This is a genomic window from Microbacterium sp. LWO12-1.2, from assembly GCF_040675875.1.
Classification (GTDB): Bacteria; Actinomycetota; Actinomycetes; order Actinomycetales; family Microbacteriaceae; genus Microbacterium.
The window spans coordinates 1-223784 of the sequence record NZ_JBEGII010000001.1; the positions used below are offsets into that span (position 1 = coordinate 1).

Sequence of the window (223784 nt, forward strand, 5' to 3'; positions counted from 1 at the left end):
AACACGCGTCAACTATACACACAACAAAACCACACCACCCTAATAATAATATCTACTCTCACCACTCAGTTCCGAGGACCAGGCGCGGCCCCGCCTCGACTGCACGAACTGGCGGGTACCAGCTGAATGCCGTGAGACGAGCCTGTATGTGTTTCGTGTGGAGCACTGGCATTGCGAACCGGCCTGTTCGACCCTTCTCTTCATGCCCCTCGAACAAGCTCCCGAAGATCGTCTGACCCGCACGCAAGGGCGCAAGGCTCGACCTGTTCGGTGGGGCTATCTGCATCAGGCAGTGGCTCGGCACGGCATAGTGACGTCGCGATTGGTCGTCTACCCGCCGGATGCCTCGGATCGCGATCGACTGTGGGCTCATCGGTTCCATGTTTTCGCCCCGATCGCTCTGGGTGGGGGCACCGCGTGCTGGCTGCTCCTGATCGCGCTGGGAGTGTCTCCGGAGACCTCCGCGGTCCTCCTCGCCGTTCTCATCGCACCCATCGGAATCTCCTTGTGGTGGAGAGCGCGACCGCTGCACGCTCGCACCATCTCTCTGCGGTCGAGCAGGTCGGGGATGTGGGCGCATCCCGATGACGAGCGGCGTGAGGAGATGCTCTCGAGGCTTTCGTCCGTCATGGAAGGCGCGTGTGATGATATGCGGCGCGGACTCATCACCGTCGAGACCTTCGAAAGCATCTGGGCGCGTGTGTACGGGGACGCGCTCCTCGCCGACGCCCGGGACAGGCGTTAGAGGAGCTCCTCGGCCGCGGTCGCGGAGATATCGCGCTCGACGAGCTGTCGCGCGGAGACGACGTAGGAGCCCTCGATAGGAGTGTGCCGGATACGTTCGTTCAGATGCTCGATGAGAGTTCCGGCGTTCCCGTCATCCGCGATCACGACCCCGGTCACGCAGATGTCCCTGCTCCGTCGCATCTCGAGCTCGATGTGAGCGAGGTGCGCCATCCGGTCGAGAACACGGGTCGCGACGCGTTCGGCGTCGCGCTCAACTCGCAGCACGATGATCATGTGACGCACGCCCGGGAGGCGGGCGACGGCGTGAGCGAAATCGTGCCGTTCGGCGCGGAGCCGCTGTCGGAGCTCTCGGGTGCGGAGGTGACGTCCATCGATGCCGATCACGGCAGCTCTGATCATGCTCGAGGCCGGTTCCGGTGCGCTGGCCGGGCGCTCGGCGCCGGCACCGAGAAGGTGATCGAGGGGATCGCCGCGGAGCACTGCTCTCGGCAGCTGAGGCGAGAGCACCGCGCTCAGGGTGCCGGATCCCGAGTCGCTGCTCACTTCATGCACCTGCCGTGCCACTCGTCATCGGTAGATTCCGGATGACGAATGTGAGGTCGGGTCTGGCTCGCTGCGATGGTTCCCCTGCAGACGAGTGCGAGGAGGTCGCCTGGCGAGGTCTCACGGGGAAGCGTGACCTGCAGCGGGGGCGACTGGTCGTCGCACGAGTGAATCAGCATCGGCGTGCGGGCCAGCGCTCGGGGACTGTTCAGAAGTCGAGCCTCGAGGCACTGGGTACGGATGGTGCGCAGGTCGCAGTTCACGGTGATCTCGTCGGGCCTGAGACGCCGACCTTGTACACGTTCCAGAACCGTCGCGAGCACCACCGTCCGTCGTCCGGCGCGGTCGTCGGATTCTCCCACGTGCGAGATGAGGACACAGGGCGTGCCTCGAGTGTGCGCGTGCGCTGTCAGCGATCTCTCCTCGATGAGGATGTCGTGTGTGCTGACGGTCGTCCCGTTCGGCCAGGTCGAACGCTGACCGTGCTGTGATCCCGTCCGCGCGAGGCGGGCGGCTGACACGATGCCGTGCAGCATGCTCATGAGGCATCCGTCCGTGCGACCACCAGCGTGGCGGATACGCGAGGTTCGCCGCCGGCTGCGCCCGGTCGGGGCCGCACGTCATGCAATGCCACCGCGCCGGTGCAGGGGACGGCGAGCAGATCGCCCTCCCTCAGGTCGCCCGGCAGGAGCACGACCGGGTGGGGCCACGACGCGCCTCCGACGTCCCCGGGGATGAGCTCGATGCGGGTGCTCTTGCTCGTGGAGGCGCGACCGATGAGCCGGCACTCACCCCACTGTGCCGAGACACCGTCGAACGTGCAGTCGGTCAGGGCGATTCGCTTGTCCTCCTGCGTGTCGACGCGGAGTGTGACTCGAAACACGAGCACGGTGACGTCGGTTCCGCCACCGAGCGCGCGTGCGTGCGGCATCCCTGGGCGAGGGAGGTCCCCGGTGAGTACGGCGGGCGTGCCGTTCAGGTCGACGAGTCTCGTCAACGACACTCCCGCAACGATGACGTCGGAGACGGTCGCGTGTGTGTGCAACGGCCAGTAGCCGATCTCGAGAGGGTCAGGGATGCTCAGTCGCAGTGTGGGAAGGATTTCCGTCAGGGTCATGTCTCTGTCCTACGGCTCATTCCGACCGTGGGGAACGCGTCCCTACGGAACTCATGCGCCTCAGGTCGGATCGTCCACAGCACTCGCGGATCCGTGCATCGACCGGCGGCGACGGCCTGATCCTCGGTTCTGTTAGGGCGCCATGAGAGTCGTCCAACTCGGCGTATGGGTTCCGTAAGAACGGCTTTGGCGGGTCGCAGCGGGGTGTTTGATCGGTGATTGCGCCCGTACTGGGCAGTCCGGTGAGCGTGCGCGCTGCCGTGGTCCTTCGAATGGAGCTTGTTGTGCTTGACATCGTCGACGTACTGGGCGTGATCGTCCTGTTCGTGGTTATCGGATTCCTGGGGAAGGCGGTGGAGAAGCTGTGATCGTCTTCGAGCTCCTTGCAGCCGTCCTCGGCGTCTCGGCAATCGTCTATCTCGTGTTCGCACTCGTGAAGCCGGAGCGATTCTGATGACGTGGTTGTACGCTCTTCTCGCTTTTGCCACGGTCGCGATCGTCATCGGCGTTCTCTACCGGCCGGTCGGCGACTACATGGCGTGGGTGTACACCTCACGCAAGGACTGGAAGATCGAACGCGGGATCTACAAGATCATCGGCGTCGACTCGAAGGCCGAGCAGACGTGGCAGGCCTACCTTCGCGGTGTGCTCGCGTTCTCCGCGGTCGGAGTGCTCTTCGTCTACGTCCTGCAGCGCACCCAGCAGTGGCTGCCCTATTCGCTGGGACTGGGCGCGCCGTCTGAGCCGCTGTCGTTCAACACGGCCGTGTCCTTCGTCACCAACACGAACTGGCAGTCCTACTCGCCGGAGGTGACGCTGGGCTACACCGTGCAGTTCGCCGGCCTCGCGGTGCAGAACTTCGTCTCCGCAGCTGTGGGCATCGCCGTGGCGATCGCGCTCGTGCGCGGCTTCGCCTACCGTCGCTCGGGCACGATCGGCAACTTCTGGGTCGACCTGACCCGTGGCGCGTTCCGTCTGCTGCTTCCGATCGCGGTGATCGGAGCGATCGTGCTGATGGTCGGTGGCGTGATCCAGAACTTCAACGGATTCACGACCGTTTCGGCCCTCACCGGAGGCGAGCAGACCATCCCGGGTGGCCCGACCGCATCGCAGGAGGCGATCAAACTTCTGGGAACCAACGGTGGCGGGTTCTTCAACGCCAACTCGTCGCACCCCTTCGAGAACCCGACCGCATGGACGAACATCTTCGAGATTCTTCTGATGCTCGTCATTCCGTTCTCCCTCCCGCGCACGTTCGGGAAGATCGTGTCCGACAACCGACAGGGCTACGCGATCTTGGGCGTCATGGCGACGCTCTACACGATGTCCTTCGTCATCCTCACCACGCTCGAGTCCATCGGAGGCGGAACGGCACCGGAGCTTGCGGGAGGCGCGATGGAGGGTAAGGAGCAGCGCTTCGGGATCATCGGATCCACGTTGTTCGCCACCACCAGCACCGGCACCTCCACGGGCGCCGTGAACTCGATGCACGACTCCTACACGGCGCTCGGCGGCATGATGCCGATGCTGAACATGATGCTCGGTGAAGTCTCGCCCGGTGGCGTCGGTTCGGGGCTCTACGCGATTCTCATCCTCGCGGTGATCGCGGTCTTCATCTCCGGTCTGCTGATCGGTCGTACGCCCGAATACCTCGGGAAGAAGATCGGCCCGAAGGAGATCAAGCTCGCCGCCCTGTACATCCTGGTGATGCCGACTCTGGTTCTGGGCGGAACCGCTCTGAGCTTCGCGATTCCCGGCGTGCGGGAAGAGATCGAGAGCACCTCGATCTGGAACCCGGGTATCCATGGGATGTCGGAAGTCCTCTACGCCTTCACCTCAGCCGCGAACAACAACGGCTCGGCTTTCGCCGGTCTCACGGCGAACACACCCTGGCTGAACACGGCACTGGGAGTGACGATGCTGCTGGGCCGATTCGTTCCCATCGTCTTCGTGCTCGCTCTCGCCGGATCTCTCGCCGCCCAGGACAAGGTCCCGACCACCTCGGGAACCCTGCCCACGCATCGCCCGATGTTCGTGGGGCTGCTCACCGCCGTCACCGTCCTGGTGACCGCACTCACCTTCTTCCCCGTTCTTGCGCTGGGTCCCCTGGCAGAAGGGCTGATGTAACCCATCATGTCGACAATCACCGAAACCCGCCCCGCTGCGGCGGCCACACCCGCCCAGCGCGGAGGATTCACCTGGGAGCAGGTCCGAGCCGCGCTTCCCGGCGCCCTTCGCAAACTCGACCCCCGGGAACAGTGGCGCAACCCCGTCATGCTCCTGGTGTGGGTCGGAGCGGTCCTCACGACCGTTCTCGCCATCGCCGAGCCTTTCATCGGGGGGCCCGCCGACTCGGGAGGAACGACCGTCCCGTGGTCGTTCACCGGTGCCATCGCCGTGTGGCTGTGGCTCACAGTACTGTTCGCGAACCTCGCGGAGTCCATCGCCGAAGGCCGGGGCAAGGCCCAGGCGGAGACGTTGCGCAAGACCCGCACCAGCACGATGGCCCACCGGGTCGCCGACTACGACGCCGTCGGTGATGCCTCGGCCGAGCGCACGTCTTCGCGCGACGTGTCATCGGCGGACCTGTCGCTGGGCGACGTCGTGGTCGTGTCTGCGGGCGAACTGATTCCCGGTGATGGTGACATCGTCTGGGGGATCGCCTCAGTGGACGAATCCGCGATCACCGGCGAATCCGCTCCGGTGGTGCGCGAGTCCGGCGGAGACCGCTCCGCGGTGACCGGCGGCACGCGGGTGCTGTCCGACCGCATCGTCGTGCGCATCACGTCCAAGCCGGGCGAGACGTTCGTCGACCGGATGATCGCACTGGTCGAAGGAGCATCTCGTCAGAAGACGCCGAATGAGATCGCGCTGAACATCCTGCTCGCTTCACTGTCGATCGTCTTCGTCGTCGTCGCACTGACCTTGAACCCGATCGCGTCGTACGCGGCGGCACCGGTGAGCGTCACCGTCCTGATCGCCCTTCTGGTCTGCCTCATCCCCACGACCATCGGCGCTCTGCTCAGCGCGATCGGCATCGCCGGTATGGACCGGCTCGTGCAGCGCAATGTGCTGGCGATGTCGGGCCGCGCGGTCGAGGCAGCGGGAGACGTCACGACTCTGCTGCTGGACAAGACAGGAACCATCACCTACGGCAACCGGCGCGCGAGTGCGTTCATCCCTCTCAGCGATGTACCGCGAGACGAACTGATCCTGACGGCGGCGCTGTCTTCGTTGGCGGATCCCACACCCGAGGGAGCTTCGATCGTCGAACTCGCCAGAGACAAGGGCGCGGTCGTCGGACCGAGCGCAGAAGGCGAGATCGTCCCGTTCACCGCGCAGACACGCATGTCGGGACTCGATACCCCCGACGGCGTGAGCATCCGAAAGGGCGCGACCTCGGCCGTGGTCGCATGGCTGGAAGCAGAGGGCAATCGCCTGCCCAGCAGCGCGCTCGCCGAGATCGAGGACGCCGTGGAGGTGATCGCGCAGTCCGGCGGTACCCCGCTGGTCGTGGCGACGAAGACCCGCGCCGGTGAAGGGCGCCTGCTGGGCGTCGTGCACCTGAAGGACGTCGTCAAGGAGGGGCTGCCGGCGAAGTTCGCCGAGATGCGCTCCATGGGAATCCGCACGGTCATGATCACGGGTGACAACCCGCTCACCGCCGCGGCGATCGCCAAGGAGGCGGGAGTCGACGACTTCCTCGCCGAAGCGACCCCCGAGGACAAGCTGGCCTACATCCGCAAGGAACAGGAGGGCGGAAACCTCGTCGCGATGACCGGTGACGGTACGAACGACGCCCCCGCGCTCGCGCAGGCGGATGTCGGCGTGGCGATGAACTCCGGCACCTCGGCAGCGAAGGAGGCCGGCAACATGGTCGACCTCGACTCCGACCCGTCGAAGCTCATCGACATCGTCAGGATCGGAAAGCAGCTGCTCATCACCCGCGGCGCGTTGACCACGTTCTCCATCGCCAACGACATCGCGAAGTACTTCGCCATCATCCCCGCGATGTTCATGGGGGTGTTCCCGCAGCTCGGCGCGCTGAACATCATGGGGTTGCATTCCCCGGCATCCGCCGTGCTGTCGGCGATCATCTTCAACGCGATCGTGATCGTCTTCCTCATCCCTCTCGCCCTGCGGGGTGTGAAGTATCGGCCGGGCAATGCCTCCCACATCCTCGGACGCAATCTCGCCGTCTACGGGCTCGGTGGTGTGATCACTCCGTTCCTCGGCATCTGGGTGATCGACCTCGTCGTTCGTCTCATCCCCGGCTTCTGATCGCCGCGAAAGAAGGAAAACAATGAACACGTCAACCCGCCAAGCGGGACGAACGATCTGGGTCGCCACCCGGGCGATGGTCCTCTTCACCATCGTCCTCGGGGTCATCTACACGCTCGCGATCACCCTCATCGGTCAGCTGGCACTCCCGGCTCAGGCCAACGGGTCCGTCGTGACCGACGCGCAGGGAACACCGGTCGGGTCGTCCCTGATCGGCCAGTCCTTCGCCGATGCGGACGGCAACCCGATCCCGGAGTACTTCCAGCCTCGGCCCTCCGCGGCAGGCGACGGCTACGACGGCGGTGCCTCCTCCGGGTCGAACCATGGGCCGGAGAACGCGGATCTCATCGCCGCGATCGCTGAGCGCAAGGCGCAGGTCGCCACGTTCAATGATGTCGCCGAGGACGAGGTGCCGGTCGACGCGGTCACCGCGTCGTCGTCAGGCCTCGACCCGCACATCAGCCCGGAGTATGCGGCGATCCAGATCGCCCGCGTCGCCGACGCGCGCGGCCTGTCGGTCGAGGCGGTGCGCGAGGTCGTGGATGCGCACACCAACGGTCCGGACATCGGATACCTCGGTGACCCCACAGTGAACGTCCTCGAGCTCAACCTCGCGCTCGACGAAATGAGGAAGTGACGATGTCGAAACGGGGGCGGCTCAGCGTCCTGCTCGGCGCCGCCCCCGGCGTCGGCAAGACCTTCACCATGCTCGAAGAGGGCCGACGCTTGCGGGCAGAGGGCAAGGACGTCGTGATCGGCATCGTCGAGACTCACGGACGGGCGGCGACGGCAGCGATGACAGACGGGATCCCCTCGGTACCTCGTGCCAGGTTCGCCCACCGCGGTGTCGATCTCGAGGAGATGGACCTCGCCGCGGTCCTGGCGCGTCGTCCCCAGATCGCCCTCGTCGACGAACTGGCTCACACCAACGCCACCGGGGCCGAGAACGAGAAACGCTGGCAGGATGTCGCGGTTCTCCTCGACGCCGGTATCAGCGTCATCTCGACCCTGAACATCCAGCACATCGAATCCCTCAACGACGTCGTCGAACAGATCACGCGGGTGCCTCAACGTGAGACCGTGCCGGACAGCTTCTTGCGCAGCGCGGATCAGATCGAGGTCGTCGACCTCGCACCGCAAGCACTGCGCGATCGTCTCAGCGGCGGCTTCGTGTACCCCGCCGAACGAATCGATGCCGCGTTGTCCAATTACTTCCGGTTGGGCAACCTCACGGCGCTCCGTGAACTCGCCCTGATCTGGCTGGCGGATGAGGTCGACCAGGCGCTCAAGGGATACCGGCAGGAGCAGGGGATCGACTCGACCTGGGAGGCGCGCGAACGCGTCGTCGTCGCCCTCACGGGAGGTATCGAGGGGGAGACGTTGCTGCGGCGTGGCGCGCGCATCGCCGCCCGCTCGGCCGGCGGCGAACTGCTGGCTGTGCATGTGACGAGTCAGGACGGTCTTCGATCAAGCAATCCGGTCGCCCTCGCGGAACAGCGCACGCTCGTCGAGAAGCTCAACGGGACGTATCACCAGGTCATCGGTGATGACATCCCGACGTCGCTCGTGGAGTTCGCCCGGTCCGTGAACGCCACCCAACTCGTGCTCGGCGCCAGCCGTCGCGGACGCATCGCCGCGGCGTTCACCGGACCGGGCATCGGTGCGACGGTGGTGCGGGAGTCCGGCGACATCGACGTGCACATGGTCAACCATGGGGCGGCCGGCAGAAGGTTCGCGCTTCCCCCGTTGACGGGGGCTCTCACACGAAAGCGCCGGATACTCGGTTTCGTCGTCGCTCTTCTCGGCGGCCCGATGCTGTCGGCCCTGCTCTCGGTGTTCCGGAGCCCGGAGTCCATCACCACGGACGTGCTGAGCTTTCAGCTCCTCGTGGTCGTCGTCGCCCTCGTCGGCGGGATCTGGCCGGCGCTGTTCGCCGCGGTGCTCTCCGGACTGACTCTCGACTACCTCTTCATCGAACCGCTCTACACGATCCACATCCACGAACCGCATCACCTGCTCGCCCTGTGCCTGTACGTGGTCATCGCCAGCCTCGTGAGCTTCATCGTGGACCGTGCGGCTCGCTACACGCGCGCCGCGCGGCGATCAGCAGCAGAGTCCGAACTCATCCAGACCATCGCGGGAAGCGTGCTCCGCGGAGACAACGCGATCCAAGCGCTCATCGACCGCACCCGTGAGGCGTTCCACCTCCCCGGAGTCCGTCTCCTCAGGGGCGATGATGTGCTGGCGCGCGCGGGGGAGCCGGTGGCGGACAACCGGCACACCGAGGTGCGCATCGGCGACGATACCGTCCTCGAACTGCATGGAGCCGACATCGCCGCATCCGAGCGACGCCTGCTCGCGGTCGTCACCGCACAGCTCGCCGCCGCCCTCGAGCACCAGCAGCTGGAGAACACGGCCAAGCAGATCGAGCCGATCGCGGCATCCGATCGTGTTCGCGGGGCGCTTCTCTCCGCTCTCAGCCATGATCTCCGCCGCCCGCTCGCGGCCGCGTCCGCGGCCGTGGGAGGCCTGCGGGCGGCCGGTCCCGAACTCGCCAACGCCGACAAGCAGGAGCTCCTCGAGACGGCAGACGAAAGCCTCGTCGCTCTCGCCACGCTCGTCACCGACCTCCTCGACGTGAGTCGCCTGCAGACAGGAGTGCTCTCGATCGCCGATATGCCCACAGACCCTGCGGAAGTCATCGCGCCCGCCCTCGATGAACTCCATCTCGGCCCCACCGAGGTCACACTCGCCCTGAACCATGGAGACACGCTCGCCCACGCCGACCCCGTGCTCCTGCAGCGTGCTCTCGTGAATCTGCTGGCCAATGCCCACCGGTACAACCCGGAAGGGCCGCCCGTGCACATCAGCACCAGTACCTTCGGGGGCCAGCTCGAGATCAGGATCATCGATCACGGCCCCGGCGTCCCCGCAGAGAAGAAGGACGACATCTTCCTGCCCTTCCAACGGCTGGGCGACACCGACAACTCCACCGGGCTCGGGCTCGGGCTCGCGTTGTCCCGCGGGTTCGTGGAAGCCATGCACGGCACGCTTGTTCCCGAAGACTCACCGGGTGGGGGACTCACGATGGTCATATCCCTGCCCGCCGAGACATCATCCGCATCGCACTCCGGGGAGGTCGCACCGTGAAGATCCTGATCGCCGACGATGATCCGCAGATCGTTCGAGCTCTGCGGATCACCCTCACGGCGAAGGGCTACGACGTCGTCACCGCGGCGGACGGCGCTCGGGCGATCGCTGCCGCCATCGATCATCAGCCGGACCTCTTCCTCTTGGACCTCGGCATGCCGCAGCTCAACGGCATCGAAGTCATCGAAGGCATCCGCGGGTGGTCTCAGGCGCCGATCCTGGTCGTCTCAGGGCGCGCGGGTGCTGCCGACAAAGTCGAAGCGCTCGATGCGGGCGCCGACGACTACATCACGAAGCCCTTCGCGGTCCAGGAGCTGCTGGCGCGCATCCGCGCTCTGACGCGGAGGGTCCCCCAGGACATCTCGGCGCCGATCGTGCACCTCGGCGAAGTGACCATCGACCTCTCCGCTCACAGCGTCGTTCGCGTCAGTGCGGACGCGACCTCGCACATCCGGCTCACTCCCACCGAGTGGCAGATGATCGAACTCCTGATCCGCAATCCCGGCAAGCTGGTCACGCGAAAGACGCTCCTCACGAGCATCTGGGGCACCGAACACGCAGAGGACACGGGATATCTCCGCCTCTACGTGTCGCAACTCCGCAAGAAGCTCGAAGCCGATCCCTCGCATCCGGTGCATATCATCACCGAGCCGGGGATGGGCTACCGCCTCGACGGGATGCTCACCTGAACTCTCCGCGACTCAGTTCGCTGCCGGAGAGATCACCAACCGTGTGCCCCAGGGGTCGGCGAGATGCAGGCTGCGGCCGTCATCGGCGCGTTCGATGCCGTGACCGCGGACGCGTTCCGCCATCGCCTCGACATCGTCGCGGGTCGGCACCTGGATGCGCACATCTCCGAGTCCGAGAGACGCGGCACGCGGTCCAGCCCCCGCGCTCTGCCAGGTGTTCATGCCGATGTGGTGGTGGTAGCCGCCAGCGGAGACGAACAGCGCGGACCCCAGATCGGCGGTGACATCGAGGCCGAGCACGTCGACGTAGAACCGCTTCGCGGTCGGGATGTCGCCGACCTGCAGGTGCACGTGTCCGATCGCCGCGGTGTCTCCCGTGCGGCCCGCATCCTCGTCGAGCCACCGGTGCAGGAACGCGTTCGGGTCGAGCGGGAGCGAGTCCATCACCACGCCGCCACCGGGAAGCAGCTGCCACTGATCGCGAGGGCGGTCGTGATATAGCTCGAGGCCGTTGCCCTCCGGGTCTGTGAAGTAGAAGGCCTCGCTGGCGAGGTGGTCGGCGGAACCCGTGAAGGTCTGCGGCACCCGCTGGGCCATCTGGAAGAGGGACGATGCGAGCTGCTGCGGATCCTGGAACAGGATGGCCGTGTGGTAGAGCCCGGCACCACGTGGGTTCGCGGTCGGGAGGTCGCGCTCCTGCCGCAGAGTCATGATCCTCTGCGTGCCGCGCCCGAGCACGGCGGTGGCGCCGGACTGCTCGAGCACATCGAGCGTGACGGCATCGCGATAGTAGGAGGTCATGGCGTCGAGGTCGCGGACGAGCAGTTCGACGGTGTCCATCTGCGTGCCGTCGGGCGCGGCCCCTGCGGTCGCAGCCGGTGCCGCCCGCCAGGCCCCGGCCGAGGGCGAAGACGTCACGCCCATGATGCGAATCCGAGCCAGGCGCCGGCTATGGCGAGCAGCCCCGCGACGATCCAATTTGCGATCAACATCGTGATCCCCTTCTGAAGTACTGCCATCCGGATGCGGATTGGTTGTTGCTTCAACTAACGTACGCTGGTCGCATGGCATTCCAGGTTCCGAGAATGGATGAGCGCGAGTCGCGCGCCTGGCTCGGTCTGGTGGCCGTGGCGCAACTGCTCCCCGCCGCGCTGGATTCGCAGCTGCAACGCGAAGCGCACCTGACGCACTTCGAGTTCATGGTGCTGACGGCGCTCCGGTTCGCGCCGCAGAGCACGCTGCGCATGACCGCGCTCGCCGACGCCACCAACGCGACGCTCACGAGGCTCTCCCACGTCTGCACCCGCCTGGAGAAGCGCAGGATCGTGGCGCGGACTCCGGCGCTCGACGACCGGAGGGCGACCGACATCCGGCTCACCACTGAAGGACGGCGCGTGCTGGTCCGGGCGATGCCGGGGCACATCCAGACCGCCCGGCGCCTCGTGATCGATGCGCTCACCCCCGCACAGCTGGAGGCTCTGGCCGAGATCGCCGAGACGATCACCGACCGACTGTCGGGCGGCGAGCCATTCCCGCGCATCCACGACTGACGCGTCGATGAACTGAATCCGTCGGCATGCAACGTCTCCTCCTCTGCCGGCCATGTTCTTGATGAGCCACGATGGACGAGGAGCGTCATGAACGATCAAGAACTCGATGAGCGGTTGCGCCGCGCTGATCCGGCCGGCCCCGTGCCGGAGGCATTCGACGCGACGATAGGCCAACTGGTCGCCCTCCCGCTCGCCCGCAGCCCGCGTCGACGCTGGCGTCCCGTCGTCGCGGTCGGCGGCACCCTGGTGCTGGTCGGAGCGCTTGCTGCGGCGACGGATATCGACAGCTTCCTGCTCTCCGTGCCTCCGTTCGCGGGCCTCGAGCACGGCGCCGACTTCCGTCCGGCGTCCGGTCTGCCTTTCGTTCCGACGGAAGGGCAGGATCGCGGCGAGCAGTGCGCGCTGTACGTCGATCTGGGAGGACTCACCGACGATCAGCGTGCCACCGTGGGCGACTACTGGTCATCGGCGGATCCGGCTGCGTTCGCTGCATCCGTTCATGAACGCATGCAGAACCCTCGACAGCAGGACATCGGCTACCCGGAGGCGATCGAATCATGGGCGGTGGTCGAGCAGAGCCTCGCCGTCCTCGATCACGTGGTTCCCGGTATCGAGTGGGGGGCCGCCACTCCCGGTGCGTCCTTCGAGCCGGGTGATCCGCATCTGGCGTCGGTCACCCAGCTGTGCCGCGACGACCTCGACAGTCTCGAGCCCGGCGAATGACATCGAAGCTGCGCATGCCGGTGCCGAACATCACCGCCGACGCCGAACGAATCGAGTCCGTCGTCCGGCGCGAAGCTCCGGCGCTGCTGGCCTACTTCGAGCGCCGGAGCAGCCCCCACGACGCCGCCGACCTGTTGGGCGAGACGCTTCTCATCGCGTGGAGGCGGGTGTCAGCGGTGCCCGCAGACGACCAAGAAGCCCGCATGTGGCTCTTCGGCGTCGCCCGCCGCGTGCTCATGACGAGCCGCCGCAGCGGCGTGCGACGTCAGGCGCTGACCGATCGCCTGCGCGAAGAGGCGCTCGCGCGACCGCCGGTGACGGGACAGCAGGACGACGATCTGCGCGAGGCACTCGCGTCGCTCGACCCCCTCGACGCGGAGATCATCCGTCTGCTCCATTGGGATGGATTCGCGCTCGCCGAGATCGCACAGCACCTCGGTAAACCTGCGGGCACGATCCGCAGTCGCTACAGCCGGGCGCGGGCGGCGTTGCGCGCAGCGCTCGAAGCGGGATGAGCCTGCCCCAGAGTGCGGGGTTTCCGCTCCGCGCGGCTGAACACCGCGGGCGAACCGCCCTCAGCCGACGAGCTGCGCCCGCCGTGCGCGAGCGTTGCGGCGGGCCAGGATCATCCCACCGATCACCGCAGCGAGGAACGACCCGAGGAGCACGCCGATCTTCACATGCTCGTCGGCGACCGAACTCGATCCGTACGCGAGCTCACCGACGAGGAGAGAGACGGTGAATCCGATTCCGGCGACGAAGCTCATGCCGACCAGATCGGGCCAGCGCAGCGTCTCGTCCAGGCGCAGTGCGGGGAGCCGACTCAGGAGGAACGTCGTCGCGAGGATCCCGATCGGCTTTCCGGCGACCAACCCGACGATGATGCCGATCGTGATCGGGTCAGCCAGTGCGGAGCGGAGGCCGTCGACACCGCCGATCGTCACCCCCGCTGCGAAGAAGGCGAAGATCGGCACGGCGAAGAGCGTCGCGACGACGCCCCACCGATCCGCGAAGTGCGGGGCCATTCCGTCGTACAGCGGCTCACCGGACTCGTCGCTTCCGGCTCGTACGCGCGCTCGTTCGGTGGGTGCGACGGGCACGACGAAACCGAGCAGCACACCGGCGACTGTCGCATGGACGCCCGCCGCGTGGATGCACACCCACACGGCGATCGCCAGCGGCAGCAGGATCCACCAGGCGCGCACACCCTTCTGGACGAGCAGCGCGAATCCGGCCAGCGGCAGCAACGCGAGGGCGAGCCAGGGGAAGCTGATCGTCTCGGTGTAGAACGTCGCGATGATGGTGATCGCGATCAGATCGTCGATGATCGCCAGCGTCAGCAGGAACACGCGGAGGGCGGGAGGGAGGAACTTCCCGACCACGGCGATCACGGCCACTGCGAACGCGATGTCTGTCGCTGTGGGGATCGCCCACCCGCGCAGCGCGTCCGCTCCGCTGTTCGCGTTGATGATCACGAAGATCAGCGCGGGCACGGCGACACCTCCGACAGCCGCGGCGATCGGCAGAGCGGCCTGACGCGGATCGCGGAGACGCCCCGTCACGAACTCCTCCTTCAGCTCGAGGCCCACGACGAAGAAGAAGATCGCCAACAGCCCGTCTGCCGCCCAGGCGCCGATGCTGAGCTCGAGGTGCAGTTCGGGGATGCCGAAGGTGAAGTCGCGTATCGACTCGTACCAGGGGGCTGCCGGACTGTTCGCGAGGATGAGGGCGGCCACTGTCGCCACGAGGAGGAGGGAACCTCCGAGCACATCGCTGCGGGCGTTGGAGCGGATGCCCCGCCACAGCTCATGCGGAGCGAGGGAGAAACGAGAAGGGGAAGTGGACACGACGAGACCTCACGCGGGAGAAGGGGTGGATGGCGCAGAAGACCACCGCCCCTTGCGAGGCGTGGTCTAGGTGCGTGGCGGAGGGCAGCCGGCGATCTCGCCGTGCGAAAGCGTGCCCCACACGCTGGTCCACCCGTTCGTGCCGGGGTGCAGCACGACGCGCATCCATTCCCTCATCGGGGTCGCCGAGCGCAGCTCATGCGGAGCACGCGTCGAGCCGGCGATCGAGAGAAGGGGCACTCTGCAAGCCTATCGGGAGCGCTGACGGTGCACCTGGAGAGGGAGTGCACGCGGCCCTCGCACCGCGCGGAGGGCGTCTGCTGCGGCGTCCATCGCGTCGACGTCGAGAGCGAAGTAGGCCCACTTGCCGCGTTGTTCGCGTGTGACGAGTCCGGCATCCGCGAGGAGTTTCATGTGGTGAGAGACGGTGCCCTGCGAGAGGCCGACGGGCTCGGTCAGGTCGCAGATGCACGCCTCCCCACCTGTGCCGGCAGCGATGAGGGACAGCAGTCTGACGCGTGTGGGGTCGCCCAGTGCTTTGAACACGCGGGCGACACGGTCAGCATCCTCGACGGTCATCGAGGATGTGATGGGCGGCACGCAGCAGGCGGTCGCTTCGATCGTCGTCATCACACTCACGAGTCGAGTCTGACACGTATTGACAATCTTCGATAGGTCGGTCAGAGTCTTCATATTGAAGAATCTCGATGTGAGGAGATGTGATGTCCGAGCTTCCTGTCGTCGTCATCGGAGCGGGACCCCAGGGTCTTGCCGCAGCAGCGCATCTCGTCGAGCGCGACGAGAACGTCATCGTCGTCGAACAGGGGCACGGTCCTGCAGCGGCGGTGTCCGAGTGGGGGCATGTGCGTCTGTTCTCGGCCTGGCCGGAGCTCACGGACACAGCCGCCCGTCGCCTGCTCGAGCCGACAGGGTGGAGCGCGCCCGTGTCGGGCTATCCGACCGGGGCGGAGTGGGTGCGCGACTACCTGGCGCCGCTCGCCGGCGTCATGGGAGAGCGGATCCGCTACGGCACGACCGTCACCGGAGTGGCGCGCCAGGGGCGGGACAAAGTCGTCGACGCAGGGCGCAGGAGTCAACCGTTCGTCGTCCACACGGTCGATGGCGACGGCGGCGAATCCCGCATTCTCGCCCGTGCCGTCATCGACGCGAGTGGCACCTGGGGGCTGCCGAATCCTGCGGGGGCGGACGGCTTCCCTGCCCTCGGCGAGGCCGCGGCAGTGGACCTGATCTCCTACCGCATCCCTGCCGACATCTCGGAACTCGCCGGTTCGCATGTCGTCGTCGTGGGAGCAGGGCACTCGGCGACTCACGCCGTACTGCGCCTGAGCGAGGTGGCACGTCGGTCACCGGGAACGCGCGTGACCTGGCTGCTGCGCCGGGGGAGTGCGGCGAACCTCTTCGGCGGCGGCGCCGGAGACGAGCTTCCCGAGCGTGCCGCACTCGGCTCCCGTGCACGCAAGGTGATCGACGACGGTGTCGTGGATCTGGTGACAGGGTTCCGGGTCGCCGAGTTCCGGCAGCGCGATGACAGGCTGACAGTCGTCGCCGAAGACGGACGCGAGGTAGCGGCTGTCGGGCGCGTCTTCGCCCTCACCGGCTTCCGCCCTGACACCGGGATGTTGCGAGAGCTGCGGATCGACCTCGATCCCACGCTCGAGGCCGTCGCGGGTATCGCATCCGAGATCGACCCGAACATCCACTCCTGCGGATCGGTGTCGGCCACCGGAGCGAGAGAGCTTGCTCAGCCGGAACAAGGCTTCTTCATCATCGGCGTGAAGTCGTACGGACGAGCGCCGACCTTCCTGGCGCTCACCGGGTACGAGCAGGCCCGCAGCGTCGCCGCGCATCTCGCGGGCGACGCTGCGGCGGCCTCGCGCAACGAGCTCGCACTCCCGGCTACCGGAGTGTGCGGCGGATCCGGAGACTTCGACGACGACGCGGGTGGGTGCTGTGCCGCCCCAGCGGTCCTTCAGATCGGTGCGCGGCCCATCGCCGTCGGCTGATCGCCGCCTCCACGAGGAGATCAGCCGATCACGTCGCGGCGGCGCAAGCCCCAGGCGCTTCCCGCAATCAGCAGCAGGCTCAGAGCCCAGAGCGAGACGGCGCCGGTCGGATCGAGGCCTTCCACGAGCGGAGGCTGATGGAAGGCCCAGGAGTACGGCGAGATCGTCCGCAGCCACGCGGCTGACTCCACCTGGTTCGCGATCGCGTTGAATGCGTATCCGGCGACGGCGATGCCGGCGCCTGCGGCGACGCCCCAAGAACGGCGACCGGAGAGAGCGCCGACGAAGAGGGCGCTACTCCCCGCGAGCGCGGTGAGGCCGACGAACACGACCGTCGCATCGACGATCCTGATCGGCTCGATCCCGAGCTGGGCGGGTCCATTGAGCATGGCGACGACGGCACCAGCGAAGAGGCCGAGCCACAGCAGCCTGACGAGGATTGCGGCAGCGGATTCGAGCGCATACCCGATGCGGCCCACGCCGTGAGCGAGGTCGATCTCGAGGCGGCCCGATTCCTCCGCTCCGGCGATGGCGGCAGCGCCCCACGACGTGGCAGCGATCGTCAGCAGGAGGAATCCGATGAGTCCGTAGAAGGTGCCCTGCGTGTATCCGGCTCCGGTGCCGATCTGGTCGTAGCCGAGCGCCGAGACCAGCTCCGACGGCAGGCTGTCGATGATCTGCTGCATCTGCCCGTTCCCGCCGATGCTGGGGAAGAGAGGGAGGTACATGAACAGCACCGCGGCGACGCCGATGGTCCAGCCGAGCATCCCACGCCAGGTTTCACGGAGCGCACGTCGGAAGACGGGGAGTGACTTACGCATCGCGACCGTCCTCCCCTCGGGCCGAGGGCTCGCCGTAGAGGCGCAGCACGGACTCCTCCAGATCGGGCTCCTCGACGGCGAGGTCGATGACGCGGTGCTGGGCGAGAACCTTGACCAACGGGTCGATGTCGCCCTCGACGGTCGCGCTCACCCTCACGGCATCTGCGCTACTGCGCACATCCAGCTCCGAGACCTGCGGCAGCGCGCGGAGTTGCTCGCTGATCGTGCTCTCGTCCGCCATGGCGAGCATGGCGAGCCCGGCGCGCACTCGCCGGATCGCTCCGAGCCGGAGCGACGCCACATCACCTTCCGCCACGACCTTTCCCTGGCTGAGGACGGCGACGGCGTCTGCCGTCTGTTGGATCTCACTGAGCACGTGGGAGCTCAACAGCACGGTCTGGCCGCGCTCTCTGGCGTCCGTGACCAGGCGGAGGAACTCTCGTTGGACGAGGGGGTCGAGCCCGCTGGTCGGCTCGTCGAGAACGAGCAGCGGCGGCTCGTGCATGAAGGCCTGCACGATGCCGAGCTTCTGCTTGTTGCCCTTCGAGAGTGTGCGCACCGGGCGATTCAGGTCGAGACCGAGTCGGTCGGCGAGGCTGCTGATCATGCCGGAGTTCACGGGGCCTGACACCTCGGCGTAGAAGTCGAGCAGGCGTCGCCCGGTCATGCGGCCGTCGAGCCGCAGCTCACCGGGGATGAACCCGATGCGTCGCCGCAGGGCGGGACCGCCCCGGCGGGGGTCCTCGCCGAGCACACGGATGTCGCCAGCGGTGGGGCGGATGATGTCGAGGATCATGCGCAGCGTGGTGGTCTTCCCGGCCCCGTTGGGGCCGATCAGCCCGAAGACGGTGCCGGGCTCGATGCGCAGATCGAGGGAATCGACCGCCATGCGTCGGCCGTATTGTTTGCGAAGACGGGTCAGTTCGATGGCAGGGGTCATGTCCCTGCTCCTTTCGGAAGGGGAGAAGAATCAGGTTCGGAGGTCGCGTCAGCGCGGCGGATCCGGGTCTTGATTCGGATCGTTCTCTCCTTTGTCCGAACGAGGGCCGCTGCGTCTGGACAGCGCCTCCTTCGCGGCGACGAGCAGGCGGTCGTCGGCGTAGAGACCGTGCGTGTACAACTCGAGCACGGGGATGGTCGAGCGTTCCAGCAACGAGGTCGTCAGCCCGCTCTCACCGAAAGCGCGAGCGAGGTGTCGTCGCAGAATGATCGGTCCGAGACCGTAGAGGGTCATGTAGACGGCGGTCGTCTCGAGATCCGACTGCTCGCGCATCATGCCTGCGGCGATCTGCTCACGCAGCATCTCCCGGGTGCTCGCGAGGAATGCATCGAAGAGCCTGTCGGAGGCTGCGGAGTCGTCTGCGAGCATCCCCGCGAGATAGTCGAGTGCGACGCTGCGATTTTCCGGCGCGTCCAAGGCCTCGCGCATCAACCGGGAAGCGTCGGCACCCATCATCCCGTCGCGCTCCGAGAGGAACGTGCTCACGACGTGTGCGTCGCAGGCCTCCCTCAGCCCTTCTTTGCTGCCGAAGTGGTGCAGGATGAGCGCCGGGCTGACCGCGGCGTCCCGGGAGATCTGTCGCAGGCTGGTGCCCGCGAACCCCTGCTGCCCGAACAGCGCGACCGCCGCGTCGCGGATGCGCGCCCTCGTCGTGAGATCTTCGGATGCTGAACGCATATTCAGGATGCTAAACGGTCGTTCAGTCTGCCGCAAGGGGAAACGGCCCACCCGGCCGCGTGCGGTCGGAGATGGTGAACGCCCGCATCCATCCGCTCGCGCTGCGCGAAGATGACGAGCGGGTGAACACTGGTCCGGAGAGTTGCGCCGCACATCGATGAACGTCAATATAGACACATGTCGATTCAAGAGGTTGAGCTGGTCATCATCGGGTCCGGCCCAGCGGGATACACCGCTGCGGTGTACGCCGCGCGTGCGGGGCTCGCCCCCGTGGTCCTGGCCGGTTCCGTGACCGCCGGCGGCGCGCTGATGACCACGACCGAGGTCGAGAACTTCCCCGGTTTCGTCGACGGCGTGCAGGGGCCAGAGCTGATGGAGTCGATGCGTGCGCAGGCCGAGCGCTTCGGTGCCCGCATCCTCCTCGACGACGCGATCGCGCTCGACCTCGACGGCCCGACCAAGACCGTGGAGACGGGCTCAGGTGAGATGTTCCTCGCTCGCGCCGTGATCCTGACGATGGGCTCCGCGTACCGCACGCTCGGCATCGACGACGAGGAGCGTCTCACCGGCCGTGGTGTCTCCTGGTGCGCCACCTGCGACGGCTTCTTCTTCCGCGAGCAGGAGATCGTCGTGGTCGGCGGCGGCGATTCCGCCATGGAGGAGGCGCTGTTCCTCACCCGCTTCGCGTCGAAGGTCACCGTCGTCCACCGTCGCGGGGAGTTCCGCGCGTCGAAGATCATGGCGCAGCGCGTACTCGACCATCCGAAGATCGACGTCGCGTGGAACAGTGAGGTCGCCGGCCTCATCGGTGCGGAGAAGGTCGAAGCGGTCACGCTGCGCGATACCGTCACCGGCGTCGAGCGGGAATTGGCGGCAACGGGAGTCTTCGTCGCAATCGGCCACGACCCGCGCTCCGAGATCGTCGTCGGACTCGTCGACACGGATGCCGATGGCTACGTCCTCGTCGAGCACCCCTCCACCCGCACGAACGTCGCGGGGGTCTTCGCGGCCGGCGATCTCGTCGACCACACCTACCGTCAGGCGATCACGGCCGCAGGTACGGGGTGTGCTGCCGCGCAGGACGCCCAGCACTATCTGGCTGCGCTCGACGAGGCGAAGCCTCTGGTCGCAGAGCAGCAGGACGTGGTCCTCGCATGAACACCGCAACCGTGCCCACCACCGCACCGGCCACTCGCCGACTGTCGACCCTTGACCGGTGGCTCCCGCTGTGGATCGGTCTCGCCATGGTCGGCGGCATCGTCGTCGGCCGCTTCATCCCCGGCGTCTCCGACCTCCTGGCCGGCCTCGAGATCGGTGGCATCTCGATCCCGATCGCCCTCGGCCTGCTGGTGATGATGTACCCCGTGCTGGCGAAGGTCCGCTATGACAAAGTCGCCGCCGTCGCCGGGGACAAGAGACTCCTCATCTCCTCCCTGGCGCTCAACTGGCTCATCGGCCCTGCACTGATGTTCGCCCTCGCCTGGGCATTCCTGCCCGATCTGCCCGAGTACCGCACCGGGCTCATCATCGTCGGTCTCGCCCGCTGCATCGCGATGGTCGTCATCTGGAACGACCTGGCCTGCGGCGATCGCGAAGCCGCAGCGGTGCTCGTGGCCATCAACTCGGTGTTCCAGGTCATCGCCTTCTCGCTGCTCGGCTGGTTCTACCTCACGGTGCTTCCCGGCTGGCTCGGACTCGACTCGCAAGGGTTGGACATCTCGATAGGGCAGATCGCCCTGAACGTCCTGATCTTCCTCGGCGTCCCTCTCGTCGCCGGTTTCGCATCCCGTTTCATCGGGGAGCGCACCAAAGGACGAGAGTGGTACGAGGGCAGCTTCCTGCCGAAGATCGGCCCCTGGGCGCTCTACGGGCTGCTGTTCACCATCGTGCTGCTCTTCGCACTGCAGGGCGAGCAGGTCACGAGCCGCCCGTGGGATGTCGCCCGGATCGCACTCCCGCTGCTGGCGTACTTCGCGATCATGTGGTTCATCGGCCTCTTCACCGGCAAGGCCCTCGGCCTCGGCTACGCCCGATCGACGACGCTGGCGTTCACCGCTGCCGGCAACAACTTCGAACTCGCCATCGCGGTGGCCATCGGGACCTTCGGCGCAACGTCCGGTCAGGCTCTCGCCGGAGTCGTCGGGCCCCTGATCGAGGTGCCGGTCCTGGTCGGCCTCGTCTATGTCTCGCTCTGGGCCGCGCGCCGCTGGTTCCACACCGACCCGTACACCGCTGAGAGGATGCCGTCATGAATGTCACCCTGACGACCGCAGATGACGCCTGCAGTCCCGTCGCCACCCATGCCATCGGGCTGGAGGCCGCCTCCTCGGTCGCGGCCACGCTGAAGGCCCTGTCGGATCCGCTGCGGCTGCGGATGCTGTCGGCCATCGCATCCGACCCGCGCGGCGAGTCCTGCGTCTGCGATCTCGCCGAACTCGCGGATGTCTCTCAGCCGACCGTCTCACACCATCTCAAGGTGCTGAAGGATGTCGATGTCCTCATCTCCGAGCGGCGGGGAACCTGGGTCTGGTACCGGATCAGCCCCAGTCGGCGGAGCGCCGTCACCGCCTTGCTGGATTCGTTCGCGCCCGCCAGCGTCGCGCCCTGGAGCGACGACGGTGAACAGCGCCGGCCCGACTTCGATGCACGGGTGACCCGTCTCGCGGAAGAGCTTGCGGCGGAGGTGCCCGAGCTCGATGCCGACGTCGTGCTCACGACCGTCCGCGAGTCCTATACAGCGCTCGCGCGGACCGCCCGCGTCACCTCGGCGCTCGTTCCCCTCACCGAGCGCTTCGCCCGTCAGCGCCTCAGCGACCTCACCCGTGACCGGGCCACTGCGGTGCCCCAGGTGCTGTTCGTCTGCGTCGCCAACGCCGGCCGCTCGCAACTCGCCGCGGCGCTCGTCAACAAGCTCGCCGGTGGCAAGGTCGTGGCACGCTCGGCGGGATCGAGCCCGGCGGACGTCATCCACCCGCATGTGCGCTCGCTGCTGGCCGAGATCGAAGGCGATACCGCGGCCGAGCGATTCCCGAAGCCGCTCACCGACGACGCCGTCCGCGCGGCCGACGTCGTCATCACGATGGGGTGCGGCGATGTCTGCCCCATCATCCCCGGGGTTCGCTACGACGACTGGGCTGTCGGCGACCCGGCCCTCGCCTCGCGCGAGGGCGTCGAAGCCATCCGCGACGACATCGCCGGCCGCGTGCGCGCACTCGTCGACGACCTTCTTCCCTGATCACATCCCTCGCACCTGGAGCAATCATGACCGACACGACCACCAAGCCCTCCGTCCTCTTCGTCTGCGTGCACAACGCCGGCCGCTCGCAGATGGCCGCCGGGTTCCTGCGCGACATCGCCGGCGACCGCATCGAGGTGCGCTCCGCAGGCTCGATGCCCGCCGACCAGATCAACCCGATCGCCGTCGAAGCCATGTCCGAGCTCGGCATCGACATCACCGCCGAGCGGCCCAAGGTGCTCACCACGGAGGCCGTTCAGGCCTCGGACGTGGTGATCACGATGGGATGCGGCGACGCCTGCCCCTTCTTCCCCGGCAAGCGCTACGAGGACTGGAAGCTCGACGACCCGGCCGGCCAGGGTATCGATTCGGTGCGCCCGATCCGGGACGACATCCGTGCGCGGATCGAACAGTTGGTGAGCGAACTGATCTGAGCGTTCAGTCCGGGCTGCCGGACCTCGCGCTCCGGGCGTCGTGCCAGGTGCGGTAGCCTCCGTCGAGGTTGCGCACCGTGAAGCCGCGCTGCGCGAGCAGACGTGTGGCGGCGTGTCCCCGCAATCCGACCTGGCAGTGGACGATGAGCGGGCCGTCGGGAAGTTCGTCGAGACGCTCTCTGAGCTCGTCGAGCGGCACGTTGATCGCTCCGGGGATGGCCCCGGCTGCGAACTCCGCGGGGGTTCGTACGTCGACGAGCGTGGCTCCCGCAGCCAGAGCATCGTCGAGTTCGTACCACTGCGTCGTCGGGGTCGTGCCGTTGCGCGTGTTCTCCGCGACGTATCCGAGCATGTTTACCGCATCCTTGGCTGAGCCGAACTGCGGGGCATAGGCGAGTTCGAGCTGGGACAGCTCGGAGGCCGGTAGTCCCGCGTGCATCGCCGTCGCGATCACGTCGATCCGCTTGTCGACTCCGTCGCGACCGACGATCTGCGCGCCGAGGATGCGATCCGTGAGAGGGTCCGCGAGGAGCTTCATCGACATCGTCTCCGCGCCGGGGAAGTAGCCGGCGTGCGATCCGGGGTGCACGTGCACCGTGTAGAAGTCCTGGCCGGTGGTCGTCAGCTGCTTTTCGCTCCAGCCGACCTTCGCGGCGACGGTTCCGAAGACGCTGACGATGCCTGTGCCGAGTGCCGGTCGCGACGACGGAGTGCGACCGGCGATGATGTCGGCGACCATTCGACCGTGGCGGTTCGCCAAGCCGGCCATCGTGATCAGCGCGGTGCCGCCACCCACGAGCTCGGTCTTCTCGACGCCGTCGCCCACGGCGAAGACGTCCGGGTCGCTGGTGCGGCAGGTCTCGTCGACGCGGATGCCGCCTGTCTTGCCGATCGAGATCCCCGCCATGGCCGCGAGTCGCGTCTCCGGGGTGACACCGGACGCATCGACGATGAATTCGACGGGGATCGACGCGCCATCGCTCAGCGCGACGGCGCTGTCCGTCGTCCCGGTGATCGTCACGCCGAGCCGCACATCCACGCCGTGTGAGCGCACGGCGGCGAGGATCGGGGCGCTCATCTCGATGTCCAACGGCGAGAGCAACTGCTCGCCGCGCTGCACCAGTGTCACGGCGGCGCCCCGGCTGACGAGGTTCTCGGCAGCCTCGAGCCCGGTATAGCCAGCGCCGATGACCACGACGGGGATGCCGGGCCGAGTGAGGGACGACTGGAGCGCGTCGGCGTCGGCGACGGTGCGCAGCGAGAGGACGGGGATGCTCGATTCCGTTTCGGCTCGTCGGGGGGAGGCGCCGAGCGCGAGCACGAGCGCGTCGTACGTCTCGACGGTGCGCCGACCGCTGTCGAGATCGATCACGTCGACCGTCTTCCGAGCCGTGTCGATATGCGAAGCCTCATGCCGCACGCGCACGTCGAGGCGGAAGCGTCTGTGCAGGGAGTCCGGTGTCTGCAGCAGCAGCGATGCGCGCTCCGGGATCATGCCCCCGACGTAGTAGGGCAGGCCGCAGTTGGCATACGAGACCTCGGGCCCGCGTTCGATCACGATGATCTCGGCGGATTCGTCGAGTCTGCGCAGCCTGGTCGCCGCAGACATTCCGCCGGCCACCCCTCCGATGATCAGGACCCTGCGGGGCGCGGTCATCGCTGGAAGAGCCTAGAGAGGAAACCGCCCTGGCTCTGCTGCTTCGGGTGCCCGGGGCACCACTGTGACGACGGGACCGAGCGGCGCACGGACTCGATGTGCTGACCGCACCCCGCCCATGTGGTCTTCCCGCAGGTTCGACAGCTGACGGCTCGGCACATTTCGATCTCCATTCGTATACCCCGGTGGGTATTTGGAATTATACCCTAGGGGGTATCGTGGAAGTTCAGTCCGCACACAGGGAGAGACGATGGTCATCGAGAACGCAGACGCGCAACGAAAGATCCTCAACCGGCTCAAGCGCGCTCAGGGGCAGCTGGCGGCGGTCATCGCCGCAGTGGAGGCGGAGAGCGACTGCCGGACCGTCGTCACCCAGCTCTCTGCAGTGAGCTCTGCCCTGGACAGGGCGGGTTTCCAGATCATCGCGACCGCGATGAAGGAGTGCCTCGCCGACTCCGACGACGGTGCGCAGAACGCGGAGGGCGTGTCGCTGGCAGAACTCGAGAAGCTCTTCCTGTCATTGTCCTGACCGCGGTGCCAGTGAGACTGCCGGTCGACGTCACGCGGGCCGGACGGTATCTGCCGACGACCTGAGCGGGGAGGGAAGATCAGCGTCCATCCCGCCTGCGGGTCCACGGAGCGCGCGCAGGGCATACAGAATGGTCGCGAGATCGACGAGCTCCTGCACGAGCGCGCCGACGACGGCCGGGATCACCCCGGTCATCGCGACGATCATGAGGCACACGCTCAGCCCGATGCCGATCCAGATCGCCGTCAGCGCCACACGTACCGTATGACGCCCGATCGCGATGGCATCGACGACCTTGGCGAGTGAGTCGACGAGGATCACGACATCTGCGGCGTCTCCGGCCGCGGTCGCCCCTTTCGCCCCCATCGCGATGCCGACGTCGGCGGCCGCCAGCACCGGCGCGTCATTCACGCCGTCGCCGACCATCATCATCGGGCGTGGCTGCAGGTCCGCGGCGAGGTGAACCTTCTCGGCCGGGAGGAGTTCGGCACGGACATCCTCGATCCCGAGCTGGGTTCCGATGGACTCGGCGGTGGAACGGATGTCGCCGGTCAGCATCATGATGCGCTCGATGCCGTGGCCTCTCAACCAGGCGACGACGCCGGCCGCTTCGGGTCGCGGATCGTCGGCGAGGACGAGGACCCCGGCGAATCGACCGTCGACGCAGACATAGGCTGCCGCTTCGCCGACGTCGAGGTGCGCCCGCACGGTATCCGCTGCGACAGCGGCGATGTACGCCGGCTTGCCGACGATGACGGAGCGCCCGCCGATCATGGCGCTCACGCCGTTCGTCGCGATCTCGCTCGCTTCTGACGCCACCCGGAGCGTGAGGGCGCGGTCGTGGGCGGCTCGACGGATGCCGGCGGCGAGGACGTGCGAGGAGTATTGCTCCGCGGATGCGGCGAGCTGCAGGATCTCGTCTGCATCGAAGCCGGGCGTGGGGCGGATATCGACCAGCTCCGGCCGTCCCTGCGTGAGCGTTCCCGTCTTGTCGAAGGCCGCTGATCGCACCCGTGCGAGTTGTTCGATGACGGCGCCTCCCTTCATGATCACGCCGGCCTTCGCGGCCCGCGAGAGTCCGCCGAGGAAGGCCACCGGCGCAGCGATCAGGAGCGGACAGGGCGTCGCGAGCACGAGCACTTCGGCGAAGCGGGTCGAGTCGCCCGACAGTGCCCACGCCGTGCCTGCGAGCACCAGAGAGGCCGCCGTGAACGGAATCGCGAAGCGATCGGCGAGACGCACGACCGGGGCGTGCGATTCCTCCGCGGCATGAACGAGGGCGACGATCTGCTGGTACTGGCTGTCTGCGCTCGTGCGTACGGCTCGGATGCGTACGGCTCGATTGCCGTTGATCGCCCCGGAGAGAACCTCACCGCCGGCTTCGCGGGTGACCGGCATGCTCTCACCGGTCAACGAGGACTCATCGAACGAGCCGGTCGCGGTGAGCAGACTGCCGTCGACCGGCACGACCTCACTGGGGCGCACGAGGATGACGTCGCCGATGACGACCTCGTCGACGCCGACGTCGCGGACCTCGTCGGAGTCAGTGCTGTGCGGGTGCAGCAGCACATGGGCGGTTCGGGGCGAACGGTCGAGCAGAGCGGACAGATCCCTCTTCGCCCGGCGGCCGGCGAAGTCCTCGAGCGCTTCGCCACCCGACAACATGAGCACGATGATCAGCGAGGCGATGTACTCCCCGACGGCCAGCGTCGCCACCATCGCCACCAGCGCGAGGATGTCGAGCCCGACATGTCCGCGCAACACGTCGCGGACCATTCCGACCAGAGTCCAGGCGATGAATGCCCCGACGTAGAACGTGGCCACCCACCGGCCTGCTGTCTCCTGGCTATTGAGGTGCAGAAGACCGACGACCGTGGAGACGAGGATCGTGATGGTGATCGCGGGGTAGCGACTCAGAGCAGACAGCACACGGCCCCGCTCACGCATCGTCGTCGTGAGCGCCTGCCTCTGCTTCCGCGGCGCTCCCCGTGTGCACGATGAGTACAGGACAGTGAGCGTGTGCCGCGCACGCGGCGCTCACCGATCCCAACAGCAGGCCGAGAAAGCCGCCGCGTCCGCGACTGCCCAGAACGAGCATCGAGCGATGCGCGCTCAGTTCGATCAGGGAGCGGGCCGGCGAGCCGGGGAGCACGGTACGTGAGAGTCCGTGCGGAACGCGGTCGCCGAAAGCCTCATCGACGCAGGAGTCGAGGATCTCCCGCGCCTCCTTCTCCGGAGACCACTCGAACACGAGGTATGGATCGAGAGGAGGCGAACCCCAGGCGGTGACCACTTCCAGCGGTTGGCGGAGAGCTTCGGCCATTCTGGCCGCGTACAGCAGCGCCTCGATGGATGAGGGGGAGCCGTCGACTCCCACGACGATTCGTTCTGCATCTGTGTGTTCCATACGCCCACTCTTCCGCCGGCACACCGAGGAAGAGCAGGACGAAGGTCACATCATGAACGGGGAGCCAGATCGAAGACCCTGCCATCGACGGCAGTCGGAATGATCCGCACCCAGCGATCCTTCTCCTCAGGGGCCCAGGGGCGCACTCCCAGCCGCTCCGCGGCGATCACCTCCGCGTCGCGGTCGAACTCCACGGCCTCGCCCTTGACGACGACGCTGAACGCCTCACGGTCGTCATGACCGTCGACCTCGAAGGCGATCGAGTGATGGATGGTCAGTTCGACCAGCTTGGTCCCCGCCGCTGTCCGGAAGACGATGGATCGCCCGTCCGTCTTGTGGTTGACGGGGAAGATGTCGATCTCGCCCGCGGCGGCCGATGCGATCCGCCCGTAGGGAGCGAGAGCAAGCCTCTCCCAGCACTCGTCCTCTGTCAGCCTCCGTGTCGGCGAACGCTCGATCTCGGTCATGATCGGATCCTGGCTGTTCTGCGCCCGAGATGACAGGGTCGAAGGTCCTGCCGTGATGACGCAGCAGCGCCTAGCGCGAGTGCGGGGACGCGTCCCTGTTGTTCTCGACGTGGAGTATCGCCGCCTGTGTGCGCCGTTCGAGACCGAGCTTGTTCAGCAGTGAGGACACGTAGTTCTTCACGGTCTTCTCGGCCAGGCTCAGCGTCTCGCCGATCTGCCTGTTGGTCATCCCGTCTGCGATGAGTGCGAGGATCTGCTTCTCCCGCTCGTTCAGAGAGCCGAATCGCGGATCGTCGACGGGCGCGTCATCCATCCGCTGCGACACCTGTCGCACCAGAGCGTTGCTCAGGAGCGTGCGCCCTTCCGAGAGGCTGCGGATCGCCGCGATGAGCTCCAGCGTCCGCACGTTCTTCAGCAGGTATCCCGCTGCGCCGCCGAGGACGGCCGCGACCAGCGCGTCGTCGTCGTCATAGGCGGTGAGGATCAGGCATTGTGTGCGCGGGTGCTCCGTCCGGATCTGTCGGCACAGGTCGATTCCGCTGCCGTCGGGGAGATGCACGTCCAGCACCACGACGTCAGGCGCCACGACGGGAATCCCTGCCATGGCCTCCTGGCACGTGGAGGCCTCGCCGACGACGGCGAAACCGTCCTGACCCGCCAGGATCCCGGCGATGCCGCGGCGCACGACCTCGTGGTCGTCGACGAGAAAGATGCGTACCACCACGTCACCCGGTCTTCTGCTGGAGGGGTCAGGAGACGCTCTCTGTGCGACGCGCTCGAGGAACACAGTACGCCGGTCGCCGCCCTCGCTCGATGCGCTGAGCAGAGAACTCAGTCCGTGCGCCGGACCAGAAGCACCGGCGCGTTGATGTTCACCAGCACGTCATGAGCAACGGCGCCGAGATGGTGTTCGGTCCCGGCGCCGATCACGAGGAGCGCGGCCGTCCGTGACGCGTCGAGCAGCGCCTCTGCAGGGCGACGCGTGCTGAGGTGGCTCCGCACGCTCAGCCCCGGCCTGTGGGCTCTGGCGATCGCGAGGGCGCGATCGAGTACTGGCCCCGCGGTCTCGACGGGCCCAGGGACGAAGCCTGCGAACGAGGAATGGACCAGTTGGAGTGTGTCGGCTCTGCTCGCCGCTTCCGCGCCCGCCGCGTCCACCACGGCTGCCAGCGCGGCATCGCTCGTGACGCCTGCGACGACTCCGCGTCGAAAACGCAGATCTATCTCCGGAACGACGGCGATGCTGCAGGGCACGGCAGCTGCGATCTGAATCCCCCTCGCACCGTACACACGACTGTGGATGAACCCACGCTTTCCCGTGCCGATGACCAGAACATCATCGTGGTGCAGGAACTGTGCCAGCGCCTGTGAGATCGGAGCGGGTGCGAGCACGGCGACCTGAGCCCCGGGCGATCGTGCGGGTGCGTGCGACGACGGGCCGTCGGCGACCGAGACCTGCACCACCGGGACGCCGGCCATCGCCGCGTGCGATTCGGCCCACGTGAGCGCGGTGGCAGCGGAGTCCGCGCCGCCGACGGCGACGACATAGCGTCCTGGCATGGCAAGCTCCTCGGTATCGATGTCTCCATCCTGCGCTCGCCGGGGATCGGGACCAGGGTCCAAGGTCCCAGCGCTCAGGTTCCGGAGTAGTCTCGACACGCCGACGTCCGAGAGGGGGAGCGATGGAAGAAGAGGGTCTCCGTTTCCCCGATCAGCGGCGCTCAGAACTCGAGCGCACGATCGGGGAGCTTCTCGAGCATGCGCAGCAGGTGCTGACGGCCCAGGGCCGCCTGCGGCATCTGCTGCGCGCCACGCAGGCCGTGGTCGAGGGCCTCGATCTGGCAGAAGTGCTTCGCCACATCACCGAGGCGGCGGTGGCATTGGTAGACGCCCGCTACGGTGCGCTGGGCGTCATCGATCGCGAGGGACGGCTGGAACAGTTCATTCACGTCGGCATTCCCGAGGATGATTCCAACGCCATCGGACATCTGCCCGAGGGTCACGGCATCCTCGGTGCCGTCATCCGGAGTAAGCACGCGATACGACTCGACGACCTCGGTTCCGATCCGCGTTCGGTCGGATTCCCTGCGCATCATCCACCGATGAGCACCTTCCTGGGGGTTCCGATCCGCGTGCGCGGTGAGATCTACGGGAACCTCTATCTCACGAACCGCGCCGGCGGAGTGTTCACCGACGAAGACGAGGAACTCGTCATCGCCTTGGCATCGACGGCGGCGATCGCCATCGACAACGCCCGCAGTTACGAAGAGTCTCGACGCAGCGAGCGGCTCAGCAGCTCGCTGGTCGAGATCAATGCCGCCTTGCTCGCCCCCGATTCCGGAGACGTCTTCGGAGTGGTCGCCGAGCGCGTTGCGGCGCTGATCCGCGCAGACACCGTCTTCATCGTGGTGCCGGGAGCGGTCGGCAGCCATCATCGGGTGCAGACGGCGCGCGGTGCGGGCGCAGAACTGATCGAGGGCGCAGACGTTCCCGGTGGAGATTCGCTCGTCCCGCGTGTGATGGCGAGCGGCGCTTCCGGCGCGACGGTCGGCCTGCTCGATCTCCCGTCTTTCGGTGGGCAGTCCGCCGACGCCCCCATCATCGCCGTCCCGCTCGTCGTCGCCGGAATGCCGGACGGCGCGCTGTGTGCGATCCGGAGTTCGACGGATCAGAGGTTCTCCGAGAAGGACCTGGAGACACTCGCCGAGTTCGCCGCGCAGACCGGTGTCGCGCTCGCGCTGGCACAGGCTCGCGCCGACCGTCAGCGGCTCGATGTGGTCGAAGACCGCGCCCGCATCGCGAGGGATCTTCACGACAACGTCATCCAGCGGCTGTTCGGCACCGGACTCGGCCTACAGGCGCTGGCGGCGTCCCTCCCCGCGCACGAGGCAGCGATCACCGCGCATGTGGATGAGATCGATGGGGCCATCGGAGACTTCCGTACGGCGATCTTCTCTCTGCAGAGCACTGACAGTGGTTCGATCCGCCACCGGCTGCTCGATGTCGTGACGGAACTCGCTCCGAGCCTGGCCGCCATGCCGCGACTGTCGTTCGCTGGTCCTGTCGACCATCTCGTCACGGGTGGCCTCGCTGATGACGTGGTCGCGGTGGTGAGGGAATCGCTCAGCAACGTCTCTCGCCATGCGGGCGCGCAGACAGCAGAGGTCGCTCTTTCCGCAGACGAGTCGGACGTCACCGTCGTCGTGGACGACGACGGGAGAGGGATGCCGGCCGAGCCAGGGAGAGCGAGCGGCACCGTGAATCTCATCGCGCGCGCCCGCGAGTATGGGGGCGACTGCACGTTCGACGCGCGCGAAACGGGAGGCACACGTGTGCGGTGGTGCGTCCCGCTCAGGTCGAAGGCGGAGACACGGCAATGACGCGGGTGTTCCTGGTCGATGACCACGAGATCGTGCGACGTGGAATCGCGCAGATCGTGGACGCCGAACCCGATCTCGAGGTCGTCGGGGAGGCAGATTCCGTGCGCGGGACGCTCGGAAGGGTCGCGGCCACCCTCCCCGACGTCGTCGTGCTCGACGTCCGTCTCCCCGATGGCAGCGGCGTGGAGCTCTGCCGGCACATCAGATCCGACCATCCCGGGATCCGTTGCATCATGTTGACCGCCTTCGATGATGACACCGCGAGTGTCGCCGCTGTGGTCGCCGGCGCATCAGGATACGTCCTCAAGACGATCCGCAGTCGCTCGCTGATCGACGGCATCCGGAGGGTGTCACGGGGAGAGGATCTGCTTTCCCCGGCGATGACGGATCGGGTCCGTGAGAGCTTGGCCGCGCGTGCGGCACCGGTCTCCGACCACGCACCCGAGCTGACGCTGCGCGAGAGTCAGGCTCTGACGCTGATCGCGGAGGGACTGACGAATCGGCAGATCGGCGAGCGCCTGGGACTCGCGGAGAAGACGGTGAAGAACTATGTGTCCGGCTTGTTGGCGAAGCTCGGCATGGAACGCCGCACCCAGGTCGCCGTCTACGGTGCCACCGCGCGGACCAAGGCGCAGGGATCGTGACGTGACGGCGAGCCGCCTCAGTGTGACCTAGGTCCTGTTGCATCGGACCGCCTCGGCCGACGATGGGACCATGAGCACCGTTCAGCAACCCCGCCCGACAGCCGTGATCGTCTATGAGTCGATGTTCGGCAGCACCAGGAGGATCGCCGAGGCCGTCGCCTCGGGAATGAAGGATCGTATCGATGTGACGATCGTCTCCGCAGCGGATGCCCCGCCACGCGTGTCGTGCGATGTGCTGGTCATCGGCGCGCCCACTCATGCCCATTCCCTGAGCCGGCCGTCTTCGCGCGCCGAAGCCGGAGTCTGGGCCCGCGATCACGGGAAGCGGTTGACGCTCGAACCCGGAGCCGGGGCGACCGGGGTGAGGGAATGGTTGGAGGGCGCTCCGGAAGCGCGTCTCGGGTATGCGGCGTTCGACACGCGCGTCGACATGCCGAAGATCTTCACGGGTGCCGCCTCGTCCGCGATCGCGAAGCGTCTGACGAAGGCCGGGCTGAACCGACTCAGCCCCCCGGAGAGCTACCTCGTGGACAAGGACAGCCACCTTCTCGACGGAGAACTGGAACGAGCACGCGCGTGGGGCGATGCGCTCGCCGCCGAGGTGCTGTCACGGCGATCGCCCGTGACGGGAGAGGTGCAGTGATGGGTGACGGGGTGAGGAACGTGGCTGAGAGCATGCTGGTGGGAGTGACCGACGCCGTCGCCTCGCGTCGTGCGATCGAGTGGGCGTGCCGGCGGGCCGAGGAACGCGGCAGCAGGATCGAGCTCATCTCGATCGTCGGCGGCGCGGTGGGCGCGGTCGGTGAGGGCGCCGTCGTGGCGGAGGCGCTCGCCCTGACCGAGGCGATGCTGGAGCGGGAAGCCGAGCGTGCGCGGGCGCGGGGACTGCATGTCGAGGTCCGCCTCGCACGGGGGAATCCCGTCGACGAACTCGTGGACGCCTCGATGGTGTTCGATCTCCTCGTGATCGGGAGCGACTATCGCGGTCCGCAGAGTGGCCCGCGACGGGGTCCGCATGGCGTTCGGATCGTCGCCGCGGCCCACTGTCCGGTCGCGGTGATCCCCGACATCGATCTCGACGGTCGGCAGGGTGTGCTCGTGGGCGTCGATGGGTCACCGTTCTCGGCGAAGGCGATCGAGTTCGCCGCTGCGGAGGCCGCGGGCATCGGTGATCCGCTCACGCTGGTGCATGCCTGGACCACGGTGCCCCTGCCGCTGGCGATGCATGCCTACCCCGCAGGCTATCTGGCGGGCATGCAGAAGCTCGGCGAGGAGATGGTCGCCGAGGCTCGATCCGGCATCGTCGAGCGCCACCCCGATCTGGAGGTGCGCGGAATCGTGGAACGAGGACACCCCGGCGTCGTTCTCGGGAGGCTCTCCGCCGAGGCGCGGACCACTGTGGTCGGGTCGCATGGGCGTGGACCCCTTGCCCGACTCCTGCTGGGGTCCACCAGCCACGAGGTGCTGTCGTGGCCGGTGAGTGCGACGATCGTCGTGCGTTAGCCATCAGCTGCCGGCGTTCGCTCCGCGTGGCCAGGCAGGGTCCGGCGGCATCGCCTCTCACCTGGAGGGACTTTCGGCCCTCGTATGCAGGTGCACGGGGAGGCAGAGTCAGTTCAGTGGTGAGGCGGTCCGCGTGCCCCTCCACGGTGAACTTCCCCTCGCGCGGTCATCGAAGGAGTCTGTTGTGAAAGCTGCTGTCGTCACCTCGTTCACGTCACCGCTGGAAGTCACCCAGCGGGAAGTACCGGCGCCAGGACCGGGGGAGGTCCTCGTCCGGCTCGAGACCTGTGGGCTCTGCCACACCGACATCCATGCCGCCCGCGGCGACTGGCCAGTCAAGCCGCTCCCGCCGTTCGTGCCGGGACATGAGGGCGTCGGGATCATCGAGGAGCTGGGCGACGGAGTCACCACGCGCGCACTCGGCGAGCGGGTGGCGATCCCGTGGCTCGGATACGCCTGCGGCGAGTGCCGCTACTGCATCGACGGGCGGGAGACCCTCTGCGAGCAGCAACGTAACAGCGGATACTCGGTCGATGGTGCGTTCGCCGAGTATGCCGTCGCGGCAGCGCGCTTCGTCGTTCCGGTGCCCCAGGGGGTCTCCTCACTCGATGCTGCCCCGCTCACCTGCGCAGGCGTCACCACCTACAAAGCGTTGAAGGTCGCCCAGATCGTGCCGACAGAGCGCGTCGCCGTGTTCGGGATCGGCGGACTCGGACACCTCGCGGTGCAGTACGGACGGATCATGGGCGGGTCGGTCATCGCCGTGGATGTGGAGGACGCGAAGCTCGACCTTGCGCGGGAACTCGGTGCTGAGCATGGTGTGAACGCGGCGAAGGTCGATCCCGTCGCCGCGATCCGCGATCTCGGCGGGGCAGACGTGGCGCTCGTGCTCGCCGCATCCCCCCGCGTGTTCGAGCAGGCGTTCGCGTCGCTCAACCGCGGAGGTCGACTGATCTGCGTGGCCCTGCCCGCGGACGAGAAGATGACGGTGTCGATCTTCGAGACGGTGCTCAAGGGCATCTCGATCATCGGGTCGATCGTCGGCACCCGGCAGGATCTCGCCGAGGTGTTCGCGCTTCACGCGGCAGGGCGCACCAGGATCATCGCCGAGTCCCGGCAGTTGGAGCAGGTCAACGACGCCATCGTCGAAGTCCTCTCCGGCAAAGTGCTGGCCCGCCTCGTCTTCGAATACTGAGAGGCATCACGGATGTCTTCCCCGTGTGTCGGGAAGACATCTGTACGGGGAGCGAACCGCTATCCGTGGGCCAGTACCTGCAGCCCGATCACGGCCAACCCGAGTGCGGCCTCGGCGCCGAGCGCGATGAGTCGCTGGAACCAGGTCAGCGGGATGCGCCGCACCGCGACCCACCCGATCACGATCAGGGAGGCGAGCAGGGCGATCGCGCTCGCGCGCAGGGCCGCCTCGGTGCTCCACACATCGAGCGCGGCGACGCCGAGGAAGATGAAAGGCAGCACCACAGTGCTCAGCGCCCCGAAACTCGTCCCGACGGCATGGCGCAGCTCGGCGCGGGTGAACAGGCGCCCGTGCACCACCAGATGCGAGACGAGATCAGCGGTGAACACCGCGAGCAGGGTGCCGAGCACTGTGACGATCAGGGTCGCGGCGGACTCTCCGGCAGTCGGGTGACCGTGACTGGAGAGGGTGATCACGACCGCGAGTGCGGCGAAGGTGAGGTAGATCCGCTCCTTCAGGTGCGCAGCGCGCGCGGCTCGTTCGGCGTCGTCGATCTCGTGAGCCATGTCGGTCTCCGCTCTGTGGGGGCGGATCCAGCGTAGGCGGCCGGCGAGCCCGTTCCCGGCCAACCGTCAGAGAGCACCCGCGATCACCCCTTAGACTGGGGGGACCAAGGGGAGTACTCCGACACGGTGGGTTCGTCATTACGGATGCAATCGCATCCCGGTTCACCGGTTCCTGATCTCAGGAATGGAGAAGACTTTGGCGCTGCTTTCTGCTACGCCGACTCTGGAGCTTCTCTTGGAAATCACCCCCCTCATCTGGGTCATCACGATCGCCGTCACGATCGCGTTCTTCGTCTATGAGTTCTTCGCGCACGTGCGCACGCCTCACGAGCCGACCGTCGCCGAGTCCGCGCGGTGGTCGATCTTCTACATCAGCCTCGCGCTGCTGTTCGGTGTCGGCATCGGCGTCTTCTCGGGCTGGACGTTCGGCGGGGAGTACTTCGCCGGGTATCTGACCGAGAAGGCACTGTCGATCGATAACCTCTTCGTGTTCCTGATCGTGATGACCGGGTTCGCGGTACCGAAGATCTATCAGCAGAAGGTGCTGATGATCGGCATCGTGATCGCGCTGATCCTCCGCGGAATCTTCATCGCGGTCGGCGCGACGCTGATCGAGAACTTCTCCTGGATCTTCTACCTGTTCGGTGCGCTGCTCCTCGTTCTCGCCTACCGTCAGGCCTTCAGCAGCCACGAGAGCGACCCCGCCAACGGACGCTTCATGACCTTCGTCCGCCGCCACCTTCCCGTGAGTGACGAGTACAACAAGGATCGCCTGACGGTGGTCAAGAACGGCAAGCGCTTCGTCACCCCGATGCTCCTCACGATCATCGCGATCGGCTTCATCGACCTCGTGTTCGCGGTCGACTCGATCCCCGCGATCTACGGTCTGACCGACGAGGCGTACATCGTGTTCACCGCGAACGCCTTCGCGCTCATGGGTCTGCGTCAGCTGTACTTCCTGATCGGCGGTCTCCTGGAGCGCCTCGTGTACCTCGCGCAGGGCCTCGCCGTCATCCTCGCCTTCATCGGCGTCAAGCTCGTGTTCCACGCCCTGCACGTCAACGAGCTGCCGTTCATCAACGGCGGAGAGCCGGTGCTCTGGGCGCCCGAGATCCCCATCTGGTTCTCGCTGCTCTTCATCGGTGCGACCATCGCCGTCGCCACCGTCGCCAGCCTCATGAAGACGCGTCGTACTCCCACTTCCGTCTCCTCGCACACCGACACCATCGACACGCCCACCAACAAGGAGCACTCTTGAGCGCGCAGCGCTGTTCTGACTCTTCGGACTCTGACAGTACGAGCGTCCGGTTCGTCCCGGACGCTCACCCCACGACAGACAGGGCTGCCCGCTGATGGGCGACCTGCTCTGGAACATCGCCCTCGTCTTCGCGTTCGTGCTCATCGGTGGTGTCTTCGCCGCCACTGAGATGGCGCTCGTCACGCTGCGCGAGAGCCAGATCACCGCGATCGGCCAGCGCGGACGCCGCGGTGCGAAAGTCGCGGCCCTCGCTCGCAACCCCAACACCTTCCTCTCGGCGGTGCAGATCGGTGTGACCGTGGCCGGCTTCGCGTCGGCCGCGTATGGGGCGACCTCGATCGCGCCGTCCGTGGCTCCGGTCTTCGAATCGTGGGGAATGGCCGCTCCGCTGTCGCTCACCGTCGCGACCCTGGTGCTCACGCTGATCATCGCGTACCTGTCGCTCGTGCTCGGCGAGCTCGTGCCGAAGCGTCTGGCGATCCAGCGCAACGCGCAGTTCGCGTATGCCGTCGCACCTGCGCTGAACGGCTTCGCCACCGTCATGCGTCCGGTGATCTGGCTCCTGTCGGTCTCGACCAACGCGCTCGTGCGCGTACTGGGTGGTGATCCGCATAAGACCGCCGATGAGATGACCGACGAAGAGGTGCGTGAGATCGTCGCCAGTCATCAGGGTCTTCCGGATGACGAGCGACGGATCCTCGATGACGTGCTGTCTCTGCGCGGGCGGCAGATCAGCGAGGTCATGCGACCTCGTCCGGAGGTCGTCGCACTCGACGAGACGTTCACGGTCGCTGAGGCGATCGCGCAGGCACGGGAGCTGCCGTTCTCGCGGTACCCCGTCTCGGACAAGTCCATCGACGACATCACCGGCTTCGTCCACGTGCGCGACCTGTTCGAGGCTGTCGCTGAAGATCCGACGAAGCCGCTCGCCACGCTGGTGCGCCCCATCCTCTACATCCCGTCGACGGCGCGGGTGCTGCCGACGCTCACGCGCCTGCGGGCAGAGGGCCAGCACATCGCCGTCGTCGTCGACGAGTACGGCGGAACCGACGGGTTGGTCACGCTCGAGGATCTGGTGGAGGAGGTCGTCGGCGAGATCTTCGATGAGTACGACACGGCTGAGCTGGAAGCTCCGGGCGGAGCACTCGACGGGCGCCTCAACCTGCAGGACTTCGAAGAGGCGACGGGCATCGAGTTGCCGCGAGGCTCCTCCGACACGATCGCCGGATTCGTGACGGAGCAGCTCGGTCGCCTTGCCGTGGTCGGCGACACCGTGGAAGTGGAGGGCGCCACCATCCAGGTGGCCGAGCTCGATCGGCGCCGCATCGCTCGCGTGCGGGTGACCGCACATCCTGACGGGGACCGACCAGCGGGCGGATGATGCTCAGGTGGGGAAGGGCACTCCGGTGATCTTCTCCGCCGCGCTCCACAGGGAGGAGCCGTTCGCGGGCGAGTGCACCTCGTCCGACACGGTCACGCGCGCGGGCGTGCCGCGGAACTCGAGCGCGCCGCTCGGCCCCCAGTAGTCGCCGCTCACGACATCGGGGCCGGTGGCCGCGTGCACGATCGGCAGCGCCCCACCGTCCTTGCCCTGCACGACTCCGCGTGTCATCGACGCGAGGGCGCGCAGGATGCCCGGGGTCTCGACGGCTCCGGGGCGCGGCGGCGTGAGCGGATCGACCGCGTAGCCCGGGTGCGCGCAGACCGCCATGCGAGGGGAATCGGCCCAACGGCGATCGAGTTCGAACGCGAAGGCCATGAGCGCCGCCTTCGAGCGTCCGTACTGCCGGAGGGAAGACCCCCGCCACGGATCGGAGAGTGTGGCGGGGGCGATCGGTGCGAAGCGGTGGGCGAGCGAACCGACCGCGACCACGCGGGCATCCTCTGCCAGCGCGTGCGTGAGCTGCGCGATGAGCGCGAAGTGCCCGAGGAAGTTCGTGCCGACCATCAGGTCGAGCCCATCGCTCGTGCGGGCGTCGCGCTGAGCGGCTTTGACCCCGGCGTTGCAGACGACGGCATCGAGCCGTTCGTCGATACCGGATGCCGCCTCTGCGACGCTCGTGAGGGAGCCGAGGTCGAGGGGGAGGATGCCCAGATCGGCTTGCGGCGCCTGCGACCTGACCGCATCCACCGCCAGCCGTGCGCGCTCGGGTGATCGGCATCCCAGGATGACACGGGCACCACGCACCGCGAGCTGCTCGACGCACCAGTAGCCGATCCCCGCGTTCGCCCCGGTGACGAGGATCGTGCGGCCGTGCAGTTCGGCGGAAGCATCCATCCCCTCAACCTACGCGAGAAGGGTGTCGCCGATGAAGCCGCCCTCGCGGCAGCCCGGCGGAACGGCGAAGACGGCGGAGCCGATCGGGGTGGTCCACTCGTTGAGCAGGTCGAGCTCGTCGAGCCGTCGCTGCATCGGGGTGAACTGCCGGTCGACGTCGGCCTGGAACGACACGAAGAGCAGTCCGGACTCGGAGACGCTGCTTCCGGCTGGGCGCTCGTCGTAGTTGTAGGCGCGTCGGAAGATCTTCTCTCCGTCGTCGCCCCGCGCGCGACGGATGTGCGCGAACTGCGGGATGACCGGAAAGCCGATCGCGGTCGTGGCCTCGAAGTCGGGTTCGTCGAACTCCTTCTTCCCGGTCAGAGGAGCGCCGTTCGCGAGGTTCCGTCCGACCGATGCCTCCCGTCCGCTGCGGTCCAGCCGATCCCACTTGTCGAGGTCCATCCTGATGCGGCGGATCACGGCGCTCGTGCCACCGGTCAGCCACCCGTCATCCGACCACACCACGGCGTCGAAGTCCTTCGTCCCCGGCTGCGGGTTCGTGGTGCCGTCGACCTGGCCGAACAGGTTGCGCATGGTGGTGCCGGGCCGTTCCGTGCCGTACGCACGGCGGAAACCGTTCTGACTCCACCGCAGGCTCGCGAAGCTGCGGGTGTCCTTGAGCAGCATGCGCGCCGCGTGCGCCACAGTCAGCGGATCGTCTCCGGCGATCTGCAGCAGCAGGTCGCCGTCGCTGAACTCGGGCTGGAGCCGGTCGACCGTGAAGGCCGGGAGCGGCGCGAGCCACGTCGGAGCCGTGCCGGCGGCGCGCGCCACGAGCCCGGGGCCAAAGCCGAAGGTCACGGTCAGTCGCGCCGGGGCCATGGCGAGTTCGGGCTCCGAATCCGCGAGCGCGGGGACGCCCTGGGTGAGTCGGGCGGCGTCGTCTGTGAGGATGCGCAGCAGCCGGGTGAGACCCTCGCGGTCGGTCGTGTCCAGGAGATCCAGCCCCAGGAACAGGCCGTGGGCCTGCGCGGGGGTGTCGATCCCGGCCTGATGGATGCCGTAGAACGGGACGGTCTCCTCGCCGTTCATGGGTGTCGCCGGCGCGGGCGCCGGGGTGTCCTGTCGGTTGAGCGCGTAGTCGACACCGATCGCCGCGGCCGCGCCGACACCGGCGACAGCTCCTCCGAGGAGGAACTGCCGCCGGGTCGACCCGGTGCGATCGGAGCGCGCGCCCTCAGCGGGCGCCGGCATCAGTGATCCATGCCCTCGTGCTCGTCGCCGTCCTCGTAGTTCTCGTTCGCGCCCGAGTAGTCCTTCACCGGGGCCGTGAACTCGTACGTCGAGTCGTCGGAGAATGTCAGGGTGACGGTGACCTCGGCGCCGGCCTGCAGCGGGGCCGCCAGGTCCATGAGCATGATGTGGCTCGCGCCCGGCTCCAGCACCAGGGTGCCGCCGGCCGGGATCACGAATCCACCCTCGATCTCGCGCATGACCATCTCGCCGGCCTCGTTCTCCACGGTCTCGTGCAGCTCGACCATGCTCGACGCGGCGGTCTCGGCGGAGACGACGGTGACGTCATCCGCACCGGTGTTGGTGAGGGTGCCGAACGCCGCCGACATCCCCTCTTCGGCGGACTTCACCCACGCGTCCTCGATCGTGACCGAATCTCCGGCCGGAGCGGACTCCGACTCCGCCGGCGCGCTGGTGCCGGCACACCCGGTCAGTGCGAGCAGCGAGACCGCGACCAGCGCGGCGAAGCGAGACAGCGGGTTCAGGGAGGTGTTGTTCATGGGATTACCTTTCACAGTTCTCGTTCTGCGGTGCCGTCGTTCTCGGGCGCCGCAGCTGCCGTCCGTGGACGGCGAAGGAATCGATAGAGGGCGAACGCGGCGACGGCGATGGCCGCCCCGCCTCCGCCGATGAGCAGCGCGCGAGGCACGCCGCCCGGTTCCTGAGTGGTCTGATCCTCGAGGTCCTCTGCCTGCGCAGCGGTCTGCCCGCCGGCGCCCTGCAGCGCCATCGGTTCCGCATCGCCGATCGTGAACGGGACGATGCCCGAGATCGGATGCCCGTCTTCCGAGACGACCTGCCAGCGCACCTGGTAGCCCGCCTCCGGCATGCCCGGATCGACGCCGACGGTCACGGTGTTGCCCGCGACCTCGACATCGTCGCCGGCCCAGTCGCGACCATTCTCGTCGAGCACGAGGACTACGGCGCCCGTGGCCGAGTCGCCGAGCGTCAGCAGCTCTCCCGAGAACGTCAGGACGATGTTCTCGGGAGCGGTGGCGAGCCGCTCGTCGACTTGCGGGGTGCTGTGGACCAGGGCGTCGTGGGCGGATGCCGGCAGAGCCGTCGCGAGAACCGCGACCGCCGCCACCGTCACCCCCACCACCCATCGGCGGACAGGAGACATGATGAAGGACCTCTCGACAGGCGTCGTCGAGCGACGCCGCACGTGCGTTCGGAGCGCTCGCGCGGAGGAGTCTCCGGGCGGGCGCGGATCACCACCCGGTCAGGACAGCCGGGGGGTGTGGATCAGACCGAGAGGCGCGAGGGCGGGGCGCGCCCGCGAAGGGTCGCGAGAAGCGGGGCGCTGTGCAGCGCATCGATCCGCGCGCCGACGAACGTGCGCGTCGCGCGGTGGGGAAGCGGTGCGGCGAGGACGGCATCGATGCGCCGCTGCACCCAGCGGACGCTCTGCTGGGCCAGATCGCGCAGACCGAGCAGCAGGCGCTCGCCGCGGTGCAGGGCGACGATCGTGACCAGTGCGGCGAAGGCGTGGCCGACCCACATCGTGGCGTCGAGTGCGACGACTGTGTCGGCGCTCCCGGTGATCGCGGGAAGGACGACGGGGGATCCGTGCACGTGCGGCGCGACCGTGCCGGAGGAGGAGACCGTCCCCAGCACGAACAGCACGTGGAAGAGGAATTGGCTGATCGCGACCGAGAGCGTGAGCCGCAGTGCGGAGAGCCGGCGGCCGGCGAGCAGCACGCACACCATGAACGACAGCACCCAGGGAACAGCGACTCCCAGAAGGCCAGGCATCGCGCCACCGGCGGAGACGTGGCCGGCGAGCGCGGCGAAGATCGCCACGGACGACGCCGCGAACCCGCGCAGGACCGCGGGCCTCCTGGACTGATGCACGATCCCCATTCTGTCAGGCGGATGCTGCTCGATAGACTCCACGCATGCGGATCCGCCCGATCGATCTCGTCGATGTCCTGGTGTATCTGGTGGTCCTCGGCGCGTTCAGCCAACTCTTCCCTGCGGTGATCTCGGAGACCTTCCTCCTGGCTCTGCTCACCGCGATCCTGCTCAAGATCGTGCTCGAGATCGTCGTGTGGGTGAAGTCGAAGGCGCTCGCCCGCATCCGTTCCGATGGGGCTGTCGCCTCGCGGGCGATCGGCGTGATCGTTCTCGTCCTGGTGCTTCCCGGGAGCAAGTTCCTGGTGCTGGAACTCGTCGACCTCGTCTTCGGCGATGCCGTGCAGCTCGGAGGCTTCTTCCTCGTCACGCTGCTGATCGTCGTGCTCATGCTGTCGCGCGGTGGCGTGCGGCGGCTGCTCGCCCGGTCGGAGCCTCGACCGGGCGCGTCCAAGATCACCTAGCAGCCGGAGGGATCTCGTTCGTCAGTGCTCGTCGTGCTCATCCTCGAGCAGCATGCCCACTGAGGTGGCACACGCATCGCCCTTCCAGGCCTCCAGGCCCTCGTGCACGGCGAAGGTCGCGATCACGAGGCCGGCCACGGCATCCGCCCACCACCACCCGAACAGCGTGTTGACGACGAGCCCGATGAGTACGGCGGCCGACAGATAGGTGCAGATCAGCGTCTGCTTCGAGTCGGCGACTGCGGTCGCGGAACCGATCTCCCGGCCGGCCCGCCGCTCCGCGAGCGACAGGAAGGGCATCACGACCACGCTGACCGCCGTCAACACGATGCCTACGGTGCTGTGCTCAGGACGTTGCGCAGTGAACAGTGACAGCACCGAGGTCGCGGTGACGTAGATCGCGAGGGCGAAGAACGCCACGGCGATGACCCGCAGGGTCGGCTTCTCCCAGCGCGCAGGATCGCGACGCGTGAACTGCCACGCGACGGCCGCGGCCGAGAGCACCTCGATCGTCGAGTCGAGCCCGAACCCGATCAGGGCGGCGGATGATGCGACCGAGCCAGCGGTGATCGCGATGACGGCTTCGATCAGGTTGTACCCGATCGTGATCGCCACGATCAGACGGATGCGGCGGTGCAGAGTCTCGCGTCGGGCCGAGGAGACAGCGGTCGACATCAGCAGGTGCATCCGTCGCCGGAGCAGCAGTCGGGTTCGACGATCAGCACCACGCGCATCAGCTCGTTCAGCGCGGGAGCGAGATGCTCGTCGGCCAGTCGGTACCGGCTGCGGCGGCCGTCGGGCACACTCTCGACGAGACCGCACCCGCGCAGGCACGCCAGGTGGTTCGACATCACCTGACGCGAGACGCCGAGGGACTCGGCGAGGTCGGCCGGGTACGACCCGGTCTCGCGCAGTGCCAGCAGGATGCCGGCCCGCGTGGGGTCGGACAGGGCGTGTCCGAGCCGGGCGACGGCGGCGGTGTGCGTCAGGGAAGCAGGTGCGGTGGTCACCCTCCGACGGTACAGATAATGCTGAATTCACTCAAGTCTGAACTAAATGCCATGACAGTTGTCACCGCGATCGGTGACGGGCCGACACTTCTGCCCTGATGCCGTTGGTGGTGGGCTGAGAGGACACTCCCGGACCTGTCTTCATCGGTCCCCGACCTGAACGGAACCCATGCGGAAGTTCGCGAAGTCCCTGCTCATCACCGTCGGCGTCATCGTCGCCGTCCCCGTGCTCGCGGTGGCGACCACCGCGATCGGGAACGCGATCGCCACACAGGTGGAATCGTCCCAGATCACCGACTACGGGCAGGGAGTGGAGGTCGACGGCAAGACCATGAACGTCGTGGTCTCAGGTGACGGCGCGGAGACGATCGTGCTGCTGCCCGGCCTCGGCACCGCGTCGCCAGGGCGCGACTTCCAGCCTTTGACGGACGAGCTGTCGCACGACTATCGCGTGGTCGTGGTCGAGCCGTTCGGCACCGGACTCAGCGACGCCACAGACAGCCCCCGCACCGCCGAGAACATCACAGGGGAGATCCATGAGGCGCTCCAGCAGCTCGGTGTCACGAAGTTCACCCTGATGGCGCACTCGATCGGCGGCATCTACGCACTCACGTACAGTGCGGCGTACCCCGACGAGCTCACGGCCTTCATCGGCATCGACAACAGCGTCCCGGATCAGCCGGGGGCGGGCGAGCCGATCCCGACGGACGCCATGGTGGTGTTGCGCAACCTCGGGATCACCCGACTGCTGACCGCGATCGCGGGGGACCCCTACGAGGGACTGCCCTACGACGACGAGTCCCGGCGGCAGATGGCGCTCCTGAGTGCGAAGAACGCGGGTGCCCCCACCATGATCGACGAGGTCGAGAACACTCCCGGCAACTTCGCGTCGGTGAGCGGGGCGGTGTTCCCGGCCGATCTCCCGGTGCTGACCTTCGTCAGCGCGAACGATACCGCGGAGTGGATCGAGATCCACGAGCAGCAGGCGGCGAGCGTGGAGCACGGCGAGATCGTGGTCCTCGATGGGCCGCACTACCTCCACCACGAACTGTCGGCGGAGATCGCCGAGCGGACCGCGGCGTTCCTCGTAGCGCTGTCTCGCTGACGTCGTACGAGCGGTTGCCGACCTCATCTTCGTGGGGTCGGCAACCGCTTTCGTGTACCCCTCACCCCCGGGAGCGCCGCCGTCCCGCCGTGCCGGGTCCGTCATCCGCCCGGACGGATTGCGGAACTCCTGACGATTCGCGGATCTTTTCTCACGGATCAGTCCGCGGATCGTCATCCTCTCCGTGATCCGTCGGTGGGGACGCCGCCCGGTCCATCGCCTGGGTTCGCCGCCTGGGTTCGCCGCCGGGCCTCTCGCCCGATCCGCCGCCGGGGTCCGCCGCCGGACCTCCATGCCGGGCCGTGCCGTCGGCATCCACTCCGACGGTTCGCGGAACTCCTGACGGTTCGCGGACCTTTCCCTGCGGATCAGTCCGTGGATCGTCATCCTCTCCGCGATCCGTCGGCGGGGAGGATGACGACAACGCAGAACACCCCCGTCGACCCTACGGGGGTGTTCTGGTTCGTGTGCGGATCAGGTGACCGCGTAGATCGCGCTGCCCACGATCACGGCGACGACCGTGGTCCAGCCGACGATCGCGACGGCCTGCCAGAGAAGGATGCGCGCCTTGCCGATCCCGGCCGCCGCGAGCATCGTCGCCGTGAAATGCGTGGGGAGCAGGAGGGGGCCGAGCAGGCTCACTCCGGGAACGCCGTAGCGCTCGAAGGCACGCTGGAACTTCTCGTTGCGGGCGCTGCGGTGGCCGGCATCCATAGAGGGTGTCTCGTCGACGCTGGTCGCTCCGCCGCCGGCGACCACGGATTCGCGGCTGCGCGACCGGTTGACGATCGCCTGGCGAGCCCCGGAACTCGCGAGCACGAGGATCGCGACGCAGACGAAGTTTCCGATCATGGCGGCTATGGCGGCGATCACAGGAGGGATGCCGCCGATGATGCCGATGCTCGCGGCGCCTTCGCCCTCGATGAACGGAATGGCACCGGCGAGAGCGATGATGAGCGGCTGCACGAGATCCGGGACCTGGGCGACCAGGTTCTGGAATGTTTCGATGAGGTTCATGATGATGCTCCTGGATGTCGGTGCAACGGTGTCCCCGCTGCGATGACTCCAGTCCATCGCTACGGTGCGTCGAGCGGCAGTGCCGGGCTGTCACCTCTTTCCGGGTGGATCGCACGCGCCGTCCGTGACAACTGTCACGCCCGTATCGTGGTGGGGTGAGCAGCCCAGACGCGCCCTTCGCCCCCGTCGCTCCGACGCCGGGAGCCCGACAGCTGTCCCGTCGCATCACCGCGACCTGGTGGTACACGGCGACCGCTGTCGTCTTCCTCGAGCTCGCTCTGGTTGCGGCATGGACAGGCGTGACGATGGCCGTCGACCTGCGGGCCTTCGTCGGCCTGGTCGTGGGTGGCGGGGGACTGGTCTGGGTCGCCTCCACGGTGTCGCTGCTGGGCGACTACCGGCATCGGCTCGACGCCGAACCGGGCATGCGCTGGGCGCGACTGGCAGTGCCGCTGCTCATCGCGGTCGGCTACGGGATCGCCGCGGGAGCCATCGCCGGGAGCTGGCAGCTCATGCTGATGCCGATCGCGCAATCCCTCGTGCTGCTGAACTGGCCGCGCGGCGTGCGGTACCGGGTGGTCATCGCCGCCACAGTCGCCCTCGCCTGTCTGGCAGTCGTCGATTCCGCTTTCGACGCGTCTGATGAGATCCCGCTCCTCGTGCCGATCGTGTACACGGTGCTGCTTCCGGTGATGGCAGTCAGCTCGCTGTGGTGGTGGGACGTGCTGATCACGCTCGACAGGGCCAGAGCCTCGGAAGTGAGACTCGCCGCGACCCAGGAACGACTGCGCGTCGCGACCGATGTGCACGACCTGCAGGGGCATCACCTCCAGGTCGTCGCGCTGCAGCTGGAACTCGCCGAACGATTGATGCCGCAGGATGCCGCTGCCGGCATGGAGCAGCTCCGTGCGGCGCGTGCGAGCGTCGATGATGCACGCCAGGGCACGCGCGACCTCGCACTGCGGTTCCGTTCGGTGCCTCTGGGTGACGAGATCGCCAACGCGCGTGATCTCCTCCGCGCCGCCGGACTCGAGGTCGAGGCGGTCATCCCCGCGGATGCCGACGACGCTCCCGCTGCGGCACTGGGCCCGGTGATCCGCGAGACGACCACGAACGTGCTCCGTCACGGCGGCGGTCACCGCGCACGGCTCGTGCTCGCCCGGGCGGGAGACGCGTGGCGGTACACGATCTCGAATGACGCCATCGGGGATGCCCCGCCGCACGCGGTCGGCTCCGGTCTCGACGGCATCCGACGCCGCATCGATGAAGCGCACGGCACGCTCGAGGTGGGACGCGAGGCCGAGGAGTTCACGGTGACGGTGACGGTGCCGGCGCACACGGAGGAGACACGATGATCCGGGTGCTGCTCGCCGATGACGAGGCCATGATCCGCTCCGCGCTCGCCGCGTTGCTGCGACTCGAAGACGACATCGAGGTCATCGCCGAGTGCGAAGACGGGGAACAGGCCGTCGCGGAAGCGCTGCGCCTGCAGCCCGATGTCTGCCTGCTCGATCTGGAGATGCCCGGACTCGACGGGGTGCAGGTGTCCGAACGCCTGAACCGGGCCATCGCCACACGTTGCATCGTCGTGACGCGTCATGCGCGTCCCGGCGTGCTGCGTCGGGCGCTGGCATCCGGTGTGGCGGGGTTCCTGCCCAAATCCCGCGGTGCCGATGAGGTGGCCGCCGTGATCCGCCGCGTCGCCGCCGGCGCTCGCTACGTCGACCCCGAGGTCGCCGCCGACGCCCTGAGCGACGAGCGCTCGCCGCTGACCGATCGCGAACTCGACGTGCTGCGCGCCGGGCGTCGCGGGGAGACCACCGGACAGATCGCCCGGGCGCTCGCCCTGGCGCCGGGAACCGTGCGCAATCACATCTCCGCGATCCTCGGCAAGCTCGCGGTCGGCACGCGCCAGCAGGCGGTGCTGATCGCCGAGGAGCGCGGCTGGATCTGACGGTCGCCCCGACCGCGGTGTGCGCAGCCCGGGGTAGCCTCATCGCATGAGTTCGTTCGGATCGCTGTCGACCCCGGTGGGTGCGGTCGGCGTCGTGAGCGACGGCTCGGCGATCACTCGAGTCTCCTGGCGATCCGATGCCCCGGACGGCGTCTCCTCGGAGGCGGACGCGCTGGTGGACGAGGCTCTCGCCCAGTTGCGCGCGTACTTCGATGGGCGGCTGCGCGTGTTCGACGTGCCGATCGACCTCGGTGACCAGACCGTCGCCACGCGCGCGGTGCTGATGGCGTTGTACGAGACCGTCGGCCACGGCGAGACCGTCACCTACGGGGGCCTGGCGGCTCGGAGCGGCACGACCGTTCCGGCGCGGGGGATCGGTTCGATCATGGGCGCGAATCCGGTGCCTCTGATCGTGCCCTGCCATCGCGTGATCGCCGGAGACGGGCTGGGCGGCTACTCCGGCGGCGACCCCGGCGAAGGCCTCGTGACCAAGCGCTGGCTGCTCGAGCACGAAGGCGCTCTGCCGACCTCGCTGTTCTGAACGCGGCGACCGTGACCGCGGCGACGGTGAACGCGGCGACCCTGAGCGCGGCAACGGCATCCGGCATCCGTCATCCGTCATCGGGCGTCGGCTCGGCCTGAGAGAATGGACACGCCGAGTCCCGAGCCGAGGAGCCAACGTGCAGTTCATCTCCACCCGCGGCGGTATGCAGCCGCAGCCGTTCAGCGAGACGCTGTTGGAGGGCCTCGCGCCCGACGGGGGGCTCGCCGTTCCCGAGGTGATGCCCGCCGTCAGCACCGAGACGCTCGAACGCTGGCGGGCGCTGACCTACCCGCAGCTCGCGACCGAGGTGCTCGGACTCTTCGCGACCGACATTCCGCGCGAAGACCTCGCGCGAATGACGGATGCGGCCTACGCCTCCTTCCCGGAGAGCGTCGTCCCCCTGCGCTCGATCGGCGACGGTCTCACCCTCGTCGGACTGTCCGAAGGGCCGACTCTGGCGTTCAAGGACATGGCGATGCAGTTCCTCGGCCAGGTGATCGAGTACGCGCTGGAGCGCAAGGGATCGGTGCTCAACATCCTCGGCGCCACCTCTGGCGACACCGGCTCGGCAGCCGAGCACGCGCTGCGCGGCAAGGAGCGCATCTCGGTCTTCATGCTCTCGCCGCAGGGCCGTATGAGCGCGTTCCAGCGAGCGCAGATGTTCTCGCTCGACGACGCGAACGTGCACAACATCGCAGTCGAGGGTGTCTTCGACGACTGCCAGAACCTGGTCAAGCACCTCGCCGGCGATCTCGAGTTCAAGCGCTCGCAGAACCTCGGCGCGGTGAACTCCATCAACCTCGCCCGCATCACGGCGCAGACCGTCTACTACTTCTGGGCTTGGCTGCGGGCGACGGATGCGCACGGCGCGACCGAGGTGTCGTTCACGGTGCCGTCGGGCAACTTCGGCAACATCCTCTCCGGCTTCTTCGCGAAGCAGATGGGCTTGCCGATCCGCCGCCTCGTGCTCGCCGCGAACGAGAACAACGTGCTCGACGAGTTCTTCCGCACGGGGATCTATCGCCCGCGCAGCGCCGCACAGACGCTGGCCACCTCCAGCCCCTCGATGGACATCTCGAAGGCCTCGAACCTGGAGCGCTTCATCTTCGAGCTCGTCGAGCGTGACCCCGAGCGTGTCGTCGGCGCCTGGCAGGAGCTCGATGACCAGGGCTTCTTCGACTTCAGCGACCAGCAGTCCCGCTTCGCCGAGGAGTTCGGCATCGTCAGCGGCACCAGCACGCACGCTGACCGTCTCGCGACCATCCGTTCGGTGCACGAGTCCTCGGGCGAGATCATCGACCCGCACACGGCCGATGGCGTGAAGGTCGCTCGCGAGCACGTCGAAGACGGCGTGCCGATGCTTGTGCTCGAGACCGCCAAGCCCGAGAAGTTCGCCGAGACCATCCTCGAGGCGATCGGTGTCGAGCTCGACTACTCGCCGGAACTCCGGCAGATGCTCGACGCTCCGCAGCACGTGACCGAGATGGCCGACGACGAGCATGCGCTGCGGGCATTCATCGCCGCCCACGCACTGCGCTGAGGAGAGCACCTCGCACTTGCGACGAGACCCCGTCCTGCTGATGTCAGCGGAACGGGGTCTCGTCTGTTCTGCGCGCTCGCGTCAGTCGGGCGTCACTCGGGGTCGCCGTGCAGCATCCACGGGATGCCGAAGCGATCGACCAGCATGCCGAACGTCCCACCCCACGGCGGCACATCGAGCGGCATCGTGACGGTGCCACCTTCGGAGAGCCCGTTCCAGACCTCCTGGGTGCGGGCCTGAGTGTTGCCGCTCAGTGACACCGAGAACCCCTGAGGAATCTCGTAAGGCATGCCGTCGGGGGAGTCCGACGCCATCAGCACCAGCCCGTCGGGAGTGGTGAGCTGCGCATGCATCACCAGGTCCTTCTGACTCGGATCCTGGACCATGTCGGGGAAGTCGCCGAAGGCGCTGATCTCCAGCTCGCCGCCGAGCACGTTCTGATAGAACTCCATCGCCTGACGTGCTTCTGTGCGGAAGGAGAGATACGGATTGAGGTTGGCCATGAGAACTCCCGGGATGAGCGGCGGGCCGTGTGCGACCCGATTCACGCCCAGTCTGCGACCGCGGTCACACCTCCACAAGACCGATCGATCGAAGTCCCCTAGATCGAGCGAGGGAGCGCTCTGACCGCGGCGGTGAGCACCTGCGGGACAGTCGGCACGCCCTCGGCGCGGAACACCTGTGCCCCGCTGTCGTCGCGGATGATCACGGTCGGCGTGAAGCGGATGTCGAGCGCCTCGGCGGCGTCGGGATCGCGCGCCACATCGATCTCGGTGACGGTCGCGTCGGGGAGGAATCGGACGGCATCGGCCAGCACCGCGCGCGTGCGCGAGCACGCCCCGCAGAACGCGGAGGTGACCAGTGTCAGTTCCATCGATGCCTCCTCGGGTCGCCTGTCGTCCCCGGAATGCAACCGGGAAGGAGCCCGCAGTGTTCCCTCGCGTCAGAACGTCGTGCGTTTGACGAGGCTGCGGTTCGTGCGGATGTGCTCGTAGTCCCACTGGATGTCGCGTCCAGCGGCGAGCCAGGCGGCGAGGGCGTCGGTGTCGATCTCTGAGACGTCGTCGTAGCGCACCTCGGCGGCCTGGAAGGTGCCGGACGCGGTGAGACCGGGCAGAGGGAACGACTGGCCGCTCCAGAACATGAGCCGCACCGCATCCTTCAGCCGGTGGTAGCCGACGATCGGATTGCCGTCGAGGAACCAGACCGGATGCGCGTGCCAGACCTTTCTCGCCGCCTCCGGCAGTCCCCGTTCGATCTCGGTGGCGAGCACCGCGCAGATCTCCTGATCTGCGGGGGAGAGGTGGCGGTGGTAGTCGTCGATCTCGGCGGGGCGCGTCATGAACCGAGTATGTCGCCGCGCCAGGGGAAACGCGAGGGTCAGTCGCGCGCGGGGTTCGCGCGCGGATGCAGCAGCCCGGACGCGGCTCCGAGCGCCGCCCCGACGATGGTGTCGACGATCCGCTCCAGCGCCACGTCCAGTGAACCGATGCTGCCCGTCGCAGCCCCCGTCAACAGCAGTACCAGGGGCGTGATGAACACGAGAGCGAGCGCGTAGTGGCGCACGACGACGAGCTCGATGGTGAACTGCAGCGCGCCCAGCAGCAGAGCCAGCCACAACCCGTACGGATGCAGGAGGGAGAGGAGCACGTACACGCCCGCGCCGACGACGGTTCCGAGCATGCGATGCAGTCCGCGCTGGAACGCCGCTCGCCGCGCGGCCGCGACACCGATCACGGCGATCGCCGAGCCGACGATCCAGTAGGTGCGCTCCGGGTCGATGATCAGCCCGAGCAGGACGCCGAGCACCGCGACGATGGCGACACGCAACAGCAGCAGCCGGGAGTCCGCGCTCAACGCCGGACCTGGCAGGAGCTCGCGCAGGGGCTTCGCGGTGATGGCGCGCACGCGGGGGAGCAGCAGCGGCGTCATCGCCACCAGGTAGGAGAACACGCATCCCGCGGCCAGCGCGGCCACGTACACGACCGGCGAGATGGATCCGGCGCCGACCACGTGCCCGGAGAGCCCGAACACGAGCACGAAGAACAGGGGGCCGGGAGGGCCAAGGCGGAAGCCGAAGGCGAGTGCGGCGCTGGCGATCGCGACCAGCACGACGCCGATGCCGGCGAGCCAGTCGTCGCCCGACGCGAGCACCCCGAGTGCGGCGCAGAGGATCAGGCCCAGGGCGACGAACGGCAGGATCCGTGCTCTGTCGACCACCGCGGCTGAGCCGGCGAACAACACCGTGAACGCGCCGGAGGCGGCGATGTAGCCGAGGGGCGCGTTGCCGAGGAGTGTCATCACCGCGATCGGTGCGGCAATGCCGAGAGCTGCCTGGGTCGCCAGAGGCCAGCGGGGACCGCGGGACGGCGCGAAGGCGAAAAGACTCACTCTTCCATTGTGCGCCGCCGCAGAGTTCGCCTCTTGCGCGGACGCCGAGCCGACGCCTCGGAGGTGCAGCCGCACCAGCCGTTTCTCGTCGCTACGATGGCGAACGTGACCCCAGTGACCGTGCGCCCCGGCATCGACGAACGACTGTCGCGGATGATCCAGCTGCCCACCGTGTCGGCCGAACTCGAGGAGCGCGGCGCCGAGCCGTTCGAGAGCTTCGTCGCGCTGATCGCCGAGCTCTACCCGCTCACGCACGCGCACCTGACGCGGGAGCGTCATACGGACTTCGGCCTGCTGTTCCACTGGGAGGGAGAGGCCGCACCGTCGGAAGGACCTGTCGTCCTGATGGCGCACTACGACGTGGTCCCGGTCGATGAGAGCGACGCCTGGACGCATCCGCCGTTCGCCGGGGTCATCGCCGACGGCATCGTCTACGGACGCGGCGCGCTCGATGACAAAGGACCGCTCATCGTCGTGCTCGAAGCGGTCGAGAACCTGCTGAGCGACGGCTTCGTGCCGGCGCGCGACGTCTACCTCTCGTTCGGCGGCAACGAGGAGACGTACGGGCATGCGGCGCAGGAGATCGCCGCCGTGTTCCGCGAACGCGGCATCGTCCCCTGGCTCGTGGTCGACGAAGGCGGCGCCGTGGTCGACGCGCCACTGCCCTTCGTACCAGGACGCGCGGCGATGATCGGCGTCGGCGAGAAGGGCGTCATGACGGTGAAGCTCTCGGCGCGCGGCGAGGGCGGCCATGCGTCCGCACCGCCGTCGCTCACAGCGGTGCGTCGCGTCGCGCGCGCGGTGGATCGCCTCGGCCCCACCACCTTCCGGCCGCGGGCATCGAAGGCCATCCTGCGGATGCTGACGCGCCTGTCCGCGCAGACACCCGGCCCTGCCCGCCACCTGCTGCGGTTCCTCGGGGCCGCGCCGCTGGTGACCGCACGGCTGTTCGCGCTTCTCGGCGGAGAGCCGGCGGCCCTCGTGCGCACCACGGTCGCCCCCACGATGCAGTCCGGCGGCACCGCGGCCAACGTGCTCCCGTCACAGGCATCCGCCACCGTCAACCTGCGCATCGCGCTGGGGGAGACGACGCAGCGGACCGTGCTGCGCGTGCGACGCCGCATCCGCGACCCGCTCGTCGCGGTGCAGGTGGTCGAGGCGAGTGAGCCATCGCCGGAGTCATCGACCGAGAACGCGCAGTTCGCTCTGCTCTCCGATGCGCTGGCCGTGTCGCATCCCGGCGTGCCCGCGGTGCCCTACGTCATGATGGCTGCCACCGATTCCCGACATTTCCACCGCTTCTCGCCCGCGGTATACCGTTTCGCACCCCTGGAGATGTCGAATGCGCAGCGGGCGTCGATCCACGGTGTCGATGAGAACGTCGAGATCGCGGCCCTCGAGCGCGGGGAGCGGTTCCATCGGGCTCTCCTCGAACGGCTAGTGTGATCTCACCCGTCCTTCGGTGCGCTTCGCGGCCGAGAAAGAAGCAGGAGACGCGATGACGCGCAGTCGGACATTGGGCACCCTCGCGGTCGTCGTGGGGTTCCTCGCCTTCGTCGAGTTCACCAGCGGAGTGCTGCAGGGCTACTACACGCCCATGCTCACCGACATCGCCCGTCACCTGGGCATCCACGACGCCGACGTCAACTGGCTCGAGGGTGCGCAGCTGATGCTGTCGGCACTCGTCGTCCCCGCCTTCGCGAAGCTCGGTGACATGGTCGGGCACAAGCGGATGCTGTTGATCTCGACCGCGTTGACGGCGGCGGCGGCGCTCGTGCTGCCGTTCACCGACTCGTTCCCCGTCTTTCTCGCGGCGTGGGCGCTGATGGGCTTCTACGTGGTGTGGCTGCCGCTGGAGATCGCGCTCATCTGGTCGCGTTCACGCCGGATGGAGGGTCGCGCGAGCATCACCGCCAAGGCCGCAGGGCTGCTGGTCGCCGCGCTGGAGGGCGGTGCGATCATCGGCGCACTCGTGGGTGGTGCCCTCATCGATGTGCTCCCGCTCACGATCGTGCTGCTGGTTCCGGCCGTGCTGATCGTCGTGTGCTTCTTCGTGATCCTTTTCGGGGTCAAGGAGTCGCCCGAGCCGACGGGCGGCATCTTCGACACGATCGGCCTCATCCTGATCTCGCTCGCCCTGATCTGCTTCACCGGCGGGCTCAGCCTGCTGCGCCTCGAAGGCGGCCTGGTGAACCCGTGGTCCTGGGCGGTCGTCGTCTTCGGTGTGCTGCTGATCATCCCGTTCGCGCTGTGGGAGCTGCGCCACCACGACCCGCTGATCGACGTGCGCATGTTCCGCTCCCCGGCGCTGGGCCCGGTCTTCCTCACCGCCGGTCTTTTCGGGGTCAGCGTGCTGGGCGCCCAGGCGCCGCTGTCGACGTTCGCCCGCACCGACCCGGCGGTGTACGGCTACGGTCTCGGCACCACGGGTTTCGCCACGTCGCTGATCATCGGCGTGTATCTGATCGCGATGATCGCAGGCGCGCTGTCGTTCCCGTTCTTCGCGCGCAGGATCTCGCCGCGGATCACCCTGATGGGGGCCTCGGTCCTGGTCGGAGTCGGGTTCCTGATGTTCCTGCCCTTCCACGCCGCCTACGCCCAGGTCATCACCAACATGGTCATCGTCGGGCTCGGATCGGGAGCGCTCGTCGCGGCCCTTCCCGCGGCGGCGGCCTCGGCCGCTCCGGCCTCTCAGACCGGCGTCGCGACCGGCCTCACGAACTCGGTCAAGACGGTCGGCGGCGCGATCGCCTCGTGCGTCTTCGGCATCGCGCTCCTCCACGGCGTCACCACGACCGCGGGCGCCGCCGAGGGGACGGCAGGGTCCCTGGCCGGTTACTTCACCGTCTGGATCGTGTGCGGCGTCACAGCCCTCGCCGCGGCTGTGCTGCTGGTGTTCGTGCCGAAGACGGCGTTCACGGATCGCCCGGTCGACGTCGAGGCTGCGCCGATCGTCTGAGCGTCGGCAGCAGATGCCGGGTCAGCGCATCACGAGTGGCGCACAGAACCCCGGGGCTCGACGAGGGGAGTGGGGTGGGATTGTCGAGCCCCGGGGCGGTCTGGGTCGTGCTCAGGCCTGGTGTCTGCGGGCGGCGCGTCGCACGAGCAACACGGTCCCCAGTGTCAGGAGAGCAAGGGCCACGGCGCCGGCGATGAGAGTGCCGGTGGTGTCGAGGCCGGTAGCGGCGAGGGCGCCGTCCGCCTGCGCGGTGTCGGTGTCCTTTGCCTCAGGTACCTGCGGGTCGGTCACTTCGGGCTCGGTCACCTCCGGCTCGGTCACTTCGGGGTCGAGCGCGACCTCGCCGCGGGGAGTGGTTGCGGTCGACGGGTCCGATTCGACGGATCCGCCGTCCGGGGCGCTCCCGGCCGCCAGCGCGGTGTTGTCGATCGTGTCGAGGACGAGGTCGGCCTCTTCGACCGCGTAGGTGGCGGTGCACGTCATCGACTGTCCGGGTGCGAGAGCTGCGGCGGATCCCGCGGGGCAGTCGACCGCCGACACGGTGCCGTTCCCCGTGAACGCCGTCTCGTCGACGCGGACGTCCGTGAGCGTCACGTTGCCGGTGTTGGTGACCAGGAACAGGTAGTCGAGCGTGCTGCCGTCCGCGAACCACTCGGCGTCGGTCGACTTCACGATCGCCAGCGCGGGTGACTGCACCGAGAGCACAGTCGCCGATGACGGGGGCGAGACGACGCGGACGCCGGTGGGCGTGGTACCGGCCGCGGTCGCGGAGTTCTCCACTGATCCACGGTCGACGTCGCCCTGCTGCAGCGAGTACGTCGCCGTGCAGGTCGCTGTCTCGCCCACGGTGAGCGAGAGCGGGGTCGACGGGCAGTCGACGGCCGAGAGCGTGCCGACACCGGTGAAGCCGGTCTCATCCACCGTCACGTCGCTCAGGTCGGAGGTGCCGATGTTGGTGAGATCGAACGAGTAGGTGACCAGGTCACCGTTCTGCGCGTGCGACACGTCCGCCGACTTCGTCAGCGCGATCGCGCCCTCGCCGCGCGGGGTGTTCGTGAAGGTGCACCGCATGCTCACATCGGAACCGCTCGGGGGAACGGTGACCTCTCCGCTGGTCCCGGCGCCCGAGGCGATCCGGGCCCCGGTGGTTCCGTCGACACAGCTCCATGACGACTGGTACCTGGTCGGGTCCGCGCCCGTGCCGGACTCCCCGATGGTGATCACCGCGCCGGGGAGCACGGGGGCGGTGAGGCGTGCGCTCTGCACACCCGCATCAGTGCCGGTAGTGAAGGCCTGGAGGTTCTCCAGCCCCGATCCCGACATCGTCAGCCGTACCTGGTCGGTGTCATCACCGGATTCACGGCCCTCGGGGAAATCCTTCTCCAGCGTCAGATGGCTCGGAGCGGAGCACGACGCCAGGTCGACGACGCCTGACTCGGAGAAGGTCACGCGGCTCGTCACGTCGCCTGACATCGGGTTGACCCGGATGAGCTCGAGTCCGGTGCTGACGTTGAGGTAACCGTCGCGATCGAAGGCGATCCCGTTGACGCCGACGCCGCCGGCATCGGCGACCGTGAAGGTCTGGATCATCCGAGCGCGAGCGGTCGGGTACGGCTCCGTCGCGGCAGGCGCGACGTCGTTCGCGTCCAGCACGTAGATGGCTGCGTCGTTGGCGCCGCTCATCACGATGTACATGTTGCCCGCGCGGTCGAGGGCGATGTCTCCGTTCGGGCCGGGAGCCGGGTTCGCGCCGAAGTTCACTCGGAAGCGCCCTTGTCGCTCGCCCGTGGCGATGTCACGGCTGTCGATCGTCAGGACGCCCCCATTGGCGTTGCCGTGGAGGTAGCGGGAGCTCTGCGGATCCGCGGCGCCGTGGGACTGCGTCGTGGTCCAGGTGGCGGGCAGACGGGTGACGTTCACGCTGGTGGTGGTCCCGGTCGCGAAGTCGAACGTCTCGAAGGCGCCGGCCTCGTTCAACGTCCAGGTGTCGGAGCGCATGGCGTACGCCTGCCCGGCAGGGGCTTCGGGCGTGACGCCGACGCCGAGTCCGTTGAACGTCGAGTTCGCGTTGGCGCCGGGGGTGAACTCGCCCACCTTGGCCTGCGCACCGGTGTCGGTGTCGATGCTCCACAGCGTGCTTCCGGCACCGTTGGTCGAGTTCATCGCGTAGATGGCGGAGCAGTCGATCGCGTCGGCCGCCTGCGCCGCGGGAGCGCCGAGGAGGCCACCGGGGATCGCGACGGCTCCGACAGCGAGTGCCGTGACGGCGAGACCGGCGACCCTGCGGCGGCGGGAGCGAGGCCTTCCTTCCGGCGCGTGCGAGGGGCGATGGGCTGAACGTGCCATGTGGCAGTCCTCTCTGAGAGCGGTGCGATGTGAGTGCGCTGCGCGGGGCAACTCCTCAACGCTCCTATCGCTCCGGGCGCGTCAGTGACGCTCTCCGTGCTGTGGTCGGCGAAGTCAGTGGAGCCGGCACGGAATCACGTGCACGGTGCGACGGACCCGGTGGTGGTCAGGCCGACGAACGGATTACAGCCAGGAGAACTCCGCCAGTTCCGCGCGCCCGGAGACCCGGAGCTTGCGGAAGGTCTTGAGCAGGTGACTCTCCACCGTCCGCGTGCTGATCCCCAGATGCTCGGCGATCTCCTGATTCGACTGCCCATGGGCGGCGAGACGCGCGACCTCGCGCTCTCGGTTCGACAGATCTGCGGGAGTGCGGGAACGCCCGACGACCGGCACCGTATCGAGGGGGTCGCGGCGTGCGCGCAGCCCGACGAGGGCCGCCGTGAGGCGATCGGCGGATGCGTCCTCTCCACGCCTCAGCGCGATGTCGCGTCCCTGCTCGTAGGCCAGCACCGCGTGGTCGAGACGCTCCTGTGCCGCGAACCACGCCCCCAGGCGCTCCAGTTCTCGATGGTCCTCGTGCACGATGGCGGCGTGCATGTCGAGCATCGGCGCGACGAGGGTGCCTTCGAGCGTGCTCATAGCGGCATCCGTCTCGCCAGCCTCACGAGGGTGCGCGCCGAAGCCCGCGGTCAGCACACGCAGCATGCCTGCGGCGAGCAGATAGCCGCGTGCCTCCAGGGCGGTCATCTGCGCACGGATCTCCTGCTCGGCGCCGACCGTGTCGCCGTCCAGAAGACGGAAGGTGATGTCGGGGAGCGCGGCCACCATCCCCGGCCACGGACCGATCGCGACGCCGGTGGCCGCAGCCTGCGCGGCGAGCGACGTCGCCGAACTGAGCCGCCCTGCCCTGGCGGCGAGCATCGCTGCCAGGGCCAATGCGCCCATCTGGCTCCCCTCCTGCCCCAAGCCCGGCTCGCCGAGCGCGAGGAACCGCCCGAGGTGGATCTCTGCGGTGCGGAATCGTCCGAGACTGATCCCGGACACGGCTGCCAGATAGGTGTGCCCACGCAGATTCTCGAGGTCGAGCTCGACGCGGCTCTGCTCGATGTGGGTCACCGCCCAGTCGTGCGCCTCGGCGACGTCGCCTCGACCGAGCAGAGCCCAGCCCCGCAGCAGAGCGAGCACGCGCCCGATCTTCGTGGAGGTGTCATCCGCGTGCCGGAGAAGATCGTGCGCCGATTCGGCGCGACCGCGCAGGATGAGCGCCGTGGAATGCACCGAGGCGATCGAGTCGGCCGTCGTGGCATCCCGACCGGTGAGCGTTGCGAGCCGGTCGATCAGCGCCGGCGTCACCCCGGTGCTGATGATCCGCAAGTGGGTCGCCCAGACCTCGAGCATCGTCTCGTATCGGGGCTGATCAGCTGCCGCTGCCGTCAGGATGGCGAGCGCTGAGGCGGTCTCACCGGCGGCGAGCGCGTGCCACCGCGCTTGGAGGATGCGGAACATGGCGCGCGCTCCGCCGTCGCCGACGACGGTGGGAGTGCGGTCGAACACCTGCAGTGCTACTTCGGGGTCGTGCTTCCCGTCGAACAGGGTGAACAGGTAGTTGGTCGCCGTGTCGACGCCGGGGTCTCGCTCCCAGGCGCGCCGCCGGGCCGAGAGCTGGGCGGCGTGGCGGTCCCTGATGAGTCGGACCAGCGCCATCTCGGCGGCATCCGGTTCGAGCGAGGCGTCTGCCGCGCTCCCGGGGAGGAGATCGGTGCGCGAGGCCGGTCCGCCGGCGCGACGGAACTGATCCTGGATCGTCCGCAGGATGCGACTGCGGCGCACGGAGTTGGGACGGTTCTGGAAGTAGTCGGAGATGAGGGGTGGTGTCACCGTGACCGAGAGACGGCCGAATGGCTCGATGCTCAGCAGCAGGCTCGCGGCCTCGAGCGATTCGATGAGGTGGCGGCCGACGAGCTCTTCCGCTGTGTCGATGTCGAGCACGCCGGCGAGCGCCAGGATCTCGATGGCTTCGAGCTCATCCGCATCCGCATGCGCCAGGAGATGTTCGACCGCCCCGGACATCGAATCGTGCCAGAGCTCGCCGGTCATCGTCCACGTGCCGTCGACGGAAGCGATGTGGCCGAACGTGCGGGCGGCGGTGATCATCGCCACCGCGAGGCTGGGGATGCCAGCCGAACGGGTGTACACGCGTCCCACCAGGCCGGTGTCGACCGCGCCGCCGAGCTGCTCGTGCACGAGATCCGAGACCGCCTCGAATGTCAGCGGCCGCAGACGCAGCTCGGCCGCCTGGCTCACGATCGCATGCAGTCTCTTGGTCCCGCCCTCGCGGGGTGCGGCCGAGGTCGTGACGATCGTGGCCCCCGTGCGCGCGTGCACGGCGGCGATCACGCCCCACGACTCCTCGTCGACGAACGGGGCGTCATCGACCAGCAGCACGGACCGTCGGCCGGCAGCGCGCTCGGCCATCGCGGTGACCATCAGTCTGGCGCCTGGCATCGACGATCCAGTCGGCACTTCACCCGCGAGATCGAGTGCTTCGAAAGGGCGGGCGCGGAGCGATTCGACGCCGACGATCTGCGTGGTCGGGTAGCCGCGTTGCTCCAGGGTCGCGGCGATCTCGCGCAACAGCATCGATCGTCCGCTTCCGTCCGGCCCGACGATGCTGACGCAGGAGCCCGCGGTGATGAGTCTCAGCGCCGTGGTGAGATCGTCAGTGCGGACGAACATCGCTGTTCCGTCCGATCCCGATGTGCGGCAGGCGAAGTGCGGATCGTGACATGGGAGGCGCCTCCTCGTTCGGACGCCAGTGTAATGACCGCGCACCCGGCCGCGCAGTATGTTGGTTGCCCGCTGGGTGCGAGGTGGGCGATGGCATCGTCACCGCCCACCTCGCATGCTCAGTCGCCCTTCACGTTGACCAGCTGGCGCAGCGTGTGCCGGATGGTCACCAGGCTCGCGGCATCCGCCATCACCTGGTCGATCGGCTTGTAGGCCTGCGGGATCTCGTCGATGAACGCGTCCGTGTCACGGAACTCGATTCCGGTCATCGCCTCCCGCAGCTGCTCATGCGTGAACGTCTTCCGCGCGGACGACCGGGAGTACTCGCGTCCAGCACCGTGCGGCGAGGAGTTCAGCGACTGCGGGTCGCCGAGGCCCTCCACGACGTACGACGCGGTGCCCATCGACCCGGGGATGAGCCCCGGCCGACCGGCGTCCGCCTGGATCGCTCCCTTGCGCGACACCCACACCTGCGTGCCGAAGTGCTTCTCCGACTCGGTGAAGTTGTGGTGGCAGTTGATGCGCTCCTTCTCGTCGACCGCCGTGCCGAGGAACTCCGACACCTGACGGATGACCCGGTCCATCATCTCCTCGCGGTTGAGCAACGCGAAGTGCTGAGCCCACCGCAGCTCTCTGATGTACCGGGTGAACTCCGGGGTGCCCTCGACCAGGTACGCCAGGTCGGGGTCGGGGAGGTCGATCCACCACTGTCTGCACAGCTTCTGTGCGACACCGATGTGGTGTCCCGCGATCTTGTTGCCGACGCCGCGCGAACCCGAGTGCAGGAACAGCCACACCCGGTCGAGCTCGTCGACCGAAACCTCGATGAAGTGGTTGCCGGAGCCGAGCGTCCCCAGCTGCAGGCGCCAGTTCCCCGCGTACTTCTCGGGGTCGAACTCGTGCCTCGCGGCCAGGTCCTCGAGCTCGGCGACGCGCGGCTCCGCGGTCGCGACGATCTTCTTGTTGTACCGGCCGGCCGACAGCGGGATGGCGCGCTCGATCTGCTCCCGGAGTTCCGCGAGGTCGCGCCCGTCGAGGTCGCTCCTCGTGAACTGCGTGCGGACCGCGATCATGCCGCAGCCGATGTCGACGCCGACGGCCGCGGGGATGATCGCGCCGAGCGTCGGGATGACCGAGCCGACCGTCGCCCCCTTGCCGAGGTGTGCATCCGGCATCAGCGCCAGGTGCGGGTGGATGAACGGCATGCGGGCCGTGGTGTGCGCCTGATCGAGTGTCTTCTCGTCGATCAGCGACGCCCACGACAGCAGCCGTGCGGAGAGCCTCTCCATGATTCCTTCCTTGGGTGGTGTTCAGCCACAGGTCGGGATCCTCATGAGAAAAGCCCCGGACCTGACGGTACGGGGCTGCGCGAAAGCGGATGCTGTCACACGGCACGTGCCGGAGGGTACGACTCGAAACGGTCATTGCGCTTCTGCTGAAGCGGCAATGCCGTTGCGTGGGGAAGATTCCGCAGGGCGGTCATCCGTCGTCTCCTCGGCTGGGCGCTGCGCCGGTCGGCACAGCTTTTCGAGACTAGGGCGCGACACGCCCGGGCGTCAAGCCGGATCGCGCGGCGGGTTGTACATGAACTCGATGCGGATGCCGTCGTCATCCTCGACGAATGAGGCGTAGTACCGGTCGCTGTAGCGGGGGTACTCCTTCGGATCGCGCACGGCGGTCCACCCGGCATCCAGAGCGATCGCATGCAGGCGATCGACCTCGTCGCGGGAGTCCACGGCCCACGCCAGATGCTGCCAGCCGACTCGGCCGTGCCGATGCGGGGTGGAGTCCTCGTCCCATGTGTAGAGGATCATCTCGGTCTCATCGCCGTTGTGCCACGAGATCGAGTGGTCGTTCTCGCCGCCGCTCTGATAGCCGAGCGCGGTGAGGATCGGGTCGAACTGCGCACGCCCGCGCTCGAGGTCGGCGACGGTGATGCCCAGGTGATCGAGAAGAGCCATGCTCCCAGTCTCCCGGCCGACGTGCGGGGGAGCGGGATTGCGGGCGCGCGTGCGGTGGATCCGGCCTGCTCAGTGCGGGGCGTGGTACTCGGACTCGCCGCGCTTCCAGTAGCCCTTGATCACGGCCTTCGCGGGGTCGATCGCCCATCGTGCGAGCAGAGCGCGCCCCGGCTTGACGATCCCCTGCTCGGCGGCGATGAACACGAACGGATCGTCGCCCACCATGTCTCCGGGCGCGAGGGATTCGAGGAAGGAGACGAGTGCGGAGCCGGCGGGCGCCTCGCCCCGGTGCAGCCACTCGACCGTGACAGGGGCATCGATGTCGATCTCCCGCCCGGCCGAGACGGTCTCGATGACGATCCGCGCCGGGTCGTCGGGTGCGATGAGGGCGGCGAAGCGGCGGATCGCGGGGATCGCGGTCTCGTCGCCGACCAGAAGCCAGGAACCGGGAGCACCGGTGAGCACCGCGGAGCCTCGTGGCCCGCCGACGCCGATGGAGGAGCCGAGGGGAGCGGTCGCCGCCCAGGGCGCCGCGACGCCCTGGTCGCCGTGCACCGCGAACTCCACGTCGAGCCAGTCGTCGCCCCAGGCGAGAGGGGTGTACTCCCGGCTCGGAGCGGACCGCAGCTCCTCGATCGAGTCCACCGGTCCCGATGGGAAGAACAGGCGCATGTGGTCGTCGGCGCCGGGAGAATCGAACCCGGCGAGATCCTCGCCGCTGAGGCGCACGCGGACGAAGTCGGGAGCGAGCCACTCGCGCGCGGTCAGGGTGACGGTGCGGAAGCGCAGCTCCAGGCCGCGGCGCTCGATCGTGAAATCGGATTTCGTCTCGCTCATGGATTAAGGCTAACCTAATTCTGGTGAGGGTAGGCAACCCTAACTCACTCACGGCGTCCCCTGTGCGACGCATCGATCCCCGCAGAACAGGAGTCTCTCCATGTCCATGCCCAGAACTCTCAGCGCCACAGGCGTCGGCCTCGTCGGCCTTCTCGCCCTCTCCGGCTGCGCCACCGGCGGCACCGCCGAACCGGAGCAGTCGCAAGCCGCAGCGGCATCCGTCACCATCGAGGACAACACCGGTGAGCACGAGATCGCGACGCCGCCGGCATCCGTCGTGGCCCTCGACAACCGCACGTTCCAGACCCTCTCGGACTGGGGTGTGGAGCTGTCGGCCGGGGCGGTCGCCCTGATGCCCGACACCGTGTCGTATGTGAAGGACGACGCGATCGTGGATGTCGGTCTGCACAGCGAGCCGGACCTGGAGGCCATCGTCGCCGTCGAGCCCGACCTGATCATCAGCGGCCAGCGCTTCACTCAGCACAACACGGCGATCGCCGACCTCGTGCCCGACGCGACGATCATCGATCTCGAACCGCGCGAGGGCGAGCCCTTCGACGAGGAGCTCACCCGTCAGGTCACCGTGCTCGGAGAGATCTTCGGCAAGCAGGACGAGGCGAAGAAGCTGGTCGACGACTTCCACGCTGCCGTCGAGCGCGCGAAAGCCGCCTACGACGACGCCGACACCGTGATGGCGGTGAACACCTCGGGCGGAGCCATCGGCTACCTGGCGCCGACCGTGGGGCGTTCGCTCGGACCGGTCTACGACATCCTCGGACTCACGCCCGCCCTCGAAGTCGCTGACGCGACCGACGACCACCAGGGCGATGACATCTCGGTCGAGGCGATCGCCGCCTCGAACCCCGACTGGATCCTGGTGCTCGACCGCGACGCCGTGTTCGCCGACGAGACCCCCGACTACGTGCAGGCCGCGGAGATCCTCGAGAACTCCGAGGCGCTCGCCGGCGTCACGGCGGTCAAGGACGAGCAGATCGTCTACATGCCCACCGACACGTACCTGAACGAAGGCATCCAGACCTACACGACCTTCTTCAACGACCTCGCCGACGCACTCGAGAAGAGCGCGGGCAACTGAGGACCCGCGGCGGCACCCGACGCACGCGCGGGTGCCGCCGCACCGTCATCATGAAATCCACTGCTGTCACCACGCCCCCGCGATACGCGGGGCGCCTTTTCGACGTGAAGCTGCTCATCGGCGTGCTCGTCGTCGCTGCACTCCTCGGGCTGTCCCTGTTCACCGGGGTCTACGACATCGCCGGTGCCGACGACGGCGCCGAGATGTTCCAGATCACTCGCGTCCCGCGCACGATCGCCCTCGTGCTGGCGGGGGCCGCGATGGCCATGGCCGGTCTCGTGATGCAGCTGCTTACCCAGAACCGGTTCGTCGAACCGACCACCACGGGTACGACCGAGTGGGCGGGTCTCGGACTGCTCGTCGTCATGGTGCTCGTGCCGCATCCGTCGATTCCTCTGCGGATGGTGGGTGCGATCGTCGCCGCCTTCATCGGGACGATGGTGTTCTTCGCGTTCCTGCGCCGCGTCTCGCTCACGTCCTCGCTCATCGTCCCGATCGTCGGCATCATGCTCGGGTCAGTGGTCGGGGCCGTATCGACCTACTTCGCCCTGGTCACCGACTCACTCCAGAGCCTCGGGGTCTGGTTCGCGGGGAGCTTCACCTCGGTGCTCCGAGGCCAGTACGAGATGCTGTGGATCGTCGCCCTGGTCGGCGTCGTGGTGTTCATCGTCGCTGACCGACTGACGATCGCCGGGCTCGGGGAGGAGATCGCGACCAACGTCGGCGTGAACTACAACCGCATCATCCTGCTGGGCACCATCCTCATCGCGATCACCACGGGCGTCGTGACCGTCGTGGTCGGAAACCTGCCCTTCCTGGGGCTCATCGTCCCCAACATCGTCTCGATGGTGCGTGGAGACGATCTGCGCAGCAACCTGCCCTGGGTGTGTCTGCTCGGCATCGCGATCGTCACGGTCTGCGACATCATCGGACGCACGATCATCATGCCGTTCGAAGTGCCGGTGTCGCTGATCCTGGGGATCGTGGGTGCAGTCGTATTCATCCTTCTTCTTCTGAGGCAGCGTCGTCGTGGCTAGCCCCGTGGCGACGGACGCGCGTTCGGCCGGGTCGTTCACGACGGCGCACGCCCGGCGGCGCTACGCCGTCGTGCTCGGCACACTGATCGTCGCCGCCGCGGTATTCGGCTTCGGCGTTCTCGCGTGGGACAACCCGATGCCGGTCGGTTCCGACGGTTTCTGGCGCATCGCGAAGCATCGCGCCACGAGCGTGACGGTCATGGCCGTGGTCGCCGTCGCCCAGGCGGTGGCGACGGTCGCCTTCCAGACCGTCACCAACAACCGGATCATCACGCCCTCGATCATGGGCTTCGAGTCGCTGTATCGGGTGGTGCAGACCTCGACCGTGTACCTCTTCGGAGTGGCGGGACTCGTCGCGATCCAGGGCATCTGGCAGTTCGGACTGCAGGTCGCGATCATGGTCGGCCTCGCCATGGCGCTGTATGGATGGCTGCTGTCCGGGCGGTACGGGAACCTGCAGATCATGCTGCTGATCGGGATCATCATCGGGGGAGGGCTCGGCGCCATCTCCACCTTCATGCAGCGTCTGCTCACCCCCAGCGAGTTCGACGTACTCGCCGCACGGCTCTTCGGCAACGTGTCGAACGCCGACGCCTCATACCTGCCCCTGGCGATACCGCTGTGCGTCGGCGCCGCGGTGCTGCTGTGGATGCGTGCGCGGCGGCTGAACCTCATGGCGCTCGGCCCCGACACCGCCCGTTCGCTCGGCCTGGACCACCGCAGGGAGCTGTTCATCGTGCTGTTCCTGGTCGCGGTGCTGATGGCGACCTCGACCGCACTGGTCGGACCCATGACGTTCCTGGGCTTCCTGGTGGCGACATTGGCCTACCAGTTCGCCGACACGCACGACCATCGCCTGATCTTCCCTGTGGCCGTGCTCACGGCGTTCACGATCCTCGCCGGCGCGTACTTCGTGATGAAGAACGTCTTCTACGCGCAGGGCATGGTGTCGATTCTGATCGAGCTCGTCGGCGGCACCGTCTTCCTCATCGTCATCCTCAGAAAGGGCCGACTGTGATCACACTCCAGGGCGTCCGCAAGGACTACAGCAGCGAGGTCGTCATCGGCCCCGTCGACCTGCAGATCCCCGCCGGCGGCATCACGGCGCTGATCGGTCCGAACGGGGCGGGCAAGTCGACGCTGCTCACCATGATCGGGCGGCTCAGCGGGATGGATGCCGGTGCCATCGAGATCGCCGGCTACGACGTCGCGTCCACCCGATCGAAGGACCTGGCGAAGATCGTGTCGGTGCTCCGCCAGGAGAACCACTTCGTCACGCGCCTCACGGTGCGTCAGCTCGTGGGTTTCGGTCGATTCCCGCACTCGAAGGGGCGGCTCACGCGGGCGGACGAGGAGATCATCAGTCGTGCGATCGACTTCCTCGACCTCGCGCCGCTCGAGGGCCGCTATCTCGACGAACTCTCGGGTGGGCAGCGGCAGCGTGCGTACGTGGCGATGGTGCTGGCGCAGGACACTGCGTTCGTGCTGCTGGATGAACCGCTCAACAACCTCGACATGAAGCACGCCGTGCAGATGATGAAGCACCTTCGTCGCGCGGCGGAGGAGCTGGGACGCACGATCGTGATCGTGCTGCACGACATCAATTTCGCCGGGCACTACGCGGACCACATCTGTGCCATGAAGGAAGGCGCCGTCGTGGAGTTCGGTCCGCCGTCCGAGATCATGACCGACGAGGTGCTCAGCCAGGTCTTCGACACCGCCGTGCAGGTGGTCGACGGACCCTCCGGCCCGCTCGCCGTGTATTACTGAGCGTCGGGCTCAGAGCTCGATGCCGTGGTCCTCGTCGTTCACGCCGGCGTTGTGGCCTCGGCGGGACTCGTAGCCGAGGAACCAGCCCAACCAGACGATCGCGGCCAGCAGTACGCCGAGCCACACGTTCTGGAAGATCAGTCCGACCACGACGCCGATGATGAGCAGGCCGATCGTGACGAGCAGGCGGAGACCGAGGCGCCGGGGTGCGTTCATGCCCTCAGCCTAGGGGCTGGCGTTCAGCGCGCGCGGTGGTCCTCCGGCGCCAGTCGTGGGCCGCGTCGCGGCTCGTGCACGCCGCTGGCGAAGATGAGTCGGATCACGCGCTGACGGTGACCGCTCCACGGGGCGAGCAACGCGACCATTCCGTCGTCGTCGGTGCGTTTCCCTGTGAGCGCGTGGCCGACCTCGTGCGCCAGATGGTAATCGCCCACGCTCACCGCATCAGGGTCGCCGAGCGCGCGGATGCGGGTCTCCGCCGAGGTCCAGACGCCGATGCCGGGGAGGCTCGTGAGCACCCGGTCGCGATCCGCTCCCGTCGGCGCCGCCTGAACAGCGCGTTCGATGCTGTCGCCGCGCAGGGCGGCACGCACGATCGTCTTCGACTGCGGAGGCTCGACGCCGGCACGGTGCCACGCCCATGAGGGGATGCCGCGCCACACGGAAGAGGGAGGAGGGGCATGCATGGGGCGAGGGGTGGGACCCGGTGCGCGCTCTCCGAAACGAGACACGAGCGCGCGCCAGGCGCCGAAGGCCTGCATGCCGGTGACTTTCTGCTCGATGATCGCGCAGGCGAGGGCATCGAAGATCTCGTCGGTGCGCGTGAGGCGCAGTCCGGGATGGCGGCGGGCGGACTCGGCGATCAAGGGGTGCAGCGACGCATCGAAACCGTCGGCATCGTCGTCTGCTCCGCACAGGCGCGGTACCCGGCTCAGGGCGTCTTCGGCCCCCGGCCCCCACGCCGAGGCGCGGATCTCATCGCCCACGGCGCGCAGCGCGAGGGTGGTGGCACCGAAAGGTGTGCGGATCGCGCGCCAGATCACGGGCCCGTCGATGACGGTGGTCGGGTCGGTGCGTCCGCGGCGGAGCATGCCGACGGTCGAGAGGAGGTCGACGGGGTGCGCCGGCCGGTACACGGTCTCCCTGGGCGGCTCCGGAATCGCGGCGTCGGCCGCTCCGGCATCCGCTGTCAGGGTCATGCGCCCACCCTACGTGGCGGGCCCGACACTCGGGCGCCCCCACAACTCAGGAAGAAGTCGCGCCACCGGCGGGTGCAGCGTCGGAATCCGCGTGTTCTGGCTCAGGCGTCCTGATTTGCGGCGGACGCACTCGGCTGCGGCTCGCTGCTCCGCAGGGTTCGGGGGGCGTCCACAACTCAGGCCGTTCGGCCTCGCGCACCGGTCAGAACTGCGATTTCGGGCTCCGGAGCATCGACGGTCCTGAGTTGTGGACGTCGAACCTCGGTGCCCGGGTGCGGACTCGGGTCAGAAGCGGTCGGGCGAAGGCGTGCCGTGACCGTAGCGGATCACGACGTCGGCGTGCCGGTCGAAGCGGTACCCGATGCCGCGCACGGTGCGGACGATGTCCTCGTAGCGGCCGAGCTTGGCGCGCAGACGACGCACGTGCACGTCGATCGTGCGCTCACCCGGGGTCTCGTCGTCCTGAGCCTGCCACAGGGCGGAGACGAGCTCGCTGCGCTCGATCGTGCGGCCCTCGCGGAGCACGAGATACTGCAGCAGCTCGAACTCCTTGTACGTGAACGCAGCGGATTCGCCATCGATCAGCACGCGCTTGCGTGAGATGTCGACGACGACGCCACCCTCTTCGTCAGTGGCGTCCTCTTCGGCCGCGGCCTTGGTGCGGGCGATCGCACCGGGTTCGTGCAATGCGAGGCGGACGACGTCGAGGTCGCGACCGCCGGAGCCGTGCGGGGCGAGGGCGACGGTCGCGTGCGTCTCGGCGCCGGGGGCGAGCTCGGCGAGCGTGCGACGCAGTGCGTCGACGAGAAGCGGGAGGCTCACTCCGGCTTCGGCTGCCTTGATCTCGTCGAGACCGACATAGAGGGCGAAACCACGGGGGGAGCGGACGGCGGGGAGGTCGGCGGCGGCGGCGAGCGGCACGGCGGAATCCTGTGCTGTGTGGACGGAGGTGGCGGCGGGACGCTCAAGGAGTGCGATGTTCGACATGATGATGAAGTCCTCAGGACGTGAGCCGATGGGCTCTGATGCGTTGCATGAATGACCGGGCGAGCCGGAAGACGAGCAAAGGGTGGATGCTCGGGGACTCAGGCTTCGCAGATCGCGAAGGGGCGAGTCGGGCGGGGTGGCTGTTCGTTCAGCGACACATTCGGCAACACATGCCAACGCGACCGGGCATCATCATCCCGGCAGTCCTGTTCGCCTCCTGGGCGGACAAAGGGCTTGCGTTGGTGGTCATGGGGGGATTATGTCGGATCGTGTCGGTCCGTGTCAAAACGACGACACCCTCGCACGGCGGGCGTAACGTGGAGGAGGTGACGACTTCGACGCTTGCCTCAGGCTTCCTCCTCACTGATGAGAAGGACGCATCGCGCTACACGCTCCACCGGGACGGCCAGCTGGTGAGCGTGCTCGACTATCGCGACGACGGACGGACGGTGGCACTCACGAGGGCCTTCACCATCCCGACTTTCCGGGGCCATGGCTACGCCGGCGTCGTCGTGGAAGGAGCGGTGGCCGACATCATCGCGCGGGGTGATCGCAAGGTCGACGCGGTGTGCTGGTACGTCGCCGACTGGTTCGACGCGCACCCGGAGCATGCCGGGCTCCTGCGCGTCCGCTGACCCCTCGGCGCCTCAGCGAGAGTGTGACGCTGTGTTACGCGGAATCCGGCTGGCAGGATGAGGTCATGAAACTCGCCGAGGCACTCACGGCGCGCGCCGATCTGCAGCGCCGCATCGAACAACTCCGCGCACGGATCACCGCGAACGCCCGTTACCAGGAGGGTGAGGAGCCTGCCGAGGACGCGGCCGCGCTGATCGTCGAGGCCGATGCCGCCCTCGAACAGCTGCGACAGCTCATCCGCCGCATCAACGCCACCAACTCGCGTCTCGATCTCGGCGTCGACGGAACCATGACCGATGCTCTCGCCGCCCGTGATGTGCTCAGGATGCAGCACTCGCTGCTCGCGGATGCGGCTGCGGCGGCATCCGGTGCGAACGACCAGTTCCTGCGCCAGATGCGTTCGGAGCTGCGTCAGATCTCGGCACTTCCCGTCGGCGAGCTGCGCGCACGCGCTGACCGTGTCGCGCAGGAGCTGCGCGAGCTCGACAACCGGATCCAGCAGGCGAACTGGAGCAACGACCTGAAGGAGTAGCAGCGGAAGTCGGTAGTCACGACGAGGCGGACACAACCCCTGCCGGAGGGGCAATCCGGCTCATGTGGGCGGAGGGCAGCCCGGAACGCATCGCGCAGCCCCGCACGCCGCACATGTGATCGCGCACCGCGCATCATGCATCACCGAGTGTCGATCGTCGTGACGAGGGTGGGTCAGGGGACCTTCCGCTTACGAGAGCCAGCGACCAGGGATAGAGTGGACGTCTGCTCAGCCCCGTCGGCTGAGGTGGTCAGGCGCTCACGGCGCGCTGGTCCGAGGCTCGAAACCTCCGGCATCCTTCACCAGACACCGGAGGTTTTTCCATGTCGTCATCCCTGCGCGCCCGCCCTCAGACCCGATGGTGGGCGCTCATCGTCATCTCGCTCACGCAGCTGGTCGTCGTCCTCGACGGCACCATCGTCAACATCGCCCTGCCGCGTGCCCAGGCCGACCTCGGGCTCACGGACGGGCAGCGCCAGTGGGTCGTGACCGCCTACGCGCTCGCGTTCGGGGCGCTGCTCCTGCTCGGCGGTCGGATCGCGGACTACGTCGGCCGAAAGCGCGTCTTCATGATCGGCATGCTCGGCTTCGGCGCGGCTTCGCTCTACGGCGGACTGTCGCAGCAGGGATGGGAGCTCATCCTCGCCCGCGGGCTCCAGGGCGTCTTCGCCGCTCTGCTGGCGCCGGCGGCTCTCGCCCTCCTCACGGTCACGTTTCCCTCCGGTCGCGAGCGCAACACGGCCTTCGCCGTCTTCGGAACCGTCGCAGGTACCGGAGCGGCGATCGGCATGCTGCTCGGCGGCGTGCTCACCGAGTTCACCGACTGGCGCTGGTGCCTGCTCGTCAACCTCTTCTTCGTGGTGGTCGGCGTCGTGGGCGGCGCGATCGTGCTCACCGAGAGCAAGGCCGAGGGGGAGAACCGTTACGACGTCTGGGGTGCGCTCACCGTCACGCTCGGGCTCGGCCTGCTCGTCTACGGCTTCACGCTCGCCGAGAACGGGTGGGGCGACCCGCTGACGGTCGCCTTCCTGGTCGGCGGTCTCGCGCTGCTGGGCGTCTTCGTGTGGGTGGAGTCGCGGGTCTCCCAACCGCTCCTGCCGTTGCGGGTCGTCGCGGACCGCGTGCGCGGCGGGGCCTTCCTGATCCAGGGCGTCGCGGGCGCCATCATGATCGGGGCCACGGTCTACCTGACCTTCCACCTGCAGTTCGTGCTCGGCATGGGCGCACTGCAGGCGGGACTGGCGAGCCTGCCGCTCCCGATCGCGACGATGGTGCTCGCCCCGATCGCGACCAAGCTGCTCCCCGTCATCGGTCCGCGCCCGATGCTGATCGTCGGCCCGCTGATCGCTGCCGCCGGGCTGTTCACGCTCTCCGGCATCACCCCGGACGGCGCGTACTTCGTGCAGATCGCGCCGGCACTCGTGCTGCTCGGCATCGGCATGGGCTTCGTCTTCATCCCGTTGCAGAACCTCGCGCTCTCGGGAGTCGCACCGCACGACGCCGGCGTCGCCTCGGCGGTCGCGAACTCGGCCATGCAGATCGGGGGATCGATCGGACTCTCCGTCTTCACCGCCGTGTACGCGGCGTCGGTCGGCGGGCACGCGCAGGCGGAGGTGTCGCCTGAGGGGCTGACCGATGCGTACGGCTGGACGTTCATCGCGGCATCCATCCTGATGGTCGGGGCGTCCGTGATTGCAGCATGCATGGTGCGCGGGTCCAAGGAGACGCTCCTGCCGGCGCAGGGCGACACCGTGCTCGCGGCGCACTGAGAGCGGCCGTGGCGTCCGCCGCGGGGAGATCGCTGTGATTCCCCTGCCAGGAGCGGATGCCACGGCACGCCTCGGACCGAATGTCGGTGGGGGTTCGTACCGTGTGAGTATGCGCATCCTGCACACCTCCGACTGGCACATCGGCCGCACCTTCCATGGCACCTCGACCATGGATGCGCTGGCCGAGGTGCTCGGAGCGCTCACGGCGCAGGTGCGCGAGAACTCCGTCGATGTGGTGATCATCGCCGGCGATGTGTTCGACTCCGCCACGCCGTCCGCGGCCGCGTACACGCTGCTGGGCGATGCCCTGGTCGCGCTGCACGACACGGGCGCACGGGTCATCGTCACCAGCGGCAACCATGACTCCGCCGCCCGACTCGGCTTCCAGGCGCGCCTGCTCCGTGACGGCATCCACGTGCTCACCGACCCGCTGGGCATCGGAACGCCGGTGACGATCGAAGACGCCGACGGACCAGTGCACTTCTTCGGCATCCCGTACCTCGAGCCGGCGATCGTGCGTCAGCACTGGCCGCAGGGCGACGCCGAGGGGCGTCCGCTCCGCACCCAGGCGCAGACCATGGCACATGCGATGCAGCTCGTCCGTGCCGGCATGCGCGCCCACGAGGGCCGCTCCGTGGCGATCGCGCACTGCTTCGCCGCAGGCGTCGACGCCACAGCGGGGCTGGAGCGCGAGGTGCGCCAGGGCGGGCTCGACGTCGTTCCCCTCAGCGTGTTCGACGGCCCCGACTACGTCGCGCTGGGCCACATCCACGGCCGTCAGCAGCTCAGCGAGCGCGTCCGCTACGCCGGTGCGCCGCTGCACTACAGTTTCGGCGAGCAGCACAAGCAGCGCGGATCCTGGCTCGTCGATCTGGACTCCTCCGGTCTCTCGACCGTGTCGTGGCTCGAGCTACCCGTGCCGCGCCGCCTGGTGACGCTCACCGGAACTCTCGCCGAGATCCTCTCCGAGGAGAACGTCGCCGCCCACGCGGGCGACTGGGTGTGCGCCGTGTACACCGATGTCCTTCCGCAGACCGAGCCGATGCGTCGCCTGCGCGAGAGCTTCGCCTACTGCGCGATGGTGCAGCACCAGCCCGATGTCGCTGCGGTGAAGGATGAGCGCTCCTACGTGCAGCGGCTGCGTTCGGCGGTGACCGATGTCGACCGGGTCGAGGCATTCCTGGAGCATGTACGCGAGGGGCAGGGCGCGACTGACGCGGAAGGCGCACTCATCCGTGACGTGCTCGATGAGCGCGTGCGTGCGGACGCGCTCGTCTGATGCGACTCCATCGCCTCGAGGTCGAGGGGTTCGGTCCGTTCCGCGCCCGTCAGAGCGTCGACTTCGATGCCTTCGCCGACGATGGCATCTTCCTGATCGCCGGACGCACAGGCGCGGGCAAGTCGAGCATCCTCGACGCGGTCTGCTTCGGGCTGTACGGCGGTGTCCCTCGCTACGACGGCGGGGAGAAGCGGCTGCGCAGCGATCACTGCGAGCCGGATGATCCCTCCGAGGTCGTCGTCGAGTTCAGCACACCCGCCGGGCGGTTCCGCGTCACACGATCGCCCGAGTACCTGCGGCCTGCGAAGCGTGGCGGAGGCCTCACGAAGCAGGCATCTGCTGTCGCCCTCGACGAGTGGACGGATGCCGGGTGGATCGGTCGGGCCGCACGTGCGGTCGACGTCGGCAATGAGCTCGACGAGATCCTGCAACTGAGCAGGGAGCAGTTCCTGCAGGTGATCCTGCTCGCACAGAACCGTTTCTCGGAATTCCTGCTCGCGAACAGCAAGGATCGCCAGGCGCTGCTGCGTCGACTGTTCGGTACGCAGCGGTTCGAAGACGTGCAGGCGCGCTTCGATGAGCGACGTCGCGCGGCGGAGCAGGCGCTCGGCGCGCGGGTGGCGACGGTCACGGCGCGCGTGGAGGAAGCGGAGCGCCTGGTCGACGAGGCGGAACTGTGGGGAGAGCCGTCCGAGGAGTCCGACCCGCAGGAGTCCGCTCCGCGGGGGCCCGGTCCGCGAGCAGGTGCCTCGACCGATCAGCGTCTCGACGATCTGAGACGTGCGCAGGCACGGGCGGAGTATCGGGCCGAGCGGCGTGCGTCGGAGCGTGAGGACGCGGAACGTCGATCCGCGGCGGCCGATGCGGCACTCGCCGCGGCGCGTGAGGCTCAGCGCGACCAGGCGGAGCGCGATCGAGCCAGGGCGGCGCTCGCTCAGCTGGAGCTCGAGGAGCCGCTCATTGCGCAGGCGCGCGCCGAGCTCTCCGATGCCCGCGCCGCTGAGAGCATCCGAGGGATTCTGGCAGCCTATGAGCGCGCACGGGTCGCGCTCATAGGTGCGGTCGAGACCGCGCAACGAGCACAGGCCGCGTGGGACGCATTCGGCGTTCGCGCCGACGACCTCGAAGCGTGGGCGGCTGAGCGCACCAGAGAGACCGGTGCCTGGGAGCGCGCGCTCGCCCTCGAGACCCAGGCCCCTGCTCTCGCCGATGACCTGCGCGCTGCGGAGGCGACCGTCGCGGCGATCGTGGCGCGTCTCGACGAGCGGGAGGTCGATCGAGCGACGCTCCCGTCGCAGACGATCGCGCTGACCACGGAACGGGATGAGGCCCGCCGTCGCGCGGACCGCACGGCCGATCTGGGTGTGGCTCTCGGGCAGGCTCAGGTGCGTGCCGTCGCAGCACTCGAGGTCGCTCGCCTCGATGCCGAGCAGGTGTCGGCGGAACATGCGCTCGCGCTCGCCACCGACGCACATGCGGAAGCGCAGACAACCCTTGCGCAACTGCGCAAGCGACGGCTCGACGGCTTCGCGGGTGAGCTCGCATCGGTCCTCGCTGAGGGCGACCCCTGTCCGGTGTGCGGCTCGCACGAGCATCCGGCCCTCGCCGCGCACGCGGACCCGGTGACGGCCGACGACGTGGCCGTGGCCGAACGACGACGAGACGCGGCGGCAGCAGACGAACGAGCGGCGTCGCAGAAGGCCGCGGAGCTCCGCGCGGAGCTTGCGGTCGCCACCACCCGCGCCGACGGTCGCACCCTCGCACAGGCGGAGGCCGAGGTGGCAGCGGTCGCTGCCGAGCACGCGGACTCTCTTGCCGCTGCGGAGAAGACGCTCGCCCTCGACGTGCGGATACAGGAGCTCGCGGAACGCGCCGAGCGTCTGGAGCAGGACCGGGCGACAGATCTGGCCGCGCTCGCAGCCGCTCGTGAGCAGCAGGCGGTGTTGACGCAGCGGCACGCCGATGCGCAGGGCCTCATCGCAGAGGCGCGGGGTGACGCGCCGACTGTCGCCGACCGTCTGGCCGAGGCCACGGCGCAGGTGGCCGCGGCGCACACCCTGGCTGAATCCCTCGCGGAGCGCGAGCGCCGCGAGGTGGCGGTCGGAGAGGCCGCGGCAGAGCAGGAGGCCGCACTCGCCTCCTCACCGTTCGCGGATGCCGCCGCCGTGCAGCAGCAGGCAGTGCGCTCCACGGCGGCGCTGGAGGCCCTGGATGCGCGGATCACCGCGCACGCCGTGCAGCGCGAGAAGGAGCGCGCGATCCTGCTCGACCTCGAACTGCGCACGCTTCCCGAGGAACCGATCGATCTCGCGCCGGTGGAGGCAGCGTCGTCGACGGCGCGGGCCGCCTGGAGCGTTGCCGTCGACGATGCCGCCCGCGCCGCCGGCACCGTGGAAAGACTCGATGGACTCATCGCTTCTGCGGCCTCGGAGCATGCCAGAACCGCCGCGCAGACGGCCGATTTCGATGTGTTGCGCGGACTCGCAGACACGATCGCCGGGCGTGGGGCCAATACACGCAAGATGACGCTCGAGACCTTCGTGCTCGCGGCTGAGCTCGAAGAGATCGTGGAGGCGGCCAACCGGCGCCTCGGCGACATGTCCACCGGGCGCTACCAGTTGCAGCACTCCGACGCCCTGGCGGCCAGGGGTGCCGCCTCGGGCCTCGGGATCGTGGTGTTCGACGCCTTCACCGGACAGACCCGCCCCGCGCAATCGCTCTCAGGTGGTGAGACCTTCCTCAGCTCGCTCGCTCTCGCGCTCGGTCTCGCCGAGGTCGTCACGGCGCGCGCCGGCGGAATCCGCCTCGACACGCTCTTCATCGACGAAGGTTTCGGATCGCTCGACGGCGACACCCTCGACGTCGCGATGCGCACCCTCGACGAGCTGCGTCAGGGGGGTCGGACGGTCGGCGTGATCAGTCACGTCGAGGCGATGCAGGAGCAGATTCCGGCGCAGCTCACAGTGCGGGCGACTCCGGAAGGACCCAGCGTGGTGGAGTCCCGCTGACGCTCGTCGGTCCGGTCAGACGCCGTACTCGCGACGGATGACTTCGCGCAGCTGCACGCTGCAGCGGGCGATCGCTGCACGGAAGTCGACGAGCGCACCCTCCTCCGCACGGTCGGAGATGGCGCGGAACGCCCGGATCGGCACGCCGAACTGGTTCGCGACCCAGATGTAGGCATAGGTCTCCATGTCGACCAGACCGGCGCCGGACGGCCGGATCACGGCGGTGATGCCCGCGTCTCCGACGAAACTGTCGCCCGTGGCGATCAGTACGCCCTCGTGGCCCGTCGACACGCGCGCAGGCAGCGACACGTGCTGTCCGGGGACGCCCTCCAGGTCGAACACGTCGTGCTGCAGAGCGCTGCCGATCTCATGAGCCGTGGCATCCAGCTCCGGGTCGATGCCACCGGCGGTGCCGACCACGACGACTTCGGTGTACGGCTTCGCATCGAGAGCGCGCGTGAGGGCGTAGGTGGCTTGGAGCTTGCCCTCGCCGGTGACGAGCTGATCGAACCCTTCGAGTTCCTCGGGGAATGCTTCGAGTTCGGAGGCCATGGCGGCGACGAGGAGTTTCACCCGTCCATCCTGTCAGGTCCGACCGCCGGCATCCTGGTCGTGCGGTGTCGATGTCATCCTCACGTAACACGGAGGGGCGATACTGATTTCAGGAAGAGTGGAGGATCCCGTGTCCCTGCAGAAGCAGATCTCTGAAGCACTCGGCGTCTCGGCCGAGATCGACCCCGAGGCCGAGGTGCAGCGGCGTGTCCAGTTCTTGGTCGACTATCTGCGCGTGACCGGCGCGAAGGGCTTCGTGCTCGGGATCTCCGGCGGGCAGGACTCCACGCTGGCCGGCCGTCTCGCCCAGCTCGCGGTCGAGCGCGTGCGCGCCGAGGGCGGCGAGGCGAAGTTCCTCGCGGTTCGTCTTCCCTACCGCGTGCAGCACGATGCAGCGGATGCCGAGGCGGCGCTCGAGTTCATCGGCGCGGATGCCTCGGTCGAGGTGAACATCCAGAACGGCGTCGACGGGGTCGAGGAGGATATCGAGTTCGCCGTGACGTCGGACATCAGCGACTTCAACCGCGGCAACATCAAGGCGCGGGTGCGCATGGTCACGCAGTACGCGCTCGCGGGACACGACGGCCTCCTGGTGATCGGCACCGATCACGCGGCAGAGGCCGTGACCGGTTTCTACACGAAGTTCGGCGACGGCGCCGCCGACATCCTGCCGCTCTCCGGCCTCAGCAAGCGCCAAGGCCGCGCGCTGCTGCGGTCGCTCGACGCTCCGGATCGTCTGGCGTTCAAGGTGCCGACCGCCGACCTGCTCGACGGGCAGCCCGGCCGTGCCGACGAGGATGAGCTCGGCCTGACCTATGAGCAGATCGACGACTTCCTCGAGGGGCGTGAGGTGGCCCCGGACGTCGCCGGCCGCATCGAGGCGAAGTACCTCGCCACGCAGCACAAGCGCCACCTCCCGGTGACCCCTGACGACACCTGGTGGCGCTGAGCGCACCGCTCCCCTTCGGGTGGGGTGAGGCCGTCACGCCTGCGCGCTGAGCGCTGCTCGAGCGAGGCCGCTCCGGTGTCGGATGTCGCGGCTAGTGTCGAAGCATCCGAGGAAATGGAGCATCGTGCGGATAGACACTCAGGCGCAGCGCGTCATCTGGAGCGCGAGCGACCTCAAGGCCGCAGCCGAGTGCGAGTTCGCATGGTGCCGCGCGATCGACGCGAAGCTGGGCCGTGTGCCCGCCGTCGTGGAGCCGGAAGATGCGACGCTCGCCCGCGCCGCGCTCCTGGGAGACGTGCACGAGCGCAACGTCCTCGCCCGGTACATCGCCGACCTCGGCGACGAACAGGTGCATCAGGTCGACAAGGTGTCCTCGGTCGATGCCGAGGCGCTCGCCGCCGCCGTGGCCGAGACCGTCGACGCTCTGCGCTCGGACGCACTCGTGGTGTTCCAGGCAGCGTTCGCGACCGAGGAGTTCGTCGGTTTCGCGGACTTCCTCCGCCGAGACGACCAGAGCCGTTGGCGCGTGCAGGACTCCAAGCTCGCCCGCAAGGCCAGAGTCACCGCGCTCATGCAGTTGGCGGCATATGTCGACCAGCTCGACCGCCTGGGGATCCCGCGCTCCGATGAAGTCGACCTCATCCTCGGTGACGGTACCCTCAGCACGCACGCCGTCGATGACCTGCTCCCGCTCTTCCACGTGCGCAGGGCCCGGTTGCGCGCGCTCATCGCGGACCGGCGGATCGGGGACGGTGCCGCGGGGGTACCGCTCGCGTGGGGCGACGAACGGGGCGATCTGGATGTGGTCGCGTGCGGCCGGTGCGCCACCTGCGAGGAACAGGTCGTCGCACATCGTGATCTGCTCATGGTCGCGCGCATGCGTCCGGTGCAGCGCGCCCGTCTTCGTGCGGGGGGCATCGAGACGATCGATGCGCTCGCGGCGGCGGTCGATGCTCCCGAGGGGATGAACGTCGACACGTTCGAGAACCTGCGCGCACAGGCGCGGGTGCAGTTGCGCGCCGATGCCGAGGGTGTGCCCACCTACGACGTGCACTACGCGGCCGCCATCCACACGCTGCCCGTCCCGAGCAGGGGCGACATCTTCTTCGACTTCGAAGGCGACCCGCTGTACACCGAACCCGCGCTCGACGGCGAGGCGCATTGGGGCATCGACTACCTGTTCGGCTGGGTCGACAACGACGATCAGTACTCCGCTCTCTGGGCGCACACCTTCGCCGAGGAGCGTGAGGCGTTCGAGAAGTTCCTGGACTTCGTCAACGCGCGTCGTGCGGCGCACCCCGGCATGCACATCTACCACTACGCGCCCTACGAGACGTCGCACCTGGTGGCGATGGCGGCACGGCACGGCGTCCGGGAGAGCGAGGTGGATCGGCTGCTGCGCGAAGGCGTGTTCGTCGATCTGTATCCTCTGGTGCTCCGCACGGTCCGCGTGGGATCCCGCTCCTACTCGATCAAGAAGCTCGAGCCGCTCTACATGGGCGCTGACGTCCGCACCAGCGACGTGCAGAAGGGCGACGACTCGATCGTTCAGTACGTCGCAGCCCGCGAGTTCGCCGCAGCCGGTGAGCAGAGCGAAGCGGATGCCGTGCTGGCGGATCTCGCCGACTACAACCGGTACGACTGCGTGTCGACGCGGGCGCTGCGCAACTGGCTGATCGAGATCGCGCGACGCGAAGGCGTGAATCCGGCACCGCCCGACGCGGCCGACGAGGTTATCTACGAGCCCTCGCCAAGATCGGTCGCACTGCTCGCAGACGCCGAGCGGGCCGTCGCCGCAGGGGAGGACGGGCAGGTGCACCGCATCGCGGCGGCCGCCATCGACTACTTCCCCCGCGAGGCGAAGAACTTCTGGGTCTCGCACTTCCAGCGGCTCCGCGAACCCGTCACGATGTGGGACGGCACGCGCGATGTGGTGCGGATCGATCGCGCGACTTCCACCGTCAGGCGGGAGTGGAGCGTGGCCGAGGGACGTCGGGTGATGTCGCGCGAGATCGAGGTCAGAGGTGAGGTGTCGCCCGGCACCACGCTCGGCGCAGGCGCCCAGCCGTTCGCGCTGTACCCCGTGCCCGCGCCCTTCGATACCGAGGTGCCGTCGCGCGCGGTGCACGTGCCCCACACGGTGACCGTGTCGGACGTGCTCGACGACGGCTATCTCATCACCGAGACCGCGATCCAGGGTCAGACCTGGGATGAGCTGCCTCTCGCCCTCACGCCGGCGGCCCCACCGCGAGTCGTCTCCCTGCAGGGCGCGATCGACGAGTGGGCCGACTCCGTGCACGCGGCGGCGCCGGCGTTCCCCGAGGACGCCGCGACCGACATCCTGCGGCGGCTGCCGCCGCGGACGCTTTCCGGGGCCGCGCTGCCCGCGGCAGGAGATGACGCGATCGACGCGATCGTGCGCGGGGTCCTCGACCTCGACCGCAGCTATCTCGCGGTGCAGGGGCCTCCCGGAACCGGCAAGACCTTCACCGGTTCCCAGGTGATCGCGCGACTGGTCAACGAGCACGGCTTCAAGGTCGGGGTGGTCGCGCAGTCGCACGCGATCATCGAGACGCTGCTGGATCGTGTCGTCGCGCACGGCGTCGCTCCCGCACAGGTGGGGAAGGCACCGAAGAATCCGGATGCAGATCCGTCGTACACGGTGATCCCCAAGAGCGGAATGGCGGCGTTCCTCGCGGAACACAAGAACGAAGGCGCCGTTGTGGGCGGCACGGCCTGGGACTTCAGCAACACCTCGCGCGTCGATCGCGGTGGGCTCGATCTGCTCGTGATCGATGAGGCGGGGCAGTTCTCGCTCGCTTCGACCATCGCCGTCGCGGCAGGTGCTCGGCGGCTCCTGCTGCTCGGCGATCCGCAGCAGCTCCCTCAGGTGAGCCAGGGAGTCCATCCGGAGCCGGTCGACACCTCGGCGCTCGGGTGGGTGATGGACGGCGACGCGGTCATCCGGCCCGAGTACGGATACTTCCTGGCGAAGTCGTGGCGGATGCACCCCTTCGTGGCCGCTCCGGTGTCACGGCTCGCGTACGCGGGCAAGCTCGCCTCGGCGCCGGGAACGGAGCGGCGGTCGGTCGAGGGCATCGATCCGGGGCTTCACATCGTGCCGATGCGTCACCGAGGCAATGCCACGCAATCAGCCGAGGAGGCGGCCGAAGTCGTCGCGATCGTGCGTGACCTCGTGGGCCGCGCCTTCACCGACAACGACGAACCTGCCACGACGCGGCCGCTCGCCGCCGCCGACATCATCGTCGTAGCCCCCTACAACGCCCAACGTCAGCTCGTGCACGACGCCCTCGCCGTGGCGGGATTCCCCGACGTCGCAGTCGGCACGGTCGACAATTTCCAGGGCAAGGAGGCGGTCATCTCGATCACGTCGCTCGCCGCATCGAGCGGAAGGGATGCGCCCCGGGGGCCGGAGTTCCTGCTGCTGCAGAATCGACTCAACGTCGCGATCTCCCGCGCACAGTGCGTCGCCTATCTGATCCATTCGCCGGCGCTGCTCGACGATCTGCCCTTCACTCCTGAGGGCGTCGCACGGCTCAGCGCTTTCGCGCGCCTCGTCGGCGCGGCGGACTGAAGGAGCAGGCGTGCATTCCACCGATGACATTCTTCGCGCCTCTGCAGCATGGGTCTGGTTCCCGCGCGACAGCGAGCAGGAGAAGAGCGCCCTCCAGCTGGTGCGCTATCCCGCGCGGTTCGGGGGAGGCGTGCGGGCGTCGCAGGTCGACTCGACCGATGACGCACGCGCCGTGCTCGATCACGCGATCACACGCACGCGGGACTGGGGTGAGTCGCAGCTGACCTTCTGGACCAATGCGTCCGACCGGCCCGATCTCGAAGAGGAGCTGCAGAGGCGCGGTGCAGAGCACTTCGACACCGTCGCCGTGTTCGCCCGGCCGATCGATCAGCTCGTCGTCGAGGTGCCGCCGGGTGCCACCGCGGAGATCGTGCGCACCCTGGACCAGGTTCGCGAGGTCGACGCGATCAACGTGCCCGTCTGGGAGCAATCGCCTCTCGACGACGCCGGGTTGGCCGACGAGCTCGCCGAGGTGCTCTCCGGCCTGGCCGCCGGTGAAGGAATCCGCGTGCTGGGTCGTCTCGGCGCCGAAGCGGTGAGTACTGGAGGGTGCACGATCGTCGACGGGTTCACACGTCTGTGGGGCGCGGCGACTCTGGAGCGTGCGCGTGGGCGTGGGGCCTATCGCGCGGTGCTGGCAGAGAGGCTGCGGGCGAGCGCGGAGCGCGGCGCGGCCACCGCCTTGGTGAAAGGGCGCGTCTCGACCTCGGCGCCGATTCTCGAGCGCACCGGATTCACGTATTACGGCGACGAGCGGGCGTACCGACTGATCGTCGCCTGAGCGGAGTCAGCGTGGGCGGTCAAGCCTCATACGCTCAGACCGTGCCGTAGAGACGGTCGCCGGCGTCGCCCAGTCCGGGCACGATGTAGCCCTTCTCGTTCAGGCGCTCGTCGAGCGCGCCCAGCACGAGTGTGACGTCGCGGTCCCCGGCCATGGCCTCGATCGCTGCGACGCCCTCAGGAGTGCCGAGCAGGCAGATCGCCGTGACATCCTTGGCGCCGCGGTCGAACAGGAACTGGATCGCCGCGGCGAGTGAACCGCCCGTGGCGAGCATCGGGTCGATCGCGAAGCACTGACGGTCGCTGAGGTCATCCGGAAGGCGCTCGGCGTAGGTCGTCGGCTCGAAGGTCTCCTCGTCACGGACCATGCCGAGGAATCCGACCTCCGCGGTCGGCAGCAGCTTCACCAGCCCTTCGAGCATGCCGAGACCGGCACGCAGGATCGGGACCACGATCGGTCGGGGCTCGGAGATCTTCACACCCATGGTCTTCGTGACCGGGGTGGTGATCTCGACCGGGCTGACCTTCACCGAACGGGTCGCCTCGTACGCGAGCAGCGTCACCAGCTCTTCCGTCAGCTGTCGGAACACCGGCGAAGGGGTGCGCACATCGCGCAACACCGAGAGCTTGTGGGTGATGAGAGGGTGGTCGGCGACGTGAACACGCATGGATACAGGGTAGTCGGCGGCGGGGCTCGGCACGACATCCGCTCTGCGGCCCTCGCGCGTCACTGTCGTAGGCTCGACGCATGACCGCTGCAGACGTTCCCGCGATGCGTCGAGCACTCGAGCTCGCAGCGGAGGCGGCCGCGGCATCCGAGATCCCCGTGGGGGCGGTCGTCCTCGACCCAGCCGGTGACATCATCGCTGAAGGGCGCAACACGCGCGAGGCCACGCACGACCCCACGGGTCACGCTGAGATCGAGGCGCTGCGAAGCGCAGCGGCATCCGTCGGCTCCTGGAATCTCGAGGGCCACACGCTGGTGGTCACGCTCGAGCCCTGCATCATGTGCGCCGGCGCCATCCTGCAGGCGCGCATCGGACGCGTCGTGTTCGGCGCATGGGACGACAAGGCCGGTGCGGCAGGCTCCATGTACGACGTGCTGCGCGATCGGCGACTGCCGTACCGTGCCGAGGTCGTGGGTGGGATCGAGGCCGATGCCGCAACCGTGCTGCTGCGTGACTTCTTCTCCGCGCGCCGCTGACCTTGACGGCCGATGCGCGCCAACTTCGGCGGTGCCTCGCAGGTTCTGCGGATCAGATCGCGCGGATCATCCGCGGAACGTGCACAAGGCCGATATATCTGCGCGGGAGATGGCCCGCTCAGTCCGAGGACTTGAGCACGAAGACGTCGGTCGACGGCTCCGGGTCGATCGCCGGACGGTACACGTCGGGCTCGATGTAGACGACTCGCGCGACCGGCACCACCTCGCGGATTCGCGCCTCGATCGCGTCGATGTCATCCGCCGCTTCGCGCACCGTCTTGTCGGAGGTGAGGGCGACCTTCGCCGCGACGAGCAGCTCGTCGGGTCCGAGGTAGAGCGTCTTCATGTGGATCAGCTTCTCGACCTCCGGGCCGCCGTTGATCGCGTCGACGATCTTGTCGTGGTCGGCGGAGGTCGCTCCTTCACCGACGAGCAGGCTCTTGGTCTCGACGCCGAGGACGATCGCGATCAGCACGAGCAGGAGACCGATCATCAGGGTGCCGATCGCGTCGAACACCGAGTTGCCGGTGATCACGGTCAGTCCGACGCCGAGCAGGGCGAAGGTGAGGCCTGTCAGGGCGCCGGCATCCTCGAGCAGAACCACCGGCAGCTCAGGAGCCTTGGCGCGGCGGATGAACGACACCCACGACTGCCCCTTCTCGCGCACGAGGTTGCTCTCCTTGACCGCAGTGCGGAGGGAGAACGACTCCAGGCCGATCGCGATCACGAGCACGACGATCGGCAGCCACCACCAGTTCGGGTCGAGTGCGTGCGGCTCGCGCAGCTTGTCGATGCCCTCATAGATCGCGAACAGGCCACCGACCGAGAACAGGATGATCGACACCACGAACGCGTAGACGTACCGCTCGCGTCCGTAGCCGAAAGGGTGCGAGCGATCGGCTTCGCGTCTCGCCTTGCGTCCGCCGAGCATCAGCAGCAGCTGATTGCCGGAGTCGGCCACGGAGTGGATCGCCTCGGCGAGCATCGACGCCGAGCCGGAGAGGGCCCAGGCGACGAACTTCGCGAGCGCGATGCCCAGGTTCGCCAGGAACGCCGCGACGATGGCTTTGTTGCCTCCGGATGCACTCATGATCCGAGTCTAGAACCGCCCGCCTCCGGATGTCGGGGAGCCCGCCGTAGGATGACGACATGGCTGAATCCCTCCCCGCTCTCGCGTTCCTCGGTGCCGGTTCGATGGGAGGAGCGATCCTTCGTGGCGTCGTCGCCTCCGGCATCGCGATCGATGGTGGGATCACGGCGACCAACCGCACGACCGCAAAAGCAGAGGCGTTCGCCGACCTCGACGGAGTCACCAGCATCGCCCTCGAGTCGCAGCCCTCGGGCAGTGCGGATGCCGCCGCCGGGGCACGCATCATCCTGGTCGGTGTGAAGCCGGCCATGGTGCCTGATCTGCTGCAGGAGATCGCGCCGCGTCTCGCTCCTGACGCCATCGTGGTCAGCCTCGCGGCCGGCGTCACGCTGCAGACTTTCGCCGACAACCTCGGCGCCGACGCCCGCGTCATCCGGTCGATGCCGAACACCCCGGCCACCGTGCGCAAGGGCGTGACGGGACTGGCCGCAGGGCCTGCGGCGACCGCGGATGATCTCGCGCTCGTCCGTCGACTGTTCGAGACCGTCGGGGCCGTCGTCGAAGTGCCGGAGTCGCAGATCGACGCACTGTCGACGATCTCCGGCTCAGGACCCGCCTACGTCTACCTGCTGATCGAAGAGTTCACCCGCGCCGCGATCGGGATGGGCTTCGCCGAGGCGGATGCCCGCCTCATGGTCGAGCAGACATTCATCGGTGCGACGGCTCTGCTCGACGCCTCGGGGGAGGAGCCGGCCGAACTCCGCCGTCGGGTGACCAGCCCGAAGGGCACGACCGAGCGGGCGGTCGCGGTCCTCCAGGCCGCACATCTCGACCGCACGTTCGCGGACGCCGCGGCCGCGGCTCTCGCACGCGCCAAGGAACTCGCCGCCGGAGCCTGACGTATGCGGCTGCACATCGTCGGTGAGATCTGGTTCTGGCGCGGTCCCGCGCCCTACCACTTCGTGACGGTGCCGCCTGCCGAGAGCGAGATGATCCATGACGTCGCGGCGGTCGTGACGTACGGCTGGGGCATGATCCCGGCGAGCGTCACGATCGGCGGCACGAGTGTGACGACGGCGTTGTGGCCCAAGGATGGCGGCTACATCGTGCCGATCAAGAAGGCTCTGCAGGATCGCGAGAGCATCGGCGTGGATGACGTGGTGCAGGTCACGCTCGACATCGACGCCTGATCAGGCGCGAGCGATCAGCGATCGAGCGCCGCGAACCGCTCGATGTCGCTGTTCGTGCCGGACACGATGATGAGGTCGTGGTTCGTGACGATCGTGTTCGCCTCGGCGTAGCGGAACGGCTTCCCAGGACTCTTCACGCCGACCACGGTGACCTTGTACTTCGAGCGCACGCCGGACTCGTTCAGTCCGACGCCGCGGATGAACTTCGGCGGGTACATCTTGGCGAGGACGAAGTCGTCGTCGAAGCGGATGAAGTCGAGCATCCGTCCGCTCACGAGGTGGGCGACGCGCTCGCCGGCTTCCCGCTCCGGGTAGATCACATGGTTCGCGCCGACGCGGGCGAGGATCTTTCCGTGCGACTGCGACACCGCCTTGGCCCAGATCTGCGGCACCTTCAGGTCGACGAGGTTCGCGGTGATCAGCACCGAGGCCTCGATCGAGGAGCCGACGGCCACGACCGCGACCTGGAAGTCCTGGGCGCCGATCTGTCGCAGCGCGTCGATGTTCTTCGCATCCGCCTGCACCGTGTGGGTGACGCGGTCCGACCACTTCTGGACCAGCTCGAGGTTCCCGTCGATCGCGAGAACCTCGCGGTCGAGTCGATCGAGCTCTCCGGCGCACGCGGCGCCGAAGCGTCCGAGGCCGATGACGAGTACGGGAGCGTCGCCCCTGAGCACTTCAACCAACGATCGGCCTTTCCACGGGCAGCGAGTAATACTGCGATCGCGATGTCGCGGCGACTGCCGCGGCGAGTGTCACTGTACCAACGCGGCCCATGAAGATGGTGGCCGCGAGGACGTACGAACCGGAGTCGGGGAGCTCGGCGGTGAGCCCGGTCGACAGGCCGACGGTGCCGAACGCGGAGATCACGTCGAACAGCACATGGCTGATGTCGGCTTTCGTGATCTGGGCGATCGTGATGGTCGAGAGCGCAACGATCGTCGCTCCCCACGCGACGACGCTCAGCCCGACCCTTTGCACGTCGCTGGGGATGCGTCGACCGAACACCTCGACCGACTGGCGGCCCTTGGCCTCCGACCACACGGCGATCGCCAGCACTGCGAGTGTGGTGACCTTGATGCCGCCGGCGGTCGACGCCGAACCACCGCCGACGAACATGAGCATGCTCGCGGCGACCAGGGACGAGCCGTTGAGGTCGGCGATGTCGATCACGTTGAAGCCGCCGGAGCGAGTCATCGCCGACAGGAAGAACGCCTGGAAGGTGGTGTCGGCAGCGTCCATCGATCCGAACGTCTTGGGGTTGGCGTACTCCAGGACCAGGAAGACGGCAGCACCGAGGACGAACAGCAGCACGGTCGTGACGAGTGTGAGCTTGGTGTGCAGCGACCAGCGCTTCACATGCCAGACATGCTTGGCCAGCGTATAGATGACGGGGAATCCGATGCTCCCCAAGAACACGCCGACCATCAGCAGCGACAGCACGAGGTAATCGTCGGCGAACACCGCGACGCCGCCGTCGTTGGGGGCGAAGCCGGTGTTCGTGAAGGCCATGGCGGCGAAGTACGGTGCTTCCCACAGCGCGGCGATCGGGTCGACCTTCGCCATCACCAGCGACGGATACAGGAGGATCGCGAGTGCACCCTCGATGAAGAGGGACGACAGCGCCACCGTGCGCAGCAGTTGGCCGACCTCGCCGAGGCGAACGGTCTGGCTCTCGTTGACCACTCCACCGTGCGCGCGCAGAGGGTTCGTATCGCCGGCCGCCATCAACTTGGCCCGTAGCCCGAGCCGCTTGGAGATGACCATGCCCATCAGCGACGCGAGGGTGAGCACTCCCAGCCCGCCGATGTTGACGCCGACGAAGACGAGCACATGGCCGAAGGGCGACCAGTGGTTGGCCATGTCGACCGTTGCGAGGCCCGTGACGCAGATGGTGGAGACGGCGGTGAACAGCGCGTCGCTCAGAGGCGTCACGGTTCCGCTGGCCGAGGCGATCGGCAGCGACAGCAGCACGGTGAAGACGAGGATGAGCAGCGCGAAGATGACGATCGCGAACCGTGAGGGCGACGAAGTGATGATGTGCTTCGACCAGGAACCGACGTCGCGGATGCGCTGTTTCGGGGACGACGCCGAAACCATGCCCGACATCGCATCCCCCTTCGTCCTGCTCGACCGCGGTCATCGGTCGCACGACGCCGATCGCCGAGCCTTCGTCATGGTACTCCGTGCCGGGGGCGACTAGCCTGAACTCATGACGGACATCTTCGACGTGATTGCAGACGGTACGAGGCGCGACATCCTCCAGCTCCTGCTGCGACGCACCGCCGAAGGAGACGCCGGGACCAGCGTGAGCCACATCGTCGCGGATCTCGGCATCAGCCAGCCGACCGTCTCGAAGCATCTGAAGGTGCTGCGCGATGCCGAACTCGTCACGGTCCGTGAAGACGGCCAGCGCCGGTTCTACAGCCTCGCTGTCGAACCGCTCGAGGCCGTGGACGACTGGCTCGTGCCGTTCCTGGTCGACGCCTACGGTGACGACGCGCCGGATATCGAGTACCCCGTTGTGCCGCTGCCCGGTGGAGCCACGCATGCGGCGGAAGCGGTGGGTCGTGCGGCCGCATCCGCGAAGCACGTGGTGGCCACTGCGCTCAAGCGTCTCGGAGCCTGACGCCGGACGCACATCGCCCCCGACGACAGGGGGGCATGTCATCAGGGGCGAGCCGCGGGCCCCAGCCCGCGCTGATCCCGGCAGTGCCGTCCGGGATCGTGCTGTCAGCCTGACAGCGCAGGCTATGCGAATCTCGGTGAAGGTCTATGTCTTCGCTGAGATCCGGTGCCACGACCGCCTTCGCCAGCGGCGGTGGCCTCACTGGCGAGGGCTTCCGGCTCGATCTGCCCCCGGCGCGACGTGACGTCGGACGTGATCGGTGCGCTGCTGGTTGCGCACCTCGGGCTGGCGCTCGTCATCCGATCGAAGCGGGGCGGGTGACCTACCCCGGCCTCCGGCCGTGCGCGGCTTCGGGACCTTTCCGGTGCGGGCGTTCGCGACGGTCCCCGGTTCCCACTGATCACAAGGGCCACACGGGTTTACATGCGTCCCAGCTACCCCATAGAGTGTGCTCATCGAGAAAGGGGTACGTGGGATGCCCGAAGTACCTGACGTCCGGTTCCTGACGGTGGCCGAGGTCGCCGACATCATGCGCGTGTCGAAGATGACCGTCTATCGACTCGTGCACGCCGGCGAACTGCCCGCCATCCGATTCGGCCGCAGCTATCGCGTGCCCGAATCGGCCGTCGCGGACGCTCTGCAGCGCCCGATCGCCGACGTCGGCTGACGTCTCGCAGGCCGTGATCCCCGCCCGTGACGGTCGGGGTCCTGCGGTTTGCTAGACTGACCCGAGGCATTTTTTCCGTGCCCGTACCCGGGTGTCCGTCACCGTGCGACACCCAGCCACTGACTTAGTGAGGTTTCCGTGGGTTCTGTCATCAAGAAGCGCCGCAAGCGCATGGCGAAGAAGAAGCACCGCAAGCTGCTTCGCAAGACTCGCCACCAGCGTCGCAACAAGAAGTAAGCGGCCAGACACGAGCGCCTGTCTTCGGACGGGCGCTTTGTGTCTCTGCGCCGCGTGAGCATCCGCAACATCGTGAGGACGTCATGAAGTCGATCACCGTCACCGAACTCGCCGAGCGCTCCGGCACGCCGCTCATCGACGTGCGCGAGACCGATGAGTTCGCCGCCGGCCATGTGCCCGGCGCCGTCAACATCCCCATGTCGGTGATCGGAAACCGCCTGGAGGAGCTCCCCAGCGAGGCCTTCGATGTGATCTGCCAGGCCGGCGGGCGCTCTGCACGTGTGGTCGAGGCGCTCGAGGCGCGCGGCTACGACGCCACGAACGTCGAAGGCGGAACCGGCGAGTGGATCGCTCAGGGGCGCGCGGTGGAGGTGCCGTCGGCGTGACGACGCTCACGCTCATCGGCAAGCCGGACTGCCACCTCTGCGATGTGGCCTCCGAAGTGATCGACGCGGTCGTCGCCGAGCTTCCGGATGCCGCGGCCGAGAGCATCGAGATCGTCGAGGCGTCCATCCACGACGACCCGGCTCTCTACGAGTTGTGGTGGGAGAAAATCCCGGTCGTGCTGATCGATGGAGAATTGCATGCGCACTGGCGGGTCTCGCCCGACCGGCTGCGTCACGCACTGGAAGAAGCCGTGCGAGGCGGCGTGCTGACCCCGCAGGAGGAGTCGAGATGACCGTTCGCCATGTCGTGATCTGGAAGCTCGCCGCGGAGGATGCGGCGGAGCGTCGTGCGCAGGCCGAGGAGGTCGCCCGGCGTCTGAACGCGCTCTACGGCGTGGTGCCCCAGCTGCTCTCGATCTCGGCCGGTGCGAACAGCGCCTACCCGGAGACGAATGCCGATGTCACGCTCGTCGCCGACTTCGAGAGCATCGTCGCCCTCGAGGAGTACCAGGTGCATCCTGCGCATGAGGAAGCCGCCGCGTACATCCGCACGGTCGTCGCTTCGCGGGTCGCCGTCGACTTCGATATCTGACTCCGGCGAACGTCACTTTTCGTCACACTTGCAACACAAACGTGATCCGCTAAGGGTCGATCTCGTTGGTGGCCGCGTCGAGCAGCGTGTTTAGATGAACTCCTAACCCGTCCGTGGGCGTCTCAGCCCTCGTCTCATAGGAGCTGTCATGCAGCGTCGCACCATCTTCGCCGGGCTCGCGCTCGCGGCGACCGCCACTCTCGTCCTCACCGGTTGCGCGACCAACGCGGGTTCCGGCTCGGGCACCGGTTCCGAAGAACCGGCAGCGGGCGAGGAATACGGTCTGGTCGAGGCCGGCACGCTCACGGTCTGCTCCGACATCCCCTACGCACCGTTCGAGTTCGAGGGCGGCGACAACGGCACCGGCTACACCGGCTTCGACATCGATCTGCTCGACGCGATCGCCAAGAAGCTCGACCTCAAGCTCGCCGTGCAGGACGTCGGCTTCGACGCACTGCAGTCCGGCACGACCCTCGCCGCCGGGACCTGCGACGTCGGAGCCTCGGCGATGACCATCACCGACGAGCGCAAGGCGAACATCGACTTCTCCGACCCGTACTACGACTCGCTCCAGTCGCTGCTGGTCCGCACCGACTCGGGCATCGAGTCGATCGACGACCTCTCCGGGAAGAACGTGGGCGTGCAGCAGGGCACCACGGGCGAGACCTACGCCGGTGAGAACGCCACGGGCGCCGAGCTCGTGCAGTACCCCTCCGACGGCGAGCTGTGGCCGGCGATGCAGGCCGGTCAGATCGACGCGATCCTGCAGGACCAGCCGGTCAACCTCGAGCACGAGAAGGCCGATTCCGCCTACAAGATCGTCGAGACCTACAACACCGACGAGTCCTACGGCTTCGCCTTCGCGAAGGGTGAGAAGGATGCGCTGCTCGACGCGGTCAACGGAGCGCTGCAGGAGCTGCGTGACAGCGGCGACTACCAGACGATCTACGACAACTACTTCACCGCGAAGTAATCGGCAGGCACGGTAGGTCGGGAGGACCTTGACAATGGCGTTGAGGCGCACCACCAAGAGCAAGCTGTACCGGTACATCGTCTATGCGGTGCTGATCGCGATCGTCGTCTGGGCGATCGTCGGCACCGACTGGGCGAAGATCGGACCGCTGTTCTTCAACCCCGAGATCGCGATCAAGATGTTCCCGGGGATCATCACGACGGCGCTCGTGAACACCCTGTGGTTCACCGCGGTGGCGTTCATCGCGGGTCTGCTGCTCGGTATCGTGCTGGCACTGCTGAAGCTGTCGAGCATCGGACCGTTCCGCTGGATCGCCACGGCCTGGATCGAGTTGTTCCGCGGACTTCCCGCGATCCTCACGATCTTCGCCGTGGCGTTCATCCTGCCGATCGCCTCCGGCATTCCGGGCAAGGATCTCGGTGGTCCGGTCGTGCTGGGACTCGTCGGTCTCGTGCTCGTCGCCTCGGCATACATGGCCGAGACGATCCGCGCCGGCATCCAGGCGGTTCCGAAGGGACAGACCGAGGCGGCCCGTTCGCTCGGCATGTCGCCGATGAAGACCACGTTCTGGATCATCGTGCCGCAGGGATTCCGCATCATCATCCCTCCGCTCACGAACGAGTTCGTACTGCTGCTGAAGGACACCTCGCTGCTCTTCATCGCCGGCACGTTCATCTGGTCGAAGGAGCTCACGAACTTCGCTCGTGACGCGTCGACGCAGAACTCGAACGCGACCCCGCTGATCCTGGCGGCGGTCCTGTACCTGATCGTGACGATCCCGCTCACGCGCTTCAGTGCGTGGCTCGAACGACGGATGGCGAAGCAGCGATGATCACCGACCTGATTGATGTGCACGCCCCGGCGATCGACCTGCAGGGGCTCGTGAAGTCGTTCGGTGACAACGAGGTGCTCAAGGGCATCGACCTCACCGTCACCGCCGGCGAAGTGGTCTGCGTGATCGGCCCCTCGGGTTCTGGCAAGTCGACGCTGCTGCGTTCGGTCAACCTGCTCGAGGTGCCGACCGGGGGCAAGGTGCTGATCGAGGGGATCGACATCACCGACCCCGACGTCGACATCGACCGTGTGCGCACCCGCATCGGCATGGTGTTCCAGAGCTTCAACCTGTTCCCGCACCTCGACGTCATGGGCAACCTCATGATCGCGCAGCAGCGCGTCAAGAAGCGCTCCAAGGTCGAGGCCGAGAAGGTCGCGAAGGAGATGCTCGCCCGTGTCGGACTGTCGGAGAAGGCGGATGCGTTCCCCGGCCACCTGTCCGGCGGGCAGCAGCAGCGCGTGGCGATCGCCCGTGCGCTCTGCATGAACCCCGACATGATGCTGTTCGACGAGCCGACCTCGGCGCTCGACCCCGAACTCGTCGGTGAGGTGCTGCAGGTGATGCGCAAGCTCGCCGATGAGGGCATGACGATGCTCGTCGTGACGCACGAGATGGGCTTCGCTCGTGAGGTCGGGTCGCGCCTGATCTTCATGGACGGCGGACACATCGTCGAAGAGGGCGACCCGCGTGAGGTGCTGGGCAACCCGCAGCATCCGCGTACGAAGGACTTCCTCGCACGCGTGCTCTGATCTGCACGGTCGCAGAGAGCGCCTGACACCGAAGAGACCCCCTGTTGCAGTCACTGCAACAGGGGGTCTCTTTGCGAAGTGGGGGTGTCTGAGTCAGACCTCGACGACCTCGGCACCGGGGGCATTGCGCTGGACGGATGCGATGCCGTCCAACGCGCCGGACTTCGAGGAGTAGCCCTCGCTCGTGGCGATGACCTCGTCGTTGCCTGCCTTCAGACGGAACCGGTACTCGCCGGACTTGTCGGTGTACAGCTCGAACTTGCCTGCCATGAGGCGTCCTTTCTCTGTCGGTCGAGGGAGCGGAGCTCCTCCGGGCTCACGCTATCCCGACCCCTACATGTGGGGGAAGAGTGAATCTCGGGGGTGTGAGAACTCAGCCGCGCGGATGCACGGCCACGGGCTCCGGGGCGATCGAGATCCGCACGCGGTCGCCGAAGGACGGGCGGATGCCGGGCGCATGCTGCACCCGGACGAGCTCTCCGGATTCGGTGCGCACGAGGGTGCGCCGCATGCTGCCGAGGAAGGTGCTCTCCTCGACCAGGGCGTCGGTGGCGGCATCCGCCTCGCTGGCGAAAAACACGTTCTCCGGGCGCAGGTACACGTCGACAGGGCCGATCGCCGGTGACTGCAACGGGAGCCGCTGACCCCACACCACGACGTGGTCGCCCTCGCCGACGCCGGAGACGACGCTGGACAGTCCGACGAATGCGGCCACCCCCGCCGTCGACGGGGTCGTGTACAGCTGCTCCGGTGAGCCGATCTGCTCGATGCGTCCGGAGTTCATCACGGCGATGCGGTCGGAGACGGCCAGCGCCTCCTCCTGGTCGTGCGTCACGAACACGGTCGTGATGCCCAGGCGCAGCTGGATGCGACGGATCTCATCGCGCAGCTGCACGCGCACTTTCGCGTCGAGGGCCGAGAGCGGCTCGTCGAGCAGCAGCACCTTCGGCTCGGTGACCAGGGCGCGGGCGAGGGCGACGCGCTGCTGCTGCCCACCGGAGAGCTGGTGCGGGAAGCGGTCGGCGAAGTCGGCGAGTCCCACCAGCGCCAGCGCATCGAGGGCGCGCTTCGAGGCCTCGGACGCGGAGACACCGCGGCGCCGCAGACCGAAAGCGGTGTTGTCGGCGACCCGGAGGTGCGGGAACAGCGAGTACGACTGGAAGACCATGCCGATGTCGCGCTTGTTGGTCGGGATGCGCGAGACGTCGTGGCCTCCGAGGAGTACCGCACCGGCATCCGCCCCCTCGAGACCGGCCAGCACTCGCAGCAGAGTCGTCTTGCCGCAGCCGGACGGACCGAGCAGCGAGACGAACTCGCCGGGGGCGATGTCGAGGTCGACGCCGTGCAGCACGCGGGTGCCCGCGTAGCTCTTGACGATGCCCTGCAGCTCGACGCGGGTGCCCTCGCCGGCTTCGGCGAGCAGCAGGTTGTCCGCCGTGCGGGGGAGTGCGTGGTCGAGGGTCATGAGCGGGCCTTTCCTTTGCCGCGGGCGACGCGGCCGATGAGGAGGAGCAGGACGAAGACGAACGCGAGCGCCAGCAGCGTGAAGATCGCCGGGGCGTAGGGATCCTGCTTCTGGACGACGACCATGGCCGTCTGGAACACCTGACGGTTGAGCAGTGAGGCGATCGTGAACTCGCCCAGCACGACGGCGATGGAGATGAGCGAGGCCGCGAGGAGCCCCTGGCGCAGGTTGGGGGCGAGCACCTTCAGCACGACCGTCGGCCAGCTCGCGCCGAGGGAGCGCGCCGCTTCCGAGAGTGTGCGCAGGTCGGCGGCATCGATCGAGGCCTGGATGGAACGGTAGGCGAACGGCAGCACGGTGATCCCGTAGGCGAAGGCCAGGGTCCAGGTGCCGGTGCCGAGCGTGCGACCGATCTGCAGGTAGATCGGCGCGAGGCCCACCACCAGGACGATCGCGGGGATCGAGATCGGCAGAAGTACCGCGAACTCGAACATCGGCTTGAGCTTTCCGAAGCGGAGGTTCACCAGGATCATGGTCGGCGCGAGCAGGAGCAGCACGATCGCCACGGTGACGACGGCCAGGATCAGGGAGTTGCCGAGACCGATCCAGATCGGCTTGATCGCTGCGGATGCGGCGGGATCGAACAGCGCGATCCAGTGCTCGAGCGACAGACCCTCCTTGCCGCGGAGTGTGAAGAGGAAGGTCGACACCAGCGGGATCGCGAAGAACGCGCCGACGAGGATGCCGATGATCCAGCGCGTCGCGAGCGACGGGGCGAGCCTGTTCACGACTGCCACCTCGCAGCCCGACGCTGCACGAGTGAGTACAGGCCCATGACCACTCCCACGATCACGATCATGCCGAGCGCGAGTGCGCCGGCGAGGTTCTCCCTGCCCAGGACCGTCTCGCTCGTGAGCGCGGTGCGGATCTGCAGCGGCACGATCTGCGAACCCTGGCTGGCAAGTGCGGCGGCCGTCGCGTACGACGAGAACGCGTTCGCGAACAGCAGTAGCAAGCTGGCGAGGAACGAGGGGGCGAGCACGGGGATGCCGATGCGGAGCCAGAAGCTGGCACGCGTGCCGCCGAGCGTGAGGTTGGCCTCGGCCCACTGCGGCTTGAGCGCGGCGAGAGCGGGCATGAACGTGATCACCATCAGCGGGATCTGGAAGTAGATGTACGGCAGGATCAGGCCGGGCAGCTCGTACAGCCAGGTGCCGTTCTCGAAGATGTTGACGCCGAAGGTGTCTTTGAGGAAGACCGTGATGATGCCCTGGATGCCGATCGTCGCGATGAAGGCGAACGCGAGCATGACTCCGCCGAACTGGGCGAACACGCCGGCAGCGGCATCGACGCTCGCGCGGATGGCGCCATCGGGGTTCATGCCCAGCAGCGCGTAGCAGACCAGTGCGCCCACGACGGCGCCGACGAGGGAGGTGCCCAGTGAGAGGCCGGCCGAGTTGGCGAAGGCGTTCAGCACGACCGGGTCGCCCAGCGCAGAGACGTTCGTCCAGGTGAAGGAGCCGTCTTCGGTGAAGAACCCCGAGCCGATCGCGAGAACGGTCGGAACCGCGAGGAACAGTACGACGTACGCCGCGAACGGCACCAGGCCCAGCCAGGCCGGCGACGGCGCGGACCGCCGGGCCCTCGCGCTGTGCGAGGACCCGGCGGGGGTGGTGGGGACGGATGCCGCGGCATCCGTCCCCGGTGCGGAAAGGGTGGTCACTGGACCGCCGCTGCCCACTTCTCGCCGAGCAGCGTGCCGGCGTTGGTGGACTGCTCCTCGGTCGGGACGACGGTCTCTTCCGGGGCCTCGGGCAGAGCAGCCGCGAGGGCGGCGTCGATCGTGCCGGCCTCGGTCATGGCCTCCATGCGTGCCGGGCGCGCGCCGCCCTTCAGCCACAGGTTCTGCACCTCGTCGCTGTAGAGGAACTCCTGCCACAGGCGGGCAGCCGCCGGGTGCGGAGCATCGACGTTGATGGCCTGGTTGTAGTAGCCCGCGTAACCGGTGCCGTCGAACACGACGACCTTCCAGTTCTCGTTGTCGGCTGTGTGCGAGGCGTTCAGGTAGTCCCAGTCGAAGACGACAGGGGTCTCACCGCTGGCGATCGTCGCGGTCGTGACATCGACCTTGAGCAGGTTGCCGGCCTTCTGCAGCTCCGAGAAGAAGTCGATGCCCGGCTGGAAGTCGTCGAGCGATCCCTCGGACTGGACGGTCGCGAGACCGACGGCGGCGAATGCGGCGCCGGCCTGGGTCGGGTCGCCGTTGATGGCGACAGCACCCTTGTAGTCGGCCGACAGCAGGTCGGAGAGCTCAGCGGGAGCGTCGAACTTCGAGGAGTCGTAGCCGATCGACATGTATCCGCCGTAGTCGCCGACGAAGAGGCCGGTGGGCTCCTTGAGCGCATCGGGGATGTCATCCCACGTCTGCACCTTGTAGGGGGCGAAGGTGTCGGTGTTCTGCAGGGCGACGGTCAGGCCGAGGTCGAACACGTCAGGAGCCGTGTCCAGGCCCTTGTTCGTCTCCGCCGCCTGGATCTCCTCGGCGCTCGACACGTCGGGTGATGCCTCGTTGATCGTGATCTCGGGGTACTTCTCGGCGAACAGGTCGAGGACCTCGCCGTAGTTGGCCCAGTCGCGGGGGAGGGCGATGACGTTGAGGGCGCCCTCGGCCTTGGCTGCGGCCTCGAGGTCGGCGAACGTGCCGAAGTCTGCAACCGAGGTGGCAGTCGTGGCATCCACGTCGGAGTCGCCGGTGGAAGCGGGGGCGTCGGTCGCGCCGGCGCAGGAAGTGAGTGCGAGTGCGGCCGTGGTGGCCAGGGCGATGCCGGCGCCGATGCGTGCGCGGCGGGTGAAGCGTGCCATGAGTGTCCTCTCGGGTGTCCGGCGATCGCCGGTTCGGGGTTGCGAGAGGACGCTACGGGGTGGGGGTTACCGGTCGTCGCGGGTCGGGTGAACGCGCGGTGTCCGGCTGGTGGCGGACGGACGCGGAGGCGCGTCGCTCAGCCGGTGACCGTGTACTTGAAGCCGAGGTGGGAGCCGACGTAGCCGAGTCGCTCGTAGAAGCGGTGCGCCTCGGTGCGCGCCGCATCGGAGGTGAGCTGCACCATCGCCGCGTCGACGGCCGGAGCAGCGGCCTCGCCGACCCAGCGCATCACGGCCGAGCCGATGCCGGCGGAGCGCAGATCGCTGCGCACCCGCACGGCCTCGACGAGCAGACGCCGCGCACCCCGTCGCGCCATGCCGGGGATCGAGGTGAGCTGCAGGGTGCCGACGATCGCGCCATCGAGCTCGACGACCAGGAGATCGTTCGACGGTTCAGCGAGGATATCCGCGAGCGCGGCGGTGTACGCCGGTCGGTCGGCATCGGAGGCGACGTCACCGCGCGCCGCACTGATCGGGTCATCGGCGAGGAGGGCGATCACGGCATCCGCATCCGCGGCCGTGGCGCGGCGCAGCACGGCGCGACCGACGCGGGAGTCGAAGGAGTGGGGGAGGGGGAGAGCGTCGAGCATGGCACCAGTCTGCCAGCGTCATGTCATCCGGGGCTCTGGGGGTCTGGCATCCTGGCGGGATGGATATCGGCGCAGTGCTGGGTCTCGAGCAGCTAACCTGGGGCATGCTGCTGCTGGTGATCCTCGCCGCGTTCGGCGCCGGCTGGATCGATGCCGTCGTCGGTGGTGGTGGCCTGCTGCAGCTGCCCGTGCTGCTCCTCATTCCGGGCATCGCACCGGTGCAGGCGCTCGCGACGAACAAGTTCGCGTCTGTGTTCGGCACGGCCACGAGCAGCGTCACCTACTATCGGCGCGCGAAACCCGACATACGCACCGCTCTGCCGATGGCGGCGGTCGCCCTGGTCGGCTCGTTCGGCGGAGCCGCGGTGGCGACCGTCCTCCCGCCGGCCGCGTTCAAGCCGATCATCGTCGTCGCGCTGCTGGCCGTGGCGCTGTTCACGGCGTTCCGTCCGCAGATGGGGGCCGCGACGAAGCTGCGCTTCCGCGGACACAAGCACCACATCATGGCCGGGGCCGCCGGGCTGGGGATCGGCTTCTACGACGGCATGATCGGCCCGGGTACCGGGACGTTCCTCGTCATCACGCTCGTCGCGCTGATGGGCTACGACTTCCTGCAGGCGAGCGCCAAGGCCAAGATCGTGAACTTCGCGACCAACCTCGGGGCGCTGCTGCTCTTCATCCCGCACGGCTCCGTGCTGTGGCTGCTCGGCGGGATCCTCGCTGTCGCGAACGTCGCCGGGAGCTACCTCGGCTCGCGCATGGCGATCGCCCGCGGCACCACATTCATCCGCGTGGTGTTCCTCATCGTCGTGATCGGGCTCATCGCGAAGCTGGGCGTCGACGTCTGGAATGAGAACATCGTGCCAGCGCTGGCCCTGAGCCTCTGAGTACTGCCCCTGGCGCCTGCCCCTCTGTCCAGAGTTGGCACCTCCTCCTCGGCGCCGAAAACGAATGTGGCACCTCGTGCCGGAAAGCCACAGCTATTCCGACACGAGGTGCCACATTCGTCGCCGCGAGGGCATGGGTCAGGCGTCGTCCTCGGGCTCGTAGTCGACGCCGGCCTCGGCGCGCTGCGCGTCCGTGATCGGCGCCGGAGCGGAGGTCAGCGGGTCGAAGCCGTTGCCGGACTTCGGGAACGCGATGACCTCGCGGATCGACTCGGTCTTGGTCAGGTGCTGCAGCACGCGGTCCATGCCGAGCGCGATTCCACCGTGCGGCGGGGCGCCGAACTTGAACGCGTCCAGCAGGAACCCGAACTGCTCGTCGGCCTGCTCGTCGCTGATGCCCATGACCTCGAACACGCGCTTCTGCACGTCTTCGCGGTGGATGCGGATCGATCCGCCGCCGAGCTCGGAGCCGTTGCACACGATGTCGTACGCGTAGGCGAGGGCCGAACCGGGGTCGGTGTCGAACGTGTCCTGGAACTCGGGCTTCGGTCCGGTGAACGCGTGGTGCACGGCCGTCCATGCTCCGGCGCCGACCGCGACGTCTCCGGAGGCCACAGCGTCAGCCGCCGGCTCGAACATGGGCGCGTCGACGACCCAGGTGAACGCGAACTCGTCCGGGTTCAGGTAGCCGAGGCGGCGTCCGATCTCGACGCGCGCGGCGCCGAGGAGGGCGCGGCTCTCCTTCGTGGAACCGGCGGCGAAGAACACGCAGTCGCCTGCGGCCGCGCCGACGAACTCCGCGAGTCCGGCCTGCTCGGCCTCGGACAGGTTCTTGGCGGCGGGGCCGCCGAGCGAGCCGTCCTCGTTGAACAGCACGTACGCGAGACCGCGGGCACCGCGCTGCTTCGCCCAGTCCTGCCAGGCGTCGAGCTGCTTGCGCGGCTGGCTCGCGCCGCCCGGCATGACGACGGCGCCGACGTACTCGGCCTGGAAGACGCGGAACGGGGTGTCCTGGAAGTACTCGGTCGCCTCGACGAGCTCGAGACCGAAGCGCAGGTCGGGCTTGTCGGAGCCGTACTTGGCCATGGCGTCGGCGTAGGTCATGCGCGGCAGCGGCAGCGCGACCTCGACGCCGATGGTCGCCCACATCGCCTGGATGAGCGACTCCATCAGCGTGATGACGTCTTCCTGGTCGACGAAGCTCATCTCGATGTCGAGCTGCGTGAACTCGGGCTGACGGTCGGCGCGGAAGTCCTCGTCGCGGTAGCAGCGCGCGATCTGGAAGTACTTCTCGACGCCACCGACCATGAGCAGCTGTTTGAACAGCTGCGGCGACTGCGGCAGCGCGTACCAGCTGCCGGGGCTCAGGCGAGCGGGGACCAGGAAGTCGCGCGCGCCCTCCGGCGTGGAACGGGTGAGCGTCGGGGTCTCGACCTCGGTGAAGTCCTCGGCGTGCAGCACGTCGCGGATCGCCTTGTAGACGTGGGAGCGCAGGCGCAGAGCGGATGCCTGTGCCGGACGACGCAGGTCGAGGTAGCGGTACTTGAGACGGGCCTCTTCACCGACGGTCTCGCTGTCGGCGAGTGCCGTCGAGACCTGGAAGGGGAGAGGAGCGGACTCGTTGAGCACCTCGACGTCGGCGGCGATCAGTTCGATCTCGCCGGTCGGCAGGTTCGGGTTCGCGTTGCCCTCAGGGCGCTGTGAGACGACACCGGTGACCTTGAGCACGAACTCGTTGCGCAGCGGGTGGGCGATCTCCTCGTCGCGGATGACGACCTGGGCGATGCCCGAGGCATCCCGCAGATCGATGAATGCGACTCCTCCATGGTCACGACGGCGATCGACCCAACCCGCGAGGGTGACGGTCTGACCGATGTGCTCGGCTCGCAGTGAGCCTGCCGAGTGGGTGCGAAGCACAGAGAATTCCTTCTGATCTGCGAAAGGGTGAACTCGCCCAGTCTACGTGGGCGGTCGGGGCCCCTCCGGCGGGTTCCCCGCGTCGCCACCGATCGTCAGTATGATCGGCCACGACACAGCCATCACACAGAAAGGGTGCACCGTGGACACCAACGGCATCTCCGAGCTCTACGCGACGATCTTCTCCGGAACCACCGGTCTGATCGCACTCGTCTTCTACGTCCTGGTCGCCATCGGCCTGTGGAAGGTGTTCTCCAAGGCGGGGTACCCCGGCATCCTCGCGATCATCCCGATCGTGAACATCGTCATCCTGGTGCGCATCGCCGGCATGTCCGGATGGCTCGCTCTGCTCTACATCATCCCGCTCGTCAACATCGTGTTCGGCATCATCGTGGCCATCAAGCTCGGTGAGCGCTTCGGCAAGGGCGGGCTGTTCTCGTTCTTCCTGCTCTTCGTCTTCCCCTACATCGGCTACTTGATCCTCGGGTTCGGGGACTCCCGCTACAGCAAGGCGTGACATGGCGGCGACGCGACTGCACCTCGTCCGCCACGGCGAGGTGCACAATCCTGCACGGGTGCTCTACGGGCGGTTGCCCGACTATCACCTGAGCAGGGCAGGGCGTCGCATGGCGCAGGCGGCGGCCGATCACGTGGCGTCTTCGGATCGTCCGGTCGCCGCCCTGTACTCCTCGCCGTTGGAGCGCGCGCAGGAGTCGGCGGAGCCGTTCGCGGCCCGTTTCGATCTGGTGCCCGAGATCGACATCCGCATCATCGAGCCCACGAACGTGTTCGAGGGTACGCAGATGCGTCGCTCGCTCATGAACCCTTTGAACTGGTGGCACCTGCGGCAGCCCTCCCTTCCGAGTTGGGGCGAGCCGTACTCCTCGATCGCGGAGCGGATGCTGGGTGCCATGGGCGAGGCCTGGCAGGCGGCGGACGGCGGAGATGTCGTGATGGTCTCCCACCAGGCGCCGATCTGGATCACGCACCTCCGGGTGGCGGGCCTGCCGTTGCGGCATGACCCGCGCACCCGTCGGTGTGCGCTGTCGAGCGTCACCTCGTTCGAACTCGTCGGCGACGTGTGGCGCGAGGTCGCCTACGCGGAACCGGCGACCACCGAGGGCGCTGTGGATGTCGGGGCCGTCTGACTCCTGACCGTTGCGGCCGCGAGTTCTGCGGCCTCCTGCATCTTTCGCGGCCTGATACCCGCAGCGAGGCCGCAGAAGGTGCGGGAGGCCGCGAAAGAGGATGCCGGGTCAGTGCCCTCCGGCCAGCAATGACTGGATGATGCCGACGGCGGCGAGCTGTCCGGCTGTGGCCGCCATCATCACGGCGGCCATCGGCCCCGGCAGTGCCGCGCGATGCGCGAGGTCGCCCGCCGCGAAGACACCAGGCGCCGAGGTGCGGCCGAAGTCGTCGATCTCGATCGCGCCGGACTCCAGCATCCGCAGCTCCAGTTGCGCCGCGAACGGTGCGCGCTGATGCATCGTCCCCGACGCCACGAAGACGCCGTCGACGGTGTGCTCGGCGTCGGAGGTGCGCACCACGACGCCGGCGTCAGTGGCCGCGACTGCCACGACCGCGGACCCGCTCACCCTGGCCCCGTGGCCCTCGAGGGAGGCGACCTCTTCAGCCGTGAAGCTGCCCTCGACGGGGATGACAGTGATCTCGCTCACGATCCGGCCGAGCATGCCGATCAGATGCTCGGCGCGGGCTGCTCCGCCGAGAATCGCGATCGGCCGGCCCGCATGCTCGTGTCCGTCGCAGAACGGGCACGCGAAGGCGCGCGTGCCCCAGAGGGCCGACAACCCCTCGACCTCGGGGAGGTCGTCGATCACCCCCGTCGCGAGGATGATGTTCCGCCCCGCTGCCGTCGATCCGTCGGAGAGCGTCAGGGTGAAGTCGCCCTCGGTGCCGCGTACGCTCTCCACTCGGACATCGCGGACCTCCACGTCGTCGTAGGCGCCGAGCTGGGTGCGAGCGGTCGCGCGGAACTCGGCGGGCGGGGTGCCGTCGTTGCCGATCACGTTGTGCATGTGCAGCACGGTGCCGTTGCGGTACTCGCCGGAGTCGAGGAGCAGGGTCGAGCGGTGCATCCGCCCTAGGGTGAGTGCGGCCTGGAGGCCTGCGGGGCCGGCGCCGATCACGATCGCGTCATACATGGGGGAGGGTCCTTCCGCCGTTCGGTCTTGTGTTCTCCGCCAGTCTGTGACTTCATGTCAACATGAAGTCAAGTGTCGAGACTCCTTGGTCCGTCGGCGAGGTCGCCGCCCGCTTCGATCTGCCGACCAACGTGCTCCGGCACTGGGAGACCGTCGGCCTGCTGCGACCATCGCGAGACGACGCCGGCCGCCGTCGTTACGGCGAGGACGAGGTCGTGCGCATCGCGGTGATCCAGCGCAGCAAGGCGGCCGGCATGAGTCTGGAGCAGATCGGCGTGCTGCTCGACGACGGCAGTGCGGGGCGGCACCACGTGCTCCAGGAGCATCTCGACGACCTCGACCGCCGGATGGAGGAGATGCGGCGGTCGCGCGAGATGACCGAGCACGCCATGCGCTGCCGGTCGCACGATATCGCCACCTGCCCCCGTTTCCGAGAGGGTGTCGCCGACGTGCTCGCGGGCTTCAGAGGAGAGCGCGGCTGAGCGAAGCGGGCGCCGGGCGGGTACCGGTGAGGCAGGAGCGGCCGCCAGACCGGCCCAGACGCTCGGAGCTCAGCGAGACTGGCGACGCATCCGCAGCGCCGCCGTCACCGTGACGACCCCGACCACGACGACGAAGACGAGCAGCACATCGATCTGCGGCGCGAACGACAGCGCCGCACCGATCGCGAGTACCGGCAACGCGAGTCCGCAGTACGCGACAAGGAAGATCGCGGCCAGCGTCTCACCGCGGCGTCCATCCTCAGCGAGCTCGCCGGCCACGGCCAAGGAGCACTTGAAGAGCGCCCCGACTCCTGCGCCGCCGATGATGCCGCCGACGATGAACAGGGCGAACAGTGCGAGCACGGCGCCGAGGGCGATGCCCGCCAGCCCCACGCCGCAGGCGATGGCCGCGAAAAGCAACTGCGTGCGGCGAGGCACGGATGCCAGAACCACCTGAGCGGCCGCGGCAGAGCCGAAGACGGCGAACACCGTCAGGCCCGCGACGAGGTGGTCGGTCAACTCGAACGTGCCGATGAGGATGCTGGGGGCCAGGGACGTGAACATCCCGAACAGCGCGAAGCCCGCGAAGGCCGCGAAGCCGGCGGCGATGAAAGCGCTCCGGGAGGTCGCGGGAACCGCGATGCGTTGCGGACGGTACACCCGCGGTGCCACGGTCACGGTTTCGGGAACGAGGGTGAGAGCGATGGCCAGGAGGATGAGGATGACCGCGAACACCGCGTGCGGCAGGTGCAGCGGGTCGGGGAAGAAGTCGGCGAAGATGCCCCCGAGCACGGGGCCCAGAGCGAGACCTCCGAGATTCGCTCCGCCGGCGACGGATGCGGCGACGATGCTGTTCTCATCGGGCCGAGCACGGGCGCGCAGCTCGCTGAGGTGTGCGGTCGCCGTGGCCGTGAGGACGCCGATGCTGACGCCGTTGATCACCCGCGCGACCAGGAGACCGGCGACGTCGGTGAACACCATGAACAGCACGGCGGACAAGGTCGAAACCAGAACCGCGATGACGAGCATCCGTCGCCGCCCCATCCAGTCGCTGACATGGCCGAGGAGGAACAGGCTCGCGACGACACCGACGGCGTAGGCGGCGAAGATGACGGTGATGGTGGCGACAGGGAACCCGTCTTCCTGCTGGTAGAGCGGGTAGAGCGGGGTCGGCACCGTGGAGTACGCCATCACCAGCAGGAACGTGATGGCGACGACCCAGAAGCCGATGGTGCGGGGCCGCGTGCTGGTCGGTGTCGTCATGGCTTCATCCTCCGGGTCCGATGGAGCGGGTCACCGGATGTGGCCGGCGCTTTCCCAATACCGTGTGAGTTTGAGAGCGAGATGCAGGGCACTGCGTTGCATCCCGTTGCCGAGGGCGTTCCTGACGACCTCCGGCATGTTCTCGAGCCGGTAGTAGAGGGTGGTCCGGTGGATGTGCAGGGTGTCGCACACCTCCCGAATGTGGTTCGCGGCATCCAAGAGCACCTCCACCGTCTGCCTGCGCGTCGGGTCGGGGTCGTGCAGGAGGGCGTGTGCTGCGGGCGAGTACCACTGCAGACGCTCGGGGTCTGCGAGGACGTCGGCGAGCAGCAGCCACGGGCCGACGTCGTCCGGTTGGGCACTCGAGCCCAACTCGGGCACCAGATCCACGACCTTCGCGGTGGCCACCGCGCGTGCCGCGACGGGGAGCAGATCCGTTTCGTGCTCCGACAGTGCCGCTGCCCCGATGCCCTTCAGGGGAACGCCAGCGCGTTCTGCCTCCGAGCGGATCACCTCGTCGATCCCCTCGTGAGGGCTGAGGCGTCCGATGAAGAGCAGCGCCGTTCCCATCTCTCCGATGAACGTGAGCGCCTGTCGGGCGCTGGACTCCAGTGCGTGGCCGAGCGCAGCGCGCAGGATCACCGGCGCGTCCTCGCCGAACGTCACTGCGCGCACCACCGTTTCCGGGCCTCTGAGGATGCCGTGGCCGCGGACGGCCGCGGCAAGGGCCTCGCGGCGAGTGCTCGGATCCCCGGCGAGCAATGCACGAAAGACCGTCTCGCGTGCCGTGCGCGCAGCGCCTCGTCTTCGCGCCTGCAGCAAGGTGCCGGCGACAGCGACGGTTGCATCGATCGCCCGGAAGTCGTCTTCTCTGAGCGGCGGGAGACCGGTCGTGATCAGCCAGATCGTTCCGAGTTGATCATCGTCGGACCAGATCGGGATGACGAAGCGCTCGTGCGCGCCGAATTCCGCGAAGTCGACGGTGAGGGGATGGCGGGTGCGCGCAACGCCCGACTGCTCTGCCCACTCCCGTTCACGGCGGGCAAGGGTGCGGGTCAGGAGCGTGCGCACTTGAAGCTCGTCGATGTCCTCGCCCTGGGCGCTGGCTGCGACGAGCCGGAATTCGGAGTCCTGCATCATGACCGAACGCCCGAGGACCGCGGACAGTTCATCGATGAGATCCTGCAGGCTCGTTGCGCCGCTGCCCGACGGGAGCGGGATCAGATCGGCACGGACTCGGCCGCGATCCTCACCGTTTGCCTGCTGCTGATTTGACCACACCGACGACGCTACTGAGAGGTCGGCCGCGGTATCCAGGTCCGCGTTGTACCACCCTGCGTCGATGGTCATCTTCTGGTCTCGGTCATTCCGACGGAGCGTCCGCCAGGGAGCGACTTGGCGAGGTGCGCGAAGATCTCCGCACCGGGGCCGCCCGGTCGCGCCGACAGAACGGTCAACTGGTATCCGGGCATGCTGCGGACCGCGAAGTTCTGCGCATCGATGGCGATCTCTCCGACGCCGTCGAAGAGGAAGCGGAATGTCGCGTCCTCCGGTCCGGACACATCGTGCCGCTCCCAGATGCGCACGAAATCCTTGTCCACGGACAGCTGCTGGAGGAGCTCGCGTAGGCGCGGCGATTCCGGGTGTGCGTCGCGGCGCAGCGTCGCCACTGCCGAGCGCGCCATCGGCTCCCACTCGACGAGGCTCCGACGCATCCGTTCGTTGAACAGGGCCGAAACCTGATTCGATCCGGCCGCCAGACCGCCTTCGCCGAAGATGGTGGCGAGCGGGTTGGACGCGACGATGTCCCGGTGCGGGTCCGATACGTACGCGGGTGTGTGCGTCCACTGGGTGAGGGTGCGAGAGATGCGGTCGGGGGTATCCGTGTCGCGCATGACGGGGCCACGCGGCATCTGCCCGGACACCAGCCGGAACGCATAGGCGGTGGACTCCACGTCCAGACGCAGCGCCCGGGCGATGGACCCGATGACCTGATCGGAGGGCCGGGCCCCACGGCCTTGCTCGATGCGGAGGTAGTAGTCGTTGCTGATGCCGGCGAGGTCGGCCACCTCGTCGCGGCGCAGACCGGCGACCCGACGTCCGCGCGTGCGAGGCAACCCCACATCTTCCGGGGAGAGCACAGCACGACGCGCTCGAAAGTAGTCGCCAAGTGCCGTCAGAGCGGTGTCCATGCGTTGTCCTCGGGGGTCGGTGTCCAACGTTGTGAATGCAATGTATCGGCTCGATATGACGGTCACATCACCTGCTCGGAACCCGAACATCGCATGATGCGACGTCGGACGTCTTCTCGACAACTGTCGGATGACGATTTCACGTTCTTCCTCGATACTGTCCCCAGGTCCCACCACTTGCGCGGGCCGAGAGTGAGGGATGCGTGTCCGAGACGACCGAGGCTGTGCAGGCACTGACGACACCGCTGACCGCGAACGCGGTGTTCCTGGTCGTGTCGGTCGTTCCTGGCGGCATCGACAGCGCGCGCGACGTCGTCGGCGGCCTCGCCGACACGCTCAAAGCCCTCACCTTCCGATTCCCGGAGGCGATGCTCACCTGCACGGTCGGGATCGGGAATCGCATCTGGGCTGAGCTCACGGGGCTGCCGGCACCGGCGCAACTGCGAGACTTCACTCCGGTCATCGGCGCCGTCCACCGTGCCCCGGCGACCCCGGGCGATCTGCTCTTCCACATCCGTGCGGAGCGGGCCGATGTCTGCTTCGAGTTCGAGCGGCAGCTGCTCGAGGCCTTCGGAGATGCCGTCACCGTCGAAGACGAGACGGTCGGATTCCGCTCGTTCGACCGCCGGGACCTCCTCGGGTTCGTCGACGGCACCGCGAACCCGGTCGGCCCCGATGCCGACGACGCCGTCCTGATCGGAGCGGAGGAGCCGGCTCATGCGGGGGGCACCTACGTCGTCACGCAGAAGTATCTTCACCCTCTCGCGTCCTGGCGTGCTCTCCCCACGGAGGTACAGGAAGCCATCATCGGTCGGACGAAGCTCGAGGGTCTCGAGCTCGACGACGCAGAACAGGGCCAGAAGTCGCACAAGACGCTCGCGACCATCACCGACGAGGATGGCACCGAACACGACATCCAACGCGACAACATGCCCTTCGGCCGGCCAGGCCATGGCGAGTTCGGCACGTACTTCCTCGGATACTCGCGAGATCTCTCCGTCATCCAGAAGATGCTCGAGCGCATGTTCATCGGCGACCCGCCGGGCATGCACGACCGGCTCTTGGATTTCTCCACCGCCCTCACCGGCTCCGTCTTCTTCGCACCTCGCGCGGACGTCCTCGCCTCGTTCCGCTCTCCGGTGTGACGGCGACGAGTGATGAGAAGAGCCTGCATGACCCCGACAGTGCATCGACGACAGGAGAGCTGATCATGAGCGACGCCAACGACTTCATCCGTGCGGACGTTCCGCCATCCGGCCCCGGGTGCGTGGACTGCGAGAAGATCGACTCCTGGTGGCTGCACCTGCGCCGATGTGCCTTCTGCGGACACGTCGGATGCTGTGACGACTCCCTCCACAAGCACGCAACGAAGCACGCGCACGAGAGCGGTCATCGAGTGATCCAGAGCTTCGAACCTGGCGAGGACTGGTTCTGGGACTTCGCCACCGAGACGGCGTTCGAGGGTCCGCTTCTCGCGCCCCCGCGAAGCCACCCTCGATCCCAGACCACTCCCGGCCCCGCGAACCGGGTGCCGCGGGACTGGGAAGACCAACTCGCCGGAGACGCGTGACCAACTCCACGGTCGGCGGCATGCTGCCTCTCAAAGTCATCGCAGACGCTGACGGACGAGATGCGTATGCACTGCGCGACTATCTGACGCGCAGTGAAGTGCCATTCCTGAGCGTCAGCGTGCCGACCGGCGCGCGGGAGGCCGAGGGCGTGATCCTGACCGGGCGGCGGCTTCCGCTGGTGCTGTTCGCCGACGGGCTTCTGCTCGAGCACCCCACGCCGGCTCAGGTGGCGTCCGCCCTGGGCTGGGTGAAGCCCCCATCACGGTCGATGTACGACCTCGTCATCCACGGGGCGGGACCTGCAGGCCTCTCCGCGGCTGTGTACGCAGCCTCCGAGGGGCTCGGCGTCGCCGTCGTCGAGCGCGACGCCGTCGGCGGGCAGGCGGGTTTCAGCAGCCTCATCGAGAACTACCTCGGCTTCCCCGGCGGGGTCTCCGGAGCAGAGCTCGCCGAGCGGGCCCGCCGGCAGGCGCTCTCCTTCGGGGCCGAGCTCATCGTCATGCGATACGGCGTCGATCGCACGTTCAAGGATCACGATGTACGCGCCGTGCTCGCAGACGGGTCGGAGGTCCATGCGCGCGCGGCGCTCTCGGCTACGGGCGTGCAGTGGAGGCGACTCGGCCTCGACCGGGAGCGCGAATGGGAAGGGGCGGGCATCTACTACGGCGCAGGCACCAGCGAAGCCTCCGCCTGCATCGGGCTGCACGTGTACGTCGTCGGTGGCGCGAACTCCGCAGGGCAGGCCGCGATGAACCTGGCCGCCCACGCGGCGCACGTCACCGTCCTGGTGCGCGGAGCATCGCTCTCATCGACGATGTCGGCGTACCTGCTCAACCGCCTCGCGGCGAAGTCGAACGTCACCATCCTCGTCCACACCCGCGTCGTGGCCGTCGACGGGGATGAGCGCTTGCGAGAGATCACCCTCGACCAGGCAGGCAGGACGAAGCGGATCCCCGCGACGCACCTGTTCGTCTGCATCGGCGGTGCACCGAACACCGAGTGGGCCGCCCCCACCGACGTCCGCCTCGACAGTCGCGGGTTCGTTCTGACCGGCGTCGATCTGAGGCCGGGGGATCTGGAACGGTGGCCGCTGACCCGTGCACCGTTCTACCTGGAGACGTCCGTCCCCGGGATCTTCGCCGCGGGCGACGTGAGGGCGAACTCCGTCAAACGCGTCGCATCGGCCGTGGGAGAGGGCGCGATGGCGGTGACCCTCATCCACCGATACCTGGCGGAATCGGGCTAGCTGTGATGTCCAGGCAGGTTGTTGAGCCTGCTGATGGGTGGGGCTCCGATGGCGGAGTGGCGCCTGTGATGATTGTAGAAGTGCATCCAGGCGGGTAATGCTGCTCGCCGTTCGGTCTCTGATTCGTAGAAGCGTGCGTATGCCCAGCCGTCGGCGAGGGTGCGGTGGAACCGCTCGATCTTCCCGTTCGTTTGCGGACGGTAGGGGCGGGTTCGTTTGTGGCGGATGCTGAGCTCTGCGCAGGCGTCGGCCCAGGCGTGTGAGCGGTAGGCGGAGCCGTTGTCAGAGAGCACGCGCTCGACGGTGACGCCGCGCTCGTCGAACCAAGCGATAGCGCGGCGTAGGACGTCGATCGCGGTGGCTGCCTTCTCGTCAGAGCAGATCTCTGCGTAGGCGACGCGGGAGTGATCATCGATCACGGTGTTCAGAAACGCGGTGCCGATGAGTGGGCGGTATTCACGGCCTCGCTGGCCGGTCTTCTGCGCCTGCGTGCGCGCGTTGATCTTGCTCTGCTTGCGGGTGAGAAACTTGTGCCCGCCGCCATCGGGGATGTTGCCGAACTTGGTCACGTCGACGTGGATCATCGACCCGGGGTAATCGTGTTCGTAGCGGCAGATCGGCTCCCCGGTGACCCGGTCGATGCGGCTGAGCCTGTTGATGCGACACCGCACCAACACGGCATGAACAGTCGAAGCCGGGAGACCGAGCTCGCCGGCGATCTGCGCGGGTCCGAGCCGGCGCCGCCACCGCAACTGCACGATTCGTTTGACCGTTTCCGGCGCCGTCTTCGTGGGCATTGCGCGTGGACGGCTGGACCGATCACTCATCCCGGCGACGCCTTCAGCACGATACCGGGCAGCCCATTTGCGGGCCGTGACGGGCGAGACCATGAACATCTTCGCCGCGACCACCGCCGTCCACCGGTCATCGACAATCAGCCGAGCCAACCGAAGGCGAGCACGAGGAGTGAGAGCAGCGTTAGCGTGGGACACGAAGGCCTCCTGTTGTGAGAAGCGGTTCCTAGACAGCTCCACTCCACAACGGGAGGCCTTCACTCATCAACAGATCAACCGCGATTCACGCAACAACGTCCCTGGACATCACAGCTAGCCCTGGCGCGACGAATCCATCGTGACGGCGGATTCCTCGCGGAATCGATGTGCCGCGGCCCGCCTCGTGTTCACTCCCCACTTCGAGAAGATGTGGCGGATGTGGGTGACGACCGTGTGCGGGGACACCATCAGGTCCTCGGCGATCTTCTGTGTCGTCAGCCCTGCCGCAATGCGTTCGGCGACCTGATACTCGCGTGAAGACAACCCCATCGGGCCGTCGCTGACGGACTTCGCCCTGGTCCGCACTCCGCGGTTCCGAAGCGTTCGCAGCACACGACTCACTTCGCGGGCCGCGCCCAGTTCCTCGAACAGTCGCATCCCCTGCACATAGCAATCGGCCGCTTCCGCATCGGTCGGGGCGAGGCTGCCGGCGAGCTCGAGCAGCCGCGCGCGAATCAGTGGCCGGTCCACCTCCGCCATCAGGGCCACGGCCTCGATCACGCGCGCGAACGATCCATCGCGTACGGCCTGCACCGACAACGACACCGCCGCGACGTATGCATTGTCGGGATTCTGCGAAGCGCGACGGGCCGCGTGTCGCGCGACCTTCTCGACAGCGGCGTCGTCGCCCATCCTCTTGCTCAGATAGGCGAGGTACACGTCGTCGGAGAAGTCCGCGGGTGTGGTCATCGAGGGGACGGGGACGCTGACGCACTCACGGGCCAGCGCCGTGTGCCGGTATGCCGCCTCGATGTCTCCGAGATCGAACGCTTCGAGCGCCAGGCTCCAGCGACCGGTGCGGGTCAGGCTCACGCCATCCGCCAGCTGCTGCACGAGCGGCCGAACAGTCTGTCGCAGTTCGACGTCTCCGGTGTCCAAGGCGATCCGGTGCAGCACCACGCCCGCCGTCGCGTTCGCGAAATCTCCCAGATGAAGCAGCTCGGCCAGGTCGAGGACGGTCTCCGCCTGCTCGCGAGCCAGATCCAGGCGACCGAGGTCATAGAGGACACGTGAGCGGACCATCATCCAGTACGCCTCGGCGACGACGTGCTTCGCGGTTCTCGCATCGCGCAAACCGTCGTCGACGAGCCGCAGAGCGTCGGCGCAGTCGCCCCTGCTGTTGACCATGAAAGCCATCCACAGGCCCTCGGGAACCCAGAGCGCCGCCGACCTGCCGACGCGTTCGAGTTTCTCGAGCGCCGAGGTCTGCAGCCTTTGGGCTTCGTCGAAGCGATTCTCGTTGAACAGGAGTACCGATTCGGTGGCGTCCACGGTGGCGACTGCGAGCACATCGCGTTCATCGTCGGCGTGCTGACGGGCGCGTGCAAGGCTGTCGCGCAGACCGACGGCGTCGGCGCTGTTCGCGTAGTTGAGCGCTCGAACCGCGAGCAGTTGGACCGTGGTCTCCTGTGACACGCCCCCGAGGGCAAGCGCCGCTTCGGTCTCCGCGATCGCCTTGCCGAAGTCTGATTCCGTCAGCTGCCGAGCGAAGGCGAGACTGACCCGTGCTCGTTCCTCCGCGCTGAGTCGGGGCGTGAGCGACTCGCGTATGCGAACGGCATCGTCGTGGAGACCGCCGGCGAGCACCAAGGGCAGCAGCTCGACCACGCGGGTGGAGTGGTGAGTCCGCCCCTGCGCGAGCTGTGCTCCGCGTACCGTCAACTCTGCCGCGCCGCGGGCATCGGCAAGAGCGAGCTCCCTGGCCGCGGTGAAGAGCAGCTCGATGGATGCGTCGTCTCCTGCTTCGGCCGCTGCTGAGATCGGGGACGCGAGCGAAGACACCGACTCCCCGGCCCGCAGCCGCTGCTGCAGAACCTCACGAGCGACCGCTCTCCGCACCGTCGGGGACAGGCTGTCGTACGCTGCCGTCTGAATCGTGTCGTGTCGGAACGCGAAACTGCTCCCGGTGTCGACGACGAATCCGAGGTCGAGGAGTTGCTGAATCGCCGGCACGGCCTCCGCCGCCGATTGGCCGATGACGTCCAGGACCCCGCTGAGAGGGAACTCCCGTCCGTAGAGGCTGCCGATCTGAGCGACTCGACGGGCGTCAGCGTCGAGCGCTGCGATACGTTCTCGCACAGACGCCCCGTATCTTGCGGGAACCGTGTTCTGCTCCAGATCGACCATGCCGCGGGACGGATGCAGAAGCCCCTCTTCCTCCATCCCGCGGAGCAGCTCGAGAATCAGCAGCGGCGACCCGCCGGTCTTGCGGATCGCGGCCTCGACCTTAGGGCCAGGCGCGGCGCCCAGAACATCGCGGGCCATCGCATCGACGGCATCGACGCCGAGTGAAGCGAGATCGATGACAGACGCGAACTCTCGAAGGTTGATGAGGAACCGTCGATGCTCGGGACCGTAGGCTCCGCTGCGTGTCGCGAAGACCCAGTACACGGGGAGGCCGTCAAGGGCTCGCAGGAGTGCGGTGATCACCGAGAGCGATCCGGAATCCATCCACTGCAGGTCATCGACGACGACGAGCACGCCCGCCCGAGAACTCGCAGCTTCCAGCGCGTCTCCGATCGCGCGTGTGATCCAGTACTGCGGCGACGTTCCTCGAATCGCCGTGTGCAGCTCGTCAGTGCTGAGCAGTGGTGGGTCCGTCTCGGTCACGGCATCGATGAGAGCGCCCAACGGCGACAGTTGCGAATCGAAATCCGGCGCGACGACGAGCGTCGACCATCCGCGTCCCTGCGCCTGCTGCAGAGCATGCTGCAGCAGGCGGGTCTTTCCCATGCCAGGGTCGCCGGAGAAGACCGTGACGGCGCTCTCGCCGGCGAAGGCGAGGTCGAAGCCCTGCTCGATCGCGTGCACCTCAGATCGTCGACCGCGGACGGGAATCAGGTAGAGGTCGGCTGCACTTCCCGCGAGCGCGTCGCGGCTGCCGGCACGATACAGCTTGCGGGACGGGGGCACGCACTCACGATACTCGGACGACGGTTGGACGTGAGACGAAGCGGGTCTCGCCAATCGTCGCAAGGATCTCCGGTCGGATGGTGCGCGAATAGAGCATGCGATGTACCGGTCGGCAGCAGGGGATGTGCCCGCGAAAACTGCCGAATAGCGTCGCACCTGCGAACGCCGGATCGGCGGATCGTGCCACATCCACACACCCGCCGGACGCCGGCATGAAACGAAGGAGCCTCCTATGGCTGCAACCCCTCGCCCCGACCTCGTGCTCTCGCACGCAGTGGTCACGTCTGACGTGACCGGCAACTTCGATGACATCGACATCGAAGCATGGCTGAAGAACCTCCCCACCCACGAGTACCAGCGCTGCGCGCCTGGCGACCACAAGGCGGCCGGCTACACGGTCGACGACGACGGCACGCCCATGTCGATCAACGTCGAGGTCATCGGCACCGGCCTCGTGATCCAGCAGTACCGCTACGAGGTCGCGAGCAAGCACTACTGCAAGATGGTGTCGATCTCCGACATCCTCACCCCGACCGGTTGGACCACCACGCAGGTGATCTGGGAGCTGGGCATGGAGCAGCTCGAGGGCGACCAGCTGCGCTACGTCAACACCGTCACCTCGCACCCGACGGAGGAGTTCCTGGAATTCATCACGGCCAGCGGAGCGACATTCGAAGAGGCCGCCGCCGCCCGTCAGGAGGCCTCGGGCCGCCACTGCGAGCTCGAGACGCCGCACTACGCGCAGAGCATCGTCGCGTACGCCAAGGCGAACGCATCCGCCTGACCCGTCAGGGTGGGGGAGGCAGACTGTCTCCTCCACCCGCTCGCGTTCGAGGACGAAGGAACCCATGACCTCAGCAGTCCGTTTCACCCGACCAGGTCCACCCGACGTGCTCCGTCTCATCTCGGTGGAGCGCCCCCAACCCGCGCCGCACGAAGTCCGCATCAGCGTCCATGCCGCCGGCATCAACAACGCCGACCTGCTCGAGCGTCGAGGCCACTACCCCGTGCCGCCGGGGGCTCCTCCCGGGCTCGGGCTGGAATGCGCCGGAGTCATCGATGCCGTCGGCGCGGAGGTCACCGGCTGGAAAGTGGGGGACGAGGTCTGTGCGCTCCTCGACGGCGGCGGCTACGCGGAGGAAGTCGTCGTCTCCGCTGCTCAGGTGCTGCCCAAGCCCACCACTCTGACCATGCTGGAAGCGGCCGGCCTTCCTGAAGTCGCCTGCACGGTCTACTCGAACCTCGCCATGATCGCGGGGCTGAAGGCGGGGCAGACCGTCCTCATCCACGGTGCGGCCGGCGGCATCGGGTCCTTCGCCACGCAGTGGGCGACCGCCATCGGAGCCCGCGTCATCGGTACCGCCGGCAGCAAGGCGAAGACAGACGCCGTCCTCGGCTTCGGAGCCTCGGTCGCCATCGACTACCGCAGCGAGGACTTCGCGTCGGTCACGCGCACCGTCACGAACGGGCGCGGCGTCGATGCCATCCTCGACATCGTCGGAACGCCGTACCTCGAGAGCAACGTCGAATGCCTCGCCGACGGTGGACACCTGGTCATCATCGGGGGATCCACGGGTCCCGTCACCCTGGATCTGTGGGAGCTCATGTCGCGTCGAGCGAGCATCTCAGCCACTCTCCTCCGGGCGCGCCCCGCGGCGCAGAAGGCGGAGATCGTCGCGGGAGTGACACGCGACGTCCTGCCGCTCGTCGACAGCGGTGCGATCCGCGGTGCCGTCGACGCTGTGTTCCCCCTCGCGGAGGCGAACCGCGCCCATGAACTTCTCGAAGGCGGGCAGACCGTGGGGAAGGTCGTGCTGAACGCCCTCGAGCAGTAGCCCGCCCGGGGCTGGATCTGTCGGCAGCGGCATCGAACGGGGAGTGCTGCTCCCGACGGATCACCTCACTTCTGGAGAGATCATGAACACATCAGGTCCCGGACCGGCACCCGGCGGCGCCACCGCCCTGAGCTCCGCCGCGCCACAGTCGATCTGGGCGCCGCTGTCCGTTCCCATCTTCCGGGCGCTCTGGCTGACGGCCCTGGTCAGCAACATCGGTACATGGATGCAGACCGTCGGAGCGCAGTGGTTCATGGTGGAGCAGCACACTCATCCGCTGCTCATCGCCCTCATCCAGACGGCGTCCGCCGCCCCCGTCCTGCTTCTCGGCATTCCCGCAGGGGTGCTCGGTGAGTTCTTGAATCGTCGGTCGGTCCTCATCTGGATGCAGACGCTGCAGGTGTTGCTGAGCGCGGCGCTGGTGACGCTGACCGCGACGGGCGAGATGACGCCCTACCTGCTGCTGGTCATCACTCTGCTCCTCGGCGCGGCGACGGCGGTGCAGTTGCCCGCCTACCAAGCGCTGTCGGCGGAGATCGTCCCGCTGCGGATGGTGCCGATGGCCGCCTCGCTGAGCGCGGTATCGGTCAACGTGGCCCGCGCCATCGGACCTGCGATCGCGGGTGTGCTCCTGTCGAGCTTCGGAGTCGCTTTCGTCTTCGGGATGAACCTGCTCTCCTTCGCCGCGTTCCTCGTCGTGCTGGTCGCCTGGCGCACGTATCGCCCAGACGTCCATCAGGCCGAGCGCTTCGTCGACGCGGCGCGTGCGGGGCTCCGCTACGTCGCGCAGGCCGCCGTCGTGCGGCGGATGTATGTGCGACTCGGGGCGTTCGTCGTCCCGGCCAGCGTGCTGTACGCGCTGTTGCCGCTCCTCGCCACCCAGCGACTGAAGCTCGACTCCGCGGGGTACGGTCTTCTGCTCGCAGGACTCGGGATCGGATCCGTCGCGGCCGCGTTCCTGATCCCGTGGTTCCACGCCCTCGGCGCCAATCGGACGGTGCTGCTGTCATCGGTGCTGTTCGGATTCGCGACAGTCGGAGTTGCGGCGTCGCCTCACATCACGCTGACACTGCCGATCCTCGCGGTTGCCGGGGCCGCGTGGATCGGCGTCGTCGCCACGCTGAACGGCGCCGTTCAGTCGTTCCTCCCGATCTGGGTCCGCGCCCGGGGGCTGTCCGTCTACCAGATGGTGCTCTACGGGGCCATGGCGACCGGTGGTCTCGCGAGCGGAATTGTCGCGGGGTGGATCGGCGCGATCGTCACCAGCGCCATCGCGGGAGCGGTGACGCTCCTCGTCGCCGCGTCGCAACTCCTCTGGCCACTGCTCGACACAGCAGACAAGAGAAGAGAGACCTTCACGCTTCCGTTGGCGGATGCCGTGCAGGAGGTCGATGGCACGCGCCCCACCCTGGTCCTGGTCCGCTACGACGTCGCCGAGGAGCAGGAGGCCGCGTTCGTGCAGCAGATGGGCGCCGTCGAGCACAGCCGACGACGCACAGGCGCGCGCACCTGGGCGCTGTATCAGGACCGTGAGGACGGCACGTGGGTGGAGGTTTTCGGCATCGGCAGCTGGAGCGAACATCTCCAACAGCACCGAACCAGACTCACACGATACGACCAGGTCGTGATCGAGACGGCGAGCGCCCTCGCACGGTCGGTGGACGTGAACCACCTCATCGAGCACGACACATGAGCGCGGCCCGTATCGCACGGGCGCTCGTGCGGTTTGCTCCCGCGTCCGGTGCGTGGGTTCCCGCCACACAGGCCGCCGTCGCCGTCGCCGGTCCGCCGGCGGTGTTCGCCGCCGTCGGACATCTGCGTCTGGGGCTGCTCGCCTCTTTCGGAGCACTCATCGTGCTCTACCTCTCCGGGCGCAGCAGACGCGAGCGCGCCGCGAAGCTGCCGGTCATCGCTGCCGGTTTCCTCGCGGGAGCCGTCGCCGGCATCAGCACCGGAAGCTCCCTGCCGGCCAGTCTGCTCGCCATGAGCATCATCGGCGTCGGGTTCTCGTACCTGAGCCTGACGTTTGATGTGGGCCCGCCCGGCGCCATCTTCCCTGTCCTCACCGCCGGTTCCCTGGGTCAGCTCACGGCACCCGTGTCGACGGGGGGAGGCGGGGCGGACCCGCTGCACGTGCTCCCGGTCGTGGGGCTGGGCGTCGTGGCCGGGTACCTCGTGATCGTCGCGCCACTCGCGGTGCACCGCGTACGCGCGGGGGATGCGAAGCTCCCCACGGACTACCGCTGGACGTACACCCGGGGACCGGATTCCGTCCGCATCTTCGCACGCCTCGCCGTCGCCGTCGCCCTTGCGGTGCTCGTGAGCGCATCGCTGGGGCTCCACCACGGGGGATGGGTGCTCCTCGCCGTCATCGGCATCCTGCAGAAGGACTCCGATCTGCACCTCGGGACCCTCCGGATGGCCCAGCGGCTCATCGGAACGTCTCTCGGTGTCTGCATCGCACTCGTGTTCTTGCTGTGGATACCGGAGGGGTTCGCGCTCGTCGCTGTCGTCGGTGCCCTCGTCTTCGGGTTCGTGTTCTTCCTCCACAGCAACCTCATGTTCGCGCTTATGCTGGTGACTCCGATGGCGCTGCTTCTGGTGGCCGGCGGCAGTCGTCCGCTCCTCGAGGCATCCATGGGTACGCGGATCATCGACACCGTCGCCGGGGGTGCGGTCGCCGGCGCCGTGCTGTGCGCAGCAGCTGTCAGCCGCCGGTGGGCCGTGCGCGGCACTCGAACCCCGAGCTCGACGAAGGGGGTGTGACGCATACGTCACACCCCCTTCGTCGAGGGATTCCCTGCTCAGCGGAGCGGGGTGATGCCCTGTGCACCGCGCGGGAAGGTCGCGAGCACCACGGGATCGATGTTGAGGTGCGCGGAGACGAGCTGCGGCGGCACATGGGAGAGCCAGTTCGCGAGGGAGATCTCCTCGTATTTGTCGGTGCGGAACACCTCGAGGAACTGCAGCACGTCGTCACCGGTGTTCTCGATGTAGTGGCCGAAGTTCTTGCGCACCACACCGACGTCTCCGGCGCGGAAATCGGTGGTGTTCGCGTGCGGACCGGTATTGAAGACGGTCATCCGGGCGGATCCACGCAGGTAGTACTGCCACTCGTCGGCGTTGGGGTGCCAGTGCAACTCACGCATGGAGCCGGGCTCCACCGTCACCAAGGCTGCGGCCACCGTGCTCGAGTACGTGTAGTTGGAGGAGTCGGCGATCTGGATGCTTCCTCCGCTGTTCTGATACAGCGGCTTCGACCGCGACAGGCGGAAGATCACGGGCTCCATGCCCCATTCGACTCCTGCAGCGGCCTGATCGACCTCCAGTGCGGGCGGTTCATCGCCGGGGAAGATCCAGAGGTTGTGCAACGGGATGTCGGAGAAGACCTCCTGCGCCACGCCGAAGTTCTTCGCGAGGACCTCGGGCGGCGTGTGTGCGAACCAGTCCGTCAGCAGCAACGTGTTCGACTCGGACTGGTCGCCGTCGTCGAACGCGAGGACGAACTCCGCACCGTCCGGCCCCAGTCCCTGGAGGGAGTGCGGCGTGCCGGCGGGGAAGAACCACAGGTCGCCTTCCTCCACGTCTTCGACGGCGGGGAGCCCTGACCGGCTGAGCGTCGTGACCCGTGCCTTGCCCCGGGTCATGACCGCCCACTCGGCGGTCTGGTGCCAGTGCAGTTCGCGAATGCCGCCGGGTTCGAGGTACATGTTGACGCCGGCGATCTCGTCGGAGATGTGGAAATCCTGCTTCGTGAGCTCGCGCGCCCATCCGCCGCGCTGCACGCGGCGAGGTGAGATGTTGAACGAGGACCAGAAGAACGGCTGCGTGCTGATGTCCGTCGCAGGTGCGTGCATCTGATTCGGGAACTGCGACTCGATGGCCTCGTTCTGCGGCCCGGTCATGGTGTTGCTCTGCGGGCGGTCAGCGATGTTCACCTCGCCCTCCTGCGGCAGATCGGGGTTTCCGAACGTGGGGGTCTCATGTCCCAGCTGGGCGCTCTCGGACGTGTCCATTGGTAGCTCCTTCATGACGGTTCCGGACGTTACTGAGGAGTCTGCCGACGTGGGGTCGAACGGCGCATCGAGGAGTGACGAGTGCTCTTTCGACTCTGGTCGGATGATCCGTTGACGGCAGCGCGGTCCCATGAGGACACGCCCGTCCTACGGAGGCTCCATGTCGTCAACCGCCCGCACGGCCACCCATCAGTACCCGCTGCTCGAGACCGCGGGTGCCGCGGTCGCCCTCGCGCTCACGTCCGGCCTCCTCAACGCCTGGACGTTCGCGCAGGTGGGCACGTTCGCGACGGTCCAGTCCGGGAACCTGCTGTCCATCGGCTACTTCCTCGCCGAGGGCGACCACGCCAAAGTGCTTCTCGCCGCGACCAGTGTCATCGTCTTCGCGTTCGGCGCCTTCGTGTGCAGCATCTACGTGCTCTGGCGAGCGCGGGAGAGCAGGCCCTATTCCGCTGAGGTCCTCGTCTTCGAGCTCACAGTTATCGCGATCCTTGCCTTGCTCACCGCGACGACCGGAATCAGCGGGTGGATCGTCGCGTGGGCGGTGAGCTTCATCGCGGGAGTGCAAGGCAACGCCTTCCATCGTGAGACGGGAATGCTCTACGGGAACATCGCCGTCACATCCGTCGTCCAGATGGCCGCGAGCCTCGTGGGGCGCGCACTCGGGCGCCGGATCTCAGATGACGGGCAGCCGCATATGCGGCCCGCCGGCGCGTACCTGGTCGTTCTCATCGCCTTCCTCGTCGGCGGTGGCCTCGGGTTCGCCATCGACCAGCTCTGGGAAGGGGCATCCCTCGCTGCCGCCGCTGTACTCCTGCTCGTGCTCTTCCTCTTCGCGGCCGCCGATCGGGGGTCCGTCGATCCGTCGCAGAACAATCCCACCCCCTGACCGGAGGAACGAGCACGCACACTCGTCAAAAGTAGGAGCACAACGGATCGACGTCGAGGTTACTTTGAAGGAGCTCCGCCGACCCACGCGGAGATCGCATGACAGAATCCGGGCCTTGCCCGGCTCGACTATCCCAGGGAGACTCTCATGACCTTCGTGACCACGGACGACGGGACGGAAATCTACTTCAAGGATTGGGGTCCTCGCGACGCCCAGCCCATCGTGTTCCACCACGGCTGGCCGCTGTCGTCGGACGACTGGGATGCCCAGATGCTCTACTTCCTCGGCAAGGGCTTCCGCGTCATCGCCAGCGACCGTCGGGGTCACGGGCGTTCCTCGCAGACCAGCGTCGGCCACGATATGGACCACTACGCGAGCGACGTGAACGCCGTCGTCGAGCATCTCGACCTGCGCAACGCCGTCCACGTCGGTCACTCGACCGGCGGGGGACAGGTCGCCCGGTACGTCGCGAAGTACGGCGAGCCCCAGGGGCGCGTCGCCAAGGCCGTGCTCGTGTCATCCGTTCCGCCCCTGATGGTGCAGACGGACGCGAACCCCGAGGGCACGCCGATCTCCGTGTTCGATGGCTTCCGCGAGGCGCTGGCAGCGAACCGTGCCGAGTTCTTCCACGCTGTCGCCTCCGGTCCGTTTTACGGGTTCAACCGCGACGGGGCGACGGTATCGGAGCCCGTCGTCGCCAACTGGTGGCGTCAGGGAATGACCGGCAGCGCGCTCGCCCACTACGAGGGCATCAAGGCCTTCTCCGAAACCGACCAGACCGAGGACCTCAAGGCCATCTCCGTGCCGGTGCTCGTCTTGCAGGGCGATGACGATCAGGTCGTTCCGTACAAGGACGCCGCGGTCAAGCAGGCTGAGCTCCTGAGCGACGCGACCCTGAAGATCTACGAGGGCTACCCCCATGGCATGCTCACCACTCACGCCGACGTCATCAACCCCGACATCCTGGCGTTCATCCAGCAGTAGCGCGCAGCCGTGAGCAGGGGCAGCGTGTTCGACGATCTCGGGCGCGCTGCCCCTCTCGCATTCACGCCCTGGGCTACCGACCGCAGACGTGCACCTGCCCCCGTTTCGCGAGGGTGTCGCCGACGTGCTCGCGGGCTTCTGAGGCGGCCCAGTGTCCGGCCTATGCATAGGAACCCCCGCGTAAGCTGAGAATCGTGCCTCCTGCTCTCTGGGTCCCCGAGCCTGTCGAGGGGCTTTCGTCCCGCAGCGGCCGCGCCTCCCGCACCGTGCGTTCGCGCCGTGCGTTCGGAGCTGCGCTCGCCGCTGTTCTCGCGATCGGTCTGAGCGCCTGCGCTCCGGATCCGGTGAGTGAGTCGTTCCTCAGCGGGGAGAACACCGGCTACGTGGCGGCCGATGGTGCGATCGTGGAGATCCCGGTGGCCGAGCGCGGTGAAGCGGTCGACTTCGGCGGCGTCACGGAAGACGGTGAGCCGTTCGACAGTGCCGACCTCGCCGGTCAGGTCACGGTCGTCAACTTCTGGTACGCCGGGTGCGCGCCCTGCCGAGTCGAAGCCGAAGACCTCGAGAGCGTCTGGCAGCAGTACGAAGACCAGGGTGTCTCGTTCGTCGGGATCAACACGCGTGACCAGGCCGACACGGCGAAGGCTTTCTCGGACGAGTTCGGGATCACCTACCCGAGCCTGATCGACGTCGAGACGGCTGAGGCCAAGCTCGCATTCGCCGAGGCCGTTCCGATCGCAGCGACCCCGACCACGCTCGTGCTCGACAAGCAGGGTCGTGTGGCCGCGCGCATCATCGGACCGATCGAGGGCACCTCGATCCTCTCCACGCTCGTCAAGGACGCGCTCGCGGAGACCTCGTGAGCCGTGCGGGAGCGTTGTGAACGCTGAAGCCATCATCGGATCCGGTGCGCTCTGGCTCGCCATCCCCGTCGCGATGCTCGCGGGTCTCGTGTCCTTCCTCTCGCCGTGCGTACTGCCTCTGGTCCCCGGATACCTGGGGTTCCTCGGCGGTGCCGTCGCGCCGCGTCCCTCGGGGACGGGCGCAGGATCGACGGACGCCGCCGGCAGTGGCCGCGGACGGCTCGTGCTCGGCGTGCTGTTGTTCATCCTCGGGTTCAGCGTCGTCTTCATCGCGCTGACGGTGCTCGGCGGGACCGCCGGTGTGTTCTTCCTGCGCTGGGGAGATCTGATCACCCGCATCCTCGGCGTCGTGATCATCCTGATGGGACTGGTCTTCCTCGGACTCTTCGGTTTCGCTCAGCGTGAGTTCCGCTTCCACGTCGACTCCAAGTTCGGCGTGATCGGCGCTCCTCTGCTCGGCATCGCGCTCGGCATCGGCTGGGCGCCGTGCATGGGCCCGACCCTCGCCGCGATCGTCGCCCTGTCCTTCAACGCCGGCGACCCCGTGCGTGCCGGATTCCTCGGCCTCGCCTACTCGCTCGGACTCGGCATCCCGTTCCTGCTCGTGGCGCTCGGCTTCGGCTGGGCGACCAAGACCGTCGGGTTCCTCCGCCGCCATATCCGCGTGGTGAACATCATCGGGGGAGTGCTCTTGATCGTGCTGGGCGTGCTGATGGTCACCGGCCTCTGGACCGACATCATGTCGCGAATGACGGCGGTGATCAGCAGTGTCCCGCTCCCCATCTGATGAGAAGAACGCAGACGAGATGACCAAGGCCGCCGTGAACAAGAAGAACAGCGACGCGTCGGATCCGCTGCGCCCCTCGGACCACGTCGACGGAGACGACTCGATCGCTCAGCCGCGCCTGGGCCTGGTCGGATGGCTGCGCTGGGGCTGGCGTCAGCTGACTTCGATGCGCACGGCTCTCGTGCTGCTGCTGGTGCTCGCGATCGCCGCGATTCCCGGGTCGATCTTCCCGCAGCGGATGGCCGACCCCAACGGTGTCACGCAGTGGCAGCGCGACAACCCCGACATCTTCCCGATCCTCGACGGGCTCAAGCTGTTCGACGTCTACCTGTCGCCGTGGTTCTCCGCGATCTACCTGCTGCTGTTCGCCTCGCTCGTCGGCTGCGTCATCCCGCGCATCAAGCACCACGCCAAGGCACTGAAGGCCCGGCCGCCGCGCACCCCCGCTCGTCTGCAGCGACTCGAGGACTACCGTGCCGTGCAGCGCACCGCCACGGAGCCCGAGTCAGCCGCCGCCGCATCGGTCGACATCGCGACCTCGCAGCTGAAGGCGCTCGGGTACCGCGTCGAGCGGTACGACCGCGGCCGCACATTCTCTGTGTCGGCGGAACGCGGCTACTGGCGCGAGACCGGCAACCTGCTCTTCCACCTGGCCCTGGTCGGGGTGCTGATCACGGTCGGCATCGGTGGCGGCTTCTCCTATACGGGGCAGCGTGTGCTGGTCGAGGGCGAGACGTTCGCGAACACCCTGGTCGACTACGACTCGATGAACCGCGGACGCTTCGTCGGCGATGACGCTCTCGCGCCGTACACGATGCGGCTCGACTCCTTCGACGTGAGCTACCAGCCCTTCGGCGAGCCCGGCTCCGGGCAGGCCGGCGACTTCTCGGCCAACGTCACCGTGAAGGAGAACGGCGAGGAGCGCACCGGGTCCGTCAAGGTCAACGAGCCGCTCGGCGTCGCCGACGACAACGTCTTCCTGCTCGGCAACGGCTACGCGCCCACCATCACGGTGCGCAACGCCGACGGCGACGTGGTGTTCACCGGCGCCACCCCGTTCCTGCCGCAGGACACGCAGATGTTCTCCCTGGGGATCATCAAGGTCACAGACGGCATGCCCGAGCAGCTCGGCATCCGTGGACTGTTCTATCCGACGACGGGTGTCCTGGAATCGGGGGCTTTCTTCTCCGCGTATCCCGCCCTCACCAATCCGACACTGACCCTCGATGTGTTCGCGGGCGACCTCGGCATCGACGGCGGTAGTCCGAAGTCCGTCTATGTGCTCGACACGTCTGACCTGACCCAGCTCACCGGGCGCGCGATCGGCAAGGAATCCATCCAGTTGGCTCCCGGCGACACCGCCGACCTGCCCAACGGAATGGGCACCGTGACCTTCGAGGACGATTCGCCGGCCGGTGCGACCGATGCCTCGCAGTCCGTCAAGCGCTTCGCCTCGCTGCAGATCCACCGTGACGATTCGGGTCCCTGGGTGCTCGGCTTCGCGCTGCTCGCGCTCGGCGGTCTCATGCTCGCTCTGTTCGTGCCGCGCCGTCGCATGTGGGTCAAGGCCACGGCGAACCCAGACGGCATCGCACTCGAGTACGCAGGACTCGCGCGCGGCGAAGACCCCACCATCGCAATCGCCCTCGACGACCTGGTCGCCGGCCACGCGCGTCTGCTCGACGCGGCCGGCGGCTCTACCGCTGTCGATGCGGAGGACGCTTCGACAGGCTCAGCGACCCAGGCGACATCCGATACCCCGAAAGTAGACTGACACCATGTTCGACCTCAACGTGATCTCGCCGATCCTGCTGTGGACGGCGATCGCGATCTACGCCGCGGCGTTCGTGGCCTACGCCTTCGATCTCGCGCGTCGTTCGCAGTTGAGCGCCGACTCGCAGACGGTCGCCCAGGCCGAGCTCGTCGGTGCCGGCGTCGGTGCCCGGGGCGCTGCCGCGACGAAGGCCACGGCGGGAACCACGGATGCCGCCCCGCAGCAGTTCGTGATGGCACGCATCGGCACATCGCTGACGGTGCTCGCGTTCCTGTTCCACTTCGCCGCGACCCTCACCCGCGGCATCGCGGCCGGTCGCGTCCCGTGGGCGAACCTCTACGAGTTCGCGATGATCGGCACGCTGCTCATCATCGCCGTCTACCTCATCGTGCTGGTGCGCGTCGATCTGCGGTTCCTCGGCACGTTCATCACGGGTCTCGTGGTGGTGCTGCTCGGACTGGCGGCGACGAACTTCTACATCGACGTCTCGCCGCTCATGGACCCGCTGAAGAGCGTGTGGCTGGTCATCCACGTGTTCGTGGCTTCGCTCGGCACGGCATTCTTCGCTCTCGCCTTCGCGCTGTCGGTCATCCAGCTCATGCAGTCGCGTCGGGAGCGTCGCGTGGCGGAAGGGGCGGAGAAGACCGGCCCCGGCTTCCTGCGCACCTTCCCCGGTTCCGAGCGGCTCGAGAGCATGGCGTACCGCTTCACCATCATCGGGTTCATCCTCTGGACCTTCACCCTGATCGCCGGATCCATCTGGGCGTACTACGCGTGGAGCCGCTTCTGGGGCTTCGACGTCAAGGAGACCTGGACCTTCGTGATCTGGGTGCTCTATGCCGGCTACATCCACGCACGAGCGACCCGCGGATGGCGCGGGAACCCTTCGGCGTGGTTGGCCATCGTCGGCTTCGCGGCCGTCATGTTCAACTTCACGATCGTCAACGTCTTCTTCAAGGGACTGCACGCCTACTCCGGCCTCTCCTGACCTCGCGATCAGGGTGGTTCTCCCTGCCGATACGCGGAGGTATGCTCATCGCGGGGGAGGCACTGTGAACGGGAGGACTGATCCGTGACCATCGAGATCGGAATCATCGAAGACCATCCTGCGATGCTGCTCGGCACCGTCGCGATCCTCCATCAGAGCGAGGACATCCGCGTGGTCGCTCATGGGACGACGGCGGCGGCTGTCGTGCGACACGGCGGTCCGCTGCACGTGGTCCTGCTCGATCTGTCACTCGCCGACGGCACCGGCCCCGCCGAGAACATTCGGGTGCTGGCGCCCGTGGGCGCGCCGATCATCGCCTACACGTCCGGCGAGCGGCCGCACCTGATCCGCGAGGCCGCGCGCGCCGGCGCCTCCGGGATGATCCGCAAGTCCGATCGGATCGACCTGATCGCCGATGCGGTGCGCCGTGCCGCCCGCGGCGAGATCGTCGCCAGTGCCGACTGGGCTGCTGCGCTCGAATCCGATCGCGAGTTCGTGTCGGCACAGCTGAGCCCCCGCGAATCGGAAGTGCTGTCGCTGTATGCCTCCGGAGAGACCGCGAAACAGGTCGCCCAGCTGCTGTACCTGTCGCCGGAGACGATCATCGATCATGTGCGCCGCATCCGCGCAAAGTACGCAGCGGTCGATCGTGCGGCACCGACCAAGGTCGATCTCTTCCGCCGCGCCGTGGAGGACGGGCTCGTCTCTCCGGAGCGCTGAGCCAGAGCGCAGCGAGGGCTCGATGAGGTCTCAGGCGCTGCCAGGTCTCAGCCGCTGAACGGCCAGATCAGCGGCACGTAGAACACCGCGACCGCGAAGAACAGCAGCGTGAGCGGCAGGCCGAGTCGCGCATAGTCGCCGAACCGGTAGCCGCCCGGCTCCATGACCAGGAGATTCGCGGGAGTCGCCACCGGTGTGAGGAATGCGGCGGCACCGGCGACCGTCAGCGCCATCAGGAACGGGAGCACCGAGGCGTCCATCGCGCTCGCCAGCGCGACGGCGACCGGCGCCACGATCAGCACGGTGGCCGTGTTGCTGATGAGCTGGCCCAGCACGAGCGTGATCACGACGATCACAGCCACGGCGGCCTGCGGTCCGGTGTCCCCCAACCACGTGCGCAGGGTCTCGGCGATCAGCGTCGCAGCGCCGGTCTCCTGGAAAGCCGTCGACAGCGGGATCATGCCGGCGACCAGGATCACGGTGGTCCAGGAGATCGCGCGGTAGGCCCGCGCGATCGGCACCACCCCGGTCAGGATCAGCGACCCGGCAGCCAGGAGCCCGGCGATCGCGGCCGGAACGATGCCGGTGGCGAGCAGGACGATCATGGCGAGCAGGATGACGGCCGTGCGTTTCGCACCAGCGCCGAGCGGGACGGACCGACGCAGCGTGAGCGGCGCATCGACGACCAGGACCTCGTCACGCTGAGCGGTGTGGCGCTGCAGGTCGTCCCAGGGACCATCGAGCAGCAGTGCATCGCCCACGCGAAGCCTGTCGCCGGCGCTGTCGAGCGATTCGCCTCCGCGCCGCACGCCGAGCACCACGAGATCGCCACTCGGGGTGCACATGCCAGCGAAGACATGCAGCCCGATCAGTGAGGAACGCGGAGGCACGATCACCTCTGCCACGCCCCTCGTCGCCGACATCAGCGGACGGTCACTGGTGATCTCGTAGTCCGACCGCAGCGTGCGGGCGAGCTTCTCGAGATCGACCGGTGCCGACGCCGCGGCTCGTGAGGGGAGCAGGCGCGAGCCGAAGAGCAGGATGATCGCGAGCGTGCCGACCACCAGTGGGAGGCCGACCAGCGCGAACTCGAAGAAGCCGAAGGCGCGTCCGCCGTTGTCAGCGGACACCTCGGAGACGATGATGTTCACCGGCGTGCCCGTGAGCGCGAGCATCGACCCCGCATGCGCAGAGAATGCGAGCGGCATCAGCATCTGCGAAGGCGCGATACCCGCGCGAGCTGCGACGACGACGACCAGGGGCAGGAGCGCGGCGACAGCGCCGTTCAAGCTGATGACTGCCGTGAGGACGGCCGTGAGCAGACCGATCGTGACCAACAGGCGACTGCGGTTCGTGCCGGTACGGGCGATCACCTCTTGCCCTGCCCAGGCGACGATGCCGGTGGACTCCAGAGCTTCGCTCACCACGAACAGAGCGGCGATGAAGAGCACGGTGGGGTCGCCGAAGCCTGCCAGCGCGCTGTTCAGATCGAGCACGCCGAAGAGGTAGAGGGCGACGGACACGCCGACGGCGACGACGCCGAGGGGAATGCGATTCGACACGAACGCGATCACCGCGCACAGCAGAATGATGAGCGTCGTCACGATCGGGTCCATAGGGCTGACCATAAACGGCGGTGAGCGACCCGGCATCCCCCAATACTGGGGGGGTCAGGTTCGGGTCACTCACGCCAGGATGGAATCATGCCTGCCGAGAAGGAACTGAGCACCCCCGGTGCCGAGAGCAAGGGGTTCCTGAACTGGATCGAGAAGGTCGGCAACAAGGTGCCCGACCCCACGATCATGTTCGTCTACCTGATCGGACTGATCGCCGTGCTCTCCGCGATCCTGTCGTGGGTCGGGGTGTCGGTGACCGACGAGGTGGTCACCCCGGTGCCGCGCGACGAGTTCTCTCAGATCAACGAGCACCTCGGCGGCACGTGGAGCATCTACGATTCGGTCACGGGCGAGCCGGCGGAGGTTCCCGACTACATCGTGGAGAAGCGCACGTTCGACGTGCGCAACCTGCTCTCGGTCGAAGGCGTGCGCTTCTTCTTCACGTCGTTCGTTGACAACTTCGCCGGCTTCGGGGTGGTGGCCGTCGTGCTGATCGCGATGGCGGGTGTCGGCGTCGCCGAGCACGCCGGACTCATGGGGGCGCTCATCCGCCGCGTCGTCAAGGTCGCACCGCGACGCTGGCTGGCATTCATCCTGATCTTCGTCGGGGTGCTCTCGTCGGTGGCGACCGATGCCGGATATCTGATCCTCGTCCCGCTCGCGGCGGCGGCGTTCCTCACGGTCGGGCGGAATCCGCTCGCCGGACTGGCTGCGGCGTTCGCGGGTGTCGGGGCAGCGTTCGGTGCCAACCTGCTGATCACCCCGAGCGACAGCATGCTCACCGAGATCACGAACGAGGTGCTCACCTCCGCCGGGATGGAGCCGATCGAGGTCACGCAGAACTTCTACTTCGGGATCGTGTCGTCGATCCTTCTCGCGGTTGTCGCGCTGCTGGTGACGGTGTTCATCACCGAGAAGCGATTGGGCGCGTACGACCGCAGCGGGCTCACCATCGCGGATGAGACCGAGAACATCGACCATGATGCCGAGGCGCGCGGCCTGCGGTTCTCGTTCTGGGCGCTGCTGGGCTACGTCGCCCTGATCGCGCTGCTCACGGCTCCTCCCGGTGCGCCGCTGCGTGACCCGGAGACCGGAGCGATCATCGGCACCACGCCGTTCATGGCGAGCCTGGTGTTCATCATCTCGCTGGCGTTCCTCGTGTGCGGCCTCGCGTACGGTGCCGGAGCGCGCACCCTTCGCGGTGGTTCCGCTGCGGTCGGAGCGATCGCGAAGACGTTCGCGAGCCTGGGCGGGCTGCTGGTGATGTTCCTGATGATCGCCCAGTTCATCGCCCTGTTCAACTGGACGAACCTGCCGACGGTGGCGGCAGTGTCGGCCGCGGAGCTGCTGCAGCAGGCCAACGTGCCGGCGATCGTGCTGCTGCTCGCGTTCATCCTCGTGATCGTGATCCTCGACTTCATCCTGCCGGGGCTGGTGCCCAAGTGGGTGATCTTCGCGCCGGTCTTCATCCCGATCTTCGCTTCGCTCGATGTGGCACCGCAGACGCTGCTCGCCGCCTACCGGGTCGGCGATTCGCCGGTCAACGTACTGACGCCGCTGATGGTCTATCTGCCCTTCATGGTCACCGTCGCCCAGCGCTACAAGAAGGATGCGGGCATCGGCACGATCATCGCCCTGATGATCCCGTACGCGATGTGGATGCTGATCTCCTGGGTCGCGCTCTACGTGGTCTGGTTCCTGCTCGGCATCCCGTGGGGACCCGGCTCCCCGGTCGACATGGTCGGCTGACCGCCACCGTCACCTCGCAGCAGCCACCGACGCAGCACGACGCATCCCGAGATCCCCCGCACCGAAGGAACCGACCATGGACCGCAGACCGAACAAGATCATCCCCGCCGACCTGCCGACCGTTCCCGGACTCGATGCCCTCGACGCCACGCGCATCGAGGTCGCCGAGGTCCCCGCCGATGCGCAGGCGATCGGCATCGGTGTCTACGCTGACGGCGACGTGCCCGCCGAGGTCGGGTTCGACCGCGCGGCGCTCGAGCATGCCGGGTTCACGGCGAAACCCGGCAGTGTGCTGACCGTGCCGCGCGCCGGGCAACCCGATCTCGTCGTGATCGGTCTCGGCGTGCGGGGCGACCTCACCGCCGATGTGTTGCGCGACGCTGCGGCGGCGCTCATGCGGGGCGCTTCCCGTCACGCGCGCCTGGGGCTGCGCATCGACGATCTCGCGGGTGTCGATCTCGCGATCGCCATCCGGGCGCTGGCCGAGGGGGCGCTGCTCGCCCGCTACCGCTACACGGTGCTGAACAGCACGACGAAGCACGTCGCCCTTGCCGCGCTGACCCTCGATCTCCCCGGTTACGGCGAGCTCGAAGGGCCTGTTGCCGAGGCGTTCGTCGGAGCCCGTGCGGCAGTGGTCGCACGCGACCTCGCCAACACCCCGCCCGGTCACCTCACCGCGGTCAACATGGGCGAGATCGCCCAGTCGCTGGGGGAGCGCTTCGGCTTCGCCGTCGAACTGTTCGACAAGGAGGCGCTGATCGAACTCGGCTGCGGCGGACTCCTCGGCGTGAACCAGGGATCGACCGAAGAGCCGCGCATGATCAAGCTGACGTACGCACCGACGGGTGAGAGCAGCGGCCACCTGGGCCTGGTCGGCAAGGGCATCATGTACGACTCCGGTGGCATCAGCCTCAAGCCGAGCGATCCGATGCATCTGCTGATGAAGATGGATATGGGCGGTGCGGCCGCCGTGCTCGGAGCGTTCACCGGACTGCGCGACGCCGGTACGACGGCGACGGTCTCCGGCTGGCTCATGTGCACCGACAACATGCCATCGGGCACCTCGTACAAGCTCGGCGATGTGCTCACCGCGCGCGGCGGGACCACCATCGAGGTGAAGAACACCGACGCCGAGGGGCGCCTCGTGATGAGCGACGCTCTCGTGCTCGCGAACGAGGACGGGGTCGACGCGATCATCGACATCGCCACGCTGACCGGTGCCGCCCTGGTGTCGCTCGGATCCGCGCGGGCTCCCGTGTTCGGCAACGACCAGCCCACGGTCGATCTGGTCACCGCGGCTGCTGCTGCGGTCGACGAGCAGGTCTGGCAGCTGCCGCTGGAGCAGAAGTACCGCCCGCAGCTCGACTCGGAGATCGCCGACATCGCGAACCTCGGCGGCCCGTTCGCTGGTGCCACGACGGCGGCGCTGTTCCTCGAGCACTTCGTCGGGACGACCCCCTGGGCGCACCTCGACATCGCCGGGACCATGCAGACCGAGAAGGACGACGCGTGGCGCACCGCCGGAGCGACCGGGTTCGGAGCCCGGATCCTGCTCGAGGTCGCACGCCGGTTCGCTCCGGCTTCCTGAACCCCCACACAGAACGAGGAGTGCCATGGCTTCATGGACGTATGTCGGACCGCTCAACTTCGCGGTGTTCGCGGTTCCCTTCGGCGTCGATCTCACGGTCGTCATCAAGGAACTGGAGACGCTCCAGCGCGCACATTCGATCGAAGTGCTCGACATCGAGCTGATCGCCGGAACGGCGGATGGCGGTGTGCGGCGGGAGACGTTCGAGAACGCCTCCGCTGATGCGGCCGAGACGGATCTGCTCGACGACGAAGACCTGGCCGAGATCGGTCGAGAGCTCGCCGCTGGAGAACGCGCACTGGTTGTGGTCTACGAGGACCGCAGCCTCGCCGGGGTCGCTGGTCTGATCGGCGGACTCGGCGGCCGCAACATCTGGTCGGGCGGGATCGACGCCGCCGATCTCGATGACGATTCCGCACCGCAGGAAGGAGCAGGAGCATGAGCCTGTTGAGGACGGCTGCACGAGCTTCCGTGGCCACACGTGTCGTAGGGAACGTCCAGCGCCGCCAGCGCCAGCAGTGGGCCGCGCAGGATGCCGCACAGGCGGCAGCATCGGTTCCCCCGCCCTCGGCGCCTGCGCCTGCAGCCACTGTGCCTGCAGTCGACACGCAGCAGCTGATCGCCCAGCTGCAGCAGCTCGGACAACTGCGTGATGCCGGCGTGCTGACCGAGGCGGAGTTCACAGCCCAGAAGCAGCGTCTTCTCGGGTCCTGACGGAGGCATCACAGACTCGGATGCCGCAGTCGCGGCATCCGTCATTGAAGGCCGCTCCGGCGGCAAGGGGAGTAACAGCATGTCTTTCTGGTCAACCATCGTCGACGCCATCTGGTGGTTCCTCACGATCTTCGTGTTCATCGCGTACTTGATGGCGTTGTTCTCGATCATCAGCGACCTGTTCCGCGACCGTGCGCTCAACGGTTTCGCCAAGGCGGTGTGGCTGCTGTTCCTGGTGTTCCTGCCGTTCCTCACCGCGCTGGTCTACCTGATCGCGCGCGGCAAGGGGATGGGTGAGCGCTCGGCGCAGCAGGCGGCGGCCGCTCAGCATCAGGCTGAGGACTACGTGCGTTCGATCGCCGGCTCGGCGGCGACACCGACCGATGAGATCGAGCGGGCCAAGCGCCTGCTCGATGCGGGCGCCATCAGCGACAGCGAGTTCGCCGCGTTGAAGCAGGCGGCGCTGGCCCGCGTCACGGTATGACCCGAGCGCCGGAGGAGGGGTCGAGCCGATGAGGCACGATCCTTCCCGCGCGGTGCCCAGCGGCGCGGAGCCCCTGCCTTCTGGTGGGGGCGCCGCGCCGTCCGGCGCCGCGCGGATCAGCACGCTCGCCACGTCGGCCGAGGGCGTCTACGGGCTCATCATCGTGGCGGGCATGATCGTGGTCAGCCGCAATCTCACGGCCAGCTCCGGTGAGGCGCTGCTGTCGGTGATCGCCACGTTGCTGGTGTTCTTCGCGGCGCACGTGTACGCGTCCGCCGTCTCGTGGATGGCAGATCACCCGGAGCGCGACGGCGGGATCCGCGCAGCGATCAGGCACGGGCTCCACGAATCGGTCGGTCTGTTGGGGCTCGCCGCCGTGCCCGTCCTGATCCTCTTCCTCGGCTTCGCCGGGTTGCTGCACGACGGATTCGCCGTGTGGATGGCACTCGGCGCCGACGTCCTGCTGCTCGCCGTCGTCGGCTGGGTGATCGCCGGGGCACGCACCAGGAGCGTGTGGGCGCGGCTGGGCGGGGCGCTGGTCACGGCATCGTTCGGCGGTATCCTGATCGCGCTCAAAGCACTCATCCACCATTGACCGGAACACGACCATCGACACTCCCTCCGCTGCCGACGCGCTGACCGACTCCCCGAACCTCTCTCGCCGCTGGTGGCACCTCGATCCCGGGGGTGCGCTGGGCGGACTCGGGGTCGCCGTGCTCTCGGTGACGCCGTCGCTGCTGCCGCGAACCGCTCTGTTCCAGGGCGTGGTCACCGCCGTTGCGTTCGCCGTCGGGTACCTGATCGGTGTCGCGGTGTGGCGTGCCCTGCGCTCGCTGGTGCACCGCCGGCCCGGCCCCGCCCTGCGCCGTGCGCTGTGGATCGCGTATGCCGCGCTCTGGCTCGCCGCGGTCGCCGCGCTGTCGGTGCTGGCGCTGTCGTGGCAGAACGAGGTGCGGGCCCTGGTCGAGATGCCACCATTGGGTGGCGCGGACCTCGCCTCCTTCCTGGTCGGTTTCGTGCCGGTCGCGGTGCTGTCGCTCGCGATCGGCAAAGCGAACCGGCGGCTCTTCCTCGCCCTTCGGCGCAAGAGCGGGACGCCGCTGGCGATACTCGGGACCGTGACCGTCGTCGTCGCCGGTACGGCAGGCGTCGCGCTCGCCGCGATGATCGCGGTCGACACCGTCTACGCGGGGCTCAACGCGGCGCCCGAAGCGGATCTCGAGGAGCCGAGCTCGACGTTCCGTTCGGCCGGTCCGGAGTCGGCGATCGACTGGCAGGACCTCGGGAGGCACGGGGCGGCGTTCGTCGGAGGGGGACCGACAGCCGAAGACATCGCGGCGCTCACCGATGTGCCTGCGACAGAGCCGATCCGCGTGTACGCCGGACTGGCATCCGCCGACACCGTCGAGGAGCGCGCCCGGCTGGTCGTCACGGAACTCGAGCGCACCGGTGCCTTCGAGCGTGAAGTGCTCGTGGTCGCGACCACGACCGGATCGGGGTGGCTCGAGGCGCAGACGGTCGACTCGATCGAGTACCTGCACGCGGGCGACACGGCCATCGCGGCTCTCCAGTACGCCTACACTCCGAGCTGGGTGTCGTTCCTGTTCGATCCCGACGCTCCGGTCGAGGCGGCTCGTGTGCTGTTCGACGCGGTGGAGGAACGATGGCTGCAGCTGCCGGCCGACGATAGACCCCAGCTGATCAGCTACGGACTCAGCCTCGGGGCGCATGGCAGCCAAGCGGTGTTCGACGACGTCGACGCGGTGCGCGAGCGGACGGATGGCGCGATGTTCGTGGGGAGTCCGGCAGGATCGACGCTGTGGCGGTCGCTGCAGGACGCACGGGACCCCGGGAGTCCGGTGTGGAGGCCCGTGCTCGACGAGGGGCGTGAGGTGCGCTGGATGTCGCGCGACGGCGATCAGCGCCTGCTCGATGGGCCGTGGGGGCAGCCGCGCGTGCTGTACCTGCAGCATGCGACGGACCCGGTGACGTGGCTGTCGCCGGAGCTGCTGTGGAGTGCCCCCGAGTGGTTGGACCAGGAGCAGCGTGGCGATGACGTCAGCCCGTCGATGCGGTGGATCCCGGTGGTCACGGCCGTGCAGGTGGGCATCGACATGCTCGGCGGAGAGGCCGTGCCCGCGCGTCACGGACACAACTTCGGCGACGTCGTCACCTCGGGGTGGCGCGAGGTCACCGGTGATGCCGGGCTCGACGAGGGGGCGATCGACGCCATCCGTACCGAGATCGAAAGCTACGCGCCGATTCAGCCGTTCCAGGAGTGAGGGACAGCTGACGGCTAGGGGCGGCCGAGGGGGATGACCTCTGCATGCTCGATGCCGTCCTGGTACCAGACGAGTTCGGCTTCGGTGATGATCTCGGTCGGCAGCGCAGGGAGGGGGCGGCGCGCGGCGCGGTCGAGTTCGTCCCAGGCATTCGCATCGAGGGTCTTGCCGTAGACGACCGAGAGGTGAAAGGTCCAGTCCTCCAGATCGAGCTCGCCGAGTCGCAGGAAGTCCGTGTGGACGAGAAGATCGGTCAGCGCCGCGTACGCGGAGACGAGTGTGTCGGTGCGAGCGAGGCGCAGGATCACGATCTGCCAGGGACCGGCGAACGTGTCCACCGCGTCGGCGGACACGGTGATCGGATGCTGTCGCTCCGCCCATGTCCGGATGACCGCGGTCAGCTCCTCCAGACGGCCCGACTCTGCGAATCCGCGCAGGGTGACGTGCCCGGTGTGCGGGAAGGTGACGGAGGTGTCCAGCGCCGCGAGGGTCTCCCGCTGGAGCGCCTGGTACTCCGCGGCGACCGCGCCGGTCGGGCGCAGCACGAGGTACTGCTGTCCTTCCAGCGAGGTGAGCTGGGCGGGTGAGGCCATGAACGGTCGACGCATGAGTCGAGCGTACGGTGCGTCCCCGGCGGCGTGCGTAACTTCGGACCGGAGACGGGACACGCCGCCCGCCCGCCGGGGCTGGCGGGCGGCGTGTCGGCGGTGATCTCCGAAGTTGTGCACGCGGCGCGAGCGGATCAGGCCGTCGCCAGCACCGCCTTGGTGGAGGTGGTGCGACGCACGGCGACCACGAGTGTCGTGGCGACCAGCGAGAGCACGCCCCAGACGACCAGCGCGGCGACCGCGCTGCCGCTTCCCGCGATGAGCCCGGCGAACGCGGGTGCCGTGGGCAGCGCGGCACCGAGTCCGGCGAGCCACCCTGGCACGGTCGAGATCAGTCCGGTCGCGACCGCCAGCACTCCGACGAGGGCGCTGATCCAGCGGCCGATCCCGCCGAACAGGGCGACCAGGGCCTGGTTCACGGCGGCGAATGCGATTCCGGCGACGACCGCAGTGCCGGCGAACGCCCACCAGGCGGCCGCATCGTACGCGGCCACGAACTGCACGATGAGCGCGACCAGGAGTCCCTGACCGGCCCCGATCAGTGCGGCGGGGGCGAATGCGCGCAGGGCGAGCGAGGCCGAGGAGCGGCGCGACGTGAGGGTGCGTGCCGTGTGGGCGCGCATCACGATGAACGAGGCCAGGCCCCCGAACCACAGCACCACGGCGGCGAGCAGCGGAATGGCGGTCGGCCCGAAGATCGTGTTCATCGAGGAGTTCGTCGTCACCGGGTCGGCGATCACCGAGGCGAGCGAGGTCGACTCGGAGTCGCTGAACGAGGGGAGGGACTCGGATGCCGTGCGCAGGCCACCGGCGAGGTCGCCGGTGCCTGTGGCGAGGGTGTCGAGTCCGGTCGCGAGCTCGGTCGTGCCGTCCGCGAGGGCGGTCGCCCCGTCGGCGAGCTGCGTCGCGCCGCTGGAGAGCGCACGCGCGCCGGCCGCGGACTGATCGATGCCCTGGCTCGCGAGCTGGTTCAGGCCGCCGGCGAGCTGGGTGGCTCCGGCGCCTGCCTGGCTGAGCTGGCCGGAGAGCTCCGCGGTGGCTGCCGCGTCGAACTGCTTCAGACCGGCGGCGGTGCCTGCGGCGGCTCCCGCTGCCTGCGCAGCCGGAAGCTTGAGCCCCTTGGCCGTGGCAGCGGCGGCTTCCAGGTCGGTGCAGAGTGCGGGTGTGACGGCGGAATCGCAGTCGGCGACGAGCTCGTCCAGCTGGGTCGACAGCCCGGATACGCCTTGCTGCACACCTGCCGTCAGCTGGGTTGTGCCGTTCGCCCCGGCGTACAGCTCATCCGGAACCAGTCCGTTCTGCTGCAGGGTCGCCCCGCCCTGGGTGAGCCCCGCACCGATCGTCCCCGCGCCCTGTGCGGCATCACGGGTGTTCGACGAGATCGTGTCGAGTCCGGCGGCCAGCGACGACGCCCCGGAGCCGAGCTCGCTCGCGCCCGACGCCAGCTTGGTGGCGCCGTCGGGGATCTCGGCCGCACCGTCGGCGGCATCCCGCGCACCGCCGGCGAGCTTCACGGCACCGTCCGCCGCGTCTCCGATCTGGTCGCCGATCGTGGTGAAGCCGACCAACACGTTCTCCATGGTCGCCTCCGACAGCATGGTGCCGAGAGTGGAGGCGGCGACGGTCGCGATCTGACCGGTGATGAGGTCGTCGGCGACGAGGCCGTCGTCGGGAGTCGTGACCTTGATGGTCGCCTGCTCGGCCTTCCCGCCTCCGTCGGCGATGGCCTGGCCGGCGGAGGTCGCCGCGGCGGAGAACTCCTCCGGGATCGTGATGACGGCCTGGTACGAGCCGTCGGCCAGTCCGTCGGCCGCATCCTCCTCGTTCGAGATCACCCAGGTGAGGTTCGAGTCGAGATCGTCGGAGCCCTCCACGAGTCCGGACGCGAGCTGGCGCCCGAGCGGGGTGACCTGACCGTCGATGGTCACCGGATCGTCGAGGTTGACGATCGCGGCGGTCATCGAGTCCAGACGCTCGGTCGGGTTCTGCAGCGCAGCGACGAGGATGCCGCCGACGGCAGCCGGGAGCAGCAGCACACCGAGGATGGTGAGCCAGGTGATCGGCTTGCGGGAGCGGGCGCGCTCGATGGAGAGGGTCATGCGGTCACCTCGGTGGATTCTTCAGCTGCCCGGCGGGGCATCCGTGTGTCGATGATGTCGGCGGTCGGCCAGCCGGCCTCCGCGAGGATGGTGCGCGCGATTCCGGCATCGGATGCGGTGGCGAACACGGCGAGCGGACGAGCGGCTGCGGCATCCCGGAGCATCGCGGTGGCCTGATCCCGCTGGCCTCCGGCGAGACGGTCGATGCCGTCCACCACCACCAGCTCGGAGGTGCCGCGCAATGCCTCGGCGAGGTCGAGCAGAGCGGCGTCCGCATCGTCGACGAGCACGCAGCCGACATGGGCCCTGACCCAGGCTGCGCGGCCGGGGAGCAGATGTCCCACGACGCGGAGCCGACCGGAGTCGGCCGGCACCCGGCCGGCGATCGCGAGAGCCAGCGCCCGTCGCACGCGGCGGTCGCTTCCCGTGGCGATGAGCGCGCCGCCGGACTGCACACGCAGCGAGACGCCATCGAGCAGGGGAGCGTCGGCGCTGAGGGTCAGGTCGTCGGCGGCGACGACGGACTCGTCGCCGGGCCACGCGGCCAGGTGCCGCTCGCGCTCGACAGCCTCCCCCTCGATGTCGACGCTCGGCAGGATCTTCTCCAGCCAGGCCGGGATCTCCCACGCGCGCTCGCCGAGGATCGCCATGAGCGCGGGGATCAGCGTCATCCGCACCAGGAAGGCGTCGATCGCGATTCCGGCAGCGAGGCCGAGTGCGATGGGTTTGAGCGAGGAATCTCCCTCGGGAACGAACGCGACGAACACCGCGAACATGATGAGTCCGGCTGCGGTGACGACCTTCGCCGAGCCCGTGAATCCGCTGCGCACCGTGCGCAGAGCGGCGGCGCGACGGGTCGCCCGGTCAGGGCTCTTCGAGTCGGGATCGTGCACGAAGTCCTCACGCATGCGGGACACCAGGAACACCTGGTAGTCCATCGCGAGGCCGAACAGCACGCCCATCAGGATGATCGGCATGAAGCTGATGATGGGGCCGACCTTGGCCACGTGCAGCAGATCGGCGAACCAGCCCCACTCGAACACCGCGCCCACGACGCCGAAGGCGGCGACGATCGAGAGCAGGTATCCAGCCGCGGCGGTGATCGGCACCCAGATCGAGCGGAACACGATGGTGAGCAGGATCAGCGACAGCCCGATCACGAAGATGCCGAACGGCAGCAGCGCGTTGCCGAGCTGGTCGGAGATGTCGATGCCGACGGCCGTGAAGCCGGTGACCTTCAGATCGATCCCGAACTCCTCGAGCCACTCGTCGTGGTGGGAGCGCAGCTCGCGCACGAGATCGGCGGTCGCCGGGTCATCCGGCGCGGTCTCCGGGATGATCTGCACGATGCCGGTGTCGGCGGTCTCGTTCGGAGTCGAGAGAGCGACCTCCTTGACGCCGGGGACCTTGGCCACGGCATCTCCGAGATCCTCCATCAGCGTGAGGGGATCGGTGGAGGTGACGATCGTGCCGGTCAGGATCATCGGACCGTTGAACCCGGGTCCGAACTGTTCGCCGACGAGGTCGTAGCTCTGGCGGGCTTCCGAGTCCTTCGGCAGTACTCCGGCGTTCGGCAGGGCGAGGTTCAGGCTCAGCGCGGGGATCGCCACGATCCCCAGCCCGATGACGACGGCGAGGGAGGCCAGCACGGGGCGCTTGGTGACGCCGCGGACCCAGCGGTCGCTGCCCTTCGACGGGCTCAGGGACCGATCTGCGTCTTCGGATTCCTCGGACTCCTGACCCCGCTCCGACTTCTTCGCCTTCGACGCCTTTTTCGGGCGGCCGACGACCTTGCCCTTCATGAAGCCCAGCAGAGCAGGGGTGAGGGTGACGGCGATGGCGACGGCGACCGCGACGGCTGCGGACGCCGCGATGCCCATGGTCGTGAGGAACGGGATGCCCGCGAAGCCGAGGCCGATCAGCGCGATGAGCACCGTGACGCCGGCGAACACGACCGCGGAGCCGGCTGTGCCGACCGCGCGCGAAGCGGATTCCTCGGGGTCGACGCCTTCTCGGACCTGGTCCTGATGTCGCGCCATGATGAACAGCGCGTAGTCGATGCCCACGGCGAGCCCCAGCATGAGGGCCAGCAACGGCGTGGTCGACGACACCGTCGCGAATGCGGTGGCCGCGAAGATGCCGGCCATCGAGATGCCGACGCCGAGGATCGCGGTCAACAGTGGAAGCCCGGCGACCACGAACGAGCGGAAGGTCACGATCAGCACGAGCAGCGCGATCAGCAGGCCGACCGCCTCGGTGAGGGTCACGCCGGGGATCGAGATCGCGAACAGGTCGCCGCCGAGAGACGTCTGGGACCCGTCCGGCAGCTCGGCCGAGAGGTCGCTGACGACCGCTCGTAGGGAGTCCTTGGTCGCCTCGGAGACATCGGTCGACTCTCCGTCGAACTGCACCCGCACGATCGCGGCGGTATCGTCGTCGTTGATCATGCCGCTGACCATCTCATCGTACGGCGATGTGGCGGCGAGGACCTCGTCGAGGTCGCCGAGCTCCGAGACGGCATCCTCGATGTGCTCGCGGTAGTCGTCATCCGTGATCTTGTCGCCGTCGGCTGCCACCACGATGAACTGCGCATTCGTGCCGCTCACCTGGGGGAATGAGCGGGAGAGCTGCTCGAGCCCTGCCTGCGATTCGGTTCCGGGGATGGAGAACGAGTTGTCGGTTCCCGCGCCGAGGACGAGAGCTCCCGCTCCCGCGATGCCGAGCGCGAGGAGCCAGGAGACGAGAACCCGCCACGGGTGCCGGAAGGACCAGCGGCCGAGCGAGGACAGGAATGTGGACACGCGTTCCTCCGAGGGATGCCAAGTAGATACACAGGTGTATCCAATACATAGATGTATCGTAAGGTGACCCGCGCGGTGGAATCTGTGTGCGGGGTGTGAATCATGCGAGAGTGAAGGGCCAGGAGGTTTCGATGACGACACCCGCAACCCGCAGCCGAGAGAACACGCGCGCGCGGCTGCTCGAAGCGGCCGCACAGGTCTTCGCCGAGGTCGGCCTCGACGGCGCATCGGTCGAAGCCGTCTGCGAGCGAGCCGGGTTCACGCGCGGCGCCTTCTACTCGAATTTCGAGTCCAAGGACGAGTTGTTCCTGACCCTCACCGCGAGCGTCGCCGATGTGCGTGTGAGCGCGGTGCGCACGCGCGTGGAGGAGATGACCGCCGAGGGGGCACTGGCGGAGGGCTGCGATCCGATCGAACTCGTGCAGCGGGTCATGGAGCTCGGCGGCGACGACCGTCTCGGGGTCATGCTGATGAGTGAGATCCGCATCCGCGCCCTGCGTGACGCGGATTTCGGTGCCGCCTATCTCGCGCAGGAGAACGAGATGGTCGCGAGCGTCGCTCAGATCGTCGACGACATCGTGGTGGCCGGAGCTCTGCGGCTGCGCCTCCCGGCCGACGCAGCGGCCCGCATGCTCATGATCCTCTGGGAGGGCATGACCGTGCGCGGAGCGATGGCCGGCCAGGACGACGAGCGGCTTCGCCACTTTGGCAGCGAGGAGCTCGCGCGTCTCGTGGATCTGCTCATCGAGCCCTAGGCGTATCGAGCGGTAGCGAAGCGGCGGATCAGCTCAGCGGTCGACGGCCTGCGGATCCGGTCGGGAGGGCAAGAGCGACAGCAGTACGGCGACCCCGAGCATCGCGGTCGTCGCGAGGAATGTCGTGCGCAGGGCGGCCATGAGGGCATCCGCTGACGCGGTGTCGATCTCGGTGGCCCCCGCCGTCGAGGCGAAGAGCGCGGCCAGAACCGAGGCGCCGGTGACAAGCCCGAGGTTGCGCGAGAGTCCGAGCAGTCCCGATGTCACCCCGCGACGCTCGGGCGGAGTCGCGCCGAGCACGCCGGTGTTGTTGGCCGCGAGGAAGAGCTGGTATCCCGGGGCCAGCAGCACGGTTCCGGTGATGTAGCCGGGGAGCCCCCACACGGTGGGCAGCAGCGCGAGTGCGAGGGAGCCGGCGATCATCGCCGTGAGTCCGACCGCGGTCATGCCGCGGGCGCCGAATCGGTCGACGGCTCGTCCGGCCAGTACCCCGCTCAGGATCGAGGCCACGGGGCCCGCCGCCATGGTCGCGCCGATCGCGGCCGGGGGCAGGTGCAGCGCCCCGGCGAGGAAGAACGGGCCGACGACCAGGGTGCTCATCATGACGGTGCCCACGATCAGGTTGAGGACCGCTCCGAGGGAGACGGCGCGCACCTTGAGCAGGGAGAGCGGCAGGATCGGGTGCGACGCGCGACTCTCCCGGACGGCGAAGAGTGCGACCATCGCTGTGGCACCGGCGAGCAGGAGAGCGGAAGGCCAGGAGTCGGCGGTTCCCGGATCGGTCACCCCGAGCGTGTACAGCGCGACGGCGGCGGTGAGCAGCAGGACTCCCGCGACGTCGAACCGGCCCCTGGGGTGTGCGGCGCGCGGGGGCTCTCCCTCCGACCGGCCGATCAAGAGCGCGGCGAGCAGTCCGAGCGGGGCCATGACGGCGAAGATCGCCGGCCACCCTGCAACGGTGATCAGAAGACCGCCGAGCGCGGGGCCGGAGGCGGTGCCGACCGCGGCGGTCGTGCCGAGCAGCCCCATGATCGCGCCGAGGCGCTCAGGGGGCACCGTGTCGCGAGCGCGCGCGAGTGGCAGGGCCATCATCACGGCGGCGCCGATGCCCTGCAGTGCCCTGGCGGCGACCAGCATCCCCAGCGTCGGGGCGATCGCGCACAGGACGGCGGCGGCGCTGAACACCGCGATCCCCCCGAGCAGGACTGTCCGACGTCCGAGCAGGTCGCCGAGATGTCCGACCGTGAGGCTCGTCGCCGTCATCGCCAGCAGATAGGCCAGGGCGACCCACTGCGTCTGGGCGAACGTGCCTCCCAGGTCGACCGCGATCGTCGGCAGCGCGACGTTCGCCGCACTGGTTCCCAGTGAGGCGACCAGGACGCTGAGGGCGAGTGCGCCGACTCCTGTGCGCACGAGGGAAGGGCTGGGCGGGGCTTCGGTCATGCTCAGAGCCTCGTCGCGCCGGTGCTCATTCGGCAACTCATGTTGCCGAAACCGGGATGATGTGCTGGAGTTGCCGCGTGGATGAGACGGAAACGGCTGTGCAACTGGATCCGACCTTGGAGCGGATAGGGCCGCGGCTGCAGGCTCTGCGTCTGCGCCGGGGTGTGACTCTCGCCGAGGTCGCGGCCAGCACCGGGATCTCGAAGAGCACACTCTCCCGATTGGAGACCGGACAGCGGCGCGCGAGTCTCGAACTCCTGTTGCCGTTGGCCCGCGAGTACCGGGTGTCGCTGGACGATCTCGTCGGAGCGCCCGAGACGGGGGACCCCCGGGTGCGGCTGCGGCCACGCAAGGTGAACGGCCGCACCGTGGTCGCGCTGACACGGCAGCCGGGGGAGCGGCACGCGTGGAAGATCCTCGTGCCGCACTCGTCACAGGAGCCTCGGCTCACATCGCATGAGGGATCGTCGTGGATGTACGTGCTGAGTGGCCGTATCCGGCTGATCGTCGGAGATCGCGATGTCGTGATCGAGAGCGGAGAGGTCGCGGAGTTCGACACGCGGACCCCGCACTGGTTCGGGGCGGAGGGCGATCAGGATGCCGAGATCCTGACGATCTTCGGCGCGCATGGTGAGCGCGGGCACCGCAGTGCCGAACTGGCCACGCGTCATCTCGCCGAGGTGCTGGGGGAGCCGTGAGTGGCGGAGCGCGCCGACTCAGTGGGCGGCGGAGAGCTCGTAGTGGCAGCGGGCGAGCCGTGCCGTCCACCATTCCCGGCGCTCGTCGAAGGCGGCGAGACGGGTGAGCGCGGCGGGGTCAGGTGTCAGCCGTCCGACCGGGATCGAACCGTCCATCGGGCGGAGGTCGGCGACGTCGTCGAGGAACAGTGACGACGTGCCCAGTCCGCAGTCGAACTCCAGCTTCGGCAGAGCGGCAGCCAGGGCGGCTCCCTGCGAGAGTCCGATCGCCGTGTCGAGGGCGCTCGAGACGACGACGGGAAGGCCGGCGGCGGTCACGATCTGCAGCGCGTGGGTCACGCCGCCGAGAGGCTGTGCCTTGATCACGAGCAGGTCGGCGGCTCCGGCGCGGGCGACGGCCAGGGGGTCGGACGACTTGCGCACGCTCTCGTCCGCGGCGACCGGGATGCCGAGGTACTTCACGCGCTGACGGAGTTCGGCGAGCTCGGGCACCGTCGCGCACGGCTGCTCGACGTACTCCAGGTCGAACTCGTTCAGCGCGTGCACGGCACGCTCGGCCTCATCGACGTTCCACGCTCCGTTCGCGTCGATGCGGATCCGTCCCTCCGGCCCCATGACCTCGCGCACCGCACGGATCCGTGCCACATCGTCGGCGAGCAACTGGCTGGGCTCGGCGACCTTGACCTTCGCCGTGCGGCATCCGGCGAAACGCGCCAGCAGCTCGGGCACGCGGGTGGCATCGATCGCCGGCACCGTCGCGTTCACGCCGATGCGGTCGCGCAGCGGCTCGGGCTGGACGTTCCAGGCGAAGTCGATCGCCGCGGCGAGCCAGGTCGCAGCCTCCGCGTCTTCGTACTCCGTGAACGGGGAGAACTCCGCCCACCCCTGGGGGCCTTCGAAGAGCAGCGCCTCTCGGGTGTCCACGCCGCGGAAGCGGCTGTGCATCGGGAGGGCGACGACCCTGGCCGAGTCGATCAGGTCTGCGAGCGGCGGGATCATGTGCCCATTCTGCTCTCTGCGCGGCCGTGCGCGTCATCCCGCGCCGGGGCGAGTCGCAGCGGCACGCGCGGGTCGAGTCAGCCGAGACGCTTCTGAAGTTCGCCCATCCGCTCGCTGGGGCGGAATCCGAGGAGCGTGTTCACGGCGAGCATGTGCGCATTCGACTCGGCGTTGTACGTGTAGACGGCGCGTGCCTGCGGAGCCTCGTGCTGCAGCATCCGCAGGTTTGCGAGCTTCACGGCCGTTCCGAGCCGGTGCCCACGATCGGCGCCGCGCACGAGCGTGCCCCACTGGTAGGCGTTGCCGTCATCGCCCGACACCACCACCTGCGTGTACGCGGCGGCCTCGCCCTGAGCGGTCAGCGCGATGGTGCCGAACGAGGTGCGGTTCTGGCGGATCAGGAGCTCCTCCTGCTCGCGGATGCTGTCGACGTCGGGCTTCATGGGTTCGATGTCGAGGTCGCCGCTGGGGGCTTCGGTGTCGATCGACGCGTCCAGCACCGTCCACCCCTCGATCACGTCATCCGGGACGGGGCCGACCCAGCTGCGGATCGTGTAGCCCCTGATCGCGGTGGTGATATCGGCCTCGAGCGTGTCGAGCACGGCAGGCTCCACCGGCAGTTCGAGGCGGTTCTGCACGTCGCCGAGTGCCAGGGCGTAGCCGTGGCGGCGGGCGAACTCGCGTCCGGCGGAGCCGGTGCCGTCGGGGCCGAGCTCGTAGGGCCACGATGTCGTTGCCTGCGCGGTGGTGCGGGCGGATGCCAACGCCTCCGCTTCGAGGAACGCGAGTGCCGCTGATCCGACCCCGTGGCGTCGGTGCTCCGGGGGCACGCTGATGGCGAGGTGCGCGATGTGAGTGTTGTCCTTGAGGGGCAGCGCGAGGCTGGCGGAGCCGGCGAGTGCATCGCCATCGTGCAGCAGATAGGCCCTCCGCTCGATGACGGCGGATTCCTGTTGCAGCTCGCTGCGACTCTCCTCGCGCGTCCACACCGGGGTATCCGCGCCGCGGTCCGCGCGCTCGGCGGCGGCGTACGCCTCCCACCAGGCATCAACGCTCTCCGTGTCGAACGGGTCGATCCGGCTGATGTCGATCGTCATGCGCTCCACGCTACGTCGCCGCAGGCGGCTCGACCACGGGACGCATTTGCTACATAAATGTGTGATTGACAATGGTGTGTGACACACACTATTGTCTGTGGCATGAACGAAGTCCTCGACACGCACCTGCAGGAGCTGCGGCGCGGCACCATCGTGCTCGCCTGCCTGCAGCTGCTGCGCACCCCGGGCTACGGCTATGGACTGCTGGAAGAACTCGAGCGGCGCGGTTTCGCGACAGACGCGAACACGCTGTACCCGCTGCTGCGGAGACTCGAGAAGCAGGAGTACCTCACCAGTGAGTGGAACACCGACGAGGCCAGGCCGCGCAAGTTCTACCGCACCTCGGATGCCGGCATCCGTCTCGCCGACACCCTCACCGAAGAATGGCGATCGCTCACCACCGCGATCACGAGCCTCACCGCAGAGGAGAACTGACATGACCAGTGCGACGCTCACCGAGCGATACATCAGCGCGACGATCCGCAGTCTGAACCCCGCGGCGCAGGCCGATGTCAGAGCCGAGCTCGAGGCCTCCATCGCGGATGCCGTCGAGGCGCGCCTCGAACAGGGAGAGGCTCCGGCCGACGCGGAGCGGGCCGTTCTCACGGAGCTGGGCGACCCCGGCATCCTGGCCGCCGGTTACGCCGACCGCCCTCTGCACCTCATCGGGCCCCGGTACTACCTGACCTGGTGGCGACTGCTCAAGGTGCTCCTGCTCACCGTGCCCGTGTGCGTGCTCGGCGTCGTCGCGCTCGGCCAGACCATCTCCGGGGCGGCGGTCGGCGAGATCATCTCCTCGTCGATCCTCGCGGCTGGTGCGGTGGCCATCCACCTGTGCTTCTGGACGACGCTCGTGTTCGTCGTTCTCGAGCGGGCAGGTACAGACACCGGCGAGACCTGGAACGTCGACAAGCTCCCCGAGCCGATGGAGAACAGTGGCGGACGCAGTGAGTTGATCGCCGCACTCGTCTTCCTCGGCATCGCGGCGGGCGCTCTGCTCTGGGACCGCTTCCGCGGCTTCGTGGTGGTCGATGGCGAAGCGCTCCCGATCCTCGATCCGCGGCTCTGGCCGTGGGGGATCGCGGCGCTGTTCGCCCTGATCGCACTGGAAGCGGTCTTCGCGATCGTCGTCTTCGTGAAGGGGCGATGGAGCACCGGGCTCGCCGTGGCGAACACCCTTCTCGCTCTGGCCTTCCTCGCGTGGGCGCTGACTCTGCTGCTGCGCGGTGAGCTCGTCAACCCCGACTTCCTCTCGCACATCACCGCCGTCGGCGGAGAGGGGTTCGCCACCGGCGACGCGAAGGCGGCGGACGAGGGCGGCATCTTCCGCATCCTCGCGGTCCTCCTGGGCTTCGGTATCGCGGCCGGGGTGGGGTGGGACATCGTCGACGGCTGGATCAAAGCGGTGCGCGCTCGTCGTGGATCCTCCATCGGCGGAGCGGGCCGAGGAATAGGCTGGACGCCGTGACCACCGCATTCGTCTCCGACCTGTTCGACCCGAGCGAGTGGACTCTCGCGCCCGGCGCCGAGGACTATACCGACATCACCGCGCATGTCTCCCACGACGGCGGGGTCGCGCGCATCGCCTTCCACCGTCCTGAGGTGCGCAACGCCTTCCGTCCGCACACGGTCGACGAGCTGTATCGCGCGCTCGACATCGCGCGACAGGATCCACGTATCGGGGCGGTGCTGCTCACGGGCAACGGCCCCAGCGCGAAGGACGGCGGGTGGGCGTTCTGCTCTGGCGGCGACCAGCGTATCCGCGGTCGCGACGGCTACAAGTACTCCGACTCCGAGACGACCGTGCACGATTCGGCGCGCGGAGGCCGGCTGCACATCCTCGAGGTGCAGCGCCTGATCCGCTTCATGCCCAAGGTCGTCATCGCCGTGGTCCCCGGGTGGGCGGCCGGTGGAGGCCACTCGCTCCACGTCGTCTGCGACCTCACGATCGCGAGCGAGGAGCACGGACGCTTCAAGCAGACCGATGCCGATGTGGGCAGCTTCGATGCCGGATACGGGTCCGCCTACATGGCCCGTCAGACCGGGCAGAAGATCGCTCGCGAGGTGTTCTTCCTCGCCGAGGAGTACTCGGCGCAGCGCGCGTACGAGATGGGCGCCGTGAACCGGGTCGTGCCGCACGCGGAGCTCGAACGGGAAGCACTGAAGATGGCGCGCACCGTGCTCACGAAGTCGCCGACGGCGATCCGCATGCTCAAGTTCGCATTCAATGCGGTCGACGACGGCCTGGTCGGGCAGCAGGTGTTCGCGGGTGAGGCGACGCGGCTCGCCTACGGCACCGATGAAGCGGTCGAGGGGCGCGACTCGTTCCTCGAGAAGCGCGACCCCGACTGGTCGTCCTTCCCCTGGCACTACTGAGGTCGCATCATGATCCCCCTGATCCCCACGGATGCCGAGAACCCGGCACAGCTGCGGGATGAACTGCGGCGTGCTCTCGACGGCGGCCCAGCCCTGGGGTTCGGGATGCTCGACGGCACGCCGGCCCAGGTCGAGGAGGGAACCGCGGCCGTGATCGCGACCTCCGGGTCGAGCGGGATCCCGAAACGGGTGGTGCTCAGCGCCGAAGCCCTGCGTGCGAGCGCCGAGGCCACGGCCGGACGCATCGGGAGCGGTCGCTGGCTGCTCGCGCTTCCGGCCGGGTATGTGGCAGGGCTCCAGGTGCTGGTGCGCTCGGTGCTCGCGGGGACGCAGCCGGTGTCGTTGGACGGTCGTTTCTCGCCGCTGGCGTTCGCCGAGGCGTCGCTGTCGATGCTGCGCCCGGAGCCCGGCGCGGCAGGCGACATCCCCGGTCTGTACACCTCGCTCGTGCCGGCGCAGGTGGCGACCCTGCTCGACGCCGCGGATGACACGGCGGTGCGGGCCGCGCTCCAGGCCTATCAGGCGATCCTCGTCGGCGGACAGGCGCTGCCCCAGCCGCTGCGCGAGCGTGCGGAGGACCTCGGGGTGCGACTCGTGCGCACGTACGGTTCGACAGAGACGAGCGGCGGATGCGTGTACGACGGGGTCCCGCTCGACACCGTGGCCGTGCGGGTCGTGGAGGGTGAGATCCGCCTGGCCGGGCCGATGCTCGCAGACGGCTACCTCGACGACCATGCATTGACCGCGCGAACGTTCGTACGCGACGAGCACGGCATCCGCTGGTACCGCACGGGTGACCTCGGCATGGTCGAGGGCGGCGTCGTGCGGGTGCACGGTCGCGCTGACAACGTGATTGTGTCCGGCGGCATCAACATCTCCCTCGACCGCGTCGAACAGGTCGTGCGGCAGGTGCCTGGGCTCCACCAGGCGGTCGTGGTGGGAGTCGATGACGAGCACTGGGGCGAGGCGTCTGTCATCGTCGCCGCCCGCGGAGCGGCGCTCCGGCGCAGCGAGTCGGAGCAGCTGGTGCAGGCGCGTGACGCCGTCGCTGAGGCGCTGGGAAAGCACGCCAGGCCCGCGCGACTGATACTGGTCGACGAACTCGCGGTGCTGGCCTCGGGGAAGCCGGACCGCGAGGCGATCCGACGTGCGGTCGCCGAGCTGCGCTGAGGATTTTCGCACGGCGCCGATCTGCCAGGATGGAACATGGCCTCCTACACGCATGGACATCATGAGTCCGTCCTCCGCTCGCACAGCATCCGCAACATCGCGAACTCGGCGGAGTACCTCCGCCCGCACCTGCAGCCCGCCACGCGGCTGCTCGACGTCGGCGCAGGACCCGGATCGATCACGATGGACTTCGCGGGGATCGTCTCCCATGTCACCGCGACCGAGATCGATGAGGCCGCCCTCTCGCTGTCGCGCGGTCTGGCGGAGAGTAAAGGCGTCGAGAACATCGCCTTCTCGGTCGAGGACGTGCACTCCCTGAGCTTCGCGGATGACAGCTTCGATGTCGTGCACACTCACCAGGTGTTGCAGCACGTCGGCGACCCCGTCCAGGCGCTCCGCGAGATGCGCCGCGTCACGGTGCCCGGCGGGATCGTGGCTGCGCGCGACGCGGACTACGCGGGCTTCCACTGGTTCCCGATTGTGCCGGAGCTCGACCGCTGGCTGGCGCTGTACCGGGCGGCGGCACGCGCGAACGGCGGTGAGCCGGACGCGGGCCGACGGTTGCTGTCCTGGGCGCGGGCCGCGGGCTTCGAGGACATCACCCCCTCTGCCTCCACCTGGTGCTACGCGACACCGGAGGAGCGCGCGTGGTGGGGTGGGATGTGGGCCGACCGCATCCTCGAGTCCGCCCTCGCCCGACAGCTCGTCGACAGCGACATGGCGACCACGGCTGATCTGCACGAGATCAGCGACGCCTGGAAGCGCTGGGCCGATGACGGCGATGGGTGGTACCTCGTGCCGCACGGCGAGATCCTCTGCCGCGTCTGAGGAGTCTGCGTCTGAGGAGCGTGCGGATACATCCGCAGACGGACGCACCCCGCACACCGCTCGCGTAGCGTGAGGAGGGTGTTCCGCCCGATCTCCCGCACCTGGCTCATCGTCGACATCGTCGGCGCTGTGCTCGGCTTCGCCGTCACCACCCCGCTGACCCTCTTCTTCTCGGCCAGTCAGCTGAGCGCATGGAGCGGCTCGACGCCGTTGGCGGTGACCGCGTCGGTGGCGGTGAGCGCTGTCGTGTGGGGTGCCGCCGCTATCGCGCGGCTGTCGCCCGCGCTGGCGCTCTGCGTGGCGTGGTTCGGCGCCGTGATCCAGATGGGCATGGGCCTTCCTCCCGCCATGTTCGACATGGGCATTCTTGTGGTGCTCTTCGCGACCGCGGCCTGGGGGAGCAGGCGGCTGCTGTGGATCGGCGGCGTGTCCGCTCTCGGCGGCGGCGTGATCGGCGGGCTGTACTTCGGAGTGGTCTGGTCGGGGGAGCTGCTGACGGACGCCGCGAGTGCCCTGAGGGCTGCGCTCATCGCGGCGCTGCTGGCCTCGGTGTTCGTGCTCGCGATGGTCATGTCGTGGGGCGCGGGTCTGCTGTGGCGCGTGGTCCTGAGCGGTCGCGAGACCCAGGTGGCGCGTGCACAGGCCGAGATGCTGGCCGCCGAAGAACAGGAGCGCGTGCGGATCGCCCGCGATATGCACGACATCGTCGCGCACTCACTCGCCGTCGTGATCGCTCAGGCTGACGGCGCGCGCTACGCCGCCGCGGCACAACCGGAGATCGCAGCGGAAGCACTCGGAACGATCGCCCAGACCGCGCGCGGGGCGCTCTCGGACGTGCGGATGCTGCTCACGCAGCTGCGTCATCGGCAGGGTGACGGACCGCAGCCGACCCTCGCCGATCTCGAGACGTTGTTCGCCCAGGTGCGGCAGGCAGGGGTGGAGCCGCGCATCACCGTGGATCCGATGCCGCCGGGGGAGCCGCCTGGCGCGATCCAGCTCGCCGTCTACCGCATCCTCCAGGAGGCGCTCACGAACGCCATCCGACACGGCGACGGTGCGGTCGAGGTGCACTTGGCATGGCTGCCGGATCGTGTGGACCTGCAGGTGCGGAACGTCATCGGTGACGAGGCTGCGTCGGCGTCGGGCGGGCACGGCGTGATCGGTATGCGCGAGCGCGCACAGCTGGTGGGCGGTAGCCTGCAGGCGGAGCGTCACGGCGAGCAGTTCGTCGTCGCCGCCTCCCTTCCGATCGGCGGGTCCGTCGACGGATGATTTCTTCACCAGCAGGAGGCTCTGCCGCATGATCCGTGTCGTCCTCGTCGATGACCAGTCGCTGTTCCGCGCCGGCATCCGCATGCTCGTCGCCTCTCAACCCGACCTCGAAGTGGTCGGTGAGGCCGGCGACGGACGGGAGGCACTCGACGTCGTACGCACGACCCGGCCGGACGTCGTCCTCATGGACATCCGGATGCCGGTGATGGACGGGCTGACCGCCACCGCCGAGATCCTCACCCAGCCGGATGCGCCACGCATCGTCATGCTCACGACCTTCGACCTCGACGAGGCGGCTGCCAGGGCCATCCGGCAGGGGGCGAGCGGGTTCCTGCTCAAGGACGCCGACCCGGAGTTCCTGCTCGCCGCGATCCGCACGGTGCATGCCGGGTCGAGCGTGATCGCGGCCTCCGCGACCCGCGACCTGTTCGCCCACTTCGCCGAGGCGCCGAAACCCGTGCCGGCGCAGTACACCACGCTCACCGACCGCGAGCGTGAGATCTTCGCTCTCGCCGCCCGGGGATTGTCGAACGCCGAGATCGCCGCCCGCGAGTTCCTCAGTGAGGCGACCGTCAAGACGCACATCAGTCGCATCCTGACAAAGCTCACGCTGCGCGATCGCGTGCAGCTCGTGGTCTTCGCGTTCGAGCACGGCCTCGCCTGACTCGGACCCCCGTCGAATCATCCTTGCGATGTAGGGGGATGCGTCGGGCGGGCGACGCGGCGCGGCAGGTGCTCTCCGTAGCGTCGAAGCATGGAGATCACGACCACCGACCTCGGGCTCGCCGCCCGCGTCCAGCACCTGAAGAAGACCTACGGCAGCGGCGAGGGCACCGTGCGTGCACTCGACGATGTGAGCGTCGGCATCCGCCGCGGACAGTTCACCGCGATCATGGGTCCGTCCGGCTCGGGCAAGTCCACGCTCATGCACATCATGGCCGGGCTCGACACCCCGACCGAGGGACGCGCCTGGATCGGGGACACCGAGATCACCGGCCTCGCCGACCTCGACCTGACGATCCTGCGCCGCCGCCGCGTGGGCTTCATCTTCCAGGCGTTCAACCTGGTGCCCACGCTCGATGCGCTCGGGAACATCCTGTTGCCGTTCGAGCTCGACGGCCGTCGTCCGAGTGCGATCGAACGCGCACGCATCGACGGGCTCATCGACACGCTGGGCCTTGGTGCGCGACTGAGTCACCGCCCTCACCAGCTGTCGGGCGGTCAGCAGCAGCGCGTCGCGATCGCCAGGGCTCTCGCCACCGCGCCGGACCTCGTGTTCGCCGACGAGCCCACCGGCAACCTCGATTCCCAGACCGGCCGCGAGGTGCTGCAGCTCCTCGCCCGCGCGAGCCGTGAGCACGGCCAGTCCATCGCGATGGTGACGCACGACGCGATCGCCGCGAGCCACGCCGATCGGGTGCTCTACCTGGGCGACGGTCGTATCGTCGCCGACCACCCGCGCCAGACCGCCGAGGAGATCTCGGCCTACATGCTCGCCGCCGAGGTGGCGGCATGACCGCGGTCGCCACGGTCGTCCCCGAGTCGCGGGCGACCGCGCCGAGACTGGGCTGGCTGCGCGACCGCGGCATGGGCGCGAGCATTCTGGTCGCCGCCCTCTCTGCCGCGTTCGGTGTGCTGCTGGTCGAGGTCACCGCCTACATCGGTGCCGTGCTCCAGGCAGATCCCTTCATCGGAGACAGCGAGACGCTCGCCTTCGTCGTCGCGCTGCTGTCGGTGCTGCTCACCGCGGTCGCGATGTACGTCGCCGCGATCGTCACCGCGAACACGTTCTCGACGATCATCGCCGGGCGCACGCGCCAGATCGCGCTCATGCGCCTGATCGGAGCGACCGCCCGCTCGCAGCGCGCCGAGGTCGGACGCCAGGGGCTCATCGTCGGGATCATCGGTGCAGGCCTCGGTCTGCTCGCCGGACTCCTGGTCACCGTGGTGGGCGTGCAGGTCGGTGCGATGCTGCTCGACAACGACCCCTCGAGCTTCTCGATGGCGCAGCCGTTCATCGCTCTTCCCGTGATCGGGGTCGCACTCACGACCTGGGCGGCCGCCTGGGCGGGATCGCGGCGGGTGCTCACCGTCACACCGTTGCAGGCTCTCGGCGGATCCGTCGAGCGCACGCACGATGAGGTGTCCGGTCGGCAGGGGCGGCACATCGGTGCGTGGGTGCTGCTGATCGGTGGGGCCGCTCTGCTCGCCGCTGGAGTCGTGATCGGTCTGATCACACCGCTCGGTGTCGTTGTCGCCTTCCTGGGCGGACTGCTCTCCTTCACCGGACTCGCTCTGGGGTCGGTGCTGTTCATGCCGCCTGTGCTGCGACTCGTCGGCAAGATGTTCGGGTCGAGCGCCACGGCACGCCTGGCCGCCGAGAATGCGCTGCGCTACCCGGAGCGCTCCTCCCGTATGGCGATCGGCGTGGTCATGGGCGTGACCCTCGTGACGATGTTCGCGGTCGCCCTCGAATCCGCGAAGCGGCTGATGATGAACCAGTCGGGCGACGTGCCGGACGAGTTCTTCGCCCCGTTCGATGCGTTCGCCGCGATCATGATGGTGCTCGTGGCGGTCTCGGCCGTCATCGCCGCGGTCGGGCTCGTGAACCTCCTCACGATCGGGGTGGTGCAGCGCCGCCGGGAGCTCGGGCTGCTGCGGTCGATCGGCCTGTCGAACCGCCAGGTGCGGCGGATGGTGCTGCTCGAGGCGACGCACATCACGGTGGCCGCGACCCTCACCGGGCTCGTGCTCGGCGTCGCCTACGGCTGGATCGCGGCGCAGTCGCTGCTCGGTTCGGTGCCGACCCTTCCCGATTTCACGCCCGCCGGTCTGGTCGCCCCGCAGATCCCGTGGGTACCTGTCGCGATCATCGTGGCGGCGACGGCCGTGCTCACCCTGGTCGCCGCAGCCACGCCCACCCGCCTCGCCACCCGCGTGGCCCCGGTCGAGGCGCTCGCCGCCGACTGACCCCCGTGAGGAGTCACGACATGCCGTGAGCGGGACCCCGCTGACGGCATGTCCTGACTCCTCGGCGGACGCCTAGGCTGGACGGATGCCGCCGTTCGATCAGTCCACGTATCAGGTCCGCCTCGACTGGGGCCTCGCGGGCCTCGAGCGGCTCGCGGACGCGGATGTGGTCGTGATCGTCGATGTGCTGCACTTCTCCTCGCGACTGGCGGATGCCGTGGCCGACGGCGCCGAGGTCGACCTGACCGAGGCGGCGAGCTGGTCGGTCGACTCCACCGCCCCGGCGCTCGCGGTGACGGCGGCCGCGGGCGGGGCAACGGTGCTGGCCGGTGGCATCCGCAACGCGTCGGCGGTCGCGCGCACCGTGCAGGCCATCCAGGAGCAGCGGCAGGCGCGCACCTCGGTCGCACTGATCGCGGCAGGGGAGCGCGACGGCTCCAACGACCTGCGCTTCGCCGTCGAGGATCATCTCGGCGCCGGGGCGGTCATCGCCGCGCTCACCGACCTCGGCATCGACCACACGGCCCCGGACGCTGCGGTCGCGGCCGAGGGATTCCGCGCCCTCCGACGCGCGCTCGGACACCTGGTCTCGGCGAGCGGCTCCGGGCGCGACGCGGCGGATGCCGAGGCCGTCGCCGCGGCATCCCGACTCGACGCCGTCTCGACGGTTCCCGTGCTCCGGGACCGCGTCTTCGTCTCGTTCGCCTGACTTCTCCTGGCTCTCCGCCGACGCGGCCGCGGCGATCTGCGCCGGCCTCATGCAGGGGCTCTCGCGCCACGCGCGAGTGCAACGACCAGGGCACGAGGCGCACGCGTAGGGTCGTGGCATGAGGTATCTCCCCGCAGTCATCGTCGATGCCCTGCTGGTGCTCGTCTTCGCGGCGATCGGCCGCGCATCGCACGACGAGAACCCCGCCGGATTCCTGCTCACCGCTTGGCCGTTCCTGGTGGCACTGCTGCTCGGGCACCTGCTCGCGGCGCTGCTGCCCGCGCGTCCGCGCCGCCCCTGGTCGATCCTGTGGGGTGTCGTCGTCTGGGTGGTGACGGTCGTCGGGGGGATGCTGCTGCGGGTGCTCAGCGGCGACACGGCTCAGGTGCCGTTCATCATCGTCGCCACCCTGACGCTCGGCGTCTTCCTGGTGGGATGGCGCGGCATCACGGCGCTCGTGCGGAGGAATCGCTCACGCACCGCGACCACGGATACGGATGCCGCGACCACGGATCCTGCGACCGAAGTTCCTGCGACCGAGGACGCTTCACCGACGTCGACCGACGACGACCCCGCCGCCTGACGTCATCTCCTCCGCGTGTGCAAAGCCGCGCTCAGCGCGGCATCTGCGCCGCGAGCCGCACATCCGTCGTGATCTCGCGACGGGTCCAGTCGAACAGGTAGCGGGCGTCGTACGTGCGCGAGCAGCGCGCGCACGAAGTGGGTCTGGTCGGGCGGCGGTGCCGATAGGTCACGTGGCCGGCCGGGCACCGACCGACCCACGGGGCGAGCTCGACCGCGGTCTCGCCGCGATGCGTCGTGCCGCCGACGTAGCCCAGATCGCGCGCGACGCGCTTCCAGGTGGAGCCGTGCGCGGCGGCGTGCCCTGCGAGGGCGTGGGCCACCTCATGCAGGAGGACCTGATGGATCTCGTCGTCGTCGAACCGGGCGGCGAGGTAGCGCGACACCGTGATGCGCTTCTTCGTGTAATCGCACTGCCCGGCACGCCGCTTGGCATGGTCGAAGCCGAAGGACCAGGTGTCGTCGAGATGCATCCTGATGAGCGCCTCGCCCCAGATGCGCACACGGTCAAGATCCGCCATGCGCCCAGGCTAAGCCATACCACCGACAGTGTGCGCCAGCGGTCGGTGCGGTGTCTCAGCCGACGACGAGCTGCGAGGTGCGGCGGCGTTCGGTGGCGTCGATCGCGAGCAGCACGGTCTCGAGGTCACGGTCGGCGGCACCCGCCTCTCGGCGCAGGAACAGCGACCGCTTGAAGCTCTCTCGCGCGGTGTCGTAATCCTCTGCGTCGAACGCGTTCTTGCCGCGGTGCTGATGCGCGAACGCGGCGATGGAGATCCACCCCTGGCCCTCCGCCTCCGCGGCGCACATCGCGAGCTCCTGATCCGCGGCGGCATGCTGTCCGCGATACTGCTGGATCGTCGCGTGCAGCACGCGCGCCCGCAAAACGTCCTTGCGAGTGCCGGCCATGCGAGCCTGCCGCACCGCTTCGTCGGCGAGAGCCAGAGCCTCATCGAGCCGGTCCAGCACCTTGAGCAGCCAGACGCGCTCCAGGAGTGCAGGAAGACTGCGCTGCCCTTCGATCTCCTCGAGACGCACCGCGCATTCGCTGAGGTCGACCAGCTCACGGAGGTTCTCCTGGTCGTATCCCCGGATGAAACTCATTGCTCTCCTTCCGCAGCGCCCTTGTTCCAGTCTGCCTGGCTCGCGCGCGCTCGCCGAGGCGGCGCGCCCGTGACCGGGCATCCCGTCCCCGAGGTCAGCGCAGGAAGAGCGACGCGTCGGGTCGAGGCGATGCCACGGCGTCCGCGTCTGTCACGATCCGAGCCCCCTGCACGAAGGCCTTCAGCTCCGCGCCCTGCGCGATCTTGGCGGGGTGCGGACCCGCCGCGAGCAGGCGGGGAAGCCATTCCGTCGGCAGCGGAGAGGCGGACGCGGCGATCACCAGATTGCCGAATCGTCGGCCCTTGAGCACCTGGGTATCGGCGAGGACACCGACCTCGGGCAGCACCTCCGCGATCGTCGCGACCTGTCGTCGGGCGAAGGCGAGGCCAGGGCCGTCGGCGACGTTCACCAGCAGCACGCCGCGGGGGGCGAGCAGTGCGGACAACTCGCGGTAGAACTCGACGCTGGTCAGATGCGCGGGGGTCTGGGCTCCCGAGTACACGTCGGAGACGACCAGATCGCAGCTCCCGGCGAGGGCCGCGGGAAGCCGCTTGACCCCATCGCGTGCATCGCCGATGCGGATGCGGATCGCCGCGCCCTTCGGCAGCGGGAGGTGTTCGCGGACGAGCTGTGCGAGCGGTGCTTCGAGCTCGATCACCTGCTGGCGCGAGCCGGGGCGTGTGGCATCGATGTAGCGGGGGATCGTCAGTGCGCCGGCACCGAGGTGCACTGCCGTGAGTGCCTCTCCCGGCGAGGTGAGCTGGTCGATGACGGCGCCCATCCGCACGATGTACTCGAAGTGCAGATGTGTCGGGTCGTCGAGGTCGACATGCGACTGCGGGGTGTCGTCGACGATGAGCTCGAAGCCGCCGGCGAACTCCGACGGCATGATCCGGGCCAGGCCTCCGTGATCGAGGCGAGCTTCCGGGTGCTCGGTGTCTCGTGATCGCGTCCGGCCCATGGCACGAGCCTACGCCGTGGCATCCGGTGGGAGTCGCCTACCGCTGGTTGCCGACCGCGCAGGTCTCCTGCTCGAGCGTCTGGCCGGAGATGTCGGGAGGCAGCGTCGTCCTGACCTCGGGCACCTCGGTGGAGGTCGGATCCGGCGTCTCCTCGGTCGGCGTCTCCGTGGGCGACGGCTCCACGAGCTCGACCCCGCGGCGTGTGGTGACGTCTCCTGTGAGCTGGAGCGCATCTCCGGACTTGATCGCGGCCCAGAGTTCGTCGGCGGAGTCCCAGATCGGCACGACCTTGTTCTTGTCGTCGGGGTCGACGACGTTCGGGAACTGCACGAACACGAAGTCGCTGAACCGCACGTCCTTGAGGGTCAGCGCGATCTGCGCCAGCCGCAGCGGATCGTTCAGAGACTCGCTCGGCACGATGTTGTCGGCGACAGCGCCGGCCAGGCGCAGCACCGTGGGGATGTCGGTCAGCGTCTCGGAGCTGAGCACCTTCTTCGCGAGCCGCGACATGTACTGCTGCTGGTTCGAGATACGAGCCAGGTCGCTCTCATCGCCGACGCCGTGGCGGGTGCGGATGAACTGCAGGGCCTCATAGCCCGAGACCTCGCGCATGCCTGCGGGCCAGTCGATGCCGGTGTGGCGATCGCGGATGCCGTCGCCGGCGATGCAGACCTCGACGCCGCCGATCGCATCGGTGATGGCCATCACGCCATCGAAGCTCATCTTCGCGGCGAACTCGATCGGGATGTCGGCGAGGGTGCTCACGGTCTTGGCCACGCAGGAGAGGCCGGCGTGGTCGAAGACGGAGTTGATCGACTGCTTCTCCATCGCCGACGCGACGGAGCCGTCTTCGCGGGTGCACTCCGGCACGGGGATCATCAGATCGCGGGGCAGCGAGACGACCGTGACGTTGCGCGGTTCGGCGGAGACGTGCACGAGCAGATTGACGTCGTTGCGCTTCATCCCGTCGGCCTCGGTGCAGCGCTCCTTGAGGAGCGCGGTCGTCTGCTCGCTGCACTCGTCGGTGCCCACCACGAGGATCGTGAACGCCTTGTCCGCCGGGAAGGCGCCGATGGTCGGGGGGTCGACCTCGGGAGCTCCCTCGAGCGCGACTGCATCCTGCCCTGCGCGGTTGAACAGGTCGACCACGACGAAGGCTCCGACAGCGATCGCGGAGACCAGCACGACTCCCAGAGAGATGCCGAGGATGCGCAGGAAAGTCGAGAAAGCACTGCGGGTGGGGAGTGGCGCGTGTCGGGCGACTGTCGTGCGATCACCGCGTGCGTTACTACGAGCCATGACGCGAGCCTACCTTTGGAAAAAATTGTTACAGCGGGATGACAATCTCGGAAACAACTTGCAGATAATTAGTTAGTCGTAAATACTTTTCCTACAGGCGAGCACTCGATGGCCGCCGAGACATTTCAAAGAGGAGATCTTTCTGATGCACAAGCGCATTCTTCCGGTCGTGGCGTTGGGCGCCGCGGCCACGCTCGGTCTCGCGGCCTGCGCAGGCGGCAGCACGGGTGGCAGCACCACCACCGATGGAGAGGGCCAGGAGCTCACCGTCTGGATCATGAAGGGCACCAACCCCGACGCATCCGCCTTCTACGACGAGGTCTCCGAGGCCTTCGAGAAGGAGACCGGCGCCACGGTCAAGATCGAGGAGATCCAGTGGGCTGACGCGCACGATCGCTTCGTGACCTCGATCGCCGGTGGCACCACCCCCGACATCGCCGAGACCGGCACCACCTGGACCGCCGAGTTCGCCGACGCCGGCGCACTCGAGCCTCTCGACTCCTACGTCGACGCCGAAGACGGTCTGCGCGACGACCTCGTCGAGGGCCTCGCTGTCGCCGGCACCTATGACGACGAGCTGTACGGCATGCCGTGGTACGCCGGCGTCCGCTCCATCGTCTACCGCGCCGACGTGTTCGAGGAGCTCGGTCTCGAGGCTCCGAAGACCTGGGATGACATCGTCACCGCAGGCGAGGCCATCAAGGCCGCTCACCCCGAGATGATGCCGTTCCCGGTCGCGGGCGACGCCGAGTTCCAGGTCTACCCCTGGGTCTGGGGCGCCGGCGGAGAGATCGCCACGAAGGACGGCGACACCTGGACCAGCGAACTCGACAGCACCGAGTCGCAGGCCGGCATCGAGTTCTACACGGGCCTGGCCACCGAGCACGGCTTCTCCTCCGCAGGGGCCACCACCTGGAAGGAGACCGATCTCCGTGACGCCTTCACCCAGGGCAACGTCGGCATGATGCTGTCGGGCTCCTGGACCCCGAAGACGCTCATCGAGGCGAACCCCGAGCTCGAGGGCAAGATCGGCGCAGCCGTGATCCCCGGACAGGATGGCGGCATCGCCCCGTCCGTGCTCGGAGGATCGCACCTCTCGGTGTTCAACACCACCAAGAACGCCGACCTCGCGTGGGAGTTCGTCAAGCTCATGACCACCGGTGAGTTCGCCGAGAAGTGGTCGAACGAGACCGGCTACTTCCCGGGCGTCCAGTCCGCGATGGAAGAGGCCCTGGCCTCGACCGACCCGCTCGTCGCACCGTTCGCCGAGCAGATGGTCGACGGCGGCGCATCCGTCCCGGTGACCCCGAACTTCGGAGCTGTCCAGGCGAAGAAGACGACCAACTCCATGATGCAGGCCATCCTCAGCGGGCAGAAGGACGTCGCCACCGCGACGAAGGACGCCGCAGCCGAGATGACCGAACTGCTCAACCAGTAAGGACGCATCCCTTCCATGTCGATGGTGCAAGCGCCTCTGCCGGCCACGAAGACGGAGTCCACCTCCGCCTCCGTGGCCGGCGGCCGGCCGCGCAAGCGAGGACTCTCGCTCGTCACGGCCCGCCCCTGGCTCCTCCTCGCCCCGGGGCTGATCATCCTCGCGGTGCTCATGCTCTGGCCGCTCGTGCAGGTCTTCATCTACTCGCTGCAGGACTACGGTCTGCGCGAGATCAACACGGGTGAGAGCAACTGGATCGGATTCCAGAACTACGTCGAGGCGCTCACCAATCCGACGCTCTGGACCGTGGTGCTCCCGAACACGGTCGGGTTCGCCGCCGTCGCCGTGTTCGTCACGGTCGCCGTCGGCACGCTGGTCGCGCTGCTGCTGGCTCGCCTCGGCATCGTCTGGCGCACCATCGTCTCCAGCTGCATCATGGTCGCGTGGGCGATGCCCGCCGTGACCGGAACCTACGTCTGGACCTTCATCTTCGATGCCGACCGCGGCATCTTCAACGCGGTCCTCAAGGACCTCGGCCTGATGGATGCATCGGTCAACTGGTTCACGAACCAGTGGTCGTTCTACGCCATCGTGCTGCTAAACGTCGTGCACCACGGCTTCCCGTTCGTCGCGATCACGGTGCTCGCCGGTCTGCTCGGTGTCTCCAAGGAGATGCTCGAGGCCGCAGCCCTCGACGGCGCCGGCGCCTGGCGCCGCTTCTGGAAGATCATCTTCCCGACCCTCAAGCCCGTCTTCTCGGTCGTCATCATCCTGTCGACGATCTGGGACTTCAAGGTCTTCGCGCAGGTGTACCTCATGCCGGGAGGTGGTGGCGGCAATCGCCAGGTGCTGAACCTCGGCGTGTGGTCGTACGTCGAGTCGTTCGGTCAGAACCGCTACGGCTTCGGCGCCGCGCTCGCCGTGCTGCTCACGCTCGTGCTGATCGGCATCACCATCGTGTACATCCGATCCCTCATGAAGGAGGACGAGCTGTGAACCCCCGCGCCTCTCTCCGCTCCCGGATCGGCATCGGGATCGCCGTCGCCGCCGTCCTGATCTTCACGCTGTTCCCCGTCTACTGGATGGTCTCCAGCGCCTTCGACAAGAAGGCGTCCAGTGGCGGTCAGTCGCTGCTGCCGCAGGAGTTCACGTTCGACAACTTCACCTTCGTGCTCACGGAGGGCGGCTTCGGCACCTTCCTGCGCAACTCGGCGATCGTCGCGCTCGTCACGGTGCTCGTGAGCGCCCTGGTGTGCCTGCTGGCGGCGGTCGCGGTGGCACGCTTCCGCTTCAAGTTCCGCACCACCGTGCTCATGATGATCCTGGTCGTGCAGATGGTGCCGCTCGAGGCCCTCGTCATCCCGCTGTTCCTGCAGGTCAAGACGCTCGGTCTGCTCAACAGCATCCTCGGCCTCATGGTGGTCTACATCGCCCTGTCGCTCGCCTTCGGCATCTGGATGCTGCGCGGCTTCGTCGCGGCGGTCCCCGTCGAGCTGGAGGAGGCCGCCTACATCGACGGCGCCAGCTGGTGGCGGATGTTCCGCTCGATCCTGCTGCCGCTCGTGATGCCCGGTCTCGTCGCCACGAGCATCTTCAGCTTCATCACCGCCTGGAACGAGTTCATCTTCGCGATGACGATCCTCGGAGCGGAGACCGATCAGTACACCGTCTCGATCGGCCTGAAGTCGTTCTTCGGTCTGTTCGCGAACGACTGGGGCAGCATCATGGCCGCGTCGACGATCATCACCCTGCCGGTCATGGTCTTCTTCATCATCGTGCAGCGCCGCCTCTCGGCCGGCATGGTGGCAGGGGCGGTCAAGGGATGAGTGCGGATCTGACGCGACTCGCGAACAGCGTTCTCTGGCCCGGCTTCTTCGGCACCGAGGCTCCGGCCTGGCTGCTCGACGAGCTGCGGGGCGGTCTTGCCGGCGTCGTGTACTTCGGGCAGAACATCGGTGCGGGTCTTCCGGCGCTGAGCGCCTCGATCCTCGCGGCGAACCCCGACGCCCTGATCGGCGTCGACGAGGAGGGCGGCAGCGTCACCCGCCTCGAGTCCGCCGAGGGATCCACGATCCCCGGGGCCGCTCAGCTCGGCCTGCTCGACGACCTGGTCGCCACCGAGCGCACCGGTGCGGAGCTCGCACGCCGCGTCGCCGCGGTGGGCGCGAATGTCGTGCTGGGCCCTGTCGCGGATGTGAACACCGATCCGCGCAACCCCGTCATCGGTGTGCGCTCGTTCGGCTCCGACGAGGATCTGGTGGCCCGACATGCGGTCGCCGCGATCGACGGAATCCAGGACGGCGGCGTCGCCGCGTGCGTCAAGCACTTCCCCGGTCACGGCGACACGCACCTCGACTCGCACCACGCCCTGCCGGAGATCTCGCTCGACATCGAGGAGTTCGAGCGGGTGCACCTCGAGCCGTTCCGTGCGGCCGTCGAGGCCGGCGTCGACTCGATCATGACCGCGCACATCGTGGTCCCGGCGTGGGGCGAGGCCCCGGCGACGCTGAACCCGCGCATCCTCGGCATCCTCCGCAGCTGGGGATTCGACGGCGTGATCATCACGGATGCGCTCGACATGGCGGCGATCCGCGAGACCGTCGGGATCGGGGGAGGAGCCGCACTGGCGCTGGCTGCCGGAGCAGACCTGCTCTGCATCGGAAACCCCACGAACCCGGGAGAAGCAGCACTGCCCGATCAGGACCTGCGCGACTTCCTGGCGGCACGTGACGGCATCGTCGCGGCGCTGAAGGACGGGTCGCTCGCGCGAGAGCGGGTCGAGGAGGCCTCGCGACGCGTCGCGGCTCTGGCGACCAAGCTCCGCGCCGCTGCGGCCACGACGGTCGCACCGACGGACGAGTTCGATGCCGCGGAGATCCTTCGTCGCGTCATCACGGTGACGGGGGAGCAGCCGGCACCGGCATCCGCCCTCGCCGTCGTCGATGCGCGTCGCCGTTCCACTCTCGCCGTCGACAGTGCGGCCGCGTATGTCGCCGGTTCTCTGGCTGGCGAGGACCGACGGATCCGTCTCGACGTCGCGAGCACCGACATCTTCGAGCAGGACCGCGTACTCGACGAGATGACGGCGGATGCCGGCACCACCGTGATCCTGATCGATCGACCGGATGCCGACGCCGCACAGCGAGCGCTCGTGGAGCGCGCGGCCGTCCGTGATCCGCGCGCGGTGGTCGTGAACGTCGGACTTCCGGCGCGCACGCCCCTGCCCTTGCCGACCGTCGAGGTCGCCGCCGCGAGCCGGGTCGGGGCGCAGGTCGCCCGAGAGCGGCTGCTCGGCAGGACCGGCTGAGTCGGGCCGCACGGTGGACGCAGACGTTCTCGCGCTGGTGCGACGCTCGGTCTCACGACTGAGCGCAGCCGAAGCGCGCGTTGCTGAGACGATCCTGGCAGATCCGACCCTCGTGATCGATCTCGCGATCACGGATCTGGCCAAGCTCTGCCAGACGTCGCTGTCCACCGTCGCCCGGTTCGCCCAGTCGCTGGGTTTCAGCGGCTACCGCGAGCTTCGCGTCGCGGTGGCCCGCACCGTCACGCTCGAGCAGGCGCAGCAGGCGCGATTCAGCCTCGACACGACCGCGATCGATCCGGGTGATGAGCCGGCCGCGATCGCGGCGAAGCTCGCGGCGCAGGAGATCGACGCGATCGAGAAGACCGCGCTCGGCATCGACGCGGTCGGCCTCGATCGGGTCGCGCACGCTCTGGTCGCCGCCCGGCACATCGACCTCTTCGGGCAGGCCGCGTCGTCGCTGACCGCGCAGGATCTGCTGCTGAAGCTCTCACGCATCGGCTGCTCGGTCGCGCACTCCGCAGACCCTCATCTGGCCGTCACCACGGCATCACTGCGCACGGCGGAGGACGTGGCCATCGCGTTCTCGCACAGCGGTGAGACGCAGGAGACCGTGCGGGCGCTCGAGGTCGCACGCGACGCGGGCGCGCTCGTAGTGGCCGTGACGAGCGTGGAGGAGTCCACGCTCGCGGGGGTCGCCGACGTGGTGCTGCTCACGCATGCGCACGAGTCACCGTTCCGTATGGCAGCGATGTCGAGTCGCATCGCGCAGCTCGCGCTGGTCGATGTGCTGTTCGTGCGGGTCGTGCAGCTCCGAGGAGAGCCTGTCGTGATCCCGCTGCAGCGCACGCACGACGCAGCCGTCTCCCGGCAGCGCCCGCGCCTGAGCCCGCACGACTGACGCCCGCGCACCCGATCCTCTGTCTGAGGCATCGCCGCGGCGTCGATACCGGATTGCAACCTGGAAGCGTTTGGCATCTGTGGATCCGCTGGGTAGCGTCGAGGCATCACCGTGTCCAGAGGCGACGACGCCTCGGGAACGCGCAACGAAGCGCCCGACAGGGAAGGTACACACAATGCACCAATCAGTCATGCGACGGCGAGGACTCATCGCCATCACCGGAGCCACGCTCGCAGCTCTCGTCCTGGCAGGATGCGTCGCCAGCGACCGAGGAGACGAAGGTTCAGAGGGATCCGGGGATGTCGACGGCACGTTCGTCTTCGCGGCATCCTCCGACCCGGCCAGCCTCGACCCCGCCTTCGCCCAGGATGGCGAGAGCTTCCGCGTCTCGCGCCAGATCTTCGAGGGACTCGTCGGTACGAAGCCCGGCACGGCAGACCCCGCACCGCTGCTCGCCGAGCGCTGGGAGTCGTCGGAGGACGGCATGTCGCACACCTTCGCGCTGAAGGAGGGAGTGACGTTCCAGGACGGCACTCCGTTCAACGCCGAAGCCGTCTGCGTCAACTTCGACCGCTGGTACAACTGGACGGGTCTCGCCGCATCCGAGGCATTCGGGTACTACTACAACAAGCTCTTCAAGGGCTACGCCTCCAATGCCGCCGACGCGGTGTACAAGTCCTGCACGCCCGATGGCGACTACTCCGTCACCATCGAGCTGAACAAGCCGTTCGCCGGTTTCGTGGCTTCGCTGTCGCTGCCGTCCTTCTCGATGCAGAGCCCTTCGGCGATGAAGGAGTTCGGTGCGGATGACGTGAGCGGATCCGCCGAGGCCCCCGTGCTCTCGGAGTACGCGACCGCGCACCCGGTCGGCACCGGCCCCTACCAGTTCGACGAATGGGCTCCGGGCGAGCAGGTCACGCTCACGTCCTACGGCGACTACTGGGGCGACAAGGGTCAGGTGGACAAGATCATCTTCCGCACGATCGACGACCCGACCGCACGCCGTCAGGCGCTGGAGTCCGGTTCGATCGACGGCTACGACCTCGTCGGTCCTGCCGACACCAAGGCGCTCGAGGACGACGGCTTCACCATGGTGTCGCGCCCGCCGTTCACGATCCTGTACCTCGCCTTCAACCAGGCGGTACCGGAGCTGCAGGACCCCAAGGTCCGTGAGGCTCTGTCGTACGCGGTCGACAAGGACGCCCTCATCACTCAGGTGCTGCCGGAGGGGACGCAGAAGGCGATCGAGTTCGTGCCCGAGGTCGTCAACGGCTACAACGCCGACGTCACGACCTTCGACTACGGCCCCGAGAAGGCCAAGGCGCTGCTCGCCGAAGCCGGCTACGACGAGGCCAACCCGCTGAAGCTGACCTTCAACTACCCGGTCAACGTCTCGCGTCCGTACATGCCGGACCCCGAGCAGATCTTCACCGTGCTGTCGTCGCAGCTGTCCGAGGTCGGCGTGGAGACCACCCCGGTCTCGGAGGAGTGGGTCGAGTACCTCGACCGCACCACCGGCACCTCGGATCACGGCATCCACCTGCTGGGATGGACCGGCGACTACAACGACACCGACAACTTCGTCGGCGTCTTCTTCGGACAGAAGAGCTCCGAGTGGGGCTTCGACAACCCGGAGCTGTTCCAGAAGCTGAACGAGGCGCGTGGCGTCTCGAACCTCGAGGACCAGACCGCGCTGTACAAAGAGATCAACGAGATGGTCGCGCAGTTCATCCCCGGCATCCCGCTCGCGCACCCGGCGCCGACCCTGGCGTTCGATCCGCGCGTGAAGAGCTACCCCGCCAGCCCGGTGAACGACGAGGTCTTCACGGGCATCGTCCTCACCAAGTAGGTCTGACCGATTGAGATGTCGACCCCCGGTCCCGCGCTTTCTGCGGGACCGGGGGCACGGCGTACCTTCTGATCAACGGAGATCTTCTTGCTGCGCACCATCGGCAGGCGACTGCTATTCCTCGTCCCCACCCTGTTCGGGCTCAGCATCCTGCTGTTCGCCTGGGTCAGGGCCCTTCCCGGCGGCCCCGCCGTCGCCCTTCTCGGTGAGAAGGCGACACCGGAGGCCGTCGCCAGAGTCAATGAGCTCTACGGCTTCAACAAGCCGCTCATCGAGCAGTACTTCATCTGGGTCGGACGTCTCCTCCAGGGAGACTTCGGCACCTCGATCCAGACCAACCGCCCCGTCGTGGAAGAGTTCATGCGACGGTTCCCCGCGACCCTCGAGCTGAGTGTGATGGCGCTGATCTTCGCGGTCGGCGTCGGCATCCCGCTCGGCTACTGGGCAGCGCGCCGTCACGGCAAGTTCAGCGACCACGCCTCGGTGGTGCTGAGCCTGGTCGGCATCACGATCCCGGTGTTCTTCCTGGCATTCATCCTCAAGTACATCTTCGCGGTGCAACTGGGCTGGCTGCCGTCGGACGGACGCCAGAATCCACGAATAGACGCCACTCATCCCACCGGGTTCTACGTGTGGGACGGCATCATCACCGGGGAGTTCGACGCGGCGTGGGATGCGATCCTGCACCTCGTGCTGCCGGCACTGGCGCTCGGAACCATCCCGCTCGCGATCATCGTCCGCATCACCAGGGCCAGCGTGCTCGAGGTGCAGAACGCGGACTATGTGCGTACGGGGCGGGCCAAGGGCGTCGGATCCTCGACGTTGCGCAACCGATTCATCCTGCGCAACGCCATGCTCCCGGTGATCACCACGATCGGGCTGCAGACCGGGCTCCTCATCTCGGGGGCGGTGCTCACCGAGACGGTGTTCGCCTTCCCGGGGATCGGCTCGTTCCTCGCGCGGGCGATCTTCACCCGTGACTTCCCGGTGCTGCAGGGCTTCATCATCTTCATCGCGATCGCCTACGCCCTGATCAACCTCGCCGTCGACGTGTCGTACAGCTTCATCGATCCGAGAGTGAGGGTCCAATGATGACTCGCACCACTGCTTCACAGGAGGTTGCGTCATGAGCGTCGCCCTTCCTCCCGCCCAGGGTGGCGGGATGCTCGACACCGTCGCCATCGCGCAGGCCGATCTGAAGGACGGCCCCGGTGGATTCTGGCGCGACGTGTTCCGCCGGCTGCGCCGCAACCCGACCGCCTGGATCGGAGCGGGCATCGTCCTGCTGTTCATCCTGGTCGCCGCGCTCGCACCCGTGATCGCGCCGTACCCGGAGACCGCGCTGCCGGGGGCGAAGTTCATCACTCCGACGCACATCCCCGGACCGGGGGAGCTGCCGGAGTTCCCCCTCGGGCTCGACCGTTTCGGTGGAGACGTGCTGTCGAAACTCATCTGGGGAGCACAGGCCTCGCTGCTCATCGGCGTGATCTCGACCGCTCTCGGACTGGTGGGCGGCATGATCCTCGGGCTGCTCGCCGGTACCTTCGGCGGCTGGGTCGACACGCTCATCATGCGCATCGTCGACATCATCCTGTCGGTGCCGAACCTGCTGCTCGCGGTGTCGATCGCCGCGATCCTCGGGCAGACGCCGTATGCGGTGATGATCGCGATCGGTGCCTCGCAGGTGCCGATCTTCGCGCGACTGCTGCGGGCGTCGATGCTGCAGCAGCGCTCCAGCGACTATGTGCTCTCGGCTCAGACCCTCGGTCTGGGCCGCGGGTCGATCACCATGTCGCACGTGCTCCCGAACGCCATCGGCCCCGTGATCGTGCAGGGGACCCTGACGCTCGCGACCGCCGTGATCGATGCGGCCGCGCTGTCGTTCCTCGGTCTCGGCGGAGGACGCCCGGAGACGGCGGAGTGGGGCCGCATGCTCACCTACGCGCAGGCGGAACTGGCGATCGCGCCCTGGTTGGCGTTCCTCCCCGGTATCTGCATCGCGGTCACCGCGCTCGGTTTCACGCTGTTCGGTGAAGCGCTGCGCGAGGCCATGGACCCGAGAACGAGGGCACGATGAACGCCAGGAAAGAGAATCAGACGTCCGACGCACCGCTGCTGTCTGTGCAGGGACTCGCCGTCGACTTCGCCACCATGGACGGTGTCGTGCACGCGGTCGAGGGGGTGGACCTCGACATCAAGGCGGGGGAGACCGTCGCGATCGTGGGCGAGTCCGGCTCGGGCAAGTCGACCACGGCGATGGCGATCATCGGCCTGCTCGCGGGTGGCGGTCGCGTCGCCGCGGGGAGCATCCGGCTCGACGGTCGCGAGATCACGCGTGCATCGGAGCACGAGCTGCGTGCCATCCGCGGGCGTGACATCGGGCTGGTTCCGCAGGACCCGATGTCGAACCTGAACCCGGTCGCCAAGATCGGCACCCAGGTCGCCGAGACCCTGCTCGCACATGGACTCGCCACTAGGCAGAACGTGCACGAGAAGGTCGTGCAGGCGCTGACCGCGGCAGGCCTCCCCGATCCCGAGCGGCGTGCGAAGCAGTATCCGCACGAGTTCTCCGGCGGCATGCGGCAGCGGGCGCTCATCGCGATCGGCCTCGCCTGCAGCCCGCGACTGCTGATCGCCGATGAGCCGACCAGCGCGCTCGACGTCACGGTGCAGCAGACGATCCTCGACCAGATCGGGGCGATGACGCGGGAGCTCGGCACCGCGGTGCTGCTCATCACGCACGACCTCGGTCTCGCGGCCGAGCGTGCGGAGCGGGTCATCGTGATGCATCGAGGCAAGGTCGTCGAGCAGGGGTCTGCGCGCCAGATCCTCGAGGCGCCGCAGCATCCGTACACGCAGTCGCTCGTGAAGGCCGCGCCGTCGGTCGCCGCTGCGCGACTGCGACCGGAGGCGTTCCACGTCGAGGAGCGGGAGGCGGAGTCGGAGCCTGAGGCGGCGGTCCCCACGGACAACATCGTCGAGATCGAGAACCTCACCAAGGTGTATCCGGTGCGCGGTCGCGGAGAGGACTTCGTGGCGGTCAAGGACGTCTCGCTGTCGATCCCGCGCGGCGAGACGGTTGCGATCGTGGGCGAATCCGGCTCGGGCAAGACCACGACGGCGCGGATGCTGCTCAAGGTGGTCGAGCCGACCAGCGGCCTGATCCGCTTCGAAGGCAAGGACATCTCCTCGCTGACCAAGGCGGAGACGCGGGACTTCCGGCAGCGCGTGCAGCCGATCTTCCAAGACCCGTACTCGAGCCTGAACCCGATGTTCACGATCGAGAGGCTGATCTCCGAACCGCTCGACTTCTACCGGAGGGGGAGCGGAGCGGAGCGGCGCGCACGAGTGCGGCAGCTGCTCGACGACGTGGCGCTGCCGCAGTCGATGCTCCGGCGTTATCCGTCGGAGTTGTCCGGCGGACAGCGTCAGCGCGTCGCGATCGCCAGGGCGCTCGCCCTGTCGCCGGATCTGATCGTGTGCGACGAGCCGGTCTCGGCGCTCGACGTGCTGGTGCAGGACCAGATCCTGACACTGCTCGGAGACCTGCAGCGCGAGTACGGGCTGAGCTACCTGTTCATCTCGCACGACCTCGCCGTGGTGCGTCTGATCAGCGACTACGTGTGCGTCATGAAGGACGGTGCTCTGGTCGAAGCGGCGTCGTCCGAGGAGATCTTCACCAACGCGCGTGACCCGTACACGCGCCGTCTGCTCGCCTCGATCCCTGGCAACGAGCTGAACATCGCGTCCTGAGGCCCCGCTCGTCGAGACCCATCGCGCCCGTCGAGACCCACCCGTCCAGACGTCTGGACGGGTGGGTCTCGACGCGGACGGTGGGTCTCGAGATGCCCGGACGGCGCCAATACCGCAGCTTCCAAGATTGGTCAAGGACTGAGCTTGCCATGTCGCCGAATCGTGCGTATAGTTGGTAGTTGCGCTCGCTTCTCCCTGCCCTCATATGGTGGTCGGCATCTGTTGAGTCTTTGAGCGCACACTCCACCTGACGACAAAGGAATCGAGAAGCCCTGCGGGGCTCACGGAGGTTATTCCCTTGGCTGCTGCTCGCAACGCATCCACATCCACCACCACCAAGAACGGACGCGGAGCTTCCCGTCTTTCGTTCGCCAAGATCTCCGACACGCTGACGGTCCCTGACCTTCTCGCCCTGCAGACCGAATCCTTCGGTTGGCTCGTCGGTAACGACGACTGGAAGGCCCGCGTCGCCGAGGCCAAGAAGGCCGGCCGCACCGACGTCAACGAGATCAGCGGTCTCGGCGAGATCTTCGAGGAGATCTCTCCGATCGAGGACCTCGGCGAGACGATGCAGCTCTCGTTCACGAACCCCTACCTCGAGCCGGAGAAGTACTCCATCGAGGAGTGCAAGGAGCGTGGCAAGACCTACGCCGCTCCGCTGTACGTCGAGGCCGAGTTCATGAACCACCTCACGGGTGAGATCAAGACCCAGACGGTCTTCATGGGCGACTTCCCGCTTCAGACGGGCAAGGGTACGTTCATCATCAACGGCTCCGAGCGCGTCGTCGTGTCGCAGCTCGTGCGCTCGCCGGGTGTCTACTTCGACAAGACCCCCGACAAGACGTCCGACAAGGACATCGTGTCGGCACGTGTCATCCCGAGCCGTGGTGCCTGGCTCGAGTTCGAGATCGACAAGCGCGACCAGGTCGGCGTGCGCGTCGACCGCAAGCGCAAGCAGTCGGTCACGGTCTTCCTCAAGGCGCTGGGTATGACCAGCGAGGAGATCCTCGCCGAGTTCGCCGGCTACACCTCGATCGAGGAGACGCTCGCGAAGGACACCATCGTCACGAAGGAAGATGCGCTCCGCGACATCTACCGCAAGCTGCGTCCGGGCGAGCAGGTCGCCGCCGAGGCCGCCCGTGCGCTGCTGGACAACTTCTACTTCAACCCGAAGCGCTACGACCTCGCGAAGGTGGGTCGTTACAAGATCAACCAGAAGCTCGGTCTCGACCAGCCGCTGAACTCGTCGGTCCTGACCGTCGAGGACATCGTCGCGACGATCAAGTACCTCGTGCGTCTGCACGCCGGTACCGAGGAGACCTTCTCGGGCATCCGCTCGGGCAAGAAGGCCGAGATCCGCCTCGCGACCGACGACATCGACAACTTCGGCAACCGTCGTATCCGCGCCGTCGGCGAGCTGATCCAGAACCAGGTCCGCACCGGTCTGTCCCGCATGGAGCGCGTCGTCCGCGAGCGCATGACCACGCAGGACATCGAGGCGATCACGCCGCAGACCCTGATCAACGTGCGCCCCGTCGTCGCCGCGATCAAGGAGTTCTTCGGAACGTCGCAGCTGTCGCAGTTCATGGACCAGAACAACCCGCTCGCGGGTCTGACGAACAAGCGTCGTCTGTCCGCGCTCGGCCCCGGTGGTCTCTCGCGTGACCGCGCCGGCGTCGAGGTCCGTGACGTCCACCCGTCGCACTACGGCCGCATGTGCCCGATCGAGACCCCGGAAGGCCCGAACATCGGTCTGATCGGTGCTCTCGCGACGTTCGCGCGCATCAACTCGTTCGGCTTCATCGAGACCCCCTACCGCAAGGTCGAGGGTGGCGTGGTCACCGAGCACATCGACTACCTCACGGCTTCGGAAGAGGTCGACTTCAACATCGCGCAGGCGAACGCCCCGCTCGATGCCAAGGGTCGCTTCATCGAGAGCCACGTCCTGGCCCGCCCCAAGGGCGGAAGCGGCGAGGTCGACATGTTCCTCCCGGAGGACATCGGCTACATCGACGTCTCCCCGCGCCAGATGGTGTCGGTCGCGACCTCGCTCGTGCCCTTCCTCGAGCACGATGACGCACAGCGCGCCCTCATGGGTGCCAACATGCAGCGTCAGGCTGTGCCGCTGCTGCGCAGCGACTCGCCGCTCGTCGGAACCGGTATGGAGGGCTACACGGCCATCGACGCCGGTGACGTGCTCACCGCCGAGAAGGCCGGTGTCGTCACCGAGGTCTCCGCAGACCGCGTCGTCGTCATGCTCGACGAGGGTGGAACGCAGGAATACCACCTCCGCAAGTTCGACCGCTCCAACCAGGGCACGTCGTACAACCAGAAGGTCGTCGTCAACGCCGGTGAGCGCGTCGAGGTCGGAGAGGTCATCGCCGATGGCCCCGCCACCGAGAACGGTGAGCTGGCACTCGGAAAGAACCTCCTCGTCGCATTCATGACGTGGGAAGGCTACAACTTCGAGGACGCGATCATCCTCAGCCAGGACCTGGTGAAGGACGACACCCTCTCCTCGATCCACATCGAGGAGTACGAGGTCGACGCCCGCGACACCAAGCTCGGCAAGGAGGAGATCACCCGTGACCTCCCCAACGTCAGCCCTGAGCTGCTGAAGGACCTCGACGAGCGCGGCATCATCCGCATCGGTGCCGAGGTCCGCCCCGGCGACATCCTCGTCGGCAAGGTCACGCCGAAGGGTGAGACCGAGCTGTCGGCCGAGGAGCGTCTGCTCCGCGCGATCTTCAACGAGAAGAGCCGCGAAGTCCGTGACACCTCGCTGAAGGTGCCCCACGGTGAGCAGGGCACGATCATCGCGGTCAAGGAGTTCAACGCCGAGGACGGCGACGACGAGCTCGGCTCCGGTGTGAACCGCCGCGTCGTGGTCTACATCGCCCAGAAGCGCAAGATCACCGAGGGTGACAAGCTCGCCGGCCGTCACGGCAACAAGGGTGTCATCGCGAAGATCCTCCCGATCGAGGACATGCCGTTCCTCGCGGACGGAACTCCGGTCGACATCGTGCTGAACCCGCTCGGCATCCCGGGTCGAATGAACTTCGGCCAGGTGCTGGAGACCCACCTCGGGTGGATCGCCAAGCAGGGCTGGAAGGTCGAGGGCAAGCCCGAGTGGGCCGCCCGTCTGCCGGAAGAGGCGTTCGAAGCCGCTCCCAACACGAAGGTCGCCACCCCGGTGTTCGACGGTGCGAGCGAGGAGGAGATCGCCGGTCTCCTCAACGTGACCACCCCGACCCGCGACGGCGTGCGCCTGATCGACTCGACCGGAAAGACGCAGCTGTTCGACGGCCGCTCCGGCGAGCCGTTCCCGGCTCCGATCTCCGTGGGCTACATGTACATCCTGAAGCTGCACCACCTGGTCGACGACAAGATCCACGCACGTTCCACGGGTCCGTACTCGATGATCACCCAGCAGCCGCTCGGTGGTAAGGCGCAGTTCGGTGGACAGCGCTTCGGTGAGATGGAGGTGTGGGCCCTCGAGGCCTACGGCGCCGCATACGCGCTCCAGGAGCTCCTCACGATCAAGTCCGACGACATCCTCGGCCGCGTCAAGGTGTACGAGGCGATCGTCAAGGGCGAGAACATCCAGGAGCCCGGCATCCCCGAGTCCTTCAAGGTGCTCATGAAGGAGATGCAGTCGCTCTGCCTGAACGTCGAGGTGCTCTCGGCCGACGGCACGCTGGTCAACCTGCGTGACACCGACGATGAGGCCTTCCGTGCAGCGGAAGAGCTCGGAATCAACATCTCCAGCCGCTTCGAGGCCGCCTCGATCGACGAGATCTAACCCTTCGACGGGCTCAGGGACCCAGTGGGTTGCTGAGCCTGTCGAAGCCCCCGATTTCTTCAGAAGAATTCCGACACAGGAGAATTAGTGCTCGAGTCAAACACTTTCGACGAGCTTCGCATCGGCCTGGCCACTGCGGACCACATCCGCGCGTGGTCGTACGGTGAGGTCAAGAAGCCCGAAACCATCAACTACCGCACGCTGAAGCCGGAGAAGGATGGTCTCTTCGGAGAGCAGATCTTCGGCCCGTCCCGCGACTGGGAGTGCGCCTGCGGCAAGTACAAGCGTGTCCGCTTCAAGGGCATCGTCTGCGAGCGTTGCGGCGTGGAGGTCACCAAGAGCTCCGTCCGTCGTGAGCGCATGGGTCACATCGAGCTCGCCGCTCCCGTCACCCACATCTGGTACTTCAAGGGCGTGCCCTCGCGTCTGGGCTACCTGCTCGACATGGCGCCGAAGGACCTCGAGAAGGTCATCTACTTCGCCGCGTACATGGTGATCTCGGTCGACGAGGATGCTCGTCACCGTGACCTCGGCACGCAGGAGAACAACATCCGTCTCGAGCTCAAGACGCTCGGTGACCGTCGCGACTCGAAGATCGCCGAGCGCCTCGCCCGTCTCGAGGAGGAGCTCGCTGCTCTCGAGGCCGAGGGTGCCAAGGCCGACGTCAAGAAGAAGGTCAAGGACGCCGCCGAGAAGGAGATGTCGCTCATCCGCAAGGGTGCCGACGAGGCGATCGCCAAGCTCGAGCGCGTGTGGGAGGACTTCCGCACTCTCGAGGTCGGTGCACTCCGCCCCGAGGATGACGTCTTCCACGAGCTGCAGGACCGTTTCGGTCAGTATTTCGAGGCCTACATGGGCGCCGAGTCGATCCAGCGTCGCCTCGCGGCGTTCGACCTCGTCGCCGAGGCGGAGAACCTGCGTCTGCAGATCTCCGAGGGCAAGGGCCAGCGCAAGATCCGTGCGATCAAGCGTCTGAAGGTCGTCAGCTCGTTCCTGGAGACCGGCATGAGCCCGGCCGCCATGGTCCTCGACGTCGTTCCGGTGATTCCGCCGGAGCTGCGCCCGATGGTGCAGCTCGACGGTGGCCGCTTCGCGACCTCCGACCTCAACGACCTCTACCGTCGTGTGATCAACCGCAACAACCGTCTTCGTCGTCTGATCGACCTCGGTGCCCCCGAGATCATCGTCAACAACGAGAAGCGCATGCTGCAGGAGGCCGTCGACGCACTGTTCGACAACGGTCGCCGTGGTCGCCCCGTCACCGGTACCGGTAACCGTGCCCTGAAGTCGCTCAGCGACATGCTCAAGGGTAAGCAGGGTCGTTTCCGTCAGAACCTGCTCGGCAAGCGTGTCGACTACTCGGGCCGTTCGGTCATCATCGTCGGCCCGCAGCTGAAGCTGCACCAGTGCGGTCTGCCCAAGCAGATGGCTCTGGAGCTCTTCAAGCCGTTCGTCATCAAGCGCCTGATCGACCTCGGTCACTCGCAGAACATCAAGGCCGCCAAGCGTGCCGTCGAGCGCACCCGTCCCGAGGTCTGGGACGTGCTCGAGGAGATCATCCGTGAGCGTCCGGTTCTGCTGAACCGTGCACCCACGCTGCACCGCCTCGGCATCCAGGCGTTCGAGCCGCAGCTCGTCGAGGGTAAGGCCATCCAGCTGCACCCGCTCGTCTGCGCCGCGTTCAACGCCGACTTCGATGGTGACCAGATGGCTGTGCACCTGCCGCTGTCTGTCGAGGCTCAGGCCGAGGCCCGCGTGCTGATGCTCGCCTCGAACAACATCCTGAAGCCGTCCGACGGACGCCCGGTCACCCTGCCTTCGCAGGACATGATCATCGGTCTGCACCACCTGACCACGGTCAAGGCGGGCGCAGCCGGTGAGGGCCGTGCATTCGGTTCGGTGGGCGAGGCGATCCTGGCCAAGGACGAGGGAACCCTCGACCTGCAGGCGAAGATCCGCATCCGCATCCCCGGTCTGACCTTCCTCGAGGGCGAAGCCCCCGAGGGCTACGAGCGCCACGGTCTCGTGGACGCCTCGCTGGGTCAGGCGATCTTCAACGACACGCTGCCGAAGGGCTACCCGTTCGTCCGCGAGCAGGCTGACAAGAACAAGCTGTCGCAGATCGTCAACAAGCTGGCCGAGGAGTACCCCAAGGTCGAGACCGCTGCATCGCTGGACCGCATCAAGGACGCCGGCTTCTACTGGGCCACGCGCTCCGGTGTGACCGTCGCCCTGAGCGACATCCTGACCCCGCCGAACAAGGCGGAGATCGTCGCGGGCTACGAGAAGCAGGCCGCGAAGGTCCAGTCGCAGTACGAGAAGGGTCTGACGACCGACTCGGAGCGTCGCCAGGAGCTCATCAAGATCTGGACCGAGGCGACCGACGAGGTTCAGGCGGCCATGAAGGCCAACTTCCCCGAGGACAACACCATCAACCGCATGGTGTCGTCGGGTGCTCGTGGTAACTGGCTGCAGATCCGGAACATCGCCGGTATGCGTGGTCTGGTGAACAACCCCAAGGGTGAGATCATCCCGCGTCCGATCATCTCCTCGTACCGCGAGGGTCTGTCGGTGGCGGAGTACTTCATCGCGACGCACGGTACCCGTAAGGGTCTGGCCGACACCGCTCTGCGTACCGCCGACTCGGGTTACCTGACCCGTCGTCTGGTGGATGTCTCGCAGGACGTCATCATCCGCGAAGAGGACTGTGGCACGTCGAAGGGCCTCGAGCTCCCGATCGCTGCAGTGGACTCGTCCGGCACGCTCGTTCGCGACGCCAACGTCGAGAACTCCGTGTTCGCTCGTACGCTCTCCTCCGCCGTCATCGACAGCAACGGCGACGTTCTCGCCGATGCCGGTGAAGACGTCGGTGACGTGCTGATCGACAAGCTGGTCGCGGCCGGTGTCGAGACCATCAAGGTGCGCTCGGTCCTGACCTGCGACTCCGCCGTCGGTGTGTGCGCGCAGTGCTACGGCCGTTCGCTGGCGACGGGTAAGACTGTCGACATCGGCGAGGCCGTCGGCATCATCGCGGCCCAGTCGATCGGTGAGCCCGGAACCCAGCTGACGATGCGTACCTTCCACACGGGTGGTTCGGCATCGGCGGATGACATCACGCAGGGTCTGCCCCGTGTGCAGGAGCTCTTCGAGGCTCGTACCCCCAAGGGTGCGTCCCCGATCTCCGAGGCCGACGGTCGCATCACGATCGACGAGACCGACAAGGGCAAGAAGGTCATCCTGACGCCCGACAGCGGCGACGAGCCCGTCATCTACCCGGTGCTGAAGCGTGCGACGCTTCTCGTCGAGGATGGCCAGCACGTCACCGTCGGTCAGCCGATCCTGGTCGGAACGCTCGACCCCAAGGAGATCATGCGTGTCATGGGTGCGCGCGAGGTGCAGCGTTACCTCGTCGGCGGCGTCCAGGGCGTGTACCGCTCGCAGGGTGTGCCGATCCACGACAAGCACATCGAGGTCATCGTCCGCCAGATGCTCCGCAAGGTCACCGTCGTCGATCACGCCGACACGACCCTGCTGCCGGGTGAGATGGTCGACCTCAAGCGCTACCAGGCGATCAACCGCGAGGCTGTGGCAGAGGGCAAGCGCCCCGCGTCCGGCCGTCCGGAGCTGATGGGTATCACAAAGGCGTCGCTTGCGACCGAGTCGTGGCTGTCCGCTGCGTCCTTCCAGGAGACGACCCGCGTGCTCACGCAGGCCGCCATGGAGGGCAAGCGCGACCCGCTGGTCGGTCTCAAGGAGAACGTCATCATCGGAAAGCTCATCCCCGCCGGAACCGGTCTCTCGAAGTACCGCGACGTCACGGTCGAGGCCACCGAGGAAGCCAAGAGCGAGCGCTACCCGAACCGGATCTTCGCATCCGACGGCGCGTACGCGGACGGCGACTTCGGCTACGTCGACTTCGACGCGTTCTCGACGGACGACATCACCCCCGGTACCTACAACTGAGTACTGAGTGACTGAGAAGGCCCCAGGCGATTCGCCTGGGGCCTTCTTCGTGTCCGGGGGGTCTCGCCTTCGGAGGAGATCGCGCACTTTGACGGAGATCGCGCGCTTTGACGGAGATCGCGCGCTTTGACGGAGATCGCGCGCTTTGACGGACAAAATCGGCGAAAGACTCCTTCTCTTCGGGAGAAAGCCGTCGGAACGGGCGATGCGATCAGTCGAAAAGGTGCGCCACGATCGCGGAGGTGTATCCCGTCGGGGCGAGGTTCGAGTAGCGGGTGTCGATCAGCACGTCCTGGCGCCAGAACAGGGTGCGGCCGTCGGTGACGGGGTACTGCTCGTTCTGCCAGGTCTTCTCGCAGCGGGTGCCGCCGTCGGGCGTGAAGCACGAGAAGCCCTCGTCGTCGGCCAGCGCGTTCAGCATGTCGAGCGCGGGGCCGCGGTTCATCTTCGAGATCGTGGTGGTGAGGCCCGTAGTGTCGGCCGCGGGGTCGCCCCAGATGCAGGTGAGCGTGCCGTCGCTGCCGACGCCCGAGGGGCCGAATGCGGCGTCGTTGAGAGGGATGCCGTCGAGCTGCGCCAGCACGTCGGCCGACAGGATCGCGCGGCAGTCGGTCGGCAGCGCGATCGGAGCGATCGACGGTGTCGGGCTGGGGGAGGGGGCCCCTGTCGCGTCCGGCCCGTCCGTCTCGGATGCCGTGGGGCTCGACGACGGATCATCACCGGCACCGCCTCCCGTTTGCGGTGCGCACGCGACAAGCGCGGCGATGAGTGCAAGAGCGGCGGCGGCGCCGGCGAGGCGGACGTTCATGGCCACACCGTACTGCCCGGAATGCCGGGGGAGGGGAAGGATCGCGGGATACCCCCGCGCCACCCACGGCGCGGTAGTGTCGGCGGGTGAGCAACGTGACTTCTCCCGCCGGTTCCGTGGTCGTGATCGGCGATGCCCTGATCGACGAGATCCGTGACGATTCCGGCGTGCGCGAGTTGGTCGGAGGTGCGGCGCTCAACGTGGCTGTCGGCCTGCGGCGTCTGGGGGTCGACACGACGCTGATCGCGATGGTCGGTGACGACGAAGCGGGTGCGCATATCCGCGAGTACCTGACCGACCATGGAGTTCGACTGATCTCGAGCGAGGCCCCGCACGGGTCATCTCGGGCGATCGTGCAGCGTGCGGCGAACGGTGAGCCGCAATACGTCTTCAACGAGGCGGCGCAGCAGCGCAGCATCCGCTACTCTGACGAGGCGCGCGCTGCGATCGCGGATGCCGGTCTTGTCGCGATCAGCTGCTTCCCCTTCGACGTGCCGACAGAGGTCGACGCTCTCGTCGACGCTCTGGCCGATGCCCGCGTCGCGGTGGACCCCAACCCGCGGACGGGCATGCTGAGCGATCGCGCGGAGTTCGTGCGCGGGTTCGAGCGCCTCGTGGCCGATGCGGCGATCGTGAAGGTCGGAGCGGACGACGCTGCGATCCTCTACGACGGTGACCTGGATGCTCTGCGGGTGCGCCTCCGCGACCTGGGCGCCGCTGCGGTGCTGGCCACAGCCGGAGCCGACGGTGCCACGATCGACACGGATGCCGGCGTAGCGTCGGCACCGATCGCACAGCTGCCCGGCGCTGTGATCGATACGGTCGGCGCGGGGGATGCGACGCTCGCGGCGGTGTCGGAGGGTCTGGTCGCACAGTCGCCGACGGAGCTGGGGGAGTGGCGTGCGCTGCTGTCACGGGCCATGGACGTGGCCGCTGCGACGTGCCGCGCAGAGGGCGGATTGCTGCGTACTCCGGAGTCGCTCGCGGACTCCGGCCGCGGCGTGAACGGCAGCTGACGGCTCGATTTCTTGCACCCGCGTCTGGCGGGTATGATTATCTTTCGTGCCCCCGGTTGGCTGTTCAAGTCGGACGGGTGCGCTCTGGCGAGTTACCCAAGCGGCCAAAGGGATCTGACTGTAAATCAGACTGCTCAGCATTCGGGGGTTCGAATCCCTCACTCGCCACCAGGGGCCATTCCCGGATCTCGAGGATTTTGTTCTCGTATCTCAGAAGGCCAGGTCAAACGAGGAAAGCCGCCGGAACCCCGGCGGCTTTCCTCGTCGAACCCCTGTTTTCGGCGACTGCAGGGGGTGTTCGTTAGGAACACCGCTCCCGCTCTTCAGATCGTGTCTCAGACCCGCGCAACTCACGCCGCCGAACGAGGCGGATGGCGGCAGTCAGCGCGGTTCGCGGAAGATCTCGACAGCGCGCTGCTGGAGCGCCGCTTCGGCAGCAGCCAACGCTGCGATGTCGTTCGGGAACGGGCCGGGGACGTTGATGACGACCTCGTTGAAGATCGTGACTTCTGCATGCCAGCTGTCGGGTTCGACTGCGTCCAGCACGGTGTAGATCTCAAGCTTCAGGTTCTCGGAGTTGTGCCGGTGGCGGCTGCGCAGACCGGGACGCAACTCGTTTCCATTTCCGTCGTACCGCGTGATGTTCATGGACCGAACGTACCGCGGACTACGAGGAGCCCCCCGAGCGGGAGCCAACGTCAACTCAAAAGAGGTCTGGGTCGACGGGACCCTCGACGACAAGCACGCTGATGGAGGCGTGAGAATCAGCGTCGTTTCCTCGCTGCCGGGATCTGAATGCCGCTCTTCTAGCAGTTCATCACGACCCGGACTTCCTCCTCGATCCTTCGTTCGGGCAGTTCGTTCGGGCTGGCCTCCCCGACACCGTGGTCGTTGATGCGTTCGACGCCGCAGAGCCGGATTGGCGGGTGGACATCGGTGACCAAGCGACAGTGTTGTATCTCATGGATCTGACGAACGGCGGGTGGCAGGAGGCGTACGCAGCCATGAGCGCCGCCTCCCGGGATGCCGCCGCCGAGATTGCACGCCACCTTCGCGGCGGTGGTCTTCCGCACACGCACGGAATCGTGCTGGGGTCACGCTAACCTCGGCCCTCGTGTCGGTCTCCTCTGCCAAGATCGCTGTATGAGCACCCCGTCTGACAGCGACCCTCGCGACTTCTTCATTAGCTACACCTCGGCTGATTCCGAGTGGGCAGAGTGGATTGCCTGGCAGCTAGAACTGGCCGGGTACACGACCGTCATCCAGAAGTGGGACTTCAAGGTCGGTAGCAACTTCGTTATCGAGATGGACAAGGCGTCCAAGAGAGCGAAGCGGACGTTGGTCGTGTTGTCGCCGGCGTTCTTGCAGAGTCAGTACACCACCGCGGAATGGGCGGCTGCGTTCGCGAAGGACCCGGAAGGGCAGTCGCTGAACGTCGTCCCGGTGCTCGTCGAGAAGACAGAGCTCGATGGTCTGCTCAGCCAGATCGTGCACGCGAACCTTATCGGGCTCAGCAGGGAAGATGCGGCCGCGACTCTGATCGCAGCGGTCGAGCCGGGGCGCAGCAAGCCGACCTCGGAGCCGCCATTCCCGGGGGCGCGCGCGACCGCAGACGTGACGAAGGTAGCCCCGACGCCGTCTCCGCCCGCGCTCGGATGGGAGCCTTCGAGCGTCACGCTTGGTTTCGTGGCGCGAGAGGCCGCACTCCCGCGCCAGTGGTCCAACGACACCTATGCCGCGCTGGAGGTCACGCTCGTTCCTGCCGATGGGCAGGTCCTGCGTTTGAGCCAGTTGGAGGCTATGGAAGAAGAATTCGTCACCGCGGGGCGAGCGTCTGGCTTGTTCGCGCAAGCATCTGCCGTGGACAATGGCTCGACATCGGAGGTCGCGTACGCGAAGACAGGCTCGGACGATGCGGCGGGGATCCTCGTCACCCGGAGCGGTCAGCGGACGGCCTGGATCACGCTGCCCCATGACATGTTGGGGAGTGTCCTGGATCCAGCGCAGATCCGTCCGCGCGTTGCTCGTGTGCTGCAGCTCTTGATGAGTGTGCAGCTGCCGGTCGCCGGACGGTACGGTTTCACGGCCCGAATCGAGCCATCACGCCTGCTCATGGTTGGCGATGCCTCCGCCGTGGGTCATCGGAACTCGGCCTCCTTGGGCATGGGATACGACGACAAGTTCCCCGTTCCGATGCTGGACACGGTTCTCGGCGATGCCATCAGTAGTAATGCGGACGAGCTCGCTGGAGAGCTCATCGCTCGCATCGTCGCTGCCACGCGGTCCTAGAAGCCGGCAGCTTCTCGGATCTGTCGCAGTGTCGGCGTTTCCATGGTCAGTGTTTCCATGTCGAGGATGCCGACACTGCCCGGTTGTGTGTCGCGGCCCATGCTTCCCCCCCCCGTCGTCCGTCGTCGGTCATGCCGCCGCCAGGGACGTGCATGTGGCCGTGAAGAAGGAGCTCTGGCTGCACCGCATCCCAGGTGCGGACATCTCGGGAGTTGATGCGGGTCATCAGATCCTGCGCGAGGCCGTATGTGGTCTTCAGCCCAGCGTCGAGCGACGCCCCGGCCCCCAGTAGCACTGCAACTCTCATGTGCCAGATTCTGCCAGGCGTCATCCCTCCCGATGTTGTACGGCGTTGCCCCAGACCCAACAACGGAAGGTTCTCTCTCCGGCGCGAAACTCGATGCCCGCGGTCAGGGGCGTCGACCGGGCGAGCTTCGCGTCAACGCGGATAGCCTCCGGACCGAACCGGACCCATGCACTCACCGGTTGAAGCGGGTGAGGGTAGATAGTCAGCGGATACTCGCGGAGGGCGAGCTCGCGGTCGGAGAGTGACTGCAGAGGACCGGCTCTCGCTGCGGAAAGAATCGCCTGATGCTGGGCTTGCTTGTCGTAATACGGGGCTAGTCGCTTGCTCGTCCCCATACCGGCATCCTTTCTCCGGCCAGACTAGCAAGTATCGAAACTATGTTCTATTCTCGTGTGCATGCTCCCGACCGCCGAACACCCTGTGACTCTATGGCTCAACAACGACATTCCCGAGCGCATGGTGTACCGCGGTCGACGGTGGCGCGTGACAGACACCCCCACACGCCTACGGCACTCGGTATGGAGCACGGGCCTCGAGCCGGGTCGGGGACTCTACGCCTGGAGGTTCCAGGGCACCAATGACGAGGGGCTGTCGTTCGTCTTCGACGTGTACAAGGCGGAGGAGGACTGGCATGTCCATCGCAGCTACGACTAGCGCTGCTCGCACATCCATTGCGTCGAGCAGGTGCTATCCAACGAAGAGATCACCGCGCTCCTCGATGGCGGGTACCGGCACAAACCGCGCGCAGCTCACCCTGGTCTGGTTGTGAGAAGCGCGGCCTTTAGTAGTCCATGATCTCGTCAGGCGGTGGCTGGTAGAGACGGGAATGGGTGACGTTCCAGTTCCCTCCATATGTATGAGACACGGCTTTCACGGTCTCCCACACCCACTCGCCGAGCCGCGGGCTGACCACCACTTCCTCGACGAGGGTGTTCAGGTCGCAAGGCAGAGTCGCCAGGCGGGGGAGTCCCTCGAGAGACGGTTCGTTGTACTTGTGCTCGCGGGATTCGTCGTGGGCGACGAGACGGAACTCGTTCTCGTGGGAGAACTCTCTCCGCTTGATGAAGTACTGGTCCGTGTAGGTCTGCGGAATCCGGTCGTCCTCCTGGGCCGAGCGGTAGTCGACCTTGCCGTAGAAGACGTCACGCACGCAGTCGGCGGTGCCGGCGAGGGAGTTGCGGAGCGACCCCCACGTCGTCCGAATCGCTACGCCCTTCTCATCACCGTAAAGGCGCCATAGGCCAGCGTTCTCAGACGGGAAGGCGGTCCAACAGGAGATGTAGGTCCGATGTGTCAGAAACAACGAGTCCTTATGGATCTTGTTGATGCGAGCGTGCCGGAAGTATCCGGGTGCGCCGTCCGCCAGATCCTTCGCAATCGTCCCAGCGATGGCGCCGGGCGCCATCATTCCCTCGTAGGCGTCTTCCATGCTCGACGCGTGTGGCATCTTCAGCGATTCGGTGGTGAGGAGGTCGAGGAATTTCGGGAGATCGACGTAACGCCAGAGCGGCACGTCGTCGTTGATCTGGACGGACGGGTCTGCCAGCTTGAGGTCGATGTCCACCGTCGGAGCCTAGCGCGCGGGCCAAGTCGGTGACGCCAGTGACGCCCGCGTCGTCGAGGAGCTCCGCGACGGCGATACGGGTGATCGGGCCGTCGGCCAAGCCCGGGACCGATGTGTCGAACGCCGTGCGCATCGGAGTTAACAGCGCATCCCCGATTTTCGCCGCGGGCGAAGCGAGGGCATTCTGTCTGACATCTACCGAGGAGGACCTGCGGTGGGGTCGAAGGACTCCGGCGTGATCCATGCCTCCTGCAACTCGCTGCCCGTCGCGACTTCATCCAGCACTTGCCGGACGTAGCGGAGCATCCCTTCCTGCAATGCCCCAACGGGGAACACTTGGTCAAACACCGTCACGGCAGGAGCGAGATTGATAGTGGCCGTGCCCGCGGCCGTATCCTCTCCGGCGATGAGCGCGCCGAAACCGAATCGAGCGAACGGGGTGCCGGCCGCTTCCGTTCCGGACAACCCGGATCCCCACACGTGGAAGTACCCGCCCTCGGGGAGCCGGTCACCGAGCGTCAGACCGTTGAGATGCAGCTCCACGCCCTCCTCGAGCGGCACTGCGACCACGCGTCCGCGATGCTTGTCATCGTTGTCCAATCGGCTCAGAACGCTCAGCCAATCGAGCTGCGGATTGTCGGGAGAAGTGACCCACGGCTGGGCAAGGCGTATCCGCTCCAGATGTGCCCCCGGAACCATCTCCAACGCCTTCATGTTGTTCATCCACTCGCGCTCATTGGTCGTGACGGGGAAGGCTACCCTGCCGGGCTTGGACGGCGTCGCCCCATCGGAGTGTGCGAGGTCCCAGACGAGCGCGTCGAGGGCCGACCGAGCGTTGTGCACCGCGTCGCCGAGGAGCAGGCCCCATTCTGCGACCGGGGGTCGGAACCCGGATGGAGTGAGGAACTCCAGGGCGGTCCTGTCCTCGAGCACGCGCACGTCCGCTGAGAACTCGCCAGACGTGTTCCACGTCTCGACCCGTCCAAGAAGCTCGCTGAAGATCCACCAGCTGCGCGTGAGTTTCAGGCGAGACCACTGATTGATGGTCATGAACGGTCCTTCCGGCAAGGCGGTGTTGCACCCATCAAACCGCACTGCGCGCTAGGTTGATGCCATGGTCGACATCATCACCACCTTCACCTTCGAGCTGGAGCACAAGTCCGACACCGAGGGGCTTCGTGTGGTCGTCGAACTTCCGGAAGACGCGGGTCAGCTGCGTGACTTCCTGTCGATGGAACTCGGCGCGCGGTGGTCGGATGAGCGGCACTTCGACATCGATTTCCAATACGCGTCCACTGCGGAGCATCGCCTGCAGTCCCTTGGCCTTTCGGAGATGCCGGTGCGCCCGAAGGATCCGCGACTCCCGCTGGCGAAGGTCGTCGACGAGGCGACGGCTCTCGCGAAAGAACGGGAGGGCTGGAACGTGACCTCTATCGAGATCCTCGATGAGAGCGTCACGCACGTCGTTCGCGGTCACTTCGCCCGTCTCGATCTCCATGGAACGTACACGGTTCGGGTCACCCAGAGGCGATAGCCGGCGCCGGCAGTGGCCAAGGCCAGAGATGATTTGGGAACTTCCACTGGGACTGCCGATGCTCCCGCTTCTTGTTGAAGCTCGCCACCCGTTCACCTGGTTCGACACTCATCGAGAGCCGCCGTGCTTCTTCCTCCATCGCTTCCTTGCGGACCGGCTACCTACCGACGACGATTGACGTCGTAGCTTCCTGCGGGCTCGAGAAGAATCCACGCCGGCGCGTCCCCACGCTCCGCGTGTCGGGCAGCGATGGTCCATCGATGGTCCCCGTGCCGGGCGACGATCTTCGCCGGGGTGCCGAGACTCAGCAACTCTCCGACAGTATGCGTGTGACGTGAAGTATTGTCCTTCGAACGCCCTGGTTGGCGGGAGATTGAGGCGAGAGGCTGTCCGGGAGCGTCGATGTCGAGACGTAGTGTCTCCGCAGCCTCGTCGAACGACGCCTCGGTGACAGCGCTCATCGAGTGCGCGCTCCATCCCACCGCCACAGGCGCGTCATGGTGCTGCCCGGCGAAATCGGACGCCACCTCACGGGCGAGCGTGTCGCGTTCCGCCTCGACGAAGTTACGCACGCAGGACAGCCCTGTCACCTCGGTGATTCTTGCGGGGTCGACACCCAGAGCCGTCAAGCGCGTTGAGACCTCGCCGGCGTACGGGTTGACGACGACCATCTGCTGTTTACCGGGCGACAGCGTCATCCACAGCATTCGTGCCAGGGCGGAGTCGGTGAGGGGGAGCGAATATCCCATGAGGACGACGCGGTCTGCGGTGAGAAGCGTCTCCTGTGCACGACGCCAGATGAACCGCGTCTTCGGGTTGTCGAAGTACCCCGTCTTGCTCGATGTCGGCGGCACGAGGAAGACATCTCGCCCGCCGATGGCGACCTCCCGCACCGACGGATGCGCGTACTGCGTCGTAGTGAAGCGATCCAGGGTTGCGCCGGTGCGGTCTCCGGCGACAGCGAACCAATCGACAGAACCATGGAGCTTGTGGAGGGAGAACGTGTCTCGCTGCTCGATGTGTCCACGTCCGTCGCCAAACATCACTGACGCGTTGCTCGGAAATGAGGTGACGACGGAGCCGGATCCGACGCGCCCGGTATTGTCGAACAACTGGGCTTGGTCCAGCGCGGTCTCGATGAGGGTGTCGTAATTGAGCGTGACGACGTTCCCGCACGACCAGTGCACCAAGCTCAGGAACTCGTATACCCATGTCGGCAGGCCGGCCTGCAATGCGCGCCCCTGAGCTTCGTCGAGGATGTGAGCGAGAGTCCGGGTGAACCCGGCGAACTTCGCCTGGTCGTCGAAGTAGGCTTCCTCGTCCTGGTAGGGCTGGCGTTCTGACAACCACGACATCCATGTCTCGAACGTGATCCCGTCAGCGTCGAACTTCGGAATGAAGGCCGACCCGAGCATGCCAAGCCTGTCGGCGGCTCGACTGCCTAACTCATCGGTGACCGGCATCTCGGAGGATACCGCTCGGGAGAACCCCGCACCGAGGACGTAAACGGTGCGGGGCTTACGCGTGAGGACTACCTGCGTCATTCCCCCATCTTGGCGGACGCCACCGCTCTCAACAGAGCGGAGCCTGCTAGAACGGGGGACATGGCTGACAGTTCCACCGTCAATCCCGGCCTCGAGAAGTACGGGCGTGAACAATACGCCTCGCTGCGCCCGCGTATCCATGAGATGAGGTCACGTGCGCTGGCTGTGACGCTTGCCCCTGGAGGGCTGCTGGCGAGGGAAGACGAGAAGACGTCCTACAGTCCGATTTCCCATCAGGTGTGTTTCCAGCTGCAGCTCGCCTCCGAACACCTGACTGCTCTGGATCAGCTCATCGAGGCGCACGGTCTGCCCAACTACGCCGGCTACGTCCTCATCCGTGCAGCACTCGAAACCTCTGCCGCGGGGTATTGGCTTGTACAGCCGGGCGTGAGCAACCGTCGAGTCCTGCGCGCCCTGCGAATGGCGTGGTGGGACCAACGTGACAGCGCCGAGTTCACTGTGGCGAGCGGCCATGCGGCAACGGACTGGGACCTTGAGCGCCGTGCTCATCTCGACTTGTTGCGAAGTAAGGTGAAAGGACTTCACCAGGCAACCCTCGACCTTCCCCGGCTCAGTCACACGGACATGCTCACCGAGGTGGGGCGCGGGCTCAAGATCACTCAGCAGCCGTCGCCCCTCCTCGCGTGGCGTCTGTGCAGCTCCCTTGCGCACGGAAACTCTGCTGCCGCGGTGATGGCGCTTCAGCATCGACAGATCCGAGAGACCGAACCCCACGTCCACAGCGCAACATCGAGCTGGGCGTTGGTGAGCGCTCTCGTTCGAACGTCCCTGGAGACGTTCGACGGAGCACTGGCCTTGTTCGAAGAGCGAGCCTCAGTGGTCTGATGGTGTCTCCCTGCAGGCGAGGCACCTCCTACTCGAACCGGATCCTGCAGTCGATGGGACGCGAGCGCGAGTCAAGACGGCCGGGCTGAGACATCCGCCTCAGCCCGGCCCCTGCCTCCTACAGCTCGCTCCAGATAAGAGTTGCCTCGGCCGCGAGCAGCGCGCCGCCAGCGGGCACCGGCAGCCACGTTCCTTCCTCGCCGCCGTGGCGGTTAGCGTCGACGAAGTCGACGGCGAGTTCGATGCGAGCTTCGCGGCTCAGGTTCTCCGTCTCGGGGTCATCGTTTAGGAAGTGCTGCGCCTGGGAGCGGAGGCTGGACAGCAGAGCATCGGCGACGGATTCGGCCAGTGCGTCGGTCGCGCGCGTGAACTCGACGACGGTTGCCGCGCCATCTGGGCGCCAGTCACAGGTGTCTTCGTCGTTGTCGACGTTCCAGTAGGCGCCGGCATCGTGAGGCTGGGTCTCGCGGCTCCATCGCGCCATACCTTCCTGGATGCGGGGGACGAGGAGCTGGTACATCGCGTACCACTCGTCCACCATCAGGCCGCGGCCTTCGTCGAGCGAGTGGTACAGCTCCCACTCGGTGATGAGCTGCGCGTTGGTCGCCGCGACGATGAGAGTGGTGAAGAAGCCGTGCGCGGTCTCGCCGGAGTACCACCTAGTGGGCGGGGTGAGGGTGCGCTCTCGGTCCCGGAACGTCTTCTCGAACTGCGTGTTCGCGTAGCGGCCCTGGGTGAACGCCATCGACCATGCTGCCGACCCGTAGGCGTAGTCCTGTTCGTACTTGCTCGACTCCGACGACGGCGTGGCTACCTGGAACTTTCGGCGTGCATCCAGCAGCGCGTCACGGCGCTCCTCCAGCCGCTGCTGAACGTCAGCCGACAGGACACGGGACCCGTCCGCGCTCCGGTTGGCCTTTGAAGCCTCTCGGAAGTCGCTCATTGCCGTCCTCAGCGCGTCGGGCATGTCCTTCCGGTACCACGTCCCTTCGGCGAGGGCTGCTTCCTCGGACGCTGCGAGAACCTTTCCCTCGTGAAGCGGTGAGTACTCCATCACGAGCTCCGCACCGTACTCCCGCAGTCGGCGCTGAACGAGGTCAGGATGGGCGTGCGGCAAGTAGGCGAGGTCACCCGTCACGCGCTGAACCTCCAGGTTGCCGTCCAGCAACTCGTTGATGAGCGTCGGCGCCGCATGGCCGAGGACGCCGGGTCGATGACCGACAACACCGACGACGATGTTGGGAACGGCCTCGGGGCGCAGAACGTCCGACGAGACAAGCGTGGCGACCTCAAACTCCCAGCCGTAGTCGACCCCGCCGTTGCGCGTGACGAAGCCCGCGTCCGGCTCCAGGGACACGTGCTCCGAGCCGCTCATCTGCCGGTATCGGTTCGGGGCGACCCCGTCGACGCCGGCGGTGCGGAACACCGAGCCGAGCGCGACACTCATGCTGTCGTCCACCGAATCGGCGATGTCACGCTGCGCGCGCAGGATAGCGTTCGTGAACTCGACGAAACGCTCGCGCTTCCGCGCGCTTCCATCCGCCACGCTCTCGTCCATCCTGAGGTCCTGGAACTCGGACTTCGTCATCGGCTTGTCGCGCGGGGGCAACGGAAGAGGGTCCATGGCACCGAGCACCTGCTCGGTCAGCTCGCGCACGTCTTCTTCGGATGCTGCGTACTTGACGGGAGAAGTGCGAAGGACCCGGACCACGTTGCCCTCTGTCAGGGGGAGGCCGGTGAGTGCGGTGCCGAGCCAACCGGAAAGTACGTTGTGGATGTCGACGTCGCTGAGTTCGGGGTGCTGGCCGTCCTGGTCGAGCCAGTAGCGAACCTTCTCGGCAACGGCGGACTCGTCGATGATGAAGGACGCCTCCTGGAAGGCGTGAACCTCGGTGGACTGCTGGATGTTGGTGCTCATGTTTCCTCCTATACGGCTACGCCGTTCGCGCAGCTCTCGATGGGTACATGCGCGGTTCCCTGGCGCGGCATGCGTCAGCTAGCGGCCCTGGATGGAAGCCGCGGAAACACGGGTCCCTCAGGCGGTCGCTACCGGCCCCGGATTCAGCCGCTGCATGATCAACGCCTCACAGAACATGAGCGGCGGCACTATTCTCGGAAACACCTATCGCCAGCAGCGCATTCTCGAAGCGGATCCGTTCTACGTTCGACTGGTGCCCTGACCGCCTGGGAGGCCCGAGCTGATGGATCACGCAGCGGACAACGAGGTCGTGCGAATCGACTACAACGTCTTCGCGATCTCCGACTCGGGCCTTCCCGTGACGCCGTCCCCCCGTGAGCTCGCGGCAAGCTCTGGTCTCATCTGCACGCTCGACACAGGGGCGGTCATCGCAACAGGGATCGACATGGGCTACGTCAGAGTCGAGGTGCGCGCTCTCGACACCGAGCCTCGCCTGGAGGCCGTGAGCGAATGGGATGAGGTCGTAGACGCCTCTGTGTCCGCTCCCCTCGGCGACTTGCGAGTCGAAGCCATCCTGGGCGATGCTCCGTCACTTCCCACGCTGACGCCTTCAGGGCCCGGGACGTACCGGATACGCGTCTCCGTGCGAGGCCGCCGCGACCGCCTGAAGGGGGTTACCGATGACGTCGTTGAAAGCTACCTTCTCGAGGTCTGGCCGGCGCCGTCATCCCCCGAGGTCGTGCATCGACTCCACATGAACAGGTTCTCCGTCTAGGACGGCCGGACCCAAAAGGGGCGCTCCCGCGTGCCAGGCAATCGATGGCATCCCGCCAACGCGTGATTTCGAGGCCTTACGTCGGCCCCCCGAGTGCCATCGGATCAGGGTTGGCCACCATCGGCTTGCCCGTCGCCCTCGGCGTCATCATGCGGGGACTCGGACTCAGTCATCCTCGCCGACTTCGCGCGGGTACTGAGCAGTCGAAGGCGGTGATCATCGCACTGCTCTGCTAGCTCGTGCTCCTCCTGGCGATCTGTCTCGGACTCGGTTCGAGCACGATGCGGCCGAGCTGGCCATTTGGCGGTTCGCGTGAAGATGCCGTGATGACACTCGGCAGTCAGCGGCTGCGTCGGCACTCGATGATCGACGCACGCGCCGGTCGTGACTCGATTCTGTCCGATGAGGCTGTCCTGGAGAGAACTGTCCCGCTGGTTCGTCGTCGTCACCCGTGAGGTCCACCGTGGCGAGACGCTTCATCGCGTGGCCGCATGGTCATGCATCGACGCCACGTTTCGCATCCGGCGGACGACGAACGGTGCCAGAAGGGCGAAGGCCAGACATAGTGCCGCCACCCCGACCATGGCGCCGCGGAGTCCGAAGGCACTGGAGAGGAAGCCGACGTATACCGGCCCCAGGATGAACCCGAGGTACGCGGTCGTCCCGACGACCGAGGTCACGCGGCCGCGCTTGTCCTCATCGATGTGGCGGGTGGCTTGACTGAGGAGGGTCGGGAACAGGACCGAGGTTCCGACCGAGGCGACAGCGAGCCCGCTCAGGGCGACCGCGAGGTTCGGTGCGATGGCGAGGATCAGTGTGCCGGCAACGGCAGTCACCGCGCCCCCGAGCAGGATGCTGGGCTCGGGGATGCGATGCGAGACCCCGACGGTGAAGCGAGTGGCTGCCGCGAAGAGTGCGAACGCGGCAGGCGCGAGCGACGCCATGAGAGGAGTAGCGTGCAGTTCGTCTGTCAGGAAGACGGCGCCCCAGCTTTGGTGCGCGTTCTCGGAGGCGAATCCGAGCGCACCGACAACGCCCACCATGAGGAGAGGCAAGAAGGCTGAGATCTTGCGATGCGGCGCTATCGTGTCCTGTCGGGTTGGACGCGTGGCTCGGGGCCCCGTGACGAAGACAATCACTCCGAGACCCGCGATCGCCAGACCTGCCACGGCATATGTGATCACGAGGTCGGCGGTCACCGCTGTCAGCGCCCCGGCGCCGAGACTGCCCACGACCACGCAGGACGAGAACACGGCATGCGCAAGCGTGATCACTCGCCGCCCGGTCGCCTTTTCTGAGGCGCCGGCGAGAGCGTTCGCGGCCACATCGGCGGATCCTGATGTCGCTCCGACCAACAGCATTCCTGCCGCGACACTGGCGATGTCGCGTCCGAACGCGGCCAGCGCAATGCCGGAGAGGGCCAGCATGATCAATGAGAACCCGGCGACGCGTGTGCCGAATCGATCCACGGCCAGTCCTGTCAGCGCCATGGCTGGAACGGCGCCGATCCCCACGCAGAGAAGTGCCGCCCCCAATTGCGCGTTGGTCAACCCGCCGCCGTCGCGCAACCCGGGCAGGCTGGCGCCCCATATGCCCCAGAAGACGCCGAACGCGGCGAAGGCAAGGTAGGGGGGAGTGGGAGTTCGCATATGTGTAACGATACACATATAGACTGAGGGTGTGAAAAGTAGCCGAGTGACCATGCGGGATGTCGCGGCCGAGGCCGGTGTCGCGCCAATGACGGTGAGCTACACGTATACACGTCCGGACCGGGTCGCAGAGGGTACCCGCGCGCGAGTGCTCGCGGCGGCGGGGCGACTCGGCTATCTGGGCCCTGACCCGGTGGCCAGGTCTCTCCGGAGCGGATCAACCGGAAGCTTGGGGGTCGTTCTGGGCGAGCACCTCAGCTATGCGTTCGAGGATCCCCAGGCATCTCGATTCCTCTCCGGGGTCTCGCACGTCTGTGTCGAGAACAAGTTCGGACTTGTCCTCATCCCGGCGATCGGCGCACCTGACGATGCGGATCGTGTTCGGGAGGCAGCCGTCGACGGCTTCGTGATGTGGACGACGGTCGACGGCGACCCCGTGCTCGACGCCGTGGCGGCAACGGGGCGTCCCGCCGCGATCCAGGGCGGGCCCGCTGTGGAGGGCATCATCTCCGTCTCCCCGGATGATCGAGCAGCGGCGCGGAGCATCGCGTCGTACGCACTCGAGACAGCGTCGTCACCGCTGATTCTGTCGTTCCCGCTGGCCAAGGATCGAGTCGGGGGTTTCACCCGAGGGCCAAGCACACGGGTGGACTACCCGGTGACCCGAGCGCGTCTGGAAGGGTTTCGCGACGCGCTCACGCAGGCCGGCCACGAATGGGCTGATGTTCCTGTCGCGGTGGTTCCTCGCAATGGACGAGCCGAAGGCGCGTGGGCGGTCCGAGAAGCGATCGAACGCGTTCGACCTGACGTCGTCATCGCAATGAGCGATCAGCTGGCGGTTGGAGCGCGCGACACGCTGGGCGAGAACGCCCGTGTGACGGGATGGGACGATAGCCAGGACGCGGAGTCTGGTGGTTTCGCGAGTATCCGCCAGTCCATGTATGAACAGGGTATTGCGTGCGCACAGATCGCCGCGGGGCTCCGCGCCTCGGTAGCGCGCCCGCAATGGTCCCTGACCAAACGGTCTTCTTCGCGGCCGTTCTGAAAGGTCGGTCGTTCGCGTAGGCGCCACCGATGTGAGGGCACTCATCCTGTGGCGCTGTCGGATGAAGGCTTATCCCCCTCGGGGCGAATCGATGAGGTGGATGGGATGAGCGCGCGGGAGCGGACCCCCCAAACGCGTGACACCGAGGCCCTGCGTCGGCCACACTGAGTGTCATGGGATCAGCGTTGACCACCATCGGATTGCCCGTCGCCCTCGGCATCATCATGCTGGGGCTCGGACTCAGCCTCACCCTCGCCGACTTCGCGCGGGTGCTGAAGCAGCCGAAGGCGGTGATCATCGCGCTGCTGTGCCAGCTGATCCTCCTCCCGGCGATCTGCTTCGGACTCGTGCTGGCGTTCCAGTTGCCGCCGGTGCTCGCGGTCGGCATGATGATGCTGGCCGCATCGCCCGGTGGCACGACCGCGAACCTCTACAGCCACCTGTTCCGCGGTGACATCGCCCTGAACATCTCGCTCACGGCCGTGAACTCGGTGATCGCGGTCATCACGCTCCCGCTCATCACGAACTTCGCGATCGCCTACTTCCAGCCGTTCGATGACCGCCTCGGTCTGCAGTGGTCGAAGACGCTCGAGGTGTTCGCGATCGTGCTGCTGCCGGTCGCGCTTGGCATGCTGATCCGCCGCTTCCGCCCCGGGTTCGCCGACGGCATGGACAAGCCGGTGCGCATCGCCTCGGTGATCATCCTGATCGTCGTGATCGCGGGGGCAGTCGCGTCGAACTGGTCGCTGCTGGTGGCGAACGTCGCGCAGCTCGCGCTCATCACCGTGCTCTTCTGCCTCATCAGTCTGACGGTCGGGTTCCTGGTGCCCAGAGCACTCCGCGTCGGACGGCGCCAGGCGATCGCGACGTCGTTCGAGATCGGTATCCACAACGCCACGCTCGCGATCGTGATCGCCCAGTCCGTGCTCGGCTCCACAGAGCTGAGTCTGCCCGCCGCGGTCTACGGCGTGCTGATGTTCTTCATCGCGTTCGGCTTCGGGTTCCTCATCCGCGACAGGTCGGCGACGGTCGCGCTTCCGACGAAGGATGACGTCGACGCCTGAGTCGCGAGGACCCTCTCTCGCGCGGCGGGAGGACGTAGCCTTGATCGGTGTGCGTGCTCGCTTTCCCGTTGAAATAAAATAGTATTGCCAATACTATGGTGGAGATGAGCGGGGCGGAGAGACCCCGACGCAGGGAAGGACGACGATGACGACAGTTCTGTACACCGGAGGCGCCGGCCGCATGGGCAGGGTGATCCGGGAGGGTCTCGCCGGTCGATACGACCGCGTCGTGCTGTTCACGCGTCGCGCTCCTGAGGAGCCGTTGCACTCGGGGGAGGAGGTCGTCATCGGCGACCTCGCCGATCTCGACGGTCTCACGAAGGCGGCGGCGGGGGTGGATGTCATCGTGCACCTCGGCGGCATCGCCGACGAGTCGACCTACGAGAGCATCCGTACGTCCAACATCGACGGCACGTACCACGTGTACGAAGCCGCCCGCCGGGCGGGTGTGCGCCGGGTCGTCTACGCGAGCTCGAACCATATCGTCGGTTTCCACGACGCGACCGAGGTTCTCGACGAGAGCGCACCACTTCGGCCCGACACCTTCTACGGAGTGTCGAAGGCCTTCGGTGAGGCGCTTGCCAGCATGTACCACGACAAGTGGGGTGTCGAATCGGTGCTGTTGCGCATCGGCACCTTCCGCCCCGCGCCGGAGGACCAGCGTCAGCTCGCGCTGTGGCTGAGCTGGCGCGACGGCATCGAGCTCACGCGCTGCGCGATCGAGAGCGGCCCGGTCGGCTGCCAGGTCGTCTACGGCTGCTCGAACAACACCGGATCCTGGTGGAACGGCCAGGCCGGCTGGGATGCGATCGGCTTCGTCCCGAAGGATGACGCAGCCGACCACGCCGAAGGAGTCGACCGCGACGCCCCGGCCCCGCGCTACCACGGCGGTGCTTTCACGGCATCCGACTACGAAGGAGGCATCTGGTGACCACGACTCAGAGCGTCGATGTGCTCATCACGACCGCGTTCCTCGCCCCCGGTGACGAGGTCGACCGGATGCTGTCCGCGGCAGGATTCACGACCCGCCACGAGGCCGACCTCGCCGCGCTCTCCGCTGACGACCGTGCCGCGCTGCTCAGCGGAGTCCGCGCGATCATCGCCGGCACTCGTCCCCTGGGGGCCGAAGAGCTGACCCAAGCCGAGAACCTGAAGGTCATCGTCCGCACCGGCGTCGGCTACGACAGCGTCGACGTCGACACCGCCACCCGTCGCGGTGTCCCGGTGTGCATCACGGCCGGCGCCAACCGTCAGGCAGTCGCAGAGCACGTGTTCGCGCTGCTGCTGGCATCCGCACGCCGGATCCCGGAGAACATCCGCAACCTGTCCGACGGGCGCTGGGAGCAGCTGACCGGCCGCGAGCTCAGGGGCGCGACCCTCGGCATCCTCGGACTCGGCTCGATCGGCAAGGCGGTCGCCTCGATCGGGCGAGGGTTCGGCATGGACATCGTCGCCTATGACCCCTACTTCGACCAGGAGTTCGCCGCCGCGAACGGGGTGCGCCGCGCCGACCTCGAGGGCGTGCTGGCGCAGTCCGACTTCGTCACGCTGCATCTCTTCCTCGACGACTCGACCCGCAACCTCATCGATGCGCAGCGACTGGCGCTGATGAAGTCCGATGCGATCGTGATCAACACCGCCCGCGGTGGCATCATCGACGAGAAGGCGCTGGTCGAGGCGGTCGAGGCTGGAGTGATCGGCGGCGCCGCGCTTGACGTCTTCGCCGAGGAGCCGCTCTCGCCCACGAGCCCGCTGCTGCACACTCCCGGAATCCTCGCGACGACCCACGTCGCCGGGGCCACCCGCGAAGCGCGAGGGGAATCCGGTCGCATGGCCGCGACGACCGTGATCGACGTTCTCGGCGGGCGCGACCCCCGGTTCGTCGTGAACCCCGACTACCAGGGAGTGCCCGCATGATCACCCTCTACAGCGGACTCGTCGTCCGCCAGGCGCTCGAGGAGACCGTGATCCCGATCTTCGAGAAGGTGACAGGCGAACGCGTCGAGGCGACGTTCGAGCCGACCACGGTGCTGCTGAGCCGCATCGCGGAGGGGGAGCGCCCCGACCTCGTGCTGGGCGTCTCGTCCTCGGTGCGGGATCTGGCCGACCAGGGAGTGCTCGGCCACGAAGGTCTCGCCGATATCGCGGTGTCCGCCGTCGGATTCGCCCGCCTGCCCGAGAGCCCTGCGCCGTCCGACGAGTCGGCGGAGAGCTTCCTCGAGTATCTGCGCGCGGCGTCGGCCGTCGCCTACACGCTGAGCGGTGCGAGCGGGCTGCACTTCATGGAGGTGCTGCGCGCGCACGACCTACTGGATGTGATCGATGAGCGCGCCGTCCGCTTCTCCACAGGGCTCACGGCCGAGGCCGTCGTCGACGGCCGCGCGAGCGTCGCGATCCAGCAGGTCAGCGAGCTTCGCGCCGTCGCGGGACCGCACGTCGTGGCGCCGATCCCGCACGCGCTCCAGTCGTACGCCTCGTTCGCGATCGGCGTGCGCTCCGGCGCACCGGAGACGGCTGCGGCCTTCGCCGCGTCACTGGGCGAGGACGATGCGCGCCGTGCCTTCGCATCCGTCGGGCTGAGCGCCCCCTGACATCGGACGCCGCAGGGCGTCATCACGGAAGCTGCGACCGATACCCGTCGCACTGACGAGAAGAGAGAACATGAGAAAAGTCATCGTGGACACCGACACGGGAGTCGACGACGCGCTCGCGCTGATGCTGCTGGCCGCCGATCCCGAGGTCGAGATACTCGCGGCGATCAGCGTCTTCGGCAACTGCGAGAGCGAGCGCGCTGCCGACAATGCCCGGTACGTGCTCGACACGTGCGGCCGCTCCGACGTCCCCGTGTACCGCGGTGCTTCGGTGCCGCTGCGCCAGGAGCTCCGGTTGAACCCCGGTATCCACGGCGAGGACGGATTCGGGAACACCGGTCTGCGACCAGCGACTCCCGTGCCGGCCGAACCCGACGGCGTGCAGGTGCTGCTCGACCTGGTCGACGCGCATGAGGGTGAGATCGACTACCTCGCGCTCGGTCCCCAGACGAACCTCGCACTCGCTCTGCAGCGGGAGCCTCGGCTGCTGGAGCGGCTGCGCAGCACGACCATCGTCGGCACCCTCGGCCCTGCCCTCTACAACGACACCGAGCCGTGGGCGGATCGCCGCTTCCGCGTCTCGCGTGACCCGAACGTGTCGTTCGACATCGACGCCGCGCAGGAGGTCGCCCGTCACGAGGGCGACGTGACGTGGTGCGGACCGTATGTGACCCGACAGGCGCTCGTCCCCGAGGACTTCTTCCTCGAGATCGCCGCTGAGACCGCTTCGCCTCCCGCCCAGCTGATCACCGCGATCAGCGCGGACTACGCCGGCTTCTACACGCGGTCGTACCCGCAGCCGGACGACCACCGCGTCATGGGCATCAACGACAGCTTGGCCGTGGCGACCCTGCTGCGACCGGAGCTCGTCGCCGGATCGGTCCGCCGCCCGCTGCAGACGTTCCAGGACCCCGCGACCGGCGACCGCTACCTCGCCGGCGTGCATCCGTCCCGTGAGGAGAACCGTCCGCTGCACCGCGTCATCTTCGACATGGACTTCGGCGGCGTGCTCGACCTCATCGGCGACACCCTCCGTCGTCCGCTTCCCTGGCGCTGACCCACCTCGAAAAGCATCACCCCCCCCAAAAAAGAAGCATCACCCCCCCCGTGAGCGAAGGAGCTCTCCCGTGACGCAGGAAACCACCACCCGACCCGTCGACGACGCCCGCTCGCGTCGGCACGACACCCGCAATCTCTTCGCGCTCAGCGCGGGCCACGCTCTCGAGTGGTTCGACTGGGCGATGTTCGGACTGCTCTCCGTGTACATCGGCAACGCCTTCTTCCCGGGCGACAGCCCAGCATCGGCGACACTCAACTCGCTGGCCGTCTTCGCGGTCGGCTTCATCTTCCGCCCGATCGGCGGCGTGGTGTTCGGCCTCGTCGCCGACCGCGTCGGTCGCAAGGTCGTGATGATCGGTTCGGTCGGTGTCACGGCCGCTGCGAGCCTCGTGATCGGCGTGCTGCCGACCCACGAGACCCTCGGCGTCTGGGCCGGCATCATCGTGCTGCTCATGCGCATCGTGCAGGGCATCTCGACGGGTATCGAGGCGCCGCTGAGCCAGGCCTACGGGTTGGAGCTGGTGCCGGAGCGCCCCGGCTACGTCGCCGGCTTCATGGCCTTCTTCAACAACCTGGGCAACCTGCTGGCCCCGTTGACGGCTTTCGGTGCCAGCGCACTCCTGGGCGCGACCGCGATGGGCGAGTACGGATGGCGCATCCCGTTCATCCTCGGCGGCGTGCTCGGCGTCCTCGTGCTGTGGCTGCGCCGCTCGCTTCCCGAGACGCTCCCGCAGGGCGTCGTCGGCGCGAACGGCGAGGTGGCGACCCGCACCGAGACGATCGAGGTCTGGCGCGGTGTGCGTCACTACTGGCTGAGTGTGATCGCCGTCGTCTTCGTGATCGGCGCGATCATGGCGTACAACTACACCTGGCTCTCCGGACTGCCCTCGCTGGCGACCGGCGCGTTCGGTGAGGACCCCACCGCCGTGTTCGCGGTCTCGACGACGATGAGCATCGTGCTGACGCTCGGGGCACTGGTGCTCAGCCGGATCCTCGACAAGTGGGCGCTGTCGCGCTGGTTCCTGGTCGGACGCATCCTGGCCATCCCGACGATCTTCCTGGTGCTGCTGTACAACGACGGCGGCATCGGTCCGCTGGCCGGTGTCATGCTGGGCGGTTCACTCGTGCTGCTGCTGAACCTGACGATCTACAACGCCGTCGCCAACTCGCTGTTCCCGCAGCACATCCGCGGCACGGCCATGGGCCTCGGCTACGGCGTCGGCGTCGCGCTCTTCGGTGGCACTGCCTCGTACCTGTTCGTGTGGCTGCAGAGCATCGGCGCGGGGTGGATGTTCCCGATCTACATCGCGACGCTCTGCGCGATCAGTGTCGTGCTCTACGTGCTGGCGAAGAAGCGCAACGGAGTGTTCGTGGGTTCCTGACCTCGACCGCATGCCGAAGGGCGTGTGGGTTCCGAATCCGGAGCCCACACGCCCTTCGTCGTGTGCGAGGTGATCAGTTCGCTGGGCGTAGCGCGTCGACCTGTGCGGAAGTCAGCGGGCGGGTGGCGACGCCGCGGAGCAGCAGGAAGAGTTTCGCCGTCTCCTCGAGCTCTTCGAGAGCGTCCATCGCGGCGGAGAGAGTCGTGCCGGCGACGACAGGGCCGTGGTTGCTCAGCAGCAGAGCCACGTGGTCGCGCGCGGTGCGCTCGGCGAGATCCTCCAGTGCGTCGTCGCCAGGTGCGTGGTACGGCAGCAGCGGCAGACGGCCGATGCGCATCGCGAAGTAAGCCGTGAGCGGGGGGAGCGCGTCGTTCGGGTCGAGGTCTGCCAGGCACGACACGGCGGCGGCGTACGTCGAGTGCGTGTGCACGACCGCCTGGGCGCCAGGCCGGGCACGCAGCACGGCGGCGTGCAGGAAGGCTTCCTTCGAGGGTGCTGCGCCTGCCAGGTGCCGGCCCCGGTCATCGATCAGCGAGAGCTCGTCGGCGGTCACGGTGCCCAGGCTCGATCCGGTCGGGGTGACCAGGATGCCGCCCTCGCCCCGCACCGAGATGTTGCCCGTGCTCCCGTGTGTGAGTCCTCGGTCGAACAGCGATCGAGCTGCGCGGATGACGTCGTCGCGCTGTGCACTCATGCGGCGCTCCTCTCCGACGCGCGCACCAGGAGGTCGGGGTCACCGAAGTTGCCCGACTTCAACAGGAATCGCGTGCCGTCGTGGCCGTGGATCCACGGGACGCCTCGTGCGGCCTCGGCGCCGATCTCGCCGCCGTGCACGGCAAGTGCGGCGATCACCGCACCGGAGGTCTCACCGCCCGCCGTGATGAAGCGAGTGACTCCGCGGTCGCGGACGCCCTGGGCGACCAGCGAGATCGCGTCTTCCAGGATGGCGGCCGATAGCTCGACGCCGAGATGCTCCTGCACCTCATGCAGCTGCGCGGGAGGCAAGGAGGCGTAGATGAGAGGCGCAGGCGCGTCCTGATCGAGGGAGTCGTACCAGGCGAGCGCGTGTGCGGCGAGAGCGGCCGGCTCCTGAGAGGCGAGGGCGTCGAGCCGGTGCAGTGGGCGGCCGGCGCTCCGCATCGCGTCGATCTGTTCCAGCGTGCGCCGCGAGCAGCTGCCGGCGAGCACGATGGTGCGGCCGCTGTCATCGACGGATGGAGTCGGATGCTCCGCGGCCGTGCGGCTCTCGACGACGGCACGGGCGAGGGCCCCGGCGAGCCCCGCTGCTCCTGCGAGCAGTGGCTCGTGCAGAGCGGCCCGGGCGATCGTGAGCAGGTCGTCGTCGGTGACCGCATCGGGGAACAGGTATCGCGCGTCGTGCTGCGGGTCGACGATCGCCGTGCGCAGCGCGTCCGCGCCGGCCTGCACCACATCGAGGGGGAGCGCCCTGCTCGACGGGGCGGTCAGCTGGCGGTCGAGCAGCCGCACCAGATCCGAGTCGCGCATCGGGGTGAGCGGATGGTCGCGCATGGGGGATTCGGCGAGGGGCACGCCGTTCACGAAGAGCTGCCCGCCGGAGACCGTGCGGCCGTGTTCGGGGGAACTCGGTGTCGTGATGACACGTCGGGCGCCGACGAGCGAGGCCAGTGCGTCGAGCACCGGGCCGATGTTGCCGTCGGCGGTCGAGTCGAACGTCGAGCAGTATTTGAGGTACAGCTGATCCGCGCCCTGGGCCTGCAGTGATCGCGCGGCGGCGAGCGACTGGGCCACGGCATCCGCTGCGGGGATCGTGCGGGTCTTGAGGGCTACGACGCCCACGTCCCAGCTCGGATCGATCGAGTGCTCCTGGGGTTCTCCGAACACGATGCCGGTGCGCAATCCCTGGCGGCGGCAGGCGACCGCGACGTCGGTTCCGCCGGTCACGTCGTCGGCGATGATCCCGATCATCGTGCGGACCCCGTGGCCAGGAGGCGGCGCAGGGCGACGGCGGAGCTGGCGGGACCGGACAGCACCGGAATCCCGAGCGTCTGCGCCAGATCGTGCGCAGCGGGAGCCAGTGAGTACTGGGCGAGGAAGACCGCATCGACCTGCGTTGCGTAGGGGGCGCAGGCCTCCGCCAGCGCGGCGAGCAGTGCATGCGGGTCCTGGGCCTTCGTCGCAGCCATGGCGGCGGGGACAGCGATGCCGGTCACGGCCGTGGCGCTTCCTGCCTCGCGCAGCGTCGCCTCCAATCGTTCGACCGAATCGTCTCTGGCACCTTCGAAGGAGGCGACCACGAGTACCGCGCCGTAGCCGGCCGTCGCGATCTCCTGGAACGCGGCTTCGTCGGGGGCCAGCACAGGCGCATCGCGTCGAACGTCGGAGGCGACAGGGCCGTATAGGGAACAGGTGAGCAGCACTCCATCGGCGCCCTCGGCCAGCGCATGATCGATCAAGCGAACCATCCGGGCGCGGAGCGCGTCGTCGAGGCCGCCCCGGTCGTCGGCGTCGCTGAGCAGACGGTCGTCGAGGATGTTCCAGACCTGGGCCTCGGGGTACAGCTCGTCGAGTGCCGATCGGGCCGGGGCGATCGCCGCGGTGACGGCGCTGATCAGGGCGATCCTCGGGGGAGTGGTCATGCGGAGAGCTCCTTCATCCAGCCGAGGCCGGTCACGGTGTCGGTCAACGGCTGGTACTCGCAGCCGATCCAGCCCTCGTAGCCTGAGTCGCGGATCGCGGTGAAGACGCGGTCGAACGCGATCTCGCCCGTACCCGGCTCGTGGCGGCTGGGCGGGTCGGCGATCTGCAGGTGCGCGATCTGGTCGCGATGCGCGAGGAACGTGGGGATCAGATCTCCCTCGTCGATCTGCGCGTGGTAGAAGTCCATCAGCAGGCCGGTCTGCTCTCGGCCCACGGCGTCGACGACGGCAGCGGCCTGTGCTTGCGTCTCGAGGATGAAACCAGGAGCATCGCGCTTGTTCTGCGGTTCGAGCAGCAACCGGATGCCGGTTCCGCGGGCCTGATCGGCAGCCCAGGCGATGTTCGCGAGATACAGAGCGAACGCGCGGTCCCGCTGCACGTCGTCGGGGACGATACCCCCGACGACGTGCAGGAACGGAGCCTCGAGGGCGGTCGCGTACTCGAGACCCCGCAGCACCCCGTCGCGGAATGCCTGCTCTGCTCCGGGAACACAGGCGAGTCCTTGACGGGTGGGGGAGCCGGCAGGACCCATCGGAGTGTTGATCAGCACCTGCGCCAGGCCCGCCTGCGCAAGCAGCTCGACGAGACGGGCCGGCGCGTACTCATACGGCGCGGGGTACTCGACGGCATGGAAGCCGGCGCGGGCGGCGGCGTCGAATCGCTCCTCGAAGGGGTGCTCGGTGAACAGCCATTTGAGGTTCGCGTCGAAGCGCAGAGGGGTGGTCATGTCATCTCCTGAGGGGCGGATGGGTCGTGCGCGGTCACGCGCGGTTCAGCGGATGCTCCGATCGACTTCGCCGCGCACACCGTCCGCGAAGAATCCGATCCGGGAGGACTGCTCTGCCAGGCGCACGGCGTCGGTGCCGTCGAGGGCGAGCGCCACATCGTGTCCTGGCACGAGCACGCCGGACGTGTCGCGCAGCAGCGACCGGAGACGGTCGACGCTCGCGCGGCTGGCATCCGCATCCATCGTGGAATCGACCACGAGGGTGTTGAGTTCGAACACGTTCTTCACGGCATCTCCCGCGAACACGTGCGAACGCTCCGCGGACTCCACGTGGAAGGCGAGGTGGCCAGGCGTGTGTCCCGGACTGGCGATCGCAGTGATGCCCGGCAGGATCTCCTGTCCGTCGCGCATCCGCTCGACGCCCTCGCGGCGCCGCAGCAGCTCCTGGATGTGCAGGTCGGGGATGAACTTGGTGCCGGCCGGTTGTGTAGCGGCCCAGGCGAGTTCCTCTTCACCGACCCAGGTCGTGGCGTTCGGATACATCGTGAAGTTGCCCACGTGGTCCCAGTGCAGGTGCGTCACCACGACGTCGGTGATGTCACCGGTGTCGAGGCCCAGCTCGGCCAGGCCCTCGTGGATCAGCGGTATGTAGGCCGGAGGCCCGGCGTCGATGAGCACGCGACGATCCCCCTGGTGGAGCAGCCACAGGCTGCTCCACCCGAAGGCGCCGTGCGAGGACGACTTCCCGGGGAAGCCGTCGACGAGCGAGTGGAGTTCGTACATGCCTCAATCCTGCGCCTTCGAGGCCAGGGATCCACGCGAGAACTTCGCGGTCAGCGTCGCGCCGACCGCCAGCAGCAGACCGGCGAGGATGAACGGGATCGTGTAGGAGCCCGTTCCGTCGACGAGGAATCCGGTGACGATCGGGGCGAGAAGACCGAACGTGTTACCTCCCACCTGCACCAGCGCGAACACGCGCCCCTTCGAGGGGTTGCCCTGGATCAGGTCGCCGGCGAGCGCGAAGTTCAGGGTCATCGCCGAGGTGATCATGATGAGCACCCAGGCGATCAGGATGACGATCGCCACGACGTTGTCGACGAACGGGAGCACCAGCAGGGGGAGTGCGGCCACCATCGCCGCGGTCACGAGCTTGCGGCGGCCGCCGGAGTGCAGCTTGTCGGCCGGGACCAGGCGGTCTGCGAGGTACGCCAGGATGATGCTGCCGACGGCGGCCACGGCGTACGTGATGCCGGTGACCCAGCCGGATCCGAGGCCTTCCAGCCCGCGCTCTTTCTCGAGGTAGAGCGGCATGAAGGAGAGGAAGAGGTAGTTCGTGTATGCCGCACAGCCGTGTGCGATCAGCAGGCTCCACATCGTGCGTGTGCGCAGCAGGACCGGAAGGGTGAGCGGCGTGGTGGAGTAGCCCTGCGCCGCGACCTGCGGGTCGACACGCTCACGCAGGATGTACTCCCGCTCGGCGGGCCGCAGCCACTTGGTCTTCTCGGGGGTGTTGTAGACGAGCAGCCAGATGAGACCGAAGACGATGCCGACACCGCCGAGGATGAAGAACGAGGCGTGCCAACTCAGCGAGGCGATGAGGTACGCGGCGACCACGGCGCCGATCGCGGGGCCGAACAGGGCACCGGCGTTGAGCAGCCCGGTGAACCGTGCACGCTCCTGGCGGGGTGCCCACTCGGAGATGACGGAGTTGCCGACCGGGTACATGGGCGCTTCGCCGGCGCCGAGCAGCAGGCGGGCCACGACGAGCGCGGTGAGACCGGTGGCGGCTCCGGTCATGCCGGCGCCGATAGACCAGACGATGATGCTGATCGGCAGCAGGAGGCGAGCGCCCCAGCGGTCGGCCATGAGCCCCACGGGGATCATCAGGGCGAGGTAGGCCCAGCTGAAGACAGAGGTGAGGATTCCGTACTGCCCCGTCGTGAGGCCGAACTCCTCGATGATGTGGCTGCCGGCGATGGACCAGTTGATGCGGTCCATGTAGCCGAGCGTCACCAGCAGCATGAGTCCGATGCCGATGATGTATCGGCGGCCCCCCACGGCGGTGCGCGTGGCTGAGGCGAGTTGTTCAGTCATCGTTGACCCTTCAAGAAGAAATACTATCGACAATAGTATTGCGACTGTAGCGGGACGGATGACCCGATCGCAAGATCCCACAGCGGGACCGTGCGGGGGATCAGGGGTCGAGCAGGCGTCCCGCCGAAGCCTCGATGTGCTCGCGCATCCGCTCGGTCGCCAGCTCGGCATCCCGAGCACGGATCGCGTCGAGGATCGCACGGTGCTCCGGTGCCGCCCACTTGGCGCCGGTGCGACCGAGCTTCGAGAACAGGCGGAAGCGCTGGATCTGACCGGCGAGCGTCGTGTATGCGTTCTCGAGGAAGGGGTTGCCCGCGTGCGCGGCGATCAGACGGTGGAACTTGTCGTCCGAGCGCCAGTAGATGCGGAAGCCTTCGGTCTCGCGGTCGGCGTGGTCGATCGTGGATTCGAAGTCGCGGACGGTCTCCTCCAGCGCATCCACGAACGCGTCGGTGGCGCGCGCGGTCGCTTCGGCGGCCAGGTGCGGTTCCAGCAGCAGGCGGGCATCGCGCAGCTGGCGCACTTCGGTGAGGCTCATCATCGGCGCGACGCGGTAGCCGCGGAGGGCTTCACGGTGCACGAGCCCGGTGTGCTCTAGGCGGGCCAGCGCTTCGCGCAGGGGAGTGGGGCTGACGTTGAGTTCGCGGGAGAGGGCGCCGATGTTCAGGGGCTCTCCTGCGCCGCGGATGCCGTCCATGAACTGGCTGAGCAGTACTTCGTACATCTGGTCTGCGACGGGCGTGCGCGATCCGCTCTCTGCCACCATTGCCTCCTCCGGCCGCGAAGGGCCTGGACCCATTCTTACCGGTAACCGGCCGATGCGCCCGCAAGCGGGGCGGGCGCGTGTGGTCGCCGAGGTTCATAGACTGGTCGAATGCGAGCGCTCACCGAGACCGAAGTGCGGGCTTCGTTCGTCAATGCGGACCCTGATGAGTTGCGGGTCATGGAGATGCCGCATGACTTCCTCCTCGTCGACTGGGACTACCTCGACTTCTTCGCCTGGCGCGATCCGGGTGCTGGCGCCCGGGGCTATGTGCTGATCCAGCATGAGGGCGGTGTCGCGGGGGTCGTCCTGCATGCGTCGGGTCCCGGTCGGGCGCGGTCGGGCATGTGCAACATCTGCCACACCATGCAGCCGGGCAACCAGGTCGCCCTGTTCTCCGCGCGGCGAGCAGGCGACGCCGGGCGACGCGGCGATTCGGTCGGCACCTACGTATGCGCAGACCTCTCCTGCCACGAGAGCGTGCGGTTGGCGCATCCGCTCGCCCCCAACGAGGTTAGGGCCGCAGGACAGATCGACTTCCGTCTCGACGGCACCCGTCGGCGCATGGAGGCCTTCGTCTCCCGCGTCTGGGAGCCGCACGACTGATCGCGGTTACGCTGGAGGCAACGTCCGTGCTCGAAGGAGATGCCATGAGCGATGCCATTCTGCTGTCTGTCGACGAAGGGCTGGCTCGGCTCACCCTGAACCGGCCCGCGCGACTCAATGCGTTCAACGCCGACCTGGCTCACGCCTGGCGAGACGCGACCGCGGAGGCGACCTCACGGCCTGATGTGAAGGCGATTCTGATCGATGCGTCCGGTCCGGCGTTCTGCGCCGGTGGCGACGTGATCGACATGGCCACCACGATGGGCTCCGGGGCGGAGATCACCGCACTCGCCGAGGTCATCAACGCCGGGATCCGCTCGCTCACGGAGTCGTCCGTTCCCGTCGTCGCCGCCGCCCACGGCACGACCGCCGGCGGGGGACTCGGCATTCTGCTCTCCAGCGACTACGCCGTCGTCGGATCGCGTTCTCGCCTCGGCAGCCTCTATGCGAACATCGGTCTGACGCCCGACCTCTCGGTCTCGGCGCAACTGGCTCATGCCGTCGGACAGCGGCGGGCACTGCAACTGGTGCTGCAGGACCGTCTTCTGAGCGCACAGGAGGCGCAGGAGTGGGGCCTGGTCGCTGAGGCCGTCGCGGGGGAGGATGCCGCATCGGAAGCGGCTCTCGTCCGCGCCAGGGGTGAGGAGATCGCCCGGTTCTGGCTCGCCGGCGCGGCTGAGGCGTACGGGCACGCCAAGCGCCTCGTGCGCTCGCAACCGGAGCGCACCTTCGCGGAACAGCTCAGCGAGGAGGCGCGCTCGATCGGAGCCGCCATGCAGACGCCCGACGCGCAGGCCCGCATCACGGCGTTCGCGGCGGCCTCGGCCAAGAAGGCCGGCTGACCCTTCCTGCACAGCTCGCTCCACGTCGGCAGAAGTCCACGACCGGGACGACCTCCCTGGCATCGGTCCAGCAGCGTGGCAGGATGAAGGCACCGCCGCATCTACGAGAGGATCGCCATGTCGAAGCCGGAGATCGCGAACACCGGAAAGACGAACACATCCCTGCTCATCAGGGGTGCCATCTGGATCGCCATCGGCGCCTTGATCGCGGCAGCCCTCGTGTGCGTCGTGTGGGTTCTGATCGGAGACCAGGACGGCCTGATCGGTCGTGCCTTCCTGACGATCCTGCTGCTGGCGGGGTTCGCCGGCATCGCGATCCTGGAGGCGGGGCTCGCGCCGAACCGCCCCGACTGGCTGGCGCTGACCAGCATGGTGACCTGGATCGTCGCGCTGCTCGTCGGTGCGGTGAAGATCTGGCTCCCGGAGGACGGCGACTACTTCGGCGGTGCGGAGCGCTTCTTCCAGCTGCTTCTGGTGGTGGGAATCCTGCAGCTCGCGCTTCTTCATGTGCGGCTGTTCACCCCGGCGGCCCAGCGCCACGTCACGACCTTCACGCGGATCATCTTCATCGCGACCGTGGTGTTCCTCGGGGCACTGGTCGCGCTTCTGGTGTTCTTCCTCACCTTCCCGCAGACCTTCGACTACAGCGAGCTGTACTGGCGCATCGTGGTCGCGCTGACGATCCTCGCCGCGGTCGGCACGACGCTGGTGCCGCTGCTCAACGCCCTGTTCGCGCCGAAGAAGCCGAGTGTCGCGGTGCGTGCCGCTGCGGCACCGTCGTGGCCGACCTATGCCGACGGCATCACGCCGCTGCCGGCATTGCCCGACGGGTCACCCGACTGGAACGCGTACTACACCGGGTACCCCACGGTCATCCCGCAGGCGCAGCAGGCGATCGCCGGGGCACCTGCCGCCGCGTTCCCCGTCGCGCCGGAGCCGGCCGCGCCGACCCCGGCCGCACCGACGTTCGACGGCGGGCACATCGGCATCCCGGCACCGCCGGTCCCGCCCGTACCGGAGTCGCCCGCCGCTCCGCAGTCCCCGCAGACCGCCTTCCCGCCGGCACCTCCCGCGCCGCCTCTTCCCCCGCTGTGAGTCTCGAACTCGAGCTCGGAGAGCTCGCCGCGGAGATCGCGCGAGAAGCAGGAGCGCTCGCCCGGCAACGCCGGACGGAAGGAGTGCACCTCGCAGCGACCAAGTCGACGCTCGCTGACATCGTCACCGATGCGGATCGTGAAGTCGAGAGCCTGATCCGTGAGCGCCTGCGCTCCGCGCGGCCGGATGACGGGTTCCTCGGCGAGGAGTCCGACGCGCAGGAGGGCGCGAGCGGGATCACCTGGGTCGTCGACCCGATCGACGGCACCGTGAACTACGCCTACGGCATCCCCGCGTACAACGTGAGCATCGCCGCTGTACGGGGAACCCCGCTCCCGGAATCGTGGGAGTCGTTGGCGGGCGCGGTCTTCGCGCCCGTGTTCGACGAACTCTTCACCGCGGTGCGGGGCGAGGGCGCCTGGCTCGACGGCCAGCAGCTCCGTGTGACCACGGAGACGCCCGCGGGTGCACTGCTGGCCACTGGATTCGGATACGACCCGTCGACGCACGACGGTGACCTCGCCCTGGTGCGCCGCGTGATGCCGATCGCTCGGGATCTGCGCCGGATGGGTTCCGCCGCGCTCGACCTCGCGTACGTCGCGGCCGGCCGCTTGGACGGGTACTTCGAACGCGGACTCAAGCCTTGGGACTTCGCTGCGGGTGCCCTTCTGGTGACAGAAGCGGGCGGAGTCGTCACGCGCACGGATGTCGACTCAGCGCGCCCGATGCTGATCGCCGGTGGGGCCGCGGTGCATCAGCGACTGGCCGCGATCGTGGAGGACGAACAGTGAACGGTACATGGCTTTCCCAGCCTCAGCACGGTAGGGTTTATGCGATCGTTACTTTCATCCCCGAATGATGAGAGCTGAGTAAGCGCCCCCGAGCTTCCCGCACGACCCGAGAGAATCGCTTTGCCCTTCGAGAATTCCCAGGCTGATGCCGCGCCCACGCGTCGCTCCAGCCGACTCCGCACAGCGGCCTTCGAGGCCCCCGCGGCGGGAACGACGGACTCTGTCTCCATTGACTCCGCCGTCGCCCGCGCCACCGAGACTCCGCTGTCACGACGCGCCGTTCGTGCGCGGATGGCCGTCGATACTCCGGTCGCAGAAGCCGCTGATGAGGCCGTCAGCATCCCGACTCCGGCCGAGTTGCTCGCCGAGAGCGTCGAGACTCCCGCGATTCCCTTCGTAGCCGCACCCGCCGCGTCCGCGGAGACCGATGCTCACGCCGACGCGTTCGAGCTGGCCTCCCGTGCTTTCCGTGCCGTGACCGGACCGGTCGCCGTGCAGTCGGCATCCGCGCCGAACGCCTCCGACGAAGACGGTGCCGAGAACGTCGCCGCTTCCGACGCGCACGTCGCCCCGCGCCGTTCGCGCAGCCCCCGCAAGTTCCTCGCCCTCGGTGCCACGGTCGGCGTCATGAGCCTCGCCGGTCTCCTCGCCGTGTCGATGACTCTTCCCGCGGAGGCTGTCGCCGCGGCGCAGGGTACCTCGGTCGCCTCCACCTCACTGGTCGCCGGCTCTGCCGCCGCGAAGGGCGCAGCGGGCGAGGATGAGATCCAGGCGTTCATCGCCTCCTCCGACGTGCAGAGCGAGTCTCTCGCCCGTGACGACGACTTCAGCACGATCTCGCTCGTCGATGTCGCGGCAGAGCAGGGCATCAACTACTCCAGCGAGATCTTCACGAACGACCCCGACGCCGCGATCCAGTGGCCGTTCATGGTCGGCGTGGGGATGAGCTACGGCTACGGCATGCGCAGCGGACGTCTCCACGAGGGCATCGACTTCGTGCCGGGAGACGGCGCGCCCGTCCAGGCCATCGCCGACGGTACCGTGCGCATCGCAACCGAAGACGGCGGCGCCTACGGCGTGACCGTCTACATCGATCACGTGATCGACGGATCGGTCATCACGAGCCACTACTCGCACATGCAGTACGACTCGTTGCAGGTCAAGGCGGGCGACAAGGTCACGGTCGGCACCGTCGTCGGCAAGACCGGCAACACCGGACGCTCCTACGGCGCCCACATGCACTTCGAGCTCATCGTCAACGGAACGACCATCGATCCGCTGCCGTGGCTCCGCGAGAACGCGGGCCGGTACTCGTACTGACGGCTCGATTTCATGAGGACGCCACAGTGATGGTATTCTCGTACGGTTGCCCCGCGAGGGGCAGCATGCCCCGATAGCTCAGTGGCAGAGCACTTCCATGGTAAGGAAGGGGTCGTCAGTTCAATCCTGACTCGGGGCTCGCAGCATTCTTCTCACGCGGACGGATGCCTCGCGGCAGGGTAGCTCAGCTGGTTAGAGCGCACGACTCATAATCGTGAGGTCGCGGGTTCAAGCCCCGCTCCTGCTACAGATGAAAACCCCCGATTTATCGGGGGTTTTGTCGTTTCGACCGCTTCACCTCCCGCAGCAGGAGCGACCTCACGATTTCGGGATGCTGCAAGGTCGCGTAGTGCGAGCGCAGCAGCTCGTGATGATGAACGCGTATATAGTTCTGTCGTCGTCACGGAAGCATGTCCGGCCACGCGCTGCACGACATCCGGTGCAGCGCCGAGGTGCACGAACCAGGTCAGCGCCGTGTGTCTGAGGTCGTGGAAGCGCAGCGGTTCCCCATCGGGGAAGGTGGCGATCTGATCGCGGATCGAATGCCAGCGCACAGCGCGCGCGAGGTTGCCGGAATCGAACGCGCCTCCCTTGATCCCGGTGAAGACATGATCGAAGTCGTTCGGGGTCAGCCACGGCTGCAACTCGGCGAGGATTGGCACCGAGCGCACGCGCCCGCTCTTGGTCGGGCGCTCAACGAGCTTGCCGTTGCCGTCAGGGGAGAACGTGCGACGAACCGTCAGCAACCCTGCATCCGTGTCCACGTCCGCCCATCGAAGGCCGACCAACTCGCCAAGCCGCAGCCCGGTGTAAACGAGGCCAGCAAGGGTGCGCTGCCCGTTCGGAGTGTCCTTTGTCAGATCGAGCATCCGCGCCACCTGAACCGGCGTCAGAGCGCGTGCCACGGGATCGGGGTCATCTGCCTTCGACCGAGCGCGGGGGAGCGACCGGCAGGGGTTCGCGGGGATCTTCTGATCAAGTACCGCGAGTTCGCAGAGGCGGCGGAGCAGTGCCAAGGCGTCGGTCTTCGTCGAGGGTGCGCCGTCCCAGGACTCGCGAGCCTTAGCAATCTTCAAAGGCGTCAACTCGGTCAGATCGAGTGCGCCGAGCGTGGGGGCGAGCCGATGCCGCCACGCGCGCCCGTACGACGCCACAGTGTTCGAAGTCAGGCCTTCCGCGATCAGCACCACGTACTCGTCGTGCCACTCAGCCAAAGTCGGCATCAGCTCACCTCCTTTCGTTTCTTATTCGTGCGCTCAGCGCTGCTCGTACCGGCGACGACGCTCGTCGTACAGAGCCGCCAGCGCCTCGTCATCGGCCTTCGTCCACTGACCGCACATCGCCTTGCCGACAGCGATTCGTTCGGCACGTTCGATCCGCTCATTGAGGTCATCGAGGGTCATTCGTTGCCACTCGTCGGCTGATCCGGCGCAGGAATGTTCAGGGCGAGCCAACTGCCCTCGTCGGTCTGGTCAACCGAAAGCCGTTCGTGCACCAGCCCGCCGCCCACCGGTCGCTGTATGCCAATCAGACACTCGACATGATCGGCATACCGATACAGCCGCACATCTACAGCGAAGGCAGTTCGCTCATCCAACGACTCAAGGATTGGAATCGGCTCACCCGGATCAGCCGCAACAAATGACCGCCAGAAGGAGCGACCTGTCTGCTCGCCAACGTCAAGGCGAAGCCGCGCCACCTCAGTCGGTAGTTCCTCACCGGCGAACTCGTTATCGTGGTCAGTCATCGTCGCTCACCCCTACCGGTGCCGCGAACCGCTGTGCAATCTGTGCGATGTCCTGATCAGATACCCACGATGCACGGAACTGCACCACGTCACCGCTCTCACCGTCGATTACGTAGCCCATGCCAGGCGTTGAGGTCGGAATGCGGTCGCAGTGGGCGCCGGCCTCATACGCAGCCGAGCCGAGCGCAAGCACTGCATCGTCCTTCGTGCGGAACCGCAGCGCGATAGTCGCTGTGAACAGATCGCGCGATGACAGCGATTCCTTCCGGGGATCCTGCATCGCCGCGAGGGTCGCCCCGCCCGCTGCCCTCGCAGTCGAGAGCCACCGCTTGAGGTTCGCATCCACCGCGCCCCGAGACTTCGCATCCGGTGCAAGGTAGTTCAGCGATGCAGCCTCGTCCACGAGCAGCACCTCTAGTGGATGCTCGACTGTCGGCACGTGTTTGCGCAGCCCGTTCGAGCGCATGTACTCGAGTCGATCATCAAGCCGTCGGGCAAGGCGTTCGATCATCGCAGCGGCCTCGTCATAGGTGTACGCGACATCGTGGAACAACGCCCGACCTGCCGTGAGCTCAACGCCGCCTTTCAAATCGATGCCATGCACACGCACGATGCCCGCGTGGATGCTCGGCGAGAGTTGCCCGAGCACGCTCCAGATCACGGAGCCCTTGCCCGAGCCAGAAGCGCCGACCAGTAGCGTCTGCCGACCGAAGATCGGAAGCGAGAACGGGCCTTCCGACGTGACGCCGATACAAACCGGCGCAGCAGGATCGGCCAGCGGCACCATGCGGAACGGGATCGTTCCCTGATCCGCCAGAGCGTCGCGACTGCGAACCTGAACCCGAACCGACGATGCCGACGCCGCCGAGCACTCGACAGGGAACCCAAGCGCCGCGCTCATCTTCTCGTCGTCATAGTCGCTCGGCACAGTTCCCGGCACGACTTGATACACAGCCGCAGGGCCATGCGCACGCAGTTCAACGCGCACGAGCGCCGGGAAGGTTCGCAGCTTTTCGCCATTCCGAGCTGCTCCATCGCGGGTCACGCCCGCTGCCACCGCCCATTCCGGATTGACATGCCGCAGACGGGCGAGCGCCGACTTCTCGAACTTCGACAACGATGCACGATCCGCGCGGGCCAGCCGAGGTCGGAACACGGTCGCCAGGAACTTGCTCCGGCCTAGGACACGATAGCGAAGCGCGGGAATTATCGCGACGAGGATTGCACCGAGGATGAGCACGACCCACAACACACGCCCGAGCGTGGCGACCCCTTCGAGACCAGCCGGGGCACCAATCAGGCCGAAGACCAGCAGCAGAATGGTCATCAGCACCACGATCGACCAACCGATGAACCTATTCATGCTTGTTCTCCCCCTTGACGCTGAGGTAGCCCCAGAGCTTCACCGAGCGCGTTCCCGTCTCCCCTGACCATGTGCCGTCGTGCATCTGTCGCAGCTTGCGGGCGTCCGTCTCGAAGTAACCGAGCTCGTCCAACCCCTCCACGTGGAGGACGACACCTTGCAGATTCCCGTGCTCGTCCCGTTCGAAAACCTCCACCGAGCACGCATCCGACGACGACTTGACCGTGTCGGTAACCGCCACCTGGCACACATCCCGGGTGAACACACCGTCCGACGTGAGTTCCGACATCCGCACCCACACGCCCGATGAGAAGGCGGGAACGAATATGGAGGTCGTCAACATCCCGGGTGTCGACGGGGAGACCTCGCCCAGACGCATGTCGTAAGCGTCGTCCGCGTGCACAGGTGTCGGGGACACGCTCGGCTCCGCGACCGGTGACGGGGCGCACCCGACGATCCCAACCGCCACGAGGGCGAGCGCAACGACGCCCGCCCCCGCAGCAATGCGCTTCTGACGACGAGGCATCAGGATGCCGTCCTCTTGCCGCCCTGCCATGAACCGCTGACCGATACGCGGAGGTCGAACGAATCCTTCTGGTTCGACACGGTGATCCGTGCGTTGGAAGGATCGAGCGAGATCTCCTGGAAAGCGCCGACGCCTTCCTCGCGGTCGGTGGTCACCGACACGTCGATGACGTCGCTGCCGTCCTGAAGTTGGAGCAACGCGGCGTGCCTATACAGCGCCGCCCCGCGCTCGTTCCTTTGCGGGCGGTCACTGGACTTGCCTGCCTCGCGGTCGAACTCCATCACGGCGCGTCCCGGCTGCCCGCTCTTTGCGAGGAGCTTGATGCCAGAGGCATACGGAAGCGAGATCGAACCAGCCATCAGCGCACCACCGCCAGCGCCTCAGCGTCGGTCAAGAGCTGCACCTCGAACGTCCAGTTCTTCTTCTTCGCGCCCGTGACTCGTCGGACGTGCACGTACGGCGAGCCTTCCAACAGTCGAAGTCCCGTGCGAGCCGTGCCGCGCGTGCTGTGCGGACGGCGAGCGAGCTTCGTCGGGGAGACCACACGGAACTCCGTTGACGTGAGTTCACGCGGCACCGAATGCAGCAGAGCAGCGAGCACCGCCGTCCCAGCAGACGGAACCCCGTCAGCCACAGCCTTCTCATACAGCGGCGCGGCAAACAGATGAGCATTCATGTTCTTCTTCTTTCATTCGTGATGAGGGACATCCGGTCGGATGCCCCGTGCCGCGCATCCTGCGCGACGTGTAGACCTCGGTGACCGAAGCCACCCAGCCACCGAGGGGCTCGGGGAGCGGGGCACCCTCCACAGCACCCCGCCCTGGTTCTAGCTCGTGGCAGCGTTGCGCCACCCGGGGAAGTCCTGATCGAGCGTCAACTCCTGCCCAACGGAGAGCAGACCCAGCCGAGCCGCCTCACGCTGCAACCGCAGCCAGTCGCCAAGCCTGCTGCCGGTCGACGCCCGCCGAGCCAGCTCCTCCTCAAGCCGCGCGTACTCGGTGTGCTGAAACATCTGTCCGTCCATCTGTGGCTCCTTCGAACTAGAGCGATCCGATCCGGCTCGCTTCACTGCGTGTTCGCCACAATCTGTGGCGATGGGTCGAAGGTAACACGCGATAGGTGTTCGCCACAAGTTGGGGCGAACGCCTATGATCAGTCCTATGGCACGCAGACAGCCCGAACCCAGCTACGACGAGCGCAAGACCTACCCGGCGTTAGCCGCAGGGGACGATCCTGGCGCGCTTGCGCAGTACTTTGAGGCAGCAGGGGAGAGTCTCAAGCTCGTCGCAACGCTGCTTGCCGAGGACTCCGCACCTGAACTGATCGACGAGACGGGGGAGGCGATTCGCGTTGGAGTCGCACAGGCGGAAGAAGCCCGGCGGCTCTGGGTAGAGTTCATCACCCGCCACCAGTTACGCACTCAACGCGAACTCGCCGTGCTGCTCGATGCCGAGGTCGTGAGCGCCAGCCGGGTCTACAAATGGCGCTATGACCCGCTGGACACGAACCGTCTCACACCTTCGATTGTCCGTTGACCTCGTTGAGAGGCACTTCACTAGATCGAGAGTCTCGGAGTAGCCGCGACCGATAGCCTGAGCGCAAAGCTCTTGGGAGGCTCGTGTGCGTGGTCAACGGCTAAGAAGCAGTATCAAATGGATTGCGCTTGCCGCCGCAGCGCTGGTTTTTCTGGGCGGTGTCGGTCTGCTTATCGTCGGCCTGTTGCGTGCTGACGCGGCTCTCATTGGCTTTGCAACTACCAGCGTGCCTGCGTCGTTGGGCGCAGCAGCAGCAGTTCTTGGTATCGAGACTTGGGCGGACACTCGTGCGGCCGCGCTCGACGAGAAGTCGAGGCAAGCGTTGGAGCAATTCATCGCCATCTCTCCAGCAATCATTCAGGGGATCAACCTGGAGGGTGTCGACTTGCCCATGCGCGCCAACATGACGACCTGGGGTTCCCCGGCGCTGTTGCGAAAGATTGCCGAAAGAACTCGCTTGATCAACGTGATTGCTGAGGAATTTGGCCCCGAGGTCGCCAGAGTGCGCGAGTTAGCGGGCGACCCGAACGCAACCGTGACAATCGATATTGGCGACCGAAAGGCCCAACTTGCACAGTTGACCGTTGAAGCGGTAGCGATTGCTCGTGCCGAACTAGGCCCCGTCGCGGTTTCGCCCAGCGAGGTCTACGGGGTGCTCTATGGCAAAGTAAATGGCCGGAGTTGGGATCAGATCCCACCAATCGGGACCACACTGCCAGCGCCGACCGTGGTCATAGCACCATCCGCGGAAAGTTCCAATCCATGAAATAAAGGCGACCGCTTCGCGGTCGCAGGGCGGGACGGGGGCGGCTGCGCGTGCGGCTGACGCCGTTCTCGCCGCCCCCGTCCCGCCCTCGCGCGAACTCAACCCTTCTCAAGTCGGCCATTCCTGGCAATCCGCAGCCATCTATCGCCACTGCCGCAGGCGCGAGCGCCTTTGCCCTCGACCACGAACACGCCTAGTAGCCCCACCGTCACCAGCGAGGCTATTCCGAGCAGCTACCGCTACGGCGCACGGGCGTGTTGCCGTGACTCCCATGCTTCTCGGGCACGACGCGCTCTCAGATCAGCGGCGTAGTTCGCCCACCAAACCTCATCGTGCCCGATCCCGCCCGCCTCATCCGGGGCCGTGTTAGCAGCAGCCCACGCCATGCGCTCTTCGCGAATGCGCTTTCGGGTTAGATGCGCGAACGACCAGCCCGGACGCCGCTTCGTCGGACGGCTCATGGTCACAGTGTGACCGCCGTAGCCCAACGACCGATGCCCACGCTTCGAGCAATCTGCCGCACCCGTTAGCGGGCAGTCCTTGCAGCGCACCTTAAACCGCGTGGCGTGCCGCAGCCGACGCACGAACTCGAATCGCTCCGGTGACGGCTCGCCGTCGGCAGCATCCTGCCCCGGAACGATGTCCTTCAAGCTGTAGTTCAGGGCTTTCGAGACGTACCCGATGACACGCGCCGCAGCCGTAGACATGTCCGGCGGCACGCCTTCCTCCCGAGAGCGTCGGGGTTGAATTTCCCGATCCTGCACGCCCTTCTGGCCCCATGATGCAACTTCGCCTGTCACCGGATGAACAGCCGTAGCAGCGCGCGCCGCAGCACCCATCGCCGCAGCGGACACTGGCACCTGATCAGGCACCCGCACCACCGCGTGCAGATGCAGAGCCATCCGCGCTTGAACTTCCCGCACCACGAAATACTCCATCGACGGAGCACGCCGCCGCATCGCATCCACCGACGACGCCCACAACCTCGAGACCACGCCATGCCACGCCACCTGACCGACGTAGTCGTATCCGTCCAGGTCGACCGGGAGGCCCCGCAGATCGATGTCCGAGGGCTTATGTACGGTTCCACACGCACATCGCCGCCGTGCTTTGTCCCACGGCTTCGGGATTCGGTGAACAGCACCGAAACTGGGTGCGCTGAGGGTGATGAAGAAGTAGCGAAAGCCCTTCACTGGCTGAGCGTCCGCGTCGTACATGCCAGACCGCGCGAGCCGTTGCCAATCGCCCCGATACTGTGCCGCGCACGATGGGCACACAGCCGAGCGGCGCGACTGACAACGCACGAAAACCCCGGGCTGAGCCTCATACGGACGAGCGCAGTTCGAACGCCGCATCGCATCTGCGAAGGCATCCGCCAGCCCTTCAGTCAGCAGGTTTCGCGGCGAGTCTCAGACCTCATAATCGTGAGGTCGCGGGTTCAAGCCCCGCTCCTGCTACAGACTAGGACCCCCGGTTTTCCGGGGGTTTTGTCGTATCCGAGGCGATGTCCGGGGCGGCGCGGGGGAGGGCTGTGCCGGTTTTGTGCCGGTCAGCGGCGCGGCGACATGCGCCTAGCTGTACTGACCCGGATCGTTGTTGACGTAGGAGAGACCTTCGGTGTCGAGTGGGAGCTGTCTAGGTTCCGGTTCGATCACACGAAGGTCTCTCATGTCCCACGCTAATGCCCGGTTGGCTCCGGCCGGCAGATTGATCATGGTCCAGCGCATCCAGTCCGGGCGTGCGGTCGCGCATGTGGCGGCGGAGATGGGGGTCTCCCGCACGACCGCGTGGCGGTGGTGGCGCAGGTTCCGGGAGGAAGGGCGGGCGGGTCTGATTGACCGGTCCAGTGTCGCCAGGTCGCATCCCGCTCGGACGGGCCCGTGTCGGGAGACACGGGTGCGGATCATGCGACATCTCACCCGTCGCGGCCCGGTGTTCATCGCGGCGAAGCTGGGGATGCATTCCTCGACCGTCGGACGGGTATTGGCCCGGCACCACACCCCGCTGTTGCGAGAGACGGACCCGGTCACCGGGACCGTGATCCGCGCAGTGCGGCGTTCCGCCCGCCGTTACGAGCACGACCATCCCGGCTCGTTGATCCATATTGACGTGAAGAAGCTCGGACGCATCCCAGACGGAGGCGGATGGCGCGCGCACGGCCGCAGCGAGAAAGTCCGCAGCCGTGGGATCGGCTACGACTACATCCATGCCGTGATCGATGACCACTCCCGCCTCGCTTACGCCGAGATCCACGACGACGAGAAGGGCACCACCGCAGCCGGAGTCCTCGAACGCGCAATTGCGTTCTATGCCGCCCTCGGCGTCACCGTCGAGCGGGTCATCAGCGACAACGCCTTCGCCTACCGGCACTCGGCCGCGTTCCGCGCGGTCCTCGACGCCCACGGCATCACCCAGAAGTTCATCAAACCGCACTGCCCCTGGACCAATGGGAAAGTCGAAAGACTCAACCGCACCCTCGCCACCGAATGGGCCTACGCCCGCGCCTATACCTCGAACGCCGAACGCACAGCTGCCTTGCCCATCTGGCTCGACTACTACAACCTAGACAGAGCCCACCTCGGCATCGACGGCAAAACCCCCATCGACCGAATCAACAACGGTCGAGGTCAGTACACCTAGCGGCGCTTACGGGGCTTCGACGGACGTTCCAGTGGCGAGCCGATTCCGACGACGTGCCACCATCCGCAGTAGTGGCATCTCATTGCGCGGACCGGTTTGTGCACGCGTCGCGCTGCTGCGATCGCTTCGGCCTCGGAGTCGATCACAGCGCGGGTTGTGGGGCATCTCACGGTCACGCGAGGAGACTAGCTGTGACGACCGACATCGGCACCGCTGTTCCGGTTGCTGGCCCTTTACAGCGTGTACAAGTTAGACTTCTAGTACGGCGGGCAGTAGCCCTCGGAGCCTGGCAGTCTTCCGGACGGTATGACGAGCCAGGCTCACGTGTTTCTACAGCCGGGTGACCCGGGACTCGACAATCGTGTCGACGCGACGTATCCAATCGCCCCCGTTCGAGTAGCACCAGGCGACGGCATCGCTCACCCAGAGCAGCGGATGCTCGTGTGGAGCGACATGCCGGTACTGCATCTCTGATGACCGAGCGTGACGGATCACTTCGGCGATCAGACGCCGATCGGCACGTTGCAGGGACTCGTCTCGTTCGATGATCAGTTGCGCCACACCAGCGCGGACGGCCTCCTCAGCGAGCGCGCCAAGTGAGAGTGGGCGAGCCTCTTTGTCGGATCGTTGTTTCACGACCCAGACAGACACGCGCACGTCGAGAGCGCACATGCGCGAAAGGATCTGGCGGCGTCGGCTGTCGCTCTCGCTCTTGAAGTGAATGCGCCGCTGGCCAGGCTTGAGGAGATCGCGGAGTACCCGCTCGGATGATTGCACGGCTCCGACTGCGGAGGCGGTCGCGACGACGTAGTAGCCTCGCGCCTTCGACTCGTCGACGTAGACACGGTCGGAAGGGTGGAAGATCACCCTTCAACCCTAGACAGCACCTCAGACGCATCAAGGTGGTTGTGCAAGTCTCGCGGCCCGGCCGCTGAATCAAGTGTGGAGCTGTGAGAACTTTCTTTACTCTTTCAAGGGCCGGCCTAACGGCCGGCTGCGCCACCTGCGGTGCGTCCGGTCCTCGCTCCGCTGCGGTCCGGGCGCTCCTCGGCGGCTGTCACCAACCGATCGGCCGTGGCCTTCTTTCGTAGGTGAAGACGGGGGTCGGACGATGTCGCTCCGCCACGCTAATGTGCTTGTATCCGTGAAATTTCTTGCTTCGCGGGCCGCCGAAGTCCCGATGCCACCCAGGAAGAGGATCATGACAACGAAGTTCCAAATGCAACAGGTGCAAGTCTTGGCTGAACGTGCTTCGCAGAAGAAGATCGACTACACGCGTCACAAGTGCTTCATCTCGTATCATGTCGCTGACCTGGCGGAGGTCGAGACTTTTGTAACGGACTTCGGTTCCGAATTCATCCCTCGTTCAGTTGGAGTCACGGAGGATGACGATTTTGTCGCGAGCATCGACACTGACTACATCAAACGGCGCATACGTGAGAAATACCTCGCTGACTCGACGGTCACTATCGTCCTTCTCGGAACGGGAACCTGGGGCCGCAAATTTGTGGACTGGGAGATTTCTTCCAGCCTTCGCAATGACACGGTGAACAGGAGAAGCGGCTTGCTTGTCATCCCGCTCCCCTCGATGAACAACAGGGCGACGTTGCCCGATCGAGTAAAAGACAACTGGGTCGCTGATAACGCGGCAGCATCGTACGCGAGCTATCGCTCATACCCCACGACGTTGGCGGGTCTTCGAGGCGATATTGAAACTGCGTTTCAGGCGCGAAGTTCCAAGGGAAACCTTGTGGACAACTCGCGTGCGCTCCGGCAGCGCAATGCCAGCTGATGAGTAACTGCTAGGAGCGAGATGGCCGCTACGTACGGAATCCGAGTAGTGCATCGCGGACGAGGCGCAGATGTAGCGTCGCTCCGTCAAGCTATCGCGCAAGAGTTGGAATCGATAGGTCTTCACCGGTCTGTCTCGGTCGCGGTGGCTGACAGCGATCTTCCGCAGGGGATGCCGCATATCTGTGTCTGCCTCTGTGACAGGGGTAGCAAGTCCGATAGATCCGTTGGTGAAGACATCCGCGATGAGTTGGAGTCCGGCACCACGATCTTCCCGGTGGTTGAGGATCTGAAGCTCTTCAGCGAGCTAGTGCCTGAGCAGTTGACGTTTGCGAACGGTATCGCCTGGCAAGATGACGCGTCGCTCCAACGTCTAGTGCGAGTGCTGCTCGAGGAACTGGGTATCGAAGATCAGCAGCGGAGGGTTTTCATTAGCCATCGACGCACTGACGGGCTCGGGGTAGCGGAACAACTGCATGATCAGCTCAGCCACTTCAAGTTCCAGCCTTTCATCGACCGCTTTGCAATCCGAGAAGGAACTGACTTTCAGGAGGAAATTAGCCACGCGCTCGAAGATCATGCCTTTCTGCTGCTGCTAGAGACCCCCGACGCGCACACCTCCGATTGGGTCTTCGACGAGGTCGACTACGCCCTGAGTCATGCGATGGGAATTCTTATCGTGCGCTGGCCAGGCGATGTTCGCGAGGTGCCTGGCAGCGGTGGCCTTCCCCGTCATTCCCTAAGTGACGACGAAGTTACTACGGACGATCATGGCTACTCAATCCTCACGGACGCTGGCCTTGATCGCCTGCTTGAGGCCATTGAAGCAGCTCACGCGCGTGGACTGGTCAGGCGGCGGCGACTGCTCGTAGAGAGTGTGCGCGAGGCCGCCGTTGCTGCTGGCGTTGACAGTTGCATCTCGTTGCGGGACTGGAAGCTGCTTATCGGGACCTCGGAGGGGCTCTCTGTGGTGGGGACGTCGCCTAGGCTGCCATCCGCGATCGATCTGCAGGCGGTCGATGAAGCATCTACTCAGGCGAACGCGGACTTGCCGGGTGTGCTCGTCCACAGCGCACGGGCCCTGCCGACCGATTTGAGGAGACACTTGGAGTGGGTGTCCCATACTCGAAGCATGCGTGTCATTCCAGAAAACGCAATTGGGGGATGGTGGATCGATGGCCATTGAACTGACCCCCATGCGAGACGGCGGCGAAAACGCCGGAACGATCTTCTTGTCGGGCAGCATTCCCGACCCTGGAAGATGGGACGGCGACTTCGAGGCGCTGGAGATCACTGACGCCGTAGTTGCGCTCGCGCGCGCGTGCCTGACTCAGAACTACCGGATCGTAACTGCCGCGCATCCAACGCTTGCGCCGCTTCTGTTGTACGTTGCTGCGGAGTTTCCCGCCTCGGCCGAACCTTCGATCATCATCTACCAATCGCTTCTATTCACGGATGTTCTCCCGACTGCGACGCGACGATTCGAAGCCGAGGGCGTAGGACAACTGGTTTGGACAGACGCCCACGAGGGCGACAGGCCGGAGCCAGGGCATTGGGACTCAAGCTTGGAGCTGATGCGTACGCGCATGCTAAATGACACGGATCCGCAAGGAGCCGCGTTCATCGGAGGCATGGAAGGCGTTCAGTCTGAGTTCGCGATGTTCGCAAGTATGCATCCCAACCGCCCTATGTGCGCGGTCAAGCGACCGGGAGGCGAAGCAGCGTCCCTTGGCGCCGAAGGATCACAGACGCTCCTTGTGGATGTCGATCAGGAGGCCACATACCCGTCGCTTTGGCGAGCGTTTCTGTCGTTCGTGTGACTAGTTGGTTGCACTCGCTATCGTCGATGACGTTGCGAGAAGACGATGTCGACGTGCGACGAGTGTAAGTACTGACATGCCGGACCCGTGCCGGTTCTGTGCCGGTAGCTCCGCTGAAACTACCCCAAACCAGCCGCGACTAACGATGACGACTTCCCCGGAATTGCGCGGTAAGCGGCGACCAACCAGCACCCGCCAGCCCACCGCATCTAACTCATAATCGTGAGGTCGCGGGTTCAAGCCCCGCTCCTGCTACAGATGTGAAAGCCCCGGTTCGCCGGGGTTTTTCTGTATCCCCGGGCGGTGTGGCCGAACGTCTGGCCATGTGCCGGTCGCGGCTCCAGACAGAGAGGATCGGCCGTCTTCGGGTGTCGCTCTCGCTTGTGAAGCGGAGGCGCCGCTAACCGGGCTTGAGAAGGTCCCGCCGAATTCGGTCGGACGTGTGGGGCCCCGATCGCGGACGCGGCCGCGAGGACGCAGGAGCCGCGCCTTGGACTCGTCGAGAAAGACGCGGTCGGCGGGGCGTACGGTCACGGATCAGCCGCCATCGCCGCGTCTGACGTAGCGAGGCCCGGCGCGAGAGTATCGCCGGTCATCTGGGCAGCGTGGAGCGGTGAGGACCGTCTTCAGGTACTCACTGCCGGCGTCTGCAGCGCAACCAGCGGGTGGGCCATGGAAGGCTCACCTCGACAGGCGGTCGCCCTGCGCGAAGGCGGCACGCGCGGCCCCGATGGCGGACATGGCGCGTGGCCAGCCCGTGTAGAAGGCGAGGTGCGTGATCACCTCGACGAGTTCTTCCTCCGTCGCGCCGTTGTCGCGCGCGAAGGCGAGGTGGAAGCCCAACTGTTCGACGGCGCCGATCGTGACCAGAGCGGAGACGGTGACCAGGCTGCGATCGCGAGGCGAAAGCTCGGGGCGTGCCCAGACCTCGTCGAAGAGCACCTTGTCGGTGTAGCGCGCAAGCGCAGGGGCGATGTCGCCGACAGAGTCCTGTCCGCCCGTCCACCCGGTCACGCCGTCACCTGGCCGTTGTACTCGGCGTCGGTGATGTGCTCTTTCCAGACGCTGTTGGTGGCCGGGTCGTCGCCTCTCTCGAGCATCGCGATGTGCTCCATGAAGCATCCGGCGGCCGAGGCATGCCAGTGGTCCTGACCCGGCGGGGTGTACAGCGTCTGGCCCGCGTGTACGTCGATGATCGCTCCATCGCGGGTGCCGAAGCGCGCGACGCCCTGCGTGACTCGCAGATACTGTCCGCGGGCGTGGGGATGCCAGGCCGTGCGCGCGCCGGGCGCGAACTTCACGACCGCGACGGACATCCGCTGGTCGCCCTCGTGCGGAACGGCGATCATGTCGACCCAGACGTCACCGGCGAACTGCTCCGGAGGGTTCTTGACGGTCGGCTGGACGGGTTCGATGTGCATGGGTTCTCCTCGTTCGATGGGCGGATTAATGCGGGTGGGGCCCAGCGGAGCCCACCCGCGCTGAGGGCTCAGTCGGTGGTCAGCAGCACCTTGGTGGCGCGGCGCTCATCCATGGCCTTGTATCCCGCCGCTGCCTCCTCGATCGGGAGCGTGAGGTCGAACACGATCCCCGGGTCGATCTGGTCGGTCATGATCAGTTCGATCAGGTCGGGCAGGAAGCGCCGAACGGGAGCAGGGCCGCCGAGAAGGCTGACGGTGGAGAAGAACAGATCCAGGCCGTCCAGCTCGACGCCGTGGCTCACGCCCACGTAGCCGACGTGACCGCCGGGGCGCGTGGCATGGATGGCCTGCATCATCGACTCCTGCGTGCCGACGGCCTCCACGGTGGAGTGCGCGCCGTAGCCGCCCGTGAGCTCCTTGATCTTCGCGACGCCCGCCTCTCCGCGCTCCTCGACGATGTCGGTCGCGCCGAAGGTCTTCGCGAGCGCCTGGCGCTCAGGGTGGCGTGACATCGCGATGATGCGCGAGGCGCCGAGCTGTTTCGCGGCGAGGATCGCGAGGAGTCCCACAGCCCCGTCCCCGACGACGGCGACCGTCTTGCCCGGGCCCGCCTCGGCAGCGACAGCGGC

The 223784-nt window shown here is 67.4% G+C and carries 222 protein-coding genes and 3 tRNA genes (1 of these 225 running past the window's edge); 133 read left to right on the forward strand and 92 right to left on the reverse strand.

Annotated elements, in window-relative coordinates; translation table 11 throughout:
* Window positions 1-202: 202 nt before the first annotated feature.
* Window positions 203-745 carry a DUF6611 family protein gene (locus MRBLWO12_RS00005; protein ID WP_363551599.1) on the forward strand — a complete coding sequence of 181 codons (543 nt, stop codon included), beginning with the start codon at window positions 203-205 and terminating at the stop codon, window positions 743-745.
* On the opposite strand, the gene MRBLWO12_RS00010 is transcribed toward MRBLWO12_RS00005, so the two are convergent.
* Both MRBLWO12_RS00010 and MRBLWO12_RS00015 read right to left on the reverse strand, forming a co-directional pair.
* Window positions 742-1290 carry a hypothetical protein gene (locus MRBLWO12_RS00010; RefSeq protein WP_363551600.1) on the reverse strand — a complete coding sequence of 183 codons (549 nt, stop codon included), beginning with the start codon at window positions 1288-1290 and terminating at the stop codon, window positions 742-744. The two genes, MRBLWO12_RS00005 and MRBLWO12_RS00010, sit on opposite strands and share 4 nt — an antisense overlap.
* Before the next feature lie 538 nt (window positions 1291-1828).
* Window positions 1829-2407 carry a hypothetical protein gene (locus tag MRBLWO12_RS00015; protein ID WP_363551601.1) on the reverse strand — a complete coding sequence of 193 codons (579 nt, stop codon included), beginning with the start codon at window positions 2405-2407 and terminating at the stop codon, window positions 1829-1831.
* 242 nt (window positions 2408-2649) lie between these two features.
* Here MRBLWO12_RS00015 and MRBLWO12_RS00020 point away from each other — a divergent pair, with 242 nt between their 5' ends.
* From MRBLWO12_RS00020 to MRBLWO12_RS00050, 7 genes are read left to right on the forward strand one after another with little or no spacing between them, the layout of a single operon-like run.
* Window positions 2650-2775, forward strand: a complete 126-nt coding sequence (locus MRBLWO12_RS00020; RefSeq protein ID WP_363551602.1) for a hypothetical protein — start codon at window positions 2650-2652, stop codon at window positions 2773-2775.
* Complete coding sequence (locus MRBLWO12_RS00025) at window positions 2772-2861, forward strand: potassium-transporting ATPase subunit F (RefSeq protein WP_363551603.1); 90 nt, start codon at window positions 2772-2774, stop codon at window positions 2859-2861. Before MRBLWO12_RS00020 ends, MRBLWO12_RS00025 begins: the two co-directional genes overlap by 4 nt.
* Window positions 2861-4534 (forward strand): potassium-transporting ATPase subunit KdpA, encoded by a 1674-nt coding sequence (gene kdpA / locus MRBLWO12_RS00030; protein WP_363551605.1) that lies wholly within the window; start codon window positions 2861-2863, stop codon window positions 4532-4534. Before MRBLWO12_RS00025 ends, kdpA begins: the two co-directional genes overlap by 1 nt.
* 6 nt (window positions 4535-4540) lie before the next feature.
* Entirely contained in the window at window positions 4541-6688 is a 2148-nt protein-coding gene (gene kdpB / locus MRBLWO12_RS00035) for a potassium-transporting ATPase subunit KdpB (RefSeq protein ID WP_363551607.1), read from the forward strand.
* Between the two features lie 22 nt (window positions 6689-6710).
* Entirely contained in the window at window positions 6711-7325 is a 615-nt protein-coding gene (gene kdpC, locus MRBLWO12_RS00040; protein WP_363551609.1) for a potassium-transporting ATPase subunit KdpC, read from the forward strand.
* A gap of 2 nt (window positions 7326-7327) precedes the next feature.
* Window positions 7328-9838, forward strand: coding sequence for a DUF4118 domain-containing protein (locus MRBLWO12_RS00045; protein ID WP_363551610.1), 2511 nt, complete (start codon window positions 7328-7330; stop codon window positions 9836-9838).
* The gene (locus MRBLWO12_RS00050) at window positions 9835-10527 is read left to right on the forward strand and encodes a response regulator transcription factor (protein ID WP_363551611.1); all 693 of its coding nucleotides are present in this window, start codon (window positions 9835-9837) and stop codon (window positions 10525-10527) included. The genes MRBLWO12_RS00045 and MRBLWO12_RS00050 overlap by 4 nt, the downstream gene beginning before the upstream one ends.
* A 12-nt stretch (window positions 10528-10539) precedes the next feature.
* Here the strand turns inward: MRBLWO12_RS00050 and MRBLWO12_RS00055 are convergent, their stop codons facing one another.
* The gene (locus MRBLWO12_RS00055; protein ID WP_363551613.1) at window positions 10540-11451 is read right to left on the reverse strand and encodes a VOC family protein; all 912 of its coding nucleotides are present in this window, start codon (window positions 11449-11451) and stop codon (window positions 10540-10542) included.
* 161 nt (window positions 11452-11612) lie between these two features.
* On the opposite strand from MRBLWO12_RS00055, the gene MRBLWO12_RS00060 reads away from it, so the two are divergent.
* The 3 genes from MRBLWO12_RS00060 to MRBLWO12_RS00070 all read left to right on the forward strand — a co-directional run bounded on the left by MRBLWO12_RS00060 (window position 11613) and on the right by MRBLWO12_RS00070 (window position 13315).
* The gene (locus MRBLWO12_RS00060) at window positions 11613-12077 is read left to right on the forward strand and encodes a MarR family winged helix-turn-helix transcriptional regulator (RefSeq protein WP_363551614.1); all 465 of its coding nucleotides are present in this window, start codon (window positions 11613-11615) and stop codon (window positions 12075-12077) included.
* 87 nt (window positions 12078-12164) lie between these two features.
* Complete coding sequence (locus MRBLWO12_RS00065; protein ID WP_363551615.1) at window positions 12165-12800, forward strand: hypothetical protein; 636 nt, start codon at window positions 12165-12167, stop codon at window positions 12798-12800.
* Window positions 12797-13315, forward strand: coding sequence for an RNA polymerase sigma factor (locus MRBLWO12_RS00070; RefSeq protein ID WP_363551617.1), 519 nt, complete (start codon window positions 12797-12799; stop codon window positions 13313-13315). The genes MRBLWO12_RS00065 and MRBLWO12_RS00070 overlap by 4 nt, the downstream gene beginning before the upstream one ends.
* A gap of 60 nt (window positions 13316-13375) precedes the next feature.
* Here the strand turns inward: MRBLWO12_RS00070 and nhaA are convergent, their stop codons facing one another.
* The 3 genes from nhaA to MRBLWO12_RS00085 all read right to left on the reverse strand — a co-directional run bounded on the left by nhaA (window position 13376) and on the right by MRBLWO12_RS00085 (window position 15277).
* Window positions 13376-14647 carry a Na+/H+ antiporter NhaA gene (nhaA, locus tag MRBLWO12_RS00075; protein WP_363551618.1) on the reverse strand — a complete coding sequence of 424 codons (1272 nt, stop codon included), beginning with the start codon at window positions 14645-14647 and terminating at the stop codon, window positions 13376-13378.
* A 66-nt stretch (window positions 14648-14713) separates the two neighbouring features.
* A complete protein-coding gene (locus MRBLWO12_RS00080; protein WP_363551620.1) occupies window positions 14714-14887 on the reverse strand; it encodes a hypothetical protein in 174 nt (57 codons plus the stop codon).
* Between the two features lie 9 nt (window positions 14888-14896).
* A complete protein-coding gene (locus MRBLWO12_RS00085) occupies window positions 14897-15277 on the reverse strand; it encodes an ArsR/SmtB family transcription factor (RefSeq protein ID WP_363558469.1) in 381 nt (126 codons plus the stop codon).
* A gap of 92 nt (window positions 15278-15369) precedes the next feature.
* Between MRBLWO12_RS00085 and MRBLWO12_RS00090 the strand changes: the two genes are divergently transcribed.
* Window positions 15370-16671: an NAD(P)-binding domain-containing protein gene (locus tag MRBLWO12_RS00090; RefSeq protein WP_363551622.1), complete on the forward strand. Its 1302-nt coding sequence runs from the start codon at window positions 15370-15372 to the stop codon at window positions 16669-16671.
* 20 nt (window positions 16672-16691) lie between these two features.
* Here the strand turns inward: MRBLWO12_RS00090 and MRBLWO12_RS00095 are convergent, their stop codons facing one another.
* From MRBLWO12_RS00095 to MRBLWO12_RS00105, 3 genes are read right to left on the reverse strand one after another with little or no spacing between them, the layout of a single operon-like run.
* Complete coding sequence (locus MRBLWO12_RS00095; RefSeq protein WP_363551624.1) at window positions 16692-17492, reverse strand: ABC transporter permease subunit; 801 nt, start codon at window positions 17490-17492, stop codon at window positions 16692-16694.
* Window positions 17485-18432, reverse strand: a complete 948-nt coding sequence (locus MRBLWO12_RS00100; protein ID WP_363551626.1) for an ABC transporter ATP-binding protein — start codon at window positions 18430-18432, stop codon at window positions 17485-17487. The genes MRBLWO12_RS00095 and MRBLWO12_RS00100 overlap by 8 nt, the downstream gene beginning before the upstream one ends.
* Window positions 18433-18480: 48 nt before the next feature.
* Complete coding sequence (locus MRBLWO12_RS00105) at window positions 18481-19170, reverse strand: TetR family transcriptional regulator (RefSeq protein WP_363551627.1); 690 nt, start codon at window positions 19168-19170, stop codon at window positions 18481-18483.
* Window positions 19171-19347: 177 nt separating this feature from the next.
* On the opposite strand from MRBLWO12_RS00105, the gene trxB reads away from it, so the two are divergent.
* Genes trxB through MRBLWO12_RS00125 form a run of 4 tightly spaced genes read left to right on the forward strand, consistent with a single transcriptional unit; the run spans window position 19348 to window position 22839 of the window.
* Window positions 19348-20328, forward strand: coding sequence for a thioredoxin-disulfide reductase (trxB, locus tag MRBLWO12_RS00110; protein WP_363551629.1), 981 nt, complete (start codon window positions 19348-19350; stop codon window positions 20326-20328).
* Entirely contained in the window at window positions 20325-21422 is a 1098-nt protein-coding gene (arsB, locus tag MRBLWO12_RS00115) for an ACR3 family arsenite efflux transporter (protein WP_363551630.1), read from the forward strand. The genes trxB and arsB overlap by 4 nt, the downstream gene beginning before the upstream one ends.
* On the forward strand, window positions 21419-22405 hold the full coding sequence (locus MRBLWO12_RS00120; protein WP_363551632.1) for a metalloregulator ArsR/SmtB family transcription factor: 987 nt from the start codon (window positions 21419-21421) through the stop codon (window positions 22403-22405). Before arsB ends, MRBLWO12_RS00120 begins: the two co-directional genes overlap by 4 nt.
* A gap of 26 nt (window positions 22406-22431) precedes the next feature.
* Window positions 22432-22839: an arsenate reductase ArsC gene (locus MRBLWO12_RS00125; RefSeq protein WP_363551634.1), complete on the forward strand. Its 408-nt coding sequence runs from the start codon at window positions 22432-22434 to the stop codon at window positions 22837-22839.
* Window positions 22840-22843: 4 nt separating this feature from the next.
* Here MRBLWO12_RS00125 and MRBLWO12_RS00130 read toward each other — a convergent pair whose 3' ends face one another.
* A complete protein-coding gene (locus tag MRBLWO12_RS00130) occupies window positions 22844-24496 on the reverse strand; it encodes an FAD-dependent oxidoreductase (RefSeq protein ID WP_363551636.1) in 1653 nt (550 codons plus the stop codon).
* 250 nt (window positions 24497-24746) lie between these two features.
* Between MRBLWO12_RS00130 and MRBLWO12_RS00135 the strand changes: the two genes are divergently transcribed.
* Window positions 24747-25025 (forward strand): metal-sensitive transcriptional regulator, encoded by a 279-nt coding sequence (locus MRBLWO12_RS00135; RefSeq protein ID WP_363551637.1) that lies wholly within the window; start codon window positions 24747-24749, stop codon window positions 25023-25025.
* Between the two features lie 30 nt (window positions 25026-25055).
* On the opposite strand, the gene MRBLWO12_RS00140 is transcribed toward MRBLWO12_RS00135, so the two are convergent.
* From MRBLWO12_RS00140 to MRBLWO12_RS00160, 5 genes are all read right to left on the reverse strand, one after another.
* Window positions 25056-26972 (reverse strand): heavy metal translocating P-type ATPase, encoded by a 1917-nt coding sequence (locus MRBLWO12_RS00140; protein WP_363551638.1) that lies wholly within the window; start codon window positions 26970-26972, stop codon window positions 25056-25058.
* Window positions 26965-27432 carry a universal stress protein gene (locus MRBLWO12_RS00145; RefSeq protein WP_363551640.1) on the reverse strand — a complete coding sequence of 156 codons (468 nt, stop codon included), beginning with the start codon at window positions 27430-27432 and terminating at the stop codon, window positions 26965-26967. The genes MRBLWO12_RS00140 and MRBLWO12_RS00145 overlap by 8 nt, the downstream gene beginning before the upstream one ends.
* Window positions 27433-27482: 50 nt before the next feature.
* Complete coding sequence (locus MRBLWO12_RS00150) at window positions 27483-27899, reverse strand: pyridoxamine 5'-phosphate oxidase family protein (RefSeq protein ID WP_363551641.1); 417 nt, start codon at window positions 27897-27899, stop codon at window positions 27483-27485.
* A gap of 70 nt (window positions 27900-27969) precedes the next feature.
* Complete coding sequence (locus MRBLWO12_RS00155; RefSeq protein ID WP_363551643.1) at window positions 27970-28620, reverse strand: response regulator transcription factor; 651 nt, start codon at window positions 28618-28620, stop codon at window positions 27970-27972.
* Window positions 28621-28730: 110 nt separating this feature from the next.
* Window positions 28731-29459 (reverse strand): hypothetical protein, encoded by a 729-nt coding sequence (locus MRBLWO12_RS00160; protein WP_363551644.1) that lies wholly within the window; start codon window positions 29457-29459, stop codon window positions 28731-28733.
* A gap of 122 nt (window positions 29460-29581) precedes the next feature.
* Between MRBLWO12_RS00160 and MRBLWO12_RS00165 the strand changes: the two genes are divergently transcribed.
* The 5 genes from MRBLWO12_RS00165 (at window position 29582) to adhP (ending at window position 34621) form a co-directional block, all read left to right on the forward strand.
* The gene (locus MRBLWO12_RS00165) at window positions 29582-31279 is read left to right on the forward strand and encodes a GAF domain-containing protein (RefSeq protein ID WP_363551645.1); all 1698 of its coding nucleotides are present in this window, start codon (window positions 29582-29584) and stop codon (window positions 31277-31279) included.
* Window positions 31276-31923: a response regulator transcription factor gene (locus tag MRBLWO12_RS00170; protein ID WP_363551646.1), complete on the forward strand. Its 648-nt coding sequence runs from the start codon at window positions 31276-31278 to the stop codon at window positions 31921-31923. Before MRBLWO12_RS00165 ends, MRBLWO12_RS00170 begins: the two co-directional genes overlap by 4 nt.
* Window positions 31924-31993: 70 nt before the next feature.
* Window positions 31994-32566: a flavodoxin domain-containing protein gene (locus tag MRBLWO12_RS00175; RefSeq protein ID WP_363551648.1), complete on the forward strand. Its 573-nt coding sequence runs from the start codon at window positions 31994-31996 to the stop codon at window positions 32564-32566.
* A gap of 20 nt (window positions 32567-32586) precedes the next feature.
* On the forward strand, window positions 32587-33426 hold the full coding sequence (locus MRBLWO12_RS00180; RefSeq protein ID WP_363551650.1) for a universal stress protein: 840 nt from the start codon (window positions 32587-32589) through the stop codon (window positions 33424-33426).
* A 184-nt stretch (window positions 33427-33610) separates the two neighbouring features.
* Window positions 33611-34621, forward strand: a complete 1011-nt coding sequence (adhP, locus tag MRBLWO12_RS00185) for an alcohol dehydrogenase AdhP (RefSeq protein WP_363551651.1) — start codon at window positions 33611-33613, stop codon at window positions 34619-34621.
* A 59-nt stretch (window positions 34622-34680) separates the two neighbouring features.
* On the opposite strand, the gene MRBLWO12_RS00190 is transcribed toward adhP, so the two are convergent.
* Window positions 34681-35187: a hypothetical protein gene (locus tag MRBLWO12_RS00190; RefSeq protein ID WP_363551652.1), complete on the reverse strand. Its 507-nt coding sequence runs from the start codon at window positions 35185-35187 to the stop codon at window positions 34681-34683.
* Window positions 35188-35422: 235 nt separating this feature from the next.
* Here MRBLWO12_RS00190 and MRBLWO12_RS00195 point away from each other — a divergent pair, with 235 nt between their 5' ends.
* Window positions 35423-36445 (forward strand): TerC family protein, encoded by a 1023-nt coding sequence (locus MRBLWO12_RS00195; RefSeq protein ID WP_363551653.1) that lies wholly within the window; start codon window positions 35423-35425, stop codon window positions 36443-36445.
* A gap of 94 nt (window positions 36446-36539) precedes the next feature.
* Window positions 36540-37826, forward strand: coding sequence for a hemolysin family protein (locus MRBLWO12_RS00200; protein WP_363551654.1), 1287 nt, complete (start codon window positions 36540-36542; stop codon window positions 37824-37826).
* Window positions 37827-37829: 3 nt separating this feature from the next.
* Here the strand turns inward: MRBLWO12_RS00200 and MRBLWO12_RS00205 are convergent, their stop codons facing one another.
* From MRBLWO12_RS00205 to MRBLWO12_RS00225, 5 genes are all read right to left on the reverse strand, one after another.
* Window positions 37830-38723 carry an SDR family NAD(P)-dependent oxidoreductase gene (locus MRBLWO12_RS00205; RefSeq protein ID WP_363551655.1) on the reverse strand — a complete coding sequence of 298 codons (894 nt, stop codon included), beginning with the start codon at window positions 38721-38723 and terminating at the stop codon, window positions 37830-37832.
* Between the two features lie 9 nt (window positions 38724-38732).
* Window positions 38733-39959 (reverse strand): Dyp-type peroxidase, encoded by a 1227-nt coding sequence (locus MRBLWO12_RS00210; protein WP_363551656.1) that lies wholly within the window; start codon window positions 39957-39959, stop codon window positions 38733-38735.
* Entirely contained in the window at window positions 39959-40498 is a 540-nt protein-coding gene (locus tag MRBLWO12_RS00215) for a copper chaperone PCu(A)C (RefSeq protein ID WP_363551657.1), read from the reverse strand. The genes MRBLWO12_RS00210 and MRBLWO12_RS00215 overlap by 1 nt, the downstream gene beginning before the upstream one ends.
* Window positions 40499-40509: 11 nt before the next feature.
* Window positions 40510-41121 carry a copper resistance CopC family protein gene (locus tag MRBLWO12_RS00220; RefSeq protein WP_363551658.1) on the reverse strand — a complete coding sequence of 204 codons (612 nt, stop codon included), beginning with the start codon at window positions 41119-41121 and terminating at the stop codon, window positions 40510-40512.
* Window positions 41122-41243: 122 nt separating this feature from the next.
* Complete coding sequence (locus MRBLWO12_RS00225; protein WP_363551659.1) at window positions 41244-41852, reverse strand: hypothetical protein; 609 nt, start codon at window positions 41850-41852, stop codon at window positions 41244-41246.
* Window positions 41853-41896: 44 nt separating this feature from the next.
* Between MRBLWO12_RS00225 and MRBLWO12_RS00230 the strand changes: the two genes are divergently transcribed.
* Window positions 41897-42316 carry a hypothetical protein gene (locus MRBLWO12_RS00230; RefSeq protein WP_363551660.1) on the forward strand — a complete coding sequence of 140 codons (420 nt, stop codon included), beginning with the start codon at window positions 41897-41899 and terminating at the stop codon, window positions 42314-42316.
* Between the two features lie 21 nt (window positions 42317-42337).
* On the opposite strand, the gene MRBLWO12_RS00235 is transcribed toward MRBLWO12_RS00230, so the two are convergent.
* The gene (locus tag MRBLWO12_RS00235; protein ID WP_363551661.1) at window positions 42338-42991 is read right to left on the reverse strand and encodes a cation diffusion facilitator family transporter; all 654 of its coding nucleotides are present in this window, start codon (window positions 42989-42991) and stop codon (window positions 42338-42340) included.
* Window positions 42991-43326 carry an ArsR/SmtB family transcription factor gene (locus MRBLWO12_RS00240; protein ID WP_363551662.1) on the reverse strand — a complete coding sequence of 112 codons (336 nt, stop codon included), beginning with the start codon at window positions 43324-43326 and terminating at the stop codon, window positions 42991-42993. Before MRBLWO12_RS00240 ends, MRBLWO12_RS00235 begins: the two co-directional genes overlap by 1 nt.
* Window positions 43327-43495: 169 nt before the next feature.
* Here MRBLWO12_RS00240 and MRBLWO12_RS00245 point away from each other — a divergent pair, with 169 nt between their 5' ends.
* Entirely contained in the window at window positions 43496-44431 is a 936-nt protein-coding gene (locus MRBLWO12_RS00245) for an alpha/beta fold hydrolase (RefSeq protein WP_363551663.1), read from the forward strand.
* Between the two features lie 474 nt (window positions 44432-44905).
* Here MRBLWO12_RS00245 and MRBLWO12_RS00250 read toward each other — a convergent pair whose 3' ends face one another.
* Entirely contained in the window at window positions 44906-45448 is a 543-nt protein-coding gene (locus MRBLWO12_RS00250; protein ID WP_363551664.1) for a small multidrug efflux protein, read from the reverse strand.
* A gap of 155 nt (window positions 45449-45603) precedes the next feature.
* Between MRBLWO12_RS00250 and MRBLWO12_RS00255 the strand changes: the two genes are divergently transcribed.
* The 4 genes from MRBLWO12_RS00255 to thrC all read left to right on the forward strand — a co-directional run bounded on the left by MRBLWO12_RS00255 (window position 45604) and on the right by thrC (window position 49486).
* Window positions 45604-46803 (forward strand): sensor histidine kinase, encoded by a 1200-nt coding sequence (locus MRBLWO12_RS00255; protein ID WP_363551665.1) that lies wholly within the window; start codon window positions 45604-45606, stop codon window positions 46801-46803.
* The gene (locus MRBLWO12_RS00260; RefSeq protein ID WP_363551666.1) at window positions 46800-47402 is read left to right on the forward strand and encodes a response regulator transcription factor; all 603 of its coding nucleotides are present in this window, start codon (window positions 46800-46802) and stop codon (window positions 47400-47402) included. The genes MRBLWO12_RS00255 and MRBLWO12_RS00260 overlap by 4 nt, the downstream gene beginning before the upstream one ends.
* A 46-nt stretch (window positions 47403-47448) precedes the next feature.
* Complete coding sequence (locus MRBLWO12_RS00265) at window positions 47449-47943, forward strand: methylated-DNA--[protein]-cysteine S-methyltransferase (RefSeq protein WP_363551667.1); 495 nt, start codon at window positions 47449-47451, stop codon at window positions 47941-47943.
* 139 nt (window positions 47944-48082) lie between these two features.
* Entirely contained in the window at window positions 48083-49486 is a 1404-nt protein-coding gene (thrC, locus tag MRBLWO12_RS00270) for a threonine synthase (protein WP_363551668.1), read from the forward strand.
* Between the two features lie 92 nt (window positions 49487-49578).
* Here the strand turns inward: thrC and MRBLWO12_RS00275 are convergent, their stop codons facing one another.
* From MRBLWO12_RS00275 to MRBLWO12_RS00290, 4 genes are all read right to left on the reverse strand, one after another.
* The gene (locus MRBLWO12_RS00275; protein ID WP_363551669.1) at window positions 49579-49989 is read right to left on the reverse strand and encodes a VOC family protein; all 411 of its coding nucleotides are present in this window, start codon (window positions 49987-49989) and stop codon (window positions 49579-49581) included.
* A gap of 98 nt (window positions 49990-50087) precedes the next feature.
* Window positions 50088-50360 carry a glutaredoxin family protein gene (locus MRBLWO12_RS00280; protein WP_363551670.1) on the reverse strand — a complete coding sequence of 91 codons (273 nt, stop codon included), beginning with the start codon at window positions 50358-50360 and terminating at the stop codon, window positions 50088-50090.
* Between the two features lie 69 nt (window positions 50361-50429).
* Window positions 50430-50828 carry a DUF1801 domain-containing protein gene (locus tag MRBLWO12_RS00285; RefSeq protein ID WP_363551671.1) on the reverse strand — a complete coding sequence of 133 codons (399 nt, stop codon included), beginning with the start codon at window positions 50826-50828 and terminating at the stop codon, window positions 50430-50432.
* 38 nt (window positions 50829-50866) lie between these two features.
* On the reverse strand, window positions 50867-51877 hold the full coding sequence (locus tag MRBLWO12_RS00290) for an FUSC family protein (RefSeq protein WP_363551672.1): 1011 nt from the start codon (window positions 51875-51877) through the stop codon (window positions 50867-50869).
* Between the two features lie 96 nt (window positions 51878-51973).
* On the opposite strand from MRBLWO12_RS00290, the gene MRBLWO12_RS00295 reads away from it, so the two are divergent.
* Together MRBLWO12_RS00295 and MRBLWO12_RS00300 are read left to right on the forward strand one after the other, a co-directional pair.
* Entirely contained in the window at window positions 51974-53323 is a 1350-nt protein-coding gene (locus MRBLWO12_RS00295; RefSeq protein WP_363551673.1) for a M20/M25/M40 family metallo-hydrolase, read from the forward strand.
* Window positions 53324-53375: 52 nt separating this feature from the next.
* Complete coding sequence (locus tag MRBLWO12_RS00300; protein WP_363551674.1) at window positions 53376-54836, forward strand: MFS transporter; 1461 nt, start codon at window positions 53376-53378, stop codon at window positions 54834-54836.
* A 111-nt stretch (window positions 54837-54947) separates the two neighbouring features.
* On the opposite strand, the gene MRBLWO12_RS00305 is transcribed toward MRBLWO12_RS00300, so the two are convergent.
* From MRBLWO12_RS00305 to MRBLWO12_RS00325, 5 genes are all read right to left on the reverse strand, one after another.
* Window positions 54948-57182: a DUF7507 domain-containing protein gene (locus MRBLWO12_RS00305; protein ID WP_363551675.1), complete on the reverse strand. Its 2235-nt coding sequence runs from the start codon at window positions 57180-57182 to the stop codon at window positions 54948-54950.
* Between the two features lie 183 nt (window positions 57183-57365).
* Window positions 57366-59918, reverse strand: a complete 2553-nt coding sequence (locus MRBLWO12_RS00310; protein ID WP_363551676.1) for a helix-turn-helix transcriptional regulator — start codon at window positions 59916-59918, stop codon at window positions 57366-57368.
* A gap of 170 nt (window positions 59919-60088) precedes the next feature.
* Window positions 60089-61258 (reverse strand): RtcB family protein, encoded by a 1170-nt coding sequence (locus tag MRBLWO12_RS00315; protein ID WP_363551677.1) that lies wholly within the window; start codon window positions 61256-61258, stop codon window positions 60089-60091.
* A 267-nt stretch (window positions 61259-61525) separates the two neighbouring features.
* Entirely contained in the window at window positions 61526-61930 is a 405-nt protein-coding gene (locus tag MRBLWO12_RS00320; RefSeq protein ID WP_363551678.1) for a VOC family protein, read from the reverse strand.
* A gap of 69 nt (window positions 61931-61999) precedes the next feature.
* Window positions 62000-62767 (reverse strand): siderophore-interacting protein, encoded by a 768-nt coding sequence (locus MRBLWO12_RS00325; RefSeq protein WP_363551679.1) that lies wholly within the window; start codon window positions 62765-62767, stop codon window positions 62000-62002.
* A gap of 100 nt (window positions 62768-62867) precedes the next feature.
* Between MRBLWO12_RS00325 and MRBLWO12_RS00330 the strand changes: the two genes are divergently transcribed.
* Genes MRBLWO12_RS00330 through MRBLWO12_RS00345 form a run of 4 tightly spaced genes read left to right on the forward strand, consistent with a single transcriptional unit; the run spans window position 62868 to window position 66670 of the window.
* Window positions 62868-63863, forward strand: a complete 996-nt coding sequence (locus tag MRBLWO12_RS00330) for a siderophore ABC transporter substrate-binding protein (RefSeq protein WP_363551680.1) — start codon at window positions 62868-62870, stop codon at window positions 63861-63863.
* Between the two features lie 50 nt (window positions 63864-63913).
* Window positions 63914-64900, forward strand: coding sequence for an iron chelate uptake ABC transporter family permease subunit (locus tag MRBLWO12_RS00335; RefSeq protein WP_363551681.1), 987 nt, complete (start codon window positions 63914-63916; stop codon window positions 64898-64900).
* Window positions 64893-65918 (forward strand): iron chelate uptake ABC transporter family permease subunit, encoded by a 1026-nt coding sequence (locus tag MRBLWO12_RS00340; protein ID WP_363551682.1) that lies wholly within the window; start codon window positions 64893-64895, stop codon window positions 65916-65918. Before MRBLWO12_RS00335 ends, MRBLWO12_RS00340 begins: the two co-directional genes overlap by 8 nt.
* Window positions 65915-66670: an ABC transporter ATP-binding protein gene (locus MRBLWO12_RS00345; RefSeq protein WP_363551683.1), complete on the forward strand. Its 756-nt coding sequence runs from the start codon at window positions 65915-65917 to the stop codon at window positions 66668-66670. Before MRBLWO12_RS00340 ends, MRBLWO12_RS00345 begins: the two co-directional genes overlap by 4 nt.
* 9 nt (window positions 66671-66679) lie before the next feature.
* Here the strand turns inward: MRBLWO12_RS00345 and MRBLWO12_RS00350 are convergent, their stop codons facing one another.
* From MRBLWO12_RS00350 to MRBLWO12_RS00360, 3 genes are all read right to left on the reverse strand, one after another.
* Window positions 66680-66886, reverse strand: coding sequence for a hypothetical protein (locus MRBLWO12_RS00350; protein ID WP_363551684.1), 207 nt, complete (start codon window positions 66884-66886; stop codon window positions 66680-66682).
* A gap of 23 nt (window positions 66887-66909) precedes the next feature.
* Window positions 66910-67869, reverse strand: a complete 960-nt coding sequence (locus MRBLWO12_RS00355; protein WP_363551685.1) for a DNA-3-methyladenine glycosylase family protein — start codon at window positions 67867-67869, stop codon at window positions 66910-66912.
* A gap of 285 nt (window positions 67870-68154) precedes the next feature.
* A complete protein-coding gene (locus tag MRBLWO12_RS00360) occupies window positions 68155-68856 on the reverse strand; it encodes a winged helix-turn-helix domain-containing protein (protein ID WP_363551686.1) in 702 nt (233 codons plus the stop codon).
* 326 nt (window positions 68857-69182) lie between these two features.
* On the opposite strand from MRBLWO12_RS00360, the gene MRBLWO12_RS00365 reads away from it, so the two are divergent.
* The 5 genes from MRBLWO12_RS00365 (at window position 69183) to MRBLWO12_RS00385 (ending at window position 76080) form a co-directional block, all read left to right on the forward strand.
* Window positions 69183-69491 carry a GNAT family N-acetyltransferase gene (locus MRBLWO12_RS00365; RefSeq protein WP_363551687.1) on the forward strand — a complete coding sequence of 103 codons (309 nt, stop codon included), beginning with the start codon at window positions 69183-69185 and terminating at the stop codon, window positions 69489-69491.
* A gap of 65 nt (window positions 69492-69556) precedes the next feature.
* The gene (locus MRBLWO12_RS00370; RefSeq protein ID WP_363551688.1) at window positions 69557-70024 is read left to right on the forward strand and encodes a DIP1984 family protein; all 468 of its coding nucleotides are present in this window, start codon (window positions 69557-69559) and stop codon (window positions 70022-70024) included.
* 323 nt (window positions 70025-70347) lie between these two features.
* Window positions 70348-71793 (forward strand): MFS transporter, encoded by a 1446-nt coding sequence (locus MRBLWO12_RS00375; RefSeq protein WP_363551689.1) that lies wholly within the window; start codon window positions 70348-70350, stop codon window positions 71791-71793.
* A 109-nt stretch (window positions 71794-71902) separates the two neighbouring features.
* The gene (locus MRBLWO12_RS00380; protein WP_363551690.1) at window positions 71903-73072 is read left to right on the forward strand and encodes an exonuclease SbcCD subunit D; all 1170 of its coding nucleotides are present in this window, start codon (window positions 71903-71905) and stop codon (window positions 73070-73072) included.
* Entirely contained in the window at window positions 73072-76080 is a 3009-nt protein-coding gene (locus MRBLWO12_RS00385) for an SMC family ATPase (RefSeq protein ID WP_363551691.1), read from the forward strand. The genes MRBLWO12_RS00380 and MRBLWO12_RS00385 overlap by 1 nt, the downstream gene beginning before the upstream one ends.
* 15 nt (window positions 76081-76095) lie before the next feature.
* Here the strand turns inward: MRBLWO12_RS00385 and MRBLWO12_RS00390 are convergent, their stop codons facing one another.
* Window positions 76096-76653 carry a nucleoside phosphorylase gene (locus MRBLWO12_RS00390; protein WP_363551692.1) on the reverse strand — a complete coding sequence of 186 codons (558 nt, stop codon included), beginning with the start codon at window positions 76651-76653 and terminating at the stop codon, window positions 76096-76098.
* 109 nt (window positions 76654-76762) lie between these two features.
* Between MRBLWO12_RS00390 and nadE the strand changes: the two genes are divergently transcribed.
* The 3 genes from nadE (at window position 76763) to MRBLWO12_RS00405 (ending at window position 81957) form a co-directional block, all read left to right on the forward strand.
* On the forward strand, window positions 76763-77581 hold the full coding sequence (nadE, locus tag MRBLWO12_RS00395; RefSeq protein WP_363551693.1) for an ammonia-dependent NAD(+) synthetase: 819 nt from the start codon (window positions 76763-76765) through the stop codon (window positions 77579-77581).
* Window positions 77582-77705: 124 nt separating this feature from the next.
* Window positions 77706-81176, forward strand: coding sequence for a TM0106 family RecB-like putative nuclease (locus MRBLWO12_RS00400; RefSeq protein WP_363551694.1), 3471 nt, complete (start codon window positions 77706-77708; stop codon window positions 81174-81176).
* Between the two features lie 10 nt (window positions 81177-81186).
* On the forward strand, window positions 81187-81957 hold the full coding sequence (locus MRBLWO12_RS00405) for a GNAT family N-acetyltransferase (RefSeq protein ID WP_363551695.1): 771 nt from the start codon (window positions 81187-81189) through the stop codon (window positions 81955-81957).
* Between the two features lie 34 nt (window positions 81958-81991).
* Here MRBLWO12_RS00405 and upp read toward each other — a convergent pair whose 3' ends face one another.
* The gene (gene upp, locus MRBLWO12_RS00410) at window positions 81992-82624 is read right to left on the reverse strand and encodes a uracil phosphoribosyltransferase (protein ID WP_105721629.1); all 633 of its coding nucleotides are present in this window, start codon (window positions 82622-82624) and stop codon (window positions 81992-81994) included.
* A gap of 80 nt (window positions 82625-82704) precedes the next feature.
* On the opposite strand from upp, the gene MRBLWO12_RS00415 reads away from it, so the two are divergent.
* Window positions 82705-83160 carry a nucleoside deaminase gene (locus MRBLWO12_RS00415; protein ID WP_363551696.1) on the forward strand — a complete coding sequence of 152 codons (456 nt, stop codon included), beginning with the start codon at window positions 82705-82707 and terminating at the stop codon, window positions 83158-83160.
* A gap of 118 nt (window positions 83161-83278) precedes the next feature.
* Here MRBLWO12_RS00415 and MRBLWO12_RS00420 read toward each other — a convergent pair whose 3' ends face one another.
* Window positions 83279-84250, reverse strand: coding sequence for a cation diffusion facilitator family transporter (locus MRBLWO12_RS00420; RefSeq protein WP_363551697.1), 972 nt, complete (start codon window positions 84248-84250; stop codon window positions 83279-83281).
* Between the two features lie 59 nt (window positions 84251-84309).
* On the opposite strand from MRBLWO12_RS00420, the gene proC reads away from it, so the two are divergent.
* Together proC and MRBLWO12_RS00430 are read left to right on the forward strand one after the other, a co-directional pair.
* Entirely contained in the window at window positions 84310-85149 is an 840-nt protein-coding gene (proC, locus tag MRBLWO12_RS00425; RefSeq protein WP_363551698.1) for a pyrroline-5-carboxylate reductase, read from the forward strand.
* Between the two features lie 3 nt (window positions 85150-85152).
* Window positions 85153-85440, forward strand: a complete 288-nt coding sequence (locus MRBLWO12_RS00430) for a DUF1905 domain-containing protein (RefSeq protein ID WP_363551699.1) — start codon at window positions 85153-85155, stop codon at window positions 85438-85440.
* A gap of 14 nt (window positions 85441-85454) precedes the next feature.
* Here the strand turns inward: MRBLWO12_RS00430 and MRBLWO12_RS00435 are convergent, their stop codons facing one another.
* Entirely contained in the window at window positions 85455-86126 is a 672-nt protein-coding gene (locus MRBLWO12_RS00435; protein ID WP_042538973.1) for a potassium channel family protein, read from the reverse strand.
* Window positions 86119-87549, reverse strand: coding sequence for a TrkH family potassium uptake protein (locus tag MRBLWO12_RS00440; protein WP_414685429.1), 1431 nt, complete (start codon window positions 87547-87549; stop codon window positions 86119-86121). Before MRBLWO12_RS00440 ends, MRBLWO12_RS00435 begins: the two co-directional genes overlap by 8 nt.
* Window positions 87550-87652: 103 nt before the next feature.
* Between MRBLWO12_RS00440 and MRBLWO12_RS00445 the strand changes: the two genes are divergently transcribed.
* From MRBLWO12_RS00445 to MRBLWO12_RS00485, 9 genes are all read left to right on the forward strand, one after another.
* Window positions 87653-88069 carry an ArsR/SmtB family transcription factor gene (locus MRBLWO12_RS00445; protein ID WP_363551700.1) on the forward strand — a complete coding sequence of 139 codons (417 nt, stop codon included), beginning with the start codon at window positions 87653-87655 and terminating at the stop codon, window positions 88067-88069.
* Between the two features lie 475 nt (window positions 88070-88544).
* Complete coding sequence (locus tag MRBLWO12_RS00450) at window positions 88545-88736, forward strand: helix-turn-helix domain-containing protein (protein WP_045279170.1); 192 nt, start codon at window positions 88545-88547, stop codon at window positions 88734-88736.
* 138 nt (window positions 88737-88874) lie between these two features.
* Window positions 88875-88973, forward strand: coding sequence for a 30S ribosomal protein bS22 (locus MRBLWO12_RS00455; protein WP_003792170.1), 99 nt, complete (start codon window positions 88875-88877; stop codon window positions 88971-88973).
* An 83-nt stretch (window positions 88974-89056) separates the two neighbouring features.
* The gene (locus tag MRBLWO12_RS00460) at window positions 89057-89359 is read left to right on the forward strand and encodes a rhodanese-like domain-containing protein (protein ID WP_363551701.1); all 303 of its coding nucleotides are present in this window, start codon (window positions 89057-89059) and stop codon (window positions 89357-89359) included.
* On the forward strand, window positions 89356-89652 hold the full coding sequence (locus tag MRBLWO12_RS00465; protein WP_363551702.1) for a glutaredoxin family protein: 297 nt from the start codon (window positions 89356-89358) through the stop codon (window positions 89650-89652). Before MRBLWO12_RS00460 ends, MRBLWO12_RS00465 begins: the two co-directional genes overlap by 4 nt.
* Window positions 89649-89951, forward strand: coding sequence for a Dabb family protein (locus MRBLWO12_RS00470; RefSeq protein WP_363551703.1), 303 nt, complete (start codon window positions 89649-89651; stop codon window positions 89949-89951). Before MRBLWO12_RS00465 ends, MRBLWO12_RS00470 begins: the two co-directional genes overlap by 4 nt.
* A gap of 148 nt (window positions 89952-90099) precedes the next feature.
* Complete coding sequence (locus MRBLWO12_RS00475; RefSeq protein WP_363551704.1) at window positions 90100-90924, forward strand: basic amino acid ABC transporter substrate-binding protein; 825 nt, start codon at window positions 90100-90102, stop codon at window positions 90922-90924.
* Window positions 90925-90958: 34 nt separating this feature from the next.
* Window positions 90959-91756 (forward strand): amino acid ABC transporter permease, encoded by a 798-nt coding sequence (locus tag MRBLWO12_RS00480; protein WP_363551705.1) that lies wholly within the window; start codon window positions 90959-90961, stop codon window positions 91754-91756.
* A complete protein-coding gene (locus tag MRBLWO12_RS00485) occupies window positions 91753-92508 on the forward strand; it encodes an amino acid ABC transporter ATP-binding protein (RefSeq protein ID WP_363551706.1) in 756 nt (251 codons plus the stop codon). The genes MRBLWO12_RS00480 and MRBLWO12_RS00485 overlap by 4 nt, the downstream gene beginning before the upstream one ends.
* A 93-nt stretch (window positions 92509-92601) precedes the next feature.
* On the opposite strand, the gene MRBLWO12_RS00490 is transcribed toward MRBLWO12_RS00485, so the two are convergent.
* The 6 genes from MRBLWO12_RS00490 to MRBLWO12_RS00515 form a co-directional block, all read right to left on the reverse strand.
* Entirely contained in the window at window positions 92602-92778 is a 177-nt protein-coding gene (locus MRBLWO12_RS00490; protein ID WP_363551707.1) for a YegP family protein, read from the reverse strand.
* A 103-nt stretch (window positions 92779-92881) separates the two neighbouring features.
* Entirely contained in the window at window positions 92882-93973 is a 1092-nt protein-coding gene (locus tag MRBLWO12_RS00495; protein WP_363551708.1) for an ABC transporter ATP-binding protein, read from the reverse strand.
* Window positions 93970-94761 carry an ABC transporter permease gene (locus MRBLWO12_RS00500; RefSeq protein WP_363551709.1) on the reverse strand — a complete coding sequence of 264 codons (792 nt, stop codon included), beginning with the start codon at window positions 94759-94761 and terminating at the stop codon, window positions 93970-93972. Before MRBLWO12_RS00500 ends, MRBLWO12_RS00495 begins: the two co-directional genes overlap by 4 nt.
* Window positions 94758-95696, reverse strand: a complete 939-nt coding sequence (locus tag MRBLWO12_RS00505; protein WP_363551710.1) for an ABC transporter permease — start codon at window positions 95694-95696, stop codon at window positions 94758-94760. The genes MRBLWO12_RS00500 and MRBLWO12_RS00505 overlap by 4 nt, the downstream gene beginning before the upstream one ends.
* Complete coding sequence (locus MRBLWO12_RS00510; RefSeq protein WP_363551711.1) at window positions 95693-96835, reverse strand: ABC transporter substrate-binding protein; 1143 nt, start codon at window positions 96833-96835, stop codon at window positions 95693-95695. Before MRBLWO12_RS00510 ends, MRBLWO12_RS00505 begins: the two co-directional genes overlap by 4 nt.
* Before the next feature lie 137 nt (window positions 96836-96972).
* Window positions 96973-97485: a GNAT family N-acetyltransferase gene (locus tag MRBLWO12_RS00515; protein ID WP_363551712.1), complete on the reverse strand. Its 513-nt coding sequence runs from the start codon at window positions 97483-97485 to the stop codon at window positions 96973-96975.
* A 59-nt stretch (window positions 97486-97544) separates the two neighbouring features.
* Between MRBLWO12_RS00515 and MRBLWO12_RS00520 the strand changes: the two genes are divergently transcribed.
* Entirely contained in the window at window positions 97545-98372 is an 828-nt protein-coding gene (locus MRBLWO12_RS00520) for a sulfite exporter TauE/SafE family protein (RefSeq protein ID WP_363551713.1), read from the forward strand.
* A gap of 138 nt (window positions 98373-98510) precedes the next feature.
* On the opposite strand, the gene aspS is transcribed toward MRBLWO12_RS00520, so the two are convergent.
* Window positions 98511-100289, reverse strand: coding sequence for an aspartate--tRNA ligase (aspS, locus tag MRBLWO12_RS00525; RefSeq protein ID WP_363551714.1), 1779 nt, complete (start codon window positions 100287-100289; stop codon window positions 98511-98513).
* Window positions 100290-100431: 142 nt separating this feature from the next.
* On the opposite strand from aspS, the gene MRBLWO12_RS00530 reads away from it, so the two are divergent.
* Both MRBLWO12_RS00530 and MRBLWO12_RS00535 read left to right on the forward strand, forming a co-directional pair.
* Entirely contained in the window at window positions 100432-100806 is a 375-nt protein-coding gene (locus MRBLWO12_RS00530) for a DUF5684 domain-containing protein (RefSeq protein ID WP_363551715.1), read from the forward strand.
* 1 nt (window position 100807) lies between these two features.
* Window positions 100808-101437, forward strand: coding sequence for a histidine phosphatase family protein (locus MRBLWO12_RS00535; RefSeq protein ID WP_363551716.1), 630 nt, complete (start codon window positions 100808-100810; stop codon window positions 101435-101437).
* 108 nt (window positions 101438-101545) lie between these two features.
* On the opposite strand, the gene MRBLWO12_RS00540 is transcribed toward MRBLWO12_RS00535, so the two are convergent.
* The gene (locus MRBLWO12_RS00540) at window positions 101546-102451 is read right to left on the reverse strand and encodes an NAD(P)/FAD-dependent oxidoreductase (RefSeq protein ID WP_363551717.1); all 906 of its coding nucleotides are present in this window, start codon (window positions 102449-102451) and stop codon (window positions 101546-101548) included.
* Between the two features lie 62 nt (window positions 102452-102513).
* Here MRBLWO12_RS00540 and MRBLWO12_RS00545 point away from each other — a divergent pair, with 62 nt between their 5' ends.
* Complete coding sequence (locus MRBLWO12_RS00545) at window positions 102514-102933, forward strand: MerR family transcriptional regulator (RefSeq protein WP_363551718.1); 420 nt, start codon at window positions 102514-102516, stop codon at window positions 102931-102933.
* A gap of 69 nt (window positions 102934-103002) precedes the next feature.
* On the opposite strand, the gene MRBLWO12_RS00550 is transcribed toward MRBLWO12_RS00545, so the two are convergent.
* Genes MRBLWO12_RS00550 through MRBLWO12_RS00560 form a run of 3 tightly spaced genes read right to left on the reverse strand, consistent with a single transcriptional unit; the run spans window position 103003 to window position 106388 of the window.
* Complete coding sequence (locus tag MRBLWO12_RS00550; RefSeq protein WP_363551719.1) at window positions 103003-104196, reverse strand: MFS transporter; 1194 nt, start codon at window positions 104194-104196, stop codon at window positions 103003-103005.
* Between the two features lie 30 nt (window positions 104197-104226).
* Window positions 104227-105546 (reverse strand): helix-turn-helix domain-containing protein, encoded by a 1320-nt coding sequence (locus tag MRBLWO12_RS00555; protein ID WP_363551720.1) that lies wholly within the window; start codon window positions 105544-105546, stop codon window positions 104227-104229.
* On the reverse strand, window positions 105543-106388 hold the full coding sequence (locus MRBLWO12_RS00560; protein ID WP_363551721.1) for a helix-turn-helix domain-containing protein: 846 nt from the start codon (window positions 106386-106388) through the stop codon (window positions 105543-105545). The genes MRBLWO12_RS00555 and MRBLWO12_RS00560 overlap by 4 nt, the downstream gene beginning before the upstream one ends.
* Before the next feature lie 203 nt (window positions 106389-106591).
* Here MRBLWO12_RS00560 and MRBLWO12_RS00565 point away from each other — a divergent pair, with 203 nt between their 5' ends.
* From MRBLWO12_RS00565 to MRBLWO12_RS00575, 3 genes are all read left to right on the forward strand, one after another.
* Complete coding sequence (locus tag MRBLWO12_RS00565; protein ID WP_363551722.1) at window positions 106592-107533, forward strand: Dyp-type peroxidase; 942 nt, start codon at window positions 106592-106594, stop codon at window positions 107531-107533.
* Between the two features lie 65 nt (window positions 107534-107598).
* The gene (locus MRBLWO12_RS00570; protein ID WP_363551723.1) at window positions 107599-107958 is read left to right on the forward strand and encodes a UBP-type zinc finger domain-containing protein; all 360 of its coding nucleotides are present in this window, start codon (window positions 107599-107601) and stop codon (window positions 107956-107958) included.
* Entirely contained in the window at window positions 107955-109205 is a 1251-nt protein-coding gene (locus MRBLWO12_RS00575) for an NAD(P)/FAD-dependent oxidoreductase (protein WP_363551724.1), read from the forward strand. The genes MRBLWO12_RS00570 and MRBLWO12_RS00575 overlap by 4 nt, the downstream gene beginning before the upstream one ends.
* Here MRBLWO12_RS00575 and MRBLWO12_RS00580 read toward each other — a convergent pair.
* Window positions 109202-110197, reverse strand: coding sequence for an IS481 family transposase (locus tag MRBLWO12_RS00580; RefSeq protein ID WP_363558473.1), 996 nt, complete (start codon window positions 110195-110197; stop codon window positions 109202-109204). The genes MRBLWO12_RS00575 and MRBLWO12_RS00580 overlap by 4 nt on opposite strands.
* 114 nt (window positions 110198-110311) lie before the next feature.
* The gene (locus MRBLWO12_RS00585) at window positions 110312-113170 is read right to left on the reverse strand and encodes a helix-turn-helix transcriptional regulator (protein ID WP_363551725.1); all 2859 of its coding nucleotides are present in this window, start codon (window positions 113168-113170) and stop codon (window positions 110312-110314) included.
* 232 nt (window positions 113171-113402) lie between these two features.
* On the opposite strand from MRBLWO12_RS00585, the gene MRBLWO12_RS00590 reads away from it, so the two are divergent.
* The 4 genes from MRBLWO12_RS00590 to MRBLWO12_RS00605 all read left to right on the forward strand — a co-directional run bounded on the left by MRBLWO12_RS00590 (window position 113403) and on the right by MRBLWO12_RS00605 (window position 117771).
* Window positions 113403-113954 (forward strand): hypothetical protein, encoded by a 552-nt coding sequence (locus tag MRBLWO12_RS00590; protein WP_363551726.1) that lies wholly within the window; start codon window positions 113403-113405, stop codon window positions 113952-113954.
* Window positions 113955-114018: 64 nt separating this feature from the next.
* The gene (locus MRBLWO12_RS00595; protein ID WP_363551727.1) at window positions 114019-115005 is read left to right on the forward strand and encodes an NAD(P)H-quinone oxidoreductase; all 987 of its coding nucleotides are present in this window, start codon (window positions 114019-114021) and stop codon (window positions 115003-115005) included.
* Window positions 115006-115087: 82 nt separating this feature from the next.
* Window positions 115088-116698 (forward strand): MFS transporter, encoded by a 1611-nt coding sequence (locus tag MRBLWO12_RS00600; RefSeq protein WP_363551728.1) that lies wholly within the window; start codon window positions 115088-115090, stop codon window positions 116696-116698.
* Entirely contained in the window at window positions 116695-117771 is a 1077-nt protein-coding gene (locus MRBLWO12_RS00605) for an FUSC family protein (protein WP_363551729.1), read from the forward strand. Before MRBLWO12_RS00600 ends, MRBLWO12_RS00605 begins: the two co-directional genes overlap by 4 nt.
* A gap of 38 nt (window positions 117772-117809) precedes the next feature.
* Here MRBLWO12_RS00605 and MRBLWO12_RS00610 read toward each other — a convergent pair whose 3' ends face one another.
* A complete protein-coding gene (locus tag MRBLWO12_RS00610; protein ID WP_363551730.1) occupies window positions 117810-119021 on the reverse strand; it encodes a cupin domain-containing protein in 1212 nt (403 codons plus the stop codon).
* Between the two features lie 160 nt (window positions 119022-119181).
* Here MRBLWO12_RS00610 and MRBLWO12_RS00615 point away from each other — a divergent pair, with 160 nt between their 5' ends.
* The 7 genes from MRBLWO12_RS00615 (at window position 119182) to MRBLWO12_RS00645 (ending at window position 126026) form a co-directional block, all read left to right on the forward strand.
* Window positions 119182-119910: a YoaK family protein gene (locus MRBLWO12_RS00615; protein WP_363551731.1), complete on the forward strand. Its 729-nt coding sequence runs from the start codon at window positions 119182-119184 to the stop codon at window positions 119908-119910.
* A 147-nt stretch (window positions 119911-120057) separates the two neighbouring features.
* Window positions 120058-120894 (forward strand): alpha/beta fold hydrolase, encoded by an 837-nt coding sequence (locus MRBLWO12_RS00620; RefSeq protein WP_363551732.1) that lies wholly within the window; start codon window positions 120058-120060, stop codon window positions 120892-120894.
* Window positions 120895-121088: 194 nt separating this feature from the next.
* A complete protein-coding gene (locus tag MRBLWO12_RS00625; RefSeq protein WP_414685430.1) occupies window positions 121089-121757 on the forward strand; it encodes a TlpA family protein disulfide reductase in 669 nt (222 codons plus the stop codon).
* 16 nt (window positions 121758-121773) lie between these two features.
* Window positions 121774-122544: a cytochrome c biogenesis CcdA family protein gene (locus MRBLWO12_RS00630; RefSeq protein WP_363551733.1), complete on the forward strand. Its 771-nt coding sequence runs from the start codon at window positions 121774-121776 to the stop codon at window positions 122542-122544.
* Window positions 122545-122563: 19 nt separating this feature from the next.
* On the forward strand, window positions 122564-124318 hold the full coding sequence (resB, locus tag MRBLWO12_RS00635; RefSeq protein ID WP_363551734.1) for a cytochrome c biogenesis protein ResB: 1755 nt from the start codon (window positions 122564-122566) through the stop codon (window positions 124316-124318).
* Between the two features lie 4 nt (window positions 124319-124322).
* Window positions 124323-125306, forward strand: a complete 984-nt coding sequence (gene ccsB / locus MRBLWO12_RS00640) for a c-type cytochrome biogenesis protein CcsB (protein ID WP_363551735.1) — start codon at window positions 124323-124325, stop codon at window positions 125304-125306.
* 84 nt (window positions 125307-125390) lie between these two features.
* The gene (locus MRBLWO12_RS00645) at window positions 125391-126026 is read left to right on the forward strand and encodes a response regulator transcription factor (protein ID WP_363551736.1); all 636 of its coding nucleotides are present in this window, start codon (window positions 125391-125393) and stop codon (window positions 126024-126026) included.
* Window positions 126027-126073: 47 nt separating this feature from the next.
* On the opposite strand, the gene MRBLWO12_RS00650 is transcribed toward MRBLWO12_RS00645, so the two are convergent.
* Window positions 126074-127642 (reverse strand): SLC13 family permease, encoded by a 1569-nt coding sequence (locus MRBLWO12_RS00650; RefSeq protein ID WP_363551737.1) that lies wholly within the window; start codon window positions 127640-127642, stop codon window positions 126074-126076.
* An 87-nt stretch (window positions 127643-127729) separates the two neighbouring features.
* Between MRBLWO12_RS00650 and MRBLWO12_RS00655 the strand changes: the two genes are divergently transcribed.
* The 7 genes from MRBLWO12_RS00655 (at window position 127730) to MRBLWO12_RS00685 (ending at window position 134459) form a co-directional block, all read left to right on the forward strand.
* Window positions 127730-129391 carry an AbgT family transporter gene (locus MRBLWO12_RS00655; RefSeq protein ID WP_363551738.1) on the forward strand — a complete coding sequence of 554 codons (1662 nt, stop codon included), beginning with the start codon at window positions 127730-127732 and terminating at the stop codon, window positions 129389-129391.
* A 76-nt stretch (window positions 129392-129467) separates the two neighbouring features.
* Window positions 129468-130979, forward strand: a complete 1512-nt coding sequence (locus MRBLWO12_RS00660; protein WP_363551739.1) for a leucyl aminopeptidase family protein — start codon at window positions 129468-129470, stop codon at window positions 130977-130979.
* Window positions 130980-131004: 25 nt separating this feature from the next.
* The gene (locus MRBLWO12_RS00665; protein ID WP_363551740.1) at window positions 131005-131421 is read left to right on the forward strand and encodes a hypothetical protein; all 417 of its coding nucleotides are present in this window, start codon (window positions 131005-131007) and stop codon (window positions 131419-131421) included.
* Window positions 131418-131693, forward strand: coding sequence for an SHOCT domain-containing protein (locus MRBLWO12_RS00670; RefSeq protein WP_363551741.1), 276 nt, complete (start codon window positions 131418-131420; stop codon window positions 131691-131693). The genes MRBLWO12_RS00665 and MRBLWO12_RS00670 overlap by 4 nt, the downstream gene beginning before the upstream one ends.
* Before the next feature lie 79 nt (window positions 131694-131772).
* The gene (locus tag MRBLWO12_RS00675; protein ID WP_363551742.1) at window positions 131773-132177 is read left to right on the forward strand and encodes an SHOCT domain-containing protein; all 405 of its coding nucleotides are present in this window, start codon (window positions 131773-131775) and stop codon (window positions 132175-132177) included.
* Between the two features lie 28 nt (window positions 132178-132205).
* On the forward strand, window positions 132206-132772 hold the full coding sequence (locus tag MRBLWO12_RS00680) for a hypothetical protein (RefSeq protein WP_363551743.1): 567 nt from the start codon (window positions 132206-132208) through the stop codon (window positions 132770-132772).
* A 118-nt stretch (window positions 132773-132890) separates the two neighbouring features.
* Window positions 132891-134459, forward strand: a complete 1569-nt coding sequence (locus MRBLWO12_RS00685; RefSeq protein WP_363551744.1) for an alpha/beta hydrolase — start codon at window positions 132891-132893, stop codon at window positions 134457-134459.
* 14 nt (window positions 134460-134473) lie between these two features.
* Here MRBLWO12_RS00685 and MRBLWO12_RS00690 read toward each other — a convergent pair whose 3' ends face one another.
* The 3 genes from MRBLWO12_RS00690 to MRBLWO12_RS00700 form a co-directional block, all read right to left on the reverse strand.
* Window positions 134474-135067, reverse strand: coding sequence for a 2'-5' RNA ligase family protein (locus MRBLWO12_RS00690; RefSeq protein WP_363551745.1), 594 nt, complete (start codon window positions 135065-135067; stop codon window positions 134474-134476).
* A gap of 134 nt (window positions 135068-135201) precedes the next feature.
* The gene (locus MRBLWO12_RS00695; RefSeq protein ID WP_363551746.1) at window positions 135202-137166 is read right to left on the reverse strand and encodes a YhgE/Pip domain-containing protein; all 1965 of its coding nucleotides are present in this window, start codon (window positions 137164-137166) and stop codon (window positions 135202-135204) included.
* A complete protein-coding gene (locus tag MRBLWO12_RS00700; protein WP_363551747.1) occupies window positions 137163-139967 on the reverse strand; it encodes an MMPL family transporter in 2805 nt (934 codons plus the stop codon). The genes MRBLWO12_RS00695 and MRBLWO12_RS00700 overlap by 4 nt, the downstream gene beginning before the upstream one ends.
* Before the next feature lie 131 nt (window positions 139968-140098).
* On the opposite strand from MRBLWO12_RS00700, the gene MRBLWO12_RS00705 reads away from it, so the two are divergent.
* Window positions 140099-140722 (forward strand): TetR/AcrR family transcriptional regulator, encoded by a 624-nt coding sequence (locus tag MRBLWO12_RS00705; protein ID WP_363551748.1) that lies wholly within the window; start codon window positions 140099-140101, stop codon window positions 140720-140722.
* A 33-nt stretch (window positions 140723-140755) separates the two neighbouring features.
* Here the strand turns inward: MRBLWO12_RS00705 and MRBLWO12_RS00710 are convergent, their stop codons facing one another.
* Window positions 140756-142165 (reverse strand): MFS transporter, encoded by a 1410-nt coding sequence (locus MRBLWO12_RS00710; RefSeq protein WP_363551749.1) that lies wholly within the window; start codon window positions 142163-142165, stop codon window positions 140756-140758.
* A gap of 77 nt (window positions 142166-142242) precedes the next feature.
* On the opposite strand from MRBLWO12_RS00710, the gene MRBLWO12_RS00715 reads away from it, so the two are divergent.
* Window positions 142243-142863, forward strand: a complete 621-nt coding sequence (locus MRBLWO12_RS00715; RefSeq protein WP_363551750.1) for a helix-turn-helix domain-containing protein — start codon at window positions 142243-142245, stop codon at window positions 142861-142863.
* 18 nt (window positions 142864-142881) lie between these two features.
* On the opposite strand, the gene MRBLWO12_RS00720 is transcribed toward MRBLWO12_RS00715, so the two are convergent.
* Together MRBLWO12_RS00720 and MRBLWO12_RS00725 are read right to left on the reverse strand one after the other, a co-directional pair.
* Entirely contained in the window at window positions 142882-143862 is a 981-nt protein-coding gene (locus MRBLWO12_RS00720; RefSeq protein ID WP_363551751.1) for an o-succinylbenzoate synthase, read from the reverse strand.
* A 77-nt stretch (window positions 143863-143939) separates the two neighbouring features.
* Window positions 143940-144959 carry a GNAT family N-acetyltransferase gene (locus tag MRBLWO12_RS00725; RefSeq protein ID WP_363551752.1) on the reverse strand — a complete coding sequence of 340 codons (1020 nt, stop codon included), beginning with the start codon at window positions 144957-144959 and terminating at the stop codon, window positions 143940-143942.
* Between the two features lie 102 nt (window positions 144960-145061).
* On the opposite strand from MRBLWO12_RS00725, the gene MRBLWO12_RS00730 reads away from it, so the two are divergent.
* The 11 genes from MRBLWO12_RS00730 to MRBLWO12_RS00780 all read left to right on the forward strand — a co-directional run bounded on the left by MRBLWO12_RS00730 (window position 145062) and on the right by MRBLWO12_RS00780 (window position 154867).
* On the forward strand, window positions 145062-145394 hold the full coding sequence (locus MRBLWO12_RS00730) for a PadR family transcriptional regulator (protein ID WP_363551753.1): 333 nt from the start codon (window positions 145062-145064) through the stop codon (window positions 145392-145394).
* A 1-nt stretch (window position 145395) separates the two neighbouring features.
* Window positions 145396-146427: a permease prefix domain 1-containing protein gene (locus MRBLWO12_RS00735; protein WP_363551754.1), complete on the forward strand. Its 1032-nt coding sequence runs from the start codon at window positions 145396-145398 to the stop codon at window positions 146425-146427.
* Window positions 146424-147335, forward strand: a complete 912-nt coding sequence (locus MRBLWO12_RS00740; protein ID WP_363551755.1) for a 1,4-dihydroxy-2-naphthoyl-CoA synthase — start codon at window positions 146424-146426, stop codon at window positions 147333-147335. The genes MRBLWO12_RS00735 and MRBLWO12_RS00740 overlap by 4 nt, the downstream gene beginning before the upstream one ends.
* Before the next feature lie 9 nt (window positions 147336-147344).
* Complete coding sequence (locus MRBLWO12_RS00745; protein ID WP_363551756.1) at window positions 147345-148505, forward strand: AMP-binding protein; 1161 nt, start codon at window positions 147345-147347, stop codon at window positions 148503-148505.
* 36 nt (window positions 148506-148541) lie between these two features.
* Window positions 148542-149333, forward strand: a complete 792-nt coding sequence (locus MRBLWO12_RS00750; RefSeq protein WP_363551757.1) for a class I SAM-dependent methyltransferase — start codon at window positions 148542-148544, stop codon at window positions 149331-149333.
* Window positions 149334-149411: 78 nt separating this feature from the next.
* Window positions 149412-150605, forward strand: a complete 1194-nt coding sequence (locus tag MRBLWO12_RS00755) for a sensor histidine kinase (protein WP_363551758.1) — start codon at window positions 149412-149414, stop codon at window positions 150603-150605.
* A gap of 28 nt (window positions 150606-150633) precedes the next feature.
* On the forward strand, window positions 150634-151269 hold the full coding sequence (locus tag MRBLWO12_RS00760; RefSeq protein WP_363551759.1) for a response regulator transcription factor: 636 nt from the start codon (window positions 150634-150636) through the stop codon (window positions 151267-151269).
* Window positions 151270-151359: 90 nt separating this feature from the next.
* Complete coding sequence (locus tag MRBLWO12_RS00765; RefSeq protein WP_363551760.1) at window positions 151360-152121, forward strand: ABC transporter ATP-binding protein; 762 nt, start codon at window positions 151360-151362, stop codon at window positions 152119-152121.
* Window positions 152118-153575, forward strand: a complete 1458-nt coding sequence (locus tag MRBLWO12_RS00770; RefSeq protein WP_363551761.1) for an ABC transporter permease — start codon at window positions 152118-152120, stop codon at window positions 153573-153575. Before MRBLWO12_RS00765 ends, MRBLWO12_RS00770 begins: the two co-directional genes overlap by 4 nt.
* 85 nt (window positions 153576-153660) lie before the next feature.
* Window positions 153661-154284 (forward strand): 2-phosphosulfolactate phosphatase, encoded by a 624-nt coding sequence (locus MRBLWO12_RS00775; protein WP_363551762.1) that lies wholly within the window; start codon window positions 153661-153663, stop codon window positions 154282-154284.
* 118 nt (window positions 154285-154402) lie between these two features.
* Window positions 154403-154867 (forward strand): DUF3054 domain-containing protein, encoded by a 465-nt coding sequence (locus MRBLWO12_RS00780; RefSeq protein WP_363551763.1) that lies wholly within the window; start codon window positions 154403-154405, stop codon window positions 154865-154867.
* Between the two features lie 31 nt (window positions 154868-154898).
* Here MRBLWO12_RS00780 and MRBLWO12_RS00785 read toward each other — a convergent pair whose 3' ends face one another.
* From MRBLWO12_RS00785 to MRBLWO12_RS00800, 4 genes are all read right to left on the reverse strand, one after another.
* The gene (locus MRBLWO12_RS00785; RefSeq protein ID WP_363551764.1) at window positions 154899-155387 is read right to left on the reverse strand and encodes a SprT-like domain-containing protein; all 489 of its coding nucleotides are present in this window, start codon (window positions 155385-155387) and stop codon (window positions 154899-154901) included.
* Window positions 155388-155442: 55 nt separating this feature from the next.
* The gene (locus tag MRBLWO12_RS00790; protein WP_363551765.1) at window positions 155443-155970 is read right to left on the reverse strand and encodes a hypothetical protein; all 528 of its coding nucleotides are present in this window, start codon (window positions 155968-155970) and stop codon (window positions 155443-155445) included.
* Between the two features lie 94 nt (window positions 155971-156064).
* The gene (locus MRBLWO12_RS00795) at window positions 156065-156931 is read right to left on the reverse strand and encodes a spermidine synthase (protein ID WP_363551766.1); all 867 of its coding nucleotides are present in this window, start codon (window positions 156929-156931) and stop codon (window positions 156065-156067) included.
* A gap of 37 nt (window positions 156932-156968) precedes the next feature.
* On the reverse strand, window positions 156969-158231 hold the full coding sequence (locus MRBLWO12_RS00800) for an LCP family protein (protein ID WP_363551767.1): 1263 nt from the start codon (window positions 158229-158231) through the stop codon (window positions 156969-156971).
* A 145-nt stretch (window positions 158232-158376) separates the two neighbouring features.
* On the opposite strand from MRBLWO12_RS00800, the gene MRBLWO12_RS00805 reads away from it, so the two are divergent.
* The 11 genes from MRBLWO12_RS00805 (at window position 158377) to rpoC (ending at window position 177238) form a co-directional block, all read left to right on the forward strand.
* Window positions 158377-159669, forward strand: a complete 1293-nt coding sequence (locus tag MRBLWO12_RS00805; RefSeq protein ID WP_363551768.1) for a sugar ABC transporter substrate-binding protein — start codon at window positions 158377-158379, stop codon at window positions 159667-159669.
* Window positions 159670-159684: 15 nt separating this feature from the next.
* Complete coding sequence (locus MRBLWO12_RS00810) at window positions 159685-160662, forward strand: carbohydrate ABC transporter permease (protein WP_363551769.1); 978 nt, start codon at window positions 159685-159687, stop codon at window positions 160660-160662.
* Entirely contained in the window at window positions 160659-161492 is an 834-nt protein-coding gene (locus tag MRBLWO12_RS00815; protein WP_363551770.1) for a carbohydrate ABC transporter permease, read from the forward strand. Before MRBLWO12_RS00810 ends, MRBLWO12_RS00815 begins: the two co-directional genes overlap by 4 nt.
* Window positions 161489-162973, forward strand: a complete 1485-nt coding sequence (locus tag MRBLWO12_RS00820; RefSeq protein WP_363551771.1) for a glycoside hydrolase family 3 protein — start codon at window positions 161489-161491, stop codon at window positions 162971-162973. Before MRBLWO12_RS00815 ends, MRBLWO12_RS00820 begins: the two co-directional genes overlap by 4 nt.
* A gap of 13 nt (window positions 162974-162986) precedes the next feature.
* Complete coding sequence (locus MRBLWO12_RS00825) at window positions 162987-163871, forward strand: MurR/RpiR family transcriptional regulator (protein WP_363551772.1); 885 nt, start codon at window positions 162987-162989, stop codon at window positions 163869-163871.
* A gap of 175 nt (window positions 163872-164046) precedes the next feature.
* Window positions 164047-165720: an ABC transporter substrate-binding protein gene (locus MRBLWO12_RS00830; RefSeq protein WP_363551773.1), complete on the forward strand. Its 1674-nt coding sequence runs from the start codon at window positions 164047-164049 to the stop codon at window positions 165718-165720.
* A gap of 87 nt (window positions 165721-165807) precedes the next feature.
* The gene (locus MRBLWO12_RS00835; protein WP_363551774.1) at window positions 165808-166812 is read left to right on the forward strand and encodes an ABC transporter permease; all 1005 of its coding nucleotides are present in this window, start codon (window positions 165808-165810) and stop codon (window positions 166810-166812) included.
* Window positions 166813-166846: 34 nt separating this feature from the next.
* Window positions 166847-167797, forward strand: coding sequence for an ABC transporter permease (locus MRBLWO12_RS00840; RefSeq protein WP_363551775.1), 951 nt, complete (start codon window positions 166847-166849; stop codon window positions 167795-167797).
* Complete coding sequence (locus tag MRBLWO12_RS00845) at window positions 167794-169473, forward strand: ABC transporter ATP-binding protein (protein ID WP_363551776.1); 1680 nt, start codon at window positions 167794-167796, stop codon at window positions 169471-169473. The genes MRBLWO12_RS00840 and MRBLWO12_RS00845 overlap by 4 nt, the downstream gene beginning before the upstream one ends.
* A gap of 298 nt (window positions 169474-169771) precedes the next feature.
* Complete coding sequence (locus MRBLWO12_RS00850) at window positions 169772-173275, forward strand: DNA-directed RNA polymerase subunit beta (RefSeq protein WP_363551777.1); 3504 nt, start codon at window positions 169772-169774, stop codon at window positions 173273-173275.
* An 87-nt stretch (window positions 173276-173362) separates the two neighbouring features.
* Entirely contained in the window at window positions 173363-177238 is a 3876-nt protein-coding gene (gene rpoC, locus MRBLWO12_RS00855) for a DNA-directed RNA polymerase subunit beta' (protein WP_363551778.1), read from the forward strand.
* A 211-nt stretch (window positions 177239-177449) separates the two neighbouring features.
* Here the strand turns inward: rpoC and MRBLWO12_RS00860 are convergent, their stop codons facing one another.
* Window positions 177450-178046 (reverse strand): hypothetical protein, encoded by a 597-nt coding sequence (locus MRBLWO12_RS00860; RefSeq protein ID WP_363551779.1) that lies wholly within the window; start codon window positions 178044-178046, stop codon window positions 177450-177452.
* Between the two features lie 86 nt (window positions 178047-178132).
* Between MRBLWO12_RS00860 and MRBLWO12_RS00865 the strand changes: the two genes are divergently transcribed.
* Window positions 178133-179062, forward strand: a complete 930-nt coding sequence (locus MRBLWO12_RS00865) for a PfkB family carbohydrate kinase (protein ID WP_363551780.1) — start codon at window positions 178133-178135, stop codon at window positions 179060-179062.
* Between the two features lie 86 nt (window positions 179063-179148).
* Window positions 179149-179233 (forward strand) — tRNA-Tyr (locus tag MRBLWO12_RS00870).
* Between the two features lie 210 nt (window positions 179234-179443).
* Here the strand turns inward: MRBLWO12_RS00870 and MRBLWO12_RS00875 are convergent.
* A complete protein-coding gene (locus tag MRBLWO12_RS00875) occupies window positions 179444-179710 on the reverse strand; it encodes a hypothetical protein (RefSeq protein ID WP_363551781.1) in 267 nt (88 codons plus the stop codon).
* Between the two features lie 495 nt (window positions 179711-180205).
* On the opposite strand from MRBLWO12_RS00875, the gene MRBLWO12_RS00880 reads away from it, so the two are divergent.
* Both MRBLWO12_RS00880 and MRBLWO12_RS00885 read left to right on the forward strand, forming a co-directional pair.
* Entirely contained in the window at window positions 180206-181351 is a 1146-nt protein-coding gene (locus tag MRBLWO12_RS00880) for a toll/interleukin-1 receptor domain-containing protein (RefSeq protein ID WP_363551782.1), read from the forward strand.
* Window positions 181352-182054: 703 nt separating this feature from the next.
* Window positions 182055-182312, forward strand: a complete 258-nt coding sequence (locus MRBLWO12_RS00885) for a hypothetical protein (protein WP_363551783.1) — start codon at window positions 182055-182057, stop codon at window positions 182310-182312.
* A gap of 127 nt (window positions 182313-182439) precedes the next feature.
* Here MRBLWO12_RS00885 and MRBLWO12_RS00890 read toward each other — a convergent pair whose 3' ends face one another.
* Both MRBLWO12_RS00890 and MRBLWO12_RS00895 read right to left on the reverse strand, forming a co-directional pair.
* Entirely contained in the window at window positions 182440-183222 is a 783-nt protein-coding gene (locus MRBLWO12_RS00890; protein ID WP_363551784.1) for a DUF2971 domain-containing protein, read from the reverse strand.
* Window positions 183223-183417: 195 nt separating this feature from the next.
* The gene (locus MRBLWO12_RS00895; protein WP_363551785.1) at window positions 183418-184272 is read right to left on the reverse strand and encodes a hypothetical protein; all 855 of its coding nucleotides are present in this window, start codon (window positions 184270-184272) and stop codon (window positions 183418-183420) included.
* A gap of 64 nt (window positions 184273-184336) precedes the next feature.
* Here MRBLWO12_RS00895 and MRBLWO12_RS00900 point away from each other — a divergent pair, with 64 nt between their 5' ends.
* Window positions 184337-184756 carry a hypothetical protein gene (locus MRBLWO12_RS00900; protein WP_363551786.1) on the forward strand — a complete coding sequence of 140 codons (420 nt, stop codon included), beginning with the start codon at window positions 184337-184339 and terminating at the stop codon, window positions 184754-184756.
* Window positions 184757-184917: 161 nt separating this feature from the next.
* On the opposite strand, the gene MRBLWO12_RS00905 is transcribed toward MRBLWO12_RS00900, so the two are convergent.
* Entirely contained in the window at window positions 184918-186171 is a 1254-nt protein-coding gene (locus MRBLWO12_RS00905; protein WP_363551787.1) for a hypothetical protein, read from the reverse strand.
* A gap of 189 nt (window positions 186172-186360) precedes the next feature.
* On the opposite strand from MRBLWO12_RS00905, the gene MRBLWO12_RS00910 reads away from it, so the two are divergent.
* Window positions 186361-187146: a hypothetical protein gene (locus MRBLWO12_RS00910; RefSeq protein ID WP_363551788.1), complete on the forward strand. Its 786-nt coding sequence runs from the start codon at window positions 186361-186363 to the stop codon at window positions 187144-187146.
* Between the two features lie 118 nt (window positions 187147-187264).
* On the opposite strand, the gene MRBLWO12_RS00915 is transcribed toward MRBLWO12_RS00910, so the two are convergent.
* Window positions 187265-189064 (reverse strand): hypothetical protein, encoded by a 1800-nt coding sequence (locus tag MRBLWO12_RS00915; RefSeq protein WP_363551789.1) that lies wholly within the window; start codon window positions 189062-189064, stop codon window positions 187265-187267.
* A gap of 91 nt (window positions 189065-189155) precedes the next feature.
* Here MRBLWO12_RS00915 and MRBLWO12_RS00920 point away from each other — a divergent pair, with 91 nt between their 5' ends.
* Window positions 189156-189326, forward strand: coding sequence for a hypothetical protein (locus MRBLWO12_RS00920; RefSeq protein ID WP_363551790.1), 171 nt, complete (start codon window positions 189156-189158; stop codon window positions 189324-189326).
* 21 nt (window positions 189327-189347) lie between these two features.
* Window positions 189348-189839, forward strand: coding sequence for a hypothetical protein (locus MRBLWO12_RS00925; protein WP_363551792.1), 492 nt, complete (start codon window positions 189348-189350; stop codon window positions 189837-189839).
* Window positions 189840-190315: 476 nt separating this feature from the next.
* On the opposite strand, the gene MRBLWO12_RS00930 is transcribed toward MRBLWO12_RS00925, so the two are convergent.
* The gene (locus MRBLWO12_RS00930) at window positions 190316-191488 is read right to left on the reverse strand and encodes an MFS transporter (RefSeq protein ID WP_363551794.1); all 1173 of its coding nucleotides are present in this window, start codon (window positions 191486-191488) and stop codon (window positions 190316-190318) included.
* Window positions 191489-191540: 52 nt separating this feature from the next.
* Between MRBLWO12_RS00930 and MRBLWO12_RS00935 the strand changes: the two genes are divergently transcribed.
* The 7 genes from MRBLWO12_RS00935 to MRBLWO12_RS00965 all read left to right on the forward strand — a co-directional run bounded on the left by MRBLWO12_RS00935 (window position 191541) and on the right by MRBLWO12_RS00965 (window position 198629).
* Complete coding sequence (locus tag MRBLWO12_RS00935; protein ID WP_363558477.1) at window positions 191541-192533, forward strand: LacI family DNA-binding transcriptional regulator; 993 nt, start codon at window positions 191541-191543, stop codon at window positions 192531-192533.
* A gap of 173 nt (window positions 192534-192706) precedes the next feature.
* A complete protein-coding gene (locus MRBLWO12_RS00940; RefSeq protein WP_363551796.1) occupies window positions 192707-193597 on the forward strand; it encodes a bile acid:sodium symporter family protein in 891 nt (296 codons plus the stop codon).
* Window positions 193598-193742: 145 nt separating this feature from the next.
* Window positions 193743-194528: an NAD-dependent epimerase/dehydratase family protein gene (locus MRBLWO12_RS00945; RefSeq protein WP_363551798.1), complete on the forward strand. Its 786-nt coding sequence runs from the start codon at window positions 193743-193745 to the stop codon at window positions 194526-194528.
* Window positions 194525-195514 (forward strand): phosphoglycerate dehydrogenase, encoded by a 990-nt coding sequence (locus MRBLWO12_RS00950; RefSeq protein WP_363551800.1) that lies wholly within the window; start codon window positions 194525-194527, stop codon window positions 195512-195514. The genes MRBLWO12_RS00945 and MRBLWO12_RS00950 overlap by 4 nt, the downstream gene beginning before the upstream one ends.
* Window positions 195511-196188, forward strand: a complete 678-nt coding sequence (locus MRBLWO12_RS00955; protein ID WP_363551802.1) for a substrate-binding domain-containing protein — start codon at window positions 195511-195513, stop codon at window positions 196186-196188. The genes MRBLWO12_RS00950 and MRBLWO12_RS00955 overlap by 4 nt, the downstream gene beginning before the upstream one ends.
* Window positions 196189-196258: 70 nt before the next feature.
* Window positions 196259-197245: a nucleoside hydrolase gene (locus MRBLWO12_RS00960; RefSeq protein WP_363551804.1), complete on the forward strand. Its 987-nt coding sequence runs from the start codon at window positions 196259-196261 to the stop codon at window positions 197243-197245.
* 70 nt (window positions 197246-197315) lie between these two features.
* Entirely contained in the window at window positions 197316-198629 is a 1314-nt protein-coding gene (locus MRBLWO12_RS00965; protein WP_363551806.1) for an MFS transporter, read from the forward strand.
* A gap of 73 nt (window positions 198630-198702) precedes the next feature.
* Here MRBLWO12_RS00965 and otnC read toward each other — a convergent pair whose 3' ends face one another.
* The 7 genes from otnC to MRBLWO12_RS01000 form a co-directional block, all read right to left on the reverse strand.
* The gene (gene otnC, locus MRBLWO12_RS00970) at window positions 198703-199323 is read right to left on the reverse strand and encodes a 3-oxo-tetronate 4-phosphate decarboxylase (RefSeq protein ID WP_363551808.1); all 621 of its coding nucleotides are present in this window, start codon (window positions 199321-199323) and stop codon (window positions 198703-198705) included.
* Entirely contained in the window at window positions 199320-200576 is a 1257-nt protein-coding gene (otnK, locus tag MRBLWO12_RS00975; RefSeq protein ID WP_363551810.1) for a 3-oxo-tetronate kinase, read from the reverse strand. Before otnK ends, otnC begins: the two co-directional genes overlap by 4 nt.
* Window positions 200573-201247 carry an aspartate/glutamate racemase family protein gene (locus tag MRBLWO12_RS00980; RefSeq protein WP_363551812.1) on the reverse strand — a complete coding sequence of 225 codons (675 nt, stop codon included), beginning with the start codon at window positions 201245-201247 and terminating at the stop codon, window positions 200573-200575. Before MRBLWO12_RS00980 ends, otnK begins: the two co-directional genes overlap by 4 nt.
* Window positions 201244-202035, reverse strand: coding sequence for a hydroxypyruvate isomerase family protein (locus MRBLWO12_RS00985; protein WP_363551814.1), 792 nt, complete (start codon window positions 202033-202035; stop codon window positions 201244-201246). The genes MRBLWO12_RS00980 and MRBLWO12_RS00985 overlap by 4 nt, the downstream gene beginning before the upstream one ends.
* A 45-nt stretch (window positions 202036-202080) precedes the next feature.
* Window positions 202081-202818 (reverse strand): MBL fold metallo-hydrolase, encoded by a 738-nt coding sequence (locus MRBLWO12_RS00990; protein WP_363551816.1) that lies wholly within the window; start codon window positions 202816-202818, stop codon window positions 202081-202083.
* Window positions 202819-202821: 3 nt separating this feature from the next.
* Window positions 202822-204129 carry an MFS transporter gene (locus MRBLWO12_RS00995; protein ID WP_363551818.1) on the reverse strand — a complete coding sequence of 436 codons (1308 nt, stop codon included), beginning with the start codon at window positions 204127-204129 and terminating at the stop codon, window positions 202822-202824.
* 100 nt (window positions 204130-204229) lie between these two features.
* Window positions 204230-204892 carry a GntR family transcriptional regulator gene (locus tag MRBLWO12_RS01000; RefSeq protein ID WP_363551820.1) on the reverse strand — a complete coding sequence of 221 codons (663 nt, stop codon included), beginning with the start codon at window positions 204890-204892 and terminating at the stop codon, window positions 204230-204232.
* 111 nt (window positions 204893-205003) lie between these two features.
* On the opposite strand from MRBLWO12_RS01000, the gene MRBLWO12_RS01005 reads away from it, so the two are divergent.
* The 7 genes from MRBLWO12_RS01005 to MRBLWO12_RS01035 all read left to right on the forward strand — a co-directional run bounded on the left by MRBLWO12_RS01005 (window position 205004) and on the right by MRBLWO12_RS01035 (window position 209793).
* Entirely contained in the window at window positions 205004-205498 is a 495-nt protein-coding gene (locus tag MRBLWO12_RS01005) for an FBP domain-containing protein (RefSeq protein ID WP_363551822.1), read from the forward strand.
* A 44-nt stretch (window positions 205499-205542) separates the two neighbouring features.
* Window positions 205543-206340, forward strand: coding sequence for an enoyl-CoA hydratase/isomerase family protein (locus MRBLWO12_RS01010; RefSeq protein ID WP_363551824.1), 798 nt, complete (start codon window positions 205543-205545; stop codon window positions 206338-206340).
* Between the two features lie 117 nt (window positions 206341-206457).
* Window positions 206458-207435, forward strand: coding sequence for a hypothetical protein (locus MRBLWO12_RS01015; RefSeq protein WP_363551826.1), 978 nt, complete (start codon window positions 206458-206460; stop codon window positions 207433-207435).
* Window positions 207432-208226: an inositol monophosphatase family protein gene (locus tag MRBLWO12_RS01020; protein WP_363551828.1), complete on the forward strand. Its 795-nt coding sequence runs from the start codon at window positions 207432-207434 to the stop codon at window positions 208224-208226. The genes MRBLWO12_RS01015 and MRBLWO12_RS01020 overlap by 4 nt, the downstream gene beginning before the upstream one ends.
* Window positions 208227-208346: 120 nt before the next feature.
* On the forward strand, window positions 208347-209546 hold the full coding sequence (locus MRBLWO12_RS01025) for a peptidoglycan DD-metalloendopeptidase family protein (RefSeq protein WP_363551830.1): 1200 nt from the start codon (window positions 208347-208349) through the stop codon (window positions 209544-209546).
* Window positions 209547-209613: 67 nt separating this feature from the next.
* Window positions 209614-209685, forward strand: a tRNA-Thr gene (locus MRBLWO12_RS01030).
* Window positions 209686-209719: 34 nt separating this feature from the next.
* A tRNA-Met gene (locus tag MRBLWO12_RS01035) sits at window positions 209720-209793 on the forward strand.
* Here the strand turns inward: MRBLWO12_RS01035 and MRBLWO12_RS01040 are convergent.
* The 7 genes from MRBLWO12_RS01040 to MRBLWO12_RS01070 all read right to left on the reverse strand — a co-directional run bounded on the left by MRBLWO12_RS01040 (window position 209753) and on the right by MRBLWO12_RS01070 (window position 214206).
* A complete protein-coding gene (locus tag MRBLWO12_RS01040; protein ID WP_363558479.1) occupies window positions 209753-210769 on the reverse strand; it encodes a tyrosine-type recombinase/integrase in 1017 nt (338 codons plus the stop codon). The genes MRBLWO12_RS01035 and MRBLWO12_RS01040 overlap by 41 nt on opposite strands.
* Before the next feature lie 176 nt (window positions 210770-210945).
* Entirely contained in the window at window positions 210946-211293 is a 348-nt protein-coding gene (locus tag MRBLWO12_RS01045) for a hypothetical protein (protein WP_363551832.1), read from the reverse strand.
* A complete protein-coding gene (locus MRBLWO12_RS01050) occupies window positions 211286-212656 on the reverse strand; it encodes a hypothetical protein (RefSeq protein ID WP_363551834.1) in 1371 nt (456 codons plus the stop codon). The genes MRBLWO12_RS01045 and MRBLWO12_RS01050 overlap by 8 nt, the downstream gene beginning before the upstream one ends.
* On the reverse strand, window positions 212649-213035 hold the full coding sequence (locus tag MRBLWO12_RS01055; protein WP_363551836.1) for a hypothetical protein: 387 nt from the start codon (window positions 213033-213035) through the stop codon (window positions 212649-212651). The genes MRBLWO12_RS01050 and MRBLWO12_RS01055 overlap by 8 nt, the downstream gene beginning before the upstream one ends.
* A gap of 146 nt (window positions 213036-213181) precedes the next feature.
* Window positions 213182-213541 carry a hypothetical protein gene (locus MRBLWO12_RS01060; RefSeq protein WP_363551838.1) on the reverse strand — a complete coding sequence of 120 codons (360 nt, stop codon included), beginning with the start codon at window positions 213539-213541 and terminating at the stop codon, window positions 213182-213184.
* Window positions 213541-213858, reverse strand: a complete 318-nt coding sequence (locus tag MRBLWO12_RS01065) for a hypothetical protein (protein ID WP_363551840.1) — start codon at window positions 213856-213858, stop codon at window positions 213541-213543. The genes MRBLWO12_RS01060 and MRBLWO12_RS01065 overlap by 1 nt, the downstream gene beginning before the upstream one ends.
* Before the next feature lie 150 nt (window positions 213859-214008).
* Complete coding sequence (locus tag MRBLWO12_RS01070; protein ID WP_363551842.1) at window positions 214009-214206, reverse strand: hypothetical protein; 198 nt, start codon at window positions 214204-214206, stop codon at window positions 214009-214011.
* 136 nt (window positions 214207-214342) lie between these two features.
* On the opposite strand from MRBLWO12_RS01070, the gene MRBLWO12_RS01075 reads away from it, so the two are divergent.
* Window positions 214343-214717 carry a hypothetical protein gene (locus MRBLWO12_RS01075; RefSeq protein WP_363551844.1) on the forward strand — a complete coding sequence of 125 codons (375 nt, stop codon included), beginning with the start codon at window positions 214343-214345 and terminating at the stop codon, window positions 214715-214717.
* A gap of 85 nt (window positions 214718-214802) precedes the next feature.
* Window positions 214803-215483: a hypothetical protein gene (locus tag MRBLWO12_RS01080; RefSeq protein ID WP_363551846.1), complete on the forward strand. Its 681-nt coding sequence runs from the start codon at window positions 214803-214805 to the stop codon at window positions 215481-215483.
* Window positions 215484-215722: 239 nt separating this feature from the next.
* On the opposite strand, the gene MRBLWO12_RS01085 is transcribed toward MRBLWO12_RS01080, so the two are convergent.
* Window positions 215723-216838 (reverse strand): replication initiator, encoded by a 1116-nt coding sequence (locus MRBLWO12_RS01085; RefSeq protein ID WP_363551848.1) that lies wholly within the window; start codon window positions 216836-216838, stop codon window positions 215723-215725.
* 313 nt (window positions 216839-217151) lie between these two features.
* On the opposite strand from MRBLWO12_RS01085, the gene MRBLWO12_RS01090 reads away from it, so the two are divergent.
* Window positions 217152-218123 (forward strand): IS481 family transposase, encoded by a 972-nt coding sequence (locus MRBLWO12_RS01090; RefSeq protein ID WP_363551850.1) that lies wholly within the window; start codon window positions 217152-217154, stop codon window positions 218121-218123.
* Between the two features lie 330 nt (window positions 218124-218453).
* On the opposite strand, the gene MRBLWO12_RS01095 is transcribed toward MRBLWO12_RS01090, so the two are convergent.
* Complete coding sequence (locus MRBLWO12_RS01095) at window positions 218454-218990, reverse strand: hypothetical protein (RefSeq protein ID WP_363551852.1); 537 nt, start codon at window positions 218988-218990, stop codon at window positions 218454-218456.
* A gap of 334 nt (window positions 218991-219324) precedes the next feature.
* Between MRBLWO12_RS01095 and MRBLWO12_RS01100 the strand changes: the two genes are divergently transcribed.
* The 3 genes from MRBLWO12_RS01100 (at window position 219325) to MRBLWO12_RS01110 (ending at window position 221734) form a co-directional block, all read left to right on the forward strand.
* Window positions 219325-219915 carry a TIR domain-containing protein gene (locus MRBLWO12_RS01100; protein ID WP_363551854.1) on the forward strand — a complete coding sequence of 197 codons (591 nt, stop codon included), beginning with the start codon at window positions 219325-219327 and terminating at the stop codon, window positions 219913-219915.
* A 144-nt stretch (window positions 219916-220059) separates the two neighbouring features.
* A complete protein-coding gene (locus MRBLWO12_RS01105) occupies window positions 220060-221100 on the forward strand; it encodes a toll/interleukin-1 receptor domain-containing protein (RefSeq protein ID WP_363551856.1) in 1041 nt (346 codons plus the stop codon).
* Window positions 221090-221734 carry a hypothetical protein gene (locus MRBLWO12_RS01110; RefSeq protein ID WP_363551858.1) on the forward strand — a complete coding sequence of 215 codons (645 nt, stop codon included), beginning with the start codon at window positions 221090-221092 and terminating at the stop codon, window positions 221732-221734. Before MRBLWO12_RS01105 ends, MRBLWO12_RS01110 begins: the two co-directional genes overlap by 11 nt.
* 681 nt (window positions 221735-222415) lie before the next feature.
* Here the strand turns inward: MRBLWO12_RS01110 and MRBLWO12_RS01115 are convergent.
* From MRBLWO12_RS01115 to MRBLWO12_RS01125, 3 genes are all read right to left on the reverse strand, one after another.
* Window positions 222416-222748 (reverse strand): carboxymuconolactone decarboxylase family protein, encoded by a 333-nt coding sequence (locus MRBLWO12_RS01115; RefSeq protein ID WP_363551860.1) that lies wholly within the window; start codon window positions 222746-222748, stop codon window positions 222416-222418.
* Window positions 222745-223155 carry a cupin domain-containing protein gene (locus MRBLWO12_RS01120; protein WP_363551862.1) on the reverse strand — a complete coding sequence of 137 codons (411 nt, stop codon included), beginning with the start codon at window positions 223153-223155 and terminating at the stop codon, window positions 222745-222747. The genes MRBLWO12_RS01115 and MRBLWO12_RS01120 overlap by 4 nt, the downstream gene beginning before the upstream one ends.
* 68 nt (window positions 223156-223223) lie before the next feature.
* On the reverse strand, window positions 223224-223784 hold the 3' portion of the coding sequence (locus MRBLWO12_RS01125) for a zinc-dependent alcohol dehydrogenase family protein (protein ID WP_363551864.1). The gene runs 465 nt beyond the window's last position; only the last 561 of its 1026 coding nucleotides appear in the window; its start codon lies off the right edge, out of view; its stop codon occupies window positions 223224-223226.

Excerpts from the sequence above, each read along its gene's own strand:
- MRBLWO12_RS00005 (WP_363551599.1), top strand. The coding sequence starts at position 203 with ATGCCCCTCGAACAAGCTCCCGAAGATCGTCTGACCCGCACGCAAGGG.
- MRBLWO12_RS00015 (WP_363551601.1), bottom strand. The coding sequence starts at position 2,407 with ATGACCCTGACGGAAATCCTTCCCACACTGCGACTGAGCATCCCTGAC.
- kdpA (WP_363551605.1), top strand. The coding sequence starts at position 2,861 with ATGACGTGGTTGTACGCTCTTCTCGCTTTTGCCACGGTCGCGATCGTC.
- kdpB (WP_363551607.1), top strand. The coding sequence starts at position 4,541 with ATGTCGACAATCACCGAAACCCGCCCCGCTGCGGCGGCCACACCCGCC.
- kdpC (WP_363551609.1), top strand. The coding sequence starts at position 6,711 with ATGAACACGTCAACCCGCCAAGCGGGACGAACGATCTGGGTCGCCACC.
- MRBLWO12_RS00045 (WP_363551610.1), top strand. The coding sequence starts at position 7,328 with ATGTCGAAACGGGGGCGGCTCAGCGTCCTGCTCGGCGCCGCCCCCGGC.
- MRBLWO12_RS00055 (WP_363551613.1), bottom strand. The coding sequence starts at position 11,451 with ATGGGCGTGACGTCTTCGCCCTCGGCCGGGGCCTGGCGGGCGGCACCG.
- MRBLWO12_RS00060 (WP_363551614.1), top strand. The coding sequence starts at position 11,613 with ATGGATGAGCGCGAGTCGCGCGCCTGGCTCGGTCTGGTGGCCGTGGCG.
- MRBLWO12_RS00065 (WP_363551615.1), top strand. The coding sequence starts at position 12,165 with ATGAACGATCAAGAACTCGATGAGCGGTTGCGCCGCGCTGATCCGGCC.
- MRBLWO12_RS00070 (WP_363551617.1), top strand. The coding sequence starts at position 12,797 with ATGACATCGAAGCTGCGCATGCCGGTGCCGAACATCACCGCCGACGCC.
- MRBLWO12_RS00085 (WP_363558469.1), bottom strand. The coding sequence starts at position 15,277 with ATGACGACGATCGAAGCGACCGCCTGCTGCGTGCCGCCCATCACATCC.
- MRBLWO12_RS00090 (WP_363551622.1), top strand. The coding sequence starts at position 15,370 with ATGTCCGAGCTTCCTGTCGTCGTCATCGGAGCGGGACCCCAGGGTCTT.
- MRBLWO12_RS00095 (WP_363551624.1), bottom strand. The coding sequence starts at position 17,492 with ATGCGTAAGTCACTCCCCGTCTTCCGACGTGCGCTCCGTGAAACCTGG.
- MRBLWO12_RS00100 (WP_363551626.1), bottom strand. The coding sequence starts at position 18,432 with ATGACCCCTGCCATCGAACTGACCCGTCTTCGCAAACAATACGGCCGA.
- MRBLWO12_RS00105 (WP_363551627.1), bottom strand. The coding sequence starts at position 19,170 with ATGCGTTCAGCATCCGAAGATCTCACGACGAGGGCGCGCATCCGCGAC.
- trxB (WP_363551629.1), top strand. The coding sequence starts at position 19,348 with ATGTCGATTCAAGAGGTTGAGCTGGTCATCATCGGGTCCGGCCCAGCG.
- arsB (WP_363551630.1), top strand. The coding sequence starts at position 20,325 with ATGAACACCGCAACCGTGCCCACCACCGCACCGGCCACTCGCCGACTG.
- MRBLWO12_RS00120 (WP_363551632.1), top strand. The coding sequence starts at position 21,419 with ATGAATGTCACCCTGACGACCGCAGATGACGCCTGCAGTCCCGTCGCC.
- MRBLWO12_RS00125 (WP_363551634.1), top strand. The coding sequence starts at position 22,432 with ATGACCGACACGACCACCAAGCCCTCCGTCCTCTTCGTCTGCGTGCAC.
- MRBLWO12_RS00130 (WP_363551636.1), bottom strand. The coding sequence starts at position 24,496 with ATGACCGCGCCCCGCAGGGTCCTGATCATCGGAGGGGTGGCCGGCGGA.
- MRBLWO12_RS00135 (WP_363551637.1), top strand. The coding sequence starts at position 24,747 with ATGGTCATCGAGAACGCAGACGCGCAACGAAAGATCCTCAACCGGCTC.
- MRBLWO12_RS00140 (WP_363551638.1), bottom strand. The coding sequence starts at position 26,972 with ATGCGTGAGCGGGGCCGTGTGCTGTCTGCTCTGAGTCGCTACCCCGCG.
- MRBLWO12_RS00145 (WP_363551640.1), bottom strand. The coding sequence starts at position 27,432 with ATGGAACACACAGATGCAGAACGAATCGTCGTGGGAGTCGACGGCTCC.
- MRBLWO12_RS00150 (WP_363551641.1), bottom strand. The coding sequence starts at position 27,899 with ATGACCGAGATCGAGCGTTCGCCGACACGGAGGCTGACAGAGGACGAG.
- MRBLWO12_RS00160 (WP_363551644.1), bottom strand. The coding sequence starts at position 29,459 with ATGCCAGGACGCTATGTCGTCGCCGTCGGCGGCGCGGACTCCGCTGCC.
- MRBLWO12_RS00165 (WP_363551645.1), top strand. The coding sequence starts at position 29,582 with ATGGAAGAAGAGGGTCTCCGTTTCCCCGATCAGCGGCGCTCAGAACTC.
- MRBLWO12_RS00170 (WP_363551646.1), top strand. The coding sequence starts at position 31,276 with ATGACGCGGGTGTTCCTGGTCGATGACCACGAGATCGTGCGACGTGGA.
- MRBLWO12_RS00175 (WP_363551648.1), top strand. The coding sequence starts at position 31,994 with ATGAGCACCGTTCAGCAACCCCGCCCGACAGCCGTGATCGTCTATGAG.
- MRBLWO12_RS00190 (WP_363551652.1), bottom strand. The coding sequence starts at position 35,187 with ATGGCTCACGAGATCGACGACGCCGAACGAGCCGCGCGCGCTGCGCAC.
- MRBLWO12_RS00200 (WP_363551654.1), top strand. The coding sequence starts at position 36,540 with ATGGGCGACCTGCTCTGGAACATCGCCCTCGTCTTCGCGTTCGTGCTC.
- MRBLWO12_RS00205 (WP_363551655.1), bottom strand. The coding sequence starts at position 38,723 with ATGGATGCTTCCGCCGAACTGCACGGCCGCACGATCCTCGTCACCGGG.
- MRBLWO12_RS00210 (WP_363551656.1), bottom strand. The coding sequence starts at position 39,959 with ATGCCGGCGCCCGCTGAGGGCGCGCGCTCCGATCGCACCGGGTCGACC.
- MRBLWO12_RS00215 (WP_363551657.1), bottom strand. The coding sequence starts at position 40,498 with ATGAACAACACCTCCCTGAACCCGCTGTCTCGCTTCGCCGCGCTGGTC.
- MRBLWO12_RS00220 (WP_363551658.1), bottom strand. The coding sequence starts at position 41,121 with ATGTCTCCTGTCCGCCGATGGGTGGTGGGGGTGACGGTGGCGGCGGTC.
- MRBLWO12_RS00230 (WP_363551660.1), top strand. The coding sequence starts at position 41,897 with ATGCGGATCCGCCCGATCGATCTCGTCGATGTCCTGGTGTATCTGGTG.
- MRBLWO12_RS00235 (WP_363551661.1), bottom strand. The coding sequence starts at position 42,991 with ATGTCGACCGCTGTCTCCTCGGCCCGACGCGAGACTCTGCACCGCCGC.
- MRBLWO12_RS00245 (WP_363551663.1), top strand. The coding sequence starts at position 43,496 with ATGCGGAAGTTCGCGAAGTCCCTGCTCATCACCGTCGGCGTCATCGTC.
- MRBLWO12_RS00250 (WP_363551664.1), bottom strand. The coding sequence starts at position 45,448 with ATGAACCTCATCGAAACATTCCAGAACCTGGTCGCCCAGGTCCCGGAT.
- MRBLWO12_RS00260 (WP_363551666.1), top strand. The coding sequence starts at position 46,800 with ATGATCCGGGTGCTGCTCGCCGATGACGAGGCCATGATCCGCTCCGCG.
- MRBLWO12_RS00265 (WP_363551667.1), top strand. The coding sequence starts at position 47,449 with ATGAGTTCGTTCGGATCGCTGTCGACCCCGGTGGGTGCGGTCGGCGTC.
- MRBLWO12_RS00275 (WP_363551669.1), bottom strand. The coding sequence starts at position 49,989 with ATGGCCAACCTCAATCCGTATCTCTCCTTCCGCACAGAAGCACGTCAG.
- MRBLWO12_RS00280 (WP_363551670.1), bottom strand. The coding sequence starts at position 50,360 with ATGGAACTGACACTGGTCACCTCCGCGTTCTGCGGGGCGTGCTCGCGC.
- MRBLWO12_RS00285 (WP_363551671.1), bottom strand. The coding sequence starts at position 50,828 with ATGACGCGCCCCGCCGAGATCGACGACTACCACCGCCACCTCTCCCCC.
- MRBLWO12_RS00295 (WP_363551673.1), top strand. The coding sequence starts at position 51,974 with ATGGCGAACGTGACCCCAGTGACCGTGCGCCCCGGCATCGACGAACGA.
- MRBLWO12_RS00300 (WP_363551674.1), top strand. The coding sequence starts at position 53,376 with ATGACGCGCAGTCGGACATTGGGCACCCTCGCGGTCGTCGTGGGGTTC.
- MRBLWO12_RS00305 (WP_363551675.1), bottom strand. The coding sequence starts at position 57,182 with ATGGCACGTTCAGCCCATCGCCCCTCGCACGCGCCGGAAGGAAGGCCT.
- MRBLWO12_RS00310 (WP_363551676.1), bottom strand. The coding sequence starts at position 59,918 with ATGTTCGTCCGCACTGACGATCTCACCACGGCGCTGAGACTCATCACC.
- MRBLWO12_RS00315 (WP_363551677.1), bottom strand. The coding sequence starts at position 61,258 with ATGGAGAGGCTCTCCGCACGGCTGCTGTCGTGGGCGTCGCTGATCGAC.
- MRBLWO12_RS00320 (WP_363551678.1), bottom strand. The coding sequence starts at position 61,930 with ATGGCTCTTCTCGATCACCTGGGCATCACCGTCGCCGACCTCGAGCGC.
- MRBLWO12_RS00325 (WP_363551679.1), bottom strand. The coding sequence starts at position 62,767 with ATGAGCGAGACGAAATCCGATTTCACGATCGAGCGCCGCGGCCTGGAG.
- MRBLWO12_RS00330 (WP_363551680.1), top strand. The coding sequence starts at position 62,868 with ATGTCCATGCCCAGAACTCTCAGCGCCACAGGCGTCGGCCTCGTCGGC.
- MRBLWO12_RS00335 (WP_363551681.1), top strand. The coding sequence starts at position 63,914 with ATGAAATCCACTGCTGTCACCACGCCCCCGCGATACGCGGGGCGCCTT.
- MRBLWO12_RS00350 (WP_363551684.1), bottom strand. The coding sequence starts at position 66,886 with ATGAACGCACCCCGGCGCCTCGGTCTCCGCCTGCTCGTCACGATCGGC.
- MRBLWO12_RS00355 (WP_363551685.1), bottom strand. The coding sequence starts at position 67,869 with ATGACCCTGACAGCGGATGCCGGAGCGGCCGACGCCGCGATTCCGGAG.
- MRBLWO12_RS00360 (WP_363551686.1), bottom strand. The coding sequence starts at position 68,856 with ATGTCGAACATCGCACTCCTTGAGCGTCCCGCCGCCACCTCCGTCCAC.
- MRBLWO12_RS00370 (WP_363551688.1), top strand. The coding sequence starts at position 69,557 with ATGAAACTCGCCGAGGCACTCACGGCGCGCGCCGATCTGCAGCGCCGC.
- MRBLWO12_RS00375 (WP_363551689.1), top strand. The coding sequence starts at position 70,348 with ATGTCGTCATCCCTGCGCGCCCGCCCTCAGACCCGATGGTGGGCGCTC.
- MRBLWO12_RS00380 (WP_363551690.1), top strand. The coding sequence starts at position 71,903 with ATGCGCATCCTGCACACCTCCGACTGGCACATCGGCCGCACCTTCCAT.
- MRBLWO12_RS00385 (WP_363551691.1), top strand. The coding sequence starts at position 73,072 with ATGCGACTCCATCGCCTCGAGGTCGAGGGGTTCGGTCCGTTCCGCGCC.
- upp (WP_105721629.1), bottom strand. The coding sequence starts at position 82,624 with ATGCGTGTTCACGTCGCCGACCACCCTCTCATCACCCACAAGCTCTCG.
- MRBLWO12_RS00415 (WP_363551696.1), top strand. The coding sequence starts at position 82,705 with ATGACCGCTGCAGACGTTCCCGCGATGCGTCGAGCACTCGAGCTCGCA.
- MRBLWO12_RS00420 (WP_363551697.1), bottom strand. The coding sequence starts at position 84,250 with ATGAGTGCATCCGGAGGCAACAAAGCCATCGTCGCGGCGTTCCTGGCG.
- proC (WP_363551698.1), top strand. The coding sequence starts at position 84,310 with ATGGCTGAATCCCTCCCCGCTCTCGCGTTCCTCGGTGCCGGTTCGATG.
- MRBLWO12_RS00430 (WP_363551699.1), top strand. The coding sequence starts at position 85,153 with ATGCGGCTGCACATCGTCGGTGAGATCTGGTTCTGGCGCGGTCCCGCG.
- MRBLWO12_RS00440 (WP_414685429.1), bottom strand. The coding sequence starts at position 87,549 with ATGTCGGGCATGGTTTCGGCGTCGTCCCCGAAACAGCGCATCCGCGAC.
- MRBLWO12_RS00445 (WP_363551700.1), top strand. The coding sequence starts at position 87,653 with ATGACGGACATCTTCGACGTGATTGCAGACGGTACGAGGCGCGACATC.
- MRBLWO12_RS00450 (WP_045279170.1), top strand. The coding sequence starts at position 88,545 with ATGCCCGAAGTACCTGACGTCCGGTTCCTGACGGTGGCCGAGGTCGCC.
- MRBLWO12_RS00460 (WP_363551701.1), top strand. The coding sequence starts at position 89,057 with ATGAAGTCGATCACCGTCACCGAACTCGCCGAGCGCTCCGGCACGCCG.
- MRBLWO12_RS00470 (WP_363551703.1), top strand. The coding sequence starts at position 89,649 with ATGACCGTTCGCCATGTCGTGATCTGGAAGCTCGCCGCGGAGGATGCG.
- MRBLWO12_RS00475 (WP_363551704.1), top strand. The coding sequence starts at position 90,100 with ATGCAGCGTCGCACCATCTTCGCCGGGCTCGCGCTCGCGGCGACCGCC.
- MRBLWO12_RS00480 (WP_363551705.1), top strand. The coding sequence starts at position 90,959 with ATGGCGTTGAGGCGCACCACCAAGAGCAAGCTGTACCGGTACATCGTC.
- MRBLWO12_RS00485 (WP_363551706.1), top strand. The coding sequence starts at position 91,753 with ATGATCACCGACCTGATTGATGTGCACGCCCCGGCGATCGACCTGCAG.
- MRBLWO12_RS00490 (WP_363551707.1), bottom strand. The coding sequence starts at position 92,778 with ATGGCAGGCAAGTTCGAGCTGTACACCGACAAGTCCGGCGAGTACCGG.
- MRBLWO12_RS00495 (WP_363551708.1), bottom strand. The coding sequence starts at position 93,973 with ATGACCCTCGACCACGCACTCCCCCGCACGGCGGACAACCTGCTGCTC.
- MRBLWO12_RS00510 (WP_363551711.1), bottom strand. The coding sequence starts at position 96,835 with ATGGCACGCTTCACCCGCCGCGCACGCATCGGCGCCGGCATCGCCCTG.
- MRBLWO12_RS00515 (WP_363551712.1), bottom strand. The coding sequence starts at position 97,485 with ATGCTCGACGCTCTCCCCCTCCCCCACTCCTTCGACTCCCGCGTCGGT.
- MRBLWO12_RS00520 (WP_363551713.1), top strand. The coding sequence starts at position 97,545 with ATGGATATCGGCGCAGTGCTGGGTCTCGAGCAGCTAACCTGGGGCATG.
- MRBLWO12_RS00535 (WP_363551716.1), top strand. The coding sequence starts at position 100,808 with ATGGCGGCGACGCGACTGCACCTCGTCCGCCACGGCGAGGTGCACAAT.
- MRBLWO12_RS00540 (WP_363551717.1), bottom strand. The coding sequence starts at position 102,451 with ATGTATGACGCGATCGTGATCGGCGCCGGCCCCGCAGGCCTCCAGGCC.
- MRBLWO12_RS00545 (WP_363551718.1), top strand. The coding sequence starts at position 102,514 with ATGAAGTCAAGTGTCGAGACTCCTTGGTCCGTCGGCGAGGTCGCCGCC.
- MRBLWO12_RS00550 (WP_363551719.1), bottom strand. The coding sequence starts at position 104,196 with ATGACGACACCGACCAGCACGCGGCCCCGCACCATCGGCTTCTGGGTC.
- MRBLWO12_RS00555 (WP_363551720.1), bottom strand. The coding sequence starts at position 105,546 with ATGACCATCGACGCAGGGTGGTACAACGCGGACCTGGATACCGCGGCC.
- MRBLWO12_RS00560 (WP_363551721.1), bottom strand. The coding sequence starts at position 106,388 with ATGGACACCGCTCTGACGGCACTTGGCGACTACTTTCGAGCGCGTCGT.
- MRBLWO12_RS00570 (WP_363551723.1), top strand. The coding sequence starts at position 107,599 with ATGAGCGACGCCAACGACTTCATCCGTGCGGACGTTCCGCCATCCGGC.
- MRBLWO12_RS00590 (WP_363551726.1), top strand. The coding sequence starts at position 113,403 with ATGGCTGCAACCCCTCGCCCCGACCTCGTGCTCTCGCACGCAGTGGTC.
- MRBLWO12_RS00595 (WP_363551727.1), top strand. The coding sequence starts at position 114,019 with ATGACCTCAGCAGTCCGTTTCACCCGACCAGGTCCACCCGACGTGCTC.
- MRBLWO12_RS00600 (WP_363551728.1), top strand. The coding sequence starts at position 115,088 with ATGAACACATCAGGTCCCGGACCGGCACCCGGCGGCGCCACCGCCCTG.
- MRBLWO12_RS00605 (WP_363551729.1), top strand. The coding sequence starts at position 116,695 with ATGAGCGCGGCCCGTATCGCACGGGCGCTCGTGCGGTTTGCTCCCGCG.
- MRBLWO12_RS00610 (WP_363551730.1), bottom strand. The coding sequence starts at position 119,021 with ATGGACACGTCCGAGAGCGCCCAGCTGGGACATGAGACCCCCACGTTC.
- MRBLWO12_RS00615 (WP_363551731.1), top strand. The coding sequence starts at position 119,182 with ATGTCGTCAACCGCCCGCACGGCCACCCATCAGTACCCGCTGCTCGAG.
- MRBLWO12_RS00620 (WP_363551732.1), top strand. The coding sequence starts at position 120,058 with ATGACCTTCGTGACCACGGACGACGGGACGGAAATCTACTTCAAGGAT.
- resB (WP_363551734.1), top strand. The coding sequence starts at position 122,564 with ATGACCAAGGCCGCCGTGAACAAGAAGAACAGCGACGCGTCGGATCCG.
- ccsB (WP_363551735.1), top strand. The coding sequence starts at position 124,323 with ATGTTCGACCTCAACGTGATCTCGCCGATCCTGCTGTGGACGGCGATC.
- MRBLWO12_RS00650 (WP_363551737.1), bottom strand. The coding sequence starts at position 127,642 with ATGGACCCGATCGTGACGACGCTCATCATTCTGCTGTGCGCGGTGATC.
- MRBLWO12_RS00655 (WP_363551738.1), top strand. The coding sequence starts at position 127,730 with ATGCCTGCCGAGAAGGAACTGAGCACCCCCGGTGCCGAGAGCAAGGGG.
- MRBLWO12_RS00660 (WP_363551739.1), top strand. The coding sequence starts at position 129,468 with ATGGACCGCAGACCGAACAAGATCATCCCCGCCGACCTGCCGACCGTT.
- MRBLWO12_RS00665 (WP_363551740.1), top strand. The coding sequence starts at position 131,005 with ATGGCTTCATGGACGTATGTCGGACCGCTCAACTTCGCGGTGTTCGCG.
- MRBLWO12_RS00670 (WP_363551741.1), top strand. The coding sequence starts at position 131,418 with ATGAGCCTGTTGAGGACGGCTGCACGAGCTTCCGTGGCCACACGTGTC.
- MRBLWO12_RS00675 (WP_363551742.1), top strand. The coding sequence starts at position 131,773 with ATGTCTTTCTGGTCAACCATCGTCGACGCCATCTGGTGGTTCCTCACG.
- MRBLWO12_RS00680 (WP_363551743.1), top strand. The coding sequence starts at position 132,206 with ATGAGGCACGATCCTTCCCGCGCGGTGCCCAGCGGCGCGGAGCCCCTG.
- MRBLWO12_RS00690 (WP_363551745.1), bottom strand. The coding sequence starts at position 135,067 with ATGCGTCGACCGTTCATGGCCTCACCCGCCCAGCTCACCTCGCTGGAA.
- MRBLWO12_RS00695 (WP_363551746.1), bottom strand. The coding sequence starts at position 137,166 with ATGACCCTCTCCATCGAGCGCGCCCGCTCCCGCAAGCCGATCACCTGG.
- MRBLWO12_RS00705 (WP_363551748.1), top strand. The coding sequence starts at position 140,099 with ATGACGACACCCGCAACCCGCAGCCGAGAGAACACGCGCGCGCGGCTG.
- MRBLWO12_RS00710 (WP_363551749.1), bottom strand. The coding sequence starts at position 142,165 with ATGACCGAAGCCCCGCCCAGCCCTTCCCTCGTGCGCACAGGAGTCGGC.
- MRBLWO12_RS00720 (WP_363551751.1), bottom strand. The coding sequence starts at position 143,862 with ATGATCCCGCCGCTCGCAGACCTGATCGACTCGGCCAGGGTCGTCGCC.
- MRBLWO12_RS00725 (WP_363551752.1), bottom strand. The coding sequence starts at position 144,959 with ATGACGATCGACATCAGCCGGATCGACCCGTTCGACACGGAGAGCGTT.
- MRBLWO12_RS00730 (WP_363551753.1), top strand. The coding sequence starts at position 145,062 with ATGAACGAAGTCCTCGACACGCACCTGCAGGAGCTGCGGCGCGGCACC.
- MRBLWO12_RS00735 (WP_363551754.1), top strand. The coding sequence starts at position 145,396 with ATGACCAGTGCGACGCTCACCGAGCGATACATCAGCGCGACGATCCGC.
- MRBLWO12_RS00745 (WP_363551756.1), top strand. The coding sequence starts at position 147,345 with ATGATCCCCCTGATCCCCACGGATGCCGAGAACCCGGCACAGCTGCGG.
- MRBLWO12_RS00750 (WP_363551757.1), top strand. The coding sequence starts at position 148,542 with ATGGCCTCCTACACGCATGGACATCATGAGTCCGTCCTCCGCTCGCAC.
- MRBLWO12_RS00760 (WP_363551759.1), top strand. The coding sequence starts at position 150,634 with ATGATCCGTGTCGTCCTCGTCGATGACCAGTCGCTGTTCCGCGCCGGC.
- MRBLWO12_RS00765 (WP_363551760.1), top strand. The coding sequence starts at position 151,360 with ATGGAGATCACGACCACCGACCTCGGGCTCGCCGCCCGCGTCCAGCAC.
- MRBLWO12_RS00770 (WP_363551761.1), top strand. The coding sequence starts at position 152,118 with ATGACCGCGGTCGCCACGGTCGTCCCCGAGTCGCGGGCGACCGCGCCG.
- MRBLWO12_RS00775 (WP_363551762.1), top strand. The coding sequence starts at position 153,661 with ATGCCGCCGTTCGATCAGTCCACGTATCAGGTCCGCCTCGACTGGGGC.
- MRBLWO12_RS00780 (WP_363551763.1), top strand. The coding sequence starts at position 154,403 with ATGAGGTATCTCCCCGCAGTCATCGTCGATGCCCTGCTGGTGCTCGTC.
- MRBLWO12_RS00785 (WP_363551764.1), bottom strand. The coding sequence starts at position 155,387 with ATGGCGGATCTTGACCGTGTGCGCATCTGGGGCGAGGCGCTCATCAGG.
- MRBLWO12_RS00790 (WP_363551765.1), bottom strand. The coding sequence starts at position 155,970 with ATGAGTTTCATCCGGGGATACGACCAGGAGAACCTCCGTGAGCTGGTC.
- MRBLWO12_RS00795 (WP_363551766.1), bottom strand. The coding sequence starts at position 156,931 with ATGGGCCGGACGCGATCACGAGACACCGAGCACCCGGAAGCTCGCCTC.
- MRBLWO12_RS00800 (WP_363551767.1), bottom strand. The coding sequence starts at position 158,231 with ATGGCTCGTAGTAACGCACGCGGTGATCGCACGACAGTCGCCCGACAC.
- MRBLWO12_RS00805 (WP_363551768.1), top strand. The coding sequence starts at position 158,377 with ATGCACAAGCGCATTCTTCCGGTCGTGGCGTTGGGCGCCGCGGCCACG.
- MRBLWO12_RS00810 (WP_363551769.1), top strand. The coding sequence starts at position 159,685 with ATGTCGATGGTGCAAGCGCCTCTGCCGGCCACGAAGACGGAGTCCACC.
- MRBLWO12_RS00820 (WP_363551771.1), top strand. The coding sequence starts at position 161,489 with ATGAGTGCGGATCTGACGCGACTCGCGAACAGCGTTCTCTGGCCCGGC.
- MRBLWO12_RS00830 (WP_363551773.1), top strand. The coding sequence starts at position 164,047 with ATGCACCAATCAGTCATGCGACGGCGAGGACTCATCGCCATCACCGGA.
- MRBLWO12_RS00840 (WP_363551775.1), top strand. The coding sequence starts at position 166,847 with ATGAGCGTCGCCCTTCCTCCCGCCCAGGGTGGCGGGATGCTCGACACC.
- MRBLWO12_RS00845 (WP_363551776.1), top strand. The coding sequence starts at position 167,794 with ATGAACGCCAGGAAAGAGAATCAGACGTCCGACGCACCGCTGCTGTCT.
- MRBLWO12_RS00860 (WP_363551779.1), bottom strand. The coding sequence starts at position 178,046 with ATGAACGTCCGCCTCGCCGGCGCCGCCGCCGCTCTTGCACTCATCGCC.
- MRBLWO12_RS00875 (WP_363551781.1), bottom strand. The coding sequence starts at position 179,710 with ATGAACATCACGCGGTACGACGGAAATGGAAACGAGTTGCGTCCCGGT.
- MRBLWO12_RS00880 (WP_363551782.1), top strand. The coding sequence starts at position 180,206 with ATGAGCACCCCGTCTGACAGCGACCCTCGCGACTTCTTCATTAGCTAC.
- MRBLWO12_RS00885 (WP_363551783.1), top strand. The coding sequence starts at position 182,055 with ATGCTCCCGACCGCCGAACACCCTGTGACTCTATGGCTCAACAACGAC.
- MRBLWO12_RS00895 (WP_363551785.1), bottom strand. The coding sequence starts at position 184,272 with ATGACCATCAATCAGTGGTCTCGCCTGAAACTCACGCGCAGCTGGTGG.
- MRBLWO12_RS00900 (WP_363551786.1), top strand. The coding sequence starts at position 184,337 with ATGGTCGACATCATCACCACCTTCACCTTCGAGCTGGAGCACAAGTCC.
- MRBLWO12_RS00905 (WP_363551787.1), bottom strand. The coding sequence starts at position 186,171 with ATGCTCGGGTCGGCCTTCATTCCGAAGTTCGACGCTGACGGGATCACG.
- MRBLWO12_RS00910 (WP_363551788.1), top strand. The coding sequence starts at position 186,361 with ATGGCTGACAGTTCCACCGTCAATCCCGGCCTCGAGAAGTACGGGCGT.
- MRBLWO12_RS00915 (WP_363551789.1), bottom strand. The coding sequence starts at position 189,064 with ATGAGCACCAACATCCAGCAGTCCACCGAGGTTCACGCCTTCCAGGAG.
- MRBLWO12_RS00920 (WP_363551790.1), top strand. The coding sequence starts at position 189,156 with ATGGAAGCCGCGGAAACACGGGTCCCTCAGGCGGTCGCTACCGGCCCC.
- MRBLWO12_RS00925 (WP_363551792.1), top strand. The coding sequence starts at position 189,348 with ATGGATCACGCAGCGGACAACGAGGTCGTGCGAATCGACTACAACGTC.
- MRBLWO12_RS00930 (WP_363551794.1), bottom strand. The coding sequence starts at position 191,488 with ATGCGAACTCCCACTCCCCCCTACCTTGCCTTCGCCGCGTTCGGCGTC.
- MRBLWO12_RS00935 (WP_363558477.1), top strand. The coding sequence starts at position 191,541 with ATGCGGGATGTCGCGGCCGAGGCCGGTGTCGCGCCAATGACGGTGAGC.
- MRBLWO12_RS00940 (WP_363551796.1), top strand. The coding sequence starts at position 192,707 with ATGGGATCAGCGTTGACCACCATCGGATTGCCCGTCGCCCTCGGCATC.
- MRBLWO12_RS00945 (WP_363551798.1), top strand. The coding sequence starts at position 193,743 with ATGACGACAGTTCTGTACACCGGAGGCGCCGGCCGCATGGGCAGGGTG.
- MRBLWO12_RS00955 (WP_363551802.1), top strand. The coding sequence starts at position 195,511 with ATGATCACCCTCTACAGCGGACTCGTCGTCCGCCAGGCGCTCGAGGAG.
- MRBLWO12_RS00960 (WP_363551804.1), top strand. The coding sequence starts at position 196,259 with ATGAGAAAAGTCATCGTGGACACCGACACGGGAGTCGACGACGCGCTC.
- otnC (WP_363551808.1), bottom strand. The coding sequence starts at position 199,323 with ATGAGTGCACAGCGCGACGACGTCATCCGCGCAGCTCGATCGCTGTTC.
- otnK (WP_363551810.1), bottom strand. The coding sequence starts at position 200,576 with ATGATCGGGATCATCGCCGACGACGTGACCGGCGGAACCGACGTCGCG.
- MRBLWO12_RS00980 (WP_363551812.1), bottom strand. The coding sequence starts at position 201,247 with ATGACCACTCCCCCGAGGATCGCCCTGATCAGCGCCGTCACCGCGGCG.
- MRBLWO12_RS00985 (WP_363551814.1), bottom strand. The coding sequence starts at position 202,035 with ATGACCACCCCTCTGCGCTTCGACGCGAACCTCAAATGGCTGTTCACC.
- MRBLWO12_RS00990 (WP_363551816.1), bottom strand. The coding sequence starts at position 202,818 with ATGTACGAACTCCACTCGCTCGTCGACGGCTTCCCCGGGAAGTCGTCC.
- MRBLWO12_RS00995 (WP_363551818.1), bottom strand. The coding sequence starts at position 204,129 with ATGACTGAACAACTCGCCTCAGCCACGCGCACCGCCGTGGGGGGCCGC.
- MRBLWO12_RS01005 (WP_363551822.1), top strand. The coding sequence starts at position 205,004 with ATGCGAGCGCTCACCGAGACCGAAGTGCGGGCTTCGTTCGTCAATGCG.
- MRBLWO12_RS01010 (WP_363551824.1), top strand. The coding sequence starts at position 205,543 with ATGAGCGATGCCATTCTGCTGTCTGTCGACGAAGGGCTGGCTCGGCTC.
- MRBLWO12_RS01015 (WP_363551826.1), top strand. The coding sequence starts at position 206,458 with ATGTCGAAGCCGGAGATCGCGAACACCGGAAAGACGAACACATCCCTG.
- MRBLWO12_RS01040 (WP_363558479.1), bottom strand. The coding sequence starts at position 210,769 with ATGCCGACTTTGGCTGAGTGGCACGACGAGTACGTGGTGCTGATCGCG.
- MRBLWO12_RS01045 (WP_363551832.1), bottom strand. The coding sequence starts at position 211,293 with ATGACTGACCACGATAACGAGTTCGCCGGTGAGGAACTACCGACTGAG.
- MRBLWO12_RS01050 (WP_363551834.1), bottom strand. The coding sequence starts at position 212,656 with ATGAATAGGTTCATCGGTTGGTCGATCGTGGTGCTGATGACCATTCTG.
- MRBLWO12_RS01055 (WP_363551836.1), bottom strand. The coding sequence starts at position 213,035 with ATGCGTCTGGGCGAGGTCTCCCCGTCGACACCCGGGATGTTGACGACC.
- MRBLWO12_RS01060 (WP_363551838.1), bottom strand. The coding sequence starts at position 213,541 with ATGGCTGGTTCGATCTCGCTTCCGTATGCCTCTGGCATCAAGCTCCTC.
- MRBLWO12_RS01065 (WP_363551840.1), bottom strand. The coding sequence starts at position 213,858 with ATGAATGCTCATCTGTTTGCCGCGCCGCTGTATGAGAAGGCTGTGGCT.
- MRBLWO12_RS01070 (WP_363551842.1), bottom strand. The coding sequence starts at position 214,206 with ATGGACGGACAGATGTTTCAGCACACCGAGTACGCGCGGCTTGAGGAG.
- MRBLWO12_RS01075 (WP_363551844.1), top strand. The coding sequence starts at position 214,343 with ATGGCACGCAGACAGCCCGAACCCAGCTACGACGAGCGCAAGACCTAC.
- MRBLWO12_RS01085 (WP_363551848.1), bottom strand. The coding sequence starts at position 216,838 with ATGCGGCGTTCGAACTGCGCTCGTCCGTATGAGGCTCAGCCCGGGGTT.
- MRBLWO12_RS01090 (WP_363551850.1), top strand. The coding sequence starts at position 217,152 with ATGTCCCACGCTAATGCCCGGTTGGCTCCGGCCGGCAGATTGATCATG.
- MRBLWO12_RS01100 (WP_363551854.1), top strand. The coding sequence starts at position 219,325 with ATGACAACGAAGTTCCAAATGCAACAGGTGCAAGTCTTGGCTGAACGT.
- MRBLWO12_RS01110 (WP_363551858.1), top strand. The coding sequence starts at position 221,090 with ATGGCCATTGAACTGACCCCCATGCGAGACGGCGGCGAAAACGCCGGA.
- MRBLWO12_RS01120 (WP_363551862.1), bottom strand. The coding sequence starts at position 223,155 with ATGCACATCGAACCCGTCCAGCCGACCGTCAAGAACCCTCCGGAGCAG.